The sequence below is a fragment of the Bradyrhizobium sp. AUGA SZCCT0283 genome, assembly GCF_018130385.1.
GTDB lineage: Bacteria > Pseudomonadota > Alphaproteobacteria > Rhizobiales > Xanthobacteraceae > Bradyrhizobium.
Map to the genome: position 1 here is coordinate 1 of NZ_JAFCLU010000004.1, position 230,686 is coordinate 230,686.

The following is a 230,686-nucleotide window of genomic DNA, read 5'->3' on the forward strand; positions in this document are numbered from 1 at the left end:
TCGACGCCTTCACACCCGAAGAATGCGCCAACTACCTTAAAAACTCAGGTTATCGAAGCTAATGCCATCACGCTTTAGAAGGCGTTTCGACAGTGGGGCTTTCATCCTTCGAGATGCATCGCTTCGCGATGCTCCTCAGGATGAGGTCTGAGAACCAGGCGAGGTTTGAGACCCTCATGGTGAGGAGCGCGGCGAAGCGGCGCGTCTCGAACCATGAAGGCCCGTGGCCCGTCCGCTAATCTGCCGCCTTCGTCACGATCCGGATTTCCGAGGTCAGCGTCCGGTGCACCGGGCACTTGTCGGCAATCTCCATCAAGCGCTTGCGCTGATCGGCATCCAGCGCGCCCTCGATCGAGATGACACGATCGATCTGATCCAGCATGCCCTCGCGGGTTTCGCATTCGGCGCAATCTTCCGCGTGAATCTTGCTGTGCTTGAGCGTCACCGTGATGCGCTCGACGGGCAGCGATTTGCGGTCGGCATACATCCGCATCGTCATCGACGTGCAGGCGCCAAGGCCGGCGAGAACGAAATCATACGGCCCGGGTCCGCTATCCTGGCCGCCGACGGCAACGGGCTCGTCCGCCACCATTTCATGCGGACCTGAGGTGACGATCTGCTGGAACTTGCTGTTGCGGGTTTCGCGCACCACGACGTTGCGAGGCGCCTCGCTCGCGGCAGCGGCGGGCTGCGCTGCGACCGCCTCGATATAGCGTTCGGCCCAGGCGGCAATGACGCCGGCGACATAGGCCGCGTCGCGCTTGCCGGATAGCAGATGATCCGAGCCCGCCAGCGACACAAAGCTCTTGGGATGCTTGGCCGCGACGAAAATGTTCGTGGCATTGTCGATCCCGACCGTGTCGTCGGTCGGCGAATGCATGATCAGCAGCGCCTTGTGCAGCTTTGCGACGTGCGACATCAGGCTGTGTTCGGCGATATCGTCGAGAAACTCGCGTTTGATGTGAAACGGCCGGCCGGCCAGTTGTACCTCCACCTTGCCGTGCTTGCGGATGTCCTCGATGCGATCCCTGAACAGATGGGTGACATGGACGGGATCGGAGGGCGCCGCGATGGTCACGACCGCCTTCGCATCCGGAATCCGTCCGGCGGCAGCGAGGATCGCCGCGCCGCCGAGACTGTGCCCGATCAGGATCGCGGGCGCCCCACGGGTTTCACGCAAATGATCGGCAGCGCGGACGAGATCGGCAACGTTCGAGGAAAAGGTCGAGTTTGCAAAATCGCCTTCGCTGGAGCCGAGGCCGGTAAAGTCGAAACGCAATATTGCAATCCCTTTCGCGGCCAGCGCGGTCGCGATGCGTTTCGCCGCCAGCACGTCCTTGCCGCAGGTGAAGCAATGCGCGAACAGCCCGTAGGCCTGCGCTGGCCCGTCCGGTGTATCCAGCGCGGCGGCAAGCTGATGGCCGCCTTCGCCGGTGAATTGGAAGCGTTCAGTCGGCACGGGCGTTCTCCCCAGTCAATGTTGCGGCTTTAGTCGGCTGAATATCTCTGTTCCTGCCACGGATCGCCGCGGTTATGGTAGCCGCGGACTTCCCAGTAGCCCGGCGCATCCTCTGCAAGAAATTCGATGCTCTGCAGCCACTTCGCGCTTTTCCAGAAATAGAGATGCGGCACCACCAGCCGCACCGGGCCGCCATGCTCCTGTTCCAGCGGCGCACCCGACCAGCTATGGACGAGGATTGCGTCCTCGGCGGCGAAATCCTCCAGCGCCAGGTTGGTGGTGTAGCCGTCATGGGAATGCAGCACTACGAACCGCGCTTCCTCGTGCGGCTGGCAGGCATCGAGCAGATCGCGCGTTGCCAACCCCTCCCACTGATTGTCGTAGCGCGACCAGGTAGTGACACAGTGAATGTCGGATACGAACTTGCTCTGCGGCTGCGCGGAAAACTGCGTAAAGTCCCAGAAGATCGGATTTTCGACCGCGCCATAAATATCGAGCCGCCAGCGCTCGCGCGAAATGTTCGGCGTCAGCCCGAGATCAAGCGTCGGCCAATCCCTGGTCAGATGCTGGCCCGGCGGCAGCCGCGCTTCTTCAGGTCGCGAAACTTTTCCGGTGAGAAACTTCCCCTCACGCGCCCAGCGCGCCTTGCTGCGCGTCAGCTTGCTTTCCCGCGGCGGCTCGTTCTCGTCGGCCATATTCCCTCCATTTCGGCGCTCTCTATTTCGGCGCCCGCGGATCGATCGGGGTCGTGCCGCGCAGGCCCAGAATGTCCTCGAGCGCCTTGGCCCCCGCCAGCAACTGCGCCTCGCCGCGCGGCGGCGCCACCACCTGGAGCCCGACCGGAAGGCCCGAGGCGGTAAAGCCGCACGGCAAGGACAGCGCGGGGCAGCACACCAGCGTGATCGCGTAGACGATGCCGAGCCATTCGACGTAATTGTCGAACTTCTTGCCGGCGCATTCAGCGACGTAGCGGTTCTCGACCGGGAACGGCGGCACGATCGTGGCGGGCGTCAGCAACAGATCGTATTTGTCGAAAAATTCCAGCGTGCGCGCGGTCATGGCGACGCGCTGTGCTTCGGCGCGTTCGAGCTGCTCGACCGTCAGCTTCAGGCCTTCCTCGATGTTCCAGATCACCTCGGGCTTGAGCAGGTCGCGCTTCGAGCGCAGCAGCGCCGCCTTGGACAGCGCGAAGTCGAACGCGCGCAGCACGTGGAAGCATTCATGGGCTTCGCGCAGGTCGGGATGGGCTTCCTCGACGATGGCGCCGGCTTCCGCAAAGCGCTGCGCGGCCTTGCGGGTGATGGCCGCGACTTCAGGATCGACCGGCGTGATGCCGAGATCGGGCGAATAGGCGACGCGCTTCGGCTTGCTGCCGGAACGGGCGGCGGACAGAAACGATGTCGGCAGCACCGGCAGCGAAAGCGGATCGGCGGGATGCTCGCCGCTCATGGCATCGAGCAGCAACGCCACGTCTTCCACATTGCGCGCCATCGGGCCCTGGACACCGAGATTGCGATCGACCGCCGCGACGACCGTATGCGCGACGCGGCCGATGCTGGGGCGCATGCCGACGATGCCGCAGAAGCTCGCGGGGTTGCGTAAGCTACCGCCCATGTCGGAGCCGTGCGCGAGCCACGCGGTGCCGGTGGCGAGCGCCACCGCCGCGCCGCCCGACGAGCCGGCGGCGGAGCGGGACGTGTCCCAGGGATTACGCGTCGGGCCGAACACTTCGTTGAAGGTGTTGGCGCCGGCGCCGAATTCCGGCGTGTTCGACTTGGCGTAGATCACCCCGCCACTGCTTTCGAGATGCTCGACCAGGATATCCGACTTCGCCGGGATATTATCCTTGTAGATCGGTGAGCCTTGCGTGGTCAGAACATCAGCGACATTGGTGAGGTCCTTGATCGGGATCGGCAGCCCCGCGAGCAGCCCGCGCTCGCCGGCCGGCTTCTTCATCAGCGCGGTGGCGTGCTGGCGGGCGCGATCGAAGCACAGCGTCGGCAGCGCGTTGACCTTGCCGTCGACCTCGGCGATGCGTTTTTCCAGCACGTCGAGCAGGTCGAGCGGGGTGACTTCGCCCGATTTCAGCTTGCCGACGATGGCACACGCCGTCTCACGCACCAGCCCCTGATCCGCCACTTCGCTATCTCCATTCGTTTCCGTTTCCTGGTCGCAGATGGTGCTGTAGAACATTTTGCGGCAAAGTGGAAACGCACCAGAGTTGTGGCCGACCGGAGATATTGCATGACGACATTGTTTTCTGCGCTGGACTGGCGCGCGATGAGCCAGGAGGCGCGGGACCTCGGACTCAACAACGGCGTCGCCGTGCCCGGCAGTGCCGAGATGGTCGCCGGCTGGGAGCAGCGCTCCGCCGACATGCGCAAGCGTTTCCCCGGGCATCTCGACCTGCGGTATGGGCCGCGCGAGCGCAACCGGATCGATTTCCTGAAAGCGGCCGACGGCGCGCCGACGCTGCTGTTTATCCACGGCGGCTACTGGCAGGCGCGGGCGAAGGAGGTTTTTACCGTAATGGCCGAAGGGCCGATGACGCATGGCATCAACGTCGCGCTGATCGGCTACACGCTGGCGCCGGAGGCCACGCTGGACGAAATCGTCGCTGAGATCCACGCCGGGATCGATTACCTCACCGGACAATTGCCGGTGCTTGGCGCCGCTGCCGGCGGCATCGTGGTATCGGGCTGGTCCGCCGGCGGGCACCTGACCTCGATGGCGCTGTCGCATCCGAGGGTGAGAGCGGGGATGGCGATCTCGGGCATCTACGATCTCGAACCGATCCGCCATTCCTATCTCAACGAGAAGCTGCGGGCGGATGAAGCAACCTGTCGCCGCAACTCGCCGATGCTGCAGGAGGGCGGTCCGTTAAAACCGCTGTCGCTGGTGGTCGGCAGCGCCGAACTGCCGCTGCTGCGCAAGCAGACCGCCGACTTCGCCGGCCACCGCGCGCGATATGGATTGCCGGTAACGTACGAGGAAATTCCCGATGCGAACCACTTCACCGTCATGTACGAGATGATGTCGCCGAAGGGGAGGATCACGACGCTGATCCGGCAGTTGTTCGAGCGGACGACGGGTTAAGTGTCGCGCCGACGCCTGCCAGACCCTCATGGTGAGGAGGCGCGATAGCGCCGTCTCGAACCATGAGAGCCCGTGGCCCATCCTTCGAGACGCATCGCTTCGCGATGCTCCTCAGGATGAGGTCTGTGGGTGCTGCAAGCAGCCTAACCCCACCCCGCCGTATGCCCGCCATCCACCGTAAAGATAACCCCCGACGTATATCCCGACCGGTCCGACGCCAGGAACGCCATGAGGTCACCGATCTCGCGCGCATGCGCAGGCCGGCCGAGCGGCATGTTTTTCTGGAATTCCTTGTAGCGGTTCTCGTCGCCGAACTGGTTCTTGGCCCGCATCTTCAACAGCGTAACGTGGCGGTCGGTGCCGACGGGGCCGGGATTGATGCCGACCACGCGGATATTGTCGGCGAGGCTCTTGCCACCGAGTGCGCGGGTGAGCGCCATCAGCGCGGCGTTGCCGGCGCTGCCGCAGATGTAGTTGGCGTCGAACTTTTCGCCGGCCGCGCCGATGTCGTTGATGATGACGCCATGCCCACGCGCCTTCATCTGCGCATAGATCGTGCGGGTGAGATTGATGTAGCCGAACACCTTGAGCTCCCAGGCGTGACGCCAGGTCGCCTCGTCGATCTTGTCGATCGAGCCGCCCGGGATGTCGCCGGCATTGTTGACGAGGATGTCGATATCGGCGGCCTCCTTGGCGAGCCTTGCGATGTCCTCGCCCTTGCGCAGGTCGACGACATGGGCGGTCGCGCCAATCTGGTGCGCCGAACGCAGCCGCTCGGCGAGCGCCTTCAACTGCTCGCCGTTGCGGGCGGCCAGCATGACGTCGCAGCCTTCTTCGGCAAAGGCTTCGGCCGCAGCCGCGCCAATGCCCTTGGAGGCGCCGGTGATCAGGACACGCTTGCCGCGCAGATGCAGATCCATGGAATTTCTCGCTTGGGTGAGGGGAGGTAGAAAGAGGGGGCCGCAAATTGTTAGGCTTGCGGCGTCATGGCGGTCAACATTGCAGTGCAGCGTTGCGCAAGGGGCAGGTTTGGTCCATTGCAAGGCAATCAAATAACCGGCATTAGCCGCCTGACAAACAGCCAAGGAAACTCTCGATGAGCAGCGCCAAAAAGCAGTATCGGATCGCGGTCATTCCCGGCGACGGCATCGGCAAGGAAGTGGTTCCGGAGGGCCTGCGCGTGCTGGAGGCGGCGGCGAAAAAGCACGGCGTGTCGGTTCATTTCGATCATTTCGACTTCGCGTCCTGGGACTATTATGAAAAGCACGGCGAGATGATGCCGGAGGACTGGAAGGCGAAAATCGGCAAGCACGATGCGATCTATTTCGGCGCGGTCGGCTGGCCCGCGAAAATCCCCGATCACATTTCCCTATGGGGCTCGCTGATCAAGTTTCGGCGCGAGTTCGATCAGTACGTCAATTTGCGCCCGGTGCGGCTGATGCCCGGCGTGCCGTCGCCGCTCGCCAACCGCAAGCCCGGCGATATCGATTTCTGGGTGGTGCGCGAAAATACCGAGGGCGAATATTCCTCCGTCGGCGGTCGCATGTTCCCGGATACCGACCGCGAATTCGTGACGCAACAGACCGTGATGACGCGCATCGGCGTCGACCGCATCCTGAAATTCGCATTCGATCTGGCGCAGTCGCGGCCGAAGAAGCACCTGACCTCGGCGACAAAGTCCAACGGCATCTCGATCACGATGCCCTATTGGGACGAGCGCGTGGAAGCGATGGCGAAGAGCTATCCGAAAGTGAAGTGGGACAAGTACCACATCGACATCCTCACCGCGAACTTCGTGCTGCATCCGGACTGGTTCGACGTCGTGGTCGGCTCCAACCTGTTCGGCGATATCCTCTCCGATCTGGGCCCCGCCTGCACCGGCACCATCGGCATCGCGCCGTCGGGCAACATCAATCCGGAAGGCAATTTCCCGTCGGTGTTCGAGCCGGTGCACGGCTCGGCGCCCGATATCGCGGGGCAGGGTATCGCCAACCCGATCGGCATGATCTGGTCGGGCGCGATGATGCTGGAGCATCTCGGCGAGAAGGACGCGGCTCAATCGATCGTCGGCGCCATCGAGCGCACGCTCGGCGAACGCACGCTGCGCACGCGGGACCTCGGCGGCAATGCTGATACGGTCGCGTGCGGCAAGGCTGTCGCTGAGATGGTGGATTGAGCTGGCAGACCCTCATGGTGAGGAGCGCGGAACGCGTGTCTCGAACCATGAGGGTCCGATCTCACCCGCGGCCATCCTTCGAGACGACCGCTGCGTGGTCTCCTCAGGTGAGGGCGGAATGTGTGGCAGCGAGCGCTCTACTTCCCTTCTCCCCTTGTGGCAGAGTGCTGAGCCGAAAAAGCGCAACGATATCAAATCGTAACCGCGCTGATGTAGCCGGTGTAAAAAAGAGAAATGTTGTTGATTTGTCGGCGGCTTGCTGCCGGGACATCGTGTCGATTGCATTTCTCGATGTCCGAGCAAACCCCGCATTGTTCTGCGGGTGTGTCGTTCATTACTCCCGAGGCTGCGACGTGTCCGGCAGAGTCTTGAGAGCCGCTTCGATTGCCCTTGCGCGCGCAAGGTCTGATTGATCCGCCTCCCTTCCGTCTAGGATTTTCTGTAATTCGACCGCGAGCGCTTTTTCCAAATCCTCAAGAAAGAGCGCAAAATCCGTAACCTCGCATTCGTCAATGAACTTTGCATCCTTTGGCAATGCAGCTTTTAATATCTCTCTGAGGCGATCCAGCTTTACTAATTTGCTGACATTTGACAGCCCATGCTCAAGACCCTTGATCATTGTGAAATGCATCAACACTGTAGTCTGGTAGGCGTGGAAATAGGCCCAAGCGAGAGGTGAAAGATAAAGCTGCTCTGCCCGAGCGGAGAGATTCGGAGACACCTCTTTAGGTGCAATCCCTGCTATCGCGCCGAAAAATCTCTGTAGATTTGGATGCGAGGCGTCTGCTTCCACCACTTTCAAATCGATGCGCATGAACATCTCGGAAACGAGCCGGTAAGGCGCGAGAGTGCCCATTGCTGCCCAAGTGTTGTCGACCGCTAGAAATCGCCGCTTGTCAAGAAGTTCGCCCCGCTTACCAGCTCCGCTGAACACCTGCGCGCGCAAAGTGGAAATTTCCGTTTCGCTCATTCGTAGTTCGCTTCGTAGTTTTTCAATCTTTTGATCGAATTTATGCTGCACACCTCGCTCGATCTGCGCGATGAACCACTTCCTGCCCGCCAATGTTATTATTGGAAGCGCTATTGAAATCCCCAACGCCAATAACGACAGCCAATCGGCACGTGTCACGTAAAACAACCCCTTCGCAATATCGCCCATGGCCTAAGCAGCCTGACCATCGTTTTTTGGGTGATTGGCAAGGTATCGCTTGCCTTTAGGCGTCAGTCGCCACGCTGATTTCGGTCCAGCCTTCCCGGGGACGCGCTCGATATGCCCCTCATCTCGCAGCTTGTAGAATTCGATTTTGACAAGGTTTTCAGATTTGATGCCAGTAATGTCGCGAGCGTGTCGATTTGTGATTTCTTTGTGGGTTCTCAGGAAGTCCATGATGGCCACGGTCGGCGCGGCGAGCGGTAGGTGAGGCAGGATCACTTTGACGTAATTTCCATCTTCCGAAATCACCGGGTCTCTTAGACCAAACTCCTTCATTTTTTGAAATGTGGTGTTCAGGCCTTCGCCTAAGTCTTTGTTGGGCGGGTTCTTGTACCGATTCAGAGTGCGAACCATTTTTGGATTTCGAGAAAACCGCGCACTCAGGATGTTTTCCACGTTGACATATCCGGGCAGCTTTCCCGGGCTGAGGATTTCGATCCGATTGTCGAAGATCAAAATTTGAATGTCGTCGGAGATGGAATAGTCGCGATGGACTACCGCGTTTACTATGGTCTCCCAGATCGCTTCGGGCGGATACTCAAGTTTTTTGAGACCCGCGGTGGTCCAAACCTCGATGCCCGACATGATTTGGCTGACCTTCGCGACAGCCTCGTGGATCAGTCGATAGGTCGCTCCCTACACGGAGAATTGTTCGGCTAGGTGTTCTCGTTCCGGATCATCCTCTTTCGTTTCGTATCGGGTAATTTTGATTGCGCACTTGCGCGGGATCACAGCACTTGGTGCGGGATGAACAATGCACCCACATTGCGTGGTTGCCACGTCTTAAAGTCGAGCAGATTTTGGTTGATCGCGAAATCGAGTGGATCAGTCTTCGGCGAGTAGTCGGCTAGAAATGATACGATCTCGGCCGACTCCACAATTTGCTCTGCAGGTAGGTCGGGCAAAATAGCATCTTCAAATGAACTAGCGCCCTTGGCGAAGCTCAATTGTTGTATTCGATCCGGATCTTTCACCGGAAGCGATTGAGCACCCTGTCTCTGATAAATTGTTCCGTCAGCCGTCGCGCAGACTTGTGAACCCTTTTCGATTAGAACACGCAAGGCATATCCTGCCGCACCGTCGAGTTTCAAAAATTCATATTTTAGGTCGAGCGCGGGCATGACGTCGAATAGCGCCTGAAGGTGTGCATTTAGCTTTTCGATTTCGCCAATACCTTCCCATCGCTCAGTAGGTTGACCGCCCCGTTTCTTATCTCGAACTCCAATGATAAGCTCGCCACCATCGGCGTTTGAAAACGCAACTGCGATCTTTTGAACGGACTTACCGCTTACGTCGAATTCTTTTGTGTCGAAGAAATGTGACTCATCGCGCTCTGCGATTTCCACGAGTTCTGCATTTGTGATGATGATGGTTTTCAAAATGGCCCCCCGGTTCAGGCAATCAGTTATAAGTCCTCCGCAGGCTTTATCGCAAAGGTTGCGCCGAGACGCCAGCGCTACAAGCGACTAGATTGCGGTCCCTCGCTTTTCGGCCCCGGCGATTGCGGCCATCGGGTCGGGGTGCCACGGCGAGATGTCGAGCTGCCTCATGCGCTTCAGCAGCTCGGCGGATTTGCGACGGCCGCTGACGTTGCCGTAGGGCTCGTCGAGCATCGATTCGACGAGTTTCGTAGGGTGGACAAAGCGAGGCCGACCACCTCTAGCGGAGTGTTGATGGTGGGCACGGCGCTTGCGCGCCTTTGCCCACCCTACTTTTTGGCAATCCTTCGGCAGTGCTCCCACGCCGCGCGCATCAAATTCTCGCTCGCTTCCGGCGTGCGGAAGGCGGAATGCGCCGACAGCGTCACGTTCTCCAGCTTGGTCAGCGGATGATCCGCCGGCAGCGGCTCGATGTTGAAGACGTCGAGCCCGGCATGGCGGATCTGACCCGACTTCAACGCGTCGATCATGGCTTCCTCGTCGACGATGGCGCCACGCGCGGTGTTGACGAGGATGACGCCGGGCTTCATCCCCTCGATGCAGGCACGCGAGATTATGCCGCGCGTCTCGTCGTTCAGGAGCAGATGGATCGAGACCACGTCGCTCTCGGTCAGCACTTCGTCGTAATCGAGGAACTCGACCTTGGGATATTTCTTCGGCGACCGGTTCCAGGCGATGACGCGCATGCCCGAGCCGATCGCGATGCGTGCGACCTCGGCCGCGATGCCGCCGAAGCCGATCAGGCCCAGCGTCTTGCCCGTGAGCTGCATGCCGTCGTCGCGCAGCCAGTTGCCGGCGCGGATGCCGCGGTCCATCTTGGCGAGCCCCCGCGCGCCCTCCCACATCAGCGCGATCGCGCATTCGGCCACCGCCGTATCGCCATAGCCCTTGATCAGATGTACTTCGATCCCGAGCTCGGCGAGCTCTTCCGGGTTCATGTAGCTGCGCGCGCCGGTGCCGAGAAACACGACGTGCTTGAGGCCGGCGCACTTCCTTGCGATGTCGGTCGGCAGCGCCGTGTGATCGACGATCGCGATCTCGGCGCCATCGAGTATCCGGGGATACTGATCCGAGGTGATGTCGGGATTTCGGTGGATCCGCACCTCGGGATCTCCTGGCTTCTGCAGCCGCTCGAAGATCACGGCCAGCGATTCATTGGCGTCGACAAACACTCCGCGCACGGCTTTCCCCCTTCGTTCTTGATTATCAGGATGCGACGCCGGCCAGCGCCAGCACGGTATGCATCAGCACATTGGCGCCTGCCGCGCAATCGGCCTGCGTGGCGTCTTCCAGTTCGTTGTGGCTGATGCCGTCCTTGCAGGGCACGAACACCATTGCCGCAGGGATCACGGTGTTGAGGTTGCAGGCATCGTGGCCGGCGCCGGAAGTGATGCGCCGGTGCGAAAGCCCAAGCATCTTCGCGGCATTTTCCACCGCGTCCACCAGTTTGGGATCGAAATGCGTCGGCGGCTTGCGCCAGATCAGATCGAACTGGACGTCGACCTTGCGCCGCGCCGCGATCTCGGCAATCGCGGCGCGCAAATCCTGATCCAGCGCATCCATGATGGCGGCATCCGCGCTGCGGCAATCGACCGTGAAGGCGATCTCGCCGGGAATGACGTTGCGCGAAGGGTTGGCAATCACCGCCTCGCCGACGGTGCCGACGGCCTTCGGCCCGTGCTTCTTCGCGATTGCCTCCATCGCCAGCACGATTTCCGACAGCGTCGCCAGCGCGTCGCGCCGCAAAGGCATCGGCGTCGAGCCGGCATGGCTCTCGAAGCCGGTGATCTTGCCGTCATACCACAGCACGCCCTGGCCGGAATCGACCACGCCGATGGTCTTGTTCTCAGCCTCGAGGATCGGGCCCTGTTCGATGTGCAGTTCGACGAACCCTGAGAATTTCTGCGTCCCCACGGGGCGATCGCCGCGGTAACCGATGCTGTCGAGCGCCTGCGCCACGGTGACGCCCTCGGCATCCCGGCGCGACAAAATGTCGTCGGTGGTGAAATCGCCGACATAAGCGGCCGAGGCCATCATCGCCGGCGCGAAACGCGAGCCTTCCTCGTTGGTCCAGTTGCAGATGCAAATCGGCGTCTCGGTTTCGATCCCGGCATCGTTGAGCGTACGGACCACCTCCAGCGCCGCCAGCGTGCCGAGCACGCCGTCATATTTGCCGCCGGTCGGTTGCGTGTCGAGGTGGGAGCCGAGGCCTACCGGCGGCTTCGACATGTCGCGGCCCTTGCGCAGGGCGAACATCGAACCCAGCGCATCGACATGGACTTCCAGTCCTGCGGCCTCGCAGGCGTTCCGGAACCAGTCGCGCACCTGCTTGTCCTCAGGCCCCAGCGTCAGCCGCCGCACGCCGCCTTTCGGCGTGGCGCCGAATTTGGCGGTTTCGTGAATGGTGCCCCACAGCCGGGCGGAGTCGATTTGCAGGTTGGAGGCGATTTTTGTCATTGGCCGTTCCGAAGTTCAGACGATACGCGAGACGCGCATTTTCAATGACGCGCCAGCGGCGGCGCGTCAACAATGACGCCGCCCTGTGCAAGATTTGCGGCGAGTTCGGCCACGCGCTCCACCGCGACCGTATCCGGGGAGGACAGCCAGCTCGCCGAAAACGTCAGTAGCGGCAGTTGCAGGTTGGTCGACAGCAATTGCAGCCGCCCGTCGGCCATTTCGCTTTCGACGATAGCGGTTGGAATGACGGCAATGCCGAGGCCTTCGATCGCCATGTGGATGACGGTGGCGATCGACGCACTGGCGTGCAGGCGCATCGGCGGCAGGTCCGGGCGGTTGAACAGCGAGCGCACGATCTCGTAGGGCGGGGTCTTGCGCGGGAAGGTGATGATGGGAAATTTCGCCAGGTCGTGCACCGTCAATGGACGGTTGCCCAACCCGAGCGACGGGCTGGCGAGAAAGCCGACCGGATAGTCGCACAGCACGCGGTTGCTGACGCTTGGCGCGGTCAGGGGGCCGAGCAGGAACGCGAGCTCGATTTCCTGCGCGAGCAGCCGGGTCCGCAAATTCGAGGTGATGTCGACCTCGATTTCGAGCGAGAGATTTGGATAGGCGTGATTGACGCTCTTGATCAGCTGCGACAGCCAGGTGTGCACGATGGTCTCGGCGACGCCGAGCCGCAGCACGCCGCGCATCGCCGAGCGGTCGCCGACCACCGCCAGCATTTCCGAGCGCAGCCCGATCAGCTTCTCGGCATAGACCATCAACTGCCGTCCGCTTGGCGTCGGCAGCACCATGCGGCGGTCGCGCTGCAGGAGTTTCACGCCCACTTCGCGTTCGAGCTGGGCGATCCGTTGCGAGATCGCGGGCTGGGTGGTGTTGAGCTTCTGCGCCGCGCCGCGGAAGCTGCCGAGCGTTACCACCCACATGAAGGTCTCAATTGCCTTGAAATCAGTCATGCACCCTCTGCCCGCAGATTGATAAATCAAATTTATCTAATTTGATTAGAAAAGACGATTAGACATTATCATAGCCATATGCGGGAGTAGATGCCAACAAGATTGGAAGCGGGGATCAACGATGACCGGCTTGGCGAGGACAGAACGACCCGGCCACGATACGGCGGATTTATCGCCGAGCGTCGCGGCCCGGCATGCCTGCCGCGCCGGCATGGCGAGCACCACGGCCGGCGTCGCCAACGGCTTCGTCCAGGGCAACCTGGTGATCCTGCCGGAAAAGCTCGCCGCCTCGTTTCACCGGTTCTGCCAGCTCAATCCCAAACCGTGCCCGATCATCGGCATGTCCGATGTCGGCGATCCCCGCATTCCCGCGCTCGGCATCGATCTCGACATCCGCACCGACCTGCCGCGCTATCGCGTGTGGCGCGATGGCGAGGTGGTGGAAGAGCCGACCGACATCATGGCGCACTGGCGCGACGATCTGGTCGCCTTTGTGATCGGCTGCTCTTATTCCTTCGAGGAGGCATTGCTGGCGGACGGCCTGCCGATCCGTCATATCGAACGCAAGCTGCGCGTGCCGATGTACCGCACCAATATCGCCTGCGGTTCCGCAGGGCCGTTCGCGGGGCCGATGGTGGTGTCGATGCGGCCGTTCAAGCCGGCGGACGCAATCCGCGCGGTGCAGATCACGTCGCGCTTTCCCTCCGTGCACGGCGCGCCGGTTCATCTCGGCCATCCGCATTCGATCGGCATCGCCGACATCAACAAGCCCGATTACGGCGATGCGGTGCCGGTCGGGGCCGACGAAATTCCGGTGTTCTGGGCGTGTGGTGTCACGCCGCAATCGGTGATCGCAGCCGCCAAGGTGCCGTTTGCCATCACGCACGCGCCCGGATTGATGCTGGTGACCGATCTCATGAACAAACAGCTTGCCGTGCTTTGATGCAATCAATGCCACGCATTGAGGCTTTACCGTAACCATCAACCGTTTCATCGATAGTTACCGACCAACAGAGGATCTCGCCATGAACATCACGCGCCGGAATGTCTTGCTTGGAGCTACCGCCGCCGCAGCGCTCGGACCCGTAGCCGCCCGCGCCCAAACTTCCGAAGTGGTAATCGGTGTGATCTATCCGTTCTCCGGCGCCAGCGCCCAGATGGGCGTCGATGCGCAGAAGTCGTTCGAGACCGCGCTCGACATCATCAACAAGAACCACGATTTCGATCTGCCGCTGGCGAAGGGCGAAGGCTTGCCCGGCCTCGGCGGCGCCAAGGTCCGCCTCGTCTTCGCCGACCACCAGGCCGATCCGCAGAAGGGCCGCGCCGAGACCGAACGCCTGATCACCCAGGAAAAAGTCTGCGCCGTCGTCGGCACCTACCAGAGCGCGGTCGCCGTCACCGTCAGCCAGATCTGCGAGCGCTACCAGATCCCGTTCATTTCGGCGGACAATTCCTCGCCGAGCCTGCATCGCCGCGGCCTCAAATTCTATTTCCGCGCAGCTCCCCATGACGAGATGTTCTCGGCCGCCATGTTCAACTTCTTCGACGCGATGAAGAAGAAGGGCGCCAAGATCGACACGCTGTCGCTGTTCCATGAGGACACTATCTTCGGCACCGACTCCGCCAACACCCAGCTCAAGCTGGCGGCCGATCGCGGCTACAAGATCGCCACCGACATCAAGTATCGCTCCAATTCACCGTCCCTGTCGGCGGAAGTGCAGCAGCTCAAGACTGCGAACGCCGACGTGCTGATGCCCTCGAGCTACACCACCGACGGCATCCTGCTGGTCAAGACCATGGCCGAGCTCGGCTACAAGCCGAACGCGATCGTGGCGCAGGACGCCGGCTTCTCCGAAAAGGCGCTCTATGATGCGGTCGGCGACAAGCTCGAAGGCGTGATCTCGCGCGGCAGCTTCTCGCTCGATCTCGCGGCCAAGCGGCCGATGGTCGGCAAGATCAACGCCATGTTCAAGGAGAAGTCGGGCAAGGACTTCAACGATCTGACGTCGCGGCAGTTCATGGGCCTCCTGGTGATGGCGGAGGCCATCAACCGCGCCAAGTCGACCGATGGCGAAAAGATCCGCGAGGCGCTGGTGGCGACCGACATTCCGGGCGAACAGACCATCATGCCTTGGAAGCGCGTCAAGTTCGACGAACTGGGCCAGAACAACGACGCCGACCCGGTGCTGCTGCAATATATCGGCGGCAAGTTCGTCACCATCTTCCCGCCGCAGGCCGCCATCGCCGAAGCCGTCTGGCCGATGAAATAGAATGCCGCGCTCCCGTTATCCCGCGGCACCGGTCCTCATCCCCGGGATGAACGCAATTGCGTTCACCCGTGGGAGCGCGCCCTTGCGCGCGTCTCGAAGGATGGCCACCAGTGCGTTTTTGCCGCCATCCTTCGAGACGCTTGCTTCGCAAGCTCCTCAGGATGAGGATCTGTACTTGGAGCCACGCTCGTGACCGCTGAAACCATCATCCAGAGCCTGGCGAGCGGCCTCCTCATGGGGCTGCTCTACGGCCTCATCGCCGTCGGCCTGGCGCTGATCTTCGGCCTGATGGATGTCGTGAACTTCGCCCATGGCGAATTCCTGATGATCGCGATGTACGCGACGTTCTTCCTGTTCGCGTTCTTCGCGATCGACCCCTTGCTGTCGGCGCCGCTGGTTGCCGCGGCCTTGTTCGTGTTCGGGGCCGTGGTCTATCTGCTAATTGTGCGCTTTGCCGTGCGCGCCAAGGCCAATGCCGGCATGGTGCAGATCTTCTCGACCTTTGGACTGGCGATCGTCATGCGCGGCCTGGCGCAGTACTTCTTCACGCCGGACTACCGCAGCGTCACCCATTCATGGCTTGGCGGCAAGACCGTTTCGGTGGCCGGCATTTTCCTGCCCGTGCCGCAACTGGTGGGCGCCCTGGTCGCAATCGCCGCATTCGGCGCGCTCTATCTCTTCATCAATCGCACCGACTTCGGCCGCGCGCTCGAAGCGACCCGCGAGGACGCAGGCGCCGTGGCGCTGGTCGGCATCGACAAGAACAGGGTGTTCGCGCTGGGCTGGGGCCTCGGCGCGGCGCTGGTGGGGCTATCAGGCGCGGTCATGGCGATGTTCTTCTACATCTATCCGGATGTCGGCGCTTCATTCGCGCTGATCGCCTATGTGACGGTGGCGCTCGGCGGCTTCGGCAGCGTGTTCGGCGCCTTTGCCGGCGGCATCATCGTCGGCCTCGTCGAGGCCACCACCGCGTTGCTGCTGCCGCCCTCGCTCAAGGCGGTCGGCATTTACGCGGTCTATCTCCTTGTCGTCTTCGTCCGGCCGCGCGGCCTGTTCGGATCGATGTGATGGATACCAATTTCGCCAAAAGCCGCCGCCGCGACCTCATCCTCGCATTCTGTCTTGCTGCGATCGCAGCCCTGGTGCCGCTGTTCGTCAAGGACGTCTACGTCCAGAACATCATGGTGCTGACGCTGATGTGGGGCGCGCTGTCGCAGAGCTGGAACATTCTCTCCGGCTATTGCGGACAGATTTCGCTTGGTCACGCGCTCTATTTCGGAATCGGCGCCTATACCACGGCATTGCTGTTCACCAAGTTCGGCGTGTTGCCATGGTTCGGCATGATCGGCGGCGGCGTAATCTCCGCAATCATCGCGATGGCGCTCGGTTATCCCTGCTTCCGCCTGCGCGGACATTACTTCGTCATCGCCACCATCGTCATCGCCGAGATCGGGCTGCTGCTGTTCCACAACTGGGATTGGGCGGGCGCGGCAATGGGCATCGATATTCCCGTGCGCGGCGACAGCTGGCTAAAGTTCCAGTTCACGCGCAGCAAATTGCCGTACTTCTACTTCGCGCTGGCGCTGGCCTGCGTCGCCTGGTTCGTCACCTGGTGGCTGGAGGATTCCAAATGGGGCTATTGGTGGCGCGCTGTAAAGGACAATCCGGAAGCGGCTGAAAGCCTCGGGGTGGTCGTGTTCAATTCCAAGATGGGCGCGGCGGCGGTTTCCGCCTTCCTGGTCGCGGTCGGCGGCAGCTTCTATGCGCAGTTCGTTTCCTACATCGATCCCGAAAGCGTGATGGGCTTCCAGTTCTCGCTGCTAATGGCGCTGCCCGCGGTGCTCGGGGGCATCGGAACATTGTGGGGGCCGATGCTGGGCGCGGTGATCTTGATCCCGTTGACCGAGCTGACCCGCTCTTTTATCGGCGGCTCCGGCCGCGGCGTCGACCTGATCGTCTATGGCGGGCTGATCATCGCAATCTCGCTGGCGCGACCGCAAGGGTTGGTCGGATTGTTCGCGCCCAGGCGCAAGGAGGCGGCCCGATGACGACGACGCCACTCCTCGAAACCCGCGGTGTCTGGCAGCGCTTCGGCGGCCTGATCGCCAACAGCGACGTCTCGATCTCGGTCGGACGCGGCGAGATCGTCGGCCTGATCGGCCCGAACGGCGCCGGCAAGTCCACGCTATTCAACCTGATCGCGGGCGTGCTGCCGCCCACGCAAGGCTCGATCATCTTCGACGGCGAGGACGTCACGGCGTTGCCGGCGGCGGAGCGTTGTCAGCGCGGCGTCGGCCGCACCTTTCAGGTCGTGAAGAGCTTTGAGACCATGACGGTCATCGACAACGTCATCGTCGGTGCGCTGGTCCGTACCACCGTGATGCGCGATGCCCGCCGCAAGGCGCATGAGGTGCTGGAGTTTTGCGGTCTCGGCCCGCGTACGAATGTGTTGGCCAGCGATCTGGTCCCGTCCGAAAAGCGCCGGCTCGAAGTCGCCCGCGCGCTGGCGACCGAGCCGAAACTGCTGCTGCTGGACGAGGTGCTCACCGGGCTAACGCCGGTCGAAGCCAAGACCGGCGTCGAGCTGGTGCGGAAGGTGCGCGATACCGGCGTCACCGTATTGATGGTCGAGCACGTCATGGAAATCGTGATGCCGCTGGTCGACCGCGCCATCGTGCTCGACCTCGGCAAGGTGCTGGTCGAGGGCAAGCCTGCCGACGTCGTTCGCGATCCGAAAGTCATCAGCGCCTATCTGGGGGATCGTCATGCTGTCGGTGCATGAAGTCACCACCGCCTATCAGGGCCTGGTCGCGATCTCGGCGGTCTCGATCGAAGTGGCGAAGGGCGAAATCGTCTGTGTCGCCGGCGCCAACGGCGCCGGCAAGTCGACGCTGCTGAAAACGATCGCCGGCGCGGAGCGCCCGCGCTCCGGCACCGTGTCGTTCGACGGCACCCGGATCGACGGCATGGCGCAGCATGTCATCACCTCGCGCGGCATTGCCTATGTGCCGGAAAACCGCCGGCTGTTTCCGCGCCTGTCGGTGCGCGACAATCTCAGGCTCGGCAGCTATCTCTATCGCGGTGACGCGAACCGCGAGGCGCCGCTCGATCTGGTGTTCAAGCTGTTCCCGCGCCTGCAGGAACGGCTGGAGCAGCGCGCCGAGACGCTAAGCGGCGGTGAGCAGCAGATGCTGGCGATCGGCCGCGCGCTGATGACGCGGCCGCGGCTGTTGATGCTCGACGAGCCGTCGCAGGGCATCATGCCAAAGCTGGTCGACGAGATTTTCCAGGCCGTGAAGCGCATCCGCGACGCAGGGATGACCGTGCTGATCGTCGAACAGCGCATGGCCGAGTGCCTGGAGATTGCCGACCGCGCCTACATCCTGCAGACCGGCCGCGTGCTGATGCAGGGAAGTGCAGCGGAGATCAGCGCCAATCCGGATGTCCGCAAGGCGTATCTGGGGATGTAATGCACGGCCTCGCCGCGTCATTGCCTGCGACAAACGCGAAGCGTTTGCGCAAGGGAGCAAAGCGACGAAGCAATCCACCTATCCCTACGCCGCGGTATGGATTGCTTCGCTTCGCTCGCAATGACGTGGAGAGAGTTGGCATACAATTGCTACGAATGCTCCCCATGCTCCGGCAGCGCCAGCCCAAACACGTCAGTCAAATCCTCCACCTGCGCCGGCGACAGATAGCGCGGGTTCAGTCCGCGCAGCAGCAGGTACAGCTTCGCCGTCTCCTCCAGTTCCTCGATCGCGTAGACGGCAGCCTCCAGCGTATCGCCTGATACCACCGGCCCGTGGTTGGCGAGCAGCACGGACGAGTATTTCCCGGCCAGTCCCTTGATCGCGTCAGCGACCGCCGGATCGCCCGGACGGTAATACGGCAACAGCGCGGTGTGGCCGCATTTCATCAGATAATACGGTGTCATCGGCGGCAGTGCGGCGCGGGGGTCGATCTCGGGCAGCATCGATAGCGCCACCGAATGGGTTGAATGCAGATGCACGACCGCGCGAGCGGCGCTGCGGGTCTGGTAGAGCGCGGTGTGCAGCGGCACTTCCTTGGTCGGCGCGTCGCCGGATACCAGCCGGCCGTCGGGCCCGAGCCGCGACATCCGCGCCGGGTCGAGCGAGCCGAGCGAGGCATTGGTCGGGGTCACCAGCCAGCCGCCGTCGTCGAGTTTCACGCTGATATTGCCCGAAGAGCCCGGCGTCAGCCCGCGCTCGAACAGCGAGCGGCCGAGGCGGCAGATTTCCTCGCGGATGCTGGTTTCGCTCATGAACTGACCTCGTTTTGAAGCCTTGTCTCATGCTTTGGCAGCGCGGCCAAGCCGTGATACCCAGAGGCAAGGCTGCCGGCGAATGGCGGCTAGAATGAAACCAATTGAGGGACCGCCGCATGCCAGAATCCGCAAAACCGCGCGTTGCCGTCATCGGGCTGGGCTCGATGGGCTATGGCATGGCGACATCGCTGCGCCGCGCCGGGCTCGAAGTGACCGGCTGCGACGTCTCGGCGGACTCCGTGGCGCGGTTCGTGGCGGACGGTGGCAAGGGCGCCGGGACGCCGGCGGAAGCTGCCAAGGCGGCCGACATCGTCGTCAGCGTGGTCGTCAACGCGGCGCAAACCGAGGCCATCCTGTTCGGCCCCAACGGGGTCGCGGAAACCCTCGGAAAAGGCGCCGTGTTCATCTCCTCCGCCACCATGGACCCCGACATCGCGCGCCGGCTCGCCAAACAGTTGGAAGCAACCGGCCGGCACTACCTCGACGCGCCGATCTCCGGCGGCGCGCAGCGTGCGACGCAGGGTGAACTCACGATCCTGGCTTCAGGCACTCCAGCGGCGTTTGCCAAAGCGCGCCCGGCGCTCGATGCGATGGCCGCAAAACTTTACGAGCTCGGCGATGACGCCGGCCAGGGCGCCGCCTTCAAGATGATCAACCAGTTGCTGGCCGGCGTGCACATCGCCGCCGCCTCGGAAGCGATCGCCTTCGCCGCCAAGCAGGGTCTCGACATCCGCAAGGTCTATGAGGTGATCACGGCGTCCGCCGGCAATTCCTGGATGTTCGAGAACCGCATGCCGCATGTGCTCGACGGCGATTACTCGCCGCGCAGCGCGGTGGAGATATTCGTGAAGGATCTCGGCATCATCCAGGACATGGCGCGCTCGCAAAAATTCCCGGTGCCGGTCGCCGCCGCCGCGCTGCAAATGTTTCTGATGACGGCCGCATCAGGCATGGGGCGCGATGACGACGCCTCGGTAGCGCGGATGTACGCCCGCGTCACCGGCACGCATCTGCCTGGCGAACCGAAATAGCAACAAGATCAAGAAGGGGACGCTCGATGCCGCATTTTGCCGCCAATCTCTCCATGATGTTCACCGACGTGCCGTTCCTCGACCGCTTCGAGGCGGCGGCAAGAGCGGGGTTTACCGCCGTCGAATTCCTGTTTCCCTACGATCATCCGGCGGAGGCCGTCGGCGAACGGCTGAAAAAGAACGGCCTGACGCAGGCGCTGTTCAATCTGCCGCCGGGCAACTGGGACGCCGGTGAAAAGGGCTTTGCCGCGCTGCCGGAACGCTTTGACGATTTGAAGCGAAGCCTTGAGACGGCGCTTCCATACGCGAAGGCGACCGGTGTCAAGCGGCTGCACCTGATGGCGGGCATTGCCAATCGCAGCGATGCAAAAGCCGTCGAGCAGTTTTATAAATCGGTGGCGTGGGCGGCGGAGTTCTTCGCGCCTCACGGCCTCGACGTCGTGATCGAGCCGATCAATGCCCGTAATGTGCCGGGCTACTTTCTCAACGATTTTGGTTTCGCGCGCGACCTGATCACCGAGCTGAAGATCCCGAACCTGAAGCTGCAGTTCGATATCTATCACTGCCAGATCATCCACGGTGACGTCACCATGCGGCTGCGCGAGATGATGCCGATCACCGGCCACGTCCAGATCGCCAGCATTCCCTCGCGCAACGAGCCCGATGGCGAGGAACTGAACTATCCGTTCCTGTTCACTGAGCTCGATCGGCTCGGCTATGGCGGCTTCGTCGGCTGCGAATATAACCCGCGGGCCAAGACCACCGACGGCCTCGGCTGGTTCAAGCCCTATGCCGGAGTAAAGCCGTGAAATTGTCTTTGGGCTGCATCGCCGACGACTACACCGGCGCCTCCGATCTCGCCAACACGCTGACCCGTCAGGGCCTGCGCACGGTGCAGACCATCGGCGTACCGTCGGACGACCTCGCGCTGCCGGAGGTCGACGCGGTGGTGGTGTCGCTCAAGAGCCGTTCGATCGAAGCCGGTCTTGCCGTGTCTCGATCGCGCGCCGCCGAAAAATGGCTGCGCGGCCGCGGCGCCGGCCACGTGCTGTTCAAGATCTGCTCGACCTTCGATTCCACCGACGCCGGCAATATCGGCCCGGTGATGGACGCGCTGCGCGCCGATTCCGGCGATACGATCGTGCTGGTGACGCCGGCCTTTCCGGAAACCGGCCGCACCGTCTATCAGGGCAACCTGTTCGTCGGTTCCGTGCCGCTGAACGAGAGCCCGCTGAAGGATCATCCGCTCAACCCGATGCACGATTCCAACCTGGTGCGGGTGCTGGCGCGCCAGAGCCGGACCAAGGTCGGGCTGGTCGATCTCGCTACGCTTTCGCGCGGCGTGGATGCCGTTCGCGGACGTCTCGCCGATCTTGCAGGGAAAGGTATCGGCGCTGCTATCGTCGACGCCGTGTTCGACCGCGATCTGGAAACCATCGGCACCGTCGCGCTGGATCATCGCCTGTCCGTCGGCGCATCCGGCATCGGCCTCGGTCTCGCGCGGGCGCTGACAGCCTCCGGCAAGATCAAGTCGAGTTTGGCGGGAGCGGATTCCGGTGCGCCGGTCGGCGGGCCGGCGGCGTGCCTCGCGGGCAGTTGTTCGCAGGCGACACTGGCGCAGATCGCCAACGCCGAAAGGACGATGGCTGTGCTGCATCTCGATCCCGAGCAGATCATTGCAGGTCCTGCAGAGGCGCGGCGCGCGCTGGCCTGGGCCAGCGATCGAATCGGCGACGGTTCGATCCTGATCGCGAGCAGTTCGACGCCGGATCAGGTTGCAGCTCTGCAATCTCGTCATGGCCGCGATGCAGCCGGGCATGCCATTGAGCAGACGATGGCGGATATCGCCGAAGGCCTGGTGCGGTCAGGCGTGCGGCGACTGGTGGTCGCCGGAGGCGAAACGTCAGGCGCCGTCGTCGACAGGTTGCGCATTCCCGGATTCCTCGTCGGCGCAGAAATCGCTGCAGGGGTGCCGGTTCTGCGCGCCGTCGGTGCGGGAGACGGCGAAATGTTGCTCGCGCTGAAATCGGGAAATTTCGGCGGGCCAGAGTTCTTTTCCGACGCGCTGAAGCTGATGCGGTGATCGCGTCGTCGAATCGATCGACTCCCGCGATCGATCCAATCCTTCTGCAATTACAGTAGTGCGGTCAGCCGAGAACTATCTCAGTTTGCGCAACAGCATCGGTATGTCCGTAGTTCAACGTAGTTGCCGTAGTCTTACGGTGCACAATTTAAGGCAATCGGGAAAGTTTGGAACCTACCACAGAGGAGGATGAATCACGCCGCATCGGGCTTGCCGCGGATCACGCAAGAGCAATCCAGGCGTATGGAGGAGCACGAAATGCGCACCAATCTTCCGGTTACCGCCGTCGAGTATCCCATCAGTGACGATACGCTGATTGCGTCGCGGACGGACCTCAAGGGAAGGCTGACCTATTTCAACGATCAGTTTCTCGACGCTGCAGGTTTTTCCGAAGCGGAGCTGATGGGCCAACCACACAACATCATCCGTCATCCGGACATGCCGTCCGAGGCATTCGAAAATCTGTGGGAGACATTGAAGGCCGGCAAGCCGTGGGTGGGCGCGGTCAAGAACCGACGCAAGAACGGCGACTTCTATTGGGTTCTGGCTACGGCGTCCCCGGTTCGGGAAAACGGTCAGATCACCGGGTACACCTCCATCAGGACAAAACTGCCGGCAGACCAGCGCGCGGAAGCCGAGCACGTCTATGCGCTGCTGCGCGAGAAGAAGGCGCACGCCTACAGGATCGACGCGGGCATCATCCGTCGTCGTTCGTTCGCGGATCGCCTCGCGATTTTCACGGGCACGCTGAATGCACGCCTGGTCACCCTGGTTTCGGTCCTCGGATTGTTCCTGCTGGCCATCGGATTGACCGGCCTTCTGGCAACGCGAGACAGCAACAGTCGGTTGAAATCGATCTACGAGGACCGCGCGGTGCCGCTCGCCCAGTTGTTCGAAATCAACGACCGCATGAAGGACAATACGGTTCTGCTTTTCGAGGCAGTTGCGAATGGACGCGCCGGAAAATCGGTCGGGGACGTCGCCGGTCGGGTGTCGGCTAATCTTGAAGCCGTGGGCAAGGTCTGGGGCAACTATATGGCCACCTATCTCACGCCTGAGGAGAAGGGCGTTGCTGACGCCTTTACGCCCAAGCGAATGAACTATGTGGAGAAGGGGCTGAAGCCAGGCCTGGCGCTGCTCGCAGACCGCAAGTACGAAGAATTGGGAGCTCTGCTCTCCGGCCCGGCGCGAGAGCTATACAACCTTGCAAGGGCCGACCTGGAAAAACTGGTGGCCATTCAGGTCAAGGAAGCCAAGATCGAGTACGATACTGCCGAGCGCCAATACGCCATCCTGCTCGGAATTGCGGTCGCCATGCTTGTCCTGGGGATTCTGGTTGGCGGCTTGCTGGGCCGGCAAACTGTCCGGGCCATCGTCCGCCCGTTGCAACGGCTCAACGGTGTGATGCGGAGCGTCACTGAAGGCAAGCTTGACAGTCGCGTCCTGGTCGAGCGCGATGACGAGATCGGGGTGGCGACACGCAATATGCAGACGGTGCAAGCTATCGTGCGCTTCGATCGTGAAGAGTTGAAGAGTACCGAGAAGCGAGCGGCCGTTCAGCGCAAGGCCGAGATGACCAGGCTGGCCGATGGCTTCGAAGGCGCGGTTGGTGAAATTATCGAGACGGTGTCGTCGGCGTCGACGGAGCTGGAAGCTTCGGCCGATACGTTGACGTCGACCGCCGAACGCGCTCAGGAACTCACGACGATGGTGGCTGCGGCCTCCGAAGAGGCTTCCACCAATGTGCAGTCGGTGGCGTCTGCGACTGAAGAGCTGTCCTCTTCCGTCAACGAGATCAGCCGCCAGGTCCAGGAGTCGGCGCGGATGGCCAATGACGCTGTGGACCAGGCCCGCACTACCAACGATCGTGTGAGCGAATTGTCGAAAGCGGCAGCCCGCATCGGCGACGTCGTCGAGCTGATCAACACCATTGCCGGCCAGACCAACCTCCTGGCGCTCAACGCCACCATCGAGGCGGCGCGCGCGGGCGAAGCCGGCCGCGGCTTCGCGGTCGTGGCGTCGGAGGTGAAGGCGCTGGCCGAACAGACGGCAAGGGCGACCGGGGAGATCGGCCAGCAGATATCCGGCATCCAGGCCGCCACCCAGGAGTCGGTGAGCGCGATCAAGGAGATCAGCGGCACCATCGAAAGGCTCTCGGAAATCTCCTCGACCATCGCGGCTGCGGTGGAAGAGCAGGGGGCCGCCACCCAGGAAATCTCCCGCAACGTGCAGCAAGCGGCGCAGGGCACCCAGCAGGTCTCTTCGAACATCACCGACGTGCAGCGCGGCGCGAGCGAAACGGGTTCGGCCTCCTCGCAGGTGCTGGCGGCCGCGCAATCGCTGTCCTCGGACAGCAACCGCCTCAAGCTCGAGGTTGGCAAGTTCCTGGACTCGGTCCGGGCAGCCTGACAACCGATTGGCCACGGACCAACGGCCCGGCTTCCAGCAAGCCGGGCCGTTTCACGTCTGGCGCGAGCTTGCGCTCGCTACACCAAATAAGTGTTCGCGGGTTCAAGCGGAAATTAACCGGTTCTGATTAACCTCTCGGCCAGTTTGGAATTCGCACGCGAAGGTTGCCCTTTCCAGTTTACCTTCAAAAAATTCCGTACACCGGAAAACCGTGCGTCAGGGGAAATTGGGGTCGTCGACATGATCAAGCTCAACCGTATCGGAAACAAACTGGGCTTGGCCGGGGCAGTCGGCGTCTTGCTGGCGACCGGCATGGTGGCCAACCAGATGGTCACCGAATCGAAAATCGAGGAAAGCAGCGAGCGCGCCGCCCGGTCGCAGCAGGTGGCCGACAACTCGCTCGCCGCGCATATCGACCTGCGCAAGATTCAGCTTGCCGCCAGCGCCGTCAGGCTGGCCAGAACCCCCGCCGAGGTCGAAAAGACCATTGCCGATTTGCTGCGCCACAAGGCGAGCGAAGCAATGGAACTGGACGCCGCGCTTGCAACCGCCCAGCGGCCGGACGCCCGGGAGCGGCTGCAGAAGATCAAGGCCTTGATGGACGGTTTTACCGCCGCCGTGGAGGATCTCGCCAAGGCGCAGACCACGCTGCTGGCGCAGATCGAAAAGCGCTCGGTCATCTCGGAGGAATGGACCAAGGCCGTCGATGCCCAGCTGGGTTCGCCGGCCATGGCGAAGCTGGACAATCGCCTCGAGATCGAACGTTTGATGTTTCAGGCCGACGGAAAGGTAAACGCGCTGCGGGCAGCCGCCTGGAAACTCGGCGCCACCGGCGACGCCAACCTGGTCACGGCGATGGGCAAGACCGAGGCCTCGCTGAAGGACGTGTTCAACAAGCTGCGCGGTGAGGCCGACGACCGCGAGTTGTTGGTCGTGGTCTCTAACCTGTCTTCGATCGTCAAGCGCTTCCTCGCCGCCAATGAGGAAGCTGTAAAGACCGAGCAGTCGAAGAACGACATCATCGCCAATCGCACGGTCAGGGCCGCGGCAGATGTCGCCAACCTGATGGAAGAGACGGTCGCTGGCGCGCAAAAGGACGCGAGGATCTCCAAGGACGAGGTCATGGCCGATACCGAGCGCGCCAACCGCATCAACCTGATCATGGCGATCGTCGTCGTCATGTCGCTGATCGCCTCGGTGGTGTTTTCCTTCCTCGGCGTCGCACGTCCGATGACGCGCCTGAACGGTGCGTTGGGCAGGATGGCCGGCGGCGATCTCGACGTCGAGATTCCCGGCGCCGGCCGCGGCGACGAAATCGGCGACCTCGCCAAGACGGTGACCGTCATTCGCGAGAACGCCGAGCACAAGGCGCGCGAGGAAGCCGAAGCCAAGGTCGAGCAGGATCAGGTCGCGGCGCGGCGGCGCAAGGCCGAAATGATCAAGCTCGCCGACGATTTCGAAGGCGCGGTCGGCAAGATCGTGGAAACCGTGTCGTCGGCGTCTACCGAACTCGAGTCCGCCGCCGGCACGCTGACGGCGACCGCCGAACGTGCCCAGGAACTGACCACGATGGTGGCCGCGGCTTCCGAGGAAGCCTCCACCAATGTGCAGTCGGTGGCTTCCTCCACCGAGGAGATGGCCTCATCCATCACCGAGATCGGCCGTCAGGTTCAGGAATCGGCGCGGATGGCCAATGAGGCCGTCGATCAGGCCCGCACCACCAATGACCGGGTCAGCGAATTGTCGAAGGCGGCGGCCCGCATCGGCGCGGTGGTCGAACTCATCAACACTATCGCCGAACAGACCAATCTGCTGGCGCTCAACGCCACCATCGAGGCGGCCCGCGCCGGCGATGCCGGCCGCGGTTTCGCCGTCGTGGCGTCTGAGGTAAAGGCGCTGGCGGAACAGACCTCGAAGGCGACCGGCGAGATCGGCCAGCAGATCACCGGCATCCAGGCGGCGACCGAGGAGTCCGTCGGAGCGATCCAGGCGATCAGCACCACCATCGAGAAGCTGTCGGAGATATCCTCGACCATTGCGGCCGCCGTGGAAGAGCAGGGTGCAGCAACCCAGGAAATCTCCCGCAACGTGCAGCAGGCCGCCCGGGGCACCCAGCAGGTCTCCGCCAACATCACCGACGTGCAGCGCGGCGCCGGCGAGACCGGCACGGCGTCTTCGCAGGTGCTCTCCTCGGCGCAGTCGCTGTCGTCGGACAGTGGCCGTCTCAAGCGCGAGGTCGGCAAGTTCCTGAACTCGGTGCGGGCGGCGTAAGTAGCCGACTGACCGCCAGCCAGATAACCCGCTCCTGAACAAGGGGCGGGTTTTGCCGTTCTGAGTCGGGGGGCAAAGCCGGCTGCAACGTGGTCAGTCCGCATCCTCACACTGAACCACCGCCAAACTTTCTTGGCGCCGGCCGCAGATTCCGGTTAACGGAAACTCGGTATATCTACTGAGTACAAAATTAACGGGAAGAAAGCGGCCGACATATACGATTCCGCGCAATGGGACGGACGACCCCCGTCGTCGCGCGGAGATCACGCATGTTTGGAACGATACGCCTGGCCAGGATGACGGTTGGCCGAAAGATCTATGCCCTCATCTGCCTCAGCTTCATCGGGCTCCTGGGCGGGACCTTTCTCGAATCGCGCGAACTGGCATCGAGCCTCGACCAGCAGAAACAGATCGAGCTGAGGCACCTCGGCGACCTCGCGCTCGGCATCATCAAGGAAGAGCACGCGGCGGCGCAGAAGGGCGGCGTTTCGGACGCCGACGCCCAGAAGCGCGCGATGGCGCGGATCGGCGCGCTCCGCTACGGCAACAACGACTATTACTGGATCAACGACATGCATCCGAAGATGGTGATGCATCCGATCAAGCCGGAAATGAACGGCAACGATCTGTCGAGCTACAAGGATCCGAACGGCAAGCTCCTGTTCGTCGACTTCGTCGATACGGTCAAAAAGGGCGGCTCAGGCTTCGTTCCCTACGAGTGGCCCAAGCCGGGCTTCGACAAGCCGCAGCCGAAATTGTCCTACGTGGTCGGCTTTGCGCCGTGGAACTGGGTCGTCGGCACCGGCGTCTACATCGACGACCTGAAGGCGCAGACCTGGGCTTCGACCCAGCGGTCCCTGATCGTTGCCGGCGCGATCCTGCTGCTTACGCTCGTGGTGTCGATCTTCGTGGCGCGCAGTGTCACCGGCCCGCTGCAACGGATGACGGTCGCGATGAAGGACCTCGCCGGCGGCAACCTTGCCGTCGAGGTGCCCGGCGTCGGACGCGGCGACGAGGTCGGCGAGATGGCCAAGGCAGTCGAGATCTTCAAGAGCAATGCCATCGCCCGTCAGGCGCTGGAGGCCGAGCAGCGCGAGGCCGAGACCCGCGCGATGAGCGGCCGCAAGGCGGACATGAACAAGATGGCCAACGATTTCGAGGCCGCCGTCGGCCAGATCGTCGAAGCAGTATCGTCGGCATCGAGCCAGCTCGAAATATCCGCGGGCACGCTGACCGCGACCGCGGAACGCGCGCAGGAACTCACCACCGCAGTCGCGGCAGCTTCCGAGGAAGCTTCTACCAACGTACAGTCGGTGGCCTCCGCCACCGAGGAGATGGCTTCGTCCGTCACCGAGATCAGCCGCCAGGTGCAGGAATCGGCGCGGATGGCCAATGACGCCGTCGATCAGGCGCGTGTCACCAACGACCGCGTCAGCGAATTGTCGAAGGCGGCAACCCGCATCGGCGACGTCGTCGAACTGATCAACACCATCGCGGGCCAGACCAATCTGCTGGCGCTCAACGCCACCATCGAGGCGGCGCGCGCCGGAGAAGCAGGCCGCGGCTTCGCGGTCGTGGCGTCCGAGGTGAAGGCGCTGGCCGAGCAGACCGCAAAGGCCACTGGCGAGATCGGCCAACAGATCAGCGGCATCCAGGCGGCGACCCAGGAATCCGTGAACGCGATCCAGGCGATCAGCGGCACCATCGAGAAGCTGTCGGAGATCTCGTCGACCATCGCGGCGGCCGTGGAAGAACAGGGCGCCGCGACGCAGGAGATCTCCCGCAACGTGCAGCAGGCCTCGATGGGAACCCAGCAGGTCTCTTCCAACATTACCGACGTGCAGCGCGGCGCCAGGGAAACCGGATCGGCGTCCTCGCAGGTGCTTGCGGCGGCGCAATCGCTATCGGGCGACTCCAACCGCCTCAAGCTCGAGGTCGGCAGGTTCCTCGACTCGGTGCGGGCGGCCTGATCGCGCTGACTGTTTGGTCCGAAGCCGGTTCCGCATGCCGGCTTCGTGCTCGCTGATGATCCGAATCGGGAACTCAAGCTGCCGTGGGCAGATTGTTTTGGCTGCATGAGGAGTGCGAGACATCCGTAGATCGCAAAATTGCGATTGCGGCATGGGCCGACCAATCGCCCTGAGTGAAACTGATGGCGAATGTGGCCAATGAATTTCCGAAATCGGGAAAAATTGGTAAGATGCAAAGGCATCGTGAAGATCTGATGCCAGAAGATCTGATGCCATGTGTTCTGCGTCAATGAAGATGGGCCAGGACTCAAGACGCTTCATCCAATGGCTGGGCGCATCGAGGCGCCCTCCCGCCATGGTCAAGTTGCGCGCATGTTCCCTCTCAATTCCGGCTAGCGTTTTTTTTCGTTGTTGCGACGATCGCTACCGACGGCTCGGATGACCGCCGCGTGTCGTTGCTTGATGAACTAGTTGACTCTGACTTCGTGAAGATCAGCCGGTCTCCGGATTTCGATCATTTCCGGAGCATCGAAGGATTGGGCGAGGCAAGCAGCATTCCACTCGATTGCCGGGGTTTCGCCGCTTCGTTCGCATCGCTGAGGCTGAAGGCCTGCACGATCTATCTGCAGCGGACATTTCCGCGAATCCTTCAGATACAATATTCCACGGCCGGGGCGATCGTCGGCCTGATGATGGACGATGCGGCTTCGCTGATCCTGAACGGTGTGGAGGCCCGCGCGCCGGCATTCCTGCTGGTCAAAGGCACCGCGAAATGTGAGATCGTGGAGCAGCAGGCCAATCTGGTCGCCTTGGTGAATTTCGATTCCGTCGATGATCGCGGCTGGCCGGGCGAGCCCGACCGCGCTCAGGTGATTGCGACGGAACCTGCCAAATTCGAGGCGCTTCGCACGACGTTGCGCGATGTCCTGAAGCTCGCGTCGCATTCGCCCGATACACTCGTTCAGCCTGATGTGATCGAGAGTATTGAAGAATCGATCCTGCAGGCGGTCGATCTGGTGATGGCTGCGGCATCGCCGGCGTCCGAAGCCAAGCGCCTGAGCCTGAGCCACTATCTGGCGCTGGTCCGCAAGTTCGACGAGTTCGTCGCCGTCAACGCCGGCAAGACGCTGTACAGCGCCGACGTGGCACGACAGCTTGGGGTCTCGGTCCGGACGCTGCATAACGCCGTGGTTGCGATTCGCGGCATGAGCATGCATCGTTATATGCGGCTGCGGCGGCTGTGGAGCGTGCGTCAGCAATTGCTGCGGGGGGCGTCGCTGCAATCGATCAAGGCGGTCGCGCTCGTGAACGGCTTCTGGCACATGGGCGAATTCACTTCGCTGTATCGCGAGTTGTTTGGCGAAACGCCGCAGCAGACGTTGTCGGCGGCGCGGAAGCCGCCGGGCGAGCCGTCGTGAGTCCGGCGAAGCGACGCGGGATTGCGTATTTCTACGAATTGCGCATCCCGGCTGGCTTAGGCCCTGATTAACCATCGTATGGAACGCTGGCGCGTATGAGTGTCGCTCTGTGGCGAAGCCGCTGCAGGAGCCCTTCGTTCGCAACGAACCGGCTCGTCCGATTGTCCGGCCCGGCGCTTTTCAACCGTGATCCCGCTGCGCGGGAAACAACGGCATCGCTGCGATTCACTGACGCTGCTGCTTTCAAGGACGCCCATCATGTCGAGCATCACCCGCTTCGTTCTGAATCTATCCATCGTCGCCAAGCTCGGCATCGCCTCGGGCCTCGGCGTCCTGCTCGTCGCCACGATGGTGATCGTTCAGATCCGGTCCAACGCGGCGATGCGCGATCTCGACGCTCGCATGGCGGCGCAACAGACGATCGCGCGAGATGCGGTGGATGCCAAGGCGTCGATCCGCGGCATGCAGATTGGCGTGCGCGACCTTCGCCTCGTAAGCAATCCGGCAGATATGCAAAAGGCGAATGACTATCTCGCTGCCCGTCTCAAATCGGTGAACAAATTCGCCGACGAAATGTACAAGCTCTCCAATTCAGCCGAGAACCGTGCTCGCATCGAGAAGCTCAAGGCGCGGGCGGAAGATTATTCGAAGGGCGCTCAGCAAATCGCCGCCGTTCGCAGTGAGGCGATCGCTGCGGCAGGTGGCGGTGCTGAAGCCGGCGCGAAGATTGCGAAGCTGAACGAGGAAGCCGTCCGCATCGCCCGCGAAATCACTTTGCCGATCGCCGCCGACCTTGAACCGCTCGCGAACCAGATCGCCGATTTTGCCAAGCACGGCGTGGAAGAGCAGGCCGCCCAGGCCGCCCGCGAAATGGCAATGGCTGAATGGGAATCCATGGCTTTGGGTATCGGCACGGTTCTGTTGCTGATCGGCACCAGCATATTCTCCTTCTTCACGATCGCGCGTCCGATGCGCGCGCTGAGCGTATCGATGGAAGAGCTCGCCGGTGGCAATTTCGCGGTGGTGCTGCCGGGGCTTGGCCGCAAGGATGAACTTGGCGCGGTCGCCGCCGCCGTCGAGAAGTTCAAGGTCGTCTCGGAACAGAAGGCGCGCGAGGAGGCGGAAGCCAAGATCAAGCAGGATCAGATCGCGGCCCAACAGCGCAAGGTCGAGATGGTCAGGCTTGCCGACTCCTTTGAGGCCGCCGTGGGCGAGATCGTCGAAACCGTGTCATCCGCTTCGACCGAACTCGAAGCCTCGGCCAGCACGCTGACGGCGACCGCCGAGCGCGCGCAGCAGGTGACGACCATGGTGGCCGCGGCTTCGGAAGAGGCTTCCACCAACGTGCAGTCGGTGGCGTCGGCGACGGAAGAGCTGTCTTCTTCCGTCAACGAGATCAGCCGCCAGGTGCAGGAATCGGCGCGGATGGCCAATGAGGCTGTCGACCAGGCCCGTCATACCAATGGCCGCGTCAGCGAATTGTCGAAGGCGGCCGCCCGCATCGGCGACGTGGTCGAACTCATCAACACGATCGCCGGCCAGACCAATCTGCTGGCGCTCAATGCCACCATTGAGGCCGCGCGTGCCGGTGAAGCCGGCCGCGGTTTTGCCGTCGTGGCCTCTGAAGTGAAGGCGCTCGCCGAACAAACTGCAAAGGCCACCGGCGAGATCGGCCAGCAGATTACCAGTATCCAGGGCGCGACCCAGGAGTCGGTGAATGCGATCCAGGCAATCAGCGGCACCATCGAAAGGCTGTCGGAGATCGCCTCGACAATTGCGGCGGCGGTGGAAGAGCAGGGCGCGGCGACGCAGGAAATCTCCCGCAACGTGCAGCAGGCCGCTCAGGGCACCCAGCAGGTCTCCTCCAACATCACCGACGTCCAGCGCGGTGCCAGCGAGACCGGCTCGGCCTCCGCGCAGGTGCTTTCGGCGGCCCAGTCGCTGTCGAGCGACAGCAACCGTCTCAAGCTCGAGGTCGGCAAATTCCTGGATTCCGTGCGGGCGGCCTGAGATGGGCCGGACGCTTCCAAAACAAGGGAAGGGGTAGGATTACTCTTTCGTCATGCCGGGACAAGCCCGGCCATGACGGAGCAGGGCTGTCAGCCCGCCCGCCACTCCAGCACGCCATCTTCAGCGGTCACGATTGCGCCGAGCGATCCCACCGGCGTGCGGTCCATGTTCAAGAGGCGCGCAAGCGTCTTCTCGTCATTGGCGGGGACGCGGGCCAGCGCCCGCGCGTCGGCCTCGGTGCGCAGCATCGCCACGCCGTGCTCGACTTCGCCCTTGCCCTTGTAGAGGACGGTGAAGCTCTCGACCTTGCCCTTGCCTGAAGCTTCGGTGACAAAGTCCGGCACCCTGCGGCGATGGCGGTCGGCTTCGGCCTGGACGCTGGTGTCCTGCTCGAGGGCCTGCTTCGGCGCTTCGCGCGACAGCACCAGTCCGTGATGCTTGGTGACGAAGCCGCCCTGGCCGTAGAGCAGGCCGAGCTTGCCGCTCTTGCGCAAGCTTCGCACCATCGCGACGGCTGCGTGCGTCATATAGGTGTTGAGCGGCGCGCCGAAGAAGGTGAGGCCGCCGGTTACCGTCGGCTGCACGTCGGGCCCAAGGCCAAGCGTCCGCCGCGCCATCTTGGGCACGCAGGGAAAGCAGCTGTAGAGCTCGATGGCGTCGAATTTCTTGCCGTCGCCTTCGACCAGGTCCATCACCGCCTTCAGCACGGCATTCTGCGGATGGCTTTCATAGAACTGGTCGCGGACGAGGTAATCACGCGGCTCTTCCGCCGAGGCGCCGCCGATCGGATAGATCAGGCGATCCTCGGGGACGCCGGCCGCACGGGCCTTCGCCAGCGACGTCAGCAGCACCGCGCCGCCCATGTTCACGGTTGGATTGGCCACCATCAGCTTTGTATAGGGCCAGGCGATCAGACGGTTTTCCGGTGTGGGCGTGGTGATCTCATCCGGCGCAAAACGCTTCTTCAGCCATGAATTTTCATTCTCGGAAGCAACGCGCGCGTAGGTCGACCACAGCGCGCCGGATTCCGCCAGTGCCTCGCGCGGGGTCTGGCCCCAATGCGCCGATGTCGCGGACTCATACAGCGGATAGACCGTAATGGGGCGGAACACGCCGAGCTTCACCGCCATCGGCTTCTGGAACGCCGCGCCGCGCTTCGGCTCCTCGACGTCATGGGCGAACGGCGTCCATGGCAGCGCGATGCCGCCGCGCTCGGCCTTGGTTGCGGTGGATTGCGCCTCCGCACCGCAGACCACGGCCACGCTGCATTCACCGCGCGCGATGCGCTTGGCCGCTTCGTGGATGTAGCGGATCGGGCTCTCGCCGCCGACCGGGCCGTAATAGCAATGCGCCGGATTGGCGCCGAGCCGCGCGGCGAGCTGCTTCTCGGGATCGCGGTAGCGCCAGCTCAGGAAATTGACGACATCGAGCGAGCCGAGCTCGCCGAGCAGTTTTGCCCCGCTGTCCGCTTCCGCGCGCCGTACGGCTTCCTCGAGCAGCGCCAGCGGCTCGAGGCCGGCGGCGACGTCCTTTGGCCGGTCGGCGATTTCGCCGACGCCGACGATGACGGGAATGCGGTTTTCGGGGAGGGGGGTGTTCGACATTTTTTCTTTCTTTGCCTTCAACGTGCACAGACCTCATCCTGAGGAGCCGCGAAGCGGTGTCTCGAAGGATGGGCCACGGGCCTCATGGTTCGAGACGGCGCTTCGCGCCTCCTCACCATGAGGAGAGAATCGTAGGGTGGGGCAAAGGCGCGCCAGCGTCGTGGCCACCAACTAGCTTCTTGCTCGAAAAAATGGTGGGCACGCTTCGCTTTGCCCACCCTACGAGATTTTCGCCATCACTCCTCCATCAGCGCATTCATATGCTCCACCGCGTCGGCAAAATCTTCCTTGAATTCCTGCACCACGGCGCCGGCCGATTTCACGCTGTCGATCAGGCCGACGCCCTGGCCGACAAAGTACGTCACGAGGTCGCGCGCCTGCGCATTGCCGGCGGCGGCGGCGCGGTCGATCGAGTTGAAGGCGTCGCGGCTGATGATGCTCTGCAACGGCATCGGCAGCGCACCGGGACTGTCCGGCCCGCGGTCCCACGCATCGGTCCACACCGAACGCAATTGCCGCGCCGGCTTTCCGGTGCGGCCCTTGGAGCGCACCGCGTCGCGCGAGGAGGCCGCGATCATCTTCTCGCGGAAGATTTCGGTGGTTTCAGACTCCACCGTCGCCAGCCACACCGAGCCGGTCCACGCGCCGGCGGCGCCCATCGCCATGCAGGCCGCCATCTGCCGCCCGGTCATGATGCCGCCGGCGGCCAGCACCGGCACGTCGCGGATCGGCTTGATCGCCTTGATCACCTCGGGCACCAGCACCATGGTCGAAACCTCGCCGCAATGGCCGCCGGCCTCGGTGCCTTGCGCGACAAGAATATCGACACCGGCCGCGACTTGCCGCAACGCATGCTCCTTGGAGCCGACGAGGGCCGCGACCGGCACGCCGTGCTTGCGGCCCATCTCGATCATCTGCTTTGGCGGCACGCCGAGCGCATTGGCGATCAGCTTGATCGGATGGCGGAAGGAGACGTCGAGCACGTCGAGCGCGCGCTGCGCGTCGAACGGCTGCGGCTGGTTGTCGGCGACGCTGGTCGTCGTCAGCTCGACGCCGTATTTCTTCAGCAGGTTGCGGGTGAAGTCGCGATGCTGCGGCGAGATCCGCGCTTCCAGGCTTTTCCAGGTGACGTCCTTTTCACCCGCGGTCGAGATGTTTTCCGGGATCAGCACGTCCAGCCCATAGGGCTTGCCGTCGACGTGATCGTCGATCCACTTCAGTTCCTGCTCGATCGTTTCCGGTGAATGCGCGGTGGCGCCCAGCACGCCAAAGCCGCCGGCGCGGCTGACGGCCGCAACCACGTCGCGGCAATGGCTGAAGGCGAGTAGCGGAAACTCAATTCCCAGCATGTCGCAGATCGGCGATTTCATGGTTGTTGCTCCCTGTGGCGGCCGCGGGCTAGCCGCTCATTGTTGGTTTTGATTGGCGGTGTTGAACCGACGCTAGCCCACGGATGGTATGCATGCCAAGCACCCTCTCAACCCTCATCCTGAGGAGGCCGCATCGCGGCCGTCTCGAAGGATGAAGGCCCCGACTGTGGCCTCATGGTTCGAGACGCGCAAGATGCGCTCCTCACCATGAGGAACGGACATTCCACCTCGCAAAATATGCAAGGCCAGCCCGCCGATTTGCGTCTTGCGCTTTGGCGCTACGGGAGGAATGCTGCTTGCCAAATCAAAGAGAATATCAGGGAGCCCGCCTTCATGTCCGCCATGCCTTCCGTTACCGCCAAACCGAACGAGGCCTACGACGTCGTCGTGGTCGGTGCGGGCTTTGCCGGCATGTACATGCTGCATCAGTTGCGCGGGCAGGGGATGTCGGCGCGCGTCTTTGAGCAGGGCTCGGGTGTCGGCGGCACCTGGTACTGGAACCGCTATCCCGGCGCGCGCTGCGACGTCGAGAGCATGCAGTATTCCTATTCGTTCTCCGAGGAGCTGCAGCAGGAATGGGACTGGAGCGAGCGCTACGCACCGCAGCCGGAGATTCTGAAATACGCCAACCACGTCGCCGACCGCTTCAACCTGCGGCCCGACATCCAGTTCAACACCCGTGTCGATAGCGCTGTGTTCGACGAGACCACCTCGCTGTGGTCGGTCACGACATCAGACGGCAAGACGGTCGCCGCAAAATACGTCGTGCTCGCCACCGGCTGCCTGTCGAACGCGCGGATGCCCGACATCAAGGGGCTCGATCGCTTCAAGGGCAAGGTCTATCACACCGGCCACTGGCCGCATGAAGAAGTCGATTTCATCGGCCAGCGGGTCGCCGTCATCGGCACCGGATCGTCGGCGATCCAGTCGGTGCCGGTCATTGCCGAGCAGGCGAGCCGGCTGACGGTATTCCAGCGCACCGCAAACTTCTCCATTCCTGCCCGCAATGCGTCGCTCAGCGAGCAGGAACGGCAAAAATTCCGCGACAACTATCCCGAGATCAGGCGCTTTGCGCGCGAGGTGGCCAAGAACGGCATCTATACCGAGATGCCCGATCGCGGCGCGCTCGACGATGGCGACAACGAGCGCCGTGCGAAGTATGAGGCGCGCTGGAATCGCGGCGGGCTCACTTTCATGTCGGTCTACAACAATCTTGCGCTCGACAAGGCGGCCAACGACACCGCCGCGAATTTCGTCCGCGAAAAAATCGCCGAGATCGTCAAGGACCCGGAGACGGCAAAGTTGTTGCAGCCGAACAATCATCCGATCGGCTCCAAGCGGATCTGCATCGACACCGATTATTTCGCAACCTTCAATCGTCCCAACGTGACGCTGGTCGACATCAGGTTGAACCCGATCGAGGAAATCACTGAGAATGCCGTGCGCGTGGCTGGCAAAGACTACGAGGTCGATGCGCTGGTGCTGGCGACCGGTTTTGACGCCATGACGGGGTCGGTGGCGAAGATCGATATCAGGGGTCGCGGTGGGCAGACGCTGAATCAGAAATGGTCGGCGGGCCCGCGCACCTATCTTGGCCTGATGAGCGCGGGTTTCCCCAATCTCTTTGTCATCACCGGTCCGGGCAGCCCGTCGGTGCTGTCGAACATGATCGTCTCGATCGAGCAGCATGTCGACTGGATCACCGACTGCATGGCCTATATGCGCGATCGCGGCCTCGACACGATGGAGGCGGCGGTCGACGCCGAAGACAAATGGGTCGCCCATGTCAACGAGGTCGCCTACACCACGCTCTATCCGCAGGCGAATTCCTGGTACATGGGCGCCAACGTCCCCGGCAAGCCCCGGATATTCATGCCCTATATCGGCGGCGTCGGCCCCTACCGTCAGATCTGCAACGATGTCGCGGCCAAGGGCTATGAAGGGTTCGTGATGGCGGGCGCAGAGCCCGTTCAGAAACGTGCTGCGTCATCCTAGCCATCGTCATTGCAAGGAGCGTAGCGACGAAGCAATCCATCTATCCGCGCGCTGAGGCATGGATTGCTTCGCTTCGCTCGCAATGACGGGAAATGCATGCGGCGCATGACGGAGCTGACCAATTATCCCCGCAGCCGCCGCGTCAACACTTCAACAAAGCGGTCGACATCGGCCTCGTCATTATAGACGTGGGGCGAGATGCGCATGCGTCCCAGGCGCGGTGCGACATAGACGCCTTCGCCGGCCAGTCCCTCGACCAGGCCCGCGGGCATTCCGCCCTTGAAGGCGAGGCTCAATACATGCGGCGCCCGCAGATGAGGCTCCGGCACGCTGACGCCGATGCCGCGCACGGCTTGCGCGATCCGCTCCGTCAGCATCGCGAGACGTTGCCCAATCGCCGGCGCTCCCCAGTCAGCCATCATCTCCATGCCGATCGAGGCCATCTCCATCGAGATGAAATGATCGCGCTCGCCCATGTCAAAGCGCCGCGCATCGGGAACGTAACTGAGATCCGTGAAATAGACCGCGTTCTCGGCGCGCACGTTGCGGCGGCCGGAGGCGGTCTGCTCGAGCGGGATGCCGCCTTGATGGCGTTTGGCAACATAGAGAAAGGCGCGGCCGTAAGGCCCGAGCAGCCATTTGTAGGTCGGGAAGATCACAAAATCCGGGTCGAGACGCTTCACGTCGGTCGCGAGGACGCCGGTGCTGTGCGTCGCGTCGATGAGGAATACCGCGCCCTGTCGCCGCAGTGTCGCACCGACCTTGTCGACATCGATCAATCCACCGTCCGACCAGTGCACCGAGGAGATCGAGGCCAGGCTGACCGGCGGTGCGCCGGATCGCTCGATGCTTTCGAGAACCGCCGACGTCCAGTCGCCATCGTCAGGTTGCCGAACCGTCTCGACGGTGAACCCTTCCGCGTCGGCCCGCGTCTGCCATTCGAGCACCGGCGAGGAATGATCGTTCTCCAGCACGATCACGCGCGTGCCGTGGGCGATCGGCAGCATCTTCGCGGCGGTCGCAACGCCGTAACTGATCGAGGGAATCAGCGCGATATCGGAGGCCTCGGCATTGATCAGCCGGGCGGCAGCAAGGCGCGCGCGTTCATGCTGTTGGTTGGCGAAGGAGGCCTCGAGCGTCCACGGCGTGCCCTTGCGGAGAACCGCGGCGCGACCGGCCTCCAACGTCCGAAGCGGCAGCGGGCTGTAGGATGCGGCATTCAGGTAGCAGATCTGGCGCGGTATCTCGAACAAGGCACGCTGTGATGGGAGCATCTGGATGGTCTCTTTGGTAGCGATATATCCATTATGGCCGATCTCGACTGCGCCAGCCACAGGAGCATTGCTCCGAGTACACCCGCCACGCCGTGCGATTATGGCAGGCGCAGCATGACGCATTCCTCCCCTGATTTTTGCGCGCTTTGTGTTTTGTTGCGGTGCTGATACGAAACCGTAACATGGATTGCGCCGGCCGCCGCGCGACAGATCACTTAAACCGCGAGATGGCCGAAGAAGCCTGGAGCCAGACCAATGACCGACGCCCCCGTCACCGATCCCACAGCTTACGAACCGCCAAAGGTCTGGACCTGGAACAAGGCAAGCGGCGGCCGCTTCGCCAGCATCAATCGCCCGATCGCAGGCCCGACGCACGAGGCGGAACTGCCGGTCGGCCGGCATCCGTTCCAGCTCTACTCGCTGGCTACTCCCAACGGCGTCAAGGTCACGGTGATGTTCGAGGAGCTGTTGGCCGCCGGTCACAGCGGCGCGGAATACGATGCCTGGCTGATCAAGATCGACGGCAACCAGTTCGGCAGCGGCTTTGTCGCGATTAACCCGAACTCGAAAATCCCGGCGCTGATGGACCGCAGCGGGCCGACACCGATCCGGGTGTTCGAGTCCGGCGCGATCCTGGTGCATCTCGCCGAAAAGTTCGGGGCCTTCCTGCCGGCCGGCGGCCAGGCGCGGGCGGAATGCCTGTCATGGCTGTTCTGGCAAATGGGCAGCGCGCCGTTTCTCGGCGGCGGTTTCGGCCATTTCTACGCCTATGCGCCGACCAAGATCGAATATGCCATCGACCGCTACGCCATGGAGGTGAAGCGCCAGCTCGATGTGCTCGACCGGCGTTTGGCCGACAACGAATTTCTCGCAGGCAGCGAATACACGATCGCCGACATGGCGACCTGGCCGTGGTACGGCGCGCTGGCCAAGGGCCTGGTCTACGGCGCCGGCGAATTCCTGTCGGTGCACGAATACAAGAACGTGCAGCGCTGGACCGACGCGATTGCAAAACGCCCCGCCGTGAAGCGCGGACGCATGGTCAACCGGATCTCGGGCGATCCGGCGAGCCAGTTGCACGAGCGGCATGACGCGTCCGATTTCGACACCAAGACGCAGGACAAGATCGGCGAGCCCGCGAAGACGTAAAGCGCCGGCAGGGGGAAAACCGCGATGAGCTTTTTCGAAAAGGGCGCTGTTCGCATCCATTATGAGGAAGCCGGCTCCGGCTTCCCGCTGCTCTTGATCGCCGGCGGCGGCCTGAACTCGAACATCTCGAGGATTACCGGCGACTATCCGCCCTTCAACGCCATCAAGGAGTTCGGCGACGAGTACCGCTGCATCGCCTTCGACCTGCGCAACGCGCCGCCCGGCCAATCCTCCGGTCCGCTCGAGATCGAGCGCCCCTGGGATTCCCACACCGACGACCAGCTCGCGCTGATGGACCACCTCGGCTTCGAAAAGTTCATGGTGCTGGGTTTTTGCATCGGCGGTCCGCTGATCTGGAATCTGCTCAGGCGCGCGCCGGAGCGGGTGGTGGCGGGCGTGCTGGCGATGCCGTCAGGTTCGCGTCCCGAGATGCGTGACTGGTTCTACGACAACAACATGACAGGCTGGGCGCCGGAACTGACAAAACGCCGGTCCGACATCACGATGGAGATGGCCGAAAAATTCCTGACGAAAATGTATCGCACCAATCCGGATTTCGTCTTCACGGTCACGCGTGATTTCGTGCGGAACTGCCAGACGCCGGTCTTGATCCTGCCCGACGACATCCCGGCGCATCCTTACGCGGTCGCGATGGAGAGCGCGATGCTGGCGCCGAACGCGGAAGTGAGTTTGTTTCCGTGGAAGGAGCCGAAAGAGCGGGTACCGCTCGCGGTGCGCCAGATCCGGTCTTTCCTGCGCGCGCACCGGCCGGTGCCATAGCCCGTAGGATGGGTGGAGCGAAGCGATACCCATCAATGCCGGTGTGTGTGGCGATGGGTATCGCTTCGCTCCACCCATCCTACGTCTACTAATCCGGCAGCGTCTCTCCGGAGCCGCCGAGATCGGCGGGCAGATCGCTGTACTTGGGCAGTCCGTCTTTGACCGAAAGCGTCTTGCTCGCATAATTCGCATGCAGCGTCGGCTCATGCGTGTAGCCCCGCAACAGATTGGCGTAGACATCGGTCAGCCGCATGCGCGGGTGCTCCGTCATGATGTGGCCGCCGCAGACCTTGCAGAATTTCCGATAGGAATTCTCGGTCTTGTGGTAGGTCCCGATTTCGGATGCGCCCTTGGTGACGCGCACGTCGCCCGACTTCCACAGGCTGAAAGCATTGATCGGCGCGGCCGACCAGGCCTGGCAGTCCGCGCAATGGCAGTAGCCGGCAAAAACCGGCTTGCCCGTTACCTCGACTTCGACCGCGCCACAGAAGCAGCCCGCCTTGTAGGTTGCCGTGTTCGTGCTCGCCGCCTGGCCGGGCGCGAGCAGATCGTCGTACCCGGTATGCTTGGACATGAAGTTGCGGATGAAGTCGCATTCGACCGTCAGCCTGCGCCCTTGCGTGCGTACCGCCTCCAGCGTCGCCCGCGCGAGTTTTGAGCCGACGCCCTTGCCGCCGAGTTCCGGCGGCACCTCGGTATGAACCAGCGTTATCGCGCCGGGTGATTTCCGGTAGGTGACGAAGGCGTTGTGTCCTTCGACGTCGAGTTCAAATCGTTCGCGAGCCTCGTTGTCGCGGAAGTCTTCGGCCATCTGCTCATCCCTTCATGCCGGCGTTCCGTTCAGCGCGCGACGGCTCCCTCGGCGGGCGGAAACACCACGCGATCATCCGTCCGGCAGTAGCGGTCCGCGAACATGCGGCCGATCGGGTGATAGCGCTCCATATGCACGCGCATCGCGGCGTGGTCCCACAATTCGTCGCGGATGTGGAAATGGATGCCTTCGCCCATCACCAGGAGCCGGTCGCCGTTGACGTCGATTTCCTTCCAGGTCTTGCACTCCATCGAAAACGGCGCATCCGCCAGCCGTGGCACGGCGATCTTGGTCGAGGGCGCCAGTTTGAGTTTGAGGTAATCCGGCTCGCCGATCTCGGGCGGAAAGTCACCGCTGCTCTCATGCATCGCCTGCGCCAGCGGCTCGTCGGTCATGTTGACGACGAACTCATTGGTCGCGCGGATGTTGATCACGGTATCCTTGACGCGGCCGTCGGGGCGCAGATTGGCGGCGAACATGCAGAGCGGCGGGTCCTCGCAGAACACGTTGAAGAAACTGAACGGCGCAGCGTTGACCACGCCGACAGGTCCTATCGTCGTCACCCACGCGATCGGCCGCGGCAGCACGAACGAGGTCAGCACCTTGTAGCGCTCGCGGGGTTTTAAGTCGCTGGGGTCGTATTGCATGCAAGGGGCTCCGCGTAAGGTGGGCAAAGCGCAGCGTGCCCACCATTCAGCGCGGGTGCAAGTCGTGGTGGGACATGGCGCCTGCGCGCCTTTGCCTGTCCTACGACAGCCGAAGCCATAAACGCAGAACGGTCCGGCTCACATAGGCTGAAGCCAGTCCCGCCGCTGCAAGCGCCAGGATCAATCCCGCAGGTGGAACGGCACGGTCGCCAAACCGGTACCAGGACTCAAACGAAAGATAGCCCGCTAACGCCAGGGCCGCCAATGCAGCGCACAGAATCATCAAACCGGGACGGATGCGCGCCTGCGCTGGATTGCAATAGACGGGGAAGCAGGCAATCGAGCCGAGGGCGCTCGAGAGGATGGTCATGCGGACCAGTTCCCTGACGGTGACGTGCGTGGCGGCGCGCGTCACCCGGCCAAGGGCCTCCGTCAGGCCGTTATGGAAAGCTTTCTCGACGAAGCCTATGGCCACGAATGTCGTGCAGATCACAATCGCGCTGATCGCCAGACATAGCGCCATCCTGACCGGGATGGCGCTACGCCAGGATTTCTGTTGCGCGATCACGTGCTCCCGTCGCTACGGCATGCTCAGTTCGTGCCGGCCGACCACCATCCAGTGCACCTCGTCCGGGCCGTCGGCGAAGCGCAGATGGCGGACGTCCTGGTACATTTCGCCGAGCGGGCTCCATTGCGAAATGCCGGTGGCGCCGTGCATCTGGATCGCCTGGTCGATGATCTTGCAGGTGCGCTCCGGCACCATGGCCTTGACCATGCTGACCCAGATCCGCGCCTCCTTGTTGCCGAGTACGTCCATCGCCTTGGCCGCCTTCAGCACCATCAGCCGCATCGCCTCGATCTCGCAGCGCGCCTGGGCGATGATCTGCAGATTGCCGCCGAGATGGGCGATCTTCTTGCCGAAGGCTTCGCGGGTCAGCCCGCGCGACACCATCAGGTCGAGCGCCTTTTCCGCCTTGCCGATGGTGCGCATGCAGTGATGGATGCGGCCCGGTCCGAGGCGAACCTGCGAGATTTCAAAACCGCGGCCTTCGCCGAGCAGCATGTTCTCCTTCGGCACCCGGCAATTGTTGAAGCGCAGGTGCATGTGCCCGCGCGGCGCGTGGTCGTGACCGAACACATGCATGGGCCCGAGGATTTCGACGCCGGGGGTGTCGATCGGCACCAGGATTTGCGACTGCTGCTTGCTCGGCGGCGCATCGGGATTGGTCTTCACCATCACGATCATGATCTTGCAGCGCGGATCGCCGGCGCCGGAGATGTAATATTTTTCGCCGTTGATCACCCATTCATCGCCGACGAGTTTCGCCGTCGTCGAAATGTTCTTGGCGTCGGATGAGGCCACGTTCGGTTCGGTCATCGCATATGCCGAACGGATCTCACCTGATAGCAGCGGCTTCAGCCACTTCTCCTTCTGCGCCTTGGTGCCGACGCGCTCCAGCACTTCCATGTTGCCGGTATCCGGCGCCGAGCAGTTCATGGTTTCCGAGGCCAGCGGATTCTTCGCGAGCTCCACCGCGATATAGGCGTAATCGAGATTCTTCAGGCCCTGACCGGTCTCGTCATCGGGCAGGAAGAAATTCCACAGCCCTTCCTCCTTGGCCTTGTCCTTGGCCTTCTGCAGCACCGCGAGCTGCTCCGGCGTAAAGCTCCAGCGGTTTTCCTTGCTCTCGCCAAGCCGCATGAACTCGACCGACATCGGGTCGACGGTTTCGCGGATGAATTTCTTGACGTGCTCGTAGAGCGGGCGGACCTCGTCCGACATGCGCAGATCGTTGAGTTCTTCGCCCGGATTGAGATTGTAGGTCGTCGTTCGCGGGATGTAGGCGTGTTTCACGGATTATTTCCTCCCATTTGCGCAAGAACGTTCGCCTTGCGGGCGCGCTCGGCTCGTTGGCCGGCAATGTAGACGCGGGGAAGGGGCTTGTACAAGCGCGCCAGGGGGACGCGATTTTCCGCCTCATGGCAAGCCATACTGCGCGAACCCTCATGGTGAGGAGGCGCCTTGGCGCCGTCTCCGGACGGTGCATCGCATCGCCGGGAGAACCATGAGACCACAGTCGGGCCTTCATCCTTCGAGACGGCCGCAATGCGGCCTCCTCAGGATGAGGTCTGACACGCCGTGATTGGTGAATTACGTTCCCGCCTCGCTCATTTGTGCCGGGCCTTCTGATCGAAGGCACTGAGAACAGCGAGTGTCATCGCGGTAATCCCGGTCTCGATGGTCGGCTTCGGCACCGGCGCGAACAAGGGCGAGTGGTTGGCCGGCAACTGCGGACCTTCGCCCTCGCGGGCGGCAGCGACCCGCTCCGGCTCGTAGACGCCGATTCTGAAGAACATCGAGGGCACGCCGGCGTTGATGAACTCCGAATAATCTTCGCTGGGCGTGACGGGCGGTATTGGCCTGAGCTTGTCGCCGAACGCCGCTTTCAGCACTTTTTCTGCCGTGGCAACCACGCCGGGATCATTGATCACGGCCTTGATGCCCTCGGTGATCGTGATCACCGGCTCCGACGCATTCGACATGGCGGCGACCGCCTTCGCTGTCCGCTCGATACCAGCGAGCATCTTGGCGCGCACCTCCGGCTTGAAGCTGCGGATGGTGCCCGTCAGCACCACTTCGTCGGGAATGATGTTTTCCGCGGTGCCGCCGTGGATCGCACCGATGCTGACAACGCCAAATTCGGTCGGATCCTTTTCGCGGCTGATCACACTCTGAACATCGACGACAAAGCGCGCGGCCATCATCACGGGGTCAATAGTTGCCTGCGGCGCCGCGCCATGACCCCCGCGGCCGCGGAATTTGATGTAGAGGCTGTCGTAGTTCGAGGAGCCGGCCCCGACGGTATAGAGCACGGTGCCGTAGGCGAAGGCGCCATTTGCGTGCAAAGCAAAGCCGAAATTGGGTTTTGGAAATCGTGTGAACAGGCCCTCCCTCAGCATCGCCATGGCGCCCGCACCAACTTCTTCCGCCGGTTGGGCGATGAACATCAGCGTGCCGCTCCACTGCTCTTTCAGGCCAAGCAGCGTCTTCGCCGTTCCAACCCAGCGCGCCATGTGGATGTCGTGGCCGCAGCTATGGGCGACGAATACCTCCCGCCCGTTCCAGCTGGTCTTGTCGCGGCTCGCGTAGTCGAGGCCGGTCTTCTCTTCCATCGGCAGGCCGTCGAGTTCGGTGCGCACCATGATGGTGGGCCCGTCGCCGTTCCGGTAGATGGCGACCAGCCCGGTCTTGCCGACATTCTCGGTGACGTCGAAGCCGAGCGCGCGCATCTCCGCGGCGAGCCTGGCGGCGGTTTTCACCTCCTGAAAGGCAAGTTCGGGATGGGCGTGGAGTTCCTTGTAGAGCGCGTCGAGCTTCGGATAGTCGCTCGCGAGCGACGTCTCGATCGCCTTCCTGAGATTGATAACGTCGAGCTCTGCGTGGGCCGGCAGCAGGCTGGCCACAACCAGTGCGGCGGACGCCACCAGGGATTTGACAGATGGATTCATGGCGTGGCCCCCTTGATTGCGTCGCGCGCTCAGTGCGTAGGGTGGGTTAGGCGAAGCCGTAACCCACCGCCCCCGCAAAGAAAGATGGTGGGTTACGCTGCGCTAACCCACCCTACGACGTACGAACTGCCTACGTTGCCATCCGGTGCATCGCGCAGATTTTATTGCCGTCGAGATCGCGCAAATAGGCGAGGTACATTTTGCCCGCAGAGCCTTCGCGAATGCCCGGCGGATTTTCGCAGGTGGTGCCGCCATTGGCGATGCCCGCCGCGTGCCAGGCATTGGCCTGCTCGGGAGATTCGGCAGCAAATCCGATGGTACCGCCGTTGGCCGGCGTCGCCGCCTGGCCGTTGATCGGCTTCGTCACCGAGAACACGCCGGTCTTGGTGAAGTAGAAAATACGGTGGCCGTCGACCTTGGCCGGCCGGACGCCGAGCGTGCCGAGCAGTGCATCATAGAACGCCTTGGCCTTTTCCAGGTCGTTAGTGCCGATCATCACGTGCGAAAACATTTCTTCAATTCCTCCCCAGTTTTTTCGGACGAACAGCCGCGATTGCTGCTGCGCTTACGCAAGGAACAACCCCGCCCGCTACCCGTTGCCGGCAATGTAGACGGCACCATTGGCGCTGCACAAGCAGGCGATGGGCAACCGGAAGGCCCGGAAGCCGCCCGCGTTGCCGGCAGATTACGGTTCGGTAATCCGGCCCGAGAGGGTGGTTTCCGCCGGTCAGCGCGGCGCCTCGACGCACCCCGGCATCTTGAAGGCGGGCCGGGGAAATCACTACTTCTGGGGTGCCAACTCCCGGCCTCCGGCCGCGGACGGCAAGGAGACGACAATGAGCTATTTGAAGACTGCCATTCTTCTGGCCGGTCTCACCGGCCTCTTCATGGGCGTCGGCTATCTGATCGGCGGCGCCAGCGGTGCCCTGATCGCGCTCGTGATCGCGGCTGCGACGAACCTGTTCGCCTATTGGAATTCGGACCGCATGGTGCTGTCGATGTACGGCGCCCATGAGGTCGACCGCAACAGCGCGCCCGATCTCGTCCACCTCGTGGCCGAGCTGGCCGGACGCGCCGGCTTGCCGATGCCGCGCGTGTTCGTGATGGACGAGGCGCAGCCCAATGCGTTCGCCACCGGCCGCAATCCGCAGAATGCGGCGGTCGCCGTGACCACCGGCCTGATGCAACAGCTCAGCCGCGAGGAGCTCGCCGGTGTGATCGCGCACGAGCTCGCGCACATCAAGAACCACGATACGCTGCTGATGACCATCACCGCGACGATTGCCGGCGCGATCTCGATGGTTGCGCAGTTCGGCATGTTCTTCGGCGGCCACCGCGACAACAACCAAGGACCCGGCATCATCGGCTCGATTGCCATGATGATCCTGGCCCCGCTCGGCGCCATGCTGGTGCAGATGGCGATCAGCCGGACCCGCGAATACGCCGCCGACGATCTCGGTGCGCGCATCTGCGGCCAGCCGATGTGGCTGGCGTCCGCGCTGTCCAAGATCGCCAATGCCGCGCATGTGGTCCCGAACCCGGAAGCCGAGCGCAATCCGGCGACCGCGCACATGTTCATCATCAACCCGCTGTCGGGTCACGGCATGGACAACCTGTTCACGACGCACCCGGCGACGGAGAACCGCATCGCCGCGCTGCAGCAGCTTGCGGCGGAAATGGGCGCGCGCGGCGGCATGCCTTCCCTCAGCGCCCGCGCCAACTATCCGCGCCGCAGTCCGTGGGGCCGGCGGTCGGCCTCGCGCGGGCCATGGGGTTGAGTTGTCATTCCGGGCTCTCGCTTCGCAAGCGCCGGAATGACGACCGCAAGATATTGTACCTGCTCGACAGGCAAATCACCCAGAAGTCTGTCCAGCCCCTTTTGCAAAAATATTCTGCTTAACGCGCAGGCCAAATCAGCCGCATAACTCCGCGCGTCTCACGGCAGATGAGGGGCGTCGGCCATCGTCACGAACGTGCAGTGAGATGCGATGGACGCGGATGCCATGACTGACGAGAGTGGCGGATGCGTACGGCGAAGTCGTGTGGTCCTGACGCCGCGGTGCTGGCGTCAAGTTCCTGGGAAGCAAGCTTCTCAGGGATGACGGTGGCAAAAGAGCCGCTCACCGGGGAGAGCGCGCTATAAGCCGTAAAGCCATTGCGCAGGGAAGGCCGGAATGCTCCCGCTGGACCTGTATGCTCGTGTGCGCATCTTTTGTGCACATTGCACACGAGACCGCGGGTGCAGCGCGCACCCGGTCTTCCCTGCGCCCTCTGTCCAAGAGGGCGACAACGAAAATGCAAACCTCGGGCGCAATGCGCCTCGAGATCGCGAAGGCATATCCAGCCGTCATTCCGGGGCGCGCGCAGCGCGAACCCGGAATCCATCACGCCGCGGAACAGGTAGCGAAATGGATTCCGGGCCTGCGCCAAGAGGCGCATCCTCAGGTGCGCAATTGCGCACCGGGGAATGACGAATGGAGAACCTCAAAACGCCGTATACCCCCCATCGATCACAAAACAATCCGCCGTATGATATGACGACGCCTTGCTCATGATGTATACGGCGATGCCGCCAAAATCCGTCGGCTCGCCGAAGCGGCGCATTGGGATGCGCGGCATGACATTGGCGACGAACTTGTCGTTCGCCATGATGCCGGCGGTCATGTCGCTCTTGATCCAGCCGGGCAGGATTGCATTCGCGGTGACGCCGTGGCGCGCGAGCTCGACGGCAAGCGCGCGGCACAGCGCGTTCAGCGCCGCTTTGGTGCCGGCATAATGCTCATTGCGCGCGGTGCCGAACAGCGACGCCAGGCTGGAGGTGGCGACCAGCCGGCCGAACTTGTCGCCGGCCTCGGCGCGTTCGGTCATGTGGCGAGCGGCAGCCTGGAATACATGGAAAACGCCGTCGAGGTTGGTCGCGAACATTTTTCGCCATTCCTCCTCGGTGCGGTCGATGAAGGCGCGCCGTCCGCCGCCGCCGATGCCGGCATTGGCGAAGCAGCCATCGACCCGGCCGAACGTATCGAGGGTCGCTTGCATCGCCGCCTTGACGGAAGCGGGATCGGAGACGTCGCAGATTTGGGTGTCGACCTTGCCGGGCCCGGCCGACATGGTCGCCGCCGCGCTCTTGTTCTTCTCCGCGTTGCGGCCCCAGATCGAGACGTTGCAGCCTTGCGCGTTCAATGCCTGCGCGATGCCAAGCCCGATGCCGCCGTTGCCGCCCGTGATGACCGCCGTGCGGCCGGTGAGGTCAAAGATGCTCATTGGATGTTTCCATTTGCTTTGGGGCGCGCGATAAGGAGTGCGCCCGGTGGCGGGCAGATGTTCCGATGCAACCATGGACAACGGCATCGAGAAAATCAAATATGGGTCGAGACATCAGGATCTTCCGCGCAGCGAAATAGCGCGTAAACACAAGTCATGAGGAAGCAATGCAGTTCAAGCACGTCACGCTCGATTTCGATGGCCCGGTCGCCATTCTCAAGCTCGACCATCAGGAGGTCATGAACGCGGTCTCGATGGACATGCTGGGCGGTCTCGGCGAAGCGCTCGATGCGATCGACGACAAGCGGGAGGAGGTGCGCTGCCTCGTGCTGACCGGCGCGGGACGCGCGTTCTGCACCGGCGCCAATCTGCAGGGCCGCAACAACCAGAAGGCCGGCAAGAGCAACGCCGGGCAATCGCTGGAAATCGGCTTTCATCCGTTCCTGCGGCGGCTGCGCAGGCTGCATTGCCCGATCGTGTCAGCGGTCAATGGCCCCGCCGCCGGCGCCGGAATGAGCTTTGCATTGATGGGCGACATGATCGTATGCGCGCGCTCGTCCTATTTCCTGCAGGCATTCCGCCGCATCGGCCTGGTACCGGATTGCGGCTCGACCTGGCTGCTGCCGCGGATGATCGGCAAGGCGCGCTCGGTCGAACTGTCGCTGATGGGCGAACGGCTGCCGGCGGAGAAGGCGCTGGAATGGGGCCTCGTCAACCGCGTCTATGACGATGCGGTGCTGATGGAGGAAGCGATGAAGCTCGCGCACGATCTCGCCAACGGGCCGACGATCGCGCTGTCGCTGATCCGAAAACTCTATTGGGACAGCCCGGAAAATTCCTTCGAGGAACAGCTCAATCTCGAATTCGAGTCGCAACGCATCGCGGGCGCGGCGGAGGATTTCAAGGAAGGCGTCAGCGCGTTCCTGGAAAAGCGTCCGGCCAAGTTCAGGGGCAAATGATCGAGGACCAACTCGGACGCTGCGTCGCCTCCTGGTATCCGGGGGCGACCGGCGTTGCTGGGGCCGCAAAACTTTCCGGCGGCGCCAGCCAGGAGACCTGGACGTTCGATATCGTTCACGCGGGCGGAAGCACCGGCGCCATCCTGCGCCGCGCGCCGCCGGGCTACGGCGCGTCGCCGGGACGGGCCGCCGGGCTCGATGCCGAGGCGACGCTGATGCAGCTCGCGCATGACGCCGGCCTGCCATCGCCACGGGTGATGCATGTGCTGAAGCCGGAGGACGAACTCGGCACTGGCTTCATCATGCAACGCATCGAGGGTGAGACCATTGGGCGCAAGATTCTTCGCGATGAGCAGTTCGCCAAGGCGCGTCCGATACTGGCGCGGCAACTCGGCAGGGTGATTGCGGGTATTCACGGCTTGCCGGCGTCAAAAATGCCAAAACTTCGCGAGATGACGGCGACCAAAGAGATCGCCGACCTCGAGCGGGAGTACCGCAGCTTCAACTGGCCGCGTCCGGTGTTCGAGCTGGCGTTGCGCTGGCTGCGCGAGCGCGATCCCGGGCCATCGAAAGATGTGACGCTGGTGCATGGCGATTTCCGCCACGGCAACCTCATCATCGGACCCGATGGCGTGCGCGCGGTGCTGGATTGGGAGCTCGCGCATTTCGGCGACCCGATGGAGGACCTGGGGTGGATCTGCGTCAACTCCTGGCGCTTCGGCGAGATTGACAAGCCGGTCGGCGGTTTTGGAACGCGCGAGGAATTGTTCGCGGGCTATGAGGAGGCCGGACGGAGGGTCGATCCCGCGCGCGTGATGTTCTGGGAAGTGATGGGCACGCTGCGCTGGGGCATCATGTGCTGCGGCATGATGCAGCGCTTTCGCATGGGGCCGGATCATTCGATGGAGCGCGCCATGATCGGGCGGCGTTCGTCGGAGACGGAAATCGATTTGCTGAGATTGCTTGCTCCGAGAGGAGGGGCATGATCCCGAAAAGTGTGAAGCGGTTTTCGGATCGGATCATGCCCAAAATGAGAGAGTAAAGATGCAGGACGAACCGACACCCACCGAACTGATAAAGGCCGTTGCCGATTTCCTCCGCAACGAGATCACGCCCACCATCAAGGGCCACAACGCCTTCAAGCTCCGCGTCGGCATCAACGCGCTGGATCTCGTGACGCGGCAACTGGCGCTGGAGCAGGGGAGTGATGCCGCGGAGGCGGTGCGGCTGAAGCAGTTGCTCGGCATGGATGGTTCGCTGCTGGAACTCAATCGCGCGCTGTCGGAAAAGATTTCAAAGGGCGAGGTCGATCTGCAGACGCCCGGGCTGGCCGAGCATCTCTGGCAGACCACGATGGACAAGCTCGCCGTCGACCAGCCGAACTATGGGTCATACAAGAGGGAGCTGGAGAATAAGTGATTATCTTCGTCATTCCGGGATGGTGCGCTAGCACCAGACCCGGAATCTCGAGATTCCGGGCTCTCGCTTTCGCTCGCCCCGGAATGACGACTACGTCGTCACCGCCCCAGCCATTTCGGCGGGCGCTTCTCCGCAAACGCCTTCGGTCCCTCGATGTAATCCTGCGAGGCCGCCATCGCCTTCACCGCCGGATACTCGCGCTGCTCGGCGATCGCCTGCTCCAGCGAGACTTCGAGTCCCCTCTGGATCGCCTGCTTGGAGGCGCGGATCGACATCGGCGAATTCTTGCAGATCGTCTCCGCCCATCGCTCGGCCGCCGCCAGCGCTTCGCCGGCCGGAACCACCTCGTTGACGAAGCCCAGTTCGAGCCCCTCCTTGGCCGAGACATGGCGCGCGGTGAGGATCATGCCCATGGCGCGCTTCAGCCCGATCTGCCGCGGCAGGCGATGCACACCGCCGGCCAATGCTGCGAGGCCGACGCGCGGCTCGGGCAGCGCAAACGTCGCATTCTCCGACGCAATGATGAGGTCGCAGGCCAGCGCGATCTCAAAACCGCCGCCCATCGCCACCCCGTTGACGGCAGCGATGATCGGCTTGTCGCAGTCGAAGCGCGAGGTGAGGCCGGCGAAACCGCCCTTGTCCCAGCCACGCTTGCCGCCGGCGGCCTGCCACTTCAGATCGTTGCCGGCGCAAAACGCCTTGTCGCCGGCGCCGGTGACGATTGCGACCCATTGCTCGGGGTCGGCGGAAAAATCGTCGAACACCTTGTTGAGTTCGAAATGCGCGTCGATATGCAACGCATTATACACTTCGGGCCGCGACAGCGTGATGATCGTAACCGGCCCCTTGCGCGTCACCTTGGAGAATTTCAGGTCCATGTTTGCTCCCGTTTCGATTTTCTGCGGCGAAGAATATTGGCCGCGATCATAGCGCCAGCCCGGCGTCCGATACCATCCAATTACGCAACGCGCCTGCGCGTGCCAAGGTTCATTCCGTTGCTTGACTTACATGTGGTCTTCCAACCTTAATCCATCGGAGCAGGAGCGCTCGCGTAGCGCCTAAACGCAAATCAACAACAAACGATATTCCCGGGAGAGACCACCTTGGATTTCAACCTGCCTGCCGACCTCGTTAGCTATCTCGATGAACTCGACCGCTTCATCGCGCGCGAGATCAAGCCGCTGGAGGAGGCCGACGACAACATCCGCTTCTTCGATCACCGCCGCGAGTGGGCCCGCACCGATTTCGAAAACGGCGGCCTGCCGCGGCATGAATGGGAAGTGCTGCTGCGCAAGGCGAAGAACCTTGCAGACGCTGCCGGGCACCTGCGCTTCGCGATTCCGAAGCGCTATGGCGGCAAGGATGGTTCCAATCTCTGGATGGCCGTGATCCGCGAGCACTTCGCCTCGAAAGGCCTTGGCCTGCACAACGACTTGCAGAACGAGCATTCGATCGTCGGCAATCTGCCCATCGTCACCATGCTCGACCGCTACGGCACCGACGATCAGAAGGCGATGATCGACGGCTCGATCACGGGAAAGTACCGCATCACGTTCGGGCTCACCGAGCCCGAACATGGTTCCGACGCGACGCATATGGAAACCAAAGCCGTTCAGGCGACCCGCGACAACGTCAAGGGCTGGGTCATCAACGGCCAGAAGATGTGGACGACCGGCATGCATGTCGCGACCCATTGCGCGCTGTTCGCCCGCACGTCGGGCAATGACGGCGATGCGCGGGGCATCACCTGCTTCCTGGTGCCGGCCAAGAGCGCAGGCGTGAAGGTCGAGGAGTATATGTGGACCTTCAACATGCCGACGGACCATCCGCGCGTCAGCTTTACCGACGTGTTCGTGCCCGACGATGCGTTGTTCGGCGAAGTCGGCCGGGGACTATCGCTGGCGCAATGTTTCGTGCACGAGAACCGCATCCGGCAGGCAGCGAGCTCGCTGGGGGCTGCCGTCTACTGCATCAACGAAAGCGTCAAATATGCCCGCGAGCGAAAGCCGTTCGGCAAGGCGCTGGCCGAGAACCAGGCGATCCAGTGGCCGCTGGTGGAGCTGGCGACGCAGGCCGAGATGCTCAGGCTGTTGATCCGCAAGACCGCGTGGGAGATGGACCAGCTCACGCAGGCGCAGGTCGAGCACACGCTCTCCGACCGGGTGTCGATGTGTAATTTTTGGGCCAACCGCCTCTGCTGCGAAGCCGCCGACCGCGCCATGCAGGTGCATGGCGGCATGGGCTATTCGCGCCACAAGCCGTTCGAACACATCTACCGCCACCACCGCCGCTACCGCATCACCGAGGGCAGCGAGGAAATCCAGAAGCGCAAGGTCGCGGGATTCCTCTTCGGCTACATGGGGGCGGGGAAGCACTGAGTGTGTGGAGCGCCTCGCCGCCGCCCTGTGCTGTCATACCCCGCGAAGGCGGGGTATCCAGTACGCCGCGGCTTGTCCGTTCAATCTCCGCGGCCTCTGGAATACTGGGTCACCCGCCTTCGCGGGTGACGACAACGGAGGATAATCAATTCACCTGACGGTCCTTCCCCGCCCAATACGGTTCGCGCAAATTCCGCCGCAGAATCTTCCCCGACGGATTACGCGGCAACGCCTCCAAAAAGTCCACCGACTTCGGCGTCTTGAATCCGGCAATGCGTTCGCGCGTAAAATTGATGATGTCGGTGGCGGTCGCCTGCTTGCCGGGCTTCATCACCACGATCGCCTTCACCGCTTCGCCCCATTTGTCGTCGGGGATGCCGATCACGGCGGCTTCGGCCACATCAGGATGATCGCAGATCGCGCTTTCCACTTCGGCCGGGTAAATGTTCTCGCCGCCGGAGATGATCATGTCCTTGATGCGGTCGTGGATATAGAGGTAGCCGTCCTCGTCCATGTAGCCGGCGTCGCCGGTGCGCAGCCAGCCGTCGCTGCCGAGCGTTCTGGCGGTCGCCTCGGGCAGGTTCCAGTAGCCGGCCATGTTGGAGCCGGAGCGGGTGGCGATTTCGCCGACCTGGCGCGGCGGCAACCGCTTGCCATCAGGGTCAAGGATTGCGAGTTCGATTCCCGGCAGCGCCTTGCCGGCGGAGCGCATGCGCTCCAGGCCCTCGACATGGTCCTCGGGCGGAAGTGCGACAATGGTGCCTGTCGTCTCGGTCATGCCGTACAACTGCACGAAGCCGCACTTGAACACCTCGATGCACTCCTTCAAGAGCGCAGCGGGAATCGGCGAGGCGCCGTAGAGCATGTATTTCAGGCGCGAAAAATCCACCTGCCGCGCGCGGGGCTGCCGCACCACGAACTGCATCGCGGCCGGCACCATGAACAGCTTTGTAATCCCGGACTGCTCAAAGAAATCCAAAATCTTGGTTGGATCGAACTCGCGCGCGATCACGCCCTTGGCGCCGTGGTAGAGGCCCATGACGCCCCAGCCGGAGCCGCCGATATGGAAGATCGGCATCGCCACCAGCGAGACGTCATCCGCCGTCCACTTGTTCCATTCCGGCTTCTCGGCCTCATTGCCGGATTGCACCAGGTTGAGGAAATTGGCGTGCGACAGCATCGCGCCCTTGGGCTTGCCCGTGGTGCCCGACGTATAGAGCTGGATCGCGATGTCCTTCGGGCTGATCGGCACGTTTGGGTCGTCGCCGCTCTGCGCATCGCGCCAGGCCGTAAAATCCTGCCATTCCGGCGCGCCGCCCTCGGTGGTGATGACGGTGCGGACATCAGGCAGTTGCGCCTTGATGTTGCGGACCTGGGTGATGAACTCGGGACCTACGAACAGCACCGGCGCCTTGCAATCGCTGACGATAAACGCGACCTCGGGGCCGGCGAGGCGCCAGTTGACCGGCGCCATCACCACCTTGGCCTTCATGGCGCCCATCAACAGCTCGAAATAGATGTCGCTGTTCTTGCCGAGATAGGCGATCCGCTCACCCGGCTTGACGCCGAGCGCAATCAGTGCATTCGCAACGCGGTTGGTGTTGATGTCGAATTCGGCGAAAGTTGTCTGGCGCCCTTCGAATTCATAGGCCAGCGCGTTGCCGAGGCTCTTGGCGCGGTCGCGCACCATGTCGGCAAGGTTCGTCAGTTGCTGCGAAGCGGACATGTCTCTCCCGTGGCGTCTTGTTTTCGTTGCGCGGAGTTTGGCGTCATCCGGCAGCAAAGACAATACGGGACTGTCGTCCCTGCGAAAGCAGGGACCCATACGCCGCGGCCTATCGGTGAGGCGATGGGGCTAGTTACCTTCGTACCAATCGACGCTGGTGGTTATGGGTTCCTGCGTTCGCAGGAACGACAGCAGAGATCATCCCCTTGCCGCGCGGTCCTTTTCGTTCTGCGCCTTGATCGAGTCGCGCGCCTTGTTCCAGTCGTCGTCGCTCCAGTCGCGCAACTGATAGAAATTGCCGCCCATGGCGAGCGCCTGCGCGCCGTCCATGGCGATGGTTTCGCCGTTGATCCAGTCGCAGCCGCCGGAAATCAGGAACACGGCGAGGTTCTGCAGTTCCTCCATGGTGCCAACCCGGCCCATCGGGTTCTGCGCCCGCGTGCGCGCGCCGGCCTCATCGCCGGGCTTGATGCGCTTGCTCATGCCCTCGGTCGGGATTTCGCCCGGCGCAATGGTGTTGAGGCGGATGCCATGTTTGCCCCATTCGACCGCAAGCGACATCGTCATGGCATGGATCGCCGATTTGCTCATCGCCGACGGCACCACATAGGGCGAGCCGTTGCGCACCCAGGTCACGGTGATCGACACCACATTGCCGGGCAGCTTGGCGGCGATCCAGCGCCGTCCCACCGCGTGCGTCACGTAGAAGGTGCCATGCATCACGATGTTGGCGACGGCGTCAAAGCCGCGCGGCGAGAGCTCTTCCGAGCGCGAGATGAAGTTGCCGGCGGCGTTGTTGATGAGATCGGTGAGGGGACCGGAGGTCCATATCTGTTCGATCATTTCGTCGACGGCCATCGCATTGCGGATGTCGACGCCGTGGCTGATCACACGCCCGCCGTGAAGGTCCATCAATTCGGTCGCAGTCTCGTCGCACACAATTTTGCGGCGGCCGCAGATGTGGACCTCGGCTCCCAGTTGGAGAAACCGCGCTGCCATGGACTTGCCGAGGCCGGTGCCGCCTCCGGTCACGAGAATGCGCCGCCCGATGAGAAGCTGATCGTTGAACATCGTTTCCACCCACGGGAATTGTCTGTTAATTGGTCGATTGACTAAAACCGGACAACGCCGTTCTGTAAAGCAGCAACTGAGGATACCAGCGAGGAGATTTTTCATGGAGCAACGCGTTTCGATCTCGATTTCGGACGGCATCGCCGATGTCCGGCTGGTGCGGGCCGACAAGATGAACGCACTCGATGCCGCGATGTTTGAGGCGCTGGTGACCGCAACCGAGCGGCTCGCCCATGAAAAAGGCGTCCGGGCGGTAGTATTATCCGGGGAGGGGCGAGCGTTTTGCGCCGGCCTTGATATGGGACGCTTCGCCGCGATGAAGGAAAGCGGCGGTAACGGGATCGCCGGTGGCGAGAAACGCGACCTTACTGCACGCACGCATGGTGCGGCGAACTTTCCGCAAGCTGCGGTCTGGGGCTGGCGGCAGCTTCCGGTGCCGGTTATCGCCGCGATCCAGGGCGTCGCCTTCGGCGGCGGGTTTCAGCTCGCGCTCGGCGCCGACATGCGCTTTCTCACGCCCGATGCGCGGATGTCGATCATGGAGATCAAATGGGGCCTGGTGCCCGACATGGCTGGCACACCCATTCTCGCAAGCCTCGTCCGTGACGACATCCTGCGCGAACTCACCTATACCGGCCGCATCTTCTCCGCGCAGGAAGCCATGAGCTATGGCCTCGCGACGCGGATCTGCGATGATCCGCTTGCTGCGGCCTTCGAGGTCGCCCGCGAAATCGCCGGCAAGAGCCCGGATGCGATCCGCGCCGCCAAGCGCATGCTGAACAATTTGTCCGTCGATCCCGGCCCGGCGCTGCTGGCCGAATCCGTCGAGCAGCAGAAATTGCTCGGCAGCCCCAATCAGACCGAGGCGGTGCGCGCCAATATGGAAAAGCGCGCGCCGCGGTTCGCGGACGTGGGGTAAGTATCAAACCCTCATCCTGAGGAGCGCGGAACGCGCGTCTCGAAGGATGAGGCCCGTGGCCCCTCATGGTTCGAGACGCGCGAAGACGCGCTCCTCACCATGAGGACTTCCACCAAACCCGGCAACAGATCGGAAAGCGACAATGTCTACGTCCTCCCCCTTCCTCGGCATCATCAGCGGCCCGCGCCGGCGCCATCACGACGAGATCGCCGATCGCACCGACCGCATCGCCAGCGGCTTGCAGAAACTCGGCGTCAAACAGGGCGACAGCGTCGCCATGCTGATGCGCAACGACATCGCCTTCATCGAGGCGGCCTATGCCGCGATGCGGCTCGGCGCGTACGGCGTGCCTGTCAATTGGCATTTCAAGCCGGAAGAGATCAATTACGTGCTGAAGGATTCCGGCACTTCGGTGCTGATCGCGCATGCCGACATGCTGCATCAGTTGCGCGAGGCGATCCCGCCAGGCGTCACCGCGCTCAGCGTGCCGACGCCGCCGGAAATTATCGCCAACTACAAGATCAATCCCGATCACCTCACCACGCCCGATTTCGCGATCGATTTCGAATCCTGGCTCAAGCAGCACCCGCGCTATGACGGGCCGGCGGTGCCGCAGCCGCAGAACATGATCTACACCTCGGGCACGACAGGCCATCCCAAGGGTGTTCGTCGTTTCGCGCCGACGCCGGAGCAGATCGCCAACGCCGAACGCATGCGCGGAATGATCTACGGCCTAAAGCCGGGCGCCCGCGCGCTGCTTCCCGGGCCGCTCTACCACTCCGCCCCGAACTCGTTCGGCCTGCGCGCCGGCCGCCTCGGCGGCGCGCTGGTGATCATGCCGCGCTTCGACGCGGAAGAATTTTTGCGCGTGGTCGAGACCGAAAAAATCGACACTGTGTTCATGGTGCCGACCATGTTCATCCGGCTGATGAAACTGCCGGAGGAGGTCCGCAGGAAGTACGACATGTCGTCGCTGCGCCACATCATCCATGCGGCTGCGCCCTGTCCGGCCGACGTCAAACGCGCGATGATCGTATGGTGGGGGCCGATCATTTACGAATTCTACGGCTCGACCGAATCCGGCGCCGTCACCTTTGCCACTTCCGAGGACGCGCTCAGGAAGCCCGGCACCGTCGGCAAGATCGCTCCGGGGGCGGAACTGCGCTTCATCGGCGACGACGGCAAGGAATTGCCGCAGGGCGAGATCGGCGAAATCTATTCGCGGATCGCGGGCAATCCTGATTTCACCTATCACAACAAGCCGGAAAAGCGCACCGAGATCGATCGCGACGGCTTCATCACCTCGGGCGACGTCGGCTATATCGACGCCGACGGCTATGTCTTCATCTGCGACCGCAAGCGCGACATGGTAATTTCGGGCGGCGTCAACATCTATCCGGCCGAGATCGAGGCGGCGCTGCATGCAATATCAGGCGTGCATGATTGCGCGGTGTTCGGAATTCCCGACGCGGAATTCGGCGAGGCGCTGATGGCGGTGGTGGAGCCGCAGCCGGGCGTGTCGCTCGACATCGCCTCCGTCCGCGCGCAGCTCAAAATATCGCTGGCGGACTACAAGGTGCCAAAGCATATCGAAATCCAATCGAACCTGCCGCGGGAAGATTCCGGCAAAATCTTCAAGCGCCGCCTGCGCGATCCCTATTGGGAGCGGGCGGGGCGGAGGATTTAGAGGGGCACATAGCTAAACCCTCATGGTGAGGAGCGCGAACGCGCGTCTCGAACCATGAGGCCCCAAACTCATCCTTCGAGACGCGGCCAAGAGGCCGCTCCTCAGGATGAGGACCTCCTGCGTGGCTGCACCACCCCGCATCTTTATCTTGCACTGCGGCAAAAAACTTGCACACTCGGAATTGCCGGGCAATTTCTGAGGTAGCCAGCCATGTCTTCCCAGATAGTGTCTTCCCAGACCATGCCTTCCGAGAACGAGGCGCGGTCCAATCGCAGCGACGACGCGCTGGCGTTGGAGGAAGATGCCCGGCTACGGACCGATATCCGCCTGCTCGGGCGCATTCTCGGCGATACCGTGCGCGACCAGGAAGGCGCCGATGTGTTCGACCTGGTCGAGCGCATCCGGCAGACTTCGATCCGGTTCCACCGCGACGAGGACAAGTTGGCGCGGCGGGAACTCGAAACCATCCTCGACAGCATGTCGACCAGTGACACGGTGCGCATCGTCCGCGCCTTCAGCTATTTCTCGCATCTCGCCAACATCGCCGAGGACCAGAACAACATCCGCCAGATGCGCGGCCGTGGCCCCGGCGGGCCGCGGCCGAACGCGCTGACCCAGACCCTGGCCCACGCAAAGACGGCCGGCTTCAGCGCGGCCGACCTGCGCCGCTTCTTCAGGGATGCCCAGGTCAGTCCGGTGCTGACCGCGCACCCCACAGAAGTCCGCCGCAAGAGCACGATGGATCGCGAGATGGAGATCGCGGCGCTGCTCGACCGGCGCGAACGCATGCAACTCACGCCGGAGGAAGCCGAAGCCAGTGATGAGCAATTGCGCCGCGCCGTGCTAACGCTGTGGCAAACCAATCTGTTGCGCCGGACCAAGCTGACCGTGCTGGACGAGGTCGCCAATGGCCTGTCATTCTATGACTACACCTTCCTGCATGAGGTCCCGCGGCTGCATTGCGCGCTGGAGGATCGGTTGAACCAGGAGGAGGGCGGAGCGCCCGATGAACTGGCGTCGTTCCTGACCATGGGCAGCTGGATCGGTGGCGACCGTGACGGCAACCCGTTCGTGACGGCCGACGTGATGCGGGGAACCTTGCGGCTGCAGTCGAGCCGTGTCGTGAACTTCTATCTGGAGCAATTGCACGCGCTGGGCGCCGAACTGTCGCTCGCGGCACATCTTGCCGACGTTTCCGAAGAATTGCGCGCATTGGCCGGGCGCTCGCCCGACTCCTCGCCGCACCGAAGCGGCGAACCATATCGCCTCGCGGTGTCAGGCATTTATGCGCGGCTAACCGCGACGGCGTTGAAGCTCGATATCGAGACGACAAGGCGTCCGGTCGGCGAGGCCGCGCCCTATGCGAGCGTGAAGGAATTCAAGGCAGATCTCGACGTGCTCGATCGTTCGCTGATCGCGAACAATTCCGGCGTGATCGCGCGCGGGCGGCTGCGGTCGTTGCGCCGGGCCGTCGATTGTTTCGGCTTCCATCTCGCCCGGCTCGATATCAGGCAGAATTCAGCAGTGCATGAACGCACGGTGACGGAACTGTTCGATGCAGCGATCCCCGGGATGTCCTACCTGGACCTCAACGAGGAAGCCCGCGTCAACCTGCTATTGAGCGAGCTGCGCAGTGCAAGGCCGCTCAGCTCGGCCTTCGTCAAGTACAGCGAGGAGACGCTTGGCGAACTCGCGGTGTTCCGCGCGGCCGCCGAGGCGCATGCCAGGTTTGGCACCGACGTGATCCACCAATGCATCATCTCGATGTGCAAGGGCATGTCCGACATGCTGGAGGTGGCGGTGCTGCTGAAGGAGGTCGGTCTCATCAACCCCTCCGGTCGCAGCGCCATCAACATCGTGCCGCTGTTCGAGACCATCGAGGATCTGCAGGCCTCATCCGGCATCATGGACCGGATGCTGTCGCTGCATGACTACCGCCGGCTGGTGGACAGCCGCGGCGGCGTCCAGGAAGTGATGCTCGGCTATTCCGACAGCAACAAGGATGGCGGCTTCGTCACCTCGGGCTGGGAGCTCTACAAGGCCGAAATCGAGCTGGTCGAGGTGTTCGAGCGCCACCATGTGCGCTTGCGGTTGTTTCACGGCCGCGGCGGCTCGGTTGGCCGCGGCGGCGGCCCCAGCTATGACGCCATCATTGCGCAGCCGGGCGGGGCCGTGAACGGCCAGATCCGCATCACCGAGCAGGGCGAGATCATCTCCAGCAAATATTCCAATCCGGAAGTCGGCCGCAGCAATCTGGAAATCCTCGCCGCCGCGACGCTGGAGGCAAGCCTGCTGCATCCGCGGCAGAGCGCGCCGCGCAAGGAGTATCTGACCGCGATGGAGCAATTGTCCGCGCTGGCCTTCAGGGCGTATCGCGGGCTGGTCTACGAAACCGAGGGCTTCGCCGATTATTTCTGGGGCTCCACCGTCATTACCGAGATCTCGACGCTCAACATCGGCAGCCGTCCGGCGTCGCGCAAGAAGACCCGCGAGATCGAGGATCTCCGCGCCATTCCCTGGGTGTTCAGCTGGGCGCAATGCCGGCTGATGCTGCCGGGCTGGTATGGTTTCGGCTCCGCGGTCGAAACCTGGATAGCGGAGCATCCGGAGCAGGGCATGCCATTCCTGCAGGAGCTCTACCGCGAATGGCCGTTCTTCCGCACGCTGTTGTCGAATATGGACATGGTGCTGGCGAAAAGCTCGATCGCGATTGCCTCACGCTATGCCGAATTGGTGCCCGACGTGAAATTGCGTGAAAGCATTTTTGGTCGCATCCGGCGCGAATGGCATTCGTCGATCGAGACGCTGCTCGACATCATGGGGCACGAGCGTCTCTTGCAGGGCAACCCGCTGCTGGAACGCTCGATCCGCAATCGCTTTCCCTATCTCGATCCGCTCAACCACGTGCAGGTGGAATTGCTGAAGGAGCATCGTGCGCACAGTCCGGACGAGCAGGTGCTGCGCGGGATTCAACTGACCATCAACGGAATATCCGCGGGGCTAAGGAATAGCGGGTGAGGGACGCCACGGCCCGCCCCACCGTCATTGCGAGCGCAGCGAAGCAATCCATCTCTCCGAATACGCGGATGCATGGATTGCTTCGTCGCTTCGCTCCTCGCAATGACGGACGTGGGAATCGATCACGCCTCGAATCCGTTCACGGCTTCATCGCGCCCTGCACACTCGTGTAGACCGCATAGAGCGACGACGAACCGCAGATATAAAGTCTGTTCCGTTGCTGACCGCCGAAGCACAGATTGGCGACAGTTTCCGGGATGTGGATCTTGCCGAGCAGATCGCCGTCCGCCGTGTAGCAGCGCACGCCGTCCTCGTTCGGATCGCCCCAACCCACGGAGCACCAAACACGCCCGGCGGTATCGCAGCGCAGCCCGTCGGTAATGCTGGGCTTGGGCATGTCCGCGAAGACCTTGCTGTTCGAAAGCTTTCCGGCCCCAAGATCCACGTCGAACACGCGGATATGCGACGGGTTGTCCGGCCCATCGGTGAATCCGGTATCGCAGATATAGAGCTTCTTCTCGTCAGGCGAGAAGCAAAGGCCGTTCGGCTCCACGAAGTCATCGACCACCATCTTGATGTCGCCGGATTTCGGATCCACCCGGTAGACGTTTTTCTTTTCCTGCTCAGGCTCGGCCTTGATGCCCTCGTAATAGCCGCCGATACCGTAGGCTGGGTCGCAGAACCAGATCGAACCGTCGGCCGCGACGACAGCGTCGTTCGGCGAGTTCAGCTTCTTGCCATTGTACTTGTCGGCGATGATCGTGATCGAGCCGTCGAGTTCGGTCCTAGTCACCCGTCTGCCGCTATGCTCGCAGGTGATCAGGCGTCCTTCTCGATCAATGGTATTGCCGTTCGAGTTCATGGACGGCTGGCGGTATACGCTGACGTGACCGTCATCCTCTGAAAAACGCATGATGCGGTTGTTGGGAATGTCGGAGAACAGCACGTAGCGTCCAGCCGGGAAGTAGACCGGGCCTTCGGCCCAGCGGAAGCCGGTGGCGACGCGCTCGACGGCCATGGTGCCCGCGAAGGCCGGAAAGCCTGTCGGCCCGAACGAAACCTTGGGCTTCTTCATCGACTCCAGGCGAGAGTCCGGATAGCGGGCGCCGGGAAGCGGGCCGAGCGGCAGGGGCTGCGTTGCCGTGGTCGGCGCGCCGGTTTGGCCGAGAGGCGCGACAGAGGCGGCAGAAGCCGTCTTCATCGTCACGGCCGAGGCGGCAAGTGCCGCCGCGCCTGTCAGTATTTTGCGACGGTCAAAACCGCCGCCGCCTTGTTGCTGGGGATCGGAAAGGGTCAGTGGGGTTGTCATGATTTCCTCCCAAGTTTTTTGTTGGAAGGAAAACATCGGCCCGCAATCCGGCATAAAGCGGGCGGGGCGCGCTGAGCAGCCGAAGATTGTCGTCCCAGCAACCAGCCGGGACGACCATTTTCATAGAGCCGTCAGATCGGATCCCAGGGGAAGATGTCCGCGGAACGATCGAGCTTGTAGAACGATCCCTTCAGCGCCGGCATGCCGTGCTCGGCGATGGTCTGCGGCGTCCAGCCTTCGCTCCGCTGCACCGACCGCAGCGGACGATTCTGGCTGAACAGGAAGATCTCGTTCATCCGCACACCGAAGATTTGTCCGGTCACGTCCTTGGCGGCGTCGCTGAGCAGATAGGCGCAGATCGGCGCGATCTTCTCCGGTCCCATCTGCTGGATCTTTGCCACGCGCGCCTTCTCGGCCTCGGTCTCAGTCGGAATGGTGCCGATCATGCGGGTCCAGGCGAACGGCGAGACGCAGTTCGAGCGAACGTTGAAGCGGCCCATGTCGAGCGCAATCGACTTCGACAGGCCGACGATGCCGAGCTTGGCGGCGGCGTAGTTGGCCTGGCCGAAATTGCCGATCAGGCCCGAGGTCGAGGTGAAGTGCACGAAGGAGCCGCTCTCCTGTTCGCGGAACAGCCGCGCCGCGGCGTGAGAGACGTAGAACGAGCCCATCAGGTGCACCTTGATGACGGCTTCGAACGCTTCCACGCTCATTTTGTGGAAGATCATGTCGCGCAAGATGCCGGCATTGTTGACGACGCCATCGAGCCGGCCGAAATGATCGGTCGCCGTCTTCACGATCTTGCTGGCGGGGATCGCTTCCGCCACCGACTCGAAGTTGGCGACCGCGGTGCCGCCGCGCTTTTTGATCTCCTCGACCACTTCCTCGGCGGGGGCTGCGCTCGAACCGGCGCCATCCGCGGCAACTCCGGGATCGTTGACCACGACCTTGGCGCCTTCGGCAGCGCAGAGCAGTGCGATTTCACGCCCGATGCCGCGGCCTGCGCCGGTGACGATGATGACCTTGTCTTGCAGTGATTTTGCCATTGGGACTCTCCGCTATCGGTTCTGATTTCGGCCGTCATTCCGAGGCGCGCAACGCGCGAACCCGGAATCCATTTCGCCGCACGATGGATTCCGGGCCTGCGCCTGACGGCGCATCCCGGAATGACGAAGGTGGTTATTTCTCGTTCGTAAAGATAATCGTGCCACTTGCCGCGAACATGCCGCCGACGCCGTGGCAGACCGAAATCTTCGCGTCCTTGACCTGCGCCGGCGCGATGCCGCGCATTTGCCGCACGCTTTCCTGCAGCGCGTACATGCCGTACATGCCGGAATGCATATAACTCAATCCGCCGCCATTGGTGTTGAGCGGCAGCTTGCCGCCGGGGCGGGTGTTGCCGTCGGCGATGAACTTGCCGGTCTCTTCATGCGGCATGAAGCCGAGATCACCCAGGCCATAGAGTGGCAGATGCGCAAAGGCGTCGTAGATCATCAGATGATCGACGTCCTTGTGGGCGATGCCGGCTTCGCGGAACGCGGTGGGACCCGCGACCTTGAAGGCGCGCGAGGAGTTGAACGTCTCCATCTGGCTGACCATCGGCGTTTCCACGCTCTCGCCGGTGCCAAGGATGTAGACCGGCTTGTTCGGAAAGTCCTTGGCACGGTCGGCCGAGGTGAGGATCAGCGCGCCGCCGCCGTCGGTGACGAGGCAGCATTGCAGGATACGGAATGGATAGGCGATCATCTTTGAATTCAGGACGTCCGCTACCGTGATCGGCGCCTTCATGGTCGCGCGCGGATTCTTCGCCGCCCATTCCCGCTGCACGACCGCGACCATGGCGATCTGCTCATGGGTGATGCCGTAGGTCTTCATGTAGCGCAGCACGGGGATCGGGAACATGCTGGGCGGGCCGTAGACGCCGAAGGGCGATTCGAACTGGCCGTTGAGGCTGTCCGCCGGCGTCGAGCGCGGCAGCTTGCCGATCATCGACTTGCCGCTCTCGGCATGCGTAATCAGCACAGTCTTGCAGAGGCCGGCCTCGATCGCGGCCGCGGCATGGCGGACGTGCAGCATGAATGAGCAGCCGCCGACGGAGGTGCCGTCGACCCAGGTCGGCGTGATGCCGAGGTAATGGGCGATCTGCTGCGGCGTCTCCACGGCGGTGGCGATGCCGTCGATGTCGGACAGTTTCAGCCCGGCATCGGCGATGGCGTTGAGCGCCGCGTCCGCATGGAGCTGGATCTGCGACATGTTCGGGATGACACCGAGTTCGGTGGTTTCGGCTGCGCCGACGACGGCGACTGCATTTCTGCGCATGGTGCTTAGCCCTTCGCCGGACGGAACAGGGGAAGGGTGATCTTGTCGTCGAGCTTTTCGAACGCGACTTCGAGCTTCATGTCGAGCTCGAGCGCCTCCGGCGTCTGCGGGCAGTCGATGATGTTGCTCATCATGCGCGGGCCTTCGTCGAGTTCGACGACGGCGATCGCGTAAGGCGGGGTGAAGCCGGGCGCCGCCGGACGGTGGTTGATGACGTAGCTGTAAAGCGTACCCTTGCCGCTGGCCTTGAACACGCTGACCTTGCGCGAGGCGCAGGAGGGGCAGAACGGACGCGGCGGGAAATAGACATTGGCGCAGGCGTCGCAGCGCTGCAGGCGCAATTCGCCGGCCTGCGTTCCATCCCAGAAATGCTGCGTTTCAGGCGTTGGTTTTGGTTTTGCGCGCGCAGGCTCCGCCATATCGGCTCTTCTCCTTGGGACGCGGGCGTCGGCCCGCTTGTTGCGGTCTTGATGCGACATTGACCGATCTCCGTCAACGGTCCCAGCAGCGGTGCTGTCGCATGGCCGCATTCCCTGCGCGTGAGACCGCTTGTATGCCAGCCCGTCATCGGAGATAGTCCGCGCCACGGTAAATCGCACAGGAAGTCATCAAGAACGCCATGCCGAACCATCCGACACTCGCCAGCCTCGCCGCCGACCTCGACACCGGCCGCACCACCGCGCGTCAACTGGTCGATGAATGTCTCGCAAGGATTGCCGATCCCGCCGGCGAGGGCGCGCGAACCTTTATTCATGTCGACAAGGATGCGGCCATGGCCGCCGCCGACGCGATGGATCATCTGCGCAAAGCCAACGCCGCGCCGTCGCCCTATGCCGGCATTCCCGTTTCGATCAAGGATCTCTACGACATCAAGGGACAGGTGACCCGCGCCGGCTCCCGCGCGTTGGAGGATTCCGCGCCGGCGGAGGCCGATGCGCCTGTCGTGGCGCGGCTGCGCCGGGCGGGGTTCATCGTCATCGGCCGCACCAATATGACCGAGTTCGCTTATTCGGGCATCGGCATCAATCCGCATTATGGTACGCCGAAAAGCGTGTGGAATCGCAGCGTTGGCCATGTGCCGGGCGGCTCGTCCTCGGGCGCGGCTGTCTCGATCGCCGACGGCATGGCTTACGGCGCGCTGGGCACCGATACCGGCGGCTCCTGCCGGATTCCGGCGGCCTATAACGGCATCGTCGGCTACAAGCCGACGCAACGCCGCGTGCCACTCGACGGCGGCGTGCCGCTGTCGTTCTCGCTCGACAGTTTTGGTCCGCTGGCGCGCACCGTCGGCTGCTGCGCGGTGCTCGACGCCGTGCTCGCCGATGAGGCCGTGCAGCCGCTGCAGCCGCGGCCGGTCAAGGGCGTGCGGCTCGCGGTGCCGACCACGGTCGCGCTCGACGACCTCGACGACGAGGTCGCGACGACGTTCGAGCGCGCGCTGGAGACGCTGTCGCGGCAGGGTGCGTCGATCGAGCGGATCGAGGTGCCGGAATTCCACGATGTCGCCGTCATGAACAGCAAGGGCGGATTTGCCGCCGCGGAGAGTTACGCCTGGCATCGCTATCTGATCGCGAGCCATGGCGACATCTATGACCCCCGCGTCCGCGTCCGCATCCAGCGCGGCGAAGGCATCAGCGCGGCCGACTATATCGATATCCTCAACGCGCGCCGCTCGTTCATTGCACGCACCGAACAGCGCATCGCCCCCTACGACGCGCTGGTGCTGCCGACCACGGCGAATGCGCCGCCCAGAATCGCCGATCTCGCCGATGACAAGGCGTTTGCCACGCAAAACCTGCGTTCCTTGCGCAACTGCACGCTGATCAACATGCTCGACGGCTGCGCGATCTCGCTGCCGGCGCACCGCGAAGGCGAGATGCCCGTGGGGCTGATGCTGGCGGCGGCCGGCGGATCGGACCGCCGCATCTTCGAATTGGCCGCCGGAATGGAGAATATCATCCGTGTTTGATCTGACCTTTACCGTCGAAGATAAGGGCGCATCGACGCCGCTGACGCTTGCGATCGACCATGCCGTGATCGCCGGCTGGACCGGCCGTGATCCGGTGGCGCGCGACAAGCACATCGCCGAACTCGAAGCGATCGGCATCGCGCGGCCAGCTTCGACGCCAATCTATTACCGCTGCTCGGCGCGGCGGATTACGCAGGCCGACCGCATCGAGGTCTCGGGCGAAAATTCCAGCGGCGAGGTCGAGTTCGTGCTGATCGGCTGGCAGGGCCGCATCTTCGTCGGCTGTGGCTCCGACCATACCGACCGCAAGGTGGAAGCCTATAGCGTCACGGTGTCAAAGCAGATGTGCGACAAGCCGGTTGCGTCCGGGCTGTGGGAACTGGAGGACGTCATCGCCCACTGGGACCGACTGATCCTGCGCTCCTGGGCCATCATCGATGGCGCGCGCGTGCTCTACCAGGAAGGCACACTCGATGCGATGCTGCCGGTGAAGGATCTCATCGACCGCGGCTTCGGCGGCAAAGGCCTGCCCGACGGCTGCGCCATGTTCGGCGGCACCTTTGCGGCCAGGGGCGGCATCCGCCCGGCTGATCGCTTCGAGTTCGAACTGGAAGATCCCGTGCTGAAGCGGAAGATCGGTCACGGGTATGATGTGATCACGATGCCGGTGTTGGGCTGAGATTTCTCCACACGTCGTCCCCGCGCCCGTGCGCAATTGCGCACTAGGCGGGGACGACGCGAGATCGGAAATCGGGTGGTTTTGTCGTGGCCTGACTCCGAGGCTGTTCGCCATGAGAGTAACCGCAAGAAATATTGACCGTCCGCCCACCGTGGCTTCGCGTGTCGCCACCATCGACTGGGCGAAGGCGACCGCCGATCTCGACGCGCAGGGCTGCGCCGTCCTGAAGGGATTGCTGTCGCCGGAAGAATGCGCCGCGCTGGCGGCGCTCTATCCGGACGACAAGAATTTCCGCAGCAAGATCGTGATGGAGCGTCACGGCTTTGGCCGCGGCGAATACAAATATTTCGCCTATCCGCTGCCGGACCTGATCGGGCAATTACGGCCGGCGCTCTATACGCGGCTGTGCGGCATCGCCAATCGCTGGAACGAGACGATGGGGATCGATATCCGCTATCCCGACCGGCACGAGGCGTTCCTGAAACGCTGCCACGATGCAGGGCAGACCCGGCCGACGCCGCTGCTATTGCAATATGGCGAGGGCGATTACAATTGCCTGCATCAGGATCTCTATGGCGAGCACGTGTTTCCGCTGCAGGTTGCGATCCTGCTGTCGGAGCCCGGGCGGGATTTTGAAGGTGGCGAGTTCGTGCTGACGGAACAGCGGCCGCGGATGCAGTCGCGGCCCGAGGTGGTCCCTCTCAGGCAGGGCGATGCGGTGGCGTTTGCTGTGCATGTCAGGCCGATGCAGGGGACGCGCGGGCCTTACCGGGTTAATCTGCGCCATGGCGTCAGCCGGATCCGCTCCGGCCATCGCCACACCGTCGGCGTGATCTTCCACGATGCCAATTGAGTGCGAACTGAGTTGACTGCAGATTTGTTCGAAGCCGTTCCGGATGCGCGGCCGTCGCGTGAAGCGATGGCGGAGGGCGCAGTGCTGCTGCGCGGATTTGCACGGCCGTTTGAGAGCGAAATGATTCCGGCGTTGCGCGAGATCATCGCACAAGCGCCGTTCCGGCGCATGTTCACCCCCGGCGGCCACCAGATGTCGGTGGCCATGACCAATTGCGGCAACGCCGGCTGGGTCACGGATCACAGCGGGTATCGTTACGACGGCGTCGATCCCAATTCCGGCCAGCCCTGGCCGGCGATGCCGGCGGCGTTTCGTCAGTTGGCGGAGCAGGCGGCTGCCGCGGGCGGCTTTGAGGGTTTTGCGCCGGATGCCTGCCTGATCAACCGCTATCAACCCGGCGCGCGGATGTCGCTGCATCAGGACAAGGACGAGCGGGATTTTGCCGCACCGATCGTATCGGTGTCGCTGGGGCTGCCCGCGATATTCCTGTTCGGCGGCGCAAAGCGCGCCGACAAGCCGAACCGTTACCGGCTGGAGCATGGCGACGTCGTGGTCTGGGGCGGGCCGTCGCGGCTATTCTTTCACGGCGTTGCCCCGCTCGCCGATGGCGAACATGCGCTGATGGGCCGTCAGCGTATCAATCTGACCTTTCGCAAGGCGCGGTGATATTCCTTCTCCCACAAGGGGAGAAGGGAAGTTCCATCGGCGCACGCGCTGGTCTATGCTCCGTAAGCGGGGGGGGGCGACATGAGCACGACAGAAGCAACGTCCAGCACCAGCGCCAGCAGCACCGGCGTCTATCTTGCCGTGCTGCAGCTGGTCTTCACGCTGGGCTGGACCACTTACGTCATCTACCTGCCAAAGCTCTGCGCCGAAGTCGGGATCGCGCCATCAGCCGTGATCCTGATTCTGATGCTGGATCAGGCGATCTTCACCATCACCGACACCGCGATGGGAATTGCCGCTGACCGGATCGCGCCGTTTGTCGGCAAGCTCGGTGTGTTCGTCGGCGTCCTGACCGCGATCTCCTGCGCGGCCTTTGTCGCACTGCCGTTCGTGGCCGGCACCGGGCCCGCCGCACAGGTCTGGTTCATCGCCCTGATCCTGATCTGGGTCGTGACGTCGTCGGCGCTGCGCGCGCCGCCGCTGACATTGCTGGGCAAATACGGCGCGCGGCCGGCAATCCCGTTTCTGTCGGCGCTGGCAATGCTCGGCTATGGTCTGGCAGGCGCGGTATCGCCCTATCTCGGCGTGGTGCTGCGCAATCACGACCCGCGGCTGCCCTTCGTGATCTCAGGCGTGGTGCTGCTGATCACGACGCTTGCCTTGTCGAAGGTCGAGCGCAATCTCGCGCAGGCGCCTCGCGTCGCGAAAGCGCCAGTGCCAGCCAAATCGCTCGGTCAGGTGCCGATGTTCTTCATCGCTTCGATGGTCATCCTGTCGCTCGGCTATCAGCTGCATTTTTCCATCAACAGCACGCCGTTCTTTCTGCGCTTCGCCAAGCCGGAAGAATTGCAATGGCTGATGCCGGTGTTCTGGATCGGCTTCAATATCGCGATGTTTCCGGCGAGCGTCGTGGTCAAGCATCGCGGCGGGCTGATCGTGATGGGCGCCGCCGGCCTGCTCGGGGCGCTGGCGGTGCTGGGAGCGGAAATGGCCGGCAATCTCAACATGCTGATTGCGGCGCAGTTCATCGCCGGTGCCGCGTGGGGCTGCATGCTGATGGCCGCGGTCTCGGCGGCGCTGGCGATCGGGGAGACCGGCGCCGAGGGCAAGGTCGTCGGGCTCGTCTTCTCCGCGCTGGCGCTCGCCACCTTTGCACGGATGGCGGCGGTCGCCGGCGGCCTGCAAAAGCTGCCGGAATATGCGCCGCTGCTGCAATGGGCCCCCGTCGCCTGCTGGTCGGTCGCCGGTGCGGGCCTGCTGGTGATTGCGGCGTCGCGAATGCAGCGAAGTATGGCGAGGCAGGTTTAGATATTCTTCGCCGGATGGATGAACGCCCACGGCGAGACTTCCGAATCCGTCGGCACCTCCACCGAAATCACGTAAGGCCCGCCATCGGCCAGCGCCTTTTCCAGCGCGGGGCGGAAATGATCCGGTGAGCTCACGCGCGCAGCGCCGACGCCGAAGGATTCCGCAAGTTTCACGAAATCCGGATTGACCAGGTCAGACGCTACCACGCGTCCGTCAAAATGCTGGCGCTGGTCGCGGCGGACATTGCCATAGGCATTGTTGTTGAACACCAGCGTCACCACGCCGATCTTGAACTGTACAGCGGTCGACAATTCCTGAACGCCGAACATGAAGCCGCCGTCGCCTGTGATCGCGACCACCGGCCGGTCCGGATTGGCGACCTTGGCCCCGAGCGCGGTCGGGAATCCCGAGCCGAGCGTGCCCTGATAGCCCGAGGTGATGAAGGTGCGCGGCTGGTAGACCGGAAAGCCGTACCAGGAAGCGAAGCCGACCTGCGACAATTCGTCGGTGACGATCGCATTTGCCGGCAGCACCTCGCGCAGGATGTTCAGATAGGCCATTTGTGGCTGAACCTTCTGGATCTCCTGCTGCGCCGCCGCCGTGGCCTCGCGGATCTCGCCGCGCCGGCCGCTGGTCCTGCTGTAGGCGGCCTTCTTCACGGCCGCGACCAGATCGGCGGTACCGGCCTTGGCGTCCGCGACGATCGCAGCGTCGGACGCAACCCGGCGCATTTCGACAGGATCGATATCGATGCGAACGGATTTCAATCCCTGCGGTTGGTACGGCCAGCGGAATCCGGACGCCGGCAGCTCCATGCGCGTGCCGATTCCGATCATCAGATCGGTGATCGGCCATAGCCTGTAGGCCGCCGCCATGGTCAGCCCGAGCTCATGCGCGTTGGAGACGATGCCGCGGCCGCTGCGGAACGCCACCACGGGCGCATCGATCATCTCGGCCAGTTCGAGGATTTCCTCGCACGCATGCAGCGCGCCGCTGCCGACGAAGATCATCGGCCGCTTGCTGGCCTTGATGAGATCAGCGGCCGCCTTGATCCGGCCGGGGTCGGGCTGCGGGGCGGGAAAGGTGTCGAACACTTTGGAAGGACCGACCTCGGCGCGTTGCGTGAAGACATCCCACGGCATTTCCAGCGACACCGGTCCGCGGCGTCCCGACAGCATTTCCTGAAACGCGCGCGACACCACTGGTGGCGCGGCGTCCGGATATTCGATGCGCTCCGCCCATTTGACGAAGGTGCGCAGCGTCGCGAGCTGGTCGGGCATCTCGTGCAGATGGCCGCGGCCCTTGCCGAGAAACGCCGTCGGCACCTGGCCGGTGAGGCACAGTACCGGCTCGTTGCAGCCGAAGGCGGTGAGCAACGCCGCGCCGGCATTGAGCACGCCGGGGCCGGGCACCACGCTGAACACGCCAGGCCTGCCCGATGAGCGCGCGTAGCCAAAGGCCATGTAGCCGCAGGCCTGTTCGTGGCGCGCGCCGATGACCTTCAACTGCGCCTGATGGAAGGCATCAAACAGGCCGTAAACTTGCGCGCCGGGCAGGCCGAACACGGTGTCGACGCCATGCGCGACGAGGCCATTGACGATTGCTTCGCCGCCGGAGGTTGATTTCATCGCTCTGTCCACTCGCTTCTCAGGATTTATCAGGCTTCGTCGATCACGCCGTTCCTAAGCATGCCGACGCCCTCGGCTTCAACCTCGATGACGTCGCCAGGCTTGAGATAGCGCGGCGGGTCGAAGCGCGCGCCGGCGCCGGTCGGCGTTCCCGTCACGATGACGTCGCCGGGCACCAGCGTAGTGAAGGTCGAGAGATAGTTGATGAGGTAGCGGAAGCCGAAGATCAACCGCCCGGTGCGGTCGTCCTGCCGCGTCTCGCCGTTGACCCGCGTGGTCAGGCGGATGTCCGCGATCTGGCTTTCGTCGGTGTAGGGCACGAGCCATGGTCCCAGACTGCCGGTGGAATCGAAATTCTTGCCCTGGGTGACGTTGAACTTGGCGTGCCGCACCCAGTCGCGAATGGTGCCTTCGTTGCACAGCGTGACGGCGGCGATGTGATCCAGCGCGTCACTCTCTTTAATATGCCGGCCGGCCTTGCCGATGACCAGCACCAGTTCGCCCTCGTAGTCGAGCTGGGCGGAAGCGCGTGGGCGAACCAGCGGGGCGTTGTGGCCGACGAAGGAGCGCGGCGTGCGCATGAACATGCTCGGATATTTCGGCGCGTCCTGGCCGTCCCTGTATTCGGCGTTGCGGTCCGGGTAGTTCACACCGATGCAGATGATCTTTTCCGGCGAGGGAATCGGCGGCTGCCAAGCGATCGCATCGAGCGCATGGTCCGGCGAACGCCGCGCCGCATCTTCGGCGAGTTTCATCAGCGCACCGGCGGCGATGGCTTCGCGCAGCGTCGGGTACTCCTTGGCGAAACGCGCGGAGAGATCGACGATTCCGGCATCGGTCACGGCGCCGTACTTCTGCGTGCCGTTAACGGTGTAGGTGGCGAGGTGGGGATGAGCCATCTGCGATCCGATCAATCCGCAATCGTGACGTCGGCGACGAAGGCGGGTTCGCGCACCGCTTGCCCCGTGAAGGGCGTACCTTCCTCGAACCAGGAGCGCGGCGCGGGCGCGCCCCACAGCGTCTGCCGGCGCGGGTCCTTCAGCGACCAGCGCAGCGGCTCGTGGTCGTGATCGCCGGTGAAATAGTCGCTGGTGTAGAGCTCGAGGCGGTGGCCATCGGGATCCCGGACATAGAGAAAGAATGCGTTCGAGATGCCGTGACGACCGGGGCCGCGCTCGATGTTCTTCAGATAGCCGCTGGAGGCCATGACGTCGCAGAGATGCAGGATGTTCATCGCGGTCGGCGTCCAATAGGCAAAGTGGTGCAGGCGGGGGCCGCGGCCGTTGGTGATGGCGAAGTCATGCACATTGCCCTTGCGGTGCATCCAGGCCGCAGCGATCCGCCCGTTAGGTCCGTCTTCCTCGCCATATTCGGTCAGGCGGAAGCCGAGCCGGGCGTAGAAATCGACGGTGTTTTGGACCTCGGGGGCGAAGACGTTGAAATGGTCGAGCCGTTGCGGATGGCAGCCCTTGTAGAGGTCGTAGCGCCGGAGCAGATGCGGGCGTTTTTCCATCGTTGCATAGAGTTCAAGCTGGAAGCCGGCGGGGTCGGTGAACTGCAGCGTACGCCCCTGGAACGGCTGCTCGGCGAAGGCGTAAGTAATGCCGTTCTCGGAAAAGAACGCCGCCGCCTTGTCGAGATCGCCGTCATTGCCGACCTTGAAGCCGAGCCGGCTGCAGGCCGCGACAGGGGCCTTTCGCAGCACCAGCGAGTGATGCTGATGCTCCTCGCTGCCGCGCAGGTACACCGCCTGGTCGTCGCTGTCCTCGACATGGAGGCCGACGGTGTTCTCGTAGAAGGCGCGGCTCTTGTCGAGGTCGACGACATCAAGCACGGCGTGGCTGCATCGGATGATGTTGAAGGGTGGGTCGAAGATGTGTGTCGGAACGGGCATGTGCTTTTATCCAGTCCTCAATTGTTAATCCTCATGGTGAGGAGGCGCGCCAGCGCCGTCTCGAACCATGTGGCCCGTGGCCCATCCTTCGAGACGCGGGCTTGCGCCCGCTCCTCAGGATGAGGGCAGGCCGAGCTTCTGAATCTTGTGCGTCCCGCGGGCGAGCGAGACGTGCTTGGTCTCCATGTAGAAATCGAACGAGTAATCGCCGCCGTCACGGCCGATGCCGGACGATTTCATGCCGCCGAACGGCGTCGGCAGGTGGCGCACGTTTTCGGAATTGAGCCAGATCATGCCGGCCTCCAGCGCGTCCGCCACCCGCAGGGCGCGGCCCATGTCGCCGGTCCAGACATAGCCGGTCAGGCCGTACTGCACGCCATTGGCGATCTCGATCGCGTCCTTCTCGTCCTTGAAGGGGATCACAGTCAGGAACGGGCCGAACACTTCCTCCTGCGCCACCCGCATCTTCGAATGCGCTGACGTGACGAGTGTCGGCTGCACGTAATGCCCGCCGCCGGGGCCGTCATGCGGCTTTCCGCCGACGGCAATGGTGGCGCCGTCCTGCCGCGCCACGTCGAAATAGCTGCAGACTTTTGCGAGGTGCCGCTCATGGATCAGCGGCCCGATTTCGGTCGCGGGATCGAGCGGGTGGCCGACCTTCAAGGCCTTCACTCTGGTTGTCAGCTTTTCGATGAACTTTTCGGCAATGCCCTCCTGAACCAGCAGCCGGCTCGACGAGGTGCAGCGCTCGCCGTTCAGCGAGTAGATCATGAAGACCACCGCATCCAGCGCCCGGTCGAGGTCGGCGTCGTCGAACACGATGACGGGGTTCTTGCCACCGAGCTCGAAATGGACGCGTTTCAGGGTAGGGGCGCCCTGTGCCATGATCGCCGAGCCCGTCGCGCTCTCGCCGACAAAGCCGATCGCCTTGATCGCGGGATGCTCGGTCAGCGCCTTGCCGGCTTCTTCGCCCATGCCATGGACGGTGTTAAGCACGCCGTCGGGCAAGCCGGCCTGTTTCGCAAGCTTCGCCAGCAGGTCCGCCGTCACCGGCGACCATTCAGCGGGCTTGTGCACGACGGTGCAGCCGGCAGCCAGCGCAGGGGCGATTTTCCAGGTCGACAGCATGAACGGCGTGTTCCATGGCGTGATCACGCCGACCGGGCCGATCGGCACCCGGGTCGAGATGTTCCAGTGCTCCTCGGAGGGCATGTTGAGGCCGTCCCTCGCCTCGGCGCATTTGTCGGCGAAGAAGCGGAAGTTTTCCGCCGCCCGGATCGCGGCCTTGGCCATGAAGCGGTGCGCCTGGCCCGTGTCGATGCATTCCAATACCGCGATGTCGTCGGCGTGGTCCTCGATGGCATCCGCCACGCGATGCAGCAATTTCTTCCGCATCGCAGCCGACATCTCGCGCCAGGACTTGAAGGCAAGGCTTGCCGCGGTTGCGGCGCGGTCGATGTCTTCGGCATTGCCGCGGGCGACCGACGCCAGCACTGCGCCGTCGACCGGGGACTTGGTCTCGAACGTCTGGCCTGAGATCGACGGCACGGACTTGCCGTCGATCATGTGCCCGATGCCCTCGCTCTTTAATTTGGCGAGCAGGGGGGCGGCGCGGTCGCGGTTAGCCGGAAACACGTCCTTCGGTGTCGCCTTATCCATTGAGAGCCTCCACTTTCAGAGCTTCGTGGATGTTGTTGCGTTTCCAGCTGGTTTCCTTGTCGTTGATCTGCATGTCGAACGACAGCGCGAACTTCTCGTTCGCAAACACCGGATCGAGATAGGCCGACAGGGCCTTGAAAATATGTTCACCCGCCTTCTTGCGGGTGGCTAGGTCGCGGCCCTCGCCGAGGCGGAGCACCATATCGAGAAAGCTGTAATTCGCAGCGCCGTCGGCGATCGCATAGTGCTCGCACCTGATAGCGCGGACACGAATACCTCCGAGCGGGAAGATGCCGGTCTCGATCGCGGCCTTGCGAACCAGCTCCACGACCGCACCCATGTCGACGCGGCCATCGAGATTAGCTGAATATTCAATCGTGAAATGCGGCATGCGACGACTCCCGCTTTCCTAAAGCATCATGCGAAGTAGCAGCTCACGGACCCGTAAGGGCCATAGTCGGCCTGGATCGTGTCGCCCTTGCGGGTCTCGATCGGGCGGATGAACGATCCCGCCAGCACCACTTGTCCGGCTTCCAGCGCCAGCCCGTTCGGCGCGATCTTATTGGCAAGCCAAGCCACGGATGTCGCGGGATGGTTGAGAACGCCGGCCGCAAGCTCGGTCTCTTCCAACTGGCCGTTGCGGAAGCAGAGCGCGCCGATCCAGCGCAGGTCAACGTCCATCGGCCGGATCGGCCGACCGCCGAGCACGATACCGGCATTCGCGGCATTGTCGGCGATGGTGTCGAAAATCTTGCGGGTGGATTTGGTTTGCGGATCGACCCGTTCGACCCGCGTATCCAGGATCTCCAGCGCGGGCACCACAAAATCGGTGGCGTTGAGCACGTCGAACATCGTGCAGTCCGGTCCAGCCAGCCGCGACTTCATCACGAAGGCGAGTTCGGCCTCGATGCGGGTGGCGATGAAGCGATCGGACGGGACGAGCCCGCCATCGGCAAAGAACATGTCGTCCAGCAGGATGCCGGAGTCAGGCTCGTCGATATTGAGCGCGCTCTGCATCGCCTTCGAGGTCAGGCCGATCTTGTGGCCCTTCACAGCGCGGCCCCCCGTTACTTTCATCTCGACCCAGGCTTTCTGAATAGCGTAGGCATCTTCGATCGTTATGCCGGGATATTCGAGCGAAAGCTGCCGGATCTGCCTGCGAGTCTTTTCGGCCTGGTCGAGCCGCTCGGCGGCGCTTCGGATTTCGTCTCTGGAGAGGGCCATGGGCGTGGGGCTGCTCAGCAAAAAGCGGGTGCTGAAATTTGTTTAACATGTTAAGTTATCCGCTGCAAACTGATTTGGTGCTTGTTGCGCCGCAAAACTTTATCCTTTCCGGAATCGACGATTCCTGATGGCGGACCACTGAAGATGGCAGGCAAGAAATCGCCGAACGGATCGCGCTCGGACCCGGAGGGAACGACGGAGGCCCGCCGCGCGCCGATGCGCGAATTCTCACGTTCGCTGCCGATGTCGTTGCTGCGCGCCCGTGAAGCGGTCATGCGGCAGTTCCGTCCCTCTTTGCGCAACCACGGCCTGACAGAACAGCAATGGCGCATCCTGCGCGCGCTGACGGCAGTGGACACTATCGAGGTGACAGAGCTGGCGCGCGTCGCCTTTTTGCTGGGTCCAAGCCTGTCGCGAATCCTGCGCGATCTCGAAGCGCGCGACCTGATCGAGAGGCGGACGGCCAAGGCCGATCTGCGCCGCGGCGAGGTGTCGATCTCGTCCAAGGGGTTGAAGCTGATCGAAGCCGTGGCGCCGACCTCGGAGGCGATCTACGCCGAAATCACCAGCCGCTATGGCGCCCGCAAGCTTGCCGAGTTGCAGGACATGCTGGCCGAGCTCGAGCGCGGCCTTGCGGAAATGGAAGTGGCCGGTGAGCCAGACGCCGAAGCCGACGAGTAAGCGCAAATTTGCATGATGCTAGCGGCCCGATGCATAGCGGCCGGGCAAATGATTGCAATCATTTGTCTAATGGTAGACACGCGCGCGATTTTTCGCTCAAAGTGCCGGCCAAGCCGGTCATCAAAACCGGCGCGGGAGTCGTGGGGTTCGCCGCCAATGCACAGGCTGCCCCGGCGCTAGGACAAGGCTGAAATCCGAAAAATGGTCACCATACAAGTCAACAAGCTGATCGATTTTGTCGCCGAGGTTTTTTCGCATTCGGAGTCCTCACCTGAGGAAGCCAGGCGCATCGCGACCTACCTCACGACGGCCAATCTCACAGGCCACGACAGCCACGGCGTGATCCGGGTGCCGGTCTACATCCGCTGGAAGAAGACGGGCAACGTGGTTCCCAACCAGACCCCCGAGATTGTCGTCGATACGCCGTCACTCGCCGTGGTCGATGGCAAGTTCGGATACGGCCAGACCGTGACGCCGTTCGCGGTGCGGACCGGCATTGAGAAGTGCAAGAAGTCAGGCCTTGCCGCGATCGCGCTGCGCAACGCCGGGCATATCGGCCGCGTCGGCGACTGGGCCGAAATGGCCGCCGCCGAAGGGCTGGTGTCGGTGCACTTCGTCAACGGCGCGGGCTCGCTGCTGGTTGCTCCCTATGGCGGTGTCCAGAAGCGGCTCTCGACTGCGCCCTATTGCGTCGGCATTCCGCGCCAGGGGCAGGATCCGATCGTGCTCGATTTCGCCACCTCGATCGTCGCCGAAGGCAAGGTGCTGGTGGCAAGCCGCGGCGGCAAGAAGCTGCCGACCGGTGCGTTGGTCGATGCCGACGGTACGCTGAGCGAGGAGCCGTCCGTCCTCTATGGTCCCTACACCCCGGACGGGCCACGCGACCACACCAAGGGCACCGGCGCGATCCGCGCGTTCGGCGAGCACAAGGGATCGGGCCTTGCCTTCATCTGCGAGCTGCTCGGCGGCGCGCTCACCGGCACCGGTGCGACGTCAGGCGGCCGGCAGTTCGCCAACGGCATGCTCGCCTTCTATGTCGACCCCAAGGTGATCGACACCGGCAATTACTTCGACGACGAAATCTCGCGCTATACCGACTTCATCCGGGAGACCAAGCCGATTGCCGGCGTCGAGTCCGTGCTGGTCCCGGGCGATCCCGAACGCAAGACGCGCGCCGAGCGCACCAGGAACGGTGTACCGCTACCTGATGATACCTGGGCTGCGATCGTCAACACCGCCCGTGAGGTCGGCGTCAGCGAAGCCAGCATTCAACGCGCGACCAGCTAATCAACTCCGTGAACTCCAACAATCGTAACGATCACAAAGGGAAGGCGATCAATGGCAACCAACAACGTCAAGAAAGTATGGGCCTCGGGCAAGGCCGTGGTGAACGCGTGGCTCGCGATTCCGTCCGGCTTCTCCGCTGAAGTGATCGCGCAATGCGGCTTCGACAGCGTCACCGTCGACATGCAGCACGGCGTGCAGGATTACCTCTCGATGGTGCAATGCTTTCAGGCGATGAACGGCCACCCGGTGACGCCGATGGTCCGCGTGCCCTGGAACGAGCCCGGCATCATCGGCAAGGTGCTCGACGGCGGCGCCTATGGCGTGATCTGCCCGATGATCAACACCCCGCAGGAAGCCAGGAACCTCGTCCAGTACGCCAAATATCCGCCGAAGGGCACGCGCTCCAACGGCCCGATCCGTTCCGGCATGTACGGCTCGGCCGGCTCCTACCAGCAGACGGCGAATGACGAGATCGTGCTTTTGCCGATGATGGAGACCAAGACCGCGGTCGAGAACATGGAATCGATCCTCGACGTCGAGGGCATCGACGGCGTCTATATCGGCCCCTCCGACCTCGGCTTCTCCTATGGCCTGGTGCCGAAGCTCGACCGCGACGAGCCGGAAATCCTCAAGATCTACGAGAAGATCGTCAAGGAATGCGGCAAGCGCGGCCTCAATCCTGGCATCCACTGCTCCGGCGCCGACGGTGCGGTGCGCGCCATCAACATGGGCTTCAAGCTGGTGACGCTGTCGAACGAGAGCGGGTTGATGATGACCTATGCCAAGATGCAGGTGAACCAGACCCGCAAGGACTCGGGCGGCAAGGCGTAAGACGCGAATAGCGAGTAGGGAATGGCGAATAGGGGATGGACAACGGTGTAGCACCATTCGCTACTCGCCATTCGCTATTCGCCCACTTCAAAGGAGACACCCCATGACCCCGGCACCCGTGATCCGCCTGCATCCCGACGACGGCGTGCTGATTGCGCGCGCGAGCCTGCCGCCCGGCATGGTCGTGGCCGATGGGGTCGCGACCGTCGAGCGGATTCCGGCAGGGCACAAGGTCGCCATCAAGCCGATCGCCATGGGCGAGCCGGTGCGCCGTTACGGCCAGATCATCGGCTTTGCCACCGCGCCGATTTCGCCGGGCCAGCATGTCCACACCCAGAACTGCGGCATGGGCGATTTCGCCAAGGACTATGCTTACGGTGTCGACGTCAAGCCGGTGCCGAATTTCGATCTGCCCGCGACCTTCGAGGGCATCCGCCGCGCCGACGGCCGGGTGGCGACGCGCAACTATATCGGCATCCTCACCTCGGTGAATTGCAGCGCCCATGTCGCCGGGATCGTCGCCGACATGTTCAAGAAGAATCCATTTACCGGCGACAACCCGCTGGCCGATTTCCCGAATGTCGACGGCGTCGTGGCGCTGACCCACAAGACCGGTTGCGGCATGACGCAGGACGAGCCGCTGGCGCTGCTGCGGCGGACGCTCGGCGGCTACGCGCGGCATGCGAACTTTTCCGCCGTCGTGGTGCTGGGCCTCGGCTGCGAGGTCAACCAGATCGGCGGCCTGATGCAGGAACAGAAACTCGCCGGCCGGCTGCGCGCGATGGACATCCAGGAAGTCGGCGGCACCCGCAAGACGGTCGAAGCCGGCATCGCCTTCGTGAAGGAGGCGCTGACGGATGCCAATAAAGTCAAGCGCGAACCGGTGCCAGCCAGCGAATTGACGGTGGCGCTGCAATGCGGCGGCTCCGACGGCTACTCCGGCGTGTCCGCGAACCCGGCGCTCGGCGCGGCGAGCGATCTCCTGGTTGCCCACGGCGGCACGGTCATTCTCTCGGAAACGCCCGAGACCTACGGCGCCGAACATCTGTTGACGCGCCGCGCGGTCAGCCGCGAAGTCGGCGAAAAGCTTGTCGGCCTGATGCGCTGGTGGGAAGAGTACACCAGGCGCGAAGGCGCCGAGATGAACGCCAATCCGAGCCCCGGCAACAAGGCCGGCGGCCTCACCACGATTCTGGAAAAATCATTGGGCGCGATGGCCAAGGCCGGCAGCACCAATCTGGTAGACGTGCTCAACTACGCCGAACCCGTCACCAAGAAGGGTTTTGTCTTCATGGACACGCCCGGTTACGACCCGGTTGCGGCCACGGGGCAGGTGGCCGGTGGCGCCAACATGGTCTGCTTCACCACGGGACGCGGCAGCGTGTTCGGCTGCAAGCCCGCGCCCTCGATCAAGCTCGCCACCAACACGCCGATGTACAAGCGCATGGAAGACGACATGGATGTCAATTGCGGCACCATCCTCGACGGCGAGGAAACCGTGCAGCAATGCGGCCAGCGCATTTTCGACCTGATGCTGAAAACGGCATCGGGCCGGCCGACCAAGAGCGAGGGTTTTGATTTCGGCGGCGCCGAGTTCGCGCCATGGGTGTTAGGAGCGACGATGTAGCCGCGAGGTTTTGCGACAACATTCTTTGTCGATTCGCATTGATCTTGATCAAGTGTTGCGGTGCTTCCGCAGAACTACTGACCGCCCCTTGCTTACGGCCGGTTAAGATTGATGCCGTAGGAACAAAGGATGCGGGCTCGTCTCCTTTCAGGGCGCAGGCCGCTCGCAACGGAGCGAGCCAGAAATGTCGTACACCATACGGCCCACCGGCGTGGAAAATCTCCTCGGCGAGGAGGAGTTGATCGTGTCGAAGACCGATCTCAAGGGCCGCATTACCTACGCCAACGACGTCTTCGTCCGCATGGCGAAGTATTCCTACAACGAGCTGATGGGCGCGCCGCACAGCCTGATCCGCCATCCCGACATGCCGCGCTGCGTCTTCAAGCTGCTTTGGGACACGCTCGAGTCCAAGCGGGAGATCTTCGCCTATGTGGTCAACATGGCGAAGGACGGCAGTCACTATTGGGTGTTCGCCCACGTCACGCCGACCTTCGACGAACAAGGCCATATCGTTGGCTATCACTCCAATCGCCGCAAACCCGATCGCGCGCCGATCGAGCGCATCAAGCCGATCTACAAGGCGCTGTGCGAGGAAGAGGCGCGGCACGTCAACGCCAAGGAAGGCATGTGTGCCAGTTTTGATGTGATGGTCGGTCTGCTCAAGCAACAGGGGATTGCCTACGATGAATTTGTGCTCTCTCTTTAAGGCGCAAGCGGCGGCTGGCTTGGCGTGCCTTCTCGCCGCCGTTGTGCTGGCGCTGTCCCTGACCGGCGATCGACTGCCCGCTACGCCGGCCATGCTGGGCGCGATCGTGCTGCTGCTCGGCTACACCATCTGGGCCCTGCGCCGCGTATTGGGCGTGGTGGATGAGGCGGCCGAGGTGTGTCGCAAGGCGGCCAGCGGCAATCTTGAAGCGCGCATTCTAGGGGATCGCCAGCCGGGCCGGCTCGGGACGATCCAGAAGTCGGTCAATGACATGCTTGATATCACCGATGCCTTTGTTCGCGAGGCCTCGGCGTCGATGGAGTATGCGAGCCACGGCAAGCATTTCCGCAAGATCGTTGTGCGGGGATTGCCGGGCTCGTTCCGCCGCTCGGCGACGACGATCAATTCGGGGACTGACAGCTTGGGCCGGAGGGTGGTCGAGATCGCTGATCTGTCGAAAAAGTTCGGCACGCATCTTGACGAGATCGCCGGCGGCCTCGGCGCCGCCGCGACCGAGTTGGAGGCCGACGCTGGCCAGGTGGCGGCAGCAGCGGAGAAGACCAGCCGCGAGACCGCGGGCGTGATCTCTGCGTCAAGCCACGCCTCGACCAATGTTGCGACGGTCGCCAGCGCCGCAGAGCAGCTTGCGTCCTCGATCGCCGAGATCAGCCGCCAGGTGGCCTCGTCTTCCGAGAGTACCGGCCGCGCCGTCAGCGAAGCCAACCGGGCCGGCAGCGAGATTCGCAGCCTTGCCGGTGCGGCCGAGCGGATTGGCGATGTCGTCAGGTTGATCAGCGAGATCGCCGGACAGACCAATCTGCTCGCGCTCAACGCCACCATCGAGGCGGCACGGGCCGGGGAGGCTGGCCGCGGCTTCGCCGTGGTGGCATCCGAGGTCAAGAGCCTCGCAAACCAGACCGCGAAGGCGACTGAGGAAATCAGCACCAAGGTCGCCGAGATGCAGCACTCGACGGCGGCCTCGGTCTCCGCCGTGGAGGCAATTGCGCAAACCATCGCAGAGATTAATGGAATCACTGCAACGATTTCGGCTGCGATCGAGCAGCAGGGGACGGCAACCCGCGAAATAGCTCACAATGTGCAGCAGGCCTCCGCCGGCACTTCCCAGGTCTCGACCAACGTTTCCGGCATCAGCGAGGCCGCGGCTGACACCGGGCGCGTGGCGTCGCGGGTGAACAGTGCCTCCGAGCGTGTTCATGGTGAGGTCGAGACGCTACGGCGCGAGGTCACCCAGTTCCTGCAGCGATTGACCCCAGCCGCATAGGCCGAACGCGCACCCGCGCCGAAGGCGAAAGCAAGGATCGGCGGCGCTGGGCGCGCCTTGGGTGCTTGGGGCTACGATGGGAGAGAAGGCGAATGGCGAGTAGCGAATGGCGAGTAGGGCAGTTCGCCTTTCCATTCGCCATTCGCTACTCGCCATTCGCCCTTACTTCAGGCACCCCGTGCCCGTTGTTAGTGCTTGATCCCACCCGGAACCAGTGTTCTGCTTAAAAAAGCCGCTGGAGTCTCCGGTCCGTGTCGATCTTCATCGCACTACACCACGTCACGCATTACAAATACGACCGACCGATCGATCTCGGCCCGCAAACCGTTCGCCTGCGCCCGGCGCCGCATACGCGGACGCCGATCCTGAGCTATTCGCTCAAGGTCACGCCCTCCAATCACTTCGTGAACTGGCAGCAGGATCCGCAGGGCAACTGGCTGGCGCGGTTCGTGTTTCCGGAGAAGGCGACCGAACTCAAGATCGAAGTCGACTTCTCGGCGCAGATGACGGTCGTCAATCCCTTCGACTTCTTTGTCGAGGGATACGCCAGCAGTTTTCCGTTCCAGTACACCAGCGATCTCAAGACCGAACTCGCGCCTTATCTTGCCACCAGCGAGCAGGGGCCGCTGTTCGCAGCTTACTTGAAGGAGATTCCGCGCGAGGCCGACAGCACCGTCAATTTCCTGGTCGAGCTCAACGCGCAACTGCAGAAAAAGATCAGCTACGTCATCCGGATGGAGCCGGGCATTCAGACGCCGGAAGAGACGCTGGCCTCCGGCTCCGGCTCGTGCCGCGACTCGGCATGGCTGCTGATCCAGATCTTCCGGCACCTCGGCCTCGCCGCGCGCTTCGTCTCCGGTTACCTCATTCAATTGCGCCCCGACATCGATCCGGTCGAAGGCCCGCGCGAGGTCGAGAGTGATTTCACCGACCTGCACGCCTGGGCGGAAGTCTATCTGCCGGGCGCAGGCTGGATCGGCTTCGACGTCACCTCGGGCATGCTGACCGGCGAGGGGCACATCCCCGTCGCCGCCACGCCGCATTACCGCTCGGCGGCGCCGATCTCGGGCAGCGCCGGCTTCGCCAATGTCGATTTCGGCTTCGAGATGAGCGTCAAGCGCATTCGTGAGGCGCCGCGGATCACGCGGCCGTTTTCGGATGAATCCTGGTCGCGGCTCGATGCGCTCGGCGAGCAGGTCGACGCCGATCTCAAAGCTGGTGACGTTCGGCTGACCATGGGTGGCGAGCCGACCTTCGTTTCCGTCGACGATCTGGAATCGCCGGAATGGAATATCGCCGCCATCGGCCCGACCAAGCAGGCGCTGGCGGATGAGCTGATCCGCAAGCTGCACGACCGCTTTGCGCCGGGCGGGCTTTTGCATTACGGGCAGGGCAAATGGTATCCGGGCGAGAGCCTGCCGCGCTGGGCGTTCGGCCTCTATTGGCGCAAGGACGGCGTGCCGATCTGGAAGAATGCCGAGCTGATCGCCAAGATCGACAATCCGCGCAAGGCGATAATCGAAGACGCCAAAGCCTTTATGGAAGGCACCGCGAAGCGGCTTGGTCTCGCCGCCGAATACGTGATGCCGGCTTATGAAGACCCCGTGCATTGGCTGCAGAAGGAAGCCGCGCTTCCGGTCAATGTCGATCCCAGCGACTCCAAACTCGCCGACGCGGAAGAGCGCTCGCGCATGGCGCGGGTATTCGATGAGGGCTTGAACAAACCTAAAGGCTTCGTGCTGCCGATCCAGCACGCGGACGCCGATGCCCAAGGATCGATGAAGGGCTGGATGAGCGAGCGCTGGCAGCTCAGGCGTGGCCATCTGTTTCTGATCCCAGGCGATTCCCCGCTCGGGCTGCGGCTGCCGATGGCGTCGCTGCCGCATGTCCCGCCGGAAGAATACCCTTACATTGTCGAGCAGGATCCGATGGAGCCGCGGCTCGAACTGGCGGCCGAAGACAAGGACGCTGTCGCGGACGGCGTACCGGCGAAGCCGGCGCAGAAGCCCAAACCAAAACCGAAGCCGGTTCGTACGGCGGCATCGGTTGAGGTTCGTGACGGCGTGTTGTGCGTCTTCATGCCGCCGGTCGAGAAGGTGGAAGATTATCTCGAGCTGATCGCGGCAGTGGAAGCGACCGCCGAGGAGCTGCAGATACAGGTTCATGTCGAAGGCTACGGGCCGCCCTACGATCCCCGCGTCGAGGTCATCAAGGTGACGCCCGATCCCGGCGTCATCGAGATCAACGTGCAGCCGGCGCAGAGCTGGCGCGAGGCGGTGGATATCACCTTCGGCCTGTATGAAGACGCCGCAAAAGTTCGGCTCGGCGCCAACCGCTTTCTGGTCGATGGCCGCCATACCGGCACCGGCGGCGGCAATCATGTCGTGGTCGGCGGCTCGACGCCGCAGGATTCGCCGTTCCTGCGCCGCCCTGATCTGCTCAAAAGTCTCGTGCTGTACTGGCAGCGCCATCCGTCGTTGTCGTATTTGTTCTCCGGCATGTTCATCGGCCCGACCAGCCAGGCGCCGCGCATCGACGAGGCCCGGCATGACGGGCTCTATGAACTGGAAGTCGCGCTCGCCCACGTGCCGCCACCTGATGTCGAGGCCCCGTTATGGCTGGTCGACCGCCTGTTCCGGCATATCCTCGTCGATATCACCGGCAATACCCACCGGGCCGAAATCTGCATCGACAAGCTCTATTCGCCCGATGGCCCGACCGGCCGCCTCGGGCTGGTCGAATTCCGCGCGCTCGAAATGCCGCCCGATCCAAGGATGTCGCTGGCGCAGCAACTCCTGATCCGCGCGCTGATCGCAAAGCTCTGGCGCGAACCGCAGCAGGGCAAGTTCGTGCGCTGGGGCACGGCGCTGCACGATCGCTTCATGCTGCCGCATTTCCTCTGGGAGGATTTTCTCGGCGTGCTCGATGAACTCCGGCAGTCCGGCTACGAATTCTCGCCGGAATGGTATTCGGCCCAGCTCGAGTTTCGTTTTCCGGTGTTCGGCCGCGTCCATCATGGCGGCGTTGCGCTGGAATTGCGTCAGGCGCTCGAGCCTTGGCACGTGCTTGGCGAAGAGGGTTCGGCGGGCGGCACCGTGCGCTATGTCGACTCTTCGGTGGAGCGCTTGCAGGTCAAGGCGACCGGTTTTGTCGAAGGCCGCCATGTCGTGACCTGCAATGGCAGGCGGATGCCGATGACGGCGACAGGCCGCTCCGGCGAGGCGGTCGCGGCCGTCCGTTTCAAGGCCTGGCAGCCGGCCTCAGGGCTGCATCCGACCATTCCGGTTCACGCACCGCTGACATTTGACTTAATTGATACCTGGAACGGCCGGTCGCTCGGTGGCTGCGTCTACCATGTCGCCCATCCCGGCGGGCGCAGCTACGATACCAAGCCGGTCAATTCTTATGAGGCGGAAGCCCGGCGGCTGGCCCGGTTTCAGGACCACGGCCACACCCCGGGCAGGATCGACCCGCCGCCCGAGGAACGCACAATTGAATTCCCTTTGACGCTCGACTTGAGGACGCCGCTCCTGATCTAATCGGGAGCGACGCTCTCGGGGAATCGGAATGGCAGGCCAAGGCAACAGTCAGGAAAGCAAGGCCCGTCCGGGCCAGCGCCGGATCGCGCAATGGATGCGTGACTATGCGCGGCTGCCCGGCATTCCCGACGAATATATCGGCGAGGACGGCGCGCCCCGCGCGGCGTGGAGCCGTTTCTTCGATGCCTTTGCGGCGCTTTCGCCGGCCGATATCGAGCGGCGCTTCGCCTCCGCCGACCGGCACTTACGCGAAGCCGGCGTCACCTATCGCGCGCCCGGCGAGACCGCCGACCGGCTGTGGCCGCTCAGCCATCTGCCGCTCATCATCGACGAGGCCGATTGGCAGCAGCTGACCACGGGCATCGCCCAACGGGCCCAATTGTTCGAGATGGTGCTGCGCGATCTCTATGGCGAGGGCCGGCTGGTCACCGATGGCGCGGTGCCCGCGGCCGCGATTGCCGGCAGCAACGAATATCTGCGCGCGGTTTGCGGCGTCAAACCGCCCGGCGGCCGCCATCTTCACCTCTATGCGGCCGATGTCGGCCGCGGCCCCGATGGGCGCTGGTGGGTGTTGAACGACCGCACGCAGGCGCCGTCGGGGGCGGGCTACGCGCTGGAAAATCGCCTGGTGCTGTCGCGCGCATTTTCCAACCTCTACAAGTCGATGAATGTCGAGCGCGTGGCGCCGTTCTTCGAGGCATTCCGGGATTCACTGCGCGCCAGCGCCGACCGCGACGAGCCGCGGATCGGACTGCTGACGCCGGGCGCCTTCAGCGAAACCTATTTCGAACACGCGACGCTTGCGCGCTATCTCGGTTTCCTCCTGGTCGAGGGCGACGATCTCGCCGTCAGTGGCGACCGCATCTACATCCGCACCGTCGCCGGCCTGAAGCGGCTCGACGTGCTGCTGCGCCGGGTCGATTCGAATTTCCTCGATCCGCTCGAACTCGATGCGTCGTCGCATCTCGGCGTGCCCGGCCTGATCGACGTGCTGCGCAAGAACGGCGTCGTCGTCGCCAACATGCCGGGCTCGGGCGTATTGGAGGCAAGGGCGCTGCTCGGGTTCCTGCCGAGCCTGTGCCGGCGGCTGCTCGGCGAGAATTTGATCATGCCGCACATCGCGACATGGTGGTGCGGCCAGAAAGCCGCGCGCGAGGAAGTGCTGTCGCGGTTGGAGGATTTCGCGATCGAGGGCGCCTACGGCCGGGCCGTTCCCGGCTTTTCCGGCAACGGTCCCGTGCTTGCCGGCGAATTGCCGCCCGCCGAGCGCGACCGGCTCCGGCAGGCGATCGCCGACCGCGGCATCGATTATGTCGGCCAGGAGCTGGTGCGGCTGTCGACGACGCCGGTGTGGGAGCAGGGCCGGATCACGCCGCGTCCGTTCGTGCTGCGGGTGTTTGCCGCGGCAACGCCCCATGGCTGGACCATCCTGCCCGGTGGCTTCTGCAGAATAGCCGAACAGCCCGATGCCCGTGCCGTCTCGATGGGCGATGGCGCGCGGTCGGCGGATGTCTGGATTGTCTCCGACAAAGCAGTCTCGGCTTCGACGCTGCTGCCGGCCGCCGAGGCCGTGCGCATCCGGCGCATCGCCGGCGTGGTCCCGAGCCGGGCCGCGGACAATCTGTTCTGGCTCGGCCGCTATCTCGAGCGCGCCGAGGCGACGCTGCGGCTGATCCGCGCGCTCGGCGCGCCGATGCGCGACCCCGTCAAGGGATCGTCGACCACGCTGCCCTCGGTCGAGCGCATCCAGCGGCTTCTGGTGACATGGGGCGCGACCTCGCAGGCGACGCGGACCAACCCCGCAAGGGTCGTCGCCGAGGCGCTGCAGAGCCCGGACAAATTCGGCTCGGCCTTGTCATTGGCAAAATCGGCGCAGCGCACCGCGAGCTCGTTGCGCGAGCGGCTTTCGCCCGACGCCTGGCAGATCATCACCGAGATGGTGGAGCGTCTCGCCTTGCAGGTCGACGACGATGACAGCGTCGTCAGCGCCGCCGAACTGACGTTGCAGGAACTGGCAAGCCTCGCCGGCCTGGCGCAGGAAAACATGAATCGCGCCGCGGGCTGGCGCTTCCTCGACATGGGCCGCCGTGTCGAGCGCGCCATCAACACCGCGCGGTTCGCGCGACAATTCGCCTATGACGAAGCCGGCGAGGAAGACCTCGATGTGCTGCTGACGCTGGTCGATTGCCAGATCACCTATCGGTCGCGCTATCTGGTCGGCCCGGCGCTGGCGCCGGTCCGCGATCTCGCGGTGCTCGATCCCTATAATCCGCGCTCGGTCGCGTTTCAGGTGGCGACGCTGAACGATCACATCGCCGCACTCCCGAGCCTGAAGGAGCACGGCCTGATCGAGCGGCCGCAACGGTTGGCGGTGGCGTTGCAGGCGACGTTGACGACAGCCGAGGCCGCGACGCTGGACGTCAAGACCCTGTTCGCGCTGGAGCAGGATCTGCTCAACCTCGCCGACGCCATCGGCCTGCATTACTTCCCGCACGGGCCCAATGCGAGCCGGCCGGAGAAGCTCACGGGTCTCGCGTGATCTACGACATCCGTCACGTCACGACCTATGCTTACGAAAGCCCGGTGAGTTTCGCGCGGTGCTCGCTGCGGCTGGAGCCGAAATCGGGCGACGGGCAGCAATTGATTTCCCATTCGGTCGAGATCCGGCCGCGGCCCGCGGACCGCGCCGTGCGGCGCGATTTTTTCGGCACCCATACCGAGAGCATCCTGATCGAGACCGCGCATCGCAATTTGCGGATCGATTCCCGCTCGCGCGTTTCGGTGTCGCGCAAGGCGCTCGACCGCGCCGCGCCGAGCCCGTTATGGGATGATATCCGCGACGTGGCGTTCGAGGCCAGCAGTCTCGGCCCCGCTTCACCGGTCGGCTATGTCTTTGCGAGCGCGCTGGTGCCGGTGCAGGCACCGGTCACCGCCTATGCCGCGGCGAGTTTCCCGCCGGGCGGTGGCATTCTTTCAGGCGCCGCCGATTTGATGCGCCGAATCAGCAACGATTTCAGGTACGACCCGAAGGCCACGGTGATCTCAACGCCGCTCCGGGAGGTGTTCGAGAAGCGCCACGGCGTGTGCCAGGATTTTGCCCATGTGATGATTGCGGGCCTGCGCGGGCTGGGTCTGCCCGCGGCCTATGTCAGCGGTTACTTGCGCACCACTCCGCCGCCCGGGCGGCCGCGCCTGCAGGGCGCCGACGCCACCCACGCCTGGGTTTCGGTGTGGTGCGGCGCTGAGCTCGGCTGGGTCGGGTTCGATCCGACCAACGACCTGGTGGTCGAAAACGACCACATCATCCTGGCGGTGGGCAGAGACTTCTCCGATGTCTCGCCGGTCGACGGCATCATTGTCGGGTCGCGCAAGCAGAAGCTTGGCGTGGCCGTGGACGTGCTCCCGGTGGAGTGAGGCCGGCTGTTCGCAGCCTTGTCAGGCTTTCCCTTACAGACAGAGGCTGGAAAGCGCTCCATGCGCGCTAATGTCACGCCCATCCCCGCTGCCCTACGGATAGGCATTTTAACGGAAGCTTTGCTCTTTTGCTGCCATCATGACGTGTGCGGAAATGCGCTTGCAATTGAGTTCCATCCAGCCGGGAGACAGTCGTGAACAATTGGTCAACAAAGCCTTTCGTTTCTGCCGTGGCAGCCATGCTTGTGTTCGGAGGCGCCGCCAGCGCGAGCGGTGGCGCGAGCAAGGATGAAGCCGTCGCCATGGTCAAGCAGGCCGTTGCCTTCATCAAGGATCAGGGCGCCGAAAAGGCGTATCCCGAGATCACCAGCAAGGCCAGCAAGTTCCATGATCGCGACCTCTACGTCGTGGTCTATCAGCTCGATGGCAAAGTGCTCGCGCACGGCTCGAACGAAAAGTTCGTCGGCAAGGACCTGATCGACGCCCAGGACGTCGACGGCAAGCTCTACGTCAAGGAGCGCGTCGAACTCGCCGCCAAGCAGCCGTCGTTCTGGCAGGACTACAAGTTCGTCAACCCGGTGAGCAAGAAGGTCGAGCCGAAAGAAATGTACTGCGAGAAGCTGGACAATACGGCTGTCTGCGCGGGCGTCTATAAGCTTTGATCCCGCAACAAGCACTGCGCTGTTGTGCGGCGATCGCCGCACAGAAGGGGTGATATGCTCGGCTGGATCAAGAACATTGGCCTTTCGTGGAAAGTCCAGCTCGCGCCCGCTTTCCTGATCGTCGTCCTGATCGGGCTCGGCGCCTATGCGTTGCAAACGTTGCGGTCGAATCAGGCCGCCGTCGATGCGCTGGTGTCCGGGCCGGTACGGCAATCGGAACTGGCCAACGATCTCACCACCACGGTGTGGACGGCGCACGCCAAGCTCTATCGTCTTGCTGCCACCGCAGCCAACGAAAAGGACGAGAAGAAAGTAGCCGCGGTTGCCAAGGAAGCTTCTGCGGCCGCCGGCAAGATTTCCGACGCGCTGAAGGCTGTCGAAGGCATCAAGGGCGGGTTCAGCCCGGAGACTTTCGACAAGCTGAAAGCTGCGGTCGCGGGCTATCTCAAGCAATCGAAGAACGCAATCGAGATGGCCGACGGCGACGCCGGATCGGCCCTGATGTTCATCAAGGGCGCGGAACGCAACTTTGCCGTCATCGAAAAACTGGCCGACGACCTGATCACGCATAGCAGCGAGAGCAAGGATCGGGAGATTGCCCGTGCCGGGATCAAGCTCGAGCAACAGCAGATGACGCTGATGGCGGCCCTTCTGGTCGTTGCACTTGCCGGTATCCTCGTTTCGTTTCTGATCGGTCGAAGCATTTCCCGTCCCGTCGTGGCGATGTCGAGGGCGATGCGCGAACTGGCGGGCGGGAACTTCGAGGTCCAGTTGCCCGGCCTCGAGCGCCGCGATGAAGTGGGCCAGATGGCCCACGCGATCCAGGAATTCAAGGTGCAGGCCATTGCCAAGGCCGAACGCGAGACGGCGGAGCGCGAAGAAAAAAGCCGCGAACTGGCATCCGCCCGCCGGACCGAGTTGCACAATCTGGCCGAAAGCTTCGAGATCGCCGTCGGCGATATCGTCGAAAATGTCAGCTCGGCATCGTCCGAGTTGGAAAATTCCGCAGCCATCCTGACCAACAGCAGCACCGCCACCCAGGAGCTCTCCACCGTCGTCACCGCGGCTTCGGAGGAAACCTCCACCAACGTGCAGTCGGTGGCGTCAGCCACGGAGGAAATGGCCAGCTCCGTCAATGAAATCGGCAGGCAAGTCGCGAACTCCAACAGGATCGCCAGCGAGGCGGTTGTTCAGGCGCAAAAGACCGACGCCCGAATCGCCGAATTGTCCGATGCGGCGAACCGCATCGGCGACGTCACCAAATTGATCACCACGATCGCCGAACAGACCAATCTGCTGGCGCTCAATGCGACCATTGAAGCGGCGCGAGCCGGCGACGCCGGTCGGGGCTTTGCGGTGGTTGCCCAGGAGGTCAAGGCGCTCGCCACCCAGACCGCCAAGGCAACCAGCGAAATTTCCAGCCAGATCGCCGAGATGCAGGCGGCGACGCAGGATTCGGTGCTCGCGATCAAGGAAATCAGCGGCACCATCGGCCAGGTTTCCGAAATTGCGGCGGCGATTGCGGCTGCCGTCGAGGAGCAGGGCGCGGCGACCCAGGAGATCGCCCGCAACGTGCAGCAGGCAGCCCTCGGCTCCACCCAGGTCGCGACCAACATCGCCGACGTCAATCGCGGCGCCGGTGAAATCGGCAAGGCGTCGTCCCAGGTCCTGGCCTCCGCGCAATTGCTCTCCAACGAAAACAAGCGCCTCAAGGCCGAGGTCGGCAAGTTCCTCGCCACCGTCCGCTCGGCTTAGGCCGTTCGCCAAAAATCGAGATTGCTGAACGTCGCCTGGTCCACGTTCGCTTTGCGGCGTTTTGCGAAAGCCGGACATCGCCCCAAATCCGAAAACTGCCAGGAGCGGACAAGCCAGGGTGAAAACAAATAATTCCTATTTTCGCTTCTCTGTCGTCCAGGTTCTTTCCAGAAATTCAAAAATACGCCGGCTCGTTTCCTGGGTTACGCTGGAATCGAAACGATAGACCACCTTGGTGCCGCGGAAATCTCTCTTGGAAAATCCGTTCAGCTGTTCACAGTCCCAGCAATGGGTGGCGTTTCGAAAGACGTACCACTCAACCGGCGCGCCCGAGTCCTTTGCCGCTTGAAGCTTTGGTACACATTCATCTGGCGGCGTCTCGGTATCCTTGTCGCCCATCAACACCAGGACAGGACGGTCAATGCGGTTTTGAACGATTTCATACGGAGTGCCAGATTTCGGTTTGATCGTGAAGCATCCGGGATATACGGCGACGGCCGCCGTGAAGCCCTCGCTTCCAGGAAGGGCAGATCGCCAATCGCGGTTGCTGCCGAGCAGCGCGACCATCGCGCCCCAGGAAAACCCGACATGTGCGATTCGCCGTTTGTCGACAAACGAGAGCGTTCGCAGATGATCTGCAGCCTGCATGGCATCGCGCACGCCACGAGGGAAGTTAACCCCCTTCTTCGCCTCCAGACATACAAGATCGACGTCACGCGGACCGAGGGAGTCGACGAGGAGTACGACGAATCGCTGCCGAACCGCGGTTTCTGCCCAGGCGCTCATCGAACGATTCGGCCCTCCCTTCGTGCGGAGGCCTGCGCATTGATGATGCAGGACGATCGCGGGAAATGGCCCCGATCCGGCGGGTTTCAGCAAGGTCATGCGTGAACCATCTACAGAGGCGGTAGACGGCACCGTGGGGAATGTCAGGTCCTTTGCCTGCGTAGCTGCACCGAGCAATCCTTGAGCATGGGCCGGACATGAAATGAGAACAACACTGGCAACAAGCGCGCTGAAGCACCTGGCTGTCATGTCGGCTCTCCTCATCAAGGTGTCGGGCACCGTAACCGCTCACGGTCACTTCAAGCTGCTACGATGTCAATCCGAAGCCTTGGCGAACTTTCAGGAGCCCGATTGGCGGGCTCCTCACGCTTGGGTGTAAATCGGGCGCGTCGGCTTACGTGCCGGTCCGGCGCGGCTGCTCGGACGAATCGGCACGCAGGTTGCGGAAGAACTTCTCGACCTCGCGCGACAGCGTCTCGGCCGTGGCCGTGAGCTCGCTGGATGCGGTGAGGACGGAAGCCGCCGCCGTGTTGGTGGTGCCGATGGCGTCGCTGAGCGAACCGATATTGACGACGAGCGTACCGTTGCCCTGCGCCGCGAGCTGCGCGTTCTGCGATATTTCGCGGGTCGCGGCATCCTGCTGTTCGATGGCGCCGGCGATGATCGACGTCACGTCGTTGATCTCGCGCACGGCGTTGCCGATTTCGCGGACCGCTTCGACCGAATTCCTGGTCGACGTCTGGATCATGCTGACGTTCTGGCTGATCTCGGCGGTCGCCTTGGCGGTCTGCTCGGCGAGTGCCTTGACCTCATGGGCGACGACGGCAAAACCGCGGCCGGCGTCGCCGGCGCGCGCGGCCTCGATCGTCGCGTTCAACGCCAGAAGGTTGGTTTGCTCGGCGATCGCCTGGATCAGGGTGAGCACGCCGTCGATGCGTTGGGTCGCGGCCGCGAGGCCCTCGATCTCGGAGACGGATTTCTCGGTGCGCTGGCCTGCCTGCTCGACGGCGCCGGCCGATTGACGGACCTGGCGGCCGATTTCCTCGACGGAAGCGGAAAGCTCTTCGGCGGCGCTGGCGACGGCGGAGACGTTGCTGGAAGCCTGTTCGGTCGCGCCGGAGGCGGCTACCGCGCGTCCGCTGGCATCCGATGACACGCTGGCAATGGTCTGGGCGGTGCCGCGCATCGAGGTCGCGTTGTCGGTGACCGCGCGCAGGACGCCGCCGATCGCTTCCCGGAACGCGTCGACCGAGGCTTCGATGTGGCGGGTGCGCTCGTCGCGCGCCTTGGAATCTTCCAGCACCTGGGAATTGAGGTTGCGGTTGCGCTCCATCGCTTCCTGAAAGATCCTGATCGCGCGGGCCAGCGCGCCGATCTCGTCGGCGCGGCCGGTATGCGGAACCTGGACGCCTTCGGCGCCGTCAGCGACCTGCTTGATGGTCGCGGTGATGACCGAAAGCGGGCGGGCGATCGAACGGGCGATGATCAGCACGCCGATAACGACCACCGCCAGCGCCATGACGCCGAGGCAGGTCAGCACAAAGGCCATCGTGTGGTTGGTGTCGGTCTGCTGCGCCAGCCGCTTGCTGCGTTCGGCATAGACCCTGGAAAGCGCCTCCAGGTCCTTGTTCAGCGCCGTACGTACCTCGCGGTTGGCGTCATTGTCGCCCCATTCGCGCCCCGCGGCGGCGTTGATCTCGACACCGCGGCGAACCAGCTCCTTGCGGAAGTCGATGAACTGTTCGATGCGCTTCTTGAAGGTGGCGAATTGCTGGGCGTCGTCGGCCTGTACCAGCGCCTGCCAGTTCTTGACGACCTCGAGAATGCGTTCGTTGAACTTGAGCAGCCCGTCGCCGTATTTCTTCACGACGGCAGGCTCGGTCGACATGTAGACGCCGCGGGATTCCATCACGACCGCATAAACCAGCGAGTTGACGCGCTCGACATTGAGCGCCGCGCGGCTCGCGGTTGCGACCGCTTCTGTGAGTTCGGCGTTCTGGCGGGTGTTGTAGTCGGACAAGGCCGTGATGGCCGCGACCAGCACCGCGAACAGCGCGAAGATGGAATACAATTTGGCTGCGAGCGAAAACCGGGATGCCATGGCGCCACCAAAATGAGTTTAAGGATTCAACAATGCGAGCCGTACCGGCGCTCCACAGCGGGATGGTGAGTGCCGTCGGCTATCGGCAAATTGTGCTGAATTTTGATGGACAATTTCTTAATCTGCGAGACTGCAAAATCTGTAATCGAAGTAAAATTATGTAGTTATTTCAATTCATTGCCGGGTGGCGACGAATTTCGGTGACGGGAATTTTTGGCATTTCTGCGCGACCGAAGCGGGCTCTGGTATACCAGCGCAATTGGAGGTAGTTGCGATCTCGGCGCGACAAGCCGGGCGCTATTTCCCGCATCCGATGAATTGTGCGGCCTGCGCGGCGGGCGTGTTCACCGGGCTCGCTTATGAGATAAGCTTTTTCGGTCGCTATTACGCTACGCTGGACTAGCCCGGGGGCGGTTGGCCGGAGCGGCGATGCAGCACGCGAAAATCCTCTTCCGCACGCTCGCGCGCGTGATGATAGGGTGGCGTCGCAACGGAGCGGGTAGGGGCGCAGGAAAGTCAGCATGGTCTACCGCCGGATCATCGGTGCCACCTCCTATGTATTCTCCGATTTGCGCGAGCTGCTCGCCAAGGCGACGCCGCCGCGGTCCGGTGACCGCCTGGCCGGCGTCGCGGCCGAAAGCGCGGAAGCAATGACCGCGGCGCGGATGGCGCTCGCCGACGTGCCGCTCAAGCAATTCCTCAACGAGGCCGTGATCCCTTACGAGGACGACGAGGTCACCAGGCTGATCCTCGATACCCATGCGGCGCAGGCCTTTGCGCCCATTTCCTCGCTGACCGTCGGCGGCTTCCGCGACTGGCTGCTGTCGGACGCCGCAACCGGCGAAACGCTCGACAAGGTTTCGCGCGGGATCACGCCGGAAATGGCCGCGGGCGTCTCCAAACTGATGCGCAACCAGGATCTGATCCTGGTCGCCAAGAAGTGCGCCGTGACGTCGGCGTTTCGCAACACCATCGGCCTGAAGGGGCGGATGAGCGTGCGGCTGCAGCCCAACCATCCCTTCGACGACGCCAAGGGCATTACCGCTTCGATCCTCGACGGCATCCTCCTGGGATCGGGCGATGCCTGCATTGGCATCAATCCGGCCAGCGACGATCCGGCCGTAATCGGCAAATTGCTGCGGCTGCTTGACGACATCATCTCGCGGCTGCAGATTCCGACGCAGGGCTGCGTGCTCACCCACGTGACCACCACGCTCGATCTGATCGGGCAGGGCGCTCCGGTCGATCTGGTATTCCAGTCGATCGCGGGAACGGAGGCTGCCAACCGCAGCTTTGGCGTCGACCTTGCGCTGTTGCGCGAGGCGCGGGAGGCCGGGCTGTCGCTCCGCCGCGGCACGGTCGGCGACAATGTGATGTATTTCGAGACCGGGCAGGGCTCGGCGCTCTCGGCCAACGCCCATCACAACGTCGATCAGCAGACCTGCGAAGCGCGGGCCTATGCGGTGGCGCGCGCCTTCGATCCGCTGCTCGTCAACAGCGTCGTCGGCTTCATCGGTCCGGAATATCTCTATGACGGCAAGGAAATCATCCGCGCCGGCCTGGAGGATCATTTCTGCGGCAAGCTGCTCGGCCTGCCGCTCGGGGTCGACGTCTGCTACACCAACCATGCCGAAGCCGACCAGGACGACATGGACAATCTGTTGACGCTGTTGGCCGCCGCCGGCGTCACCTTCATCATGGGCGTGCCGGGCGCCGACGACGTCATGCTGAACTACCAGTCGACCTCGTTCCACGACGCGCTGTATATCCGCGACCTGTTCGGACTGAAGCGGGCGCCGGAATTCGACGATTGGCTGGTTCGCTCAGGCCTTGCGGACGGCGATTTCCGGCTTGCGGGCAACGCGGGTCTGCTGCCCGAATTTGCCGCGCGGCTGATCGCCTGAACTTCGGCCATGGCCCGCGGCCGGTGGTTTTTTTCCTGCAACCAATTGAACCCACAACGAGTTAGAGTTGACTGTCACAATGTTGAAGAATTTCTGGCCCAGCTTTCAATGTCGTGCTTAAATTCATGCGAGCCTTGAGGAAATTTGATGAGAGCTGAAGGCATCGGAACGGTACGGCGTATCCTGTGCGTCTTCCCGCGCTATACGTCTTCTTTCGGTACGTTCGAGCACGCCTATCCCCTCACCGACGGCGTGCAGGCGTTCATGCCGCCGCAGGGCCTGTTGCTGATCGCGGCCTATCTGCCGGAGAACTGGCCGGTCCGCTTCATCGACGAGAACATTCGCCCTGCCACCAAGGAAGACTTCGAATGGGCGGAGGCGGTGTTCGTCAGCGGCATGCACATCCAGCGCCAGCAGATGAACGACATCTGCCGCCGCGCGCATGCCTTCGATCTCGCCGTGGCAATCGGCGGGCCGTCGGTGAGCGCGTGCCCGGACTACTATCCCTCGTTCGACTATCTCCATGTCGGCGAACTCGGCGACGCCACCAACGAGCTGATCGCGCGGCTGGCGCGCGACCCGTCGCGCCCCGAGCAGCAGGTGGTACTGAAGACCAACGATCGCCTGCCGATGACCGAGTTTCCGATCCCGGCCTACGAGCTGGCGGAGGTCAAGAAATACTTCCTCGGCAGCATCCAGTACTCGAGCGGCTGTCCCTATCAGTGCGAATTCTGCGATATCCCCGGCCTCTACGGCCGTAACCCGCGCCTGAAGACGCCGCAGCAGATCATCGCCGAGCTCGACAAGCTACGGGAATGCGGCGTCACGGGGTCGGTCTATTTCGTCGACGACAATTTCATCGGCAATCGCAAGGCCGCGCTGGATCTGCTGCCGCATCTGGTCGAGTGGCAGAAGCGGACCGGCTACGTGATGCGGCTGGCCTGCGAGGCGACGCTGAACATCGCCAAGCGGCCAGAGATTCTGGAGAAGATGCGCGAAGCGTTCTTCGTCACCGTGTTCTGCGGCATCGAGACGCCCGATCCCGATGCACTGAAGGCGATGCACAAGGACCACAACATGATGGTCCCGATCCTGGAAGGCATTCGCACCATCAACTCCTACGGCATGGAAGTCGTCTCCGGCATCATCATGGGGCTCGACACCGACAAGCCGGAAACCGGCGACGCGCTGCTTGCGTTCGTCGAGGAGTCGCAGATTCCGCTGCTGACGATCAATCTGTTGCAGGCGCTGCCGAAGACGCCGCTGTGGGATCGGCTCGAGAAGGAAGGCCGGCTGGTCAATGACGATGACGGCCGCGACTCCAATGTCGAGTTCCTGCTGCCCTACGATCAGGTGGTGGAGTCCTGGCGCAAATGCATGGAAGTCGCCTACCAGCCGGAAAAGCTGTTTGCGCGCTACCAGTACCAGTGTGACTACACCTATGCGCAGCGGATCAAGGTGCCGGTTACGCCCGAGCAGAAGAGCTGGGCCAATATCAAGCGCGGCCTGATCATGCTGCGGAACATCTTCTGGAAAGTCGGTGTGCTCGGCGACTACAGAAAAGTGTTCTGGAAGTTCGCGCTCGGACGGCTGCGTCGCGGCGATATCGAGGGCTTGATCGGGCCGGCGATGATCGGACATCATCTGATCATGTTCGCGCGTGCCGCATCGGTCGGTCAGCAGAACGCGTCGAATTATTCGATCCGGCTGCGCGAGGCCTCGGTCCCTGCCGAGTAAAAGCCCATGAAAACGCCGGCGCCGCCGTCCCGCCCGCTCGAAGCCTTGCGGGAGCTGACGCCGGCGCGCGTCGGGCTCGGCCGCTCCGGCGCGAGCCTGCCGACCGACGCGCTGCTTGCCTTCGCGCTCGACCACGCGCGTGCGCGCGATGCCGTTCACACAGCTCTCGATGCGCCGCATCTGGTTGCCGGATTGGCCGGCCTCGGCCTGCAGGTCGGCGAGGTTTCCAGCCAGGCGCGCAACCGGCGCGACTATCTGCGCCGTCCCGATCTCGGACGCATGCTGGATGTGGATTCGCGGCGTGCGCTGGAAAAGCAAAGCGGCAGCGCGAGCGAGATTGTGATCGTGATCGGCGACGGGCTGTCGCCTGCGGCCGTCAATGTTCACGCCATCGAACTGGTTCGCCATCTTGTTCCGCGCCTGACGGAGGCGAGGATCCGGTTCGGCCAAGTCGTGGTCGCATCGGGCGCGCGCGTGGCGCTGGGCGACGAGATCGGCGCCGTACTCGGCGCGCAGATGGTGGTGATGCTGATCGGCGAGCGGCCCGGCCTGTCGGCGCCCGACAGCCTCGGCGCCTATCTCACCTTTGCGCCGCGCATCGGCCTCACCGATGAGAAGCGCAATTGCGTTTCCAACATCCACGGCGCGGGCCTGAGCTACGATGAAGCCGCCTTCAAGATCGCGTGGCTGGTCCGGGAAGGATTGAAGCGGCAGGTCACGGGCGTTGCCCTGAAGGATGAAAGCGGCGCCGGATCGCCGCCGCGGATTCAGGCAAAACCGGGTCCCTGAGCTGTGTTTGCCGAGTGTGGCAAATCAGAGACTTAACGCGCATTTTCGTCACCTTCGTGTCGATTTGCCCCGCCGCGCGCGCTTGCCGGATGGGGTTCGGCCCTGTAAAACGGCGCCGGTTAATTTACCGCGTGATTTCAATGGCTAGCGCCGATCGGACAGGGCTGGCAAAGCCGCATTCGCGCCACCAAACTGCATAAAACCAAGCTGCACAAACAGGCCGACGTGAGAACTGGACAGGGTATGCTCGACAAGAACTCCGAAAGTCACGTCCACGTCGAAGCCATCGAGGAGCCGCCGCCGTCGGGCAAGAGCATCGCCTTCGGGCTCGAGCGCATGGGGCTGATCGCGGTCAAGGCGCCGATCCTGTCGATGATCATTCTCGCCGCGCTGATGGTGGCCGCGCTCTTCGGCATCGAGCGGATCAAGATCGACGACTCGCTGAGCCAGCTGTTCCGGTCCGATTCCAAGGACTACAAGCAATACGAGGCCGTGACCAAGCGCTTCCCGGCGACCGAATTCGACGTGCTGGTCGTGGTCGAGGGCAAGACGCTGCTGGCCCGCGAGAACCTCGAAAAGATCCGCGACATGGTCACTGACCTGCAACTGGTCGAGGGCGTGCGCGGTCTGGTGTCGCTGTTTTCGGCGCGCCAGGCGCCGGAGCCCGGCAAGCTGCCGGCCGCGCTGTTCCCGCCCGAACTGCCGCAAGGCGCCGCCTACGACAAGTTCGCCGAGACTGTCAAATCCAACGAGATCATTCGCGGCAAGCTGTTGTCGGAGGACGGCACGCTGGCGTTGATCGTGCTGTCGCTGGAACCGAAGGTCGTTTCCTCAAACGATCTCGGCAAGGTGGTCGGCGAAATGCGCAAGATCATGGCCGACGATTTGTCGGGCAGCGGTCTCAATGCCCAGCTCTCCGGCGTTCCCGTGATGCAGCTCGAGATCCGCAACGCGGTCAAGCGCGACGGGCTGACCTACAACATCCTCGGCATTCTGGCCGGCTGCATCATCGCGATCATCTTCTTCCGCAAGATATCGTTCATGGTGGTTGCGGCGTTTCCGCCGATCATCGCGATCCTGCTCGCCCTCGGCGGTCTCGGCTGGGCCGGTTTCAATCTCAACATGTTCCTGAACGTGATGACGCCGCTCATCATGGTGATCAGCTTCTCGGACTCGATGCAGCTGACGTTCGCGGCGCGCGACCGCCTGATCGCGGGCCAGGACAAACTGACCGCGTTCACCAACGCCGTGCTGGTGGTGGGCCCGGCTTGCGTGCTGACCCACGGCACCGCCGGCATCTCGTTCATCGCCCTGCAGTTCTCCGATTCCGAACTGATCCGAAAGTTCGGCGAGGCCGGACTTGCCGCTACCATCATCGCGCTGATTGCGGTGCTCTCGCTGGTGCCGGTGTTCGGCGTGCTGTTCGTCCGCAACGAGAAGATCTTCGCCGTCAAGTTCCAGAGCGCGGATGCTGGCGTGCAGGCGCTGCGTAATTTCTGTTACTGGATCGCGGTGCGCATGGTCAGCCGCCCCGGACTGTTCAGCCTGCTCGCGTTGCTGCTCGTCGCCGGCCTCGGCTACATCTATGCCACGCTGGAGCCGCGCTATCGGCTCGCCGATCAGGTGCCGGACAAGCGGCAGGCGGTGGCGGCGTCGAGCCGCCTCGATGCCAAGCTCACTGGCGCCAATCCAATCGACGTGCTGATCGAATTCCCCAAGGGCGCCTCGCTCTATGCGCCGGACACGTTGAAGACGATCGCCGAGGTTCACTCGATGGTCGAGAAATCGGCGGGCGTCGGTAACGTCTGGTCGCTGGAAACCCTGCGCCGCTGGCTTGCCGAGAAGGCCGGCAGCAACGACGTCGCGACCCTGAAGGAATATGTCAGCGTCATCCCCGAGCATCTGGTCCGCCGTTTCATCTCGGCCGATCAGGATGCCGTGGTGGTTTCGGGGCGCGTTCCCGACCTTGATTCCAGCGAAATCCTCCCTGTGATCGACAAGCTCGACAAGGCGCTCGACAAGGTGAGAGCCGAGCATCCCGGCTTCGAAATCGCAGTCACCGGCCTGTCGGCGATTGCCGCGCGCAACAGCGCCAACATGATCTCGAAACTCAATCACGGCCTGACCATCGAATTCCTGCTGGTTGCGATCTTCATTGGCCTGGCATTCCGTTCGGTCGTGGTGATGTTCTCCTGCATCCTGCCCGGCATTTTTCCGGTCGTGGCATCGGGCACGGTGCTGTGGATCATGGGCGAGGGGCTGCAATTTGCCAGCGTGGTCGCGCTGACGGTGTCGTTCGGCCTCGGATTGAGCGCCACCATCCACTTCCTCAACCGGCTGCGGCTGGAGAGCAAGCCGGGTGTCGGCTCGGCGCTGGCGGTCGAGCGCGCCACCGTGCTGGTCGGTCCGGCGCTGATCCTGACCACGGTGGTGCTGGCCTGCGGCCTCGTCGTCACCGTGTTCTCCGACCTGCCGTCGCTGCGGCTGTTCGGCTGGCTCAGCGCGTTCTCGATGATCGCGGCCCTGGTCGCGGACCTCTTCATCCTGCGGCCGACCTCGATGTTCCTGATCAACCTGTCGGAAAAGATTCGCGGCGTCAGTCACGTCAAGCCCGCTGAATAACAGCGGCTGCCAAACAACAAGGGGTTGCCGGACAACGGCAGCCGAAGAGAGGCTGAGGAATGACGCCTGCGGGATCAGCTGTTCGCCCTGCGGCCGATGCCACCGCCTACCGCGCCGTCGAACACATCTATCATTCCTATCTCACCGGGCTGATCCTGATGCTGGCCTCGCGGGCGGGTGCATCGCGGGCAGCGGAGGTGGTGTTCCGGACCTTCCGGCGGCAGCAACTGGCACGCTTTCTTCCCGGATTGAAGAAGCTCGGCCTCGACCAGCTTCCGCATGCGGTCGCGTGCGCCCAGTATCACTATCTGTCGAACCAGGTCGGCGGTGTGAAGGTCGAGTACGTCTACGAGAGCGACACCAAGGCCTGGGTGCGCTATCCGCCGCCGCGTTGGATCTGGTCCGGCACCGCGATCTGCGGCATCCCCTCGGAAGTATCGCGGGCGATGCTGCGCGGATGGCACGCCAACAACGGCGTCGTGCTCGGCAATCCCAGGCTCGGCTTTGTCTGCACGGGTCAGACCGTCGACGGCCAGCCGGGGCTGGAGGGGTACTACAAGGAGTGGGATCATGATCTCGCTCCCGAGGAGCGATTGCAGTTTTCGCCCGGCGAGCGCTGTCCGCCGTTCCAGGCTGATCTGGCGCCGCGCCTGCCCGGGAACACATGGCCGGAAGAGCGGCTGCAGAAGGTGCTTCGCAATTATGCGATGGAGTACATCACCTCGGTCGTGCCGGAGACGATCAGCGTGCTCGGCCCGGAAGAGGGCGGCCATCTCGCCGGCGCTGCGGCGCGGCTCGTCGGGATGCACACCTTCGACGAAGTAGCTCGGCTATTGGGCGGCGTGGAAGCGGGCGCGGCCGGTTTCGCCAAGGCCTTCGCCCGGCTGGCCCGCGGGCAGGACGACGACGCGGAATTGCAGCTGGAAGGTTCGACCGCCACCGTGCGCCAGACGTCGTGGCGCCTGATGGCGGAACGTGAAGCGCTGTCGCCCGCGGTGTTCGATGCCTGGAACGAATTGTGGGTGGGGGCAGCCCTTGCGCATGATCGCTTCATGCGGGTCGAAGTGACGGAACGCCGCGACCGCGGCGATCCCTGTTGGCGCTGGAAATTCGGCTGATCAAAATGAAAAGGCAGCGCCGGGGCGCTGCCATTCACACTGTTTCAAAGGGCAGCGTCAGGTCTTGGTCATCGTGATCTTGACGCCGCGGATTTCGCCCTTGGAGTCGATCTGCACGACCTGCTTGTTGCCGGTGGTCCGCAAATTCAGGTTCGCTGCAAATCCGGAAGCCTCGACGAACACGTCGATCTGGCCGCCGCCTGCGGTGCCCTGCAGATTGCCGAAGATATTCCGGCTCTTCTCGCTCCAGTTGCCGGAGATGCGGTCACCCTGGCTGGTGACGTCGCTGGAGAGATCGAATTTGTAGCTGTCGCTGGCGCAGTGCAGATTCTGCTTCAGGCCGAGCCCGTTGGCGTTGACCTTGTAGTCTGCCTTGCATCGGATGTTCTCGGTGGTGCCGTTGGAGAGCGCGACCGTGCCCGAGCCGCTCCAGTTTCCGTCAAAGCCGGCAAACGGGCCTCCCGCCTGGGCGTGGCTTGCGGTGACCGACAACATGAGCGCGGCGCCGACGCCAGCAGCTGCGAGAGCCTGACCGAACAAGCTGGAACCAAACAGTTTCATTGTAGTTTTCCCATCAAAATAGACGTTCTTTGCAAAGATACGTCTCGCCGCATCGAAGATTTAGTGTTCCCGCAGTGTCTTAGGTTCAAATGACGGAGTTCGGTTTCCGGCGCTCTCGGCACGAAAAAGTGCTCAGTCGACCGAGTAGAGTTGAAGCATTCACACCGACTCCGTCGGCGCAGCATCTAGCTTTGCTCCGCATTGTCTGCAACAACCAATTGCCGGGAAAGTGTGGCGGAAATACACTTTAGATATCAGTCGGTTATTAAAGGTGCTTAGGTCGCCGTAGCGGTCGCCGTAAATTTGTCCGCATTTACCATGCTTGTCGTTTGTTCGTTGCCGCGTTACGCGGCGCGCCTGCCATCCCAACAAATCCGTTCCGGCGATGCCTCATCGCAAATCGGGGAACAGGATTCCTGCTGCCGAAATGAAGGAATACGATGCGTAAATTTCTCCTCGCACTCACCCTGTTGTCGCTCACGGCTTCGTCCGGAGCCTTCGCCCAGCAGCCGCAGCAACAGCGCAGCGGAACGCCGGAGGAGCAGAAGGCCTGTAACCGTGACGTGCAGAAGTACTGCCGTCCGGTGATCGACCAGGGCGACCTGACCATCCTGGCGTGTCTCAAGGAAAATCGTCCCAAGATCAGTGTGGCCTGTAACCAGGTTCTCAAGAACAACGGCCAATAAGGCGCGGCTTACGTCCGTTAACCCTCGCGGAAAAGCCATTTTCGGCTCTATGACGCGCGTCACGGGCGGGGCTAAGCAGCCCATATAGCATTGGTTTTGGCGGCGTATTCCCCTATATGGGGCACGCGATCTTCTCGCGTGCGCCGATCGGCGCGCGCCACCAATTCCGAGTGAATGTAGCCAGTTCTTGATGACCAGTGCGAGCGACCTGCGATCCGGGAAGACCCACCGCGACGAGAATTTTCCGGTCGCGTCGTGGATCATTCATCCGCGTCACCGCGCGCTGATCCTGAGCTACTATAATTTCGTCAGGACGGCCGACGACATCGCCGATCATGCGACCCTCAGCGCGGACGAGAAGCTGCGCTATCTCGACCTGCTCGAGGCGGAACTGCTGGGCAAGGGCGACACCCAATCGGAGGCGGTCAGCCTGCGCCGCGCTTTTGCCGAGCGCGCGATGGCGCCGCGCCATGCGCTCGACGTGCTGGTCGCGTTCCGGATGGACGTTACCAAGCTGCGCTACGAGAACTGGGACGACGTCATTCATTATTGCCGCTATTCGGCCATGCCGGTCGGCCGTTTCATGCTTGACGTCCATGGCGAGAGCACCTCGACCTGGGCCGCGTCGGACGCGCTGTGCGCGGGGCTGCAGATCAACAACCATCTGCAGGATTGCGGCAAGGACTACAAAAACCTCAACCGCGTCTACCTGCCGCGCGATGCGCTGGCCGCCAGCGGCGCCACCGTCGAGATGCTGGGCGAGGCGAAGTCGCAGCCGGCGCTGCTGCAATGCCTCCACGCGCTCGCGGTGCGGACCGAAACCCTGCTCAATGAAAGCAAGTCGCTCAGCGCCGAGGTGAAGGATTTCCGGCTCGGGCTCGAGGTTGCCGTGATCCAGGCCTTTGCCGACAAGATCGTCGGCATGCTGAAGGTGAGCGATCCGCTCAGCGAGCGCGTGCACCTGAGCAAGCCCGAATTGCTCGCGCAGAGCATCGTCGGCATCGTCAGCGAAATGATCAGGCGCGCCGCGGGACGCCGTCCCCTGACAAAACCGGCGGCGGGCGCATGACGTTGCAGACGGCGGCGGCCAACGCAGATTACGGCACCGCCGCGTCCGGCAGTTCGTTCTATGCCGCGATGCGCATCCTGCCGCGCAGCCAGCGCGAGGCGATGTTCCAGATCTACAGCTTCTGCCGGCAGGTCGACGACATCGCCGATTCCGACGGGCCGCGGCCCGAGCGGCTGGCCGCGCTGCAACAATGGCGTGACGACATCGATGCGCTATATCACGGTGATCCGCCGCCACGTCTGCAGGATTACGCCGCCTCGGTGAAAACCTTCGGCCTCAAGCGCGAGGATTTTCTCGCGGTCGTCGACGGCATGGAGATGGACGTGCCACAGGACATTCGTGCGCCGGATCTTGCCACGCTCGATCTCTATTGCGATCGCGTTGCCAGCGCCGTCGGCCGTCTGTCGGTCAGGGTGTTCGGCATGCCCGAGGAAGATGGCATCCAGCTCGCCCACCATCTCGGCCGCGCGCTGCAATTGACCAATATCCTGCGCGACATCGACGAAGACGCCGGCCTCGGCCGCCTCTATCTGCCGCGCGAAAGCCTGCTGCTCGCCGGCATCACCAGCGACAATCCGCAGAAGGTGACTGCCGATCGCGCACTTCCTAAAGTTTGCCTGCCGCTGGCCGAGCGGGCGAAAAAGCATTTCGAGAAAGCCGACGAGATCATGAAACGCAATTCGCGCCGCGTGGTGCGCGCGCCGCGGATCATGTCGAAATATTACCGCGCGATCCTGGACTTGCTCCTGGCACGGGGCTTTGTCGCCCCGCGCGAGCCGGTCCGCGTCCATAAATGGGCGAAGATTGCCATCCTTCTCCGTTACGCGATCATCTGATGCAGAAAAACGTTCATATCATCGGCGCCGGCATTTCCGGCCTCTCGGCCGCCGTACGGCTGGCCAACGCCAATTACCGCGTGCATGTCCACGAGGCCACGCAGCAGGCCGGCGGGCGCTGCCGGTCCTATTTCGACGCGGCCACCAATCTCACCATCGACAACGGCAACCATTTGCTGTTGTCCGGCAACCGCCATGCGCTGGCCTACGCCAGATCGATCGGCACCGAGGCGGGGCTGGTCGGACCGAAGCTGGCGCGGTTTCCCTTCGTCGACATCATGACCGGCCAGCGCTGGCAGCTCGACCTCGGCGCCGGCAAATTGCCGCTATGGGTGTTCGACGAGGCGCGCCGGGTCCCCGATACCAAGCTGCTCGATTATCTCGCATTGATGCCTTTGATCTGGGCAGGCACCGCCAGACTGGTTGGCGACACGATCCCCTGCAAAGGCACGCTGTACCAGCGGCTGGTGCAGCCGCTGCTGTTGGCCGCGCTCAATGTCGACCCGCCCGAGGGTTCGGCGGGCCTCGCCGGCGCGATCGTTCGGGAAACGCTGCTGGCGGGCGGGCAGGCCTGCCGGCCGCTGATCGCGCGCGACGGCCTCAGCGCGGTTCTGGTCGAACCCGCCATCAAGCTGCTGCAGGACAAGGGCGCCTCGATCCAGTTCGGCCATGAGCTGCGCGAATTCGCGATGACGGGCGGCAATGTCGGCGAATTGAAATTCGGCAGCGACACGATTGCACTCGGCACCGACGACGTCGTGGTGCTCGCGGTGCCGCCGCGCCCGGCGGCGGCGCTGTTGCCGGGCCTGAAAACGCCCTCGAAATTCCGCGCCATCGTCAATGCGCATTTCCGCTTCGATCCGCCCCGCGACGCCGTGCCCATCCTCGGCGTGGTCGGTGGCCTCGTGGAGTGGCTGTTCGCATTCCCGCAGCGGCTGTCGGTCACCATCAGCAATGGCGACCGGCTCGTCGACATGCCGCGCGAGGAGCTCGCGCTGGCGATCTGGCGGGACGTCTGCAAGGCAGCTAGCCTGCCCGGCGACTTGCCCTTGCCGCCGTGGCAGATCGTGCGCGAGCGCCGCGCGACGTTCGAGGCCACGCCGGAGCAGAACGCGCTGCGCCCGGGGGCGGTGACATCATTCAAGAACCTGTTTCTCGCCGGCGACTGGACTGATACGGGATTGCCGGCAACCATCGAAGGATCGGTGCGGTCGGGCGACCGCGCCGCCGATCTGGTTCTGGCGAGGCCTTGAGGCCTGACAGGAGTTGCGTGACCGGCTTCACAGAGCCCGCGCGCGAATAGAGGGATGCTAGCGATATGCTTTCCGTAGACAAAACAATTGCAGGCGATCCTATCGCGACGGTCGATCCCGTCGCGCTGGAGAAGAGCATCTCGTCGGCGACCGAAGCGCTGCTCGGCTATCGGCAATCCGATGGACACTTTGTGTTCGAGCTGGAAGCCGACAGCACGATCCCGTCCGAGTACATCCTGCTGCGGCATTATCTCGCCGAGCCTGTCGACAGCGCGTTGGAAGCCAAGATCGCGAACTATCTGCGCCGCACGCAAGGCAATCATGGCGGCTGGCCGCTGGTGCAGGACGGTCCGTTCGACATGAGCGCTAGTGTCAAATCCTATTTTGCGCTGAAAATGATCGGCGATTCCGTCGATGCGCCGCATATGGTGCGCGCCCGTGAGGCGATCCGCAGCCGCGGCGGCGCTGCCCGCGTCAACGTCTTCACGCGGTTCCTGCTGGCCTTCTACGGCGTGCTGAGCTGGCGCGCGGTCCCGGTGCTGCCGGTCGAGATCATGCTGCTGCCGATGTGGTCGCCGTTCCATCTCAACAAGATTTCCTACTGGGCGCGGACCACGATCGTGCCGCTGATGGTGATGGCGGCGTTGAAGCCTTTGGCGAAGAATCCCAAGGGCGTCGGCGTCGACGAGTTGTTCCTGCAGGATCCCAAATCGGTCGGAATGACGCCGAAGGCGCCGCACCAGAGCTGGGGCTGGTTCACGCTGTTCAGCACGCTCGACAAGATCCTGCGGGTTATCGAGCCGTTGTTTCCGAAAAAGCTGCGGCAGCGCGCGATCGACGCCGCGCTCGCTTTCATCGAAGAGCGGCTCAACGGCGAAGACGGCATGGGCGCGATTTATCCGCCGATGGCCAACATCGTCATGATGTATGAGGCGCTCGGCAAGGGACCGGATTTTCCGCCGCGCGCGGTCACCCGCAAGGGCATCGACAAGTTGCTCGTGATCGGCGAGCACGAGGCCTATTGCCAACCCTGCGTCTCGCCGGTCTGGGACACCGCACTGACCTGCCACGCGCTGGCGGAGGCCGGCGGCGAAGACACGCTCGCAAAAATGAAGCAGGGCCTCGACTGGCTGAAGCCGCGGCAGGTGCTCGACCTCAAGGGCGACTGGGCGGCGAAGGCCCCTGACGTCCGCCCGGGCGGCTGGGCGTTCCAGTACAACAACGACTACTATCCCGATCTCGATGACACCGCCGTGGTCGTAATGGCGATGGACCGCGCGCGCCGGGCGTCCGGCAGCAAGGACTACGATCAGGCGATCTCGCGCGGCCGCGAGTGGATCGAGGGCCTGCAGAGCCGCGATGGCGGCTGGGCCGCCTTCGACGTCAACAACCTCGAATACTACCTCAACAACATCCCGTTCTCCGACCACGGCGCGCTGCTTGACCCGCCGACCGAGGATGTCACCGCGCGCTGCATCTCGATGCTGGCGCAGCTCGGCGAGGCCGCGCAGACCAGCAAGGCGGTTGCGGACGGGATCGCCTATTTGCGCCGCACCCAGCTCGCGGAAGGGTCATGGTACGGCCGCTGGGGCCTCAATTACATCTACGGAACCTGGTCGGTGCTGTGTGCGCTCAACGCCGCTGGCGTCGATCATCAGGACCCGATGATGCGCAAGGCTGTGGACTGGCTGGTTTCGATCCAGAACGGGGATGGCGGCTGGGGTGAGGATGCCGTCAGCTATCGGCTGGACTACAAGGGATTCGAGGGCGCCCCGTCGACCTCCTCGCAAACGGCATGGGCCTTGCTTGGACTGATGGCGGCCGGGGAGGTCGAGAGCCCGGCGGTCGTGCGGGGCGTGGAGTACCTAAAAACCACACAGACCGAAAAAGGGCTCTGGGACGAGGCGCGTTACACGGCTACGGGCTTTCCGAGGGTGTTTTATTTGCGTTATCATGGCTACTCGAAGTTCTTTCCGCTCTGGGCGCTGGCGCGGTATCGGAATTTGAGAAGCACCAACAGCAGGGTGGTAGGGGTCGGGATGTGACTTTTGGGGCGGGGGCCGCCGCGATCGTGGACAGTTCGGTTGATCGCAATTCGAATGATCCGCGGCCGGTTTTGATCGTAACAGGATTGGTGCAGGAAGCCCGCATAGCGGCCGGGCCCGGCATGATCGTGATCTGCAGTTCCAGCGACCCGCAGCAATTGCGCGCACTGCTGGCAACGCTGGATTCCACCACTTTCAGGGGTGTCATCTCGTTCGGCGTTGCCGGCGGGCTGGATCCGTCGCTGAAATCGGGCGACGTGGTGGTGGCGACCGAGGTTCTGGCCGGCGATACCCGTTTTCTGGCAGGTCTGGCGCTGAACGAGGAAATGATCGCCCGTGCGGCATTGCGTCGCCGGCGCGTGGTCCGCGGTGGCCTGGCTGGCGTAGAGCAGGTGATTGCGGCGACCGCCTGCAAGGCCGCGCTGCATTCGGAGACGGGCGCGGCGGCGGTCGATATGGAAAGCCATATTGCCGCAGCCTATGCGGCCGAGGCCGGCTTGCCGTTCGCGGCGCTGCGGGTGATCTCCGATCCCGCCAGCCGGGCGCTTCCGGCGCTGGCCAAGAGCGCAATCAAGCCGAACGGCGACATCGATCTCGGCAAGGTGCTGCGCGGGGTGGCGCGCAATCCCACCACGCTGCGGGCGCTGGTCTCCACGGGAATCGATTTCAATCGCGCGCTGCGCTCCCTGCGCGGCTGCCGCGGCTTCCTGCACGGCGAAGAGGGGCTCGCCACCGCGGCGATCTGATCCGCACAGGGCACCCGGCTTCAGGATATTCGAAGGGCGTCAAACAAAAAAGAAAGGGCCCCGGTTCGCTGAACCGGGGCCTTGATCTTTTTGCTCCACGCCACTCAGGCGGCGGTGGAAGCTTTTTCCTGCTGCTTGGCCGCGGCAGCGGCGGCCTCGTCGCGGCGGATCTCGGACAGGCGCTTCTGCACCTCGGCCGAGAAGATGTACTGGGCCGGACGCTGTTTATCGAGACTGATCTCGGGCGCCATCGGACCCGTGGTACGCACGCCGCGCAGCGCGACCCACATTGCCTTCAGCGGGTTCATCAGCGCGGCGTTGGCAGCCGTCGGCTCGTAGCCGCAATGCGCCATGCAGTCGGCGCACTTCTCGTACTTGCCGGTGCCGTAGGTCTCCCAGTCCGTCGTCTCCATCAGTTCCTTGAAGGTCTTCGTGTAACCTTCGCCGAGCAGATAGCAGGGTTTTTGCCAGCCGAAGATGTTGCGGGCCGGCATGCCCCACGGCGTGCATTCGTAAGACTGATTGCCGGCCAGGAAGTCCAGGAACAGGCCGGAATGCATGAAGTTCCACTTCTTGCCCTTGCCGAGCGCGAACACGTCGCGGAACAGCTTCTTGGTCTTGGTGCGGTTGAGGAAGTGCTCCTGGTCCGGGGCGCGCTCATAGGCGTAGCCCGGCGACATCGAGACGCCGACACCGAGTTCGGTGGTGAAGTCGAGGAATTTTGCGATCTCTTCCGCCGGATGGCCGTCGAAGATCGTGGCGTTGACGTTGACGGTAAAGCCGCGCGCCTTCGCGGCCTTGATCGCGGAGACGGCGCGGTCGAACACGCCCTTCTGCGACACCGCCTTGTCGTGGTGATCCTTCAACCCGTCGAGATGCACCGAGAAGAACAGGTAGGGCGAGGGCTCGAACAGATCGAGCTTCTTTTCCAAAAGCAGCGCGTTGGTGCAGAGCGAGACGAATTTCTTGCGCGCCACGAGGCCGCGCACGATTTCGCCGATCTCCTTGTGGATCAAGGGTTCGCCGCCGGGGATCGCCACCATCGGTGCGCCGCATTCGTCGGCCGCGTCCCAGCATTCCTGCGCCGACATGCGGCGGTTGAGGATCGCGTCGGGATAGTCGATCTTGCCGCAGCCGACGCAAGCGAGGTTACAGCGGAACAACGGCTCCAGCATCAGCACGAGCGGATAGCGCTTCCGGCCAAGCAGCTTCTGCTTGATCAGATAGCCGCCGATACGCATTTCCTTGAAGAACGGTATTGCCATTTGAGAGATTTTCTTTCTGGACTTGGATTTGGGCTTGGAGCCCAGACTTGGAATCGTGAAGTGGATCAGCCCGCAGTCAGTTCGGCCGGAAGTCGGAACTCGATATTTTCTTCCCGGCCAGAAAGCACCGACACCTTGACGGGTCCGATACGTCTCAAAGCCTCGATTACGTCGTCGACCAAAACTTCGGGCGCCGATGCGCCCGCCGTAATGCCGACCGCTTTTGCATCCTTGAGCCAATCGGGGTTCAACTCGCTCCCGTCGGCAATCAGATAACTCGCGACGCCGACCTCGGTGCCGATTTCGCGAAGCCTGTTTGAGTTGGAACTATTGGCGGCCCCCACCACCAAAATGACGTCCACCAGCTTACTTAGATCCCTTACCGCAGATTGGCGGTTCTGTGTCGCATAGCAGATATCCCGGATGTCGGGGCCTTGAATATCTGTAAATTTGGCCTGAAGGGCGGCAATTATGTCCTTTGTGTCGTCCACGCTGAGGGTGGTCTGGGTGATATAGGCCACCGGGGCGTCGGCGGGCAGGGTCAGGGCCGCCACGTCGTCGACGTTCTGGACCAGCAGAACCGGCCCGGGAACCTGGCCCATGGTGCCCTCGACCTCGGGATGGCCGGCATGCCCGATCAGGACCAGGGTCCGGCCCTTGGACATATACCGCTTGCCCTGATTGTGGACCTTGGTGACCAGGGGGCAGGTGGCATTGAGGACGGGCAGGCCGCGGGCGGCGGCCTCTTCCTCGACGCTGCGGGCCACGCCATGGGCGCTGAACACGGTTACCGCCAATGGCGGAACCTCCGACAGGTCCTCGACGAAGATCGCGCCCTTGGCCTTGAGGCTTTCGACCACGTACTTGTTATGTACGATCTCGTGCCGGACATAGACCGGCGGACCGTATTTCTCGAGCGCGCGTTCAACGATTTCGATGGCGCGCACGACGCCCGCACAAAATCCGCGGGGCTGCGCTAGATACACTTCCATGGGACGTCCATTACGCTTGTTGCACCAGGTACTGAATTCGCAAATTCACCCGAAGATCTCCGTGCAGCCGGTCACATCCGGATCTGCAATATCCGCACCATGACCGGAACCCGTAGGTAATCCCCACCCAAGTAGATGGAAGCGCAGGACTATGTGTCAAAAATTGTGCGGCTAGAAAAGGTGCATCGCGCAATGGTTACCAAACTGTAGGTAATTAAATACCTAAAACCCGCTGCGAGAACCGTTGCGCCTCACCGGTTCGTCACTTTATCGCCCATCCGGACGGGCTATACCGGCCCCGAACGCCTGGTCCGGTCCGTTTTGGCGGCTTCGCCTGAACCTCTGGGAAGTAACCAAAACAACATTAGATCGGCTTGGGGAACTCCGCTAGACAGCGGGCGTTTTCGCCCAGCTCTCCTTGAGATTTAGAAAGAAACGAAGTGCTGACCAGTATTGTTGTCTCCGTTGTCAGAACCTGTACGCGGTTTGCCACTCTCGTCGTCATCGTCTCCCTGCTTCTGGCGGTCGGAGCGAGCTACTATGCCGCCCGGCATTTCGCGATCAACACCGACATCAACACGCTGATTTCGCCTGACCTCGACTGGCGCAAGCGCGACAATCAGTTCGAGCGCGCGTTCGACCGCGAAAAACTGATTCTCGCCGTGGTCGAGGCGCCGACGCCCGAGCTCGCCAGCGCCGCGAGCAAGGCGCTGGCTGCAAAACTCGCCGGCGACAAGCATTTCGAATCGGTGCAGCCGCTGGGTTCCGGCGAGTTCTTCGAAAAGAACGGGCTGTTGTTCCTGCCGGTGGAGGAAGTCGGCAAGGTCGCCGGCCAGCTCGAAGCCGCCGCTCCCCTGATCGAGATCATGGCCGGCGATCCCTCGATCCGCGGCCTGACCGGCGCGCTGGAGACCGGGCTTGCCGGCGTCAAGCGCGGGCAGGTCAAGCTCGACAATACCGAACGGCCCTTCAACCTGATCAGCCAGACGGTCGAGGACATCCTGAACAAGGGGACGGCGACGTTCTCCTGGCGCGAACTCGTCAGCGACAAGCCTTTGACCGATGCCGACCGGCGCGCCTTCATCGAGTTCAAGCCGAAGCTCGACTACAACGCGCTCGAACCGGGCAAGGATGCGACCGATGCGATCCGGCAGGCCGCGACCAATCTGAATTTTGCGGGCCAGTACAGCGCGCGGGTGCGGCTGACCGGCCCGGTGCCGATCGCGAATGAGGAATATTCGACCGTGCAGGACGGCGCGATCGTCAACGGTGTCGCTACCGTCCTCATTGTCCTCGTGATTCTCTGGATGGCGCTGCATTCCGCGAAGATCATCTTTGCGGTGTTCGTGAACCTGTTCATCGGCCTTTCGCTCACGACCGCCGTCGGCCTGATGATGGTGGGATCGCTGAACCTGCTGTCGATCGCCTTTGCCGTGCTGTTCGTCGGTCTCGGCGTCGATTTCGGCATCCAGTTCAGTGTCCGCTACCGTTCCGAGCGTTTCAAGAATGAAGACCTTGCGCTCGCGCTGGAGAACGCGGCCCGGCGTTCGGCGGTCCCGCTGTCGCTCGCCGCGATGGCCACCGCCGCCGGCTTCCTGTGTTTCCTGCCGACCGACTACAAGGGCATTTCCGAACTCGGCAAGATCGCCGGCGCCGGCATGCTGATCGCGTTCATCACCAGCATCACGGCCCTGCCTGCCATGCTGAAGCTGCTTCACCCGCCCGGCGAAAGCGAGCCTGTCGGTTACGCGTTTCTGGCGCCGGTGGACGAATTCCTCGAAAGGCATCGCGTCATCATCGTCGTTGGCACGCTGCTTCTCGTTGTGGCCGGGCTGCCGCTGCTCTATTTCATGCAATTCGACTTCAACCCGATCAACCTGCGCAATCCAAAGGCCGAATCGATCGCGACCTTCCTCGATTTGCGCAAGGACCCCAACACCGGCGCCAACGCCATCAACGTGCTGACCAGTTCAGAAGCAGAAGCAAAGAAGATCGAGGCGCGGCTGGAAAAGCTGCCGGAAGTTCTGCGCGTGATGTCGATCGACAGTTTTGTGCCTGAGGATCAGCCGGCGAAGCTGCAGCTGATCGCGAAGGCGGCGAGGGTGGTGGGGCCTGCGCTCAATCCCGATCAGGTCGACGCGGCGCCCTCGGATGAAGAGAATGTGGAGGCGCTGAAGAGTTCGGTCGACAGCCTGCGCAGAACCGCCGGCGACGGCAAGGGTCCGGGCGCGGTCGCCTCGCGAAGGCTGGCGGACGCGCTGTCGAAACTTGCCGGCAGCGACCAGGCGACGCGCGACAAGGCGCAGAACATTTTCGTCGCCCCGCTCAAGATCGTGTTCGATCAGCTCAAGAACACGATGCAGGCAGGCCCCGTCACGTTGAAGACGCTGCCGCCGGAACTGTTGAACAGCTGGAAATCCAAGGATGGGTTGATCCGCGTCGAGGCGTTGCCGAAGGGCGACCCCAACAACAACGATAACCTCCGCCGATTTGCCGATGCGGTTTTGGCGGCCGAGCCGAATGCGATCGGTGGGCCGGTGTCGATCCTCAAATCCGGCGACACCATCGTGAAGGCGTTCATCCATGCCGGCATCTGGGCGCTGCTGGTGATCAGCCTGCTGCTCTGGCTGACGCTGCGGCGGATCAGTGACGTGCTGATGACGATGGTGCCGCTGCTGGTGGCCGGCGCCGTCACGCTGGAACTTTGCGTGCTGATCGAGCTGCCGCTCAACTTCGCCAATATCGTCGCATTGCCGCTGCTGCTCGGCGTCGGCGTTGCCTTCAAGATCTATTACGTGACGGCCTGGCGCGAGGGCAGGACGAATCTGCTGCAGTCGAGCCTGACGCGGGCGATCTTTTTCTCGGCGCTGACGACCGCGACCGCGTTCGGAAGCCTGTGGCTATCCAGTCATCCCGGCACCGCCAGCATGGGCAAATTGCTGGCGCTGTCGTTCGTCATCACGCTGGCCGCGGTGCTGCTGTTCCAGCCGGCGCTAATGGGCAAACCGCGCGATGTCGGGGAGTAGGCAGATATCGCCGATATCGGCCGGTTGGCCAGGTTGGCCAGCCGCCTGCTTCTGAGCGGGCGCGGCCTTCGGCGCAGGCGCCGGATTGACCGCACCCGTGGTCTTCGGCGCCGCCGGCGCTGCGGTCTTGGGCGGCGCGCCGGCTGGTCCCTTCGGCGCACCCTTGGCCATGCTGTTGGCCGGGCTTGAGGGAATCGGCGGTCCGACGCGGGTCCAGGTTTCACCGCCGCACAGGAAGCCGAGCACGCAGCCTTGAATCTCGAGCTGGTCGGTCCCGACCGGCTTGATCGTCGAGCTGTAGAGCTGTCCGTCCTTGGCGTTGTAGACTTGGCCTTCCCAGGCATCGACGCCGGGCTTCTTCTTCATGTCGATCAGGATCGGCATGCCCAAGGTCGGCCGGCTCTGCTTGGCGACATCAGGATTGTTGTTGTCCTTGCCGCCCGGCGTCTTTTCCCAGGCAACGACGCCCCACATGTTGCCGCTACATTGGGCGACGCGAATGTTGGCCACGCCATCGGCTACTTTCCAGTCACCGGTGGGGTCGGCGGCAAGCGCAGCGTTAAGACCTGTGGCTAAAAAAACTCCCGAACAAACTATTGTAAGCGCGATGGTTCTTGGGCAGTGCAACATGGTTCAAACCTATGTTTAAGTAGATGATCCAAAGCGGGGGTCAAAACGCCGCATTGAGTGTTTTCAGTTGACGAAACGGCCATCAACCGACGTATGTAGCGAATGCCAAGTTCATATCTAGATGTTTCCAAGCTGTTTGTTGAGCGGCAGGCGCAGCGCAGTTCCATGCATGCGCGCCACCTGAACGAGCAGCTCGTCCGTGTGCTGAAGACCATCGGCTACGATGTGGGCTTTCAGAAGGGTCAAGGTCAATACCTGTTCGATCGGGACGGCGTCCGCTATCTCGATCTACTGAGCGGATTTGGCGTTTTTGCGATTGGCCGCAATCATCCGGCGCTGCGCGAGGCGCTGAAAAGCGTGCTCGATAGCGATTTTCCCAATCTGGTTCAACTTGATGTGTCCACGCTCGCCGGCGTGCTGGCGGAACGCCTGCTTGAACATGTGCCATATCTGGACAAGGTGTTTTTTGCCAATTCCGGCGCCGAGACCGTCGAGGCCGCGATCAAGTTCGCGCGTGGCGCGACCGGCCGCCCGGGCATTGTCTCCTGTTCCCATTCCTTCCACGGCCTGTCCTACGGCGCGCTGTCGCTGATGGACGATGCCAACTTCCGCTCCGGCTTCGAGCCGCTGCTGCCGGGATGCACGCAAGTGCCGTTCAACGATCTCGCCGCCCTCGAGCAGGCGCTGTCGTCGCGCCAGGTCGCGGCCTTCATCGTCGAGCCGATCCAGGGCAAGGGCGTCAACATGCCCACGGACGAATTCCTGCCGGGCGCCGCCGCGCTATGCAAGAAATACGGCTCCATCTTCATCGCCGACGAAATCCAGACCGGCATCGGCCGCACCGGAAAATTCCTCGCGGTCGAGCACTGGAATGTCGAGCCCGACATGGTGCTGCTGGCGAAGGCGTTGTCCGGCGGCCACGTGCCGGTCGGCGCGCTGCTGACGCGCAAGAGTATCTTCGACAAAATCTTCAACCAGATGGACCGCGCGGTCGTGCACGGCTCGACCTTTGCGAAGAACGATCTGGCGATGGCCGCCGGCATCGCGACCCTCGACGTGATCAAGAACGAAAAGCTGGTCGAGCAGGCCGCCAAGCGCGGCGCCGAGCTTCGCCTTGCGCTGACGCGGATGGTGCCCGGTTATGAATTGCTGAAGGAAGTGCGCGGCAAGGGATTGATGATCGGCATCGAGTTCGGTCCGCCGAAATCGCTGCGGCTGAAGGCTTCGTGGAATCTGCTGGAGACCGCCAACAAGGGCCTGTTCTGCCAGCTCATCACCGTGCCGCTGTTCAAGGATCACAAGATCCTGACGCAGGTCTCCGGCCACGGCAGCCACACCATCAAGCTGCTGCCGCCGCTCGTGATCACGGAAGAAGACTGCAGCTGGATCGAAAAGTCGTTCGACGACGTCATCGCCGCCAGCCACAAGGTCCCTGGCGCGATCTGGTCGCTCGGCAAGACGCTGGTCGACAACGCGGTGCGGAAGTCGGCGTAGCCGGACGAAGCCAACGGGGCCTCGTTCGCGCACCCCGTTGGCTTCACCGGTTCCTGTTGTTGATCCCCGTCATGGCGATTGAGACCGGGAGGACGGACCATGGTATGGCGCTGGACGCGAGCGGCCGCTGCTGCCGTTATGCTGATGGCCATCGCGAGCGAATCAGCCGCGCAGGAGCGCGCGTTCGATTTCGCGCTGGTCGGCGACATGCCCTACACCAAGGTGCAGGAAGCCGAATATCAGCGCGTGCTCGCGGCGCTCAACGCTGCCGAGCTTGCATTCGTCGCCCACATCGGGGACTTCCAGTTCGACGCGACGCCGTACAACCGCAATCCCGCCATCGCCTCGATGCCTTGCGTTGATGAAAACTACAGGGCGATCCACGACTCATTCCAGAGCATCCGTCACCCGTTCATCCTGACGCCGGGCGACAATGACTGGTCCGATTGCTGGCCGCTGGAAGCCAGGAAGGTCGATCCACTCGAACTGCTTTCGAAGATCCGTATGATGTTCTTTCCGGAAGGCAGAAGTCTCGGGCAGAAACCGATCGCGGTGCGTAACCAGTCTGCCGATCCGAACTTCTCAAAATTCCGCGAGAACCTGCGCTGGTCGATGGGTGGCGTCACCTTCGTCACCGTTCACATCGTCGGCGAGAACGACAATTTCGGCCGCACCCCGGAGATGGATGCCGAACATCTGGAGCGGAAGGCGGCAAACGTCGCCTGGCTGAAGCAGGCCTTTGCCGAAGCGAAAGCCGCCGGCAGCCGGGGCGTGGTGATCCTGACCCAGGCCAATCCGGGCTTCGAGACTTTCTGGCCGGCGAGCGCCAAGACCCGCTACCTGCTTCGCTTCATTCCGCGTGGGCAGCCCGCGCCGAGCCGGCCGCTGGCATTCGACGACTACATCCAGACGCTGTCCGAAGAACTTGAAAGCTACGACAGACCGGTCGCCTTCCTGCATGGCGATACCCACATCTTTCGCGTCGACAAGCCGCTCTACAGCAAGAAGACCAATCGGCTGTTCGAGAATTTTACGCGCGTGGAAACCTTCGGATGGCCGGATAGCCATTGGGTCCGTGTCTCGGTCGATCCCGCCGATCCGCAGCTCTTTCGCTTCAAGGCCGAAATCGTGCCGGGCAATGTGGTCAATCGGCGCGCCAACTGACCGGTTCGGAAATAAGCCGCAGTTGCGCGACAGCAAGACGCAACGGCATGATCGCATCGATCGGAGCAGGGCATGAACAAACTCACCGGCGGTTGTCACTGCGGCGCGATCCGCTATCAGATCGAGGGCGAACCGATCGTTCATGCGCTGTGTCACTGCGCGGATTGCCGGCGGCATGCCGGCGCGCCGATGGTCGGCTGGGCGATGTACGCGGAGGACGCGCTCAAGGTGACGAAGGGGACGCCCAAGGTCTACCAGTCTTCGGAACATGGCCGTCGGCAATTCTGCGCGGACTGCGGCACCGGCCTGTTCTACACCAATGCGAATGTGTTGCCCGGCATCGTCGATATCCAGAGCGCGACATATGACGACCCCGACGCTGTTCCCGCCATGATGCATATCCAGACGGCCGAGCGGATTCGCTGGATGGAGCGCGCCCACGAACTGCCGACCTTCGAGCGCTATCCGCCGCAGACATAGCAGCCAATTCAGGTGCCGCAGCCCGGATGAGCGAAGCGATATCCGGGAGCATCAAGCGTCGCGGTCTCATCCCCGGATATCGCGTCGCTCATCCGGGCTGCTATGATCAGATGGATTGATCGCCCCGCTCCTCGATCCGCGCCCGCTGTTACCGTCGGGCGCAATAGCGACACTGTTGCGCCGATCGTTTCATTTGTAGGCGAATATTCTGCGCATCTGCCGGTGAAGATTTTCCGCGCCTGCACGCCATCGGGATTTCCGGGCGCGGCTTTTCAAATCGCGGTGAGCGCCGTCGCACAGCTATCCGCTTTTGCGATGCGATACCCAATTGGGTGGGGTGATTTCATAACAAAGAGGATCTCACCGATGACCAAGTCGATCCCAACACTCGCCGCCGCGCTGCTGATGACCGCGATCGCAACGCCCGTGTTCGCGCAAGCCGCGATCCAGGAACCCGGGACCTACTCCTTCTATCATCCCAATGCCGACGTGCTCGGCGGCCGGCCGGCATACCGATCGTTCGATCAGTCCAATGCCTATTACAACGAGGCCGTGCCGATGCGTGATCGGCGGCAGATCGCGCCGCGACATCATCGCAAGGCGCGATAAGGAGGTTGGCTTGATGCCTGTTGCGCGGGAGGGCGGGTGCACCACCGTGCGCCCGCGCTTCGCGAACTTATCCCGCTGCGCGTATCGCGCTCTCGAACCTCTCGCCGAAATCCGCAAGCTCGTCCTTGGCGAGGTCGCTGACCGCCCAGTAGTTCAGCCCGCGATCGCTCCAATGCCGGATGTTGAAGCCCTGGATTGTTTCGACCTTCGCGGGGCGGCGCTCGGTGCTCGACGTCTGCGACACGAACAGATTGATGACGTGCTGGCGGCGGCGATAGACCACGGCGCCGATGGCGCGGGCATCGATGTAATCGAGCCGGCCGCCGATCAGGGTAAAGCCCTGCGCGGTCAGGTCGATCACCGGCGGCGAGACGTCGAGCTTGCCGTTGAACCACGGTTTTACGGTGTGCTGATCGGTGGAAACGACATCGGTGAGATGCCCGGCCTGCAGCGAACGCAAATGCGCCGATACAACCTCCGACTGAATGCGCTCGAAATCGTCATGACGCAGCACGATCGCGACCAGGCCGGTCGCCGCCAAGGCCGACACCGCCGAGCCCATCGCAAAGCCGCGCAGCACGGCGCGGCGATTCGGCACCTGGCGCGGCTGCGGCAATGCGGCCTCGATACGCCGGCGCAACGCTGCGGGCGCGGTGTAGCCCGCGCCGGCTTCCGCAATTGCCTTGTTCATCTCGCGATAATCTCGAAGCGCCGCCGCGCAGCGTGGGCAGCCGGCGATATGGCTTTCCACTTCGCGCGCGTGCCCGGCGTCGAGCTCGCCGTCGATCAATGCGTGAAGCAGGACTTCAGCCTCGTCGCAGGTCATTTGCGTTGCTCCTCTTCCGCCAGCCACGCCGATCGCAGCATGGCGCGGGCGCGCGCCAGACGTGACATCACGGTGCCGACCGGCACTTCGGCGACTTCGGCAATCTCGCGGTATGACAGGTTTTGAATTTCGCGGAGCACAAACGTCTCGCGGAACGGTTCGGCCAGCGCCGCCACCAGCCGGCGGATGGTGTCGGAGTCCCAGCGGCGTTGTAGCTGCCCCTCCGGCGTTTCCTCGGCCTCATGCCACAGCGGCGTCTGCTCGGCGCTCTCGGCCACGTCCTCGATCGCGCTGGTCGGCGCGGTGGCGCGGCGCGCATATTCGGCGCGGCAGACGTTGCGCAGGATCGCAAACAGCCATGGTTTCATCGCCGGCCCACGATAGCTGTCGAAATGCCTGAACGCTCGCAGGTAGCATTCCTGGACCGCGTCCTCGGCGTCATCAGCGTTGCGAAGCAGGTAGCGCGCCAGCGTATAGGCGTCGTCCAGATAGGGCAGCGCGGCCTCGCGAAACCGCCGCGCCTTTTCGGGATCGTCGTCGGATGCTCTAAGCGGCATCGTCTTTCGTCCGGCTGCTGCAGAAAGCGATTCCGCCCGGCCGGGTTCGATCCACCGGCCGGGCAGGGTTGTGATGCCTTGGTTTGGCGCGCTACTCAACCTTGACCACCCCCGTCATATGCGGATGCAGCGAACAAAAATACTTGTAGTCGCCCGGTGCCGCGAATGTGAACGAGAAGGTGCCGTCGGTGTCCATCGTCTTCGACCTGAACTTTCCGGCGCACACCACGGTGTGGGGGATGTCGTCGCGGTTGGTCCAGGTGACGGTCTGGCCGACCTTTACAGCGAGTTGCGCTGGCTCGAACACGAAATTGTCGATGTGCACGGCCAAAGGAACAGCTGAGTCTTCGGCGTGCGCAGCACCGACGGGCAGAAGCGCGGTCGCGACCACGAAGATGCCGAAGTCGCGGCGATTGATCGAACTCATTGTCGGTATCCTCTTCAGCCCTGCAGCGGCGTGTCGATGATCGCAAGCCGCTGGTCGCCCTGCTTGAAGTTGATGCTGGCGACGCCGAGCAGGCTGCGAAGCTTGCTGTCCTCGACCTTCATCGGCCCGGGTGAGGGCGCCGTGCCCGGCGCCGGTTGCGGGAAGGCCGTCGAGCGCGCGGTGTGGAACGTGACGTTACCCTCCACCTTCTGCATCACCTGGTGGATGTGGCCGTTCAGCACCGTGACCGAGCCGAATCCTTTGACGTATTCCAGCGCACGGGCGCCGTCCTCGGTGCCCCAGCCCCATTGCGGATAGACCGTCCACAGCGGGATATGCGCGAACAGCACGACCGGCGTCGATTTCGATTTCCCCTTCAAATCGTCCTCCAGCCATTCCAGCTGGTCGTCGCCGAGACTGCCGAGGCCGCCGCCCTTGAGGTTTGCGACATTGACGAGGCCGACGAAATGAACGCCGCCGGCGTCGAACGAATACCAGCCACCGCCCTTGGTGCCGCGGCCGTAGCGCTCCTTGTAGAGCTTGACCTCCTCGTCGATGATGTCGTGCTCGCCCGGCACGTAATGCACGTCGAGCTTGGCCTGCGAGATGATGCGATCTGCGTCGTCGAATTCTTTGACCTTCGACAAATGTGTAATGTCGCCGGTGTGGATCATGAACGACGGCTTCTTCGGCATCGCGTTGATCTTGTTGATGGCTTCCTCCAGCGTGCCGAGTGCGTTGGGATTGGCCGGCTTATCGAAGCCGACATGACTGTCGCTGATCTGCAGGAATGTCATCCCGGCGGGCTCGGCGGCTTGCGCCGATCCAACCAGTCCCATCGAGCGGGGCACGCCGCCCGCAACGGTCCAGAGCACGCCGGTGCCGGCCCAGGTCATGCATTCCAGTACGCGGCGTCGGCTGACGCCGTCATCGTGGTGGTCGTGATCGCTCATGAAAAGTCTCCCTGAGCCCGTGATTGGGCTTGCAGGGACGTGATCGGGCAGGGGCGGGGTTTATTCCCGGATGTTGCGGCGGGCGCCCGCCGAGCGATAACGTCTTCGTGAGCGTTTAATGCCTTCAGTTTTACCGGCAGTCGGCGGAGCAGTGATGCATGCCACTTATCTAAAATGGCTCAACGTCACTCACCTCAACGAGTGCAGTTGCGCCCGGAGGCCACGAAAATGCGGGCAAAGAGCCACAAGGGTAAATCCGCTAACGCAAGGCGCTACCGCGCGTCCTCCAAAATCATCGCCGCGCCTTTCTCCGCGATCATCGCCGTCGGCGTATTGGTGTTGCCCGACGTAATCGTCGGCATCACCCAAGCGTCGGCGATGCGCAGGCCCGCGATGCCGTGAAAACGCAGGCGCTCGTCGACCACCGCCATCGGGTCGTTCGCCGTTCCCATCTTCGCCGTCCCACGGGGTGGAAGATCGTGGTGCCGATGTCGCCGGCGGCAGCTTTGGCCAGCCGGGGGTAGCTTTGTCCATTTCGACATCAATCGATGTCTAGATAATGAAATCCGAGGCCTGTTGAATGCTGCCAAAGACCCCGTTGTTGAGCAGGGCCTTATGCCCTTCCTCCCAAGCCGGCTCGGCTTGATCGAACCACGAACGGACTCCGTCAACTTGATACGGTGACAACTTCTCTTCAAATACGAGTCCGAGGTCGCCAGGTTCGTAGCCAACGATAACGACAACGCTGGCATATTGGCCCGCTTGGGTGCTGATAAAGATGAAAAGATCGGTATCACCAAGCGAAAAGTCGATCTGGAAATCGGTACCCAGAGATTGATAGAGCGCGGCATCATCCTCACCAAAAATCACGTCGCGCGGTTTGAAAATGGCGGCACTGTCCCCGATGGTGGTGCCGTGTGGCCCGGGATCCCAGGGCGTATTCTCAAAGAACCCGCCGAGGATCGGCACAACGGTTTCACCCGAACCGTTTCCAGCAATTGCCGGAAGGCGGATGAATAGGCGGTCGCTCGCATCGGCGTCCATGATAGAGTCGAAACCATCGCCTATGATGAACGTGTCGGCTCCATCTCCTCCGTAAAGTATGTCATCTCCTTCGCCTCCCTCCAGGACATCGTTCCCGGCGCCGCCAACAAGATAATCGTCACCGCCGCGTCCATAAAGGAGCTGATCGCCATCATTGAACCAAAAGACATCATTCTGCGCCGAGCCAACGAAGGCTTCAAAATTCTTGAGCGAAACACCCGTCCCACTGATGACTGAATTCTCTTCTCCATTAACCGGTCCGGTGTAAATGGTGACTGAAGTGGACGCTGACGAAAAGTCGAAAGAGTCAATTCCGGTCCCACCGTCAAGCAACAATGAATCGTCGCCCAGCGAGAGGTCGCCCTTGAATTTCTGCGGCCCGTGCCAAACGAAACCGTTTCAAACCCGCGTATCTTGTCGATTTCGGAGGTCCCGTTCCTCTGAACTGTTATCTGGAATACCGATTGTCCATTCGCAGCGATATCATCGGGGACGGCCGATGGTGCAAGCTTCTGGATCTGGACGTTGCCGCTGATGCCAGCGTAGGCCATCTCATCAATCTGGTCGCCGCCATCCAGGAAATCATTGCCGGCTCCGCCGTCCACCTTGTCGGCGCCCTTTCCCGCGAATACCCAGTCGGCTCCGGCTCCGGCGTCGATGGTGTCATTGTCGGTCGTCGAATCTGTGCCTGCCGTTTGGTAGTTGCCGACATAGAGGAAGTCGCCGTCCCAGGAAATCCCGCGTATCTCGTGTCCTGCCCCAGATGCCGGAAAGAATCCGCGGGCCGCGACCTCATCGCCAAAGATGAAATCATCTCCACCATTTCCGGTCAGCGTGTTTCCGCTGGCGTTTCCAATGAGGACGTCGGCGCCGTGGGTGTGCTGAGATTGGTATTCGTCAAGGCAACTTCTGGTGATGCGATATTGCCACGCATTCCGATCGCGATTTGGCCTATCTGGTCTTGGCTATCGTCCTGCGTGACTTCGACAAACTGGATGCCAAGAAAGCTTTGAATATCAGCAAAGAGTTGCCTCGTTGCTGTTTGTTGCGCTTCGGACAAAAAGTTGGGCCTCCTGGCTCTTGATAGCCTTGAGGCGTGTAAGGCGCGTATTCGGTTATGAAGGAGTAGGTGATTGTGGTGGTTGGCCATTTGTAGCCGGTAAAGAGCTGCGTAATGTTCTGTGCCGCCGTCACCTTCGTCCTCCTTTTAGAAGTTCTTGGGCAAGTTCAATGATCTTGAGCATCGTCGCATCGAAGTAGTCGACAACGCGATCTGTTAGGCAGCGCGAAGGGTCCACTTCGGCAGAACAGAAACTCACGTCAGTCGGGAATTCATGTTGTGCTTTTGGAATGTCGGTATGGTAGGGACCCGGCGACTTTGGATCGTTGTAGAAGCTGTGCATAATCAGTGAGACGACCAGTCGGCGCGGATGCTCAGGGTCGGGAACCACGCGAGCATAGAACAGGAGTCCCAACTGCTGCTGCGCCGTTGCGCGCTCTCTCAAGCAAGCCGGTCCGGAAATGACCGGGTAGGTAAGACCCAACGCACGAAGTCGCTCCTGGATTGTGCGGGCGATGTTTTCGTTGATGGTCGCCCTGGCAAATCCCTGTTCGACCTGCGGATCCGCGGAAATCTCAACCGAAGTGCAGACGCTCCGAAATGCCCCATACTCAAACGGAAGGGTTGTTGCCTGTGATATTGAGGCGCCCGCGCTGGCAATGAGGATCATGGCGATCAGCACGTTCTTGAGCCGTCTGGCATAACGCGCCATTGCTTCGTTCACTCGTCTCATCGGACCCTACATTCTATTTTGGAACCACCCCGACGTGACCGCGGGGATCAAGTTTGAGTCAACGAATAGAACAACCTTAGATTGATCCAATATTTTCTGATGTCATAGCTCCCTTGTGGTCGCACGTTTGATCTCACGTTGGATGAAAGTTAAAGATTCGTTACCGCTCGATGATCTTGATGGATCGAGCGTTGCTCCATTTGTAGCCGGTGGGTGATATTCTGGGCTGCCGTCATCATCTTCCCCCTTTTTCGAGTTCTTGAGCGCGCTCGATAATTTTCATCATGGTCGCGTCGAAGTAGTTGATCACGCGATCAGTCAGGCAGCGTGAAGGATCGGTTTCGGCGGAGCAGAAACTAACTTCCGTTGGGAATTCGTGGTGTGCCCTTGGGATATCGCGAGGGTAAGGGCCTTCGGCCGAGACATCCTTGTAGTAGCTGTGCATGATCAAGGAGATGACCAGCCGGCGGGGCTGTTCGGGGTCGGAAACTGCACGCGCATAGAACTGGAGGCTCAACTGCCGCGGCGCGCTCGCACGTTCCCTAAAGCACTCCTGTCCTGCGAGGACCGGATAGGTAAGTCCGAGCGTTCGTAAGCGCGCTTCGATGGTACGGGCGACGTTTTCATTGACCGTTGCACGCGCAAAGCGTTGAAATACCTCCGGCTCCGCCGAAATCTCAACCGAGCTGCACAGACTGCGAAACGGACCTGTTTGGTAGATCGATTCTGCCCATGACGTTGACGCGCACGCGCTGGCAATGAGAATCATTGCGGTGAGCGCGTTTGTGAATCGTTTGGCATAACGCGCTGTGACTTCGTTCACTCGTCTCATCTGGACCCTACGTTTCATTTGGCGACCACCATCAAGGTGGCTGTGCCGGGCAAGTTTGAGTCAACGAAATTAGCAACCTAAGATTGAAGTCGTATTTTGCGATGTCAATAGCCTCTTCATGTCGCACGCATGATTTCACGTTGGATCAAAGTTAAAGAATCCGTTATCACTTGATGATCTTGATGATCAAGCGTTGCAACCTTTGATCGAAGGAGAGCGGATGACGTGACAATGGCGCGTGTATAGTGGGCGACTTCTGGCGCTCAAGGCGGCTGATCAGCGCCCATCCTCCAAAATCATCGCCGCACCCTTTTCGGCAATCATCGCGGTCGGCGTATTGGTGTTGCCCGACGTGATCGTCGGCATCACCGACGCATCCGCCACGCGCAACCCGGCAATCCCATAGAAGCGCAACCGCTCGTCGACCACCGCCATCGGGTCGCTCGCTGTCCCCATCTTCGCGGTCCCCACCGGATGAAAGATCGTGGTGCCGATATCGCCGGCGGCTTTCGCCAGCGACGCGTCGTCGTCGCCGACCGCAGGGCCGGGCAGGTATTCCTGCGGGCGATATTGTTCGAGCCGCTTCTGCTTCATCAGCCGCCGTGTGGTCCTGATAGCGTCGGCCGCGACCTGGCGGTCGTCGTCGGTCGAGAGATAATTCGGCGCGATCGCGGGCGCTTCGTCCGGCTTCGCCGAGCGGATGCGCACGGTGCCGCGCGAGGTCGGCTGCAGGTTGCAGGCGCTGACCGTGATGGCGGGAAAGCGGTGCAGGGGATCGCCGAACTTGTCGAGCGACAGCGGCTGCACGTGAAACTGGATATTGGCGCGCTCGCGGGTGGAATCGGAGCGGGTGAAGATGCCGAGCTGCGACGGCGCCATGGTCAGCGGCCCGCGGCGGCGGAAGGCATAGTCGAGCCCCATCAGGCCGCGCCGGAGCAGATTGTAGTAAGTCTCGTTCAGCGTGCGGACGCCAAAAACCTTGTAGATCGCGCGCTGCTGCAAATGGTCCTGCAGGTTGCGTCCCACGCCTTGTTTGTCGAGCACGACATCGATGCCGAGCGGCGACAGCCAGTCTGATGGCCCGATGCCGGATCGATGCAACAGCTGTGTCGAGCCGATCGATCCCGCGCACAAAACGACTTCGCCCTTGGTGCGAGCCTCGACCACTTCATTGCCTTGCATGAAGCGCACGCCGACCGCGCGGCCATTCTCGATGATCAGACGGTCGACCAGCACGTTCTTTTCCAGCCGCAGATTACTTCGGTTCAGCACCGGCTTGAGGAAGCCGCGCGCCGAAGACCAGCGGCGGCCGCGCTTCTGGTTGACGTGGAAATAGCTCACGCCCTCATTGTCGCCGGTGTTGAAATCGGCAATGCGCTTGATGCCCATTTCCTCGGCGGCGTCACCGACCGCGTCGAGAATGGCCCACGACAGCCGCGGCGCCTCGATCCGCCAACCGCCGCCGCTGCCGTGATGTTCGCTTTCCCCAAGGAAATGATCTTCCAGCCGTTTGAACAGCGGCTTTACGTCGTCATAGCCCCAGCCGGTCAGCCCAAGCTGCCGCCAGTGATCGTAATCGGCGGCCTGGCCCCGCATCGAGATCATGGCGTTGATGGCGGAAGAGCCGCCGATCACCTTGCCGCGCGGATAGGCCAGCGCCCGGCCGTTGAGTCCGGGCTCCGGCTCGGTCTTGAACATCCAGTCCGAACGGGGATTGCCGATCGCAAAGAGATAGCCGACCGGGATGTGAAACCAGATCCAGTTGTCGTTGCCGCCGGCTTCCAGGATCAGCACCCGGTTTTTCGGGTCGGCCGACAGCCGGTTGGCCATGATGCAGCCGGCCGTGCCTGCGCCAACCACGATATAGTCGAAATCACCTTCAAGCCGCTTCGGCATCGTCCGCCCGTTCACGATTATCGTTAGGCCCAGACAAAAGCGCGAAGCGCGTCTTCGCGCCAGATGTTCCGGGCATCCACGTCTTTCTTGAGCGTTTATTAGTCAGACGTGGCCGGCCGGGACAAGCCCGGCCATCCGCCGTTGCCAGGCCGTTGCACGAATGGGGCTCTGCGGCAGGGTGCGTTGGTTGGACCGCCCCTTGCATGCTACAGGGGCAGAAGCGTCCAACCCCGAAAGCCTGTCATCTCCATGCCCATCGTCAACCGCGTCGCCGAGTTGCAACCCGACATCCAGGCCTGGCGCCGGGATATTCATGAACACCCGGAACTGCTCTACGACGTGCACCGCACTGCGGCATTGGTGGCGGACCGGTTACGGGAATTCGGCTGCGACGAGGTTATTACCGGTCTCGGCCGCACTGGCGTCGTCGGCGTCATCAAGGGCAACCGGCCCGCCGGCAAGGGGGAGGTGAAGGTCATCGGGCTGCGGGCGGATATGGACGCGCTGCCGATCGAGGAGGCGACCGATCTGCCTTACGCTTCCAGGACGAAGGGCCGAATGCACGCCTGCGGCCATGACGGCCACACCGCCATGCTGCTGGGTGCGGCGCGCTATCTCGCCGAGACCCGCAATTTCGCCGGCGATGCGGTCGTGATCTTTCAGCCGGCCGAGGAGGGCGGCGCGGGCGCGGTTGCGATGATCAAGGACGGGCTGATGGACCGTTTCGGTATCGAGCAGGTCTACGGCATGCATAACGGTCCGGGCATTCCGGTCGGCGCGTTCGCGCTTCGGCCCGGTCCGATCATGGCCGGAGGCGATGCCGTCGTCATCAAGATCGAGGGGCTCGGCGGCCACGCCGCGCGTCCGCACAAATGCATCGATTCCGTCCTGGTAGGCGCGCAGTTGATCACGGCGCTGCAGTCGATCGTGTCGCGCAGCGTCGATCCGCTGGAATCGGCGGTCATTTCGATGTGCGAATTTCACGCCGGCAACGCCCGCAATGTGATCCCGCAAACCGCGGTGCTGACGGGCACCGTCCGTACCCTGAACGGCGAGGTGCGGAAAATGGTGGAAAGGCGGGTCCGCGAGGTCGTCGCCGGCGTGGCGCAGATCACCGGCGCCAGGATCGATCTGACGTATGATCGCGGCTATCCGGTAACGGTCAACCATGCCGAGCAGACGGATGTCGCGACGCGGGCAGCCAGGGAAATTGCCGGCGATGCCAATGTGCATGTGATGCCGCCGCTGATGGCAGGAGAAGATTTCGCCTTCATGCTGGAGCAGCGCCCCGGTGCGCTGATCTTCTGCGGCAATGGCGACAGCGCAGGCCTTCATCACCCCGCCTACAATTTCAACGACGAGGCGATCGTGTTCGGCACCTCTTACTGGATCAAGCTGGTCGAGAACACGCTGGCCGCGTGAGGCCGTTCACCGACATTTCAAACACCGCCCGATGTGAGGGTCTTGGCGGCCGCTCCCCGGGTGGAATGGGGCTCTGCGGCAGAGTGTTGGGTGGACCGCCCCTTGCATGCTACAGAAGCCCTAGCGTTCCAACCTTTGAGGCCAGAATTCCCATGCCCATCGTCAACCGCGTCGCCGATCTGCAACCCGATATTCAGGCCTGGCGCCGCGATATCCATGAAAATCCCGAATTGCTCTACGACGTCCACCGCACTGCAGCATTCGTGGCAGACCGCTTGCGCGAATTCGGCTGCGACGAGGTCGCCACCGGCCTCGGCCGCACCGGCGTCGTCGGCGTCATCAAGGGCAAACAGCCCGGCAAGGGCGAGATCAAGGTGATCGGGCTTCGCGCCGACATGGACGCGCTGCCGATCGAGGAAGCGACCAACCTGCCCCATGCCTCCAAGACGCCGGGCCTGATGCATGCCTGCGGCCATGACGGCCACACCGCGATGCTTTTGGGGGCAGCGCGCTATCTCGCCGAGACCAGGAATTTCGCCGGCGACGCGGTCGTGATCTTCCAGCCGGCCGAGGAGGGCGGTGCGGGCGCCGCCGCCATGATCAAGGACGGGCTGATGGACCGGTTCGGCATCGAGCAGGTCTACGGCATGCATAATGGCCCGGGGATTCCGGTCGGCTCCTTTGCCATCCGGTCTGGCCCGGTGATGGCAGCGACCGACTCGATCGACATCAAGATCGAAGGGCTCGGCGGCCACGCCGCGCGCCCGAACAAGTGCATCGATTCCGTGCTCGTCGGTTCGCAGGTGATTACTGCCCTGCAGTCGATCGTCTCGCGGACCCTCGATCCCCTGGACTCGGCCGTGATCTCGATCTGCGAGTTCCATGCCGGCAACGCGCGCAACGTGATTCCGCAGACTGCCGAACTCAGGGGCACCGTGCGGACGCTGACCCCGGAAGTGCGCGAAACGGTCGAGAAGCGGGTCCGCGAGGTGTGCGAGGGCGTGGCCAAAATGACCGGCGCCAAAATCGATCTGGTTTACGAGCGCGGCTATCCCGTGACCCAAAACCATGCCGAGCAAACCGACTTCGCCACGCAGGTGGCCAGGGAAGTGGCCGGCGCCCAGAACGTTCACGACATGCCGCCGCTCATGGGCGCGGAAGATTTTTCCTATATGCTGGAAGCGCGGCCGGGCGCCTTCATCTTCTGCGGCAACGGCGACAGCGCAGGGCTCCATCACCCCGCCTATGATTTCAACGACGAGGCGATCGTGTACGGCACCTCGTACTGGATCAAGCTGGTCGAGAACAAGCTGGCCGCGGCGTAAGGGCGGGTCGCAAGTTTTTTCAAGCTGGATCGCATCTGAAGTTTGAAGCCACATGAGGGAAGGCAGTACGGGCCTTCTTTATTTGCCGTTGAACCCGGACATGAAGATGGGTCGCTTGAAGCGATCTCTTTGGGCATGAGCCGCTTTATCGGTTCCGCGGATTCGTCACCCATGTGCACCAGAAATTTCGTCGCCCCTGTCGGGAGCGGTTCCCTCCATCCGTCCTTGGGACAGGAGCGGCCGCGCGCGCGGCCGACGATTGATGGAAGGAGCGCCGATGAAGGTCACGCAGCATCTATGGTTCGCGAAGGACATGGAGGCCGCGATCGGTTTCTACACCTCGCTGGTCCGCGGCTCATCGGTCCACTGGGTTTCGTCCCTGCCTGCCGAGAGCCCGAGTGGTCCCGCGGGCAGCGTCAAGATCGCGGCCTTCAGCCTCGGCGACCAGCGCTACATGGCGATTGAGGCTGGCCCCCTCGACCCGTTCAACCACAGCTTTTCGATCATGGTCGAATGCGACACGCAGGCCGAGATCGACCGCTTGTGGGATGCCTTGAAGGAGGGCGGCAGGATCGAGCAATGCGGTTGGCTGGCTGATCGCTGGGGCCTCTCATGGCAGATCGCGCCCAGGCGGCTCGGTGAATTGATGAACGATCCCGACCGTGACAAGGCCAGACGCGTCGCGGAGGCCATGCTGAAGATGGTCAAGTTCAATATTGCAGAACTGGAGGCCGCGGCGAGGGGGTAGAGCGGAACGCCGGGCGCGCTGCAACGCCGCAAGGCGAGAGGAAGAGTGGGTCGCGCGCTGCACGGCGCCGGGGCTGAAGGGGGACCGCGCAGCGCGTCGACCGTATGGGAGCGTCATGGCGTGACCAGACGTCCCACATTCCCTTGAGAATGCGATTGTGTCCTTCGACAATTAATAGTTGTGGATGGGATTGTCAATTTTCCTCGTTATATTTCACCAGAAATTGCGACTGCCGGATTGGCAGGATTCAGGCCGCATGTGCTGATTTTCGCAGCACGTCGGCGGCTATTTTGAGGTCCTGGACGAAGCGCTGGTATTCGCGCGCCTTGGCGTCTGCGTCCGGCAATCGCAACAGATAGGACGGGTGCACCGTCACCAGCGCCCTGGTTCCGTCGTCGAGATCAATCAGGCGGCCGCGGTTCTTGTTGATCGGCGTAATTTTCCCGAACACGCTTTGCGCCGCGGTGGCGCCCATGGCCACGACCAGATCTGGTTTGATCGCAGCCAGTTCCCGTTCGTACCATTGCCGGCACGCCTTGATCTCCGGCGTGTTCGGCTTCTGGTGCAGGCGAATCTTGCCGCGCGGCACAAACTTGAAATGCTTGACCGCATTGGTGACGTAGACTGTGCTGCGGTCGATCCCGGCTTCTTCCAGCGCGCGATCGAGCATCTGCCCCGCGGGCCCGACGAACGGTTTGCCGGCGAGGTCTTCCTTGTCGCCGGGCTGCTCGCCGACCAGTATGATCCGCGCGGTTTGCGGCCCTTCGCCGAACACGGTCTGGGTGGCATCTTTCCATAACGGGCAGGCGCGGCAACCCGCGGCTTCCTCACGCAGCGTTTCGAGATCGTCGTCGTCGTGGTTGCGGGCCATGTCTTGGACCTTGGCTGGTTCCAGCCGTTTTTGCGATTTGTGCGGTTCAATCGCCGCATTCGCGATCATCGCGCTCGCGGTGCGTTCGGCGCTTTCGATCAGCGGTTTAATCAATGAGGCCTCCGGCAGGTTCCGCCAATACTTTTTCGGCATTTCGTTCTGCATCGCCGTCACTTTCAGCCGGGCGGGATTGAAGATGCTGGCGTAGTAGCGCCGCCAGGTTTCCTCCAGGCGGTCGGTGGTCGGGGCTTCGGATTTGCTGACCCCCGGCGTGATCGAGACGGCATGGCCGTCCCAATGCGCGCAGACGTCCGGCGTCAGGATCGACCAGGGCATGTCGGCGAAGCGGCGCGCAAAGAACGGCGCGGCCAGTTCGACGATATGATGCTCCGGCTCGAACCAGGCGACGAAGTGGGAGTTCTGTTCGCGGCCGACTTCGCGGAAGCGGACAAAGGCGTGCATCTTGTGCTCGTCGCGGCGCACGGCCTTCGCCATGGCGGCGACCTCGGCCACGTCAGGATCGGTCGCGATGTCGAGCAGATCGTGGTTTTGCCGCAACCGCCACAGCAGGCGATAGAGCAGGGCGAACCGCTCGGGGTTGCGGTGCAGGATCGCAGCCTCCGCCAGTTCAACGAACTTGGCGGGTACGTTGAACGTGCCGGGTGGCGGCTCGAGCGGCGGCGCCGTCGGTTCGAACAGTTCGGGCGCATCATCAGCGACGCGCCAGCTCACGTCGGAGGGTTTTACATCATTTAGAGCCAGTGCGCGGGCGGCTTTGCGCCAGCCGTCGAAATCGGTTTCGTTGTCGAGGGTGATGTGGTGCATTTCTCTCCTCCTCGTCATTGCGAGCGAAGCGAAGCAATCCATTTCTCCACTTGTTGAGGCATGGATTGCTTCGTCGCTTCGCTCCCTTGCGCAAACGCTTCGCGTTTGTCGCAGGCAATGACGCTGTGCGTTTAGAAACCAAATCCCAATTGTGTCGCCTTCGGCTTGAACCGCTCCTTCAGCCCTGCGCCATCGAGCAGATGCAATGATGGCCGGTGATCGCTGAGCACGATGAACGGCAGCGCCTTCTTCTGCGGGATATGCAGCCGCGCCAGGTCGGCCAGCCGGATCGAGGTCAGGCGGCGCGTGGCAATGATGCGGTCGACCGCCTTGGTGCCGAACCCCGGCACCCGCAACAGATCCTCGCGGCTGGCGGTCGCGACATCGAGCGGGAAGCGGTCGCGGTGGCGCAGCGCCCAGGCCAGTTTCGGATCGATGTCGAGCGGCAGCATGCCGGCGGCCTCCTCGACGATCTCGCCAGCGTCAAAACCGTAAAACCGCATCAGCCAGTCAGCCTGGTAGAGCCGGTGCTCGCGAAGGAGCGGCGGGGGAACAAGCGGCAACGCGCGGCTGGCGTCCGGGATCGGGCTGAAGGCCGAATAATAGACGCGCTTGAGCCGGTAGGAGCCGTAGAGATTGGCGCTGGTGTCGAGGATGGTTTTGTCGCTGGCCGCATCTGCGCCGATGATCATCTGCGTGCTCTGGCCGGCGGGCGCAAAGCGCGGCGGCTTTGTTTGCGTGGCGGTCTGGTTGTTCTCCTGCGCCTCATCGAGCTTCAACCGCAGCCGGCCCATGGTGCGGCGGATCGCGCGCATGTCCTTTTCCGGCGCGAATTTCGCCAGACTGTTCTCCAGCGGCATCTCGATGTTGATGGAAAGACGATCGGCATATTTGCCGGCTTCCGCAATCAGCGCGTCATCGGCCTCCGGAATGGTTTTCAGATGAATGTAGCCGCGGAAGTGATGCTCCTCGCGCAGTTTGCGTGCGACAGAAACCACTTGCTCCATGGTGTAGTCGGCGCTGCGGATGATGCCCGAGGAGAGAAACAATCCCTCGATGTAATTGCGGCGATAGAAGTCGATCGTCAGCTTCACCACCTCGTCGACCGTGAAGCGCGCCCGCGGCACGTTCGAAGAAGTGCGGTTGACGCAATATAAGCAATCGTAATTGCAGGCGTTGGTGAGCAGCACCTTCAACAGCGAGATGCAGCGTCCGTCCGGCGCGTAGGAATGGCAGATGCCCATGCCCGGCGCGGTCGAGCCGAGGCCCTTGCCGTCGCTGGAATCCCGCTTTTCGGTGCCCGAGGACGCGCAGGAAGCATCGTATTTCGCCGCATCCGCCAGGATTTCCAGCTTACGTTGCACGTCCATCGTTGAATCCCTTTGATTCCATTCATGAATCGCCAAAGCGTTGATCCCGATTGACTCTGCCGGGGCGGTTAGCTTTATATTAGAACATATCATGAACAAATGAGCCAGCCGCGGGTTCACTAGGAAAAAGCGGTAAAGGCCAAAATTCCCAGAGGAGCGGCGCATGAGCACCGCACGCACAAGCACGCTTGCGAATTTGCGCGGGCGCATCGAGCGGCTCGAGACGCATGGCGATGCGCATGACCTCAACAAGGTCGCGCTCGGCCATGCGGCAGCGGATGCTGTGCTGTGCGGCGGCCTTGCGGTCGCAGCGGTGCATGAAGTGTTCGCCGAGGGCCATCAGAGCGCGGCGGCAACCGGCTTCATCGCAGGACTCGCGGGAAGGGTATCGCCGCGCCGGCCGCTGGTCTGGGTGCGGCAGGATTTTTCGGAAATTGAAGCGGGCGCGCTGTCGATGAGCGGGCTGTGCGAGTTGGGCCTCGATCCGCGGCTGCTCGTGACCGTGCGCGCGCTGGACACCGACGCCGCGTTGCGGACCGCCGCCGATGCGCTGGCCTGCGATGCGCTCGGCACCGTCGTGCTGGAAGTCTGGGGGCAGGCCCGCCAGCTCGATCTCGTCGCCAGCCGCAAGCTCACCCTGGCCGCGGCAGCCTCCGGCGTCACCGCCTTGCTGCTACGGATGGCGGCGGAGCCGCGGCCCTCGACCGCTGAGACCCGATGGATCGTGCGCGCGGCGCATTCGCCGCCTTCCGTACCTTGGAGCGCGTGGGGCGCGCCCGTCTTCGACGCGCAACTGGTTCGTAACCGTCATGGCCCGGTCGGCCGTTGGATCATGGAATGGAAATGTGATGAGTGCCTATTCAGCGAACCGGCGTCGTATCCTCAGCCTGTGGCTGCCACGCCTGCCCATCGACCGCATCCAGCGCAAGCTTACACAGGACGGCGTCGCGCTGGGTGATACTCCCAGCGTCGTCGTCGCCAAGCAAAACAACGCGCTGCTGATTTACGCCCTCGACGATCTGGCCGTGCATTCCGGCCTCTCGATCGGCCTGCCGCTCGCCAATGCCCGCGCGATCTGCCCGGAGTTGACGGTGTTCGATGCCGACGAGGCCGCCGACCGCAAGACGCTCGAAGATATCGCCGACTGGTGCGACCGCTTCACCCCCTTGGTGGCGCTCGATCCGCCGCATGGGCTCTATCTCGACATCACCGGTTGCGCCCATCTGTTCGGCGGCGAGCGCGCGCTGCTGCAGATCGTATGCGGCGCGCTTACACGGCGCGGCTTTGCCGTCAGCGCGGCGATTGCCTCGACCGCGATCTGCGCCCGGACGCTGACGCGGCAGGCCTCCGGAAAAATCATTGCCGATGGCGAGGAGGCGGAGGCTGTCGGTCCGCTGCCGGTCTCCGCGCTCGGCGCCAACGATGCTATCACCGGCGGCTTGCGCCGCGCCGGCCTGAAAACCATCGGCGACGTCGCCTCGCGCGGTCGCCACGAAATCACGGCGCGGTTCGGCGCCGGCTTCACGACGCTGTTGGAGCAGGCGCTGGGGCAGGGCGATGCGCCGATCAGTCCCCGAAAGCCGCTGCCGGATTACATCGTCGAAAAACGCTTTCCCGAACCGGTTGTCACTGACACCGTGATCGCGATGAACCTGTCCGCGCTCGCTCAAATGCTGGTCACGGCGATGGGCAAGCAAGGCAAGGGCGCGCGGCGGCTGGAAGCAAGTTTTTTCCGCACCGACGGCGCGGTACGCACGATCTCGGTCGATACCGGACGCCCGGTGACGAGAGCAGAGGTGATCGACCGCCTGTTTCGCGAGCGGCTCGATGCGCTCAACGATCCCCTCGATCCCGGCTTCGGCTTCGATCTGATCAGGTTGTCCGCCAGCCGTACCGAAATCGTGGTGCAGCAGCAGCGCGATCTCGATGCCAACGTGCATGACAATGACGAACTGGGCGCACTGATCGACCGCATCGCCGCGCGCATCGGGGGAAAGCGCGTCGTCGTGCATCTGCCGCAGGATACCCACATCCCTGAAAGCGCCGTGTTGGCAGTAACAGCGCAGCATCATCTGGCGGCCGCCGCGCAGGCCGCCTGGCCCGAACGCATCGAAAGCGAGCCGCCGTTACGTCCGCTGCGGCTGTTCGACAGACCGGAGCCCATCAAGGTGCCGTTCGCCACCGTGCCCGACGGCCCGCCGCATCAGTTCACTTGGCGGCGCGTGACGCATGCGGTGGTGCGGGTGGAGGGGCCCGAACGCATCGCCATGGAATGGTGGAAGCAAAACGGCGACAACCCGACGCGGGATTATTTCCGCATCGAGGATGAGGCGGGCTTGCGCTTCTGGATCTTTCGCGACGGGCTCTATGAAAGCGAACTGGCCGACGAAGAAGGCGAGCCCGCCTCGGTCAGATGGTTCGTGCACGGGCTGTTCGCATGAAAAGCCCCGTAAACATTTCCGGTTATGCCGAGATCGGTATCACCACCAATTTCTCGTTCCTGCGCGGCGGCTCCGATCCGCGCGCCTATGTGCATCAGGCAAGCCGGCTCGGCATTCCCGCGATCGGCATCGCCGATCACAACACGCTGGCCGGCGTGGTGCGCGCGTACAAGGAACTCGATAATCCCGAGGTCAAGCACAAGCCAAAGCTCCTGATCGGCACGCGCATCGTCTTCATCGACGGCACCCCTGATATCCTGGTCTATCCGCGCGACCGCGCCGCTTACGGCCGCCTCTGCCAATTGCTGACCCGCGGCAAGCGCGGCGACGACATCACGCGGATCGAAAAGGGCGAATGCCATCTGAGGTTTGAGGACCTGCTGGAATTTGCCGAAGGCCAGCTTCTGGTGCTGGCGCTGCCGCATCGTTTGGACACGGCGGAGGCGCAAACAATTCTGGCGCGTCTGAAGAACAGCCGCGCCGATGGCGTCTGGCTCGCTGCGAGCCTGCTCTATCGTGGCGACGACAAACGCCGGCTGGCGCGGCTGCATCGTCTGGCGCTCGCCGCCAAAGTGCCGCTGCTGGCGACCAACGAGGTGCTGTATCACCATCCCGCGCGCCGCCCGCTGCAGGACGTGCTCACCTGTATCAGGGAAAAGACCACCATCGACGCCATCGGCAGGCGGTTGGAAGCCAATGCCGAGCGATACCTGAAGCCGGCCCGCGAAATGGCGCGGCTGTTTCGCGACCTGCCGGAAGCCATCGCGGAAACCATGCGCTTTGCCGGTCGCATCAGCTTTTCGCTCGACCAGCTCAAATACCAATATCCGGACGAGCCGGTGCCGCCGGGCAAAACCGCGCAGCAGCATCTCGAAGACCTGACGTGGGCCGGTGTCGAGAAGTATTTCGGCGGTGAGATCTCTGACACGCTGCGCGCCACCTTGCGGAAAGAACTCGCGCTGATCGCCGAGCTCAAATACGCGCATTATTTTCTCACCGTGCACGACATCGTTCATTACGCGCGCCGCCAGAATATTCTCTGCCAGGGGCGGGGGTCGGCGGCGAACTCGGCGGTCTGCTATGTGCTCGGCATCACCTCGGTCGACCCGACCAAGGTCGATTTGCTGTTCGAGCGCTTCATCTCCAAGGAGCGGCTGGAGCCGCCCGACATCGACGTCGATTTCGAACATTCGCGGCGCGAGGAGGTGATGCAATATGTCTATCGTCGCTACGGCCGCCACCGCGCCGCCATCATCGCGACCGTCATCCATTATCGTCCGCGCAGTGCGATCCGCGATGTCGGCAAGGCGCTGGGGCTGACGGAAGACGTCACCGCGGCGCTCGCCGACACGGTGTGGGGAAGTTGGGGCAAGGGCCTCAACGAGATGCAGGTTCGTCAGGCAGGGCTCGATCCACAGAATGCGATGGTCGAACTCGCGGTCGAACTCGCCACCGAGCTGATCGAATTTCCGCGCCATCTGTCGCAGCATGTCGGCGGCTATGTGCTGACCCAGGACCGGCTCGACACCTATGTGCCGATCGGCAATGCGGCGATGGACGACCGCACCTTCATCGAATGGGACAAGGACGACGTCGATGCGCTTCATATGATGAAGGTCGACGTACTGGCGCTGGGCATGCTGACCTGCATCCGCAAATGTTTTGATCTCATCGCCGATCACAAGGGCGAGCGCTGGGAGCTGGCGACCGTCCCGCAGGACGACAAGCCGGTCTACGACATGCTGTGCCGCGGTGAATCGCTCGGCGTGTTCCAGGTCGAAAGTCGCGCGCAGATGAACATGCTGCCGCGTCTGAAGCCACGCACCTTCTACGATCTCGTCATTGAAGTGGCGATCGTGCGTCCCGGCCCGATCCAGGGCGATATGGTGCACCCTTATTTGCGGCGGCGGAACGGCGTCGAGAAGCAAAGCTACCCGTCGCCGTCGCCCGAGCACGGTCCGCCGGATGAATTGTACAAGGTGCTGCACAAGACGCTCGGCGTGCCGCTGTTCCAGGAACAGGCGATGCGGATCGCCATCGAGGCCGCAAAGTTCACGTCCGAGGAGGCCAACGGGCTGCGCCGTTCGATGGCGACCTTTCGCAACGTCGGCACCATCGGCAAGTTCGAGGACAAGATGATCGGCAACATGATCGCGCGCGGCTACGATCCCGAATTTGCCCAAAACTGTTTTGAGCAGATCAAGGGCTTTGGCTCCTACGGTTTTCCGGAAAGCCACGCCGCCAGCTTCGCCCAGCTCGTCTATATCTCGTCATGGCTGAAGCATTATCACCCGGACGCCTTCTGCTGCGGCTTGCTCAATTCTCAGCCGATGGGCTTCTACGCACCCGCACAGATCGTTGGCGACGCCCGCACCAACGACGTCGAGGTGCGCGAGATCGATGTGTCCTACAGCTTTGCGCAGAACACGCTGGAGCAGGGGAGTGGGAAATATTGTGCCGTCCGTCTCGGCTTCCGCCAGATCGACGGGTTTAGCTGGGTTGATGAGGATGAGGAGCGGTTGAAACGAGTTCAACTGTCATTCCGGGGCGCGCCTCTTGGCGCGAACCCGGAATCCATTTCTCCACGCGTATGCGGCTCAATGGATTCCGGGTTCTCGCTTCGCGAGCCCCGGAATGACGTGCCGGACTGGGCCGACCGCATCGTCGCCGCCCGAAACCGCCGTCCCTTCACCTCGCTCGAAGACTTCGCCCGCGACACCGGCCTGCCGAAGCGCGCGCTGATCCTGCTGGCGGACGCCGATGCCTTCCGCTCCATCGGGCTCGACCGCCGCGCGGCACTCTGGGCGGTGCGGCGGCTGCCCGACGACGTGCCGGTGCCGCTGTTCGAAGCCGCCGTCGCCCGCGAGCAGCCCGACGAGAATGCAAAGCCGTTGCCGCTGATGCCGCTGCCGGAGCAGGTGGTCGCCGATTACCAGACCGTCCGCCTGTCGCTGAAGGGCCATCCGATGGAATTTTTGCGCGAGATGTTTACGAGAGAGCGCGTCGTCGCCTGCAAGGACGTCAACCACAAAAACGACAAGCGCCGCGTCCGCTGCGCCGGCGTGGTGCTGGTGCGGCAGCGTCCGGGCAGCGCCAAGGGCGTCGTCTTCATGACGCTGGAGGACGAAACCGGCATCGCCAATATCGTGGTGTGGCCCAAGGTGATGGAGCAGTACCGGAAAGAAGTGATGGGCGCCCGCCTCATCCTGGTCGAGGGCTATATCCAGAGCAGCCCGGAACAGGTGACGCATCTGGTGGCGCAGCGGATGTTCGACCGCTCCCACGACCTGATCGGCCTCGCCAATGATGCGCCGAGCCGCAAGCATCCGGTCCCGACTGGCCCCGCGCTGATCGAGCCGCTCAACGACGATCGCCGCGACCATCCCGATACGCCGGCGCAGAAAATCCGCCACCCGCGCGACGTCCGCATCCTGCCGCCGTCACGGGATTTTCATTGATCCGACCTATCTGCGATGGTCGCTATGCACTCATCCGTTGAGCTCTCGCAGCAGCCGCGGCAAAGATCGCCTCGACGTTTTCGGGTGCAAAAAACTCCGTCGGCGATATCGTCCCGGCATTCAGGCGCGCAAAGCCGTCCATGGCGGCCTGGTTGCCATGAACCGCCTCAAGGATCCGCTGCAGCTCGGGCGGCGGCGGTTCGAGCGTTGCGAGCTCGCAGGTGAAATCGTACATCGCGCCGGCTCGCGCGTCGCGGGTGTGCTGGTACTCACCCATGGCTTCCTCGAATGGCCGCGCGCCCGACAGCGATTGGTCGAGTGCGGTGGCGCAGAGTTCGGCGTCCCGGAAGGCATCGAGAATTCCCTGTGCCGTTACGAAATCCCTGTTGTAGCCGGCGTCGCCTGCGAGCGCCCAGCCAGGGCCGTAAGGCTTGCGAAAATAGTTCGGCACCGCCGCGCCGGCGAACGGCGCTTCGCGCGTGGCGCTGCGCAGCCGTTTGGCAAAGTCCGGCGCCTGTTCGATTGTCTTCAAATAATTGCCCTCGATGTCCTTCTTGTTTTCCGCAAACTCTGCGTAAGGCCATCCGACGATGACGAGTGTCAGATCGTCATGGGTCGGCATTGCCGCAAATGCGCGCCTGTCGCGGACATAGGTTTCAAAGCGACCGTCGGTCGGCAGCCCGCGCCAATAGCTGTAGTAACCCGCCAGCAGCGGCGGCTTCTCGTGGTACTGCTCGGGGTGAACCGCCTCGCTCAGCTTGGAGTGCCGGCCGTCGGCGCCCACGACAACATCGGCATATTCCGTAACAGCGCCGCCGTGCTTCGATCGGCCCTTGATGCCGACGACACGCTCTCCCTCGATCATTATTTCCTCGACAACAAAACCCTGACGGATTTCCGCGCCGGATTCGGCGGCGGCGTCGACCAGCAGCTTGTCGAGGATCGTTCGCCGCGGGCAGTAGGCGACGGCATCCTTGTCCGTGCCGGGGGCACCGGTAATGGTGAACGCGCCGAAGTCGAAGGCGTAGGTATGGATCGGCGGGCATCCGGTCGCCACCAGCCGGTCGAGCAGTCCCCATCGCGATAGCGCATTCACGGCAGGCGGATGCACGAGATGCGTTGACACGGTGTCGCTCGGGAAAGAAGCGCGGTCGACCGCCAGCACCCGGTACCCCCTGCGCGCCAGCAGCATTGCGGTCGGCGAACCGGCGCAGCGCGCGCCCATGACGATCGCGTCGAATGCCTTGCCCATCGAAATCTCCTTGCAAAGCCGTTCCGTGCCAGTTCGAGGCGCCAGGGAGTTGACTGGCCGCAGCGGTCGGAACTCGTGGCCCGAACTTAGCGGCAAACCGAAGCCCCAACTTTGCCGAAACTCCGTGGTTCTTTGCAGCCCATAGGGTCCACGTTCGGGAGCCAAGGAAATGGATGCCCTATCGGAAGCCCTGACGTCGGTGCACATGACGGGCGCGATCTTCTACCACGCAGAGTGCACAGCCCCCTGGGGGTTCCGGGTGCCCCACCTGCAAAACGTCGCCCACGTACTTGCTCCCGGAACCGAGCGCCTGGTCAGCTATCATCTGGTCACGGACGGCAAGGCGATCGTGCGCTTCCCGGGCGAAGACGACATCGCCGTCGCTGCGGGCGATATCCTGATCATCCCCCACGGCGATGCCCACACCGTTTCGAACGGCTCGCCATCGACCTACCTCGACAGCGGAGCTTCGCTCGGCGAGTTCCTGGTCGGCCGTCTGACCACGATGCGATTGGGCGGCGGAGGCGAGGTGACAAGGTTTGTCTGCGGCTATTTCGGCTGCGAACGTCATGCCGATCGGCTCTTCCTTGCCGGCCTGCCGCTGATGATCAAAATCAACCTGCGGGGCGACCCCGCCGGCGAATGGCTGGAGAGCTCGGTTCGCCATCTGGTCTCCCAGGCCGGATCCGAGCGACCGGGACAGTCGGTCCTGCTCTCCAAGATGGCGGAGGCGCTCTTCATCGAAACCATTCGCCGCTACATGGAGGCGTTGCCGCCTGAACAGACCGGCTGGCTGGCAGGTGCGCGGGATCCGGCCGTCGGCGCTGCGCTGGCGCTGCTGCACCGAAAACCCTGTCATCATTGGACCGTGGAAGAACTTGCCGCCGAGACCGGCGTTTCGCGCTCGGTCCTCGCCGAGAGGTTCTCCCGGTTTCTTGGCGAGCCGCCACTGACCTATCTTGCGCGCTGGCGATTGCAACTGGCTGCCAGGATGCTGCAAACCACGCGGGAGGCTGTGATACAGGTGGCCTCCGAGGTAGGCTACGACTCGGAAGCGGCGTTCAATCGGGCGTTCAAGCGCGAGTTCGGCGTTCCGCCAGGACAATTCAGGGGCCAATTCAGAGGATCGCGCTCCCGATCGGGACTGGTTGGAGGTAACGGTCCAACCCGCATCCGCCCGGACGCGGCGTGAGAGCAATCAAAAGGTATCCTGTGGAGTATGGCTTTCCACGATCCCCGATCCGCCGGTTCCGATCTACCAGTAGACCAATCCCGTACGCGTCTTTCCGGCTCCACTTCTGGCAAACGCTACTGTGAGCCTCTGCTTTTCGGCGCAATAGGCAGCCAAGGTTTCGTAGAGCCTGGCTTCCATGAATGGAACGTGTTCCCTGCTGGTGGACGCTGCGTCAGCGGTCGCTGATACCAGGGCACTAATTTGGCGGATCAGCAGATCGTCTGTCGATGGCTGCATGACCTTCTCCTTCGATCTCGGTCCCGACCAGATGATTCCTGATTTCGGTTCACCGCAAGTCGGCAAATCACCGAAATCGCAAATGCTGCCTGCGACAGATTGCTCGCGCTTCAATGAGAAAGGGTAACCCTTCGCATCTCCCGTAGCCGAGCCAGGCAATATTCCCGGTACAGTATGTCGATGAGGTTCCACATGATCGACTCCCTTGTCTGATCACGGGGCCACATTACGACGATATCGTTTCGGGATTTTTTCCTCCGCCGAAAAAATGGCTTCGCCGCAAGCGCGGAATATTTCATGGCCGCGGGCGACGAAACATCTTCACGGCCCGGTGACCTTGTCCGAACGGAAGTAGACATCGGCCTTCATTCCGATCGTGAGCTCTCCCGAGCCCGTTAATCCGACCATGACGCGAACCACATCCACGTCGGTTTGATTGCGCGATCCGGGCGGCTCGAGGCGGCCGGGCTCGATCAGCGGCGCGACCGACGAGACGCTTCCCTCGAACTCGCGACCGGGAAAGGCCGTCGCCCGCACGATGACCGCCTGGCCAACCTTGACGGCCCCTATGTCGCGTTCGTCCAGTTCCGCGCGCACGCACATCACCGAGAGATCGGCGAGCTGCAGCGGCGGCTGCGGCGAGCCGGGCGAAACCGCCTCGCCCTCCCGCACATTGACCTGGAGCACGGTGCCGTCAATCGGCGCGCGCACCGTCATTTTATCGAGAGCGGCTCGCGCCACGGCGTATTCCGATCGGGCGATACTGAGCTGGCCCTCCAGCGAAGTAGGCAAAGCGGCGTCGTCATCGGCTGTACGAAGCTCCCCTTGCCGGGTTGACAGTTCATTTTGGGCGCGCGTCAATGCCAGCCGGGCGGCGGTCAGGTCTGCCTCCGACCCGCCTTTGGCCCGCAGCCTCGCCGCAGCCCGATCAACTGCGGATCGCGCGTCATATAGCGTCCGCTCGGCCTCGGCCACGGCATCCTGGGCCTTGCGTCGCGTTTTTGCACTGCCTGTCGCCGACCTTTCATCCCGCGCACGCTCGCGCATGGCGACCTGAGTCTCCGCCGCCGCCAACCGCGCGCGGAGCTCATCGTCAGCCAGCTGGATCAGCGGTTCGCCGGCAAACACCTTGTCATTGGCCTTCACCAGCACCTTGTGGACCACCCCGATGATTGCCGCCGCAACCTTGATCTGACCGGAGCAAGCTTCAACGCGCCCGGGCGCAACCGCTTGCCAGCGCTTTTCCTGCGGCGCGTCGGCCGACGAGCCCCACATCGCCGGCTTGACGGGGCCCATTGCTGCAATCGCAACCAGTACTCCGCCAACTGCAATCAGAGCCAAGACGGCAGTCAAGGCTATCCGGCTCTTCGACATCGATAATGGTCCTCCAGCCTTTCGAAAATTCATTGCAGTTTGCCGGGCTGCTGATCAATGATCCGTCCGTCCTCGATATGGACGACGCGATCCGCAAAAGGCAACAGACGCGGATCATGTGTCACGATCAGCACGGCGTGTCCCCGTTCCCTGGCGACTTCGGCAAGTATCTTCATGATCGCCTGGCCATTCTCGCCATCGAGTGCGGCGGTAGGTTCGTCGGCAAGAATGATCGACGGATTTCCGACAATGGCTCGGGCGATCGCGACGCGCTGCTGTTCGCCGCCGCTGAGTTCGCGCGGATATGCCTTTGTCTTATGGGCCAGACCGACCTTGGCCAATGCCTCACGTGACCTGACCCTTGCCGCCCTGGATGGCTCACCGCGCACATCGAGCGCCAGCCTCACATTGTCGGTGGCCGACAAGGTCGGAAACAGATGAAACGACTGGAAAACAAAACCCACATGCTCGCGCCTGAGACGAGCCAGGTCCTCGGGGTCCGCACCGGCGGTTGAATGCTGGCAGATGCGAACCGTTCCCTCGGTCGGCGTCAACATGCAGCCGAGGATGGACAAAAGCGTGGTCTTGCCGCTCCCGGAAGGTCCCATGAGCAGAGTCAGTTCGCCGCCGTTAAGCGCCAGACTTACGCCCTTGAGCGCCGCCACCTTGGCAGCGCCGCTGCCAAGGTCCTTCGTTACATTCACCGCCTCGATCAATGGTTCGGTCATCGCGTGAACACCATGGCAGGGTCGATGCGGGTGACCTGAACGATCGCTGCAATGGATGACCCAATGCACATGACGATGGTCAGCAGAAACAGGCCGCCGATCAGCCCGGGCGTGATGACGATCGGCAACGCCGTCGCCGCGGTCAATCGCACGACGACGTCGCTGACGAGCGCCGCGATGGAGAAGCCGATGACGGCACTGAGTAACGCCTGCCAGACGATTACGTTGTAGATATACCGCCGGGAGGAGCCCATGGCGCGCAGGGTGGCAAATTCGTTCAGGTGCTCTTTCGTGCTGGCATAGAGAGTCTGGGCGACGACGACGGTGCCGACGATCACGCCGAGCAGGGCGCCTGCGAAGAGAGCGGCGCCGGCGCCCGTGCCGAACAGCCAGAATGTGCGGCTGCGTTCGCGAAACTCAGCCGGACTAAGAACCTCGACGTCGGTGATATCAGACATCAGCTGACGGCGAACATGATCGAGGTTGGCATCGGAATTCAGACGAATAATAAGATAGGTGGCCTTGCCGGACGGGACTCCGGTGTGAGCCCGCGCCCGATCCACGTCCATGAAAACGAACGGCGTCGTGGTGAATGAACGGATGCCGTTGGTCACGGCCGCCACTCGTACGGGCTGCTGCCGGATTTCGGCGGTCGCCCCTATCCCGGAGACGCCAAGGCGATCGAAATAGCTCCTGTCGACCGCGATTGCTTTCGGGCTCGACAGCGCCTCGATCCGGCCTTCCACCAGGTCCCATGGCTGCAGGCCGCCCGCCCGCAGATCCGAACCGATCACGAAAACCGGAGTCATCGCACCGCCCGGCATTCGCCAATCCGCAAATCCGATCACGACGGGGATGGCCTCCGCCACGCCGTTGATGGCAAGCGCGCGATAGCGCTCACGCGTGTTCAGCAGGGACGGATCCTCGAAGCACTTCGTTCCGCGCGGCATGACCCAGAGATCGGCAGACGCATGGTCGATCATCGTCGTCACCATGCGCCCAAAGCCCAGATAGAGGCCCATCTGGACGGTTACCAGAACGATGGAAAACACGATCCCGATCACAGTTGCAATGAAACGCAGCCGGTCATGAAACAGATTTCGGAATGCGAGGGTGAAGACCAACGGCATGCTATTGGGGCTCGATTACTTTCTGTGCAATGTCAATTCGGTCTTCATGCGCCGCGCCGCGCACTCCCTGTATCGTCTCGTTCGGTCGCAAGGCCGGCAGCGCGCCGCCCATCGCGGCGGCGATGGACCAACTCGTGATCAGGGTCCCACCGAACACGATCACGGCTTTGCCGATTGCAAACAAGTCGGTGCCCAGCAGCGCGTATTGCAGCCAGACGGCAAACACATAGTGGATAAGATACATGCGGTAGGCATTGGTCGAAAGACTGTCGAACGCCCATGCGCGCCAATGCGCAAAGCGCAGGCAGATCGCCAGCGAGCAGAGGCAGCTCGTCGCGCTGGCGACGGCAAAACCTGTGCCGGCCGCGAATTTCGCGATCAGGGGAGCGTTGCCCCAATCCGCCAGTGTTACCGACGTCGGAGCTGCCCAAAGCAGGAAGCCGGCAAAGGCTGCGGCGAGCCATGCCGGCCAGCGCCGCGCCAGGACCCCATCGCAGTCGAGCAAGCCGCGATCGAGGCCGTAGGTCCCGACCGCCACGCCGGCAAGGAAATAGACGAGGTAGTGCAACGGGCGGCTGGACTGAAACGAGATGGGACCGATGTTCACCCATGCGAACGGCGAATAGGCCAGCATCAGGGGAACGTAGACCACCGCGGAGAAAGTCGCCAGACCGACAACGAACCGCACCGGATTATTGTCTGCAAGGGCCACCAACCGGACAAGATGCCGATCCCACCCCGGTATGAATCGATAGGCCGCGGCCGCGAGAATGTTGAATGCCAACAGCTCGCCGAGAAACCACTGCGGTCCGCACGGCCAGAACGGCAGCGCGAGCCAGTGCTCCAGATAGGCACCCAGGCCGGGATCGACGGCGGTCGTGCGATAGGCCGCGAAATAGGCGAGCGGCGCAAGAAAAATGACAGCCAGCGCCATCGGCAAGCCAATCCGCAGCAGGCGGTCGGACAAGAACTTCCAGCTTCCCTTGCTGGCAAGGCTTGACGGCACGAACAGGCCCGAGAGGAAAAACATCAGGGTCATCAGACCTACATCCTGCCAGGCGCAGAACAGGTCGAAGCCGAACCATCGCTGGCTGTCGATGATCGGAAAGGCCAGCCATTGATAAGGCGCGCTATCGAACGGATGTGGGGTGGGCGGCAGGAAGGCGAGGTAGGGGAGGACCGAATGGAACGCCAGCACGATCAGGATCACAACCGCCCGAAGATTGACGAGGGCAAGGCTTGATCTGCTCATCCGTGAGGCCTCGTGCCGATTGCAGAGATACGCACGAGAGAGTGCCCCGGTTCCGCGTTGAGAAACTCGTCGTTGATTATTCCGCCTGCAATTCGCCGTTAAGGTGACGATTTGGTGGCGCGCCCCCGCGGGGCGCTTCGCCGAGGGAGTAGTGGCCAATCAGAGAGGGTAGCGGCCCCTCGGAATCTGGACGCAGAACCCCTGCGGTTGCGCTGCAGCAACGGCTAAGGGCTCGGTCGCCGCTTTGAAGACGTTTGCCAGTACACTTTCGAGCGGGACCAGATTGGCCGACGATGCCGGTTCATGTAGGCAAAGCGGCCCGCTGCGGCACTGTGACGGATTCGCCGCGAGCCCCCCGAGAGTCTTCTGGATTCAATCCTGCTTGAGATCGTCTTCTTCCTTCACCAGCGTCAGCAGCCTCAGCGTCAGGAACGTGAACACCGCGACCGTCACCGCGACGTCGTAGCTGCCGAGCCCGACGGAAACGCCGATCGCGCCGGTGGCCCACAGGCTGGCGGCCGTCGCCGTGCCCTGCACGGTCGTTCCCTGCTTGAGGATCGCGCCGCCGCCGATGAAGCCGATGCCGGTGATCAGGCCTTCGATCACCTTCGCCATGCCATCAGGGGAATGCACCAGCAGGTTTTCGCTGGCCTGCACGAAGCCGCAGCTTGCCAGCGCGACCAGCGGGAAGGTGCGCAGGCCGGCGCTGCGCGCCCGCTTTTCGCGGTCCCAGCCGATTGGTATTGCGAGGGCGAAGGCTGCGGCCAGCGCCAGAAAATGAGTGCCGATCTGAAATCCGTCCAAAGCCTGCCCTCGTGAAACCACAGCCCCACGCCGGCGATGGAAACTACGGCGCCGCGTTCTTCCTCAACGCATCTGCCGCTGAAACGTTCACGGCCGCTACGGCGCCGTTCGCACCATGACCGGCCGCCGTGTCAGGCGACACGCTGACGATCGCCGCTTCGGTCCGGTACTGCGGCAGGTGATGTTCGAGCGCGTAGAAGACGCACAGCGCGAGGCTGGACCAGACCGCCAGGCTGAAATAAAGCGACATCCAGGCAATCTCGTCCTTCCACTCGGCCAGGTCGTGCGTCACCACCCAGCGCGTGCTCACGTCGCGCAGGCCCTCGCGGGGCGTCAGGCGCTTGTCGCCATCGGCATCTCCGGTCCGCCAGCGGTTCAGGTACATCGGGACGTCGATCGTCATCAGAAACGCTAGAAAGCCCGCAATGCCCGCGATGGCGACGGCCAGGACCACGCGAACCGCGCCATGGAATTCCGGAAGCAGGCGGCAAAGGCCCACACCGACGGCGAAGAAGGCAACCGCCCATAGCGAATTTTCGATGGCGTTGCCGAGATAATTCCTGGTCAGCACCGCATACCATGAGAGGCATTCCGCGATCAGAATCAGCGGTACGATCACCCAGGCGGCGTTCACGGTCGTTTCCGCGCCGGTCATCGCGCCGAGCTGGTGCAGGAGAATCGCCCATTGCGCCACAAAACAGATCTCGGCCACGGTCGCCACCGACCGTCCGACCATGACGCTCGACAGCCAGGTGTCGAACAGGCAGATCCGCTGAACGTCGGCGCGTGGCAGAAATGATCTGAAGGCGCAGCCGAAAACATAGGCCGCACAGAACAGCAGCATGGTCCCGATGCTGGCCGCGCTGCCGGCAGCGCCAGTCGGCTGGAGCAGAAGCTCGCGATACAGCACGAACCAGACGGCGATATTGACGCCACTCACCAGGGTCAGCAGGCCCCACCACCAGGACACGGGATTCGACCAGGCCAGGGAACCTGACCGCGCCTGCCATTCCAAGCTCATTCGCCGCTCCGCCGTAATCGAACTGACATCAGACTGTAATAATACAGTCATGCACGTCGAGGCCAATCACGACAAGAGTATGCCGACGGGGGGATGGGGGGCGCGGGCCGCAGGTCGATGTCGGCAGCGGACCGGTCTCTGAAAATGACTCGCTTCTCGTCATGGCCGGGCATAGCCGTCGCAAGGACGGCGTCGCTGCCGCTCGCCTATGCCCGGCCATGACGAGCAAGGGCCAGAGGGCCTGATTCATTGGCCGCTCTTCGGTCGAATTCTCAGGACAGGAATTTTACGCCGTAGGTTTTGCCCCGGCGCCAAACCACTTCGCACGACTGGCGCGTCGTATGTTCGGGCACCAGCGCCAATTCAAAACCGTCTCTGACGTCCAGCGCCGCATCGGTCACGATCTTGGCGCCGCCCGGAGAGACGTCCAGGACGAAGCATTCAATCTTCGTCATCCCGTTGTCGATCGTCATCCATGTCGGCCGTTTGCGCAGCTCGCGCCGCGGTTCGCGCTGCACCTTTGTCCTTTGGTCGTCGACAATCATCGTGGCCATCCGTCGTTGGACCCAGTCGTCTGGGTCTTCGAAACAGGCCGTCAGAATGAAGATAACTTCGTAAAGTTCCCTTAGTTTATCGTTTCAAATTTACCGGTTTACTTCGCGAGTTGTAAGTCGATCTCCCTCAACAGTGCCTGCGCCGTCGGGCGCGTTCGGGACGTCCGTAATCGTCCTCGCGGCCGCAGCAAGCCGGGCGTCTCGCGCGATACGCACGCCCAAACTGAGACGATTGGCGGCCAGGCTCAGGCCGAGCAGCCGGCGGCCGCCCCGGCGGCGGTGCCTGACCAGATGCCGTTCGATATCCCGTACGGAAATTCGATCACCGCCGATCGCGCCGCCGATGTCGTGAAGGCGATCGTTGCCGAGGCCACGAAATCTCCCCGCAACTGGAAGCTCGCCATTTCCGTCGTCGATACGCATGGCGATCTCGTCTATTTCTACAAGATGGACAGCACGCAGCCGGCGTCGGTAACAATCTCGCAGAACAAGGCGCGCACTGCGGCGCGCTATCGGCGCCCGACGCAGATCTTCAACAATGCGATGCAGACTCTTGCCGGAGCCTATGTCGCCACGCTGGAGTCGCCTCCGCCGGCCGCATCGCCCAGCGGTATCCCGCTTGTCGAGGGGGAAAAATCATCGGTGCGGTCGGTTGCAGCGGTGCCACCGGCGACCAGGACGCCGTCGCCTGCAAGGCCGGCGCCGACACGGTGAAGTAGTCGCGGCCTCACATGCTCCGTCCGTCATTCCGGGGCAGCCCGCAGGGCTGAGCCCGGAATCCATTTCACTGCTTGAGATGCGGCTCAATGGATTCCGGGCTCGCGCTACGCGCGCCCCGGAATGACGGCGGGTGTTGAGGTGGATAGATGGTGGGCACGGCGCCAACGCGCCTTTGCCCACGCGACACAACGCCTCAGAAATTCACCCGGTTCGAGATCGCGCCGTCGACGACGAGGTTCGAGCCCGTCGTGAAGGAGGAGGCCGGGCTCGCCAGGAACACCGCCGCATTGGCGATCTCCTGCGGCGTCGCCATGCGGCCAGTCGGGTTGCGCGCCAGCGCATCCTGGTAGCGCTTCGGCATGTTCTGCTCGACCATGTTCCAGATGCCGCCCCTGAAATAGACGGTGCCCGGCGACACCACGTTGACGCGGATTTTCTTGCCCGCGTATTGCCGCGCCAGTCCCTTGGCCATGTGGATCAGCGCCGCCTTGATCGGGCCATATGAGCTGGCGCTATCCGCCTGCGCCGCCGAGATCGATGAAATGATGACGAAGGCCGCGTCGCCGGTCTTCTCGCCGCTGGCCTCGAGCAAGGGACGCGCAGCCTCGAACGCGTTGACGGCGCCGAGCACGTCGAGCCGAAAATTCTGCTCCCATGAAGCGGGATCGCCGCCTTGCGCCATGGCCCCGGCATTGGAGAACAGCATGTCGACGCTGCCCAGCTCCCGCGCAACATCAGCGATCCACGACTTCAATGCGGCGGCGTCGGTGATATCCACGGGCGCGCCGGTCGCCTTCACGCCCATCGCCTTCAGCTCGGTAACGGTGCCGGCGACCTGATCCGCGTTGCGGGCGCAGACCGCGACGCCTGCGCCTTCGCCCGCCAGCGTGTCCGCAATCGCCCGCCCGATGCCGCGCGTACCGCCGAGCACGACGGCGTTTCTGCCCCTCAAACCCAAGTCCATCTTGTTTTTCCTTTGCTGATTCCGGAGCATTGTAGCGGTGAAGGTAACCTGGGAGAAAGCTCAAATCACCGACATCCCTCCCGTCATTCCGGGGCGCGACGAAGTCGCGAGCCCGGAATCCATCAGGCCGCGCATTCTGCCGTGAAATGGATTCTCTGATGTGCAATCGCACATCATAGCTCTCGCTTCTCGAGCCCCGGAATGACGATGGGTTGTAGCTGCGTAGAGTGGGCAAAGGCGCGCGAGCGCCGTGTCCACCATCAAGCATTCCCGCTCATGAGGGTGGGCACGCTTCGCTGTGCCCACCCTCCGATTTTCTGCGAACTGATTTGCTTCGCGCGCAAGCGCAATCTTGATGCACGACTGCGACAAATCAACACGACGGGCAAATCACCAAAAACCTGTCCAGCCCCTTTTGCAAAAATATTCCGCTTAACTTGTCGGGCAAATCATTTGCATAACTCCGCCCGTCTCACGGCGGATGAGGGGCGTTGGCCATCGTCACGAACGTGCGGTGAGATGCGATGGACGCGAGAGCTGCGACTGACGTGTGCGGCCTATCGCGTACGGCGAAGTCGTGTGGTCCTGACGCCGCGGTGCTGGCGTCAAGTCGCGCGGGGTTTATTTCCTGCGCAGCGACGGTGGCAAAAGAGCCGTTCACCGAGGAGAGCTCGAAGTAAGCCGTAAAGCCATTGCGCAGGGAAGGCCGGAGTGTTTCCGCCGAACCTGTATGCTCGTGTGCGCTTTTGCCATGTGCATTGCACGCGAGACCGCGGGTGCGGCGCGCACCCGGTCTTCCCTGCGCCCTCTGTTCTCATAGAGGGCAAGCGAAGATGCAAACCTCGGGCAGATCGTGCCGCGAGATCGCAAAACTATATCCACCGTCATTGCGACCCGTTGGCTCGCAATGACGGGGAGGGAACGGTACCCCTGAGAATCCGTAGATCCGGATGAGCGCAGCGACATCCGGGACCGCTCTAACGCCACCCTGGATTTCGCTCGCGCTCCATTCGGGCTACGTTGCGTCGGATGTTGAAAAAGAACGTTAGGGAAGAGACACGCCGATGCAAAGCCCGCGCGAAATTCTCTCCGATATCTGGACCTCCGTCGGCGGCGAAGCTTCCGCGCTCGACGCGCTCACGCTGACCGGCGATGAACCGCAATTGCCGTCCTCGTTTCGCGTCGCTGCAGCCGCACAGGTCAGCGTCGCCGCGACCGGGCTGGCGGCGGCCGGGATCTGGAAAATGCGCAGCGGCGAGGTGCAGGATGTTGCGGTCGATATGTGCCATGCCGTGGTCGAATGCCGGAGCGAACGCTATCTGCGCGTCGACGGCAAGCCGCCGCCGCCGGCCTGGGACGCAATCGCCGGAATCTACAGGACCCGCGACAATGGCTTCGTGCGGCTGCACACCAATTTTCCCCACCACCGCGACGCCGTCTGCAAGGTGCTGAACTGCAAGCCGGAGCGTGACGCGGTTCAGGCCGCGCTGATGCAATGGGACGGCGAGGCGTTCGAGACCGCGGCCTATGCTGGCGGCTGCGTCGTCGCCTTCATGCGCTCCCATGACCAATGGTCGGCGACGCCGCAGGCAAAAGCGCTCGCCGGATTGCCGCTGATCTCGATCGCGAAAATCGGCGAGGCCGCGCCAAAGCCCTGGCCCGAGGGCGACCGGCCGCTCGCCGGCATTCGCGTGCTCGATCTGTCGCGGGTGATCGCGGGGCCGGTGGCGGGCCGGACGCTCGCCGCGCATGGCGCCGACGTGCTGCTGATCTCCGGCCCCGGCCTGCCGGCAATCCCGTGGCTCACCATCGACACCGGCCGCGGCAAGCTGACGAGTTTTGTCGAACTCAAGAGCGAGCAGGGGCGCGGCGTGCTGCGCGATCTGTTGGCCGAGGCGGATATCTTTTCTCAAGGCTATCGGCCGCGGGCGATCTCAGGCCTCGGCTTCTCGCCGGAGGATGCCGCGCGCATCAATCCCGGTATCATTTATGTCACGCTGTCGGCCTATGGTGCCGCAGGTCCCTGGGCCGAGCGGCGCGGCTTCGACTCGCTGGTGCAGACCGCGACCGGATTCAACCATGCCGAGGGAAAGGCCGCCGGTGTCGACGGACCGAAGGAATTGCCGGCGCAGATGCTCGACCACGCCACCGGCTACTTCATGGCGTTCGGCGCCATGATGGCCAAGGCACGGCAGGCGCGTGAAGGCGGCAGCTGGCACGTCCAGGTGTCGCTGGCGCAGACCGGACGCTGGCTGTGGAATCTCGGCCGGGTCGCCGATGGACTGAACACCCGTGATCTTACGGGGGAGGCGGTGATGCCCTTTATCGAGGAGATTCCGTCAGGCTTTGGTGCACTGCGGTCGGTCAGGCATTCGGCGATCTTGTCGAAAACATCAGCATTTTGGGCCCGCCCGGCCATGCCCCTCGGCAGTCACCCGCCGCAATGGCCGCCACCGGCATAGGCCGCTTGCCGGCGTTCGGGCCGGCTCTCCAAACTTTAATCTCACCCGCTAAGGCAATTTTTCGTTTTTCATGTTGTTGGAACGCGAATTGGGCACTATTAGCGCAGGCTGAGGCAAATTGTCGCTGAGTGGTTCCGGGCCGGATGCTTAACGTATTTACCAAGCGATTGCAGATCGTTACCCGACAGCGGCTGGCCGTGGCCATCGGACTGTTGGCCCTCGTCGGCGCCGGCGCTTATGGATACGTCCAGATCAACGGCGCAAAACGCGGCCATTCGGAAATCTCGAGCCAGTCCCGCAAAGGGTTGCAGCGCTACACGCCGAGCCCCGCCGAATGGGCCAGCCTGACCATTCAGCCCGTCACCGAACGCGGCTTCCGCGCCGAACACGTCACCGAAGGCAAGATCGCGATCGACGAAGATCGCTCGACGCCGGTGTTCTCGCCCTATGCAGGACGGGTCACCAAACTGCTGGCCAAGCCCGGCGACAGCGTCGTCAAGGGCCAGCCGCTGTTCGTGATCGAGGCCGCCGACAACGTTCAGGCGCAAAACGATTTCGTTGCGGCGATGAGCGCCATGAACAAGGCGAAGTCCGCGCTCGATCTGGCGCAGTTGCAGGGCCAGCGCGCCAAGGACCTGTTCGAGGGCAAGGCCGTTCCGCTGAAGGATTATCAGCAGAGCCAGGCGACTCTGATCCAGGCCGAAAACGACATGCGCTCGTCGCAGACGGCGATGGAGGCGGCGCGCAACAAGCTGCGAATTCTCGGTCTCACCGATGACGACATCGCGACCTTCCAGGAAAAGGGCCGCATCAATCCGGAGACCACCATCTTCGCGCCGATCGCGGGCACCGTGGTCCAGCGCAAGATCGGCCCCGGCCAGTATGTCAACGCCGGCGCCAGCGACCCCGTCTACGTGATCGGCGACCTCTCCACCGTCTGGATGACGGCGTTCGTCCGCGAAAGCGATTGCGCGAACGTCGCGATCGGACAGGACGTGACCTTCAATGTGCTGGCGCTGCCGGGCCACTCGCTTTCGGCGCGGATCAATTACGTCGCCACGGCGATCGATCCTGCGACGCGGCGGCTGCTGGTGCGCGCCACCATCGACAACAGGAACGGCACGCTAAAGCCGGAAATGTTCGCCAACGTCACGATCTATTCGGCGGGCGACCGTCCGGCGGTCGGCGTGCCGAAGCAGGCATTGATCTATGAAGGCGATCAGGTCCGGATCTGGGTCGCGCATCCGGACAAGACGATTGAATTGCGTCAGATCAAGCCTGGCCTCACCAATGGCGATCTCGTCGAGGTGGTCGGCAATCTGAAACCCGGCGAGCAGATCGTCACGAAGGGCGCGCTATTCATCGACCGCGCCGCGTCCGGCAGCTGATTCCTCATTGAAAGCCCCGGTCTGAATGGATCGCCTGGTCGCCCTAGCAGTCAGCCGCCGTTATTTGATGGTCGGCATGTTCGCCGCCGTGCTGGTCGGCGGCCTGATCGCGTTCAAGCAGCTCAACATCGAGGCCTATCCCGATCCGACCCCGCCGATGGTCGACATCGTGACGCAGAGCCCGGGCCTGTCGTCGGAAGAGATCGAACGCTACATCACGATCCCGATCGAGACCCAGGTCGCTGGCATCAAGAACCTGCGCACCATCCGCACCATCTCGCTGTACGGATTGTCCGACGTCAAACTGCAGTTCTCGTTCGATTACACCTATGAAGAGGCGCTGCAGCAGGTGTTGAACCGGCTGTCGCAGCTTGCGCCGTTGCCGGGCAGTGCGCAGCCGACCATCTCGCCGCTCAGTCCGACCGGCGAGATTTTTCGGTACCGCTTGAAAGGCCCGCCGAATTACAGCGTGCTCGACCTCAAGACGCTGCAGGACTGGATATTGCAGCGCCGCTTCCGCGCCGTGCCGGGCGTCGTCGACGTTACCGGCTGGGGCGGCAAGACCAAGACCTACGAGCTGCAGGTCGATTTCAACAGACTGGTCGCCAACGGGCTGACGCTGCCGCAGGTGTTGCAGGCTGTTTCCAACGCCAACATCAATGTCGGCGGCAACACCGTCAACATTGGCGCGCAATCCGCCGTGGTGCGTGGCGTCGGCCTGATCCGCTCGATCGACGATCTCAACAACACCATGGTATCGCAGTCGGGCGGCAATCCGGTGCTGGTCCGCGACATCGCGCATGTCACGATCGGGGAGAAGCCGCGGCTCGGCATCGCCGGTCTCGACCAGGACGACGACATCGTGCAGGGCATCGTGCTGATGCGGCGCGGCGAGCAGAGTTCGCCGACCATCGCCCGGGTCGAAAAGCTGGTCCAAGACATCAATCATTCCTCGATCCTGCCGCCCGGTGTGAAGATCGAGCGGATCTATGACCGCAAGGATCTGATCGACATCACCACGCACACGGTGCTGCACAACATGGTGGTCGGGATCATCCTGATCGTGCTGTTGCAATGGGTCTTCCTCGGCGACCTCCGCAGCGCCCTGATCGTCGGCGCGACGATCCCGTTCGCGCTGTTCTTCGCCGTCATCATCCTGGTGCTGCGCGGCGAATCCGCCAATCTGCTGTCGGTCGGCGCGATCGATTTCGGCCTGATCGTCGACGCCACCGTGATCATGGTCGAGGCGATCTTCCGGCGGCTGACGCAAACCACCGCGCTGTCGGAAGCCGAGCGCAGCCATATCTCATTCGATACCACGATGGGGATGAAGAGCCACGCGATCCTCTCGGCCGCTGCCGACGTGTCGCGCTCGATCTTCTTTGCCGCCGCCATCATTATCGCCGCCTTCCTGCCGCTGTTCACGCTGAGCGGCGTCGAAGGCAATATCTTCGGGCCGATGGCGCGGACCTATGCCTACGCTTTGGCGGGCGGGCTGATCGCGACCTTCACGGTGACGCCGGCGTTGAGCGCGATCATCCTGCCTTCGCATCTGGATGAAGCCGAAACCTGGGTCGTGAAACAGCTCGACCGGCTGTATGTGCCGGTGCTGAACTGGGCGATTGCGAACCGCAGGATCGTCATGACCGGTGCTGCGGGTCTGGTGCTGCTCACCATCGTGTTCGCGCGGCTGCTGGGACTGGAATTCCTGCCCAAGCTGGAAGAAGGAAACTTGTGGATCCGCGCCACGCTGCCGCCGACCATCTCGCTGCAGGAGGGCAACGCCTACGTCAACGAGATGCGCAGGATGATCCGTGCGCGCCCCGAGGTGGAATCGGTGGTGTCGCAGCACGGACGCCCCGACGACGGCACCGATGCCGCCGGCCTGTTCAACGCCGAATTCTTCGCGCCCCTGAAGCCCAACAGCGAATGGCCCGACACCCGCGACAAGGACGAACTGACCGCGCAATTGCTGGGGCAGTTGCAGGACAAATTCCCGGGCGTCGAATTCAACTTCTCGCAGTATCTGCAGGACAACGTCTCGGAGGCCGTGTCGGGCGTGAAGGGCGAGAACTCGATCAAGCTCTATGGCAACGATCTGCAGGCGCTCACGGATACGGCCAACAAGATCAAATCCGTGCTCGGCACCGTACAGGGCGTCACCGATCTCGCGGTGTTCACCTCGCTCGGCCAGCCGACCATCCAGATCGATATCGACCGTGCCCGTGCGGCGCGCTACGGCCTGTCACCCGGCGATATCAACGCCACCATCAAGGTTGCGGTCGGCGGCGACAGCGCCGGCGATCTCTATGAACCCGGCAGCGACCGGCATTTCCCGATCATCGTTCGCCTCGCCCCCGAATACCGCAAGAGCGCGGAGGCGATCCACAATTTGCGGATCGGCGTGGCCGGGCAGGGCGGTGCGATCACGCAGATTCCGCTCAGCGAGGTTGCCTCGATCAACCTGATCTCGGGCGCCGCCTATATCTACCGCGAAGGGCAGGAGCGCTATCTGCCGATCAAGTTCTCGGTGCGCAACCGCGACCTTGGCAGCGCGATTCAGGAAGCGCAGGACAAGGTCGCCGCGCAGGTCGAACTGCCGCCGGGATCGCGCATCGAATGGGTCGGCGAGTTCGGCAATCTGCAGGACGCCATCAAGCGGCTCTCGATCGTGGTGCCGATCAGCCTCGCGCTGATCGGCGTGCTGCTGTTCTTCAATTTCGGTTCGATGGTCGACACGCTGCTCGCCATGAGCGTGATCCCGATGGCGATCTTCGGCGGCGTGCTCGGTCTGTTGATCACGGGCATCCCGTTCAGCGTGTCGGCCGCGATCGGCTTCATCGCGCTGTTCGGTATCGCCGTGATGGACGGCATCATCATCCTGTCGCAGTACAACCAGCTCATCGACGAAGGCTATGAGCGGATGCGCGCGGTGATCCGTACCGGCGAACTGCAACTGCGACCGGTGCTGATGACCTGCGTGGTGGCGGGCGTCGGGCTGTTGCCGGCGGCGGTCTCGGAGGGGATCGGTTCGCAGGTGCAAAAGCCGCTGGCGATCGTGGTGGTGACCGGCATGATGCTGGCGCCGATCGTGATCCTGGTGACGCTGCCGGTGCTGATCTCGGTATTCTCGCGCCGGGCCCGCTAACCCCTGTGGGCACACGCCCATGTTTCCTGCCCACTCGGTTTGTGGTTGACGCGATCCGGCGGCCGTTCCTTGATATCGGCAGGGACAACCGCAGGAGCAAGCCATGCGGATCGAGGAAAGCCAGGACCACGGTCAAGGGCACGGGACACCCACCGCCGAGCAGATTCTCGGCGAAATCCGCGACTATTGCCGCGAGACGCAAACCGCTGAATCGACCTTCGGGCGGCTGGTGGTCAACGACGGCAAGCTGGTGTCGCGACTGCGCGACGGCGCCAGGATCACGACCGGCACGCTCGACAAGGTCCGCGCGTATCTCGCCGAGCACCAGCCCGCTACGAACGCCGCGGCAGGCCAGCCGTCGCCGGTCGCCAAATCGCTGAACGGCGGGGCCGCCGCCAACGCCGTCGCGCCGCCGGGCTTCCGATTCTTCGATAACCGCCAGAAATACCTGCTGTTCGTCTCCACCTGCAGCGAGAAGACCGAGGTCGGGAATCGCATCTCGCTCGAGCTCGGCAATCTGCAGCCGGCGCCGCCGGCGCTGCGCATCTTCGATGCCGGCGTCGGCGACGGCACCGTGCTGTCGCGGGTGATGCGGGCAGTGCATGCGCGCTTCCCCACCATGCCGCTCTACGTCGTGGCGAAGGAGATCAGCTACGAAGACGTCCGCCTGATGCTGGAGAAGATGGCGGACCGCCTGTTCGAGCATCCCGCCACCGTGCTGGTCGTGACCAATCTCTACTACGCCGAGGCGCCGTGGTTGACGCCACGCTCGGTGACGTCAGCCCAAGGCCTGATCTGGAAGGACGTCACGCTGACCGGAAACACCGCGCACGGCTTCGCCGAGCAGATCGGCGAGCTCGAAGGCTTCCTCGCCGAGAACTGGCGCGCAGGCATCAGCCCGACCACGGGCAATCCGGTCTACCAGCGTCCGGTCATCCTGACGCTGCGGCGCGAGGATCATTCGTTCCTGCTTGACCCGATCATGCCGCGGCCCGGCCGGGTGATGGCGGATTACGATCTGGTCATCGCTTCGCAGCCCTACCGGGCGCGGGCGAGCGTGGAATTCAAGGCCTCGAAGGTGTTGACGCCGCTGGTCAAGTCGCTGCGGCCGGGTGGGCGGCTGATCGGCATCCATTCGCACGGCAAGGATCCCGGCATCGAAATCATCGACCAGGTCTGGCCGGGAGATGATCCCTTCAAGACCGACCGCTATGCCATCCTGCGCCAGGTCAAGCGCGAGCTTGGCGCGGCGGCCCGGCACTACAATTTCAATGCCTCCTCCGACGCGCGCTCGATCTTCCGCTACCACATGCATACGCTGCCGGACGAAGTCAGCGGACCGATCGGGACCTCGACGCTGTTCGCAGCCTGGAACGCTGCGATCTACGTGGCGCAGATCGAGGACAACAGGCTGTCGGAAGTGGTCCGCGACGGCCGCTACCTCGAAGCCACCGACGGTGTCCTGAAGAAGCATGGCGGCCTGTGGTTCAACGACGAAACCTACGTGATCTCGCGCCGCCGCGCGCCGGCATGAGCCTGGGAGGCGCCCCCGTGACCGTCGCCGATCCGTCATCCCCCAGACTGGCCGCGCTGCTGTCGTCGGCCTCCGTCGAAATCTCCTCGCGCGGGCATCAGGTCGCGGAACTGCGCGAGCAGTTCGCTGCCGACACGGATGTCACCATCACGTTCCTGCCCGGCGACAGTTATCGGCACAACGTCGAAACGGCTACCGCGCTGCGCCGGGCCGGCTTCAACCCGGTGCCGCATATCGCCGCCCGCGAAATGGCCTCGCGGGAGGCGCTCGATGATTTCCTGGCGCGGGCGCGGGGCGAGGCCGGTGTGTCGCGCATTCTCCTGATCGCGGGCGACGTGGCGGCTGCGCGGGGCCCGTTCAAATCGACGCGCGATGTCTGCGCCAGCGGATTGATCGAGGCGCATAGGATCGCTTCCGTCAGTGTGGCCGGTCATCCCGAAGGCCATCCGTTCCTCGAACTGCCTGACGCGATGAAAGCGCTAGGCGGTTGGCGCGACTGGGGACGGCAGACGAAAACACCTGTCGATGTCGTCACGCAATTCTGCTTCGAGAGCACTCCGATCCTGCAATGGATCGCTGAACTCGATCGCGCCGGCATCGATCTGCCCGTCATCGTTGGCCTGGCCGGTCCGGCCACGCCGGCGACATTGACGAAATTCGCGCTCCGCTGCGGCATCGGCAATTCCATGCGCGCGCTGCGAGCCCAGATCGGCCGGTTCGGGCGGCTGCTGACGGATACCGGTCCGGACGATGTCGTCAGGGGACTGCGCTGCGCGCCCGCGGCTGCAACGGCTTCGATCGCGGGATTTCACCTGTTCCCGTTCGGCGGCCTGCGCAAGGCCGGCAACTGGCTGCGCACTTGCGACCGCGACCCGCTCGGACTTGAGCGGGCCGCGATGTCGGGCGCCGGGCTTCAGAACCCGTAAAGCTGCACCGGGTTGTCGACCAGGATCTTCTTGCGGATCGCCGCGTCGGGCGCCCACACCGGAAGCTGGTTCAAGAGCCGGCCGTCGTCGATCTGGAACAGCGGCGTTACGTCGGTGATCTTCTTGTCAGGCGGGGTGACGGGATCCGGATGCGGCCAGTCGGTGCCCCAGATGATGCGGTCGGCATTGGCCGCGATCAGCGACTGGGCGAGCGGAATGCAATCGGCATAGTCGGGGGCGAGCTTCGAGGCGCGGTAGGCGCCCGAGATCTTCACATGGGCCTTGCCCGATTTCACCAGCTCCATCAGATCGGCAAAGCCCGGCTGCTCGATGCCCTGGGCTGCCTGCGCGCCGCCGAAATGATCGAATACAGTCGGCGCGGGAGACTATCGGGAGAAGTAAGGCGCGGGAAGGGCGCTCATCCTCCGGCGGCATCGAGTTATCGGTTCAGTAACGCAGCCGGTCTATCGAACAGGAAGGCGCTCCGATTTGACTAATCATCCGCCCGCCCGGAATGTCTCCCATCTCCTGGAATCAGTTCATGCGAAAATTTTCACAAAAATTCAAAACCGGCGCGTCGGTGGTTGCCGTGGTCGTGGTGCTGCTTGGCGTTTACAGCTATCGCAAGCTTCAGGCGCTGGCGGCCGATCCCAACGGGGAAAAGGATTGCGGGCCGGCGGTCGGCGGCGGCGAGCAGGCGAAAATCGATCTGGAGCGGATCAAGGCGATTGCGCCGCTCAAGGACGTGAAATGGTCGCAGCTTGGCGGCAGCATCAATGATGCGAGCTGCCTCAACAAGACCGAAATCTACGGCGTGGTCGACGTGCACAGCGTCGATGATATCGCGAAGACGCTGGCCTTTGCGCGCGACAACAAGCTCTCGGTGACGACCGCCGGCGTGCGCCACAGCATGGGCGGGCACGCCTTCCGCAAGGGCGGTATCGTGCTCGACATGCGCGGCTTCAACAAGATCGTGCTGAATGAGAGTTCGCGATCGGTCACGGTGCAGCCGGGTGCGACCTGGCACGACATCCAGAACGTGCTGCATCCGCGCTTTGCGGTCCGCGCCATGCAGTCGACCGATATTTTCAGCGTCGGCGGCTCGATCTCGGTCAACGCCCATGGCATGGACCATCAGGCCGGTGCGCTCGCCAAATCGATCAAGTCGATGAAGGTGATGCTGGCGGACGGCTCGTTGCGGACGGTATCGGCGACCGAGAACAAGGATCTGTTCAACCTCGTGGTCGGCGGCTACGGCCTGTTCGGCGTCATCGTCGAGGCCGAGCTCGATATTGCCGACAATCTGGTCTACCAGACCGGGCGCCGCATGATGGACTACAAGGAGTTTCCGGCGCTGTTTGCCAAGGAGATCGAGAAGGACGCCAATATCGGCCTGATGTACGGCCACCTCTCGACCGCGCCAAGCTCGTTCCTGAAGGAATTGCTGCTCTATACCTACACCAAGGTCGACGGCACCGATTTTAAGCGCGAGCCGCTCGGCGAGGTCTCAGGCACCAAATTGCGGCGGCTCACCATCAATCTGTCCAAGCAGGGCCCGCTGTTCCAGGAAATGAAGTGGCTGTCCGAGAAGCACATCGAGCATCGCATGGAAAATTGCACGGTGACGCGCGCGCAGGCGATCGGATCGGCGGAGGCCTGTCTCGTCAACCGCAACGACCCGATGCACGATTCCGTGCCTTACCTGCGAAACTCGCTGCCCAACGACACCGACATCCTGCACGAATATTTCATCCCCCGCAGCCAGTTCGTCTCGTTCGTCGACGGCATGCGCAAGGTGCTGACCGACAACAAGACCAATCTGTTGAACGCATCGGTGCGCGTCGTGCATCAGGAGAACAATTTCCTGACCTATTCGCCGGAACCGGCGTTCTCGCTGGTGCTCTATATCAACCAGACCACGGATGAAGAGGGCAACCGGCGGATGAAGAAGGCGACGGAGGAACTGATCGACCTCACCATTGCGCACAAGGGCCGGTTTTTCCTGCCCTACCAGCTCTATTACTCGCGTGACCAGTTGCAGCGCTCGTATCCGCAGATCAACGATTTCTTCGCGGCGAAGCGGAAGTACGATCCGAGCGAGCTGTTCACCAACACATTCTATCAGAAGTACGCATCGTAGGGCCTGCTGCCGTCATTGCGAGGAGCCAACGGGTCGCGCACATGCGCGCCCGATGACAGGCTCCGCGACGAAGCAATCCAGATATTGCTCAACCCAACGATGGATTGCTTCGCTTCGCTCGCAATGACGAAGCCGGGCGCGATGGCGGCAGGCCGCTACAGCCACCGGCTTGTTCGGCATCCAATACCAGCAACGCACCCGCCGCATAGAGGCGAACGACAAAGCCGGCATCGTCGGAACGCGCGATGGTGACGTAATTGTTCGAGGCGAGGATGCGGCCGTTGGCTTTGGCGATGGCGGCCAGCGCCTGCGATGGGGGACCGACAATGGCCATTGACTTGCCGGGAGCCGAACCAAATGTCAACGCAACGACCACCGCAAGCCAGCCGACGATGATGAGGGCGATTGCGCCAGCAATTCGCCCCCATCGCAAACCTCTACGCTGACGCCTGTCAGTAGTCATAGAAGTGCTCAATGTTCGCGCCCCTGGCCTTGAGCTCGCGGTTGATATCCACGAGGCGGTCGATCCTGGCTTTCAATCCGGCCCTGCGAAACCCGGGCCGGGCATCCAGCTCCAGCGAAAACAGCTCCGCCGTACCCTTGATGTCGAGCTTGGCCGCGTCGGGGGCAATCACGGTAACGAGAATGTCGTGATTGCCCGCGATCTGCGCAACGCCAAAACCCTGGTCCAGCAGGCCCTGCAGGATTTCGGTCAGCGCCTTGTAGCGCGGCGCCTGCACCAGCTGCCATTGTGCGTTGAGCGGGCGGATCGGCTTGATGCGCGGTTCTTTCGCCAACACCGAAGGCGGCAGCGTCGCCACCGCGAACATGATGTCGCGCGGCTCCTCGTCACCACCGGCGTCGAGCGCCTTCTGGATCAGCGCTGCGTAGCCGATCTTGACGAAATATTCCGCGCCGAGCGCGAAATCGCGCTCCCAACTGCGCAAGCTGCTCGGCGTTGGCGCCGAAATCGCCATCAGGCCGTCGAGCTTTTCGCGAAACGGATATTTGTACCAGGGGATGGTGTAGAGGAACGCGGCATAATCCTGCAGCACCGCGTGGCCGAACTCGTCCTGTGGCGTGCGCTTCTCGCCCCTGACCCATTCGAACACCCGCCCGATCGTGTGTTCATAAAGCCCCTTGATCGCGTATTCGGCGGAGTAGCTGATGCCGATCACGTAGATCATGGTCTTGACCTCCGTGAGCGACTCTGCCGTGGCGGGCACCGCGCGGTTGATGGTGCAGAAGCTCTGCCAGAACCCGAAGATATGACCGAGATAGTTGAAGTGGCTTTCGCTGGAGCGATTGAGGAAGCGGCCGAAATCCTCGAAGGAATAGACAATGTACCATTCGGGGAAGGTGAAGAAGGTGTTGTTCAGTTTGCGCCGATAGCCCGGCTCATCGATCGCGGGCAGGACGACGGCCGGCGCGGCGGACGCCGCGGCGCCGGAAGAGGGGCGGCAGGTGCCCTCGATATAGGCTAGCGGCACGAGCACCGACAGCGCGATCAGGATCGCGACGACAGCGAGGATACGCCGCAGCCACCTAAGCATGAGCGACGGACCGCGTCCGCGGCGCGAGCAGATAGCCGATCAGGATCGCCACGCCGCCGAGGCCGAGATGCGGGGCGTTGGCGAAAAACCGCGTCGAGAGCGGTAGGTTGAGGACCCCGTTGATCAGGATGCCGAAGTCGAGATAGCCGCTGCCGGTGAGCAGGCCGAGTACGCCGTCGGCAAAGTAGAACACGCCGAACAATTGAAAGAACAATTCCGAGGCGCGGCGCGAGGTGATCGCCGCCGCAGCCGCCCACAGCGCCGAGACGAGATGCAGCCCGTCGGCGTACCAGGTGCGGCGAAACAGGCCGAAGATCATGTCATTGGCGTCGATGAAGGTCGGGATGTAGCCGGTGAGAATCACGAAGCCGAGCAGGGCGGCATAGCCCCAGGCGCACAATCTGATGAGGTCCATGATGTCTCCGGCGGCGATCTGTAAGACTTGTCGAATCTCTGCCCAGTCTAGAGTTTTCCAAGCGTCTTGAGCAGGGCATCGTCGAACATGGCGGGATCTTCGATTTGCGGAATGTGACCGAGCCCCGGCAGCAATGTCAGGTCCGTATCTGATGGCAGCAGCGTTCGGAGATCGAGGGCTTGCTCGACAGGGGTAATGCTGTCCTTGTCGCCCCACAGGATCGCGACCGGGACTTCCAGCCTCGCATAGGCATTGCGGTCCGCGCTCGCGGCATGTGTGTCGGAGCCGAGGAAATAATACAGCCAGTCGGCGATATCGCTCGTGCTGTCGCGCTGCATCAGCGGCCTTTGCAGGATCGCGACATATTCCGGCGACGCGCGCTCCTTCTTCGCGATCAGCGATTTGAGCAGCATTTGCGTCGCCACGGGATTGGTGATGGTCAGCGACACCAGGATTTCGCGAATCCATTGCGGCTGGATCACCCAGGGCGCGCTCGACGGCGCAGCCGTCAATCCGAGCGCCGCATCGACCAGCACCAGTGCGCGCGCCCGATCCGGATATCGCATCGCGAGTTCGGTCGCCGCACCAGCGCCGAAGGAGTGACCGACGATGATGGCGGGCGCGGCTTCCAGCGTATCAAGCACGTCGTTGATCCGGGAAGCCTGGTCCTGCCGCGTGTAACTGCCGGGACGGTCCGAGAATCCAAACGGCGGGAGATCGAGGGCGATCACATGAAAGCCTGCCGCGGCCAGCGCGTCGCTGGTATGCCGCCATAGCTCGCTCCACGCCGCCGTACCGTGAAACAGCACCACGGGAATGCCATCCGCCGGACCCTTCTCCTGCACGAACACGCCTCCAGAGCGCGTCGGCACCAGATGGCCGGTCCGCGGCGCCAGTCCGACGCGCGTGCCGGTTTCACGTATCGACGCCGCGAGGCGAAATGAGGTGATCACAAGGACTATGGACAGGACCAGGACCAGCAAGCCGTTGGCCGACCAGCGCAGAATGTTTGCAACCACGAGGCCTCGCAAAATCGATCGATCAAAACGGGGGGCGGAAACGGAACGAGTTTTAGGCCAACGCGGGTTGCTGGCGACTGAAAATACCCGACATGATCAGCGTCCGGTTAATACCGGGAGAAAATACAACCTACTGCCCCGACGGCGTCCGCAGGCCGTGCCAGGCGTCGCGCACCTGGTGGTAGTGCACCTCCGGCAGATAATCCGGCGTGTTGAGGCCGAGGTTCTTGACGTCGAGCCGGCCGATGGCGCTGAGCAGGGTGTAGGAGGCGATCACGCGGTCGCGCTGCGCGCCGATCAGCCGGGCCTTGGCCAAAATCAGGTCCTGCTGCGCGTTCAGGACGTCGACGGTGGTACGCTGGCCGCCGGCTGCCTCCCGCTGTACGCCCTGCAGGGCGACGGTGGCGGCGCGGACTTCGGCTTCGGATGCGGTAACCGCAATCTTGGCGCCTTCGTTGGCGACCCAGGCGCCGACCGCGGCAGTGCGGGCCTGGTTGCGGACCTGATCCAGCACCAGCCGGCTCTGGCTGGCGACCTCCTTGGCCTGCCGGGTCTGTGAGGCCGCCATGCCGCCGTCATAGATCGGCTGGGTGAGCTGGGTGCTCACGGAGGCCTGATCGGTCCCGAAGGTGCCGAGCGTCTGATCCGACTGCTTGCTGCGGCTGGCGCTGCCCTGCAGCGTGATGGTCGGCATCAGGCTGCTTTCGGCGACGCGGATGGTGGTCGTGGCGACGTCGAAGTCGAAGCTGGCCGCCGTCACCGCCGGGTGCTCGCGGAAGGCAAGCCCGGTGGCGTCATCGCGGCTGCGCGGCAGCAGGCGGTCGACGGTTTCGGCGGGGCGGAGCAGGGTGGGCGCGTTGCCGATCACCTGGCTATAGGTCGCCTGGCTGACGGCGAGGTTGACCTCGGCGGCGTTCAGATCGGCGCGGCCCCGGCTCAGGCGCGCCTCGGCCTGCGCGGTATCGGTGGGCGTGACGTCGCCGGCATTGAGACGCTTCTGGGTGATGCCGAGCGTTTCCTGCAGGAACGCCACGTTGGCGCGCTGGGCTTCGACCAGCGACTGGTTGGCGAGCACGTTGGTATAGACGGTGACGGCGTCGAGCAGCACGCCCTGGCCGACATTGCGCAGGGCTTCGCGGCCGGACTGCACCTGCAGTTCCGCGACGCGGACGCTGTTGGCGGTCTTGAAACCGTTGAACAGCGTCTGGGTGACGGTCACCCCGATGGTCCAGGGTTTCAGGGTTGCGGACTGGATGGTGTTGTCAGGCAGGAGGTTGCGCACCGCCTGCAGGCCGGCGGAGAGGCTCGCGACAATCTGCGGCCGGTAACCGGAAAGCGCCTGCGGCACATTCTCGTCGGTGGCACGCTGGCGCGCCCGCTCGGCGTTGAGCTGGGGATTGGTCTGGTAGGCCTTGGTCAGCGCCTCGGGGAGGTTTTCGCCATGCGCGGCCGGCGCCGCAAACGCAAAGCAAGCCGCCGCAAGGCAAATGCCCGATCGAAGCAACCGCCTTTCAACGTGGCCAACCCTAGCGGCACGCCCAGTCATTTGATCCCGTAGCCAACACAAGAACGTGATAACCCTGCTTCGAGCCATCCCGCTCTATCTGCTTGTTTGGGCATGATCTTCAGGGAATGCCGGTCACCCGTCATTCCGGATCATGCATTGCTTGTCCGCCCCCGCCGACAGCCTCGGCGCATCTACCTGTTTAGGGGGCGTCGCCGCCACAGGCAAACTGCCGCGCGACATCAGTACATTAATTCACTGCATTCGGTGCTTGGCTGTTGCCGGTTCGTCACAGACGAAGTCCGGCGGCAAATGCACTATAGCTTCGGTGGCTGGCGTCCGATTCAGGGCGGTTGGCTCTTCAGCTCTGCCCGGGTCCGCAACTTGATGCCGAAGCAGTTTTCCGACCCCGAAGCGATCGCGGAGGATATTATCCGCGATGTCGGAACCAACCTCGTGGTCGGCTTGCCGCTCGGGCTCGGCAAGGCCAACCATGTCGTCAACGCGCTGTACGCACGCGCCGCCGCCGATCGTTCGATCAAGCTCACCTTGTTTTCGGCGCTGACGCTGGAAAAACCGAGGCCCTCGGGCCTGCTCGAGCGGCGCTTTATCGGTCCGGTGATCGATCGCCTGTTTGGCGGCTATCCCGACCTGACCTATGCGAATGCGTTGCATGCCGGCGAACTGCCGCCCAACATCCAGGTGATCGAGTTCTTCTTCCTGGCCGGCAAATGGCTGCACGTGCCGTTCGCGCAGCAGCATTACATCTCCGCAAACTATACCCATGCGGCGTCCTATCTGCTGACGCGCGGGCTCAATGTCGTCACCCAATTGGTCGCGAAACGCGTGGTCGATGGCGTGACGCGCTACAGCCTCAGTTGCAACACCGACACCACGCTTGATCTGCTCCGCGCCCGCGCCGAGGGGCGCACTTCATTCAAAGTTTTCGCGCAGGTCAATTCAGAACTGCCGTTCATGCCCGGCGCCGGCGATCTGCCGGCGGATGAATTCTCTGCGGTGCTCGACAGCCCCGAGACGGATTTCCCGCTGTTCGCGCCGCCGGCCGAGCCGGTTAGCGACACCAAATATGCCATCGGCCTTCATGCCGCCGGCCTCGTGCGCGACGGCGGTTCGCTGCAGATCGGGATCGGGCAGATCGGCGATGCGCTGGCGCGGGCGCTGATCCTTCGTCACCGCAATAATGCGCAGTTTCACCACATTATGAAGCGGCTAATGCCCGGATCAGAACCGCTCGCAGTGCCGGAAACCGGGTCGTTCGAAAAGGGTCTCTACGGTATCAGCGAAATGCTGACCGAGGCGTTTCTGTACCTGATCGACGCCGGCATTCTCAAGCGCGAGGTTGATGGCGTCGTGCTGCACGGCGCGTTCTTTCTTGGGCCGAAATCATTCTATCGTGCGCTGCGCGAGATGACGGCCGAACAAATCGCCCGGATCCAGATGATGCCGGTATCCTTCACCAACGAACTCTATGGCGATGAGGAGACCAAGCGACGCGCCCGGGTCGATGCTCGCTTCGTCAACAATGCGATGATGGCAACCTTGATGGGGGCGGTAATTTCCGACGGCCTTGAGAACGGCCAGGTCGTGAGCGGCGTCGGAGGACAGTATAATTTTGTGGCGCAAGCATTCGCGCTGCAGGGCGCGCGCTCGATTCTCACGATCGAGGCGACGCGGCATGGCCGTCTCAAGACGCATTCGAACATCCGTTGGAGTTACGGTCATGAGACCATTCCGCGGCACTTGCGCGATGTCATCGTTACCGAATATGGCGTCGCCGATATCAGGGGCAAATCCGACGCCGACGTGATCGCGGCAATGCTGCAGATCGCGGATTCCCGTATTCAGCCCGAACTTGTGCTGCAGGCTAAAGATGCCGGCAAGCTGCCGAAGAATTTTGAAATTCCGCTCGCCCATCGCGAGAATTTTCCGGAACGGATTGCGCAGGCCCTGAGGCCCGCGCGCGATGCGGGGCTATTGCCGTCATTCCCTTTCGGCAGCGACTTTACCGAGGTCGAGCAACGGCTGATCCCGGCGCTGCAGTTGCTGCGGGAAGCGCAGCGGACGCCGCTGCTGTTGCCCGGGCTGCTGTGGCAGGGGATGACACAGCCGCCGGATGCTTCGAAGCGGGAATGCCTGGCACGGCTGGGCCTCGATCGCCCGACAACGTTTGCCGAACGCGCCTATCGCGCGCTGGTCAACGCGGCGCTGGCGCGGAGCCGGGCGGGGTAGCGCCGATTGTCGTCATTGCCTGCGACAAACGCGAAGCGTTTGCGCACGGGAGCGTAGCGACGAAGCAATCCACACTTTCTTCGTGGCTCTGGATTGCTTCGCTTCGCTCGCAATGACGGTATTACCTGTTCTTGTTCACCGGCTTGCGCTTCTCGATAAACGCCGCCATGCCCTCGGAGCGGTCTTCCAGCGCAAAGGTCGAGTGGAACAGGTTGCGCTCGACATTCATGCCTTCTGACAACGGCGTCTCGAACGCGCGGTTGATAGCCTCCTTGGCCATGGCCGCAGCGGGATGCGACATCGAGGCGATCTTTTCGGCGGCCGCGAGCGCTTCTTCCATCAACTTGTCCGCCGGCACGACGCGGCTGACGAGGCCGGAGCGCTCGGCTTCCGCCGCATCCATCATGCGTCCGGTGAGGCACAGATCCATCGCCTTGGACTTGCCGATCGCGCGCGTCAGCCGCTGGGTGCCGCCGATGCCCGGGATGGTGCCGAGCGTGATTTCCGGCTGGCCGAATTTTGCGGTGTCGGAGGCGATGATGATGTCGCACATCATGGCGAGCTCGCAGCCGCCGCCGAGCGCATAGCCGCTGACGGCCGCGATGGTGGGTTTGCGGCAAGTGGCGACGCGGCCGCCGCCGATCGCGGCGAAATCGCTGGAGAACATGTCGATGAAGCTTTTCGGCTGCATCTCCTTGATGTCGGCGCCGGCGGCGAACGCCTTTTCGCTGCCGGTGAGCAGGATGCAGCCGATCTTGTCGTCGGCCTCGAGGTCGTCGACGGCCGCCGCGATTTCGCGAAACACGCCGAACGACAACGCGTTGAGCATTTTTGGCCGGTTCAGCGTGATGATGCCGACCGCGCCCTTGCTCTCGACAATGATGTATTCGAACGTCGCCATGATCCACCCCGGGTAGCCGATTTGCGGGCAATGTGCCCGCTGCCGGGGTGGGCTTCAAGTGGGGCAGGGCGGGAGGCGGCCTGTGGACGCGCCTTGTAGCGTCCCGCTACGCCATGAACATGCGCGCGGCCGACGCCATCGTCAGCAGGGCGCCGAAGGCGATGAAGATCTTTCCGATCAGCGAGGTCTTGTCTAGGGTGGAACTGTCGTTGTTCGCCGCCTGACCGGGGCTCTCCGCTGCCGGTTTGGCCGAGGCCAACGCGACCGTCTGCGTGGAGGGGGCCTCCTGCAGCTGCAGCGTCCGGTCGGCCTCGTTGAGCTGGTCAGGGGCAACCGCGGCGGTATCGGCCGGCGCTTCCGCGTCAGCCGGCTTGTCCACCGCCGCCTGCAGGACCGTGTTGGCCTTCTCCGACATTGCCGCCGACATCCCCCTGGCGCTATCGGGGGCCGCATCGGCTGCCGTCATTTGCGCGTTGGCGTTGGCGAGCCATTCCGGCATCGCGGGCGTGGTGGCGCCGCTCGCGTCAGCGACCCGCTTTTCGTCGGCTTTCTTGCTCTCGTCGGATTTCGATGCCGCGCGCGTGTATTTGCGATGGGCGTAGCGCTTCTTCAGGTAACGTGAACCCTGCCTGACGGACTTGCCGGACGTCGCACTCTCCGATTTGGAAACGGCGGCGCTGTCCACATCGGTACCGGCGGCCATCGCCGGCGGTGGTCCTGCGAAACTTACCAAAAGTCCTGCTGCGAAAATCATGGCCGATCGCGCGCTGGCTTTGATCGTCATGTAGTATCTCCCCATTGGCCGCCGCCCATTCGCGAAAAAAGACCCCGCCCGGTGTCCACAGCACGGCGGAAAAAGGGAATCTTCGGGCAACACCGGGCAAAAGCTGGGCAATGGTGTTGCAGCGGACGTGTGCAGGCGGGCATTTTTGCCGGCGCGGACTTCTCCAGCGGAACTGCACCGGGTGCGGGCCTGTGCAATCAATGTTATGAGCCTGCCGTCAGCGCAGCTGGCCGTCCCGATTCCCGACCGGGGGCGGCAGGCCGGTTGCGATGGCGTCTTCTGCGTCCGGACTTCCGATCACGACTTCGTGATCATATCGTCCTGACGTAACAAATTGAAAGATCGGCCGAATTGCAGGGTAGGAGCGCTCTTGCGCGAACGGGATGATGAATGGACCGGCCTGATGCGGTTGGCCATCGCAGGCGACAGTGCGGCGTATCATCGCCTGCTCAGGGCCGTCACGCCGGTGCTCCGGGCCGCGGCGCGCCGCGGTCTGGCGCGTGCGGGGCAACCGGTCGATCAATCCGAGGACATCGTGCAGGACATTTTACTGGCGGTCCATCTGAAGCGGCACACCTGGGACGTCACCGCCCCATTTGCCCCATGGCTGTTTGCGATCGCCCGCAACAAGCTGATCGATGCGTTGCGCCGCCGCGGCCGGCGCATTTTCGTCGACATCGACGATTTCGCCGAGACACTGCCAGGCGAAGCGCCGGCCGCGACCGCCTCGGCGAGCGAGGTTGCCGCCCAGCTTCAGACGCTGCCGGCGCGGCAGCGCGACGTGTTGCAGTCGATCGCGGTCGACAGCGCCTCGATCAAGGATACCGCCGCGAAATTTTCGATGACGGAGGGCGCGGTGCGGGTGGCGCTGCACCGCGGGCTGGCCAGCCTGACGGCGAAGCTACGGGAACAGTGAGAATGGATACCGATCAGCTCATTCGAACGCTAGCGGCCGACAATACGCACCGGGCGCGCCCCGTCGGCTTTGCGCTGATGCTGGCGCTTTTGGCCGCGGCGCCGGTCTCGCTTTTGATGTTCTTTACCGAACTCGGCATCAGGCCCGACGTGATGGTTGCGATGCGCAACCCGTTCTTCGACCTTAAGTTCGCGGTGACGCTTGCGCTGGCGATCTCGGCGATTGCCGTCAGCCTGCATTTGTCGCGGCCGGAAGCCTCGCTGCGCGGCTTTGGCTGGCTGCTGCTGGCCCCGGTCGGGATCCTGGCCGCAGGTATCGGTGGCGAGATGATGGTGCAGCAACGGCTGCCGATGATGACGCGGCTGGTCGGCAAGAATTCCTGGGTTTGCATGACGGCGATCCCGGCGCTGTCGCTGCCGATTTTGGCCGGTGCGCTGATCGGCCTGCGTCACGGCGCGCCGGCGCGGCCGGCGGTCGCCGGCGCCATCGCGGGGCTGTTGTCGGCGGGGTTGGCGGCGACGCTCTACGCCTCGCATTGCACGGACGATTCACCGCTCTTCGTGGCGGCCTGGTACACGATCGCGACCGCGCTGGTGACGGCGATCGGCGCGCTCATCGGAGCGAAGCTGCTCAGGTACTAGGCACGAGCGTGGCGGGCGTATTCTGCTGCATGCGGTGGAAGCGCAGCACCTGCTGCGCCGTCGACGGCCGCAGCCGCTCATAGGTGTCCTGGCAGGCGGCAAGATCGGTCAGCTCCGTGCCGGACAGTTCGTCACGCATCCTGATGATTGTCCTGACCGTCACCCACGACAGCCCTGCGACCTTCGCCAAAATCATCACGCCTTCGGCCCGGGTTTCGATCATCATGTTCTCGGCGATCGCCACCGGCACGTTGGCGAGCGCCGCGATCGAGGCGTTGGCCTCGTCGAATTTTCCGGCCGCGGCAAACGACGCCACCTCGGATTCGTCGAGCCGGCCGTCCTCGTACAGCGACTTGACCAGCGCGTGCGCAATCGCAGTGTCCTTGGTAATCGTCGAGATCGCCGAGCGCGCGCGCCGCGTTGCCTCCTTGACCACGGTCGGCACCTCAGCCGCCTGCTGCGGGTTGGCGGCCTCCAGCCGCTGCCGTACCGTGTCGGAGGCCTTGGCAAGCAGTTTCAGATAGAGATGCCGCGGCACGGACGGACGCAGGCCGATGCAGGCCGTGAGATTGTCGTCGCCTTCGGCGCGGCTGACGAGGCGGGTAAAGCCGCGCTCGGTAAACTCCGCGCCCGGATTGTTCACGGTCGACTGGATCACCTCATCATTGCCACGCTGGACCAGCACGTCGGTGACCGCGCCGCTCAGGGTCCTGCGGGTCGAAATCGCCATCAAATGCGCCTGGCTCTTGCTACGCGCGTTCTCGATCAGGGTCTTGTCGTCGAGCCGCATCGATTGCGACAGTACGGGACCTGCCACCTCGATGACATCATCGAAAGCAAGCGCGCGGATGGTGAGCGGCGGGGCGGTGTCGATCGGGGCAAGACGGTTGGCCAGCAGCATCTTGGCCGAGGTTTCGATGTGGTCGATCAGGCACTGGAAGACATCGTCGAACAGCCTGACCTGTTCGTCCGAATAGTCCACCGCGCCGTTGATGAAGAGATCGGTTACGCGGCGCAGGGTCTCTACCCGGCGCGCGACGGTGCCATGCGCAAGGGTGGACTGCAGTTCATCGAGCAGACTTCCGGGAGAGGGAGATCCGGGAGAGGAAGACTTGGCGGCTTTCGAAATCATGACTCTGTCCTGGAGCAAAAACCGGCGGCGGCTTCTCCGCCGCCGGAGCTGAAATATGTCGGATCAGGCGCTGGTAATGCGGTTGCGTCCCTGCGCCTTGGCTGCGTAAAGCGCGCTGTCGGCACGCGCGAGAAATGTATCTGACGTCTCGTTCGGATTCAGCGCTGCAACGCCTGCCGACATCGTCACCCTCATGCCCGGCGCGAACGCGCTCCAGTCGAGATCGGCAATAATGGCGCGCAACCGGTCGAGCGCCCGCATGGCCTCGCCGGCGTCCATATCGGGCAGCACCAGCAGGAATTCCTCGCCGCCATAGCGGCCGAATCGGTCGACGCTGCGGACGTTGGCGAACATGGTGATCGAGAATGTCCGCAGCACCTCGTCGCCGGTCGGATGGCCGTAGGCGTCGTTGATGCGCTTGAACCAGTCGAGGTCGATCAGCGCGATGGAGCAGGACGATCCGCAGCGGGTCGCGCGGGCGATCTCCTCCTCCAGCATTCGCATGATGCAGCGCCGGTTGGACGCTCCCGTCAGCTCGTCGAGTTCGGCCAGCTCCTCGATCCGCTTGTAGGCTGCCTTGAGTTCGGAGCTGCGGTCGTAGAGCATCTTGCGCATGGTGCTGCCGTACAGCCCCACGAAGGCACATTGACCGATCGTGAGGACGTAGGAGAGCATCGCGGCGACACGTTCGGTCGGGGTTGCAACCGGCAGGCCGATCGGCGTGCTGGTGAGCAGAAAGATCGGGGCGAGGCCGATCATCGTGAGCGTCCACGTGATGATGGCCTGCCGCGACGTCATCCGCAGCGCGCCGAATCCGAAAATCAGGAATACGACGCTGAGGAAGGCAAATCCGATTTCGGGCGCCGCCAGCAGGAAACAGAGCTGGAGCGCGACGTGGCCGCCGACCTGGAAGATGGTCAGATAGTGGTCTTCGAACTGGTCGTTCAAGTGGGCTTCCGACAACACGACAAAGACCGAGACCAGTCCGATGCCGGAAAGGAAATAGGCCGACGGAATGATCATCGGGACGGTGCCGGCGTAGCAATAGACCAGCAGCACCGAGGTGATCAGCGCGTAGCTGACGCCTTGCACGGCCAGCATTTGGCGGCGCTGGCCGGCCCGGCGCTTCAATACTTCCAGCGGCAGTCGGACCGGCGCGGTCGTCCTGTGGGAGCCTTGCCCCTGAAGCAATGATGCCGCGCTGCTCATGTCCCGTCGCTATTGGAGTATGCTGGACGAAACTTTAGGGAATAAAGCCTTTAGGTTTGGTATCTTTTGAAGTCGAATCGGGTCCGTTAAAACCCTGCCATTGCACTGTTTCGCAACGGAAATCTGCCGGATTCCGATAGTGCGGAACCGCTTGCGCGGGAACCCGGGCGCGAAGCAGGTGCTGCCCTGCCGGCGAAGCCTTGCTAAGGTCCCGGGGTGGCGCGTCTTTAAGAAAGTGTTTCCGTATTATGGTACCAATTCTGGGGTTCAGCTCGTCCTTGCCGGGAAAATGGCCTGGTTATGTCCGTCTGTGGGGTAGGTCACACATGCAATCCGGACATTGCCGTAATGTGAAGAATCTCACCATTCACATCGAACCGCCGGCCTCTCCCGTCAGACCAACTTTGCGAGACGGCCATTGAACGCGGCACAGGCGGCTTCAGACGAAATTCTGATCGCTCGGATCGCTCAAGGCGACCGGCTCGCCATGCAGGTGCTTTACGGAAGGCACCATGTCAGGGTGTTCCGTTTCGGGCTTCGGCTCGTAAGGGACGAGCAGATCGCGGAAGATCTCATCAGCGAGGTTTTCCTCGATGTGTGGCGCCAGGCCGGCAAGTTCGAAGGCCGATCCGCCGTTACCACCTGGCTCCTGGCGATTACGCGCTTCAAGGCCCTTTCGGCACTTCGGCGCCGCAAGGACGTTGGACTGGATGACGAGACCGCGAACGCGATCGAGGATACGTCCGACGATCCGGAAGTGGTGGTGCAGAAGAAGGATACGGGTGAAGCGTTGCGCAAGTGCCTGACGGCGCTTTCGCCAGAGCATCGGGAGATCGTCGATCTCGTCTACTACCACGAGAAGTCCGTGGAAGAGGTGGCCGAAATCGTCGGTATTCCGGAGAACACCGTCAAGACGCGCCTGTTTTATGCGCGCAAGAAATTGGCCGAGTTGCTGAAGGCAGCCGGTATAGAGCGAGGTTGGCCATGATGGCGGCGAGCAAAAAAATGCTGGATCACGAGCCCAGCGAAATCGAGATGCTGTTGCCGTTTCACGCGGCCGGCACCTTGAGCACGCGCGATGCACGCCGCGTTGAGGACGCGCTCGCCAGCGATCCCGAGCTGGCCCGGCAATACGCCGTCATCCGCGAAGAATATGCCGAGACGATCAGCCTTAACGAGAGCCTGGGTGCGCCGTCCGCGCGCGCCATGGCGAAGCTGTTTGCCGCGATCGACGGAGAGCCCGTGCGCAAGCCATCGCTTTCGGTCAGCCTGTCCGCCCGGATATCGGAATTTTTCGCAAGGCTTTCGCCGCGCACGCTGGCTTGGTCGGCGAGCCTCGGTGCCGTGGCGCTGCTGTTGCAGGCCGGCGTGATCGGCGCCGTGCTGATGAAGAACCAGACCGCTTCGTTCCAGACTGCCTCGCTCAGCATGAACGAGCCGTCGGCAGCGCCCATCACGCGCGATCTCGCAAGCAGCGGCGCGCCGACGCGCGCGCTGGTGCGGTTTGCGCCGGAGGCCCGTATCGCCGACATCACCACGTTGCTCGATAATTACCAGGCCTCGATCGTCGACGGCGCCAAGGGCGGCATGTTCCGGCTGCAGTTCGGCAACAAGGCCATGAGCAAGGACGAAGCCGCTGGCCTGATTGCCAGGCTGCAGCGCGAGAAGATCGTCAGCCTTGCGGTGGCAACGCCTTAAGAGGCTGCCGGCGCGCCCCGGGAAGGCCGAGGTTCCATGGTTCACGATGGCCCGAATTGGCTGATGAAGACGCGCCGCGCGGCATTGATCGTGTCGGCGGCGTTTCTGCCATTGATGGCTTTCGCAGCCTCGGCGGTTCATGCGCAAAGCATCATGCGCACCCCCAATCTCAATGTCGGATCGCGGGTGCCTACCATCAACCCGACGGTAACGCCGCGGATCAACCCGACCATCGCGGCCCGGCCAGTCGTGCGCGCCGATACCGTCGCACGGACGCCGCCGTCCCGGATCGGCACCATGAGTTCGACCCTGCGAGTCCGCCCGGGGGGCGTGCAATCGACGCTGCCCTACGCGCGGTTTTCGCCCAACCTCTATCCGGCCTGCCAGAATGCGTTTCGCGGTCCCGACGGCGAGTGCTTCGATCGTCCGGTCATGTCGGCCGGCGGCGGCAACGGCACCTCGGCCAAGAAGGGCAATGGCGGATCGCGCAATAACAACGCGCAGGCCGCGATCAATCTGCGCGCAGTCCAGAACGAACTCGTCGCCGAAATCGACGGCGCGTTATCCACCGCCGAAGCCGATGAACTGGCGCGGCGTCATGGCCTGGAGCGCATCGCCTCGCAGAGTTTCCCGCTGCTTGGCGGCACCATCGGCCTGTTCCGCATCGTCGACCGGCGGCCGGCGGACACGGTGCGCCGCGAACTCGCGGCCGACGGCAACGTGCGTTCGGTGCAGTTCAATTTCCGTCACTTCCTGCAGGATGCGAAGAAGCCTGCGATCGAGGGTGACGCCGCGCAGTACGCCGTCGCCCAGCTTCGGCTGCCGCAGGCACACACGCTCGCCCGCGGCATGAACGTCACCATCGCGGTGATCGATTCAGGTGTCGACGTCAAACATCCCGAACTCGCCAATTCGGTCGCCGACAGTTTCGACGCGCTCGGCAGCAGCGAAGGTCCGCATGTCCACGGCACCGGCATTGCCGGCGCCATCGTCGCGCACGCCAAGCTGATGGGTAGCGCGCCGGAGGCGAGGTTGCTTGCGATCCGCGCATTCGGCGCGGGATCGAAGGGCGCGGAGAGCACGTCCTATGTAATCCTGAGGGGATTGGACTACGCGGCCGAGCATGGCGCGCAGATCATCAACATGAGCTTTGCCGGCCCGAAGGATCCGCTGATCGAGCGCGGGATCGCCGCGACGGCAGCCCGTGGCATCCTGATGGTGGCTGCGGCCGGCAATGCCGGGGCGAAATCGCCGCCGCTCTATCCAGCCGCCAATCCGAACGTCATTGCGGTGAGCGGAACCGACGCGCAGGAAAAGCTGTTTGCGGCGTCGAACCGGGGCAACCACATCGCGATATCCGCTCCGGGCGCGGATATCTTCCTGCCGGCGCCGGATGAAAAATATCAGATCACGTCGGGCACGTCGTTCTCTGCCGCCTATGTTAGCGGCGTTGCGGCGCTGATGCTGGAGCGCAATCCTGCATTGAAACCTGGCGATGTTCGCGCGATCCTGACGAAGACCGCCCGCGATCTCGGCAGCCCCGGCCGCGACGATCAGTTCGGAGCAGGCGAGGCCGACGCCTTTGCCGCGGTCACCGCGGCGACCGCCGCGTCGGCAGTTCCGCTTGCCTCGGTTTCAGGCAAGCCTGCGGGAGAAAAAACGCCGGCGCTCGACCCGTCCGCCGATAACGCTTCCGTGAGCCGGGCACTGAATGACGCCCCGCCGTCGATGGCGTCGGACAAATCGGCCGCAAACGCCGCGAAATAGCCTGCTGCGCAGCGATTTTTGCGACAATCACCCCGAAGACAGGGTTAAAAAAATCGCCCGGCGTTTTGAACGTTCGGCGAGGGTGCTGCGACTTATCTATGTGGGAGCGGTAATCCCTCCCCATTGGCTGTATTCGGCGCGAGCGCCCATCCACCCCAAGCGCCCATATGGCTTGACCCGTCCGGTTGTCCCCCCGGACGGGTCTTTCATTTCCGGCACAGTTTTTTGGAAGAATGCGTCGCGTGCGGCGCCGCGCGGGCTTACCGGCCGCAGACTTTCCGTTCGTCCGCGTGGCGCGCGATATTTCCGCGTGTCTTCCCAGACGAAATGATCGAGGCGCGCTTCGCAACACGGCCATGCTGCGGTGCGGCTTGACGGCGAATGGAGCTGACAACTCCGTATTTGTGCGGGCTTCTTCGATCGCTGCGCGCTCGGTAGCTTCAAGCACTGGACAATGAGAAAGTTTTCCACAGAATATCCGTGTCACATCCAACTGATTCGTCTCGGTAGCGTCTGCGTCCGTCTCTCTCTTACGGGCTGACTTATGGCACTTCCTGCAGACGTGGCTCGCGGCCGCAACATCGTTGCGCGCTGGTGCAACCTTGCCGAGCAACGGCTGGAACACCTCACCGAACTGTTCGAGAGCGGGCGCTGGCGCCGCTATCACACCGAACGCGAATTTCTCGAAAACATCCAGGAAGCCAAGGCCGCCGTCGAAACCTGGCGTGACCTGTTGAATCGCGAAGCTTCGCTTGAAAGCACAGCGATCGACATGTCCTGGGTCGGCCGCCGGCGAACGACGGCGCTGCCGCGCGATGTGGGGTACCGTCAGCCGGTTGTGCACCTGAAGCCGCAACCGGCGCCGATTGCAGTGACACCGCCACCGATTGTCGCTGCGCCACTGCGCGATATTCCCGCTGATATTCTGGTCGCGCTCGAAAGCCGGCTTGCCGTCGCGGACGAAGCGCCGTCCGTGCCCGACGCGCCGGCGCTGGACGAAATGGCGTTGCCGCCGCTCGATCTCGACACGATGAAGGAACGCTATCCGCTGCTGCGCAACACGCTGTAGCCGGGCGGGGAGGGACGCGAACTAGCGCCGCACCGCATTGCCCCCGACCACCACCTGCGCGTAACGCTGGGCGCCTTCGACCGACAGGTCGGTCGTGATGGTACGAGCGTGGTCGAGCCCGACCACGGCGCCGCGCGGGGTTTCCGAGATCATGTTGTTGTTGACCAGCGCCGTCCCGGCGCCGGGCAGCACCGATACGCCGACGCCGACGAAGGCGTTGCGGATCACGTTGCCCGTGATGGCGACATCGCGGAGATATTTGCCCCAGCCGGCGATGATGCCGAAGGAGGGGGCGTTCTCGACCACGTTGCCGGTCACGGATGAATCCGCTTCGACATAGATGCCGATCCCGGCGTCGTCGTCGGGTGCGGTGCCGATCGGCCGCTTCGGCAGCAGATTGCGGATGATGTTGCCCTGCACGACGGCGATGCGTCCGCCTTCGTTGAAATTGCAGACGGAGACGCCGACGGCGGCGCCATCGACGGTGTTGTTGGCGATCACGGCGCCTTCGAATGCGAATTCGGAATAGAGCGCAACCTCGCGGACATTGCTGACGCTGTTGCCAGTGATGTGAATATTCGAGGCCGAATTGCCGCGCACCGCGGAGTAGTCGCAATTCTTGATACGGTTGCCACGCACGATGACGTTGCCGGCGCGGAAGGCATTGATGGCGTTGCCATATTGCCCGGAGCCGCCGGGGCCGGCCTTGATGTCCTCGATGCGGTTGTCGAGAACGAGCGTGCCGTCGTCGCCGATCGCCGTGCGCAGGATCTCGATGCCGTTGTCGTTGGTATCGGTGATGGTGTTGCGGGCGACGATCAGGCCCAGCGCATCGAACGACACCACCGCGGTAGTCGCGATCTTGGTGAAGATGTTGCCGGAGATGTCGCCCGAGACCTGCTCCAGCCAGATGCCGTTGCCGCCACTGCCCGATATTTCGCAGTCGACGATGCGGACGTCGCGCCCGCCGAGGCAATGCATGAGCCCGCGGCGCGTCGGCAACGGAATGCTGCCGCCGTCGAAGGTGATACCGGTCAGGCCGACATTGTTGGCGCCTTCGCTCTGCAGCATCGAGGCGCCGCCGCTGAATATGAGTTTGGTCGCGCCGCGCACGCCGACCAGTTGCGTGCCGTTCGAAAGGCGCAGCATGCCGGTGCGGTAGGTGCCTGGCGGCAGCGCCAGCGGTACCTGCGCGCGCGCAGCTTCGTCGATGGCGCGCTGCAGTTTCGCGGTTTGATCATCGGGGCTGCCGGGACGCACGCCATACTGCGTGGCGTCGCGCCCGAACGTGGAGGTGAGGGGCGCCGCGCGCGCCGGCTCCGGTGACATCGCAAGTGCGCCTGCCACGCCGGCGGCGGATCCTCCAATGAGATGGCGGCGGTTCATGTCCATGCTGAATGGCCCTCGCGCGATGCAGGTCGCGGCATTTCCGCCTTCATAGGTATCGCGAAATTGCGGCCGGGCATGGTGAAGACCGGGAAGAAAGGCGGCGATTGTTCGGGGTAGGGTTAATGTTGGGTACGATACTCAACCGATGTCGTCCCGGCCAAGCGAAGCGCGAGCCGGGACCCATACGCCGCGGCCCTTGGAAGGGGCACAATGACAGACGGCTTTTCTCACAATTGGCAACGGTGGCTATGGGTCCCTGCTTTCGCAGGGACGACAAAGAGTCTGGTCCGCCCTTCGCGCCAGCCTCACCATCTCCATCAGCATCGCTTCGCCGGCATCGACCAGCTCTTCCAGCGTAATGCGCGAAAAACCCTTGCGCCTGAGTGCACCTCCGCGCGCCAGCGGCGGGATGTGAACGAAGGCGGCGAGGCGCGGGCCGTTGTCGGCATTCACCGCCTCGATCGCGCGCCAGCTCAAATAGTTGCAGAGATAGCTGCCGGCATCGCGCGAGGCGCGGGCGTCGAGACCGGTGTCCTGGGCGGCACGCAGCAGTTTCGCGGTGTGCGGGCCGAATCTTTGCGCGTCAGCGCCGTCCGCGATCGATCCTTTTCGGGCGCGGGTTTGCGCGGCATCGGGCCATAGCATGGTGACGGCATTGCGAGCGCGGGTTTCGACCCGGACGTATCCGGTGCGGCCGGCGAGGCCGAACATCAGGAGCGCATGCGGCTTGTGCTGTGTCAGTGCGATCGGCAATTCGCGGTCGACCGCCCTGTAGGTCACCGGAAAGATATGACTGGACAGTTCGACGTTGGCGAAGGCGGGACGCCGCAGCCGCGTCAGCCGCGCCACCAGCGGCTGCGTTGGATTGTAGGGCGCACCCGGAAACGGGCCGAAGCCGGTGACGAGAATGCGAAGTTTTTCGTTCACCGCAGCCACTCCGCGATCTGTTCGGCGGCGACCGCCGGCGTGATGCGGCCGTCGGCGACCTCGGCCTCGGTCTTCTTCACCTTGGCGCGGATCGCGGGGTCGGCGCGCAGGCGGGCCATCATCCGTTGCTCCAGCATCGACCACATCCATTTCACCTGCTGCTCCCGCCGTCGCGCGGCGAACTCGCCCGAGGCGTTCATGGCGGTGCGGTGATCCAGAATCTTCTGCCACAGCGCGTCCATGCCGGTGCCGGTCAGCGCCGAATAGGTCAGCACCGGTGGATGCCAATGCTTCGAGCGGGGGCTCAGGATATGCAGCGCGCCGCGGTATTCGGCCGCCGCCAGATTGGCGCGCTTGATGTTATCGCCGTCGGCCTTGTTGATCGCGATCATGTCGGCGAGTTCGACCAGGCCTTTCTTGATGCCCTGCAATTCGTCGCCGGCGCCGGGCAGCATCAGGGCCAGGAAGAAATCGGTCATGTCGCAGACCGCGGTCTCGGACTGGCCGATGCCGACGGTTTCCACCAGCACCACGTCGAAGCCGGCGGCCTCGCACAGCAGCATCGCCTCGCGGGTTTTGGCGGCGACCCCGCCGAGCGTGCCTGACGACGGCGAGGGCCGGATGAAGGCGCTTTCGGAATTCGCCAGCCGCGCCATCCGCGTCTTGTCACCGAGGATCGAGCCGCCGGTGCGGGCCGAGGAGGGGTCCACCGCGAGCACGGCGACCTTGTGGCCGCGCTCGATCAGGAACATGCCGAGCGCGTCGATGGTGGTGGATTTGCCGACGCCGGGCGAACCGGTAATGCCGACGCGGACCGCCTTGCCGGTGTCGGGCAACAAGGCCTGCACCAGATCGCGCGCCGCCGCCTGATGGTCGCCGCGCCGGCTTTCGATCAGCGTAATCGCCCGCGCCAGCGCCGCGCGGTGGCCGGAGCGGAGTTCTTTGGCGAGTTTCCCGATATCGGGGGAGGCATTCTTCGGCAGGATCATGCCTTGGTTTACAACGGTCGAGCCGTGCAGGCGAGGGGCCCTGCACAGTCCGTCAGCGCACCGACGCGGCGGCGGGCGCCCCGCCTTTGAGGCGCCGCCACACCCAGACCAGCACCGGCCAGATCAGCGCGCCGATCGCCATGGCGGCGAGGATCGCGGCGATCGGCCGCTCGAAGAACGGCAGAATGCTGCCGTCGGATTTGATCAGCGAGGTGACGAAGGCCTGTTCCACCATGGTGCCCATGACGATACCGAGCACCATCGCGGCGACCGGATAGCCGTTCTCCTCCATGACATAGCCGATGATCCCGAAGGTCGCGACCGTCACGACGCCGAACATGTTGTTGCCGATGGCAAACGAGCCGACCGCGCAGCACAGCATGATGACGGGCATGACGCTGGAACGCGGCGCGCGCAGCACATAGCTCGCCAGACGGATCATGACGATGCCGAACGGGATCATGATGATGTTGGCGATGATGAACATCAGGTAGATCGCATACATGCTCGACGCTTTTTCGGTGAACAGCGTCGGGCCGGGGTTGAGGCCCTTCATGTAGAGCACGCCGATCGCAATCGCCGCGATGGTGTCGCCGGGAATGCCGAACAGCAGCGACGGCACCCAGCCCGACGCGATGCTGGCGTTGTTGCTGGCGCCGGCTTCGACCAGGCCCTCGACATGGCCGGTTCCGAACTTCTCCGGCTCCTTCGAGAAGCGTTTCGACATCGCATAGCTGACCCAGGCGGCCATGTCGGCGCCGGCGCCCGGCAGCACGCCGATGATGATGCCGATGATGTTTCCGCGCGTCATCTGCCAGTGATATTTCTTGGTGAGCCGCCACTGGCCCGCCATGATGCTCCCGAACTTGCGGCGCGGGATCGGCGGCGGTTCCGGCGTCAGCATCGCGCGCATCACCTGCGCCACGGCAAAGACGCCGACCAGCGCCGGGATCGGCTCGATGCCGCCGAACAGATCTGTCATCCCAAATGTGAAGCGCGGTACGCCGCCGGGGTTCTCGATGCCGATGCAGGAGACGAGCAGGCCGATGAACATGCCGGCGATCGCCTTCACCGGCGAAGAGCGCGCGACCAGCGTGGCGCACATCAGGCCGAGGAACGCCAGCCAGAAATATTCGAAGGTCGAGAACGACAGCGCGATTTCGGCGAGCGGCGGCGCCAGGATCATCAGCGAGAGCGTGCCCGCGATGCCGCCCACGGCGGAGAACCAGACGCCGGCCCCGAGGGCGAGTTCAGCCTCGCCCTTGCGGGTCATGGCGTAGGCTTCGTCGGCATAGGCCGCGGAGGCGGGGGTGCCAGGGATGCGCAGCAGCGCGCCTGGAATGTCGCCGGAGAAGATCGCCATCGAGGAGGCCGCCACGATGGTGGCGATGGCGGCGATCGGCGACAGATAGAAGGTGACGGGGACCAGCAGCGCAGTTGCCATTGTGGCCGACAGACCCGGCAGCGAACCGATGACGAGGCCATAGATCGAGGCCGCGAACATCGCGATGATGACTTCCCAGGTGGAAATGAGCGCGAAGGCATCAATCAGGGTTTTCAGCATCAATCACCAGGGCATCGGCAGCAGCCCGGCCGGCAAGGGCACGCGCAGCAACTTTGAGAAAATCAGATGAATGCCGATCGGCGCCAATACGGCGAGCGGCAGCGACAGCTTCCACCTTGCGCCGAGTGCGGTCGATGTGACGAACACGATCAGCGCTGCCGTGATGATGAAGCCAAGCCGGTCGGCGACCACCACATAGAACAGAAGCAGGGCCGGCGGGAGCAGGGCGCGCAGGCCGTAAAACTTTCCGGTCGGCGGCGGCGGCTGGCCACCCTCGACCGGAATGAGCTCTTCTTCCTCTTCGAAGGAGTGGCCGATCCCGAACGCGATCGCGAGGCCGCACAGCGCGAGGCCCGTTCCGATCACCAGCGGAAACACGTTGGGCCCGACCGGCTGACCGGGCACCGGCGGCAACTGCCAGCCGCCATAGGCGGCAGCTGCGCCGAGGCCAACGAGAAACAATCCCGTGACGCGATCGGGAAGACGCATGGACGAACTCCGCGGATTGGAACGATGAAGCGCGATCAGGCCTTCGACAGGCCGGCGGCCTTCATCGCCACGCCCATCTGGGCGTCGCCCTTGTCCATGAAGGTGGCGAACTCGGTCGCATCGCCCCACACCGTTCCGAAGCCGCGATTGCTCATGAAGTCCTTGAACTCCTTGGAGTCGAAAACCTTCTTCAGCGCCGCCGTCAGCTTGCTCGCTACATCCGCAGGCAGGCCCTTGGGCCCGGCAATGCCGCGCCACGCACCGGTCGAATAGTCGATGCCCATCGCCTCCTTCAGCGTCGGCACGTCGGGGAAGGCGGGGTTGCGGGCCGAGGCCATCAGCGCAAGGCTGCGCGCCTTGCCGGCCTCGATGATGGCGCGCGCTTCCGGCACCGAGCAGGTGGTGAGGTCGAGTCCGCCCGCTGCGAGATCCTGCATCGCGGGCGCCGCGCCGTTCGACGGCACCCACGCCACGTGGTTCGGCGCAAGTCCCATCGCCTGCATCCAGCCGACCAGCGCCAGATGCCAGATGCCGCCCTGGCCGGTGCCGGAGGCTTTGAACTTGCCGGCAGGCGCGGCCTTGATGGCATCGGCGAGCTCTTTCACGGTCTTGTAGGGCGATCCGGAACTGACCTGGATGCCGGGCGGATCCTCGTTCATCAGCGCCAGCGGCGTGTAGCTCTTCGGCCCGAGTTCCGTGAGCCCTTGCCAGTGCATCATCGAGATTTCCACCGTCAGCATGCCGATGGTGTAGCCGTCGGGCTGGGCGGTCGCGATCGCGGAATGGCCGACCACGCCGGAGCCGCCGGTGCGATTGACCACGTTGAACGGCTGGCCGAGATCCTTCTCCAGCAGCGCCGCCACGATGCGTGCGGTCGCGTCAGTGCCGCCGCCGGCGCCCCAAGGGACGATCACGGTCACGGGACGCGCCGGATAGGCCTGCGCCAACGCCGGCTTGAAGCCAAAACCCGCGACGGCCGCGGCAGCAGCGGATGAAGCCGCGAAGGCGCGGCGCGTGATCTTCTTGGACATCGGTGGTCCTCCCTGCGGCGTCCGTGAGGCCGGACGCTCTTGTGATGCCCGCATTCTAGGCGGCTTTGCGTTGTGGTCGCAAGGCGTTGGCCAATCATGGGCATCGTCGCTCGGTGGGCATCTCGCCACATCCGGAAATCGGGTGGCGGCGATCGGGCTACCCGACATAGGTATCCATGTGCGGCTCGGTCATCGAGCCGCGATCGATTGCGGGGAGAGCCATGACGACAGCCTATTACAGCACCGTGCTGAACCACCCCCTGGAATCCGTGTGGGCCCTGATCCGCGATTTCAACAATTATCCGGCCTATATCGACGGCGTCAGCGAAAGCGTGATCGAGGACGACAAGGGCGGCGACGAAGTCGGCGCGGTCAGGCGCTTCTGCTACCTCGGCAACTGGATCAGGCAGCGGCTCGCCGGCCATTCCGACGAAGGCCACTCGCTGACCTATGCGGGCATCGAGCCGCTGCCGTTTCCGTCCGACCTCGTGCCCGAAGCGCCCGCACCGACGCGTTATCAGGGAACGATGCACCTGCTTCCGGTCGTCGAGGGCAACAGGACATTCATCGAATGGGCCGTGACGCTCGACACCGAACCGAAGGATGCCGAGCGTTGGCGGACGCAATTCCAGTCCTGGATTCCGGACTGGACTCTTTCGCTCGAAAGGGCGTTAGACCGCCTTCGCACGTGAGGCTGTGGGCTTCATTTCGCAGACATCGCGGAAGCCTTTTGGTGGCGCGCCGCCGCCGGTTCCCGCCTTTGCGCCGCAATAATTCCTTAATTCGGGGAACCAATACGCCCGCGCTTGGGGGTCAGAGCATGGGGAGACATCATGACTGACAGCGAATGGTGGAAGGAGCGCAGAAACCTGGTGGCGCGCTATCGAGCGATGGAGCAGGAGACCACCGATCCGCTCGCGGCGCGTTTGCTACACGATATCGTTTTGGATTTGGAAGCAGAATTGGAAGGATTGCGACAAAACGTCGGCCTTGACGCTGCGGCGTGAGCATCGACGCATCCTAAATCAGGGTGTTCTGCCCGGGGCACTTGCGGCGATCGATCTCGATGCCTTCATTGCGAGACGATTGCGCGGTGCCCCCGGCGACACCGCCCATCGCATCTGCGCGCTCCCTGTCTGAGCGCTACTCCGCCGCTTCGCTGCTATGGCCGAGCCGGGCGTTGAGCTTGCGGATCAGCTCTTCGGCGGCGTCCGAGATCACGGTGCCGGGCGGGAAGATCGCTTCGGCGCCGGCCTTGTACAGCGCCTCGTAATCCTGCGGCGGGACCACGCCGCCGATGATGATCATGATGTCCTCGCGGCCGTGCTTCTTCAGCGCTTCCTTGAGTTCGGGCACCGCGGTGAGATGGGCGGCGGCCAGCGACGACACGCCGAGAATATGCACGTCGTTCTCCACCGCCTGCCGCGCCGCCTCGTCGGCAGTGGCGAACAGCGGCCCGATATCGACGTCGAAGCCGACATCGGCGAAGGCTGACGCGATCACCTTCTGGCCGCGATCGTGGCCGTCCTGGCCGATCTTGGCGACGAGGATGCGGGGGCGGCGGCCCTCGGCAGTCTCGAACGCATCGATCAGTTCCTGCACTTTTTCGACCCGGTTGGACATGGCCGCCGCCTCCCGCTTGTAGACGCCGGTGATGGATTTGATTTCGGCGCGGTGACGCCCGAACACCTTTTCCATTGCGTCCGAAATTTCGCCGACGGTGGCTTTCGCCCGCGCCGCGTCGATCGCCAGCGCCAGCAGATTGCCGTTGCCTTCGCCGGCGCTGCGCGTCAGCGCGGCCAGCGCAGAATCGACTTCCTTCTGGTCGCGCTCGGAGCGCAGCCGCTTCAACTTGTCGATCTGTAGCCGCCGCACGGTGGAGTTCTCCACCTTGAGCACGTCGATCGCGGCTTCATTGACCGGCTTGTACTTGTTGACGCCGATCACGGCCTGACGTCCGGCGTCGATCCGGGCCTGCGTCTTGGCGGAGGCTTCCTCGATTCTGAGCTTCGGCACGCCGGCCTCGATCGCCTTGGCCATGCCGCCGAGCGCCTCGACTTCCTGGATATGGCCCCAGGCTTTCGCGGCGAGATCGCGGGTCAGCCGTTCGACGTAATAGGAGCCGCCCCAGGGATCGATGATGCGGTTGGTGCCGCTTTCCTGCTGCAGGAACAATTGCGTGTTGCGCGCGATCCGGGCCGAGAAGTCGGTCGGCAATGCCAGCGCCTCGTCGAGCGCGTTGGTGTGCAGCGACTGGGTGTGGCCTTGCGTCGCCGCCATCGCTTCGATCGTGGTGCGCATCACGTTGTTGAACACGTCCTGCGCGGTCAGCGACCAGCCGGAGGTCTGGCAATGCGTGCGCAGCGACAGCGAGCGCGGATCTTTCGGGTTGAACTGGGTCAGCAGCTTGGCCCAGAGCAGCCGCGCGGCGCGCATCTTGGCGACTTCCATGAAGAAGTTCATGCCGATCGCCCAGAAGAACGACAGCCGCGGCGCGAAACGGTCGACGTCGAGGCCGGCTGCCAGGCCTGCGCGCAGATATTCGACGCCGTCGGCCAGCGTATAGGCGAGCTCGAGATCCTGCGTCGCGCCGGCTTCCTGCATGTGATAGCCGGAAATCGAAATGGAGTTGTACTTCGGCATTTTTTGCGAGGTGTACGCAAAAATGTCGGAGATGATCCGCATCGAGGGCGTGGGCGGGTAGATGTAGGTGTTGCGCACCATGAACTCTTTCAGGATATCGTTCTGAATGGTACCTGAGAGTTTTTCCGGCGGAACGCCCTGTTCCTCGGCGGCGGCGACGAACAGCGCGAGGATCGGCAGCACCGCGCCGTTCATGGTCATCGACACGCTCATCTGGTCGAGCGGAATGCCCGCAAACAGCGTGCGCATGTCGTAGATGGAATCGATTGCCACGCCGGCCATGCCGACGTCGCCGGAGACGCGGGGATGATCGGAATCGTAACCGCGGTGGGTGGCGAGGTCGAACGCGACCGAAAGACCTTTCTGCCCAGCCGCGAGGTTGCGGCGATAGAACGCGTTGGAATCTTCCGCCGTGGAGAAGCCGGCGTACTGCCTGATCGTCCAGGGCTGGTTGACATACATGGTCGGGTAGGGGCCGCGCAGATAGGGTGCGATACCCGGCCAGGTCTCGAGGAAGTCGATGCCTTCGAGATCAGTCTCGCTGTAGCCGGGCTTGACCGGGATGCCCTCGGGCGTCAGCCACGGCTCGGCGCTGCCGGCGGGCTGCGCGGGCGCGGTTGGTTCAAAGGCGATATCTGCGAAGTTCGGTATGCGGCTCATGTTACCCATCATAGCACATGTGGCAGGCGGAGATCGCCGCCCCTAATCATGGTCCGGGTGCTGGTGGCTGGTAATGGTCGCCATCTTTTCCGGCCCGTAATTCTGCTGTGTGGTCTGGCTCGGCAGATTGGCGATGCCGACCACCCAGCCGAGCCGGGATTCGGTTCCATATTGCCGCGTCGGCACCACCCGGTCAGGGCGGTCGAACGTGCCGGTCATGATCTCGATCCGGGGTCCGCCAATCCGCCGGAAGCTCAGCGGCGTGCCGCAGTCCGCGCAAAAATCGCGCTCGGCGATGGAGGAGGATTGGAACGAGGCCGGCTTGCCGCGGGTCCAGCTGAAGTCTTCGTGCTCGATGTCGGCGAAGGAGGCAAACGGCGCGCCCGAGGCCTTCTGGCACATGCGGCAATGGCAGATGCTGACCTTGGCCGGCGCCTTCGACATCGCAAAGCGGATGGCGCCGCACTGGCAGCCGCCGGTCAGGACCGTCTTGTGGTTGGTTTCCGTCATGTTCACTCCATGCGCCGCCAGGCTTCCCGCAGCATCGCCAGCGCGTCGCCGCCGGCAAAGATGAAATCACTGACACCGGCATTGCGTAGCGCGGCCTCCTGTTTGCCGGGCCGCCCTGCCAGATAGATATGTTCGGCGCCGGCCGCTTGAAGGGCTTTTGCAGCGGCCACCGCGTGTTCCGCATAGGCCTTGTCGGATGAGCACAGGCAAACAATAGCCGCGCCTGACGCCTTGAACGCGGTCGCGAGCGCCGTCGGGTCGGCAAAGCCTTGCGTGTCGATCGCCTCGATGCCGCCGGTCTCGAAAAAGCTCTTGGCGAAGGTGGCGCGCGCGGTGAAGTCGGCGGCCGTGCCGAGATTGGCGAGGAAGATCTTTGGCCGCGCGCCCGATGCCTTGAGCTTGTCGTCCGATTTGTCGCGCAGCGCCTCGAACGGCGCGGCCAGCCGCATCGGCGGCAGGGGATCGAATTTGAACTTTGCCTCGCCATAGGGCGGCAGCACGATCGGCGTCGCATCGAGCACCGCGATCTCGGCCTCATGCAGGTTCGGAAATTCGCTGGCGCCCGTCAGCACGTCCCTCCGCTTGGCGATATTGGCCTCGCGCGCGGCGCGCGTAGCGGCGACCTTGCGCTGGATCAGATTTTGTTCGAGCGCGGCGAACATGCCGCCGGCCTTTTCGATCTCCTGAAATAGCGACCACGCGGATTCGCAAAGCTGTCTGGTCAATGTTTCGATACCGCCGGAGCCGGCTGCGGGATCGCTCACCTTGGCGAGGTTGGACTCTTCCAAGAGCACCAGTTGCGTGTTGCGCGCGGCACGCCGCGCGAACGGATCGGGCAGACCCAGCGCCAGCGTGTGCGGCAATACCGTGATGGCGTTGGCGCCGCCGAGACCGGCGGAGAAAGTCGCCATCGTCGCGCGCAGCATGTTTACATAAGGATCGCGCTGCGTCAGCATGCGCCACGCGGTGTCGGCGGCGACGAACAGCGGCTTGGGCGTGAGACCGCAGGCCTGTTCGACCCGCGCCCACAACAGCCGCAGCGCACGGAATTTCGCCAGCGTCAGGAACTGGTCCGCATCTGCGCTGAGCCGCGCATACACCATGCCTTGCGCGTCTTCGAGCGCGATGCCGGACTGCTCGATCGCACGCAGATAGGCGACGGCGACGGCGAGCACAAACGCCAGTTCCTGCACTTCCGATCCGCCGGCATCATGGATCACCCGTCCATCGGCGACCGCGAGCGGGCCCTTGAAGCCCATCGCAGCGAAGCCCTTGATCGCGCCGGTGACCGCGGGCACGATCTCCTCCCAGTTGTAGGGGCTGGAGCCCCACACCGCACAGGACCCGAGCGGGTCCAGGCCGAAGCGGATGTCGCAGGCCGCGGGATCTATGCCTTTGTGCTTGATGTATTCGGCGAGATGAATGGCGGCCATTCGCGACTGCGGGCCGATCTGAAGCTCGATGCCGATGCCAGCGTCGAGATGGATGCCGTCGAAAATCTGCGCGACCGCCTCCGCCGAAGGATCCAAGCCAAACCCGTGAGCGCCATTGGCGCCGGCGAACACGAGAGTCAGCCCCGTCGCGCCGTTCTCCAGATCGTGCAGCGCCTGCGCGTTGGCTGCTTTTGCGTCCGCGTGATCGATCCGCTGCATGATCTGCCAGGGCGCAGCCGCGGCGCGGCCGGCGACCGGCGCAGCGCCTTTCGCACGGCGATAGATCGGATCGATTTTCAACCCGTCGGACGTCTTGCTGACCAGTTTCTCGAACGGCGCGCCCTTTAGCACCCCGTCGACCAGCTTGCGCCAGTCCTCGTAGGTCGCTTGCGGAAACTCCGCGGCCAATGTCAGCTCGTCAGTCTTGGTCATCCGGCCCATTATTCCCTGGTCGTCTCTTGATTTGGCCGGAAATTGCCACGGGGCGGCCGGCAAGCCAAACGGTTGTTTTGGGGTCTTTCGGGTCAATCGAGGTCGGGCAACCGCTGGATACCCTCGGTCGAAAGCTGCGCGAGCGCCTCGCTGACGCGGCGTCCCGCAATGATACGGTCGGGCGCGATCTCGGCCAGCGGCACGAGTACGAAGGCGCGCTCCAAAGCCCGCGGATGCGGCAGCGTCAGTTCCGGCTTGTCGAGCCTGACGTCATCATAGGCGATCAAATCGAGGTCGAGGGTGCGCGGACCCCAGCGTGTCTCACGCGCGCGGTCGCGGCCGAATTTTTTCTCGATCTTGTGCAGCGTGAATAGCAGCGCATGCGGATCGAGGCTGGTTTCGATCTCGATGCAGGCATTGGTGAACGGCGCCTGGTCTTCCTCGCCCCAGGGCGGGGTGGTGTAGTCGGAGGAACGCGCCAGCAGGGCGGCCTGCGTCATGCCGCAGATATTGGCGATGGCCTTGTTGAATGTCGCGCGGACGTCGCCGACATTGCCGCCGAGCGCGATCAGCACGTCTGCCATGTCAGGGCGATGGCCGCTTGCGCGTCAGCACCACGCCGACATCCTCGAAGATCGCGGCGATCGGCGCATGCGGCTTGTGCACGGTGACCTTGACCGTGTGGATGCGCGGAAAAGTTGCGAATATCGCATCCGAAACGGCACCGGCCGCGCGCTCCAGAAGCTTGTAGTTGGTATTCTTGAACGCCGCCGTCGCGGTTGCCACCACACTGGCATAGGACACGGTGTCGGACAGGTGATCGGTGCGCGAGGCTTCCGACAGATCGGCGGAAAGTTCGAGGTCGATGACAAAACGCTGCCCGACCTCGGTCTCGTGCTCCATCACGCCGTGGCGGGCATGGATGACGACGCCGGTGATGAAGATCGTATCGCTCATGCCTGTTCCCTGATTGCGGCGGTGACGCGTAGCGCCTGTACGGTCTCGGCGACGTCGTGTGCCCGGATAATCCGCGCCCCGTTCTGGGCCGCCAACAAATGCGCGGCAATCGAGCCGCCGAGTCGCTGATGCGGCTCCGAGGGCGTCACCGTGCTGATGAAGCGCTTGCGCGAGGCGCCGACCAACAGTGGAAGCCCGAACGACTGCAACTCGCCGAGCCGCGCCAGCGCGGTCATGCTCTGTTCGGGCGTCTTGCCGAAGCCGATGCCGGGATCGAGGATAATTTTGTCCGACGAAATTCCGGCACGCGCAGCGATGTCGAGCGAGGCTGCAAAGAAATTGGAGATGTCCTGCATGATATCGATCGCAGGATCGGCACTTTCTCGGTTATGCATGATGATGACGGGCGCGCCGCGCTCGGCGATGAGGCCGGCCATGCCGGAATCGCGCTGCAGGCCCCAGACATCGTTGGCGATGGCGGCACCCTGATCGAGCGCCCAGGCGACGACGGCCGATTTCATGCTGTCGATCGACACGGGAATGCCGAGCGCGACGATTTCGGGCAGCACTGGCTGCAGCCGTTTCAATTCTTCTTCCGCCGAGATCGGTTCCGACCCGTAGGGCCGGGTGGATTCCGCGCCAATGTCGATGATGTCGGCACCCTCGGCGATCATCCGACGGGCCTGGACCAGCGCGCGCTCGGGGGCGGCGAATTGCCCGCCGTCCGAGAATGAATCGGGCGTTACATTCAGTACGCCCATCACTGCCGGATAGGGCCTGGACAGCAGCGCAGGCAGCACCGGATGACCGGCCGGACCGGTCGCGGCGGTGGGGCTGGGCTTGGCTGCGATCATGCGGTGGCTTTGCGCGGTCCGCGCCGGGGAGTCAAGGCGTGAGAGCCAGTCCTCGCGGGCCTGGCCCGACCGGCTTCAGTAGCTGATTTTCGGCGCAAGCTTGCGCGCCTGCTGGATCAACTGCTCGACCGATCTTTCGGAGGGCAGAACCCGGACGAGTTTGCGCTTGGTGTTCACGTCTTTCATATTCTGGGCCAGGCGCGCCGGATTGCGATGGGCGAGTTCGCGCACCGTGGTGACGCCGGCTGCGCGCACCAGGCCTACCTTGGCCTTGCCCATCCCGGGAATGCGCATGTAGTCGGAAAAATTGGCCCATTCGAGCAACTGCTGCTCGCTGATGCCGGTCTTCGCCGCGAGCGTCTTGCGTCCTTTCACCGTGCGGGCGGCCTCCAGCAGCGCCTCGGTGGTGCGAATGCCCAACGATTTCAGTTTCGAGGCTGAGTAGGCGGTCAGGCCTTCGATCTCGGAAAGAGGATAAGTCATGATACTCGATGAAAAAAGAATGTGCCCGGGCCGAACGTGCTTACGAAGGTGCGTACTATGCAAACTGGCTGAGACCCGGCGTCCCTGAAATGATTTCGCCCATTTGATCCGCTCCGATTTTGTCGCGGCCGAACCTGAAAAGTTCACGCGCCACGCCTTGAATCTCGTTCATGCCCAGACCAAGCGCCATCAGCCTGGTGCCGACCGCCATCAACCCTCCGCCCATCAGCCTCGAGAAACCGCCATTGCTGCTGGAAGCCGCAATCGCAGCCTCGGCACCCGGAATTTGGTCGATCAGGGCCTGAACCTTGTCGGAGGGCCCCTCGTTACGGAGAAAACCCAGAACGATGCCGATGGTTTTTTCAGCGACAGCGCTATCGATGCCGGCCTTGGAGGCCAGCCGTCCAATCAACTCGTCCATATTTGCCCCGTCCCCAACCGGTTTAACCGGGTCGTCTGCTTGTGAATTGATCTTGAGCGCCTGCGATCTGAAATACAAGCGATCCGCGCACATCAAGGCGATGTGGTTCTCGATTCGCGCGGCGAGTGTTGCAGCAATGCAAGAGTGAATGCCGGATTCACACTGGCTTATTGCGCTGCGTTCTCGATTTCACCGCCGAAGGTCGGGAAAAAGTATGAGAAACGCGAACGGTGAGGTGGGTGAACGCTCACGGATGCGCTGCCGACGGTTTCAATCGGCGGGCAGGATGCGATATGATTGCCAACCAAACCTTCCCGATGCGCGCGAAGAGGCGATGCGATGGTGACCTCCGATAACAAGACGGCCGATACCGACGAGAAGATTTTTATCGGAAAGGGCGAACAGACAGCCTGGCTTGCGCTTGCGCTTGCAAATCGGCACGGCCTTGTTACCGGAGCGACCGGAACCGGCAAGACCGTATCGCTGCAGGTGATGGCGGAAGGTTTTGCACGCGCCGGTGTTCCCGTGTTCGCAGCCGATATCAAGGGCGACCTGTCCGGAATTTCAGAGATCGGCGAGGCCAAGGACTTCATCCTCAAGCGCGCCGGCGAGATGGGCCTGAAATTTCAGCCGGACCAGTTCTCGACCGTGTTTTGGGACGTGTTTGGCGAGCAAGGTCATCCGGTTCGCGCCACGGTCACGGAGATGGGGCCATTACTGTTGTCGCGGATGCTCGATCTGAACGACGTGCAGGAAGGCGTCCTCAACGTTGCATTCCGCGTGGCGGATGAAAACGGCCTGACGCTGATCGACATGAAGGATCTGCGGTCGCTGTTGGATGCGATCGCGCCCGCTGGCGGTAAAAAGGGGCCGGATGCCGAGGAGGACGAGCTCGCGGAGATCCGAAAGGCCGCGCAGAGCTACGGCAATGTCAGCAAGGCAACCGTCGGGACCATTCAGCGCCAGCTTCTGGTGCTGGAAAATCAAGGCGGAACGAAATTCTTCGGCGAGCCGGCCCTGGCGCTGAAGGATTTCATGAGGACTGACAGCGATGGTCGCGGGATGGTCAACATTTTGGTTGCCGACAAGCTTATGGAGAGCCCGAGGCTCTACGCCACCTTCCTGTTGTGGTTGCTGTCGGAACTGTTTGAGGAATTGCCGGAAGCCGGCGACTTGCCGAAGCCGAAACTGGTGTTCTTCTTCGACGAGGCGCATCTGTTGTTTAACGACGCACCGAAGGCGCTGATGGACAAGATCGAGCAGGTGGTCCGCTTGATCCGCTCCAAGGGCGTTGGCGTCTACTTCGTCACCCAGAATCCGATCGATGTGCCGGACAAGGTGCTGGCCCAATTGGGCGGTCGCGTGCAGCACGCGCTACGCGCCTTCACGCCACGCGACCAGAAAGCGGTGGCGGCGGCAGCCCAGACCTTCCGGCCCAACCCGAAGCTCGATACCGCCCGCGTGATCACGGAACTCGGCAAGGGTGAAGCGCTGGTATCGTTCCTCGAAGGCGGCGGCACGCCGACCATGGTCGAGCGCGTCATGATCCGGCCGCCGACGGCGCGGATCGGGCCGATCACGCCGGAGGAGCGCAAGGCGATCATGAACAAGAGCCCGGTCAAGGGTAAATACGACACCGCGGTCGACGCCGAATCCGCCTATGAGATGCTGCAGAAGCGTGTGGCCGGAACGGCGGCGCCTGCGGATGGCGCGGATGGCGGTTCTGGCGGCGGCGGAGTTCTCGGACAGATCGGTTCGATCGTCGGCACGATCTTCGGCACCAACGTCAAGCGCGGCAGGCTGACGACGGGCCAGGTGATTGCGCGAGACGTTACGCGGTCCGTCACCAACAAGGTGGTGGGCGGTATCGCCGCCGATCTCGGCAAATCGGTCGGTGGATCGCTCGGCGGTTCGGTCGGGCGCGCGCTGGTGCGCGGCGCGCTCGGCGGCTTGCTGCGGCGGTAAGACTAAGATCTCCCTCTGACCTCCGGAACGAGCGTGTGCTGAGATATCCGTCGCTACGAAGGCCGCTCGATCTCCTGTTTCTGGTCTGCTGCATCGCCTTGACCGCCGATGTCCTCGTGCCGGAAATCTGGGGCAACGGCAAGACCAAGGACTATCCGCTCTGGTTCTGGGCGGGGCAGCAGGTGCTGCAGGGCAGGAATCTCTACCCTGCCGATCCCGCCGCCTATTTCGAATTCATCTATCCGCCGCTCTCGGCGGTGCTGCTCGCAATTCCGAGCTGGTTCGGCAAGATCCCGCTTTATCTGTGCCTGTCGTTCCTCAACGTCGTCGCGTGGTGGATGACGGCGCAGTTCTCGCACGCGATGGCGGGATCGGGGCGCAAGCCCGGGCCCTGGCTGGAAGCGTTGCCGGGCTTCGTCACTGTTACGTTCGTGTTCGACATGTTCGACCTCGGCCAGCCGAACTTGGTGCTGCTGGCGCTGATGCTCTACGGGTTCTGGCTGCTGCGCGATCACCGTGGGTGGATGGCGGGAGGCATGTTCGCGCTCGCCACCGCCATCAAGGTGTTTCCGGTGGCCGTGTTGCCCTATCTGGTGTGGCGAAGACAGTGGGCGGCAGCCGCGAGCATGCTGGTGTTCATCGGCGTGTTTCTGTTCGTGCTGCCGGCGCCGTTTCGCGGCTTCCAGCACAACGCCGCGGAGTTGAAGACCTGGTACCAGGGCATGGTGGGGTCGAGTTCGGAGAAGGGATTCGGACAGCGCGACGAGCAGAACTGGTCGTGGGTCAACCAGTCGATCATTGCGGTGACGCATCGGCTGACGCGGCCCGTGAATTACAATCAGGATGACCCGGCCAAGCCTGTGCGGACGATGAATATCGCCAACCTCGATTTCAAGACGGCGAACTGGATCGTGCTGGCGATCTCGCTGGCGATCGGGCTCGGATACCTCGCCGTGATGCCGAAGGCCACGCGCCGGACGGAACGCTCGGATGCCGAGGAGATCGGCATTCTCTTTTGCCTGATCACTGTCGCTTCGCCGCTGGCTCGCCAATATTACTTTCTGTGGTTGTTCTTTCCGATCACCGTGCTGGCCCATCGCGCCGCTTATGATCCCAGGCCCGCGATCAGGACCGGCACATGGGTGCTGCTCGCCGTGGCGGGCGGCTTGTTGTGCCTCTCGCTTCCGTTGTTCCCGATTGACCTGCAGGCCTATGGCAACAATCTCGCAGCCACCATCCTGCTCGTGGCAGGGCTGGTCTGGCACATATTGCATCCGCTTGCCGCGGATGTTGCCTTGCCTCAGGCCGTGGGCGAGCTACAACTTGATGCCAACAACAAGGCCCGCAGCCAGGGATAGTCAGCATGTCCAACGCAAAGATCCAGCCGGTCCTCGATCATATCGACGCCGATTTCGACAACAGCCTCGAGCGGCTGTTTGCGCTGCTGCGGATCAAGTCGATCTCGGCCGACCCGGCCTTCGCCGGCGATTGCAAGGCGGCCGCCGATCATCTTGCGAAAGATATCGCGACGCTCGGCTTCAAGGCCGACGTGAGGTCGACGGCCGGGCACCCTGCGATCGTCGCCAAAGCCAATGGCGGCGCCGGCGGCCGTCCGCACGTGCTGTTCTATGGGCATTATGACGTGCAGCCGGTCGATCCTTTGAACCTCTGGCACCGCCCGCCGTTCGAGCCCGTGGTTGCCGACCACGCCGACGGCCGCAAGATCATTGTTGCGCGCGGGGCGGAGGACGACAAGGGGCAGTTGATGACCTTCGTCGAGGCCTGTCGCGCCTGGAAGAAGGTGACGGGATCGCTGCCGGTCGACATCACCATCGTCATCGAGGGTGAGGAGGAAATCGGATCGAAGAACTTCGTGCCGTTCCTGGAAGCGAACAAGAGCGACCTCAAGGCCGATTTCGCGCTGGTGTGTGACACCGGCATGTGGGACCAGAACACGCCGGCGATCACGACCTCGCTGCGCGGGCTCGTCTATGACGAGGTCAAGATCAAGGCCGCCAATCGCGACCTGCACTCCGGCATCTTCGGCGGCGGTGCGCGCAACCCGATCCGGGTGCTGACGAACATTCTCGGCGGCCTGCACGACGACAACGGCCACATCACCATCCCCGGCTTCTATGATGGCGTGAAGGATCTGCCTCCGGACATCCTGGCGCAGTGGAAGAACCTCAATCTCACGCCGGAGTCATTCTTAGAGCCGATCGGCCTCTCGATTCCGGCCGGCGAGAAGGACCGTCTCCTGATCGAACAGGTCTCCTCGCGTCCGACCTGCGACATCAACGGCATTATCGGCGGCTATACCGGCGAGGGCTCCAAGACCGTGATTCCGGCGGAGGCTTCCGCCAAGGTTTCGTTCCGCCTCGTCGAGGGACAGGACCCGGAAAAGATCCGCAACGCCTTCCGCGACTATGTCCGGGCGCGCGTGCCCGCCGATTGCAAGGCCGAGTTCACCGATCATTCCAACGCGCCGGCGATTGCGCTCGACTGGAACATGAAGCCGCTGGCCGCGGCCAAGCGCGCGCTGACGGACGAGTGGGGCAAGGAAGCGCTTTTGATCGGCTCGGGCGCCTCGATCCCGATCGTGGCGGACTTCAAGCGCACCCTCGGCCTCGACACCGTGCTGGTCGGCTTCGGCCTCGACGACGACAACATCCATTCGCCGAACGAGAAATACGATCTGAAGAGCTACCACAAGGGCATCCGCTCCTGGGCGCGGATCCTGGGGGCCTTCGCCGAGACGCCGCGCTAAGCGCGGCGCGATGAGCGGGCATTGGATCTGGAAAGCGGCCATCGCGGGTTTCTGCGGCAGCGCTGCCCATACGCTATTGATGTATCTGAAATCGCGGACCGGCCTGCTTCCCGCTTTTCAACCCTATGAGAGCCTTCAGGCTACGCTCGCTCATCTGACGGGTGGCGAAGTCCATCCGATCATTCCATGGGCGATGTCGTTCCTGAACGGCTCGACGATCCTCGGCCTTTGCTTCGGGTGGCTCTACTCCTGGCTGCCGGGAAAGAGCGGCGCGGCAAAGGGAGCGACTTTCGGAGTCTTCGGCTGGGTGGCGATGGGACTTGTGTTCTTCCCGCTGGTTGGATTGGGACCGTTCGCCGGCACGCTTAACCTCGGCATCTGGCCTGCGCTGTTTTCTCTCGCAATGCTCCTCGCCTACAGCGTCGTTCTCGGCATCGTTTATGCAGCGCTCAATTCATGGCGCCATGTGGGGCCGCCGCGCGCAGGCTTCAAATGAAGTGGGCGTCAAATGAAACCGCCGCAGTGTGTCACATCCATCGCCATTCGCGCTCCACGGCGCCATGGTTGCCGGGTATTCATAGGTTAAGCCGATAAATTGGTAAAAAAATACACATTGTCCGATAGACGGCGCGTATCTATCGTGCGTCTCGACGAGACAAAGAAAGCCATGCGATCCCTGCGGTTTGATCGCGCCGATACGGCTTGATGAAAAACGGGATGGACACGCCGGCTGCCTCAACGTTCGGTGGCCCTATTTCCGGAGGCATCTATGAAGGTCACACGGCGAACTCGGCTGTGCACGCTCGCCGTCTGCTTGTCCGCAGGGGCTGCCGTCAAGGCGTCTCGACGCCACGTTGACCGAGATCAGCACGGCCTTGCCGCACATCCAGAGCGGTCAGCTGCGTGTGTTGGCTGTGGCGTCGGGCGCGCGCAGCCCGATTTACCCCGAGGCTGCCACCTTGCGTGAGCAGGGGCTTTCCAACGTGATCGCTTCCGGCTGGTACGGCTTCATGGCGCCGGGGGCGTCGCCGCAGTCGATCGTCGGTCGGTTGGAGGCGAAGGTTATTCGCGTGCTTGCCGATCCCGAGGTGAAGCAAACGCTGGTGGTTCAGGGACCGGAAGTCAACGCCGGCGTGGCTGCCGAGTCCGGCAAATTCATCGACGAGGAGAAGCGCAAGTGGGGCGAAGTGATCCGCGCCGCGGGGCTCAAGGAGGAATAAAGGCGATGAGGAATAGTGCTCTCAACTTGATGGCCGCGTCGGCGATCGCCGTCACCCTGTCGGTGTCCCCCGCTCATGCGCAGAAGAAATACGATGCCGGTGCCACCGACACGGAAATCAAGGTGGGACAGACCGTACCTTTGAGCGGACCGGCCTCCGCCTATGCGACGATCGGCAAGACCCAGGCGGCTTATATCAAGATGATCAACGACCAGGGCGGCGTGAACGGCCGCATGATCAACCTGATCCAGTATGACGACGCTTATAGCCCGCCAAAGACCGTCGAGCGAGTGCGCAAGCTGGTCGAGGGTGACGAAGTCCTGCTGACGTTCCAAATCATCGGCACCGCGCCGAACGCGGCCGTGCAGAAATACCTCAACGCCAAGAAGGTGCCGCAACTGTTTGCCGCCACCGGCGCATCGAGATTCAACGATCCTACGGCCTTTCCGTGGACGATGGGCTTCAATCCCAGCTACTTCGTCGAGGGGCGGATCTACGGGCAATACATTCTGAAGCAGTATCCGAACGCCAGGGTCGGCGTGCTCTATCAGAACGACGATCTGGGCAAGGACTATCTCAACGGCATCAAGGCCGGCCTCGGCGACAAGGCTGAGCAGATGGTGGTCGCGGAGGTCTCATACGAGCTGTCCGAACCGACCATCGATTCAAAGATTCTCAAGATCAGGGATGCCGGCACCGACCTGTTTTTCAGTGCCTCTACGCCCAAGCAGGCCGCCCAGGCGATAAAGAAAATCGCCGAGCTCGGCTGGCACCCGGTGCACATCATCGACATCAACGCTTCGTCCTTGAGCGCGGTGCTTAAGCCTGCGGGCCTCGACAACTCGAAAGGCGTCATCAGCGTCGGCTACGTCAAGGATCCGGCCGATCCCGAGTGGAAGGACGATGAGGGGACGAGGCGCTATCTCGCGTTCATGGCGAAGTACTATCCGGATGGTGACAGATATTCGAATCTCAATGTCTACGGCTACATCACGGCGCAGCTGCTGACTCGGGTGCTGAAAAATTGCGGCGACGATCTCACCCGCGAAAACGTGCTGAAGCAGGCCACCCGACTCACCAACGTCGAACTCGATCTGTTGCTGCCCGGGATCACGGTGACGACTACGCCCTCGGACTACCGCGTCAACAAGCAGTTTCAGATGGTGCGCTTTGACGGCGAGCGATGGGAAAAGCTCGGATCGATCATCACCGACGAGGCGAAAGAATGAACCTCAAATAAAAACGCCGCCCGGGATTGGGCGGCGTTTTGATTCCCGACGTGTAGAGGTATGTACCTGACAGTTTAGCGCATCCGCCCGGCGCGATCCACCGGATATTTCTCGATGCGCCCTCACTCCACCGGGTAGGGTCCCTCGCGAAAGGCGCGGTCGTGATAACCCTTGCTGCCGATCTCGCGCGCGAGTGGACTGCGGATATCCTGGTCGGCCCGCAGCCGCGCGATCAGCGCGCGGAAATCGTGGCGTGGCCGCCAGCCGAGCTCGGCACGCGCCCGGTCGTTGACATAGACGCGATCGATGCCTGGAATCATCGTCCAGCCGCGCCGGGCAAATTCGGCCTCATAGTCCGGCACGTAACGGCAGACCACAAGCGGCGCGTCGTCGCGCAGTTCCGCAGCGTCTTCGCGCGAGAATGGCGTGGTGCTGCTGATGATGTATTTCGCGAACCCGGCCGACGACGCGTGATGGGTTGCCAGCAAATGCGCGCTGACCACGTCTTCGATGTCGACGCGGCGATAGAGGAACTCGTTGGTTTTGATGTTGGCGTCGGTATAGGCCTCGCGCACCGCGCGATTGTCGTCTTCCTCGGGAAAGAAACGCGAGGTGCGCAGCACGGTGGCGCGAAGCGAATGATTGCGCGCGAACAGCTCGCACAGATCCTCCGCGGCCGCCTTGGTGACGCCGTAGATATTTTTCGGCACCGCCGTGACGTCTTCGGTAATCCAGGCCGCCGGCTCGCCCGGCGGCGGCACCAGCGCATCGCCGAACACGCTTGTGGTGCTGGTATAGACGAACGCCGAGACGCCGGCGGCGGCAGCTTCTTCGAGCAGATTGAGCGTGCCTGAAATGTTGACGTCGACGAAGTCCTGGCGGCTGTTGGTTGCCACATGCGGCTTGTGCAGCGCTGCTGTGTGCAGCACGGTCGTGACGTCCTTCATGCAACGGCGTACGAAAGCCCGGTCGGTGATCGAGCCGATCTGGTGTGTAAACGCACCGGGCAGAACATCGATACCAATCGTCTCGCGCCGCTGCGCCTGCAGCGTACGCACCAGCGCCTCGCCCAAATGGCCGGAACTGCCGGTCACCAGTACCGTCACGCCGCCAGAACCTTTCGTGCGCTCGCCAGGCTCAGGTCTTGTAGCTCGGATCGATGCGATCCAGTTTGCGCAGCAGCGGCGGCCATACCAGATTGGTCGAGCGCCGTTCTGCGAAATCGGCATTGCTGAACAGTTGTTCGTTCTTGTCGATCACGGCCTGTTCGATCGGGTAGGCGGTCGGCCCCAGCATGCGGGTGCGCACCTGCATCGTGCAGGCCCGCTCCAGATGGTACATGCGCTCGAAGGCGGAGGCGACCGAACGGCCGACCGTCAGCGTACCGTGATTGCGTAGCAGCATGTGGTTCTTGTTGCCGAGATCCTTCTGCAGCCGCGGGCGTTCGTCATGGTCCAGCGCCACGCCTTCGTAATCGTGATAGGCGAGGTCGTGGGTGACGAATTGCGCGGTCTGGTTCATCGGCAAGAGGCCCTCCATGCAGCTCGCGACCGCCGTTCCGTCGGGCGTGTGCAGATGAAGCACGCAGCCGGCATCCTCGCGGACCTCATGGATCGCGGAATGGATGGTGAAGCCGGCCGGATTGATGCTGTATTCGCTTTCGCTGAGTTGGTTGCCGAGGAGATCGACCTTCACCAGGCTCGACGCCGTGATTTCCTCGAACATCAGTCCGTAAGGGTTGATCAGGAAGTGATGGTCGGGGCCCGGCACGCGCGCCGAGATGTGGGTGTCGACCAGGTCGTCCCAGCCATAGAGTGCGACGAGGCGATAGCAGGCGGCGAGGTTGACGCGCTGGCTCCACTCGGCGTCCGTCATGCCGGAGGGAACTTGTTCAGGCGAGCTTCAGCTGGCGACATGGCGCGCTTTCTCCGGTGAATTATTGATTTTCGACAGCGAGCCTAGCCCTGCACCGGATCGGCAGCAAGGCGGACGTCCTGCGTGGCAGTCATGCTATCGCGGCGATGCGCCGCTACGGCGCCGGAATCGCCAGCAGGGTCGAGATGCCCCGGCCGCGGATGTCGTAGACGCGCGCGAACACGACATCGTCACGCTTGATTTCCACCATGACGGGCGCGGTGAGGCCCTTGCAGTAGAATTCGCCCAGCGTCATCGCGAAGTCGGCGGACTGGCTGTCCCAGCCGATCGTGAAGTCGGGGCCGAGCGCCACCTGCGCCGGGCGCTGCGGGCCGCATACCGCGACCTTCCATTTACGTCCCTGCGGCGGCGATTCCTGCCGCTCGACCAGCTCTTCGCGCAGGCCGTCGGACGCCTGCTTCAGCGCCAGCCCCCAATAGTCCAGCATGAACAGGCTGTCGGCGGAGCGCACGGTGCCGGCGATGTGGTTGAAATGGGTGTATTCATAAGGGTGCAGGCGGATCATCTCGCTGAGCGGCAACAGCAGTCCGAACGTGAACACCGCCAGCGCGGCAGGCTGCCAGCGGCGGTGATTGTGCTTGAGCCAGTTCATGCCCCAGGCGAACGATACGCCGGCGAGCACCGCCATCGGCGGGATGACGAAAACGAAATGCCGGATGCCGTTGTAGAGCGCCGGCCGCTTCACCATCGCGATCACCAGCGGCAGGCTGGCCGCCAGCGTCAGCATCAGGAAGATGGTCTTGCGGCGGGCCGAGACGTCCGCGCGCGACAGCGACATGAAGGTGCCGACGACGCCGGCGAGCAGAAGCGCGAGCAATATTTCGGGAAGCTGCAGCGCGAACAGCGTCGGCAGGTAGGACCACGGCATATCAGGCACCGAGACCAGCGCGCCGTCGAACATTTCCTTCCAGGGCTTTTCGAAGAAATGCGAGAAATAGGTCAGCGCCTTGAAAGGATGGTCCGCCTCCATGATCGACCACGGCCACACCAGGCCCATGATCAGGTAACCGACCACGAGGCCGGGCAGCAGCACGTACACGACATGGGCGAAGCGGCGCATCGCTTCGCGCGCGCCTTGCGTGCGAACGTCATCGATCAGCAGCGGGACGAAGCCCACGATTGCATAGACCAGCGCCAGCCCGCCGAGAATCCGGCAGCCGATGGAGAGACCGGCGCCGAGGCCGACGATCAGGATGGTTCGCGGCGAGGGGGCGGGGTATTCCTCGGCGAGGCGCACCAGACCCAGGATCAGGATCACCATCGAGACGGCAAACGGCGCGTCTTTCGGGTTCATGAACATGTGCCCGTAGAAGGTCGGGCACAGCGCCAGCAGCAGCAGCGTCGCGAGCCCGGCAAGCGGGCCGCCGACACGCCGCGCCAGCCGCCAGGTCACGGCAAGGCCGATCAGGCCGACGACGGCGCCAAGCAGGCGGCGCGTTTCAAATAGTTCGAGCGGAATGACCTTGTGCAGCAGCGCCGCCACCATGTCGAAGCCGCCGCCATACATGTAGAGATTGGCGAACGACAGCGCGCCGGTGTCCTTGAAGCCGGAACCGTACATCCGCAGCAGCAGGTCGGCATATTCGGCGTGGGTGTAGTCGTCCCAGCCCAGTCCGTAGTCACGGAAGGTGAGGCCCGCAACGAGCGCGACCACGGCCAGCGCGAATATGGCAAGGTCGTCGCAGGTCCGCTCCACCGAGCGCCGCGCGGGCGTATCGAGGGCAGAAGTCGTGATGGCTGACATGGCGATTGGTAACCCGGCGTCCCTATGGCCCAGCTTGGATATTCTTGAGCCTCATTCCCCGGGTACCCATATAGCGCAGTTCCATTACCAAGTAATTGGGAATTGTGGCCTAAATCCCTGATGCAATGCAACAAAAGGGCAGTAATTGGTAGCTGGTAAGACTACGGGCGGCGGGCTGAACGGTACCTGAATGGCAGCATGATTGTCCGCGACAGGAATCCTGCAACCGGACGACGCTATTGCGGAACCCGGGACGCAATTGGCGGTTGGCGGTGCGCACAATATGACGGTATCGTGGCGCGGGGCGGCTGGCGAGCGTTTCGGGCGCGGCTGAGGGGTTGGTTCGATGATGTTTGTTATGTTGGTCGCCGGGATCGGCCTCGTTTTGGCGGGCCTGCTGGCGATCGGCTTCGGGATCCCGATCAAGGAATTCAGTACCGGCAACACGCTGATTATCGCCGGCGTGATCGGCGTCTGCACCGGCGCGATCATGCTCGCGCTCTGGATGACGGTCCGGGAGTTGAAGAACATCGCGCGGCGGCTCGGTTCTGGCGTGCCCGGCGCCGGCGTGCCTGAAGCGCGCGGTGAGGCCACGGTGCGGCCGGTGCTTCCCGTCGCGGCGACGCGGGATTCCGCCCCTGCCGGTGGCGGCTTCCCGGCCGCCGAGCAACCCGGCGCTCCAGGACCCTTCTCTCCGGCGGCACCGCCGCCGTGGCAGAACGAGACAGTCCTGCGTGATCATCCGATTCCGGAACCGATGCACCCCGAACCGCCACCGTCGACTTCGAAACCAAAGCGCAATTTACTGTTTTCATCGACATCGCGAAAAGAGCGCGAACGCGCCCAAGCGCGGTCCAGCGAGCCGCTGCCGCCGGACCTGTTGTCGTCGGACCTTCGCCCCAGGCCGCCCACCGTGCCGCCGGTCGAAACTGCGGAACCGCCGCCCGCATCGTTCGAAGATGCCTGGCCGAAGGCGGAACGCTCAAAGCCCGGTGAAAGCCTGGCGCATCGGCGCGGCCGCATGCCCCCGACGCTCGCGGAAGCCAACGGCGGACCGGCGCACACCGAGGATCAGCCGGAGGTGACGGTGCTGAAATCGGGCGTTGTCGATGGCATGGCCTATTCGCTCTATTCCGACGGTTCGATCGAGGCCCAGATGCCGGAGGGGATGATGCGCTTCGCCTCGATCGATGAACTGCGCGCGCATCTCGACCAGCGGCTCTAGATTTTTGATTTGACGCGTTTTCTTGACGCGAACCGGTGCCCACCCCGGATCAAGTCCGGGGCAGGCTTTCGCTGGAAAACACTCTAAAACCGGCAATACTTGCCACGGGGCTGGCTATCGGAAATAAAGCGCCGCCGTTCTTGTCAGTTTCCCGGTACTTCGTTCATATTCGCCAAGTCGTACGAGATTCCGCTGATGTATAGATGCGGTTGGATACTGTCCGAACCGTATGGCCGACAGATGCATTCGTGATCCCAAAAGGTTGAGCCATGACCGATTCCGCCAGCAAGACGCCCGTCGAACTGACCGCCAATATCGTATCGGCCTATCTCAGCAACAATCCGACCCAGGCCTCGGAAATCCCGAACCTGATCAGCCAGGTCCATGCCGCGCTGATGCGGGTGTCGAGCGGCCGCCCCGAGACGCCGCTCGAGCCGGCCAAGCCTGCCGTGTCGGTGAAGAAGTCGATGACCCCGGAATATCTGGTCTGCCTCGAGGACGGCAAGCGCTTCAAGTCGCTGAAACGCCATCTGCGCACGCAGTACAACATGACGCCGGAGCAATATCGCGACAAATGGGGCCTGCCGCCGGACTATCCGATGGTCGCGCCGAACTACGCGGTGGCGCGTTCACAACTCGCCAAGAAGATGGGCCTCGGCCAGCAGGCGCGGAAGCGGAAGTAGTCCAAAGCGTTTTCAAGCGAAAGCCTGCCGGACTTGATTCGGGGTGGGTACCGGTTCGCGTCAAGAAAACGCGTCAAACAAAACTCTGAACGTCAGGAAGCCGCGGCCAGCGCCTCGCGCGCGTCGGCGCGGATGCGCTCGACCATGGAGCGCAGGCCGTTCGAACGCTGCGGCGTCAGATGCTCGCGAAATCCGAATTCGTCGAATACGGCAAGCGCATCCGTTGCCAGGATCTGCTGCGGCGTGTGGCCGGAATAAAGCGTGAGCAGGATCGCGATCAGGCCGCGCACGATGTGGGCGTCGCTATCGCCCAGATACTTCAGCCGCGGCTCGCCGTTGCCGCTGCGGTCGATCTGCCTGGACAGCCAAACCTGGCTGACACAGCCGTTCACCTTGTTCTCGGCGGAATGTTCGGCCTGCGGCATCGGCTCGAGCGTTCGGCCGAGTTCGATGACGTACCGGTAGCGGTCGTCCCATTCCTCCAGCAGCTCGAAATTGTCCCTGATTTCGTCGATCGTCATCTTGGCCCGCGTCCGTTTCCTTAAAGTTCTATATAGGATGCGGATCGAACGAAAGCGATGGAAATGGAACCGGTTCCCGCGGCCTTATTTTGAGGCCAACGGCGTTCGCGGCAGCCGCCATTCGATCGCCATATCCTCTTCCGTCAGCGCATCAGTGGGCGACGCCACCACGGCCTCGGCGTCGTCGGCCGTGTCGATCGAACTGGTATGGTCGGGCTTCTTGTCGGTGACGGGCTTCTTGTCGGTGATGATCTTGTACAACTGGCGGGCGCCATCCTGGGCGCGCTGGCCGATCGCCGTCGCCGCCTGACCGCCGACCTCGCAGGCCGCCGGCTGGCGCTTGCAGAACTGGCCCATGTCGGAGACGGCGGCGGTCGCAGCCGATACGGCTTCGGAGGCGCCGATCTGCGGCACCTTGTCCGATTCAGGCGTCTTTTCCCTGGGCAACAGCACGAGCACGAGCCCGAGCCAGAATGCCATGCGAAGCAGAAAAAACATCTCGCGACCCCGGTCGTCTCTTATGGTTGTGTTGCGGTTAGGTCCGCTGGTTTGCTTCTGACTAACAGCCGTCGATAAATCGCAAGTGTTTGCATTGAGGTAAAATCGCCGAAAATTTTCCGAAAAGCGGATTGATTCGATTCGGCGTAAATTTTCGATTGATGACCACTATCGCGCGAAAAGTTCGCGGCGCTCGCGCATCCACCATTTCGAAACCATAGATCGATGCGGCTCTAAACCTATCGTTCACCATCCGCGTCGAATGAGCGTCATGCGGGGCGTGAAACTTCCGCGAATGCACGGTGTTGGTCGGCGAATCCCCGCGCCTTAGCGTTCGCTTAAGTTCGCTCTGACACGGTGGCGCAAAGATTGAGGGGGCGTTCCGGCGCGTCTGTCTGACGAACAAGCCGAAGCGCGAGAGCCGTGACTGTTTTGAGTATCATCCACGATTGTCTCGATGCCCTGCTGCATCCCTCGGCGCGATATGATGCGCTGACGCGCGCGCGTCACCGCGCATTCATGGCGCCGCGGCTGCTCGGCAGCCTGGCGGCGCTTGCGGCTTTTCCGATCTATCTGGCGATGCGCGGGGCGCCCACGGCGCTCGAGGTCGCGGCCTTCGCCTGGCTGATCGCACCCATTCTGTTGTCCTGGTTCCTGTCGCGCACCGGCCGCTACGAAGGCGCGCATATCCTTTCCGCGTTGGCGCTGGCGGGCCTCGTCATGATGGTTGCGATAACCACCGGCGGTATCGAATCATTCGCCGCGGTCTGGCTCATCGTCGTTCCCCTGGAAGCCGCGTTGTCGGCCTCGCGCCGGGTGGTCGCGTTCGCTTCCACGCTGGCCCTGTCATGCGTCGCCTTGCTGATCGCGCTCGGACATTTTCATTTCCTGCCGGTGGCGGAGTCGAACGCGGCCCTGCGCGGCGTTCTGATGGGAGCTGGCGTCGCTTCCGCGACGCTCTATGCGGCAGGATTGGCCGTCAGTGCCGAATCGCTGGCGCGCACTTCCGTGGCGTTGCTCTATCTGGAGGAAGACCGTTATCGCTTGCTCGCGCGAAACATGAGCGACGTGATTTCGCGTCACAGCCGCAACGGCGCCGTGGAATTCATTTCGCCGGCGGCGGAAGCCATGCTCGGCACGCCGGTTGCCCGGCTCACCGGCCATGGCCTGTTCGACCGCGTCCATGTCGTCGATCGTCCGGCCTACCTCACGGCGCTGTCGGACGCCGCGCGCGGCAGCGAGCAACGCGTCGAATTCCGTCTCCGCCGCGACGCGGTTCGCGGCCAGAACATTTCCGCCGATTTCATCTGGGTCGAGATGCGTTGCCGGCCGCTCGAGCAGGTTTCGCCCGAGGCCGACGTCGTCGCCGTGATGCGCGACGTCACCGACCGCAAGGTCCAGGAGCAGGCACTCGAACTGGCGCGCACCGCCGCCGAGCAGGCGGACGCCTCCAAGACACGATTCCTGGCTACCATGAGCCACGAATTGCGTACGCCGCTGAACGCCATCATCGGCTTCTCCGAGATGATCGTGCATGAAGAGGCGATGATGCTCGATGCCGCGCGCCGCAAGGAATACGCGCAGTTGATCAACGATTCCGGCCAGCATCTCTTGTCGGTCGTCAACGGCATCCTCGATATCTCCAAGATGGAAACCGGCAATTTCGAAATTTCGCCGGAGCCGTTCGCGCCGCGCGCGGCGCTCTTGCACTGCTGCAATTTGCTGGCGCTGAAGGCGCGGGACAACGGCGTCGATCTGATCACCCGTGCCGCGGAGGACTTGCCCGTGATGAACGGCGATCCCCGCGCGTTCAAGCAGATCGCGCTGAACCTCGTCGCCAACGCCATCAAGTTCACCGAGCGCGGTGGCAGCGTGACGGTTTCCGCTGCGGTCGAGGGCGCGCGGCTGATGCTGCGTGTCACCGATACCGGCGTCGGCATTGCCGCCGAGGATCTGGCGCGGATCGGCGATCCGTTCTTCCAGGCCGGCAAGACCTATCAGCGCAAGCACGAAGGCACCGGCCTCGGCCTGTCGATCGTGAAGGGCCTGGTCGGATTGCACAATGGCGAGATGAACGTGCAGAGCACGGTCGGCGAGGGCACCACGGTGGCTGTTGCCTTGCCGCTTGACATTGCGCCGCTGCTGACGCCTTCAAACAACGTCGCGCCGCTGAAACCGGCGCTGCGACCGGAACCACAGGATCAAGTCCATCAGGTGAAGAAACGTGCCTAGGCGTATTGACGACGATGACGAGATGCCGCGCCGCCGCCGTCGCGGCGCGAAGGCGGCTGCGATTGAAGTGGAGGAAGAGCGCGGCCTTGTGATGCGCGTCCTCCTGCACAGTCCGAAAGACATGGTCGCGGGCCTGCTCGCCGCTGCCGCGATCTGCGCCATCCTCGCCAATGCGCTGTTCCTGCAGGCCGGACGCCATCCCTCGCCGATGTTCGGCTCGGTGGTGACGCTGCCGTCGCCGCAAGCTGCCGTCGTGAGCCCGTTGCCGCGGCCGCGCCCGGTCGAACTGACCTCAAGGCCGGTCGAGACAGAGCCGCCGGAAATCAGGCCGGTCGAGGTGAGGGGCGCTGATCCCAAACACGTCGAGATCAGGAGCGCCGATCCAAGGGGCGATGCCAGGAACCCTGACGCCAAAAACCCTGACCCCAAGAACCCTGACCCAATGGCCAATCTGGTGGTCAAGTCGACCGGTGCGCCTGCCGCGGCGCCCGCGAATGTGGCGCGTCCGCCCGCGTCGATTCCGGCCACCGCGCAGAGCGCCGGCGCGCGCCGCGTGGCGGCGGTGCAGCGCGCGCTCACCCAATATGGCTACGGCCAGTTGAAGCCGACCGGAGCGGTCGGTTCGGACACCCAGGCCGCGATCACAAAATTCGAACGCGACCGCAAGCTCCCGGTGACCGGCCAGATGTCCGATCGCCTGGTGAAGGAGCTCACGGCGATGATCGGCCACCCGATCGACTAGCTTCCGCCTGGTCGCTGGCCTATCGTCTTTTCCATGCGATTGAAATCATCCATCTGGGTGGCCGCTTATCTGCGCCGCTGCCAGACCGAGGGAATCTTTGGCGCCGTGCGCAGGCGAGGCGCGGAGGAAGCCGGGGCCGTATTCGTCAAGGTGGCGCTGCTCGACGGCAATGCCATGCTTTTTGCACCTGCGCCGCAGACTGTCTATGACGACAGCCGCCCGGCCGAGCGCATTTTCGTCCCGACATCGCCGCAACCGGTGCCCGAGCCATCCGTGGAGGAGCGCCTCGCCAAGGAAATCCGTTTCGATCCCGACGCCTGGATCGTCGAGACCGAGGACCGGGCAGGGCGCCACTTTCTGGATCTGGCGAAGGCTTAAGAGTGCCAGCTAACGCTTCGAACCGTCGGTGCCGGTGCGAATGGCCGGCGCAGTTCCGGGCTGCACCGTGGGGCGGGTTTGCGGGGGCGCAGCGCGGGCGCGATGGCGTTCGTCGTCGTAGAGCGCGGCGCGATATTTGGCGCGGGTGACCGCCATGGTCGAGCCGCGCCACGCGGCCAGCATCACCAGCGCGGATCGTTCGCTCAAGCGGTCGTATAGCCGCGACAAACGATAAACGTTGTGCACGGATGAGCCGAACTCGGGATTGAGGAACAGCAGCACGCGCTGGAACGCGGCGCTCGGCATGTCCAGCGCCCGCGCGGCGCAGGCCAGCGGCTCGCCACCGGGATCGTAGACCACCTGTTCGGCAATCCGCTGCGGCAGGATCAAGGCTTCGCCCAGTTCGAGTGCGAAATTCTCGGTGTCCTCGGCGAATGCGGCCATCTCCAGGATATGGAGCGCGCGCGCGGCGCGGGCTGCCGGAATTCGCGCCGAGGCTTTCAGCGGCGTGTCGGCGAGATTGTGCAGGATCAGCGCGCGCTCGCTGGCGCCTGCCGCGAAGAACATGTCGCTGATTTCGGCGGCATCGTTGGGCCGCATCGCCAGGGTAGACGCCATCCGCAACTGCGCTTCGGTCGGCGCCTTCACCGTCGGCGCGCTGGTCGGAGCAGCGGCAATCGCCGCCGCGACCGGCAGCATTTCGCCGGGGGGCGAACGCTGCAGCCCGAGCTTGTCCATGATCTCGGCCGGGGTCGCCGGATAGATCGCGAGCCGCGCCCGCACCGCGGCGCGGGTGGCGTCGTCGACCTGGTCGATGAGGCGGGACGTCAGTTCGACGAACTGCCGCTCCTCGTCGGCGGAATGGGCGCTGGTCTGGACATAGAGGTCGGTCAGCACGCGCAGCAAGGTCGGCCTGATATCGACGCCCTCGCGGCGCGAGAGCGTCATTAGCCCGTCGAATCCTGGAAACAATGGAGCTGCGGTCATGTCAGGTGTACGCGACTTCGGTAATCCCTCGCGTCAGCCTACGCACGGCACTTTAAGAGTTGGTTAAGGAAAACAGCCTGTGAAGAAATCCGATAAAATGCGCGCTTTCGGCGCGCGCAAGCAGCCCCGGAACCCGTAACTGTACCCCCTGCACAAATTAAGATGCCGTTAACCACGTTCTGTTCTGAATAATGGCATGTCGCCGGCCAGATCGTCCGTGCGGCAACCAGAAAGAACGGAACATGGGCACCATCATTGAATTTCCGGCGGATGCGGCTTCGCGGCGGCTGGGCTCAAGCATGGATGGCGCTCCACGCGATGGCCTGGGAACCGTACTGATCCTTCCCGTTGTCCGCATCGAACGTGAAGCCGGCGAAACCGGCGACGGGCGCGGACCGGAAGAGGGGACAGCACCCGGTCGCCGTCGCCGTCGGCGCCCCTGAACGACGGACATTTGAAATGCCGGAGCTGTGCCTCCCGATCCGGACCACCGGGCTTCGGTCACTCCCGGCTCTCATGCTGCTCGTGGCAAGTGCTGTGCTCGGCGGCTGCAGCGGCGGCGATTTCGGCCGCACCCGCGCCGATATGCGCAATGACGACATGCACCGCTGGCTGGGCGCCGAGGCCACGGCCAGCGTCGGCCTCAAGCCATCGCACTTTCAGCTCACCGAAAACGAGCGCCAGCTTCGCGATCTCGCCTATCCCCTGATCGAGCCGCCGCATTCGCGGCCCGCCTGGAAGAGCGTGTTCGGCGATTACCAGCCATTGCCCTCGCCATGGCGGCAGAAGGTGGTGTTCGACCGCACCACCTATGGACGCGCCCTGATCGACGAGCCGCACCGCTCGCACACCTCGCGTTATCAGCAGCTGATCGAGGACGTCCGCAACGACATCACGAGGTTCGAGCCGTTCTTTGCCTCCGCCGCGCGCGTCATCGAACTCGACCGCAAGCGCAGCGCCAGCCTGAAGATGGTGTCGGAACTGTCGCCGCGCGAACAGGCCGATGCGGTCGCCCGGATGGAAGAGAACACGCTGATCGTGCAATGGGTCCAGCAATGCCTGGAGCGGCGCATTTCGTCGTATCGCTGGGCGCTGGAGCGGCTGGTGATTCAGACGCCCGATACGATCGCGGCCGATGCCGACCGCCTGATCGGTGAACTCGCCGCGCAAACCGCCAATCCGCCGGTCGCCGCCCAGCCGGTGATCGGGCGGCCAGTGACGGTGAAGGGCTAGGGCGTGGTTCACTAACGCACTTCTTGGCGGCAAGGGCTCCGATCCAGTCAGGTAGGCCATTGGCCGCTGCGCCGCCGCAGCTGTTGGCACTTAGGCGGCGCGAACGTATCCGTAGCGGAGGTTCGAGGGTTGCTCCGCAGCTTGTGCGTACTCGCTCTTGAGCGCTGCGAGGCGGTCCTCGGAAAAGATTGGCATCCTCGTGTTATCGGCCGCCTTGAGCTTGATCTTGTAGAACCTGGTTGCGTTGCCCGCGAAGATCAACTGCTTGGTGCCGCTGTTGGCGTCGCCGAGCGGCGCAAAGCCGTATTTCTTCTGCATGTCCTCCGGGATTTCGAGCCGGCGCAGCGCCTCGATCTGCCATTGCGGCGAGCCGTACCAGACCGAATCGGTGCCCCACATCACGTGGTCGACCCCCATGCCCTTGATCAACGTGCCGACCAGCGCCGCGCAGAACTTGGGATGCGCGACTGCTGAGTTGGCAAAGGACGTGCCGAGTTCGGCATAGACGTTGGTGACACCGAACTTCTGCGGGATTTCCGCGAGGTCCGAGGCCCACTGGATGCGGCCGGTCTGCTCGAACTCCGCCCAGGCCTTGTCCGGCAGCTCGAGGAACGCCCGCAGCGCCGAGTGATAGATCACGAAGTTCATCTGCGGCCAGTCCTTCGCCGCCTTTCCGATGTCCCACGCGGTTGCATATTCCCACACGCCGGCGAACGATTTCTCGTAATCGGGCGGCAGCAGCCCCTTGTGGATGCACAGCGTGTTGATGCCGGCCTTCACCGCTTTTTCGTAGAACGGATACATCACCTGCTCGTCGTCGAGCCGCCATGGGAACTTGGAGGGTGCCAGCGGATCGCCGATCGTGTAGGACTTCCAGGAATCCGGCTTGTAGACCTCGATTGCCTTGTCGACCTCTTCCATCCAGCCGGGCTGCTTTGGGGTGATGACGCTGTGCGCCAGCAGGCGGCGCGAACCGGCGAAGTCGTTAATGAGTTCGCGGGCCTTGACGATCTGCTCGTTGGAAAGAAGCCACCAGCTCGGATCGTCGAACGGCGCTCCGCTCAACAGCGCCATGTTGGTGTCGCTGTCGTAGTAGATCTCTTTTACGTAATTCTGGAACTTGTAGCGGGCGAGCGAGGAGACGCCTTCCTCCTTCATCTTCGGATTCCAGTGCTGGCTTGCAAAGTCGGCCAGCCCCAAGAGCTCCTTGTGATCGAAGTCGTCGCGCACGAAATGGGTCTGGACGTCGAAGATGAACTGGCCGGCGAGGCCTTGCGCGCGCGCCAGCATCAATTCGGGCTCGCGGGCCTCGGCGGGCGCGACCTGGAAAATATTGGCGTAGACGTCGTTCATCGCGAGGAACGCCGCGGCCATGCCGCAGCTCGTATGCAGGAACTGCCTGCGGCTCAAGCCGAGGTGCTTGCCGTTAACGTCGGCGAGTTCGTTGATCCGTGCCTCGACCTTTTTTTGCACGGCGCTCTGCGGGGGCGGCAGATACTCGCCGTTGGAAACAATCTGAGTGGGAATCGGCGTTGCTGCCGATGCCGCCTCCGCGCCCGCGACAAGACGTTGCTCTCGCTCACTAAGCCAAGTGCTCATTGTTTCTCTCCCTCTTTGGGCGCCATCGACGATGCTGGTCGGTGCGCGCATGAGGCTGCGCGATTTGGCCACTCCCGATCAGTTAGAAGAACGGAATAGGCGTAACCTCCCGCGTTCGCTACGCATGAGGCCGTCACACTCGCTTCACGCCCAGGCGAGTCTCTTCATCATGTCGTGCTGCGAGAGCACAGACACACTTGCAAAACTACTTGCGGTAGTGGCGGCATCATAGCCGAATTCAATGCTCAAACTTCCATTCGCGCAAGCAAGTTATCCGACAGTCACACTGTCCCAAAACTCCCCACTGCGACTGGCAGGGTTTGACAGAGCGAGCGGCAACGTACTGCCGTGGTCGTCGAGCAAAGGCGTGACGTCGCCCTTTGGCCGATATTGTTGCAAAAGTCTTTTTGGGGTGGCGAACGAAAATTCTTAAAGCCGCTGATGCGCTTTACGCGCGGCAACGTGAGGGACCATATCGTTTCATCCAAAATCGATCACGGACCTCCGCAGTGGCGTTGAAAAGCGACGCAGCTGCGGAGAAGTCCAAAAATCAACTTTCGCGAGATTTTCCGGGTCGCTCGATTTTCGACTTTTGCAAACAATATCGGCCCTACCCGGACATAGGGGCATGGTCCGCTTTCGCGCCGCTATTGGAGTGGAGCTGACTTAGGCCGGGATAAGTTTGAGTACCCCGATTATGAGTACGCGCCCCTGGTCAACGATTCCGAGCCTTCGATTTGGCGCGGCCCGCTTTGGGACGCTGGCTCTGCAGTTTCGCGATAAAGTTCTGCAGGACTTCCGACGGCGGGCGCGCCGCACTGTAGGCGAGGCCAACCTCGCGCTTCACGTCGACGTCGATCTCGCGCACGGCGACATCGGAATTGGCGCGGGCCACGCCTTCGGGAACGATGGCAATCCCGACGCCGGCGGCAACGAGCGCCATCGCCCAGTCTTCGGATTCGGCAATCGCCGCGGGCTGGCGTGACGCCGATGCGGCGCGGCCGAAGAATGCGCTCTGCTCGCAATGGCAGCGGTCGACCATGGCGACGTCGGCGAGGTCAGCGGTGCGCAGCCGCTCCTTCAGCGTCAGCGGATGCGACGGCGGCAGCGCTGCGACGTAGCGCTCGACCCAGAGCGGAACAAAATGTTCGTCGGCGCGCAGCAGATTCCTGGAGACGATCCGCGCATCCGAAGGCTCATCGACGCCGACGAGGCGGAGCGCGATGTCGGAAGTCCCGGTCAGCGGCTTCAGAAGCGCAATGGTTCGCGGCCGGTCGAGCGTGCGCATCAGGCCGAGCGTCAATGCGTTCCGCGTCGCAGGCTTTCGAAACAAGTTTTTCGCGGCGTCCGCCTCATCGATGATGCGGCGGGCCACGGCGTGGAATTGTTCGGCCGCTTCCGTTGGCGCCATGCCCTTCTTGTGCCGGATGAACAGCGCCGCGCCGAGTTCGGCTTCCAGATTGGTGATCGCCGCCGAGATCGAGGGCTGCGAGATGAAGCAGCGCTTGGCGGCCGCCGTCAGGTTGCGCTCCCTGAACACGGCGGCGAAATAGCGGAGTTCGCGGATATCCATAGTCTGTTCCTATCGATACTATCAGATATCGATATTTTACCTATGGTATGCCGGATGGCAAGCAAGACGCCTGACCTCGAAGGAGACATGTCATGCGCGTGCACCATCTCAACACCGGCACCATGTGCCCGATCGGCCGACGCCTGGTGAACGGCACCGGCAGCATTTTCCAGCGCGCGCGCATGGTGTGTCATTGTCTGCTGATCGAGACCAATGACGGGCTGGCGCTGGTCGATACCGGCATCGGATTGGATGACATTGGCAATCCGCCGCGGCTGGGACCCAAATGGGTCCGGCAGACGACGCCACGGCTCGATCCGGCGGAGACCGCCGTGCGGCAGGTCGAGGCGCTCGGCTATTCCAAGAGCGACGTGCGGCATCTGTTGCTGACGCATCTCGATCGCGATCATGCCGGCGGTATTCCGGATTTTCCGAACGCGAAGGTGCACGTCCATCGCCGCGAGCACGACATGGCGGTGACGCGCCGGACGCCGGCACCGAAAGGCCGCTACATCACTGATCAGTGGAAGCACGGTCCGCAATGGGCATTCTACGGGGAGGGCGGCGAGGACTGGTTCGGCTTCAAGGGCGTGCGCGCGCTCGGCGATCGCGAGCCTGATATCCTGATGATCCCGTTGCCCGGTCATACCTTAGGTCATTGCGGCATCGCCGTAAGGAGCCGGGGCAAATGGCTGCTGCACGCCGGCGATGCCTATTTCTTCCACGGGCAAATGCAGGCTTCGCCGAAAATGCCGCTGGTGCTCGGCATGTTTCAGCGCCGCGCCGACATGGATCGCGCCATGCGCGTCCAAAACCAGGAGCGGCTACGGACGCTCAAGGCCAACCACGGCGATGCCGTGACCATCTTCAACAGCCACGATCCCGTGGACTACGAGAATTGCCGTTGCGGCCAACACCAGGAAGTGCCGGCTCACGCTGGAGCAGGATGAGGTCAGGTTGGGCCGTGACGACGGACCATTTCGTGCCCCGGACGCAGGCGGCGTGAGTGCTGCGAGCCGGGGCCCATCCTACTTTGCATGGGGTTGTTTTCGCGATTTTGTGTCTGGACCCTGCGGTATACCGCCCATCCCGCTCCAGGCCGTGATCAGCGCTTGCCCCGTGGCGCAGGCGCAGGGGCCGGCGCAGGCGCTGCCGGTTCGGGTTGCTTGGTCGGCGGAGGCTCAGTCTGCACGGTGCAGCGCGATGCCGCGAGCGAGGCCTGCGCCTGCGGCATCAACCCCGGCTCCGGCGCTAAGGCCTTCAGCACGATCAGGCCGGTCGCGGTGGGGGAGTCGATGATCAGCCGGTCGGCGGCGGTGATTTCCTCATCTTCCGGCAATGCGGAATGCTGCTCTTCCGTCATCAGGTCGAGTTCGATCACCTTGCGGCCGGCCGAGCGGTCGTTGATGGCGTAATAGGCGACCTCGTTGCGCGTGTAGAACGACACTGAAGTATAGGCCTGGCTGACCGGCACCGTCAGCTTGATGGGGCCGCCGGTAAGGTCGTAGCGGCAGATCGCGACCGCAAAGGCCGGGTCCATGAACGGCATCGGCGCGTTGTTGGGCTCGGCGAGCGGCAGCGCCGTGACGGCATTCTCCTTGGTCATCGGCGTCAGCCGCGAATAGGCGTCCTGGGTGGCAATGCGCGGCAGCGCCAGCACGCTGACGAGATGCACCACGCCGCCCAGCAGCACGCCCGCGATGATAGTGAATACCAGCCGGATCATGGGCAGCCTACCGTCGTGATGGAGGGCATCGGCGCGTCGCGCTGCGTCCGCGTCGCCACGCCAACCGGCGTATCGTAGAGCCGCAGCATCAGCGCGTAGCGCTCGATGCCGCCGGTCGGCAGCCAGTTGCCGGCCCGCGACCGCGCCGCCACGCGGATCTCGAACGCGCCGTCGGAGCCGCGGACGATCTCCTGGCTGGTGAAGCCGTAGCGTTGCAGCGAATTGGCGACCAGATGGCCCTTGCGGTCGAACAGGGTCAGCGTCCAGAACCGGGCCGCAGGCGTCACCCCGCTGACGACCACGTCGCAGCGCCCGTCGAGCGGCCTGTTCTTGTCGTCCGACGTTGCCGAGAAGGCGATGCCGTCGCCGGTGCCGATCGGCAATTCGCCGCTGCGGGCGATCGAGGCGCGCGAATAGGGATCGACCTCGGCGGTGCCGCTCTTGGGCCGCGCGGTCCAGGCGCCGATCGTGAGCGTGCCGAGATCGGTGCCGCGCGTCGCCGTCATGTAGGTCGAGCCAAGACCGACGGCCGTGGCAAGCGCCAACGCCAGCAAGGTGATGAAGATCAGCCGCACAGGCCAGGGCTCCGAAATCTCACGGCATCAGATTCCGGTTGAACCGGCTTCATCCGAAACCTGAAGCGCTTCTTTTTGTTTGAGCATGTCGGCGCAGACGCCTCGCATCTGCTCCGAGGAAAGCCGGTTAACATTCTGCCGGATCATGCCTTTTAATTCTTCCGCTGCGCCGGCGCAGGCTGGTCGCCAGCGGCTGCGACATAGTTCTCGGGGAAGGCCAGCGCGCCAGACGTCACGGGCTTGGCGGGCTGCTTCTGATCGTTGGACGAGGTCTTGCCCGCGGCCTTGCCGGCCTCGTCGAGCAGTCGCTCGACGCGCACCAGAATATCCGCGCCGCGCTTGGTCAATACCGGCGGCGGTCCCGGCTTGGTCTCCAGCACCCGCGGCGCGCCGTTGGCCGCGACGCTGGGGGGCAGGGCGGACTGCGGCAGTTTCGTGCCCATGCCGACGCCGGGGATTTCCTTTACCTCGACGCCCTGATGCGCGACGACCATGATGTCGTGCCAGGTTTGCGCGGGCAGCGAACCGCCGGTCATGCGGTTGGTCGGGGAGTAATCGTCATTGCCGTACCAGACCGCGCAGGTGAAGTTGCCGGTGTAGCCGACGAACCAGGCGTCACGGTAGGCGTTGGTGGTGCCGGTCTTGCCCGCGGTCGGAATACCGTCCAGCGCAGCACGGCGGGCGGTGCCCTCGCTGACGACGTGGCTCATCATCCACGCCATGTCGGCGGCGACGGAGGCGGGAATGGCTTGCACCGGCTTCTTGCCGTCGCGGTCGAAGCGCCAGACCAGGTCGCCGGCGCCGGTGCGCACTTCCAGCACCGCGTGAGGTTTCACCGACTTGCCCTTGTTCGGGAAGGTCGCATAGGCGACCGCGTGTTCGAGCACGGTGACTTCATCGGAGCCGATTGGCATCGATGGCGTATCCGGCAGGGGGGCCGTGAGGCCGAACCGGCGCGCCACCTCGGTGATCTTGACGCGGCCGGCCTTGGCCGGGTTCGGCGACTTGCCGCCCAGCGCAATCGACAGCTTCACCGGCACGACGTTGATCGAGCGGGTGATCGCCTGGGTCAGCGTCACCGAGCCGGAATAGGAGTGGCCATAATTTTGCGGGCACCAGTTGCCGATGCAGACCGGGCCGTCGACCACGATCGATGACGGCTTGTAACCGTTCAGCAGCGCGGTGGTGTAGACATAGGGTTTGAACGAGGAGCCCGGCTGCCGGTAGGCGTCGGTCGAACGGTTGAACTGGCTGGCGCCATAGTCGCGGCCGCCCACCATCGCGCGGACGCCGCCGTCGAGATCGGCGACCACGGTGGCGGCCTGGGTGGCGTGATAGTCCCGGCCGAACTGGCGGAGCTGGTTTTCGACGGCATCCTCGGCGGCGCGCTGCACGTTCATGTCGATCGCGGTGCGGACCACGAAGACGCGCTCGGTATAGGATTTCGGGAATGTATCGACCAGCTTGCGCATCTCTTCGAAGGCGTAGTCGAGATAGTAGTTCGGCGAGTTCTCGTCGCGGCGGTCGACGGCGACCGCCGGGTTGCGCCGGGCACCGAACACCTGGCCCTCGGTCATGAAACCGGCATCGACGAGGTTGTCGAGCACGACGTTGGCGCGGGCGCGGGCGGCGGGCAGGTTGATATGCGGGGCGTATTTGGTCGGCGCCTTGAACAGTCCGGCCAGCATGGCCGATTCCGCGAGATTGACGTCGCGCGCCGACTTGTTGAAGTAGAAATGCGCCGCGCCGTCGACGCCGAAGGTGCCGCCGCCCATATAGGCGCGGTCGAGATAGAGTTTTAAAATCTCGTTCTTGGTCAGCCGCGTCTCGAGCCAGACCGCCAGAAACGCTTCCTTCACCTTGCGCTCGATGGTGCGCTCGTTGTTGAGGAACAGGTTCTTCGCCAATTGCTGCGTGATCGAGGAACCGCCCTGGCGCACGCCGCCGGCCTGTGCGTTGGTCACGAGCGCGCGCGCGGTGCCAGCGATGTCGATGCCGAAATGGTCGTAGAAGCGGCGGTCTTCGGTGGCGAGCGTCGCCTTGATCAAATTGTCCGGAAAGTCTTCAAGCGGGATCGAGTCATTGTGCTTGATGCCGCGGCTGCCAATCGGATTGCCGTAGCGGTCGAGGAACGACACCGCGAGATCGGATTTCTTCAGCCAGTCGTCATCGGCGGTTTCGCGAAACGCGGGGATCGCAAGCGCCAGCATCATGACCAGGCCACCGAGGCCGATGGTGGCGGCTTCCGAAAACGGCTCGATGAAGACCCAGCGCTTCCAGCGGCCGACATAGAAGCGGTCCATGAAGGTGGAGTAGCGCTCGTACAGCTCGCGCAGGCCCTTGCCCGACGAGAACAGCGTCGAATCGATGCGCGCATCCAGATCCAGAAAGTAGTTCCGGATCTTCTGCTTCCAGTGTGGAGGTACGATCTGGCGCACCGGGACCCTTGGTCGTTCGAAACGCTCACGCACCCGGCCGGGCGCTATCGAGACGTCATGGTTTGATGTTGCGGCAAACCCAAGGCGCTTTTAGGACGCTTGGGGACTCGCAATTGTTCTATCCGAGCGGGGGCTATAAACCAATGCTCTCGCTCACCATTTTGGTGGTCAGCCCTAACGCGTTCCCGGCTTTTTTGCGTCCGTAGTCAGCCCGCTTGCGCCCTGGTTGCCGGACCCCCTAGAAGGACTGCAGCCGAACCCGACCCGGAAACCATCCGACTTCATGACCGCACCGCCCAAGCGAGCTTCCAGCCAGGAGGGATTCTTCTGGAAAACCAAGACGTTGGAGGAAATGTCCAGCGCCGAATGGGAAAGCCTGTGCGACGGCTGCGCGCGCTGCTGCCTGGAAAAGCTCGAGGACGAGGATACCGGGAAAATCTACTTCACCCATGTGTCCTGCAAGCTGCTCGATTCCGGCCTATGCACCTGCAAGGATTACCAGAACCGTTCCGACAAGGTTCCGGATTGTGTCCGCCTGACGCCCGAGAACGTCCGCACCCTGAACTGGCTGCCGCCGAGTTGCGGCTACAAACTGGTCGCGGAGGGGCGCGATCTCTACTGGTGGCACCCGCTGATTTCGGGTGACCCCAACACCGTGCATGAAGCCGGGGTTTCGGTGCGTGGCAGGGTGCAGGGCACCGAGGACGAAATCCCTGACGAAGATCTCGAGGACCACATCGTGCAATGGCCGGCACTTTTGCCCAAGCTGGCGCGGCTGAAGAAGCGGCCCTGATTGTCTCGCGCGCTCCGGCCATGGCCACATGCGCCTTTCCATTCGGTCATCGGCGCGCTAAGGTGGTTGTACATTTGAACACCAACATCCTTAGGCTTTGCGCTAGATTTTGATTTTCCGTCAATGAGATGTCCCTCAATTTTTGAGGTGTCCCATGAATACTGGTCCGGTTCAGTCGATACCGACGGACGACGATAACAGACCGCCCGAGCCGACCTCCGCGCTTTGCCTTTCCGGCGGAGGCTATCGCGCGATGGTGTTTCATATCGGCGTGCTTTGGCGCCTCTATGAGACCGGGCTGCTGCAGAACATCAAGCGGATATCAAGCGTTTCGGGCGGCTCGATCACGGCCGGCCAGTTGGCGCTGGCCTGGCGCGGCCTCAGCTTCGGCCCCGACAGCGTCAGGAGCGATTTCGTTCCCAAATTCGTGGAGCCGCTGCGCGCCTTCGCCGGTATCACGATCGATGCGGAATCCGTCATTCTGGGCGCGCTGTTGCCGGGCAGCGTCGGCGACCGCATCGCCAAGGCGTATGACGACCACCTGTTTCACGGCAAGACGCTGCAGGACATGCCCGACGAGCCGCGCTTCGTGATCAATGCGACCAATGTGCAATCCGGCGCGCTCTGGCGTTTCATGAAGCCCTATATGCGCGACTACCGCGTTGGCGAGGTCAGAAATCCCAAAATTCCTCTGGCGCAGGCGGTCGCGGCTTCGTCCGCGTTTCCGCCGGTCCTGTCCCCGTTCGAACTGCGCCTCAGGGACGCCGACTTCGTGCCGGGCACCGGGCTCGATCTGCAACGGCCGCCATTCACCACCCGCGTCGTTCTCAGCGACGGCGGCGTCTACGATAATCTCGGCCTGGAGACCGCATGGAAGCGGCACCAGACGGTTCTGGTGAGCGATGCCGGCGGCAAAACCCAGGAAGAGGAAGAGCCGGAGACGGACTGGCCGCGGCATTCCTACCGGGTTCTGAACCTGATCGACAACCAGGTGCGCTCGCTGCGCAAGCGCCAGGTCATCGATTCCTTCGTGTCGGGGGCGCGCAAGGGCGCTTACTGGGGCATCCGCACCGACATCGCGGATTACCAACTGCCCGATGCGCTCAACTGTCCGCTGGACCGCACGACGCAGCTTGCCGAGTTGCCGACGCGCCTGAAGCGGCTCGACGAGCGGACGCAAGAGAGATTGATCAACTGGGGTTACGCGGTCTGCGATGCGGCGCTGCGCAAGCATCTGGACTCGCGCCTCGGGCCGCCGCCGGCGTTTCCATATCCCCAATCCGGGGTCTGACGGGAAGGCGAGGGTCCGAACGTGGCGAAGGAACGCAAGCAGGGCGGCGGATCGCGGCGGAGCAAGCCGAGCCCCGCGGAACCGAAGGGAGCGGCATCCGGCACGACAGCGCCTGCAGATGCGACGCCTGCAGGTGCGCAGCCCGGCACGGTGCAGGCTCCGCCTGGGAGCGCGAGAACCAAAGCCGACCGACCCCTGCAATTCTCGATTCCCGCAGAGCTGGTCGAGCACATCCTGCTAGGCCCCATCGACGACCGCCGCGTGCTGCAGGATTCGCCGCTGCTGGGAGACGTCTGGACCGCCTATGCGCTTGATCCGGGCGTCATTCAGGATGTGTTGATCACGCCGCACAAAAACACGACCGCCGCGGTGGTCGCCCAAATGATCCCGCTGGGGATAGAGCTGCGCGAGCGGGAGCGCCACGCCGAAAGTCCGCCGCCGTCGAAGCGGCCGAAAATGAGGGCGAAGGTCGCCTATCTGCAAGGCCTCGTGGGTGCGAGGCTGTATTTCGACGAAGTGCTGCGCATCCTTGTGCCCCTGACACAATGGTGGGGCCAGTCAAAGCTCCAGGAAAGAATATTGAAGATCGACCAGGCCAACCTGCGCAGGTTGCTCGAGCGGGAGCCTGGCCGGCCTGGCATCGATCCGGAGAACTTTACATCACTTGAAAGATACATCGCGTTGGCGGGGTTGATCTATTGGATCGGCAAACTCGAACGGCCGATCATCCCGGGCAGTGCCCCGCCGCAGCCGGTGGAGCGTTTGCCGCGGCTCAAGGTCGATCAGGCATTCCAAAACTATCAGCCCTATATCGATGAAATCATCGCAGGGATGTTCGATCTTTACGCAGTCATTCAGGCCAATCCCCACGCCTTGGCATCGGATGATCTCGACGATAACGAAGAAGCGAGACGCGAAGGCTACATCTTTCAGGTCTCGCTGAACCGCGTCGCGTCGGCAGCGCTCGACCGGTCCGTTCCGGCCGTGAAGGCCGATGCCGCGTACTCCCTGTTCCAGGTGAATTGCAAGAACATCGTTTGGGCGGTGCTGGATTCCGGCATCGATGCCAAGCACACAGCCTTCGCCGAGAAGGACAAGCCCGACAGATCGCGTGTCAGGAAGACCTTCGACTTCACGAGAATTCGCGAGATTGTCAGCAATGACGAGGACGACATCGCGCCTGAGGAGCTGGAGCAACTCGCAAACGCCGCCGGCATCGAACCGGCCGACGCGTCGGGCTATCTGAAGGAGATTGCCGAGGATGCCAAAGCAAAACGTCCGATCAATTGGGGCGTCGTTGAAAAGCTGATCACGCTAAAGAATCCGCCGCAACCGGCCAGCCCGCACGGTACGCACGTCGCGGGGATCATCGGTGCCAACGGAGGAGCTACCAACCATCCCGACGGCATGTGTCCCGACATCCGCATCTACGATTTCCGCGTTCTCGGCAAGACCATCGACGATACCGAATTCGCGATCATCGCAGCATTGCAATACATTCGTTACGTGAACGAGCGGCACAGCTATATTACGATTCACGGCGCCAACCTCAGTCTCTCCATCCCACACAATGTCCGCAACTACGCCTGCGGACGCACGCCGGTGTGCAACGAATGCGAGCGGTTGGTGGAGAGCGGAGTGGTGGTGGTCGCTGCCGCGGGCAATCGCGGCTACCAGAAATTCGAACTGACGGACGGCGGTGTTTTCGAAAGCTATGCCGCGTTCAGCATCACCGATCCGGGAAATGGCGAGAGCGTCATCACGGTCGGGTCCACGCACGGAAACTGGCCGCATACCTATGGCGTGAGTTTCTTCTCCAGCCGCGGTCCGACCGGCGATGGGCGCCTCAAGCCGGACCTGGTGGCCCCGGGGGAGCGGGTGCAGTCGTGCATCACCGGCGGCGAACACAAGGAGTGGGGGCCTGAGTCGGGTACCAGCATGGCGGCGCCGCACGTCAGCGGCGCTGCCGCGATGCTGCTGGCGCGTTACGAGGAACTGATCGGCCAGCCTCGCCGGGTCAAACGAATCCTGTGCGAAAGCGCGACCGACCTCGGCCGCGAGCGAAGTTTCCAGGGCCACGGCATGCTGGACGTCCTGCGTGCCTTTCAATCCATCTAGGGAGGCGGGAAATGTTCTTCAGTCTGGATGTATTGCGGGCGCGCAAGGGCGATTGCCTGATGCTGCACTTCGGATCGGAGCAGGATCCGCATCTGATCCTGATCGATGGCGGTCCTTCGGACGTCTACCAGCCGTTTCTCAAGCCGCGGCTGCAGAAGGTCCACGAAACGCGCGATCTCGACGAACGGGAACCGCTCCCGGTCGACGTCGTCATGGTGAGCCATGTCGACGACGACCACATCAAGGGAATTCTCGACCTCACCAAGGAGCAGCGCACCAAGAGCCCGGATGTGCGGCTCGACGTGACCAGCCTGTGGCACAACAGTTTCGACGATCTGCTCAAGACCAGGCCCAACGAACTGGTGGCCGGGTTCGGCACCGCATCAGTCGAGGCGACGGCTGCAGGAGGTGAGGCGGCTATCGATTCCGGAAGCGTGTTGGCGAGCTTCGGAGCCAGCATGCTCAAGGATGACGCAGAGATCGAAGATGAGGATATGCATCAAACGGCCGAGGTGCTGTCCAGCATCCCGCAGGGCCGCACGTTGCGTGACGATGCCAAGGCCCTCGGGTGGAAACCCAACCATAAATTCAAGGGCAAGCTGATCCTTGCGGCCAAGGCCGCGAAGCCGGTGACGCTCGGCGACCTGAAGGTGACGGTGGTCGGGCCGATGCAAGCGCAACTGCTGGCGTTGCAGGAACAGCATGACGAATGGCTGCGCGCGCAGAAGGAGAAGAAAAAGAAGTCGCCCGAGGCGGCGCTGGCGGCTTTCGAGGATGAATCCATTCCCAACCTGTCCAGCATCGTCGTCCTCGCCGAACTCGGGGGCAAAAGCATGCTGCTGACCGGCGACGCCCGCGGCGACAAGATTCTGGAAGGAATGGAACTGTCCGGGCTGCTGGAAAAGGGCGGCAACAAGCGTGTCGATCTCTTGAAGGTCCCGCACCACGGCAGCGACAACAATATGGAGACCGTCTTCTTCAAGCGCGTGCCGGCCGATCACTACATTTTCTCCGGCGATGGCGAGCATGGCAACCCGGAACGCGCCACGCTGCAAATGCTGCTGGACGCGCGGGGCGCCGACGCCGGCTACACGATTCATCTGACCTATCCGGTTGCGGAGATCGATGCGGGACGGAAGGCGGATTGGGAAAAGGAGCAGGCCAAGGAGAAGGCCAGGAAGAAGAACAATCCGGCATCCAAGAAGCCGGTGCGGGAGGACTGGTCTCCCGAGAAACACGGCCTGGTCGCGTTCTTCAGGAACAACCCGAAAATGGCAGCGAAGCTCTCCATCGTCGACGAGAGCAAGCCGCATCTGATCAATCTGCTCACGCCGCTGAAGCTCTAGGCTGACCGACCGGAGATTTACGGGGTGTTTCCCGGAGCCGCCGTCAAGGGAGGGCCGCAGGCGCCTGCGAGGCTCGAAATGTTGCTCACGGAAACGCGATGATACCCTCGCGGGATGCACCCATGCGCGCGAGGTGCTGCCGCGAGGGAAATTTGCGCTCTAAGGTGCGTCCGATATGGCGATTCCATCTCGGCGGCTTTGGCCGCGCAGAACAATATTACGTCCGACATGAACAAGCACCAGCGGCAGGGCCGTGAACCTGCCGACCAGACGACATTGCCAGACGATATTGGCGAAGAGCTCTCGCGCATCACGACCGAGGTCATCGATGTCAGCGATGCGCCGCCGATTGCGCCGCCGGCGCCGCTGAGCCCCGACGAGGTCCGCACCATCCTGATGAGCCTGTTGCTGACGATGTTCCTGGCCGCGCTCGACCAGACCATCGTCGCGACGGCGCTGCCGACCATCGGCCGCCAGTTCAACGACGTCAGCAACCTGTCCTGGGTCATCACGGCCTATCTCCTGGCCTCGACCGCGGTAGCACCCGTGTTCGGCACGCTGAGCGACATTTACGGCCGCCGCGTCATGATTACCGTTTCGCTTGTCCTGTTCACGGCCGGCTCGATCCTCTGCGCGGTCGCGCCGAACATGCCGGTATTGATCGTCGCGCGCGGCCTGCAGGGGCTCGGCGGCGGCGGCATCATGCCGGTCGTGCAGACCGTGATCTCCGATGTGGTCAGCCCGCGCGAGCGCGGCAGGTATCAGGCCTATTTCAGCGGCGTCTGGATGGCTGCAGGCTTGATGGGTCCCGTGCTCGGCGGCGTGTTTGCCGAGCATCTGCACTGGTCCATGATCTTCTGGATCAACGTGCCGCTCGCCGTCGGCGCGCTGTTTCTGCTGCTGCCCAAGATGGGCAAGATCCCGGTGTTCCATCGCCGCCGCAAGGTCGACTGGCTCGGCGGCGTGCTGTTGATGGCGTCCGCAGTCGTCGTCATGCTGGTGCTGAGCTGGGGCGGCAACCGTTATCCCTGGCTGTCGCCGGCGATCATGGCGATGATCGGTGCGTCTGTCGCGCTGGCGTTCGCCTTCGTCTGGCACGCGCGCAATGCCGAGGAGCCGTTCCTGCCGCTGCCGCTGCTAAGCGGAACGGTGGTGCCTTACGCGATGGTGGCCGGCGGCTGCGCGCTGGGCGCCATCACCGGACTGACCGTGCACCTGCCGCTGTATTACGAGGTCGTCT

At 63.2% G+C, this 230,686-nt stretch carries 195 protein-coding genes and 4 pseudogenes (1 of these 199 cut by a window edge); 102 read left to right on the top strand and 97 right to left on the bottom strand.

Features of this window, described 5'->3' with window-relative positions; translation table 11 throughout:
- Window positions 1–235: 235 nt before the first annotated feature.
- From JQ624_RS07450 to JQ624_RS07460, 3 genes are read right to left on the bottom strand one after another with little or no spacing between them, the layout of a single operon-like run.
- The gene (locus JQ624_RS07450) at window positions 236–1,459 is read right to left on the bottom strand and encodes a bifunctional alpha/beta hydrolase/OsmC family protein (protein ID WP_212418220.1); all 1,224 of its coding nucleotides are present in this window, start codon (window positions 1,457–1,459) and stop codon (window positions 236–238) included.
- Between the two features lie 29 nt (window positions 1,460–1,488).
- The gene (locus JQ624_RS07455) at window positions 1,489–2,154 is read right to left on the bottom strand and encodes a sulfite oxidase-like oxidoreductase (protein ID WP_212418221.1); all 666 of its coding nucleotides are present in this window, start codon (window positions 2,152–2,154) and stop codon (window positions 1,489–1,491) included.
- Window positions 2,155–2,176: 22 nt separating this feature from the next.
- The gene (locus tag JQ624_RS07460; protein WP_312014387.1) at window positions 2,177–3,598 is read right to left on the bottom strand and encodes an amidase family protein; all 1,422 of its coding nucleotides are present in this window, start codon (window positions 3,596–3,598) and stop codon (window positions 2,177–2,179) included.
- A gap of 105 nt (window positions 3,599–3,703) precedes the next feature.
- Here JQ624_RS07460 and JQ624_RS07465 point away from each other — a divergent pair, with 105 nt between their 5' ends.
- Window positions 3,704–4,555, top strand: a complete 852-nt coding sequence (locus tag JQ624_RS07465) for an alpha/beta hydrolase (RefSeq protein ID WP_212418223.1) — start codon at window positions 3,704–3,706, stop codon at window positions 4,553–4,555.
- A gap of 143 nt (window positions 4,556–4,698) precedes the next feature.
- Here JQ624_RS07465 and JQ624_RS07470 read toward each other — a convergent pair whose 3' ends face one another.
- Window positions 4,699–5,475 (bottom strand): SDR family oxidoreductase, encoded by a 777-nt coding sequence (locus JQ624_RS07470; RefSeq protein ID WP_212418224.1) that lies wholly within the window; start codon window positions 5,473–5,475, stop codon window positions 4,699–4,701.
- A gap of 176 nt (window positions 5,476–5,651) precedes the next feature.
- Here JQ624_RS07470 and JQ624_RS07475 point away from each other — a divergent pair, with 176 nt between their 5' ends.
- Window positions 5,652–6,731 (top strand): tartrate dehydrogenase, encoded by a 1,080-nt coding sequence (locus tag JQ624_RS07475; protein ID WP_212418225.1) that lies wholly within the window; start codon window positions 5,652–5,654, stop codon window positions 6,729–6,731.
- A gap of 334 nt (window positions 6,732–7,065) precedes the next feature.
- Here the strand turns inward: JQ624_RS07475 and JQ624_RS07480 are convergent, their stop codons facing one another.
- The 7 genes from JQ624_RS07480 to JQ624_RS07505 all read right to left on the bottom strand — a co-directional run bounded on the left by JQ624_RS07480 (window position 7,066) and on the right by JQ624_RS07505 (window position 12,799).
- Window positions 7,066–7,890 carry a hypothetical protein gene (locus JQ624_RS07480; protein ID WP_212418226.1) on the bottom strand — a complete coding sequence of 275 codons (825 nt, stop codon included), beginning with the start codon at window positions 7,888–7,890 and terminating at the stop codon, window positions 7,066–7,068.
- Window positions 7,891–7,893: 3 nt separating this feature from the next.
- Window positions 7,894–8,529 (bottom strand): ATP-binding protein, encoded by a 636-nt coding sequence (locus JQ624_RS38470; protein WP_249129529.1) that lies wholly within the window; start codon window positions 8,527–8,529, stop codon window positions 7,894–7,896.
- Window positions 8,530–8,672: 143 nt separating this feature from the next.
- Complete coding sequence (locus JQ624_RS38475; protein WP_249129531.1) at window positions 8,673–9,323, bottom strand: helix-turn-helix domain-containing protein; 651 nt, start codon at window positions 9,321–9,323, stop codon at window positions 8,673–8,675.
- An 87-nt stretch (window positions 9,324–9,410) separates the two neighbouring features.
- Window positions 9,411–9,557, bottom strand: a complete 147-nt coding sequence (locus JQ624_RS07490; RefSeq protein WP_212418227.1) for a hypothetical protein — start codon at window positions 9,555–9,557, stop codon at window positions 9,411–9,413.
- 95 nt (window positions 9,558–9,652) lie between these two features.
- Window positions 9,653–10,564 (bottom strand): NAD(P)-dependent oxidoreductase, encoded by a 912-nt coding sequence (locus JQ624_RS07495; protein WP_212418228.1) that lies wholly within the window; start codon window positions 10,562–10,564, stop codon window positions 9,653–9,655.
- 25 nt (window positions 10,565–10,589) lie between these two features.
- Window positions 10,590–11,840 (bottom strand): Zn-dependent hydrolase, encoded by a 1,251-nt coding sequence (locus tag JQ624_RS07500; protein WP_212418229.1) that lies wholly within the window; start codon window positions 11,838–11,840, stop codon window positions 10,590–10,592.
- Window positions 11,841–11,881: 41 nt separating this feature from the next.
- Complete coding sequence (locus JQ624_RS07505; protein ID WP_212418230.1) at window positions 11,882–12,799, bottom strand: LysR family transcriptional regulator; 918 nt, start codon at window positions 12,797–12,799, stop codon at window positions 11,882–11,884.
- Window positions 12,800–12,920: 121 nt separating this feature from the next.
- Between JQ624_RS07505 and JQ624_RS07510 the strand changes: the two genes are divergently transcribed.
- The 6 genes from JQ624_RS07510 (at window position 12,921) to JQ624_RS07535 (ending at window position 18,539) form a co-directional block, all read left to right on the top strand.
- Window positions 12,921–13,742, top strand: a complete 822-nt coding sequence (locus JQ624_RS07510; RefSeq protein WP_212418231.1) for a putative hydro-lyase — start codon at window positions 12,921–12,923, stop codon at window positions 13,740–13,742.
- Between the two features lie 82 nt (window positions 13,743–13,824).
- Window positions 13,825–15,069, top strand: coding sequence for an ABC transporter substrate-binding protein (locus tag JQ624_RS07515; protein ID WP_212418232.1), 1,245 nt, complete (start codon window positions 13,825–13,827; stop codon window positions 15,067–15,069).
- Between the two features lie 189 nt (window positions 15,070–15,258).
- The gene (locus JQ624_RS07520) at window positions 15,259–16,137 is read left to right on the top strand and encodes a branched-chain amino acid ABC transporter permease (protein WP_212418233.1); all 879 of its coding nucleotides are present in this window, start codon (window positions 15,259–15,261) and stop codon (window positions 16,135–16,137) included.
- Window positions 16,137–17,117, top strand: coding sequence for a branched-chain amino acid ABC transporter permease (locus tag JQ624_RS07525; protein WP_212418234.1), 981 nt, complete (start codon window positions 16,137–16,139; stop codon window positions 17,115–17,117). The genes JQ624_RS07520 and JQ624_RS07525 overlap by 1 nt, the downstream gene beginning before the upstream one ends.
- Window positions 17,114–17,851 (top strand): ABC transporter ATP-binding protein, encoded by a 738-nt coding sequence (locus tag JQ624_RS07530; RefSeq protein WP_212418235.1) that lies wholly within the window; start codon window positions 17,114–17,116, stop codon window positions 17,849–17,851. Before JQ624_RS07525 ends, JQ624_RS07530 begins: the two co-directional genes overlap by 4 nt.
- The gene (locus JQ624_RS07535) at window positions 17,835–18,539 is read left to right on the top strand and encodes an ABC transporter ATP-binding protein (RefSeq protein ID WP_212418236.1); all 705 of its coding nucleotides are present in this window, start codon (window positions 17,835–17,837) and stop codon (window positions 18,537–18,539) included. Before JQ624_RS07530 ends, JQ624_RS07535 begins: the two co-directional genes overlap by 17 nt.
- 149 nt (window positions 18,540–18,688) lie before the next feature.
- Here the strand turns inward: JQ624_RS07535 and JQ624_RS07540 are convergent, their stop codons facing one another.
- Entirely contained in the window at window positions 18,689–19,351 is a 663-nt protein-coding gene (locus JQ624_RS07540; RefSeq protein WP_212418237.1) for an aldolase, read from the bottom strand.
- 119 nt (window positions 19,352–19,470) lie between these two features.
- On the opposite strand from JQ624_RS07540, the gene ltnD reads away from it, so the two are divergent.
- The 8 genes from ltnD to JQ624_RS07580 all read left to right on the top strand — a co-directional run bounded on the left by ltnD (window position 19,471) and on the right by JQ624_RS07580 (window position 32,546).
- A complete protein-coding gene (gene ltnD / locus JQ624_RS07545; protein WP_212418238.1) occupies window positions 19,471–20,385 on the top strand; it encodes an L-threonate dehydrogenase in 915 nt (304 codons plus the stop codon).
- 26 nt (window positions 20,386–20,411) lie between these two features.
- Window positions 20,412–21,194, top strand: coding sequence for a 2-oxo-tetronate isomerase (gene otnI, locus JQ624_RS07550; RefSeq protein ID WP_212418239.1), 783 nt, complete (start codon window positions 20,412–20,414; stop codon window positions 21,192–21,194).
- A complete protein-coding gene (gene otnK / locus JQ624_RS07555; protein WP_212418240.1) occupies window positions 21,191–22,468 on the top strand; it encodes a 3-oxo-tetronate kinase in 1,278 nt (425 codons plus the stop codon). Before otnI ends, otnK begins: the two co-directional genes overlap by 4 nt.
- Before the next feature lie 258 nt (window positions 22,469–22,726).
- A complete protein-coding gene (locus JQ624_RS07560; protein WP_212418241.1) occupies window positions 22,727–24,877 on the top strand; it encodes a methyl-accepting chemotaxis protein in 2,151 nt (716 codons plus the stop codon).
- Between the two features lie 240 nt (window positions 24,878–25,117).
- Window positions 25,118–27,148, top strand: coding sequence for a methyl-accepting chemotaxis protein (locus JQ624_RS07565; protein WP_249129532.1), 2,031 nt, complete (start codon window positions 25,118–25,120; stop codon window positions 27,146–27,148).
- Between the two features lie 269 nt (window positions 27,149–27,417).
- Complete coding sequence (locus JQ624_RS07570; protein WP_212418242.1) at window positions 27,418–29,118, top strand: methyl-accepting chemotaxis protein; 1,701 nt, start codon at window positions 27,418–27,420, stop codon at window positions 29,116–29,118.
- 449 nt (window positions 29,119–29,567) lie between these two features.
- Window positions 29,568–30,536 carry a helix-turn-helix domain-containing protein gene (locus tag JQ624_RS07575; RefSeq protein ID WP_212418243.1) on the top strand — a complete coding sequence of 323 codons (969 nt, stop codon included), beginning with the start codon at window positions 29,568–29,570 and terminating at the stop codon, window positions 30,534–30,536.
- A gap of 258 nt (window positions 30,537–30,794) precedes the next feature.
- Window positions 30,795–32,546, top strand: coding sequence for a methyl-accepting chemotaxis protein (locus JQ624_RS07580; protein ID WP_212418244.1), 1,752 nt, complete (start codon window positions 30,795–30,797; stop codon window positions 32,544–32,546).
- 89 nt (window positions 32,547–32,635) lie between these two features.
- On the opposite strand, the gene JQ624_RS07585 is transcribed toward JQ624_RS07580, so the two are convergent.
- Together JQ624_RS07585 and JQ624_RS07590 are read right to left on the bottom strand one after the other, a co-directional pair.
- Complete coding sequence (locus JQ624_RS07585; protein WP_212418245.1) at window positions 32,636–34,150, bottom strand: acetyl-CoA acetyltransferase; 1,515 nt, start codon at window positions 34,148–34,150, stop codon at window positions 32,636–32,638.
- 236 nt (window positions 34,151–34,386) lie between these two features.
- Window positions 34,387–35,520, bottom strand: coding sequence for a nitronate monooxygenase (locus JQ624_RS07590; protein WP_212418246.1), 1,134 nt, complete (start codon window positions 35,518–35,520; stop codon window positions 34,387–34,389).
- 333 nt (window positions 35,521–35,853) lie between these two features.
- Here JQ624_RS07590 and JQ624_RS07595 point away from each other — a divergent pair, with 333 nt between their 5' ends.
- Entirely contained in the window at window positions 35,854–37,515 is a 1,662-nt protein-coding gene (locus JQ624_RS07595) for an NAD(P)/FAD-dependent oxidoreductase (RefSeq protein ID WP_283816903.1), read from the top strand.
- 122 nt (window positions 37,516–37,637) lie between these two features.
- Here the strand turns inward: JQ624_RS07595 and JQ624_RS07600 are convergent, their stop codons facing one another.
- Window positions 37,638–38,789 carry an aminotransferase class V-fold PLP-dependent enzyme gene (locus JQ624_RS07600; protein ID WP_212418247.1) on the bottom strand — a complete coding sequence of 384 codons (1,152 nt, stop codon included), beginning with the start codon at window positions 38,787–38,789 and terminating at the stop codon, window positions 37,638–37,640.
- Between the two features lie 255 nt (window positions 38,790–39,044).
- Here JQ624_RS07600 and yghU point away from each other — a divergent pair, with 255 nt between their 5' ends.
- Together yghU and JQ624_RS07610 are read left to right on the top strand one after the other, a co-directional pair.
- A complete protein-coding gene (yghU, locus tag JQ624_RS07605) occupies window positions 39,045–39,938 on the top strand; it encodes a glutathione-dependent disulfide-bond oxidoreductase (RefSeq protein ID WP_212418248.1) in 894 nt (297 codons plus the stop codon).
- A 24-nt stretch (window positions 39,939–39,962) separates the two neighbouring features.
- Window positions 39,963–40,718 carry an alpha/beta fold hydrolase gene (locus tag JQ624_RS07610; RefSeq protein ID WP_212418249.1) on the top strand — a complete coding sequence of 252 codons (756 nt, stop codon included), beginning with the start codon at window positions 39,963–39,965 and terminating at the stop codon, window positions 40,716–40,718.
- Window positions 40,719–40,806: 88 nt separating this feature from the next.
- Here the strand turns inward: JQ624_RS07610 and JQ624_RS39495 are convergent, their stop codons facing one another.
- The 6 genes from JQ624_RS39495 to JQ624_RS07640 all read right to left on the bottom strand — a co-directional run bounded on the left by JQ624_RS39495 (window position 40,807) and on the right by JQ624_RS07640 (window position 46,197).
- Complete coding sequence (locus tag JQ624_RS39495) at window positions 40,807–41,529, bottom strand: N-acetyltransferase (protein WP_312014388.1); 723 nt, start codon at window positions 41,527–41,529, stop codon at window positions 40,807–40,809.
- A gap of 29 nt (window positions 41,530–41,558) precedes the next feature.
- Entirely contained in the window at window positions 41,559–42,176 is a 618-nt protein-coding gene (locus JQ624_RS07620) for a flavin reductase family protein (protein WP_212418250.1), read from the bottom strand.
- Between the two features lie 100 nt (window positions 42,177–42,276).
- The gene (locus tag JQ624_RS07625; protein ID WP_212418251.1) at window positions 42,277–42,744 is read right to left on the bottom strand and encodes a hypothetical protein; all 468 of its coding nucleotides are present in this window, start codon (window positions 42,742–42,744) and stop codon (window positions 42,277–42,279) included.
- Between the two features lie 12 nt (window positions 42,745–42,756).
- A complete protein-coding gene (locus tag JQ624_RS07630) occupies window positions 42,757–44,031 on the bottom strand; it encodes an acyl-CoA dehydrogenase family protein (RefSeq protein WP_212418252.1) in 1,275 nt (424 codons plus the stop codon).
- 314 nt (window positions 44,032–44,345) lie between these two features.
- A complete protein-coding gene (locus JQ624_RS07635) occupies window positions 44,346–45,686 on the bottom strand; it encodes an amidohydrolase (RefSeq protein ID WP_212418253.1) in 1,341 nt (446 codons plus the stop codon).
- A 130-nt stretch (window positions 45,687–45,816) separates the two neighbouring features.
- Entirely contained in the window at window positions 45,817–46,197 is a 381-nt protein-coding gene (locus tag JQ624_RS07640) for a VOC family protein (protein ID WP_212418254.1), read from the bottom strand.
- 325 nt (window positions 46,198–46,522) lie between these two features.
- Between JQ624_RS07640 and htpX the strand changes: the two genes are divergently transcribed.
- Window positions 46,523–47,464, top strand: a complete 942-nt coding sequence (gene htpX / locus JQ624_RS07645; protein WP_212418255.1) for a zinc metalloprotease HtpX — start codon at window positions 46,523–46,525, stop codon at window positions 47,462–47,464.
- A 706-nt stretch (window positions 47,465–48,170) separates the two neighbouring features.
- Here the strand turns inward: htpX and JQ624_RS07650 are convergent.
- Window positions 48,171–48,950, bottom strand: coding sequence for an SDR family NAD(P)-dependent oxidoreductase (locus JQ624_RS07650; protein ID WP_212418256.1), 780 nt, complete (start codon window positions 48,948–48,950; stop codon window positions 48,171–48,173).
- A 167-nt stretch (window positions 48,951–49,117) separates the two neighbouring features.
- On the opposite strand from JQ624_RS07650, the gene JQ624_RS07655 reads away from it, so the two are divergent.
- From JQ624_RS07655 to JQ624_RS07665, 3 genes are read left to right on the top strand one after another with little or no spacing between them, the layout of a single operon-like run.
- Window positions 49,118–49,909, top strand: coding sequence for an enoyl-CoA hydratase/isomerase (locus tag JQ624_RS07655; RefSeq protein WP_212418257.1), 792 nt, complete (start codon window positions 49,118–49,120; stop codon window positions 49,907–49,909).
- Complete coding sequence (locus JQ624_RS07660; RefSeq protein WP_212418258.1) at window positions 49,906–50,895, top strand: phosphotransferase family protein; 990 nt, start codon at window positions 49,906–49,908, stop codon at window positions 50,893–50,895. Before JQ624_RS07655 ends, JQ624_RS07660 begins: the two co-directional genes overlap by 4 nt.
- 58 nt (window positions 50,896–50,953) lie before the next feature.
- Entirely contained in the window at window positions 50,954–51,328 is a 375-nt protein-coding gene (locus tag JQ624_RS07665) for a DUF6285 domain-containing protein (RefSeq protein ID WP_212418259.1), read from the top strand.
- Between the two features lie 98 nt (window positions 51,329–51,426).
- Here the strand turns inward: JQ624_RS07665 and JQ624_RS07670 are convergent, their stop codons facing one another.
- The gene (locus JQ624_RS07670; RefSeq protein WP_212418260.1) at window positions 51,427–52,206 is read right to left on the bottom strand and encodes an enoyl-CoA hydratase-related protein; all 780 of its coding nucleotides are present in this window, start codon (window positions 52,204–52,206) and stop codon (window positions 51,427–51,429) included.
- A 225-nt stretch (window positions 52,207–52,431) separates the two neighbouring features.
- Between JQ624_RS07670 and JQ624_RS07675 the strand changes: the two genes are divergently transcribed.
- Window positions 52,432–53,706 (top strand): acyl-CoA dehydrogenase family protein, encoded by a 1,275-nt coding sequence (locus tag JQ624_RS07675; RefSeq protein WP_212418261.1) that lies wholly within the window; start codon window positions 52,432–52,434, stop codon window positions 53,704–53,706.
- Window positions 53,707–53,851: 145 nt separating this feature from the next.
- On the opposite strand, the gene JQ624_RS07680 is transcribed toward JQ624_RS07675, so the two are convergent.
- Both JQ624_RS07680 and JQ624_RS07685 read right to left on the bottom strand, forming a co-directional pair.
- Window positions 53,852–55,432: a fatty acid--CoA ligase gene (locus JQ624_RS07680; RefSeq protein WP_212418262.1), complete on the bottom strand. Its 1,581-nt coding sequence runs from the start codon at window positions 55,430–55,432 to the stop codon at window positions 53,852–53,854.
- A gap of 198 nt (window positions 55,433–55,630) precedes the next feature.
- The gene (locus JQ624_RS07685) at window positions 55,631–56,503 is read right to left on the bottom strand and encodes an SDR family oxidoreductase (RefSeq protein WP_212418263.1); all 873 of its coding nucleotides are present in this window, start codon (window positions 56,501–56,503) and stop codon (window positions 55,631–55,633) included.
- A gap of 103 nt (window positions 56,504–56,606) precedes the next feature.
- Between JQ624_RS07685 and JQ624_RS07690 the strand changes: the two genes are divergently transcribed.
- The 3 genes from JQ624_RS07690 to ppc all read left to right on the top strand — a co-directional run bounded on the left by JQ624_RS07690 (window position 56,607) and on the right by ppc (window position 62,127).
- Window positions 56,607–57,422 (top strand): crotonase/enoyl-CoA hydratase family protein, encoded by an 816-nt coding sequence (locus tag JQ624_RS07690; protein WP_212418264.1) that lies wholly within the window; start codon window positions 56,607–56,609, stop codon window positions 57,420–57,422.
- Between the two features lie 142 nt (window positions 57,423–57,564).
- Window positions 57,565–59,109, top strand: a complete 1,545-nt coding sequence (locus tag JQ624_RS07695) for an acyl-CoA synthetase (protein ID WP_212418265.1) — start codon at window positions 57,565–57,567, stop codon at window positions 59,107–59,109.
- A gap of 225 nt (window positions 59,110–59,334) precedes the next feature.
- Window positions 59,335–62,127, top strand: coding sequence for a phosphoenolpyruvate carboxylase (gene ppc, locus JQ624_RS07700; protein ID WP_212418505.1), 2,793 nt, complete (start codon window positions 59,335–59,337; stop codon window positions 62,125–62,127).
- A 139-nt stretch (window positions 62,128–62,266) separates the two neighbouring features.
- Here ppc and JQ624_RS07705 read toward each other — a convergent pair whose 3' ends face one another.
- The 4 genes from JQ624_RS07705 to JQ624_RS07720 all read right to left on the bottom strand — a co-directional run bounded on the left by JQ624_RS07705 (window position 62,267) and on the right by JQ624_RS07720 (window position 66,174).
- Window positions 62,267–63,202 carry an SMP-30/gluconolactonase/LRE family protein gene (locus JQ624_RS07705; protein WP_409334307.1) on the bottom strand — a complete coding sequence of 312 codons (936 nt, stop codon included), beginning with the start codon at window positions 63,200–63,202 and terminating at the stop codon, window positions 62,267–62,269.
- A 365-nt stretch (window positions 63,203–63,567) separates the two neighbouring features.
- Window positions 63,568–64,482 carry an SDR family oxidoreductase gene (locus JQ624_RS07710; protein ID WP_212418267.1) on the bottom strand — a complete coding sequence of 305 codons (915 nt, stop codon included), beginning with the start codon at window positions 64,480–64,482 and terminating at the stop codon, window positions 63,568–63,570.
- A 133-nt stretch (window positions 64,483–64,615) separates the two neighbouring features.
- Window positions 64,616–65,755: a thiolase C-terminal domain-containing protein gene (locus tag JQ624_RS07715; protein ID WP_212418268.1), complete on the bottom strand. Its 1,140-nt coding sequence runs from the start codon at window positions 65,753–65,755 to the stop codon at window positions 64,616–64,618.
- Window positions 65,756–65,760: 5 nt separating this feature from the next.
- Window positions 65,761–66,174 carry a Zn-ribbon domain-containing OB-fold protein gene (locus tag JQ624_RS07720; RefSeq protein ID WP_108519790.1) on the bottom strand — a complete coding sequence of 138 codons (414 nt, stop codon included), beginning with the start codon at window positions 66,172–66,174 and terminating at the stop codon, window positions 65,761–65,763.
- A gap of 200 nt (window positions 66,175–66,374) precedes the next feature.
- On the opposite strand from JQ624_RS07720, the gene JQ624_RS07725 reads away from it, so the two are divergent.
- The 5 genes from JQ624_RS07725 to JQ624_RS07745 all read left to right on the top strand — a co-directional run bounded on the left by JQ624_RS07725 (window position 66,375) and on the right by JQ624_RS07745 (window position 71,230).
- Window positions 66,375–67,724: an amidase gene (locus JQ624_RS07725; protein WP_212418269.1), complete on the top strand. Its 1,350-nt coding sequence runs from the start codon at window positions 66,375–66,377 to the stop codon at window positions 67,722–67,724.
- Window positions 67,717–68,403, top strand: coding sequence for a DUF2848 domain-containing protein (locus tag JQ624_RS07730; RefSeq protein WP_212418270.1), 687 nt, complete (start codon window positions 67,717–67,719; stop codon window positions 68,401–68,403). Before JQ624_RS07725 ends, JQ624_RS07730 begins: the two co-directional genes overlap by 8 nt.
- A gap of 112 nt (window positions 68,404–68,515) precedes the next feature.
- Window positions 68,516–69,256: a 2OG-Fe(II) oxygenase gene (locus tag JQ624_RS07735; RefSeq protein WP_212418271.1), complete on the top strand. Its 741-nt coding sequence runs from the start codon at window positions 68,516–68,518 to the stop codon at window positions 69,254–69,256.
- A 12-nt stretch (window positions 69,257–69,268) separates the two neighbouring features.
- Entirely contained in the window at window positions 69,269–69,922 is a 654-nt protein-coding gene (gene alkB / locus JQ624_RS07740) for a DNA oxidative demethylase AlkB (RefSeq protein ID WP_212418272.1), read from the top strand.
- An 81-nt stretch (window positions 69,923–70,003) separates the two neighbouring features.
- Window positions 70,004–71,230: an MFS transporter gene (locus tag JQ624_RS07745; RefSeq protein WP_212418273.1), complete on the top strand. Its 1,227-nt coding sequence runs from the start codon at window positions 70,004–70,006 to the stop codon at window positions 71,228–71,230.
- On the opposite strand, the gene JQ624_RS07750 is transcribed toward JQ624_RS07745, so the two are convergent.
- The 6 genes from JQ624_RS07750 to hpaH all read right to left on the bottom strand — a co-directional run bounded on the left by JQ624_RS07750 (window position 71,227) and on the right by hpaH (window position 77,635).
- Complete coding sequence (locus JQ624_RS07750) at window positions 71,227–72,858, bottom strand: thiamine pyrophosphate-dependent enzyme (protein WP_212418274.1); 1,632 nt, start codon at window positions 72,856–72,858, stop codon at window positions 71,227–71,229. The two genes, JQ624_RS07745 and JQ624_RS07750, sit on opposite strands and share 4 nt — an antisense overlap.
- Window positions 72,859–72,887: 29 nt before the next feature.
- On the bottom strand, window positions 72,888–73,757 hold the full coding sequence (locus tag JQ624_RS07755) for a fumarylacetoacetate hydrolase family protein (RefSeq protein ID WP_212418275.1): 870 nt from the start codon (window positions 73,755–73,757) through the stop codon (window positions 72,888–72,890).
- 11 nt (window positions 73,758–73,768) lie between these two features.
- Window positions 73,769–74,752, bottom strand: a complete 984-nt coding sequence (gene hpaD, locus JQ624_RS07760) for a 3,4-dihydroxyphenylacetate 2,3-dioxygenase (protein WP_212418276.1) — start codon at window positions 74,750–74,752, stop codon at window positions 73,769–73,771.
- A 114-nt stretch (window positions 74,753–74,866) separates the two neighbouring features.
- Complete coding sequence (gene hpaE, locus JQ624_RS07765; protein ID WP_212418277.1) at window positions 74,867–76,411, bottom strand: 5-carboxymethyl-2-hydroxymuconate semialdehyde dehydrogenase; 1,545 nt, start codon at window positions 76,409–76,411, stop codon at window positions 74,867–74,869.
- The gene (locus tag JQ624_RS07770) at window positions 76,404–76,802 is read right to left on the bottom strand and encodes a 5-carboxymethyl-2-hydroxymuconate Delta-isomerase (RefSeq protein WP_212418278.1); all 399 of its coding nucleotides are present in this window, start codon (window positions 76,800–76,802) and stop codon (window positions 76,404–76,406) included. Before JQ624_RS07770 ends, hpaE begins: the two co-directional genes overlap by 8 nt.
- 26 nt (window positions 76,803–76,828) lie before the next feature.
- Window positions 76,829–77,635, bottom strand: a complete 807-nt coding sequence (hpaH, locus tag JQ624_RS07775) for a 2-oxo-hept-4-ene-1,7-dioate hydratase (protein WP_212418279.1) — start codon at window positions 77,633–77,635, stop codon at window positions 76,829–76,831.
- Window positions 77,636–77,779: 144 nt separating this feature from the next.
- Between hpaH and hpaR the strand changes: the two genes are divergently transcribed.
- The 11 genes from hpaR (at window position 77,780) to JQ624_RS07830 (ending at window position 93,419) form a co-directional block, all read left to right on the top strand.
- Window positions 77,780–78,316, top strand: a complete 537-nt coding sequence (hpaR, locus tag JQ624_RS07780; RefSeq protein ID WP_212418280.1) for a homoprotocatechuate degradation operon regulator HpaR — start codon at window positions 77,780–77,782, stop codon at window positions 78,314–78,316.
- A gap of 201 nt (window positions 78,317–78,517) precedes the next feature.
- A complete protein-coding gene (locus JQ624_RS07785; protein WP_212418281.1) occupies window positions 78,518–79,603 on the top strand; it encodes a malate/lactate/ureidoglycolate dehydrogenase in 1,086 nt (361 codons plus the stop codon).
- A 51-nt stretch (window positions 79,604–79,654) separates the two neighbouring features.
- Window positions 79,655–80,434 (top strand): HpcH/HpaI aldolase/citrate lyase family protein, encoded by a 780-nt coding sequence (locus JQ624_RS07790; RefSeq protein WP_212418282.1) that lies wholly within the window; start codon window positions 79,655–79,657, stop codon window positions 80,432–80,434.
- Between the two features lie 103 nt (window positions 80,435–80,537).
- The gene (locus tag JQ624_RS07795) at window positions 80,538–82,061 is read left to right on the top strand and encodes a UxaA family hydrolase (RefSeq protein ID WP_212418283.1); all 1,524 of its coding nucleotides are present in this window, start codon (window positions 80,538–80,540) and stop codon (window positions 82,059–82,061) included.
- A gap of 184 nt (window positions 82,062–82,245) precedes the next feature.
- Complete coding sequence (locus tag JQ624_RS07800; RefSeq protein ID WP_212418284.1) at window positions 82,246–82,767, top strand: PAS domain-containing protein; 522 nt, start codon at window positions 82,246–82,248, stop codon at window positions 82,765–82,767.
- A complete protein-coding gene (locus JQ624_RS07805) occupies window positions 82,745–84,049 on the top strand; it encodes a methyl-accepting chemotaxis protein (RefSeq protein ID WP_212418285.1) in 1,305 nt (434 codons plus the stop codon). Before JQ624_RS07800 ends, JQ624_RS07805 begins: the two co-directional genes overlap by 23 nt.
- Window positions 84,050–84,300: 251 nt before the next feature.
- Window positions 84,301–87,588 carry a DUF2126 domain-containing protein gene (locus JQ624_RS07810; protein ID WP_212418286.1) on the top strand — a complete coding sequence of 1,096 codons (3,288 nt, stop codon included), beginning with the start codon at window positions 84,301–84,303 and terminating at the stop codon, window positions 87,586–87,588.
- 28 nt (window positions 87,589–87,616) lie between these two features.
- Entirely contained in the window at window positions 87,617–90,127 is a 2,511-nt protein-coding gene (locus JQ624_RS07815; RefSeq protein WP_212418287.1) for a circularly permuted type 2 ATP-grasp protein, read from the top strand.
- A complete protein-coding gene (locus JQ624_RS07820) occupies window positions 90,124–91,002 on the top strand; it encodes a transglutaminase family protein (protein ID WP_212418288.1) in 879 nt (292 codons plus the stop codon). Before JQ624_RS07815 ends, JQ624_RS07820 begins: the two co-directional genes overlap by 4 nt.
- A 239-nt stretch (window positions 91,003–91,241) precedes the next feature.
- Window positions 91,242–91,664: a cache domain-containing protein gene (locus tag JQ624_RS07825; RefSeq protein ID WP_212418506.1), complete on the top strand. Its 423-nt coding sequence runs from the start codon at window positions 91,242–91,244 to the stop codon at window positions 91,662–91,664.
- A 54-nt stretch (window positions 91,665–91,718) separates the two neighbouring features.
- Complete coding sequence (locus JQ624_RS07830) at window positions 91,719–93,419, top strand: methyl-accepting chemotaxis protein (protein ID WP_212418289.1); 1,701 nt, start codon at window positions 91,719–91,721, stop codon at window positions 93,417–93,419.
- Between the two features lie 135 nt (window positions 93,420–93,554).
- Here the strand turns inward: JQ624_RS07830 and JQ624_RS07835 are convergent, their stop codons facing one another.
- Together JQ624_RS07835 and JQ624_RS07840 are read right to left on the bottom strand one after the other, a co-directional pair.
- Window positions 93,555–94,454 carry a dienelactone hydrolase family protein gene (locus JQ624_RS07835; RefSeq protein WP_212418290.1) on the bottom strand — a complete coding sequence of 300 codons (900 nt, stop codon included), beginning with the start codon at window positions 94,452–94,454 and terminating at the stop codon, window positions 93,555–93,557.
- Window positions 94,455–94,599: 145 nt separating this feature from the next.
- Complete coding sequence (locus tag JQ624_RS07840) at window positions 94,600–96,306, bottom strand: methyl-accepting chemotaxis protein (protein WP_212418291.1); 1,707 nt, start codon at window positions 96,304–96,306, stop codon at window positions 94,600–94,602.
- A 521-nt stretch (window positions 96,307–96,827) separates the two neighbouring features.
- Between JQ624_RS07840 and JQ624_RS07845 the strand changes: the two genes are divergently transcribed.
- The 5 genes from JQ624_RS07845 to JQ624_RS07865 all read left to right on the top strand — a co-directional run bounded on the left by JQ624_RS07845 (window position 96,828) and on the right by JQ624_RS07865 (window position 104,476).
- On the top strand, window positions 96,828–98,210 hold the full coding sequence (locus JQ624_RS07845) for an ethanolamine ammonia-lyase subunit EutB (protein ID WP_212418292.1): 1,383 nt from the start codon (window positions 96,828–96,830) through the stop codon (window positions 98,208–98,210).
- 147 nt (window positions 98,211–98,357) lie between these two features.
- Window positions 98,358–99,947 carry a B12-binding domain-containing radical SAM protein gene (locus JQ624_RS07850; protein WP_212418293.1) on the top strand — a complete coding sequence of 530 codons (1,590 nt, stop codon included), beginning with the start codon at window positions 98,358–98,360 and terminating at the stop codon, window positions 99,945–99,947.
- 6 nt (window positions 99,948–99,953) lie between these two features.
- A complete protein-coding gene (gene eutC / locus JQ624_RS07855) occupies window positions 99,954–100,736 on the top strand; it encodes an ethanolamine ammonia-lyase subunit EutC (protein WP_212418294.1) in 783 nt (260 codons plus the stop codon).
- A gap of 243 nt (window positions 100,737–100,979) precedes the next feature.
- A complete protein-coding gene (locus tag JQ624_RS07860) occupies window positions 100,980–103,358 on the top strand; it encodes an RND family transporter (protein ID WP_212418295.1) in 2,379 nt (792 codons plus the stop codon).
- A gap of 59 nt (window positions 103,359–103,417) precedes the next feature.
- Window positions 103,418–104,476 (top strand): hypothetical protein, encoded by a 1,059-nt coding sequence (locus JQ624_RS07865; RefSeq protein WP_212418296.1) that lies wholly within the window; start codon window positions 103,418–103,420, stop codon window positions 104,474–104,476.
- 57 nt (window positions 104,477–104,533) lie between these two features.
- On the opposite strand, the gene JQ624_RS07870 is transcribed toward JQ624_RS07865, so the two are convergent.
- Window positions 104,534–105,037: a hypothetical protein gene (locus JQ624_RS07870; RefSeq protein ID WP_212418297.1), complete on the bottom strand. Its 504-nt coding sequence runs from the start codon at window positions 105,035–105,037 to the stop codon at window positions 104,534–104,536.
- A 440-nt stretch (window positions 105,038–105,477) separates the two neighbouring features.
- Between JQ624_RS07870 and JQ624_RS07875 the strand changes: the two genes are divergently transcribed.
- The 6 genes from JQ624_RS07875 to JQ624_RS07900 all read left to right on the top strand — a co-directional run bounded on the left by JQ624_RS07875 (window position 105,478) and on the right by JQ624_RS07900 (window position 111,672).
- Window positions 105,478–105,723: a hypothetical protein gene (locus JQ624_RS07875; RefSeq protein WP_212418298.1), complete on the top strand. Its 246-nt coding sequence runs from the start codon at window positions 105,478–105,480 to the stop codon at window positions 105,721–105,723.
- A gap of 190 nt (window positions 105,724–105,913) precedes the next feature.
- On the top strand, window positions 105,914–106,792 hold the full coding sequence (hpnC, locus tag JQ624_RS07880; RefSeq protein WP_212418299.1) for a squalene synthase HpnC: 879 nt from the start codon (window positions 105,914–105,916) through the stop codon (window positions 106,790–106,792).
- On the top strand, window positions 106,789–107,628 hold the full coding sequence (hpnD, locus tag JQ624_RS07885) for a presqualene diphosphate synthase HpnD (RefSeq protein WP_212418300.1): 840 nt from the start codon (window positions 106,789–106,791) through the stop codon (window positions 107,626–107,628). Before hpnC ends, hpnD begins: the two co-directional genes overlap by 4 nt.
- The gene (hpnE, locus tag JQ624_RS07890) at window positions 107,628–108,881 is read left to right on the top strand and encodes a hydroxysqualene dehydroxylase HpnE (protein ID WP_212418301.1); all 1,254 of its coding nucleotides are present in this window, start codon (window positions 107,628–107,630) and stop codon (window positions 108,879–108,881) included. The genes hpnD and hpnE overlap by 1 nt, the downstream gene beginning before the upstream one ends.
- A gap of 65 nt (window positions 108,882–108,946) precedes the next feature.
- Window positions 108,947–110,926, top strand: coding sequence for a squalene--hopene cyclase (gene shc / locus JQ624_RS07895; RefSeq protein WP_212418302.1), 1,980 nt, complete (start codon window positions 108,947–108,949; stop codon window positions 110,924–110,926).
- Window positions 110,923–111,672, top strand: coding sequence for a phosphorylase (locus JQ624_RS07900; protein ID WP_409334303.1), 750 nt, complete (start codon window positions 110,923–110,925; stop codon window positions 111,670–111,672). The genes shc and JQ624_RS07900 overlap by 4 nt, the downstream gene beginning before the upstream one ends.
- A gap of 104 nt (window positions 111,673–111,776) precedes the next feature.
- Here JQ624_RS07900 and hpnH read toward each other — a convergent pair whose 3' ends face one another.
- Both hpnH and ispH read right to left on the bottom strand, forming a co-directional pair.
- Entirely contained in the window at window positions 111,777–112,937 is a 1,161-nt protein-coding gene (hpnH, locus tag JQ624_RS07905; RefSeq protein WP_212418303.1) for an adenosyl-hopene transferase HpnH, read from the bottom strand.
- 65 nt (window positions 112,938–113,002) lie between these two features.
- Window positions 113,003–113,929, bottom strand: a complete 927-nt coding sequence (gene ispH, locus JQ624_RS07910) for a 4-hydroxy-3-methylbut-2-enyl diphosphate reductase (RefSeq protein ID WP_212418304.1) — start codon at window positions 113,927–113,929, stop codon at window positions 113,003–113,005.
- A gap of 440 nt (window positions 113,930–114,369) precedes the next feature.
- Here ispH and JQ624_RS07915 point away from each other — a divergent pair, with 440 nt between their 5' ends.
- Window positions 114,370–116,955: an MMPL family transporter gene (locus JQ624_RS07915; protein WP_212418305.1), complete on the top strand. Its 2,586-nt coding sequence runs from the start codon at window positions 114,370–114,372 to the stop codon at window positions 116,953–116,955.
- On the opposite strand, the gene JQ624_RS07920 is transcribed toward JQ624_RS07915, so the two are convergent.
- The gene (locus tag JQ624_RS07920; RefSeq protein WP_212418306.1) at window positions 116,923–117,585 is read right to left on the bottom strand and encodes a DUF2147 domain-containing protein; all 663 of its coding nucleotides are present in this window, start codon (window positions 117,583–117,585) and stop codon (window positions 116,923–116,925) included. The two genes, JQ624_RS07915 and JQ624_RS07920, sit on opposite strands and share 33 nt — an antisense overlap.
- A gap of 102 nt (window positions 117,586–117,687) precedes the next feature.
- On the opposite strand from JQ624_RS07920, the gene hpnO reads away from it, so the two are divergent.
- The 4 genes from hpnO (at window position 117,688) to JQ624_RS07940 (ending at window position 121,332) form a co-directional block, all read left to right on the top strand.
- Window positions 117,688–119,079, top strand: a complete 1,392-nt coding sequence (gene hpnO, locus JQ624_RS07925; protein ID WP_212418307.1) for an aminobacteriohopanetriol synthase HpnO — start codon at window positions 117,688–117,690, stop codon at window positions 119,077–119,079.
- 99 nt (window positions 119,080–119,178) lie between these two features.
- Complete coding sequence (locus JQ624_RS07930; RefSeq protein WP_212418308.1) at window positions 119,179–120,243, top strand: hypothetical protein; 1,065 nt, start codon at window positions 119,179–119,181, stop codon at window positions 120,241–120,243.
- A gap of 72 nt (window positions 120,244–120,315) precedes the next feature.
- Window positions 120,316–120,723, top strand: a complete 408-nt coding sequence (locus JQ624_RS07935; protein WP_212418309.1) for a GFA family protein — start codon at window positions 120,316–120,318, stop codon at window positions 120,721–120,723.
- Window positions 120,724–121,089: 366 nt separating this feature from the next.
- Complete coding sequence (locus JQ624_RS07940) at window positions 121,090–121,332, top strand: hypothetical protein (RefSeq protein ID WP_212418310.1); 243 nt, start codon at window positions 121,090–121,092, stop codon at window positions 121,330–121,332.
- A gap of 67 nt (window positions 121,333–121,399) precedes the next feature.
- Here JQ624_RS07940 and JQ624_RS07945 read toward each other — a convergent pair whose 3' ends face one another.
- The 10 genes and pseudogenes from JQ624_RS07945 to JQ624_RS07990 all read right to left on the bottom strand — a co-directional run bounded on the left by JQ624_RS07945 (window position 121,400) and on the right by JQ624_RS07990 (window position 129,660).
- Window positions 121,400–122,158 carry an anti-sigma factor gene (locus JQ624_RS07945; RefSeq protein WP_212418311.1) on the bottom strand — a complete coding sequence of 253 codons (759 nt, stop codon included), beginning with the start codon at window positions 122,156–122,158 and terminating at the stop codon, window positions 121,400–121,402.
- Window positions 122,155–122,715 (bottom strand): sigma-70 family RNA polymerase sigma factor, encoded by a 561-nt coding sequence (locus JQ624_RS07950; RefSeq protein ID WP_212418312.1) that lies wholly within the window; start codon window positions 122,713–122,715, stop codon window positions 122,155–122,157. The genes JQ624_RS07945 and JQ624_RS07950 overlap by 4 nt, the downstream gene beginning before the upstream one ends.
- 91 nt (window positions 122,716–122,806) lie before the next feature.
- On the bottom strand, window positions 122,807–123,142 hold the full coding sequence (locus tag JQ624_RS07955; RefSeq protein ID WP_212418313.1) for a cupredoxin family copper-binding protein: 336 nt from the start codon (window positions 123,140–123,142) through the stop codon (window positions 122,807–122,809).
- A 14-nt stretch (window positions 123,143–123,156) separates the two neighbouring features.
- Window positions 123,157–124,095, bottom strand: coding sequence for a metallophosphoesterase (locus JQ624_RS07960; RefSeq protein WP_212418314.1), 939 nt, complete (start codon window positions 124,093–124,095; stop codon window positions 123,157–123,159).
- A 272-nt stretch (window positions 124,096–124,367) separates the two neighbouring features.
- Window positions 124,368–124,612: pseudogene (locus JQ624_RS07965) on the bottom strand (GMC oxidoreductase); the annotation flags it as partial.
- Between the two features lie 35 nt (window positions 124,613–124,647).
- Window positions 124,648–125,475, bottom strand: a complete 828-nt coding sequence (locus tag JQ624_RS07970; protein ID WP_249129534.1) for a hypothetical protein — start codon at window positions 125,473–125,475, stop codon at window positions 124,648–124,650.
- A gap of 263 nt (window positions 125,476–125,738) precedes the next feature.
- Window positions 125,739–126,056 (bottom strand): annotated as a pseudogene (locus tag JQ624_RS39690) (hypothetical protein); the annotation flags it as partial.
- 273 nt (window positions 126,057–126,329) lie between these two features.
- Window positions 126,330–126,923, bottom strand: coding sequence for a hypothetical protein (locus JQ624_RS07980; protein WP_212418315.1), 594 nt, complete (start codon window positions 126,921–126,923; stop codon window positions 126,330–126,332).
- Between the two features lie 244 nt (window positions 126,924–127,167).
- Window positions 127,168–127,755: a hypothetical protein gene (locus JQ624_RS07985; RefSeq protein WP_212418316.1), complete on the bottom strand. Its 588-nt coding sequence runs from the start codon at window positions 127,753–127,755 to the stop codon at window positions 127,168–127,170.
- Window positions 127,756–128,040: 285 nt separating this feature from the next.
- Complete coding sequence (locus JQ624_RS07990) at window positions 128,041–129,660, bottom strand: GMC family oxidoreductase (RefSeq protein WP_212418317.1); 1,620 nt, start codon at window positions 129,658–129,660, stop codon at window positions 128,041–128,043.
- A 249-nt stretch (window positions 129,661–129,909) separates the two neighbouring features.
- Between JQ624_RS07990 and JQ624_RS07995 the strand changes: the two genes are divergently transcribed.
- From JQ624_RS07995 to JQ624_RS08005, 3 genes are all read left to right on the top strand, one after another.
- A complete protein-coding gene (locus JQ624_RS07995; RefSeq protein ID WP_212418318.1) occupies window positions 129,910–131,082 on the top strand; it encodes a M20 aminoacylase family protein in 1,173 nt (390 codons plus the stop codon).
- Between the two features lie 152 nt (window positions 131,083–131,234).
- Entirely contained in the window at window positions 131,235–132,407 is a 1,173-nt protein-coding gene (locus JQ624_RS08000; protein WP_212418319.1) for a M20 aminoacylase family protein, read from the top strand.
- Between the two features lie 277 nt (window positions 132,408–132,684).
- The gene (locus JQ624_RS08005) at window positions 132,685–133,155 is read left to right on the top strand and encodes a VOC family protein (RefSeq protein ID WP_212418320.1); all 471 of its coding nucleotides are present in this window, start codon (window positions 132,685–132,687) and stop codon (window positions 133,153–133,155) included.
- A 247-nt stretch (window positions 133,156–133,402) separates the two neighbouring features.
- Here JQ624_RS08005 and JQ624_RS08010 read toward each other — a convergent pair whose 3' ends face one another.
- Together JQ624_RS08010 and JQ624_RS08015 are read right to left on the bottom strand one after the other, a co-directional pair.
- Window positions 133,403–134,851: a UdgX family uracil-DNA binding protein gene (locus JQ624_RS08010; RefSeq protein WP_212418321.1), complete on the bottom strand. Its 1,449-nt coding sequence runs from the start codon at window positions 134,849–134,851 to the stop codon at window positions 133,403–133,405.
- Window positions 134,852–134,982: 131 nt separating this feature from the next.
- Window positions 134,983–136,221: a putative DNA modification/repair radical SAM protein gene (locus JQ624_RS08015; RefSeq protein ID WP_212418322.1), complete on the bottom strand. Its 1,239-nt coding sequence runs from the start codon at window positions 136,219–136,221 to the stop codon at window positions 134,983–134,985.
- Between the two features lie 163 nt (window positions 136,222–136,384).
- On the opposite strand from JQ624_RS08015, the gene JQ624_RS08020 reads away from it, so the two are divergent.
- Genes JQ624_RS08020 through JQ624_RS08030 form a run of 3 tightly spaced genes read left to right on the top strand, consistent with a single transcriptional unit; the run spans window position 136,385 to window position 142,120 of the window.
- Window positions 136,385–137,179 (top strand): ImuA family protein, encoded by a 795-nt coding sequence (locus JQ624_RS08020; RefSeq protein ID WP_212418323.1) that lies wholly within the window; start codon window positions 136,385–136,387, stop codon window positions 137,177–137,179.
- Window positions 137,070–138,662 carry a DNA polymerase Y family protein gene (locus JQ624_RS08025; RefSeq protein WP_212418324.1) on the top strand — a complete coding sequence of 531 codons (1,593 nt, stop codon included), beginning with the start codon at window positions 137,070–137,072 and terminating at the stop codon, window positions 138,660–138,662. The genes JQ624_RS08020 and JQ624_RS08025 overlap by 110 nt, the downstream gene beginning before the upstream one ends.
- Complete coding sequence (locus tag JQ624_RS08030; protein WP_212418325.1) at window positions 138,659–142,120, top strand: error-prone DNA polymerase; 3,462 nt, start codon at window positions 138,659–138,661, stop codon at window positions 142,118–142,120. The genes JQ624_RS08025 and JQ624_RS08030 overlap by 4 nt, the downstream gene beginning before the upstream one ends.
- 22 nt (window positions 142,121–142,142) lie before the next feature.
- On the opposite strand, the gene JQ624_RS08035 is transcribed toward JQ624_RS08030, so the two are convergent.
- On the bottom strand, window positions 142,143–143,372 hold the full coding sequence (locus JQ624_RS08035) for an NAD(P)/FAD-dependent oxidoreductase (protein WP_212418326.1): 1,230 nt from the start codon (window positions 143,370–143,372) through the stop codon (window positions 142,143–142,145).
- Window positions 143,373–143,541: 169 nt separating this feature from the next.
- Here JQ624_RS08035 and JQ624_RS08040 point away from each other — a divergent pair, with 169 nt between their 5' ends.
- Together JQ624_RS08040 and JQ624_RS39290 are read left to right on the top strand one after the other, a co-directional pair.
- Window positions 143,542–144,564 (top strand): AraC family transcriptional regulator, encoded by a 1,023-nt coding sequence (locus JQ624_RS08040; RefSeq protein WP_212418327.1) that lies wholly within the window; start codon window positions 143,542–143,544, stop codon window positions 144,562–144,564.
- A gap of 277 nt (window positions 144,565–144,841) precedes the next feature.
- Entirely contained in the window at window positions 144,842–144,970 is a 129-nt protein-coding gene (locus JQ624_RS39290; RefSeq protein ID WP_283816905.1) for a hypothetical protein, read from the top strand.
- Between the two features lie 194 nt (window positions 144,971–145,164).
- On the opposite strand, the gene JQ624_RS08045 is transcribed toward JQ624_RS39290, so the two are convergent.
- The 7 genes from JQ624_RS08045 to JQ624_RS08075 form a co-directional block, all read right to left on the bottom strand.
- Window positions 145,165–146,250, bottom strand: coding sequence for an efflux RND transporter periplasmic adaptor subunit (locus JQ624_RS08045; protein WP_312014389.1), 1,086 nt, complete (start codon window positions 146,248–146,250; stop codon window positions 145,165–145,167).
- Entirely contained in the window at window positions 146,247–146,945 is a 699-nt protein-coding gene (locus JQ624_RS08050; RefSeq protein WP_212418329.1) for an ABC transporter ATP-binding protein, read from the bottom strand. Before JQ624_RS08050 ends, JQ624_RS08045 begins: the two co-directional genes overlap by 4 nt.
- The gene (locus tag JQ624_RS08055; RefSeq protein ID WP_212418330.1) at window positions 146,942–148,075 is read right to left on the bottom strand and encodes an ABC transporter permease; all 1,134 of its coding nucleotides are present in this window, start codon (window positions 148,073–148,075) and stop codon (window positions 146,942–146,944) included. Before JQ624_RS08055 ends, JQ624_RS08050 begins: the two co-directional genes overlap by 4 nt.
- Before the next feature lies 1 nt (window position 148,076).
- Window positions 148,077–149,327: an acyltransferase gene (locus tag JQ624_RS08060; RefSeq protein WP_212418331.1), complete on the bottom strand. Its 1,251-nt coding sequence runs from the start codon at window positions 149,325–149,327 to the stop codon at window positions 148,077–148,079.
- A 372-nt stretch (window positions 149,328–149,699) separates the two neighbouring features.
- Window positions 149,700–150,131 carry an MgtC/SapB family protein gene (locus tag JQ624_RS08065; protein ID WP_212418332.1) on the bottom strand — a complete coding sequence of 144 codons (432 nt, stop codon included), beginning with the start codon at window positions 150,129–150,131 and terminating at the stop codon, window positions 149,700–149,702.
- Between the two features lie 43 nt (window positions 150,132–150,174).
- Complete coding sequence (locus JQ624_RS08070; protein WP_249129537.1) at window positions 150,175–151,152, bottom strand: hypothetical protein; 978 nt, start codon at window positions 151,150–151,152, stop codon at window positions 150,175–150,177.
- 272 nt (window positions 151,153–151,424) lie between these two features.
- Window positions 151,425–151,697, bottom strand: coding sequence for a PilZ domain-containing protein (locus tag JQ624_RS08075; RefSeq protein WP_212418333.1), 273 nt, complete (start codon window positions 151,695–151,697; stop codon window positions 151,425–151,427).
- A gap of 300 nt (window positions 151,698–151,997) precedes the next feature.
- On the opposite strand from JQ624_RS08075, the gene JQ624_RS08080 reads away from it, so the two are divergent.
- Complete coding sequence (locus JQ624_RS08080) at window positions 151,998–152,420, top strand: heme-binding protein (RefSeq protein ID WP_212418334.1); 423 nt, start codon at window positions 151,998–152,000, stop codon at window positions 152,418–152,420.
- A gap of 199 nt (window positions 152,421–152,619) precedes the next feature.
- Here JQ624_RS08080 and JQ624_RS08085 read toward each other — a convergent pair whose 3' ends face one another.
- Window positions 152,620–153,390, bottom strand: a complete 771-nt coding sequence (locus tag JQ624_RS08085) for an SDR family NAD(P)-dependent oxidoreductase (RefSeq protein ID WP_212418335.1) — start codon at window positions 153,388–153,390, stop codon at window positions 152,620–152,622.
- A 1,064-nt stretch (window positions 153,391–154,454) separates the two neighbouring features.
- Between JQ624_RS08085 and JQ624_RS08090 the strand changes: the two genes are divergently transcribed.
- The 5 genes from JQ624_RS08090 to JQ624_RS08110 all read left to right on the top strand — a co-directional run bounded on the left by JQ624_RS08090 (window position 154,455) and on the right by JQ624_RS08110 (window position 162,848).
- The gene (locus tag JQ624_RS08090) at window positions 154,455–155,852 is read left to right on the top strand and encodes a CoA transferase (protein ID WP_212418336.1); all 1,398 of its coding nucleotides are present in this window, start codon (window positions 154,455–154,457) and stop codon (window positions 155,850–155,852) included.
- Between the two features lie 143 nt (window positions 155,853–155,995).
- Entirely contained in the window at window positions 155,996–157,240 is a 1,245-nt protein-coding gene (locus JQ624_RS08095; RefSeq protein ID WP_212418337.1) for an efflux RND transporter periplasmic adaptor subunit, read from the top strand.
- A gap of 25 nt (window positions 157,241–157,265) precedes the next feature.
- The gene (locus JQ624_RS08100) at window positions 157,266–160,388 is read left to right on the top strand and encodes an efflux RND transporter permease subunit (RefSeq protein WP_212418338.1); all 3,123 of its coding nucleotides are present in this window, start codon (window positions 157,266–157,268) and stop codon (window positions 160,386–160,388) included.
- A gap of 103 nt (window positions 160,389–160,491) precedes the next feature.
- On the top strand, window positions 160,492–161,922 hold the full coding sequence (locus JQ624_RS08105) for a hypothetical protein (protein WP_212418339.1): 1,431 nt from the start codon (window positions 160,492–160,494) through the stop codon (window positions 161,920–161,922).
- Between the two features lie 17 nt (window positions 161,923–161,939).
- Window positions 161,940–162,848 (top strand): methylenetetrahydrofolate reductase, encoded by a 909-nt coding sequence (locus tag JQ624_RS08110; protein WP_212418340.1) that lies wholly within the window; start codon window positions 161,940–161,942, stop codon window positions 162,846–162,848.
- On the opposite strand, the pseudogene JQ624_RS08115 reads toward JQ624_RS08110, so the two are convergent.
- Window positions 162,836–163,234 (bottom strand): annotated as a pseudogene (locus JQ624_RS08115) (amidohydrolase family protein); the annotation flags it as partial. The gene JQ624_RS08110 and the pseudogene JQ624_RS08115 overlap by 13 nt on opposite strands.
- 155 nt (window positions 163,235–163,389) lie before the next feature.
- Here JQ624_RS08115 and JQ624_RS08120 point away from each other — a divergent pair.
- Window positions 163,390–164,988 (top strand): FAD-binding oxidoreductase, encoded by a 1,599-nt coding sequence (locus tag JQ624_RS08120; RefSeq protein ID WP_212418341.1) that lies wholly within the window; start codon window positions 163,390–163,392, stop codon window positions 164,986–164,988.
- A gap of 88 nt (window positions 164,989–165,076) precedes the next feature.
- Here JQ624_RS08120 and JQ624_RS08125 read toward each other — a convergent pair whose 3' ends face one another.
- The 5 genes from JQ624_RS08125 to JQ624_RS08145 all read right to left on the bottom strand — a co-directional run bounded on the left by JQ624_RS08125 (window position 165,077) and on the right by JQ624_RS08145 (window position 169,521).
- Entirely contained in the window at window positions 165,077–165,322 is a 246-nt protein-coding gene (locus JQ624_RS08125) for a hypothetical protein (protein ID WP_212418342.1), read from the bottom strand.
- Between the two features lie 118 nt (window positions 165,323–165,440).
- Window positions 165,441–166,541: a hypothetical protein gene (locus tag JQ624_RS08130; RefSeq protein ID WP_212418343.1), complete on the bottom strand. Its 1,101-nt coding sequence runs from the start codon at window positions 166,539–166,541 to the stop codon at window positions 165,441–165,443.
- On the bottom strand, window positions 166,534–166,956 hold the full coding sequence (locus tag JQ624_RS08135; protein WP_212418344.1) for a hypothetical protein: 423 nt from the start codon (window positions 166,954–166,956) through the stop codon (window positions 166,534–166,536). The genes JQ624_RS08130 and JQ624_RS08135 overlap by 8 nt, the downstream gene beginning before the upstream one ends.
- Before the next feature lie 47 nt (window positions 166,957–167,003).
- Window positions 167,004–167,975, bottom strand: a complete 972-nt coding sequence (locus tag JQ624_RS08140) for an alpha/beta fold hydrolase (protein ID WP_212418345.1) — start codon at window positions 167,973–167,975, stop codon at window positions 167,004–167,006.
- Window positions 167,976–168,105: 130 nt separating this feature from the next.
- Window positions 168,106–169,521 (bottom strand): TolC family outer membrane protein, encoded by a 1,416-nt coding sequence (locus JQ624_RS08145; RefSeq protein ID WP_212418346.1) that lies wholly within the window; start codon window positions 169,519–169,521, stop codon window positions 168,106–168,108.
- A gap of 345 nt (window positions 169,522–169,866) precedes the next feature.
- On the opposite strand from JQ624_RS08145, the gene JQ624_RS08150 reads away from it, so the two are divergent.
- Entirely contained in the window at window positions 169,867–171,729 is a 1,863-nt protein-coding gene (locus JQ624_RS08150; protein ID WP_212418347.1) for an acetyl-CoA hydrolase/transferase C-terminal domain-containing protein, read from the top strand.
- Window positions 171,730–171,850: 121 nt separating this feature from the next.
- Here the strand turns inward: JQ624_RS08150 and JQ624_RS08155 are convergent, their stop codons facing one another.
- Together JQ624_RS08155 and JQ624_RS08160 are read right to left on the bottom strand one after the other, a co-directional pair.
- Window positions 171,851–172,630 carry an enoyl-CoA hydratase gene (locus tag JQ624_RS08155; RefSeq protein ID WP_212418348.1) on the bottom strand — a complete coding sequence of 260 codons (780 nt, stop codon included), beginning with the start codon at window positions 172,628–172,630 and terminating at the stop codon, window positions 171,851–171,853.
- A 106-nt stretch (window positions 172,631–172,736) separates the two neighbouring features.
- The gene (locus tag JQ624_RS08160) at window positions 172,737–173,414 is read right to left on the bottom strand and encodes a hypothetical protein (protein ID WP_212418349.1); all 678 of its coding nucleotides are present in this window, start codon (window positions 173,412–173,414) and stop codon (window positions 172,737–172,739) included.
- Between the two features lie 370 nt (window positions 173,415–173,784).
- On the opposite strand from JQ624_RS08160, the gene JQ624_RS08165 reads away from it, so the two are divergent.
- Together JQ624_RS08165 and JQ624_RS08170 are read left to right on the top strand one after the other, a co-directional pair.
- Window positions 173,785–174,330 carry a sigma-70 family RNA polymerase sigma factor gene (locus JQ624_RS08165; RefSeq protein ID WP_212418350.1) on the top strand — a complete coding sequence of 182 codons (546 nt, stop codon included), beginning with the start codon at window positions 173,785–173,787 and terminating at the stop codon, window positions 174,328–174,330.
- Between the two features lie 2 nt (window positions 174,331–174,332).
- Window positions 174,333–174,971: an NrsF family protein gene (locus tag JQ624_RS08170; RefSeq protein ID WP_212418351.1), complete on the top strand. Its 639-nt coding sequence runs from the start codon at window positions 174,333–174,335 to the stop codon at window positions 174,969–174,971.
- Here JQ624_RS08170 and JQ624_RS08175 read toward each other — a convergent pair.
- A complete protein-coding gene (locus JQ624_RS08175; protein WP_212418352.1) occupies window positions 174,961–176,103 on the bottom strand; it encodes a DUF2336 domain-containing protein in 1,143 nt (380 codons plus the stop codon). The two genes, JQ624_RS08170 and JQ624_RS08175, sit on opposite strands and share 11 nt — an antisense overlap.
- Window positions 176,104–176,166: 63 nt before the next feature.
- On the bottom strand, window positions 176,167–177,312 hold the full coding sequence (locus tag JQ624_RS08180) for a GGDEF domain-containing protein (RefSeq protein WP_212418353.1): 1,146 nt from the start codon (window positions 177,310–177,312) through the stop codon (window positions 176,167–176,169).
- Between the two features lie 418 nt (window positions 177,313–177,730).
- Between JQ624_RS08180 and JQ624_RS08185 the strand changes: the two genes are divergently transcribed.
- From JQ624_RS08185 to JQ624_RS08200, 4 genes are all read left to right on the top strand, one after another.
- A complete protein-coding gene (locus JQ624_RS08185) occupies window positions 177,731–178,300 on the top strand; it encodes a sigma-70 family RNA polymerase sigma factor (RefSeq protein WP_212418354.1) in 570 nt (189 codons plus the stop codon).
- Window positions 178,297–179,010 carry a hypothetical protein gene (locus JQ624_RS08190; protein ID WP_212418355.1) on the top strand — a complete coding sequence of 238 codons (714 nt, stop codon included), beginning with the start codon at window positions 178,297–178,299 and terminating at the stop codon, window positions 179,008–179,010. The genes JQ624_RS08185 and JQ624_RS08190 overlap by 4 nt, the downstream gene beginning before the upstream one ends.
- Window positions 179,011–179,073: 63 nt before the next feature.
- Window positions 179,074–180,777 carry a S8 family serine peptidase gene (locus tag JQ624_RS08195; protein ID WP_409334304.1) on the top strand — a complete coding sequence of 568 codons (1,704 nt, stop codon included), beginning with the start codon at window positions 179,074–179,076 and terminating at the stop codon, window positions 180,775–180,777.
- A 544-nt stretch (window positions 180,778–181,321) separates the two neighbouring features.
- The gene (locus JQ624_RS08200; protein WP_212418357.1) at window positions 181,322–181,846 is read left to right on the top strand and encodes a TIGR03809 family protein; all 525 of its coding nucleotides are present in this window, start codon (window positions 181,322–181,324) and stop codon (window positions 181,844–181,846) included.
- 21 nt (window positions 181,847–181,867) lie between these two features.
- On the opposite strand, the gene JQ624_RS08205 is transcribed toward JQ624_RS08200, so the two are convergent.
- The 6 genes from JQ624_RS08205 to JQ624_RS08230 form a co-directional block, all read right to left on the bottom strand.
- Complete coding sequence (locus JQ624_RS08205) at window positions 181,868–183,238, bottom strand: TIGR03808 family TAT-translocated repetitive protein (RefSeq protein ID WP_212418358.1); 1,371 nt, start codon at window positions 183,236–183,238, stop codon at window positions 181,868–181,870.
- Window positions 183,239–183,481: 243 nt separating this feature from the next.
- Window positions 183,482–184,162, bottom strand: coding sequence for a pyroglutamyl-peptidase I (locus JQ624_RS08210; protein ID WP_212418359.1), 681 nt, complete (start codon window positions 184,160–184,162; stop codon window positions 183,482–183,484).
- A complete protein-coding gene (gene meaB, locus JQ624_RS08215) occupies window positions 184,159–185,151 on the bottom strand; it encodes a methylmalonyl Co-A mutase-associated GTPase MeaB (RefSeq protein ID WP_212418360.1) in 993 nt (330 codons plus the stop codon). Before meaB ends, JQ624_RS08210 begins: the two co-directional genes overlap by 4 nt.
- Before the next feature lie 52 nt (window positions 185,152–185,203).
- Window positions 185,204–186,715 carry a tripartite tricarboxylate transporter permease gene (locus tag JQ624_RS08220; RefSeq protein ID WP_212418361.1) on the bottom strand — a complete coding sequence of 504 codons (1,512 nt, stop codon included), beginning with the start codon at window positions 186,713–186,715 and terminating at the stop codon, window positions 185,204–185,206.
- A 3-nt stretch (window positions 186,716–186,718) separates the two neighbouring features.
- On the bottom strand, window positions 186,719–187,204 hold the full coding sequence (locus JQ624_RS08225) for a tripartite tricarboxylate transporter TctB family protein (protein ID WP_212418362.1): 486 nt from the start codon (window positions 187,202–187,204) through the stop codon (window positions 186,719–186,721).
- Window positions 187,205–187,239: 35 nt separating this feature from the next.
- The gene (locus JQ624_RS08230; RefSeq protein ID WP_212418363.1) at window positions 187,240–188,235 is read right to left on the bottom strand and encodes a tripartite tricarboxylate transporter substrate binding protein; all 996 of its coding nucleotides are present in this window, start codon (window positions 188,233–188,235) and stop codon (window positions 187,240–187,242) included.
- A gap of 221 nt (window positions 188,236–188,456) precedes the next feature.
- Between JQ624_RS08230 and JQ624_RS08235 the strand changes: the two genes are divergently transcribed.
- Window positions 188,457–188,927: an SRPBCC family protein gene (locus tag JQ624_RS08235; protein WP_212418364.1), complete on the top strand. Its 471-nt coding sequence runs from the start codon at window positions 188,457–188,459 to the stop codon at window positions 188,925–188,927.
- Between the two features lie 141 nt (window positions 188,928–189,068).
- Window positions 189,069–189,242 (top strand): hypothetical protein, encoded by a 174-nt coding sequence (locus tag JQ624_RS08240; RefSeq protein WP_212418365.1) that lies wholly within the window; start codon window positions 189,069–189,071, stop codon window positions 189,240–189,242.
- A 136-nt stretch (window positions 189,243–189,378) separates the two neighbouring features.
- Here the strand turns inward: JQ624_RS08240 and scpA are convergent, their stop codons facing one another.
- The 8 genes from scpA to JQ624_RS08280 form a co-directional block, all read right to left on the bottom strand.
- Window positions 189,379–191,538, bottom strand: a complete 2,160-nt coding sequence (scpA, locus tag JQ624_RS08245; protein ID WP_212418366.1) for a methylmalonyl-CoA mutase — start codon at window positions 191,536–191,538, stop codon at window positions 189,379–189,381.
- A gap of 42 nt (window positions 191,539–191,580) precedes the next feature.
- Window positions 191,581–192,048 carry a GFA family protein gene (locus tag JQ624_RS08250; RefSeq protein ID WP_212418367.1) on the bottom strand — a complete coding sequence of 156 codons (468 nt, stop codon included), beginning with the start codon at window positions 192,046–192,048 and terminating at the stop codon, window positions 191,581–191,583.
- Between the two features lie 2 nt (window positions 192,049–192,050).
- Window positions 192,051–193,913: a methylmalonyl-CoA mutase family protein gene (locus JQ624_RS08255; RefSeq protein ID WP_212418368.1), complete on the bottom strand. Its 1,863-nt coding sequence runs from the start codon at window positions 193,911–193,913 to the stop codon at window positions 192,051–192,053.
- Window positions 193,914–194,005: 92 nt separating this feature from the next.
- Window positions 194,006–194,497 carry a 2-amino-4-hydroxy-6-hydroxymethyldihydropteridine diphosphokinase gene (gene folK / locus JQ624_RS08260; protein ID WP_212418369.1) on the bottom strand — a complete coding sequence of 164 codons (492 nt, stop codon included), beginning with the start codon at window positions 194,495–194,497 and terminating at the stop codon, window positions 194,006–194,008.
- 1 nt (window position 194,498) lies between these two features.
- Window positions 194,499–194,870 carry a dihydroneopterin aldolase gene (gene folB, locus JQ624_RS08265; protein WP_212418370.1) on the bottom strand — a complete coding sequence of 124 codons (372 nt, stop codon included), beginning with the start codon at window positions 194,868–194,870 and terminating at the stop codon, window positions 194,499–194,501.
- Window positions 194,867–195,724 (bottom strand): dihydropteroate synthase, encoded by an 858-nt coding sequence (gene folP, locus JQ624_RS08270; RefSeq protein WP_212418371.1) that lies wholly within the window; start codon window positions 195,722–195,724, stop codon window positions 194,867–194,869. The genes folB and folP overlap by 4 nt, the downstream gene beginning before the upstream one ends.
- Window positions 195,725–195,799: 75 nt before the next feature.
- Window positions 195,800–196,207, bottom strand: coding sequence for a DUF4332 domain-containing protein (locus JQ624_RS08275; RefSeq protein WP_212418372.1), 408 nt, complete (start codon window positions 196,205–196,207; stop codon window positions 195,800–195,802).
- Between the two features lie 55 nt (window positions 196,208–196,262).
- Window positions 196,263–196,628 (bottom strand): DUF2267 domain-containing protein, encoded by a 366-nt coding sequence (locus tag JQ624_RS08280; protein ID WP_212418509.1) that lies wholly within the window; start codon window positions 196,626–196,628, stop codon window positions 196,263–196,265.
- Between the two features lie 339 nt (window positions 196,629–196,967).
- Here JQ624_RS08280 and JQ624_RS08285 point away from each other — a divergent pair, with 339 nt between their 5' ends.
- From JQ624_RS08285 to JQ624_RS08310, 6 genes are all read left to right on the top strand, one after another.
- A complete protein-coding gene (locus JQ624_RS08285) occupies window positions 196,968–198,593 on the top strand; it encodes a helicase HerA-like domain-containing protein (RefSeq protein ID WP_212418373.1) in 1,626 nt (541 codons plus the stop codon).
- Window positions 198,594–198,628: 35 nt separating this feature from the next.
- Window positions 198,629–199,951, top strand: a complete 1,323-nt coding sequence (locus JQ624_RS08290; protein WP_312014390.1) for a glycosyltransferase family 87 protein — start codon at window positions 198,629–198,631, stop codon at window positions 199,949–199,951.
- Window positions 199,952–199,956: 5 nt separating this feature from the next.
- Window positions 199,957–201,360, top strand: coding sequence for a M20/M25/M40 family metallo-hydrolase (locus JQ624_RS08295; RefSeq protein ID WP_212418374.1), 1,404 nt, complete (start codon window positions 199,957–199,959; stop codon window positions 201,358–201,360).
- Between the two features lie 10 nt (window positions 201,361–201,370).
- Complete coding sequence (locus JQ624_RS08300; RefSeq protein ID WP_212418375.1) at window positions 201,371–201,856, top strand: DUF6789 family protein; 486 nt, start codon at window positions 201,371–201,373, stop codon at window positions 201,854–201,856.
- A 331-nt stretch (window positions 201,857–202,187) separates the two neighbouring features.
- Window positions 202,188–202,580 carry a tripartite tricarboxylate transporter substrate binding protein gene (locus JQ624_RS08305; RefSeq protein WP_212418511.1) on the top strand — a complete coding sequence of 131 codons (393 nt, stop codon included), beginning with the start codon at window positions 202,188–202,190 and terminating at the stop codon, window positions 202,578–202,580.
- 5 nt (window positions 202,581–202,585) lie between these two features.
- Window positions 202,586–203,809 carry an ABC transporter substrate-binding protein gene (locus JQ624_RS08310; RefSeq protein WP_212418376.1) on the top strand — a complete coding sequence of 408 codons (1,224 nt, stop codon included), beginning with the start codon at window positions 202,586–202,588 and terminating at the stop codon, window positions 203,807–203,809.
- A 122-nt stretch (window positions 203,810–203,931) separates the two neighbouring features.
- Here JQ624_RS08310 and JQ624_RS08315 read toward each other — a convergent pair whose 3' ends face one another.
- From JQ624_RS08315 to JQ624_RS08325, 3 genes and pseudogenes are all read right to left on the bottom strand, one after another.
- On the bottom strand, window positions 203,932–204,915 hold the full coding sequence (locus tag JQ624_RS08315) for an NAD(P)-dependent oxidoreductase (RefSeq protein ID WP_212418377.1): 984 nt from the start codon (window positions 204,913–204,915) through the stop codon (window positions 203,932–203,934).
- A gap of 31 nt (window positions 204,916–204,946) precedes the next feature.
- Window positions 204,947–205,725: pseudogene (locus JQ624_RS08320) on the bottom strand (class II aldolase/adducin family protein).
- Window positions 205,726–205,838: 113 nt separating this feature from the next.
- Window positions 205,839–207,488: a glycosyltransferase family 39 protein gene (locus JQ624_RS08325; protein WP_212418379.1), complete on the bottom strand. Its 1,650-nt coding sequence runs from the start codon at window positions 207,486–207,488 to the stop codon at window positions 205,839–205,841.
- Between the two features lie 346 nt (window positions 207,489–207,834).
- Here JQ624_RS08325 and JQ624_RS08330 point away from each other — a divergent pair, with 346 nt between their 5' ends.
- On the top strand, window positions 207,835–208,713 hold the full coding sequence (locus JQ624_RS08330) for a DUF308 domain-containing protein (RefSeq protein ID WP_212418380.1): 879 nt from the start codon (window positions 207,835–207,837) through the stop codon (window positions 208,711–208,713).
- Window positions 208,714–208,982: 269 nt separating this feature from the next.
- On the top strand, window positions 208,983–209,396 hold the full coding sequence (locus JQ624_RS08335; protein WP_108513078.1) for a MucR family transcriptional regulator: 414 nt from the start codon (window positions 208,983–208,985) through the stop codon (window positions 209,394–209,396).
- A gap of 92 nt (window positions 209,397–209,488) precedes the next feature.
- Here JQ624_RS08335 and JQ624_RS08340 read toward each other — a convergent pair whose 3' ends face one another.
- Window positions 209,489–209,917 (bottom strand): SufE family protein, encoded by a 429-nt coding sequence (locus tag JQ624_RS08340; RefSeq protein WP_212418381.1) that lies wholly within the window; start codon window positions 209,915–209,917, stop codon window positions 209,489–209,491.
- Between the two features lie 84 nt (window positions 209,918–210,001).
- Window positions 210,002–210,415, bottom strand: a complete 414-nt coding sequence (locus JQ624_RS08345; protein WP_212418382.1) for a DUF5330 domain-containing protein — start codon at window positions 210,413–210,415, stop codon at window positions 210,002–210,004.
- Window positions 210,416–210,838: 423 nt separating this feature from the next.
- Between JQ624_RS08345 and JQ624_RS08350 the strand changes: the two genes are divergently transcribed.
- Genes JQ624_RS08350 through JQ624_RS08360 form a run of 3 tightly spaced genes read left to right on the top strand, consistent with a single transcriptional unit; the run spans window position 210,839 to window position 213,767 of the window.
- Window positions 210,839–212,647, top strand: coding sequence for an ATP-binding protein (locus tag JQ624_RS08350; protein WP_212418383.1), 1,809 nt, complete (start codon window positions 210,839–210,841; stop codon window positions 212,645–212,647).
- Window positions 212,640–213,389 carry a peptidoglycan-binding domain-containing protein gene (locus JQ624_RS08355; RefSeq protein ID WP_212418384.1) on the top strand — a complete coding sequence of 250 codons (750 nt, stop codon included), beginning with the start codon at window positions 212,640–212,642 and terminating at the stop codon, window positions 213,387–213,389. Before JQ624_RS08350 ends, JQ624_RS08355 begins: the two co-directional genes overlap by 8 nt.
- Before the next feature lie 33 nt (window positions 213,390–213,422).
- Window positions 213,423–213,767: a DUF1491 family protein gene (locus JQ624_RS08360; RefSeq protein ID WP_212418385.1), complete on the top strand. Its 345-nt coding sequence runs from the start codon at window positions 213,423–213,425 to the stop codon at window positions 213,765–213,767.
- A gap of 9 nt (window positions 213,768–213,776) precedes the next feature.
- Here the strand turns inward: JQ624_RS08360 and JQ624_RS08365 are convergent, their stop codons facing one another.
- A complete protein-coding gene (locus tag JQ624_RS08365; protein WP_409334305.1) occupies window positions 213,777–214,715 on the bottom strand; it encodes a DUF2336 domain-containing protein in 939 nt (312 codons plus the stop codon).
- Window positions 214,716–214,996: 281 nt separating this feature from the next.
- On the opposite strand from JQ624_RS08365, the gene JQ624_RS38485 reads away from it, so the two are divergent.
- Window positions 214,997–215,197, top strand: a complete 201-nt coding sequence (locus JQ624_RS38485; protein WP_249129542.1) for a hypothetical protein — start codon at window positions 214,997–214,999, stop codon at window positions 215,195–215,197.
- A 16-nt stretch (window positions 215,198–215,213) separates the two neighbouring features.
- A complete protein-coding gene (locus JQ624_RS08370; protein WP_212418387.1) occupies window positions 215,214–215,987 on the top strand; it encodes a hypothetical protein in 774 nt (257 codons plus the stop codon).
- Window positions 215,988–216,077: 90 nt separating this feature from the next.
- Here the strand turns inward: JQ624_RS08370 and JQ624_RS08375 are convergent, their stop codons facing one another.
- Window positions 216,078–217,586: an amidohydrolase family protein gene (locus JQ624_RS08375; protein ID WP_212418388.1), complete on the bottom strand. Its 1,509-nt coding sequence runs from the start codon at window positions 217,584–217,586 to the stop codon at window positions 216,078–216,080.
- A gap of 715 nt (window positions 217,587–218,301) precedes the next feature.
- The gene (locus tag JQ624_RS08380) at window positions 218,302–219,159 is read right to left on the bottom strand and encodes a LysR family transcriptional regulator (RefSeq protein WP_212418389.1); all 858 of its coding nucleotides are present in this window, start codon (window positions 219,157–219,159) and stop codon (window positions 218,302–218,304) included.
- A 92-nt stretch (window positions 219,160–219,251) separates the two neighbouring features.
- Between JQ624_RS08380 and JQ624_RS08385 the strand changes: the two genes are divergently transcribed.
- Window positions 219,252–220,109, top strand: coding sequence for an MBL fold metallo-hydrolase (locus tag JQ624_RS08385; protein WP_212418390.1), 858 nt, complete (start codon window positions 219,252–219,254; stop codon window positions 220,107–220,109).
- A gap of 155 nt (window positions 220,110–220,264) precedes the next feature.
- On the opposite strand, the gene JQ624_RS08390 is transcribed toward JQ624_RS08385, so the two are convergent.
- The 3 genes from JQ624_RS08390 to JQ624_RS08400 all read right to left on the bottom strand — a co-directional run bounded on the left by JQ624_RS08390 (window position 220,265) and on the right by JQ624_RS08400 (window position 223,898).
- Window positions 220,265–220,885 carry a DUF1254 domain-containing protein gene (locus tag JQ624_RS08390; RefSeq protein ID WP_212418391.1) on the bottom strand — a complete coding sequence of 207 codons (621 nt, stop codon included), beginning with the start codon at window positions 220,883–220,885 and terminating at the stop codon, window positions 220,265–220,267.
- The gene (locus tag JQ624_RS08395; RefSeq protein WP_212418392.1) at window positions 220,882–221,460 is read right to left on the bottom strand and encodes a DUF1214 domain-containing protein; all 579 of its coding nucleotides are present in this window, start codon (window positions 221,458–221,460) and stop codon (window positions 220,882–220,884) included. The genes JQ624_RS08390 and JQ624_RS08395 overlap by 4 nt, the downstream gene beginning before the upstream one ends.
- Before the next feature lie 152 nt (window positions 221,461–221,612).
- Window positions 221,613–223,898 carry a transglycosylase domain-containing protein gene (locus tag JQ624_RS08400; RefSeq protein ID WP_212418393.1) on the bottom strand — a complete coding sequence of 762 codons (2,286 nt, stop codon included), beginning with the start codon at window positions 223,896–223,898 and terminating at the stop codon, window positions 221,613–221,615.
- Window positions 223,899–224,181: 283 nt separating this feature from the next.
- On the opposite strand from JQ624_RS08400, the gene JQ624_RS08405 reads away from it, so the two are divergent.
- From JQ624_RS08405 to JQ624_RS08425, 5 genes are all read left to right on the top strand, one after another.
- A complete protein-coding gene (locus JQ624_RS08405; RefSeq protein ID WP_212418394.1) occupies window positions 224,182–224,691 on the top strand; it encodes a YcgN family cysteine cluster protein in 510 nt (169 codons plus the stop codon).
- A gap of 154 nt (window positions 224,692–224,845) precedes the next feature.
- Entirely contained in the window at window positions 224,846–225,982 is a 1,137-nt protein-coding gene (locus JQ624_RS08410) for a patatin-like phospholipase family protein (RefSeq protein ID WP_212418395.1), read from the top strand.
- A gap of 21 nt (window positions 225,983–226,003) precedes the next feature.
- Window positions 226,004–228,100 (top strand): S8 family peptidase, encoded by a 2,097-nt coding sequence (locus JQ624_RS08415; protein ID WP_312014391.1) that lies wholly within the window; start codon window positions 226,004–226,006, stop codon window positions 228,098–228,100.
- Window positions 228,101–228,111: 11 nt separating this feature from the next.
- Window positions 228,112–229,446 (top strand): MBL fold metallo-hydrolase, encoded by a 1,335-nt coding sequence (locus JQ624_RS08420; RefSeq protein WP_212418396.1) that lies wholly within the window; start codon window positions 228,112–228,114, stop codon window positions 229,444–229,446.
- Window positions 229,447–229,674: 228 nt separating this feature from the next.
- Window positions 229,675–230,686, top strand: the 5' portion of a protein-coding gene (locus JQ624_RS08425) for an MDR family MFS transporter (protein WP_212418397.1). Its footprint extends 563 nt past the window's final position; 1,012 of the gene's 1,575 nt are visible here — the first part of the coding sequence; the start codon lies at window positions 229,675–229,677; the stop codon falls past the right edge of the window.

What these genes read in the sequence shown, in the direction of transcription:
- JQ624_RS08175 (WP_212418352.1), bottom strand. Translation starts at nt 176,103, where the DNA reads ATGATTTCGAAAGCCGCCAAGTCTTCCTCTCCCGGATCTCCCTCTCCC.
- JQ624_RS08220 (WP_212418361.1), bottom strand. Translation starts at nt 186,715, where the DNA reads ATGCTGAAAACCCTGATTGATGCCTTCGCGCTCATTTCCACCTGGGAA.
- JQ624_RS08240 (WP_212418365.1), top strand. Translation starts at nt 189,069, where the DNA reads ATGACTGACAGCGAATGGTGGAAGGAGCGCAGAAACCTGGTGGCGCGC.
- JQ624_RS07990 (WP_212418317.1), bottom strand. Translation starts at nt 129,660, where the DNA reads ATGCCGAAGCGGCTTGAAGGTGATTTCGACTATATCGTGGTTGGCGCA.
- JQ624_RS07790 (WP_212418282.1), top strand. Translation starts at nt 79,655, where the DNA reads ATGGCAACCAACAACGTCAAGAAAGTATGGGCCTCGGGCAAGGCCGTG.
- JQ624_RS08180 (WP_212418353.1), bottom strand. Translation starts at nt 177,312, where the DNA reads ATGAGCAGCGCGGCATCATTGCTTCAGGGGCAAGGCTCCCACAGGACG.
- JQ624_RS08100 (WP_212418338.1), top strand. Translation starts at nt 157,266, where the DNA reads ATGGATCGCCTGGTCGCCCTAGCAGTCAGCCGCCGTTATTTGATGGTC.
- JQ624_RS08070 (WP_249129537.1), bottom strand. Translation starts at nt 151,152, where the DNA reads ATGAGCTTGGAATGGCAGGCGCGGTCAGGTTCCCTGGCCTGGTCGAAT.
- JQ624_RS08155 (WP_212418348.1), bottom strand. Translation starts at nt 172,630, where the DNA reads ATGGCGACGTTCGAATACATCATTGTCGAGAGCAAGGGCGCGGTCGGC.
- JQ624_RS07480 (WP_212418226.1), bottom strand. Translation starts at nt 7,890, where the DNA reads ATGGGCGATATTGCGAAGGGGTTGTTTTACGTGACACGTGCCGATTGG.
- JQ624_RS08050 (WP_212418329.1), bottom strand. Translation starts at nt 146,945, where the DNA reads ATGACCGAACCATTGATCGAGGCGGTGAATGTAACGAAGGACCTTGGC.
- JQ624_RS07570 (WP_212418242.1), top strand. Translation starts at nt 27,418, where the DNA reads ATGTTTGGAACGATACGCCTGGCCAGGATGACGGTTGGCCGAAAGATC.
- JQ624_RS07995 (WP_212418318.1), top strand. Translation starts at nt 129,910, where the DNA reads ATGCCCATCGTCAACCGCGTCGCCGAGTTGCAACCCGACATCCAGGCC.
- hpaH (WP_212418279.1), bottom strand. Translation starts at nt 77,635, where the DNA reads ATGGCCCTCTCCAGAGACGAAATCCGAAGCGCCGCCGAGCGGCTCGAC.
- JQ624_RS08145 (WP_212418346.1), bottom strand. Translation starts at nt 169,521, where the DNA reads ATGACTGGGCGTGCCGCTAGGGTTGGCCACGTTGAAAGGCGGTTGCTT.
- JQ624_RS07770 (WP_212418278.1), bottom strand. Translation starts at nt 76,802, where the DNA reads ATGCCGCATTTCACGATTGAATATTCAGCTAATCTCGATGGCCGCGTC.
- JQ624_RS08095 (WP_212418337.1), top strand. Translation starts at nt 155,996, where the DNA reads ATGCTTAACGTATTTACCAAGCGATTGCAGATCGTTACCCGACAGCGG.
- JQ624_RS08135 (WP_212418344.1), bottom strand. Translation starts at nt 166,956, where the DNA reads ATGGACCTCATCAGATTGTGCGCCTGGGGCTATGCCGCCCTGCTCGGC.
- JQ624_RS07835 (WP_212418290.1), bottom strand. Translation starts at nt 94,454, where the DNA reads ATGACAGCCAGGTGCTTCAGCGCGCTTGTTGCCAGTGTTGTTCTCATT.
- ltnD (WP_212418238.1), top strand. Translation starts at nt 19,471, where the DNA reads ATGCCAGAATCCGCAAAACCGCGCGTTGCCGTCATCGGGCTGGGCTCG.
- hpaD (WP_212418276.1), bottom strand. Translation starts at nt 74,752, where the DNA reads ATGCCCGTTCCGACACACATCTTCGACCCACCCTTCAACATCATCCGA.
- JQ624_RS07850 (WP_212418293.1), top strand. Translation starts at nt 98,358, where the DNA reads ATGAGAGCTGAAGGCATCGGAACGGTACGGCGTATCCTGTGCGTCTTC.
- folK (WP_212418369.1), bottom strand. Translation starts at nt 194,497, where the DNA reads ATGGCAGACGTGCTGATCGCGCTCGGCGGCAATGTCGGCGACGTCCGC.
- JQ624_RS07640 (WP_212418254.1), bottom strand. Translation starts at nt 46,197, where the DNA reads ATGTTTTCGCACGTGATGATCGGCACTAACGACCTGGAAAAGGCCAAG.
- JQ624_RS07525 (WP_212418234.1), top strand. Translation starts at nt 16,137, where the DNA reads ATGGATACCAATTTCGCCAAAAGCCGCCGCCGCGACCTCATCCTCGCA.
- JQ624_RS08195 (WP_409334304.1), top strand. Translation starts at nt 179,074, where the DNA reads ATGAAGACGCGCCGCGCGGCATTGATCGTGTCGGCGGCGTTTCTGCCA.
- JQ624_RS08345 (WP_212418382.1), bottom strand. Translation starts at nt 210,415, where the DNA reads ATGTTTTTTCTGCTTCGCATGGCATTCTGGCTCGGGCTCGTGCTCGTG.
- JQ624_RS07690 (WP_212418264.1), top strand. Translation starts at nt 56,607, where the DNA reads ATGGAGCAACGCGTTTCGATCTCGATTTCGGACGGCATCGCCGATGTC.
- hpnH (WP_212418303.1), bottom strand. Translation starts at nt 112,937, where the DNA reads ATGGCAATACCGTTCTTCAAGGAAATGCGTATCGGCGGCTATCTGATC.
- JQ624_RS07610 (WP_212418249.1), top strand. Translation starts at nt 39,963, where the DNA reads ATGAGCTTTTTCGAAAAGGGCGCTGTTCGCATCCATTATGAGGAAGCC.
- JQ624_RS08405 (WP_212418394.1), top strand. Translation starts at nt 224,182, where the DNA reads ATGACCGCACCGCCCAAGCGAGCTTCCAGCCAGGAGGGATTCTTCTGG.
- JQ624_RS39290 (WP_283816905.1), top strand. Translation starts at nt 144,842, where the DNA reads ATGACCTTCTCCTTCGATCTCGGTCCCGACCAGATGATTCCTGATTTC.
- JQ624_RS39495 (WP_312014388.1), bottom strand. Translation starts at nt 41,529, where the DNA reads ATGGCCGAAGACTTCCGCGACAACGAGGCTCGCGAACGATTTGAACTC.
- JQ624_RS08325 (WP_212418379.1), bottom strand. Translation starts at nt 207,488, where the DNA reads ATGTCAGCCATCACGACTTCTGCCCTCGATACGCCCGCGCGGCGCTCG.
- JQ624_RS07685 (WP_212418263.1), bottom strand. Translation starts at nt 56,503, where the DNA reads ATGTTCAACGATCAGCTTCTCATCGGGCGGCGCATTCTCGTGACCGGA.
- JQ624_RS08275 (WP_212418372.1), bottom strand. Translation starts at nt 196,207, where the DNA reads ATGACTTATCCTCTTTCCGAGATCGAAGGCCTGACCGCCTACTCAGCC.
- JQ624_RS07955 (WP_212418313.1), bottom strand. Translation starts at nt 123,142, where the DNA reads ATGAGTTCGATCAATCGCCGCGACTTCGGCATCTTCGTGGTCGCGACC.
- JQ624_RS07725 (WP_212418269.1), top strand. Translation starts at nt 66,375, where the DNA reads ATGCCGAACCATCCGACACTCGCCAGCCTCGCCGCCGACCTCGACACC.
- JQ624_RS07635 (WP_212418253.1), bottom strand. Translation starts at nt 45,686, where the DNA reads ATGAATCCATCTGTCAAATCCCTGGTGGCGTCCGCCGCACTGGTTGTG.
- JQ624_RS08370 (WP_212418387.1), top strand. Translation starts at nt 215,214, where the DNA reads ATGCCGGAGCTGTGCCTCCCGATCCGGACCACCGGGCTTCGGTCACTC.
- JQ624_RS08390 (WP_212418391.1), bottom strand. Translation starts at nt 220,885, where the DNA reads ATGATCCGGCTGGTATTCACTATCATCGCGGGCGTGCTGCTGGGCGGC.
- JQ624_RS08285 (WP_212418373.1), top strand. Translation starts at nt 196,968, where the DNA reads ATGGTGACCTCCGATAACAAGACGGCCGATACCGACGAGAAGATTTTT.
- JQ624_RS07705 (WP_409334307.1), bottom strand. Translation starts at nt 63,202, where the DNA reads ATGAAGAAGCCCAAGGTTTCGTTCGGGCCGACAGGCTTTCCGGCCTTC.
- JQ624_RS07930 (WP_212418308.1), top strand. Translation starts at nt 119,179, where the DNA reads ATGGTATGGCGCTGGACGCGAGCGGCCGCTGCTGCCGTTATGCTGATG.
- JQ624_RS08420 (WP_212418396.1), top strand. Translation starts at nt 228,112, where the DNA reads ATGTTCTTCAGTCTGGATGTATTGCGGGCGCGCAAGGGCGATTGCCTG.
- JQ624_RS08125 (WP_212418342.1), bottom strand. Translation starts at nt 165,322, where the DNA reads ATGGCCATTGTCGGTCCCCCATCGCAGGCGCTGGCCGCCATCGCCAAA.
- JQ624_RS07800 (WP_212418284.1), top strand. Translation starts at nt 82,246, where the DNA reads ATGTCGTACACCATACGGCCCACCGGCGTGGAAAATCTCCTCGGCGAG.
- JQ624_RS07875 (WP_212418298.1), top strand. Translation starts at nt 105,478, where the DNA reads ATGCGTAAATTTCTCCTCGCACTCACCCTGTTGTCGCTCACGGCTTCG.
- hpaE (WP_212418277.1), bottom strand. Translation starts at nt 76,411, where the DNA reads ATGGATAAGGCGACACCGAAGGACGTGTTTCCGGCTAACCGCGACCGC.
- JQ624_RS08310 (WP_212418376.1), top strand. Translation starts at nt 202,586, where the DNA reads ATGAGGAATAGTGCTCTCAACTTGATGGCCGCGTCGGCGATCGCCGTC.
- JQ624_RS08170 (WP_212418351.1), top strand. Translation starts at nt 174,333, where the DNA reads ATGGATACCGATCAGCTCATTCGAACGCTAGCGGCCGACAATACGCAC.
- JQ624_RS07960 (WP_212418314.1), bottom strand. Translation starts at nt 124,095, where the DNA reads ATGAGCGATCACGACCACCACGATGACGGCGTCAGCCGACGCCGCGTA.
- JQ624_RS07750 (WP_212418274.1), bottom strand. Translation starts at nt 72,858, where the DNA reads ATGAAATCAACCTCCGGCGGCGAAGCAATCGTCAATGGCCTCGTCGCG.
- JQ624_RS08055 (WP_212418330.1), bottom strand. Translation starts at nt 148,075, where the DNA reads ATGCCGTTGGTCTTCACCCTCGCATTCCGAAATCTGTTTCATGACCGG.
- JQ624_RS08250 (WP_212418367.1), bottom strand. Translation starts at nt 192,048, where the DNA reads ATGACGGAAACCAACCACAAGACGGTCCTGACCGGCGGCTGCCAGTGC.
- JQ624_RS08045 (WP_312014389.1), bottom strand. Translation starts at nt 146,250, where the DNA reads ATGAATTTTCGAAAGGCTGGAGGACCATTATCGATGTCGAAGAGCCGG.
- JQ624_RS08085 (WP_212418335.1), bottom strand. Translation starts at nt 153,390, where the DNA reads ATGGACTTGGGTTTGAGGGGCAGAAACGCCGTCGTGCTCGGCGGTACG.
- JQ624_RS07565 (WP_249129532.1), top strand. Translation starts at nt 25,118, where the DNA reads ATGATCAAGCTCAACCGTATCGGAAACAAACTGGGCTTGGCCGGGGCA.
- JQ624_RS07660 (WP_212418258.1), top strand. Translation starts at nt 49,906, where the DNA reads ATGATCGAGGACCAACTCGGACGCTGCGTCGCCTCCTGGTATCCGGGG.
- JQ624_RS07490 (WP_212418227.1), bottom strand. Translation starts at nt 9,557, where the DNA reads ATGCTCGACGAGCCCTACGGCAACGTCAGCGGCCGTCGCAAATCCGCC.
- folP (WP_212418371.1), bottom strand. Translation starts at nt 195,724, where the DNA reads ATGATCGCAGCCAAGCCCAGCCCCACCGCCGCGACCGGTCCGGCCGGT.
- JQ624_RS07845 (WP_212418292.1), top strand. Translation starts at nt 96,828, where the DNA reads ATGGTCTACCGCCGGATCATCGGTGCCACCTCCTATGTATTCTCCGAT.
- JQ624_RS08340 (WP_212418381.1), bottom strand. Translation starts at nt 209,917, where the DNA reads ATGACGATCGACGAAATCAGGGACAATTTCGAGCTGCTGGAGGAATGG.
- JQ624_RS08030 (WP_212418325.1), top strand. Translation starts at nt 138,659, where the DNA reads ATGAAAAGCCCCGTAAACATTTCCGGTTATGCCGAGATCGGTATCACC.
- JQ624_RS07595 (WP_283816903.1), top strand. Translation starts at nt 35,854, where the DNA reads ATGTCCGCCATGCCTTCCGTTACCGCCAAACCGAACGAGGCCTACGAC.
- JQ624_RS08080 (WP_212418334.1), top strand. Translation starts at nt 151,998, where the DNA reads ATGCCGTTCGATATCCCGTACGGAAATTCGATCACCGCCGATCGCGCC.
- JQ624_RS08150 (WP_212418347.1), top strand. Translation starts at nt 169,867, where the DNA reads ATGCCGAAGCAGTTTTCCGACCCCGAAGCGATCGCGGAGGATATTATC.
- JQ624_RS07540 (WP_212418237.1), bottom strand. Translation starts at nt 19,351, where the DNA reads ATGAGCGAAACCAGCATCCGCGAGGAAATCTGCCGCCTCGGCCGCTCG.
- JQ624_RS07670 (WP_212418260.1), bottom strand. Translation starts at nt 52,206, where the DNA reads ATGGACCTGAAATTCTCCAAGGTGACGCGCAAGGGGCCGGTTACGATC.
- JQ624_RS08005 (WP_212418320.1), top strand. Translation starts at nt 132,685, where the DNA reads ATGAAGGTCACGCAGCATCTATGGTTCGCGAAGGACATGGAGGCCGCG.
- JQ624_RS08295 (WP_212418374.1), top strand. Translation starts at nt 199,957, where the DNA reads ATGTCCAACGCAAAGATCCAGCCGGTCCTCGATCATATCGACGCCGAT.
- shc (WP_212418302.1), top strand. Translation starts at nt 108,947, where the DNA reads ATGCTTTCCGTAGACAAAACAATTGCAGGCGATCCTATCGCGACGGTC.
- JQ624_RS07735 (WP_212418271.1), top strand. Translation starts at nt 68,516, where the DNA reads ATGAGAGTAACCGCAAGAAATATTGACCGTCCGCCCACCGTGGCTTCG.
- JQ624_RS08200 (WP_212418357.1), top strand. Translation starts at nt 181,322, where the DNA reads ATGGCACTTCCTGCAGACGTGGCTCGCGGCCGCAACATCGTTGCGCGC.
- JQ624_RS07585 (WP_212418245.1), bottom strand. Translation starts at nt 34,150, where the DNA reads ATGTCGAACACCCCCCTCCCCGAAAACCGCATTCCCGTCATCGTCGGC.
- meaB (WP_212418360.1), bottom strand. Translation starts at nt 185,151, where the DNA reads ATGATCCTGCCGAAGAATGCCTCCCCCGATATCGGGAAACTCGCCAAA.
- JQ624_RS07620 (WP_212418250.1), bottom strand. Translation starts at nt 42,176, where the DNA reads ATGCAATACGACCCCAGCGACTTAAAACCCCGCGAGCGCTACAAGGTG.
- JQ624_RS08190 (WP_212418355.1), top strand. Translation starts at nt 178,297, where the DNA reads ATGATGGCGGCGAGCAAAAAAATGCTGGATCACGAGCCCAGCGAAATC.
- JQ624_RS08010 (WP_212418321.1), bottom strand. Translation starts at nt 134,851, where the DNA reads ATGCACCACATCACCCTCGACAACGAAACCGATTTCGACGGCTGGCGC.
- JQ624_RS08235 (WP_212418364.1), top strand. Translation starts at nt 188,457, where the DNA reads ATGACGACAGCCTATTACAGCACCGTGCTGAACCACCCCCTGGAATCC.
- JQ624_RS08255 (WP_212418368.1), bottom strand. Translation starts at nt 193,913, where the DNA reads ATGACCAAGACTGACGAGCTGACATTGGCCGCGGAGTTTCCGCAAGCG.
- JQ624_RS07470 (WP_212418224.1), bottom strand. Translation starts at nt 5,475, where the DNA reads ATGGATCTGCATCTGCGCGGCAAGCGTGTCCTGATCACCGGCGCCTCC.
- JQ624_RS08375 (WP_212418388.1), bottom strand. Translation starts at nt 217,586, where the DNA reads ATGAGCACTTGGCTTAGTGAGCGAGAGCAACGTCTTGTCGCGGGCGCG.
- JQ624_RS08000 (WP_212418319.1), top strand. Translation starts at nt 131,235, where the DNA reads ATGCCCATCGTCAACCGCGTCGCCGATCTGCAACCCGATATTCAGGCC.
- JQ624_RS07475 (WP_212418225.1), top strand. Translation starts at nt 5,652, where the DNA reads ATGAGCAGCGCCAAAAAGCAGTATCGGATCGCGGTCATTCCCGGCGAC.
- JQ624_RS07755 (WP_212418275.1), bottom strand. Translation starts at nt 73,757, where the DNA reads ATGGCTCATCCCCACCTCGCCACCTACACCGTTAACGGCACGCAGAAG.
- JQ624_RS07715 (WP_212418268.1), bottom strand. Translation starts at nt 65,755, where the DNA reads ATGCGCAGAAATGCAGTCGCCGTCGTCGGCGCAGCCGAAACCACCGAA.
- eutC (WP_212418294.1), top strand. Translation starts at nt 99,954, where the DNA reads ATGAAAACGCCGGCGCCGCCGTCCCGCCCGCTCGAAGCCTTGCGGGAG.
- JQ624_RS07455 (WP_212418221.1), bottom strand. Translation starts at nt 2,154, where the DNA reads ATGGCCGACGAGAACGAGCCGCCGCGGGAAAGCAAGCTGACGCGCAGC.
- JQ624_RS07600 (WP_212418247.1), bottom strand. Translation starts at nt 38,789, where the DNA reads ATGCTCCCATCACAGCGTGCCTTGTTCGAGATACCGCGCCAGATCTGC.
- JQ624_RS08035 (WP_212418326.1), bottom strand. Translation starts at nt 143,372, where the DNA reads ATGGGCAAGGCATTCGACGCGATCGTCATGGGCGCGCGCTGCGCCGGT.
- ispH (WP_212418304.1), bottom strand. Translation starts at nt 113,929, where the DNA reads ATGGAAGTGTATCTAGCGCAGCCCCGCGGATTTTGTGCGGGCGTCGTG.
- JQ624_RS08410 (WP_212418395.1), top strand. Translation starts at nt 224,846, where the DNA reads ATGAATACTGGTCCGGTTCAGTCGATACCGACGGACGACGATAACAGA.
- JQ624_RS08040 (WP_212418327.1), top strand. Translation starts at nt 143,542, where the DNA reads ATGGATGCCCTATCGGAAGCCCTGACGTCGGTGCACATGACGGGCGCG.
- JQ624_RS07940 (WP_212418310.1), top strand. Translation starts at nt 121,090, where the DNA reads ATGACCAAGTCGATCCCAACACTCGCCGCCGCGCTGCTGATGACCGCG.
- JQ624_RS08060 (WP_212418331.1), bottom strand. Translation starts at nt 149,327, where the DNA reads ATGAGCAGATCAAGCCTTGCCCTCGTCAATCTTCGGGCGGTTGTGATC.
- JQ624_RS07815 (WP_212418287.1), top strand. Translation starts at nt 87,617, where the DNA reads ATGGCAGGCCAAGGCAACAGTCAGGAAAGCAAGGCCCGTCCGGGCCAG.
- JQ624_RS07535 (WP_212418236.1), top strand. Translation starts at nt 17,835, where the DNA reads ATGCTGTCGGTGCATGAAGTCACCACCGCCTATCAGGGCCTGGTCGCG.
- JQ624_RS07500 (WP_212418229.1), bottom strand. Translation starts at nt 11,840, where the DNA reads ATGACAAAAATCGCCTCCAACCTGCAAATCGACTCCGCCCGGCTGTGG.
- JQ624_RS07695 (WP_212418265.1), top strand. Translation starts at nt 57,565, where the DNA reads ATGTCTACGTCCTCCCCCTTCCTCGGCATCATCAGCGGCCCGCGCCGG.
- JQ624_RS08120 (WP_212418341.1), top strand. Translation starts at nt 163,390, where the DNA reads ATGCGAAAATTTTCACAAAAATTCAAAACCGGCGCGTCGGTGGTTGCC.
- JQ624_RS07515 (WP_212418232.1), top strand. Translation starts at nt 13,825, where the DNA reads ATGAACATCACGCGCCGGAATGTCTTGCTTGGAGCTACCGCCGCCGCA.
- JQ624_RS07465 (WP_212418223.1), top strand. Translation starts at nt 3,704, where the DNA reads ATGACGACATTGTTTTCTGCGCTGGACTGGCGCGCGATGAGCCAGGAG.
- JQ624_RS38470 (WP_249129529.1), bottom strand. Translation starts at nt 8,529, where the DNA reads ATGTCGGGCATCGAGGTTTGGACCACCGCGGGTCTCAAAAAACTTGAG.
- JQ624_RS07795 (WP_212418283.1), top strand. Translation starts at nt 80,538, where the DNA reads ATGACCCCGGCACCCGTGATCCGCCTGCATCCCGACGACGGCGTGCTG.
- JQ624_RS08385 (WP_212418390.1), top strand. Translation starts at nt 219,252, where the DNA reads ATGCGCGTGCACCATCTCAACACCGGCACCATGTGCCCGATCGGCCGA.
- JQ624_RS07680 (WP_212418262.1), bottom strand. Translation starts at nt 55,432, where the DNA reads ATGTCCGCTTCGCAGCAACTGACGAACCTTGCCGACATGGTGCGCGAC.
- JQ624_RS08130 (WP_212418343.1), bottom strand. Translation starts at nt 166,541, where the DNA reads ATGCTTAGGTGGCTGCGGCGTATCCTCGCTGTCGTCGCGATCCTGATC.
- JQ624_RS07530 (WP_212418235.1), top strand. Translation starts at nt 17,114, where the DNA reads ATGACGACGACGCCACTCCTCGAAACCCGCGGTGTCTGGCAGCGCTTC.
- yghU (WP_212418248.1), top strand. Translation starts at nt 39,045, where the DNA reads ATGACCGACGCCCCCGTCACCGATCCCACAGCTTACGAACCGCCAAAG.
- JQ624_RS08205 (WP_212418358.1), bottom strand. Translation starts at nt 183,238, where the DNA reads ATGGACATGAACCGCCGCCATCTCATTGGAGGATCCGCCGCCGGCGTG.
- otnI (WP_212418239.1), top strand. Translation starts at nt 20,412, where the DNA reads ATGCCGCATTTTGCCGCCAATCTCTCCATGATGTTCACCGACGTGCCG.
- JQ624_RS07935 (WP_212418309.1), top strand. Translation starts at nt 120,316, where the DNA reads ATGAACAAACTCACCGGCGGTTGTCACTGCGGCGCGATCCGCTATCAG.
- JQ624_RS07945 (WP_212418311.1), bottom strand. Translation starts at nt 122,158, where the DNA reads ATGACCTGCGACGAGGCTGAAGTCCTGCTTCACGCATTGATCGACGGC.
- hpaR (WP_212418280.1), top strand. Translation starts at nt 77,780, where the DNA reads ATGGCAGGCAAGAAATCGCCGAACGGATCGCGCTCGGACCCGGAGGGA.
- JQ624_RS08090 (WP_212418336.1), top strand. Translation starts at nt 154,455, where the DNA reads ATGCAAAGCCCGCGCGAAATTCTCTCCGATATCTGGACCTCCGTCGGC.
- JQ624_RS08020 (WP_212418323.1), top strand. Translation starts at nt 136,385, where the DNA reads ATGAGCACCGCACGCACAAGCACGCTTGCGAATTTGCGCGGGCGCATC.
- JQ624_RS08160 (WP_212418349.1), bottom strand. Translation starts at nt 173,414, where the DNA reads ATGACGATCAAAGCCAGCGCGCGATCGGCCATGATTTTCGCAGCAGGA.
- JQ624_RS08225 (WP_212418362.1), bottom strand. Translation starts at nt 187,204, where the DNA reads ATGCGTCTTCCCGATCGCGTCACGGGATTGTTTCTCGTTGGCCTCGGC.
- hpnD (WP_212418300.1), top strand. Translation starts at nt 106,789, where the DNA reads ATGACGTTGCAGACGGCGGCGGCCAACGCAGATTACGGCACCGCCGCG.
- hpnE (WP_212418301.1), top strand. Translation starts at nt 107,628, where the DNA reads ATGCAGAAAAACGTTCATATCATCGGCGCCGGCATTTCCGGCCTCTCG.
- JQ624_RS08300 (WP_212418375.1), top strand. Translation starts at nt 201,371, where the DNA reads ATGAGCGGGCATTGGATCTGGAAAGCGGCCATCGCGGGTTTCTGCGGC.
- hpnC (WP_212418299.1), top strand. Translation starts at nt 105,914, where the DNA reads ATGACCAGTGCGAGCGACCTGCGATCCGGGAAGACCCACCGCGACGAG.
- JQ624_RS07720 (WP_108519790.1), bottom strand. Translation starts at nt 66,174, where the DNA reads ATGGCGGAGCCTGCGCGCGCAAAACCAAAACCAACGCCTGAAACGCAG.
- JQ624_RS07865 (WP_212418296.1), top strand. Translation starts at nt 103,418, where the DNA reads ATGACGCCTGCGGGATCAGCTGTTCGCCCTGCGGCCGATGCCACCGCC.
- JQ624_RS07785 (WP_212418281.1), top strand. Translation starts at nt 78,518, where the DNA reads ATGGTCACCATACAAGTCAACAAGCTGATCGATTTTGTCGCCGAGGTT.
- JQ624_RS07950 (WP_212418312.1), bottom strand. Translation starts at nt 122,715, where the DNA reads ATGCCGCTTAGAGCATCCGACGACGATCCCGAAAAGGCGCGGCGGTTT.
- JQ624_RS07840 (WP_212418291.1), bottom strand. Translation starts at nt 96,306, where the DNA reads ATGGCATCCCGGTTTTCGCTCGCAGCCAAATTGTATTCCATCTTCGCG.
- JQ624_RS08360 (WP_212418385.1), top strand. Translation starts at nt 213,423, where the DNA reads ATGCGATTGAAATCATCCATCTGGGTGGCCGCTTATCTGCGCCGCTGC.
- JQ624_RS08230 (WP_212418363.1), bottom strand. Translation starts at nt 188,235, where the DNA reads ATGTCCAAGAAGATCACGCGCCGCGCCTTCGCGGCTTCATCCGCTGCT.
- JQ624_RS07655 (WP_212418257.1), top strand. Translation starts at nt 49,118, where the DNA reads ATGCAGTTCAAGCACGTCACGCTCGATTTCGATGGCCCGGTCGCCATT.
- JQ624_RS07560 (WP_212418241.1), top strand. Translation starts at nt 22,727, where the DNA reads ATGCGCACCAATCTTCCGGTTACCGCCGTCGAGTATCCCATCAGTGAC.
- JQ624_RS07920 (WP_212418306.1), bottom strand. Translation starts at nt 117,585, where the DNA reads ATGTTGCACTGCCCAAGAACCATCGCGCTTACAATAGTTTGTTCGGGA.
- JQ624_RS07580 (WP_212418244.1), top strand. Translation starts at nt 30,795, where the DNA reads ATGTCGAGCATCACCCGCTTCGTTCTGAATCTATCCATCGTCGCCAAG.
- htpX (WP_212418255.1), top strand. Translation starts at nt 46,523, where the DNA reads ATGAGCTATTTGAAGACTGCCATTCTTCTGGCCGGTCTCACCGGCCTC.
- JQ624_RS07805 (WP_212418285.1), top strand. Translation starts at nt 82,745, where the DNA reads ATGAATTTGTGCTCTCTCTTTAAGGCGCAAGCGGCGGCTGGCTTGGCG.
- JQ624_RS08015 (WP_212418322.1), bottom strand. Translation starts at nt 136,221, where the DNA reads ATGGACGTGCAACGTAAGCTGGAAATCCTGGCGGATGCGGCGAAATAC.
- folB (WP_212418370.1), bottom strand. Translation starts at nt 194,870, where the DNA reads ATGAGCGATACGATCTTCATCACCGGCGTCGTCATCCATGCCCGCCAC.
- JQ624_RS07710 (WP_212418267.1), bottom strand. Translation starts at nt 64,482, where the DNA reads ATGGCAAAATCACTGCAAGACAAGGTCATCATCGTCACCGGCGCAGGC.
- JQ624_RS08105 (WP_212418339.1), top strand. Translation starts at nt 160,492, where the DNA reads ATGCGGATCGAGGAAAGCCAGGACCACGGTCAAGGGCACGGGACACCC.
- JQ624_RS08025 (WP_212418324.1), top strand. Translation starts at nt 137,070, where the DNA reads ATGAGTGCCTATTCAGCGAACCGGCGTCGTATCCTCAGCCTGTGGCTG.
- JQ624_RS38485 (WP_249129542.1), top strand. Translation starts at nt 214,997, where the DNA reads ATGGGCACCATCATTGAATTTCCGGCGGATGCGGCTTCGCGGCGGCTG.
- JQ624_RS07825 (WP_212418506.1), top strand. Translation starts at nt 91,242, where the DNA reads ATGCTTGTGTTCGGAGGCGCCGCCAGCGCGAGCGGTGGCGCGAGCAAG.
- JQ624_RS07830 (WP_212418289.1), top strand. Translation starts at nt 91,719, where the DNA reads ATGCTCGGCTGGATCAAGAACATTGGCCTTTCGTGGAAAGTCCAGCTC.
- JQ624_RS08330 (WP_212418380.1), top strand. Translation starts at nt 207,835, where the DNA reads ATGATGTTTGTTATGTTGGTCGCCGGGATCGGCCTCGTTTTGGCGGGC.
- JQ624_RS07650 (WP_212418256.1), bottom strand. Translation starts at nt 48,950, where the DNA reads ATGAGCATCTTTGACCTCACCGGCCGCACGGCGGTCATCACGGGCGGC.
- JQ624_RS07870 (WP_212418297.1), bottom strand. Translation starts at nt 105,037, where the DNA reads ATGAAACTGTTTGGTTCCAGCTTGTTCGGTCAGGCTCTCGCAGCTGCT.
- scpA (WP_212418366.1), bottom strand. Translation starts at nt 191,538, where the DNA reads ATGAGCCGCATACCGAACTTCGCAGATATCGCCTTTGAACCAACCGCG.
- JQ624_RS07510 (WP_212418231.1), top strand. Translation starts at nt 12,921, where the DNA reads ATGACCGGCTTGGCGAGGACAGAACGACCCGGCCACGATACGGCGGAT.
- JQ624_RS08365 (WP_409334305.1), bottom strand. Translation starts at nt 214,715, where the DNA reads ATGACGCTCTCGCGCCGCGAGGGCGTCGATATCAGGCCGACCTTGCTG.
- JQ624_RS07745 (WP_212418273.1), top strand. Translation starts at nt 70,004, where the DNA reads ATGAGCACGACAGAAGCAACGTCCAGCACCAGCGCCAGCAGCACCGGC.
- JQ624_RS08335 (WP_108513078.1), top strand. Translation starts at nt 208,983, where the DNA reads ATGACCGATTCCGCCAGCAAGACGCCCGTCGAACTGACCGCCAATATC.
- JQ624_RS08380 (WP_212418389.1), bottom strand. Translation starts at nt 219,159, where the DNA reads ATGGATATCCGCGAACTCCGCTATTTCGCCGCCGTGTTCAGGGAGCGC.
- hpnO (WP_212418307.1), top strand. Translation starts at nt 117,688, where the DNA reads ATGCCAAGTTCATATCTAGATGTTTCCAAGCTGTTTGTTGAGCGGCAG.
- JQ624_RS07505 (WP_212418230.1), bottom strand. Translation starts at nt 12,799, where the DNA reads ATGACTGATTTCAAGGCAATTGAGACCTTCATGTGGGTGGTAACGCTC.
- JQ624_RS07590 (WP_212418246.1), bottom strand. Translation starts at nt 35,520, where the DNA reads ATGAAATCGCCGATCTGCGACATGCTGGGAATTGAGTTTCCGCTACTC.
- JQ624_RS07665 (WP_212418259.1), top strand. Translation starts at nt 50,954, where the DNA reads ATGCAGGACGAACCGACACCCACCGAACTGATAAAGGCCGTTGCCGAT.
- JQ624_RS08280 (WP_212418509.1), bottom strand. Translation starts at nt 196,628, where the DNA reads ATGGACGAGTTGATTGGACGGCTGGCCTCCAAGGCCGGCATCGATAGC.
- JQ624_RS08075 (WP_212418333.1), bottom strand. Translation starts at nt 151,697, where the DNA reads ATGATTGTCGACGACCAAAGGACAAAGGTGCAGCGCGAACCGCGGCGC.
- JQ624_RS07860 (WP_212418295.1), top strand. Translation starts at nt 100,980, where the DNA reads ATGCTCGACAAGAACTCCGAAAGTCACGTCCACGTCGAAGCCATCGAG.